The sequence below is a fragment of the Streptomyces luomodiensis genome, from assembly GCF_031679605.1.
Lineage (GTDB): Bacteria > Actinomycetota > Actinomycetes > Streptomycetales > Streptomycetaceae > Streptomyces > Streptomyces luomodiensis.
Genome location: NZ_CP117522.1, coordinates 6,018,061 through 6,244,160 on the forward strand (window position 1 = coordinate 6,018,061; position 226,100 = coordinate 6,244,160).

Here is a 226,100-nt window from a genome sequence, read left to right on the forward strand (position 1 = left end):
GCGTACCGAACACTTCGCGCCGCTGTTCGTCACGCTGGGCGCGGCGGAGGGGGAGCTGGGCAGCCAGCGGAGCGTGATCGACGGCTTCTGGATGGGGCTGGCCAAGCGGTCGCTCCAGTTCGGCTGAGCCGGTACGGGCGGGTCGGCCGGGGCGGTACGGGCGGGTCCACCGGGGTCCAACCGGGGGACCCGCTCGGGCCGTTGTGGTCGTTGTCGTTGTCGTCAGAGCGCCGGGTCGATCATCGCGCAGGCGCGCAGCGCGGCGGTCAGGGCCGTCGCGTCCGTTCCCCCGCCGACGTCGAGGGCGGTGTCCGTCAGCTTGATGGCGTGCTCGTCGCCGTGTGCGGCGGCGCGGGCGAAGACCTCCTCGGGGGTGATGCCCGCCGCGGACGGCAGCCGCCCGGCCGGGCCTGCCGGGTCGGCCGGGAGCGACTCGGGCGGCGCGTACACCGCCGTGACCGCGGCGCTCGCCGCCCACGCCGCGTCCAGACTCGGCGCCCACAGCTCACGGGGCAGCGCGGGCAGGACGCGCAGTACGGCATTGGGCGCGGTCGCGGCGTGGGCCAGCATGACCGGTTCGCCGTGGCCGTGGGTGGCGTAGCGGTGCGTCGCGGCCCGTACCAGCTCGGCCAGCCGCCGGCGCGCCTCCTCGGGCCGCTCGGCGAGGCCGGGGGCGGGCAGGGCGGGCGGCCAGGCCGGGAAGGCGGTGAGCCGGGGCAGCCGCTCCCGTATGCCCCCGCTCTGGTCCGCGATCGGCTCCACGGCGGCCAGCGCGTCGGCCGCCGAGCCGGAGCCGGGGCCCGGCCGCTGCCCGAGCGGCGGCAGCGGGGCGTGGCGGGCGGCCCAGTAGCCGAGGGCGTGGGCCAGCTCGGCGGTGCGGGGCGCGGTCGTACCCTCCGGGTCGTCCAGCAGGGTCCGTACGGCGTGGCCGACCCGGATCACCGGATGCGTCGCGCCGCCGGCGATGCCCGGCAGCAGCCGCGGCCACCACACGGCGAGCACGTCCCGCCAGGGGCGGTCGGCCAGTTCCCGGTCGAAGTAGGCGGGCCAGTCGGCGAGACGGCGTGGATCGCCGAGCGCCTCGCGCCAGTTCTCCTCGGTGATCCGGGCGTACGAGCCCGGCATCTCCTCCAGCTTGTCGCGATAGCGGTCCAGCCACCGGTGCACGACGCGCCCGTGACCGTGGCGTACGAGCGCCTCCACGGCCATCGGCGCGTGATTGCTCAGCCATCCCCGATGCTCGGGCCCGGCGGCATGCAGTCGCTCGAGGGCCTCGTCGAGGGTTCCACTCGTGTCCTCCGTCATGGCCTCACGCTAGGGACGGCGGGGGCGGCCCCGGAACGGACCGCGGACGGAAGCGTGGGGGGACCGTCGACCTAAGCCACACAGGGGGAGCACTAAGCCGGAGGCCGCGGTTTCCACACGTGGAAGACGTAGTACGACATGGCCGCCATCGCGAGCCCCGACCCGAGCCCGATCCCCGCGGACCGGAGGACCGAGCCTCCGCTCACGGAGTGCAGGAAGCCGAGCGCGCAGCCGAGGACCGCCCCGTACAGCATGGCCCGGATCTCCGGCATCACGCCCGGCGTCCTCCTGCCGAGCGCGTAGCAGAGCGCCCCGAGCACGACCGCCGACACCACGCCGAGGACGGCGGCCGCGGGGATGCTGGAGCCCTGGTTGTGGTCCACGAACATCACCCAGCCGCCGAAGAGCACGGCCAGCACGGCCGGCACGCCCCAGGAGGCGGAGGGGTGGAGCGGGAGGTGGAGCCGCGGATGGCCGGGGTGGCTCACCGGGGCCGTGGGGGCGTTCATGACCGGACCTCCTCGTCGCCGCGTCCTCGCCCTGACCCGTCACTCTCCAGCGCACACCCGTGTCGGGGGGCGGGCAACCCGGGCCGAGGGGGTACCCGGGCAACCAGGGGGCCGCGAGATTCGTCTTGAAGGACGGGAGAGGGGTGAGCGAGCCGTCGGAACGCGGCTGAGCACAGGCTCTGACCTGCGATTCCGGGTGTTTCGGCAGCGAACCGATCCCCGTGTGGGTGGACAGGGTACTGCATGATCGTAAAAAGGTGGGCGCGTGATGGGAATTCTGTCCTGATTCCAGTCGTTGTTTCCTTCGGACGGGGCACCCGACACCGGAGAAACCGTCCATAGTCCGCGCCCGATCCATCTGTAAGGGAGCACGCATGGCAACCCGTGCCGTCGCCCGTAATCAGTCCGCCACCGGTGGTGGCGCTGATGGGGCCAACAGTGTTCGCGCCTCAGGCGGGGAGATCGCCGATCGCGACCTGGTCGGCATGTATCTCGACGAGATCGCTCGCACCCCGTTGCTGGACGCGGCGAAGGAGGTCGAGCTGTCCCAGTCCATCGAAGCGGGGGTGTACGCCCAGCAGATCCTGGACGGGGAGGTTGAGGACGCCCCCGCCGCAGGCGCGAGCCGCGAGGAGCTGGAGGCGATAGCCGCCGAAGGTGCCCGTGCCAAGGACATCTTCATCCGCTCCAACCTGCGTCTCGTGGTGGCTGTGGCACGCCGCTACCCGCGCAGTGGACTGCCGCTGCTCGACCTGATCCAGGAGGGCAACGCGGGCCTGGTGCGCGCGGTGGAGAAGTTCGACTACACCAAGGGATTCAAGTTCTCGACCTATGCCACGTGGTGGATCCGCCAGGCCATCACGCGCTCGATCGCGGACCAGTCCCGTACCATCCGGCTGCCCGTCCACCTGGTCGAGGAGCTCGGCCGGATCCGCCGGGTGCAGCGGGAGTTCAACCGTGAGCACGGCCGCGAGCCGGAGCACGCCGAGATCGCCGAGGAGCTCGGCTCCACGATGGAGCGGGTCTCGGACGTGCTGGACTGGGCACGCGACCCGGTCAGTCTGAACATGTCGGTCGACGACGAGGGGGAGACCCAGTTCGGCGACCTGCTGGAGGACACCTCGGCCGTCTCGCCCGAGCAGTCGGTGATGACGCTGCTGCGCAGCGAGGAGCTGGAGGACCTGATCGGCCGCCTCGACGACCGCACCGCCTCCATCATCAAGGCGCGGTACGGCATCGACGACGGCCGGGAGCGCACCCTGACCGAGGTCGGCAAGCAGCACGGCCTCACCCGTGAGCGCATCCGGCAGATCGAGAAGCACGCCTTGCTTGAGCTGAAGAAGATGGCCCGCCAGACCGGTTTTGACGCAGCGGCTTGAGTTCCCCGTCCAGCAGCAGACCGCAGCCACCACCAGACCCCCTTCCTCCCCGGACCGAGCCCCGGCGCCCTTCCCCCCCCCGGCGCCGGGGCTCGCTTATGCCCGTACGCGATGTCTGTTCGCGACGTCCGCGCGCGATGTCTGTTCGGGATGTCTCTTCGCGATGGTTGGGGCCGGGGGCGGCCGGTCAGGCGGTGAAGCCGCCGTCCACGGCGATCGACGCCCCGGTGATGTAGCGGCCGTCGTCGCCCGCGAGATGGGCCACGGTCGCGGCGATCTCCGAGGGCCGGCCGTAGCGGCCGAGCGCGGTGAAGCCGCTCTGGGTGGCGGCGCTCTCGCCGTCGGCCGGATTCATCTCGGTGTCCACCGGACCGGGGTTGACCAGGTTGGCCGTGATCCCGCGCGGGCCGAGCTCACGAGCCAGGGCCTTGGTGAGGCCGGTGAGCGCGGACTTGCTGGTCGCGTAGAGGGTGCCGCCGGGAAAGGCGACCCGCTCGGCCATACAGCTGCCGATGGTGATGATCCGCCCGCCGTCGGTCAGCTGCGCGGCGGCCGCCTGCGCCATGAGGAAGGGCGCCCGGACATTGACGGCGAGGACGTGGTCCACGTCGTCCAGCGACAGCTCGGCGAGGGGGCCGAGGACACCGGCGCCGGCGTTGTTGACCAGGATGTCCAACCGGCCGAACTCGGCGGCGGCCCCCGCCACGGCGGCGCGCACCGCCTGTGCGTCGGCGCTGTCGGTCTGTACGGCCCAGGCGCGACGTCCCAGCGCCTTGATCCGGTCGATGACATCCGCCGCGCGTCCGGCCTGGCGGTGGTAGGTCAGGGCGACATCGGCGCCGTCCTCCGCGAGCCGGATCGCCACGGCCTCGCCGATGCCCCGGCTGCCGCCGGTGACCAGGGCCGCCTTGCCGTCCAGTGTCATGTCTTCTCCCTGTTCGCGGTGATGTTCCTGTTGCGCGGTGGTCCCCCCTGATGAGGACATGACCCGATCCTGGTCGGGCGGGCCGGGGAAAGTCCGGCGGGATTCGGACGGTGCGCTGGTCCGTGCCCGGTCGGGTCTGTTTGATGCCCGAGTCTGTTTACTTTCCTGCATCGCCCACGTAATGTGGCCGCGAAAATCACAGGTTCGGGTACGGAAGGGACGTAAACCCACATGTACGCACCGGAGCGTCAGCAGGAGATTCTCCGGCTCGCCCGTGAAAGCGGGCGGGTGGATGTCCTGTCTCTCGCCGAGGAGTTCCAGGTCACCGCCGAGACCGTGCGGCGGGATCTGCGCGCCCTCGACCGGGCGGGGCTCGTCCGCCGTGTGCACGGGGGCGCCATCCCGGCCGGCCGTCTGGACTTCGAGCCCGATCTCGCCGAGCGCGAGTCCACCGCCGCCGACGAGAAGGACCGCATCGCGCGGGCCGCCCTCGCCGAGCTGCCGTCCGACGGCAGCGTGATCATCGACGCGGGGTCGACGGCGGCCCGGTTCGCCGCGGTCTTCCCGCTGGAGGCCCAGCTCACCGTGGTCACCCACGCCCTGCCGGTGGCCGCGCGCCTCGCCGACCACCCCGGTATCGCGCTGCACCTCGTCGGCGGGCGGGTCCGCCACCGCACCCGGGCCGCCGTGGACGCATGGGCGCTGCGCGGCTACGGCGAGATCAAGGCCGATGTGGTCTTCCTCGCCACCAACGGCTTCTCGCCGGAGGGCGGGCTCACCACCCCCGATCTCGCGGAGGGCGCCGTCAAGAGCGCCATGATCGCGGCGGCCCGGCGGGTGGTGCTGCTCGCGGACTCCGCCAAGTTCGGCCAGCAGCACTTCGCCCGGTTCGGCGGCCTCGACGACGTCGATCTGCTCATCACGGACACCGGGCTCAGCCCGCAGGACGCCCTGGCCATCGAGCGCCAGGGCACGGAAGTGGCACGCGCATGATTCTCACCGTCACCCCCAACCCCAGCCTGGACCGTACGTACGAGATCCCGGCCCTGGAGCGCGGCGCCGTACTGCGGGCCACCGCCGACCGGGTCGACCCCGGCGGCAAGGGCGTCAATGTCTCGCGCGCCGTGGCCGCCGCCGGACACCGCACGGCAGCCGTGCTGCCGCTCGGCGGACCGGAGGGCGCGCTGCTCGCCCGGCTGCTGGAGGAGCTGGGCATCGAGGCGGCGGGCGTGCCCGTGGCGGGCTCGACCCGGGTCAACATCTCCGTGGCCGAACCGGACGGCACCCTCACCAAGCTCAACGCGGGCGGGCCCGAGCTGAGCGACGCCGAGGCCGAGGCGGTGCTGGAGGCCGTCCGGACCAGGGTCGACGGCGCCGACTGGATCGCCTGCTGCGGAAGCCTGCCCCGAGGACTCGCACCCGAGTGGTACGCCGAGCTGGTGGCGCGGGCCCACCGGGCGGGCGCCCGGATCGCCCTGGACACCTCCGGCCCCTCGCTGACCGCGGCCCTGCGTGAGCGTCCCGATGTGGTGAAGCCCAACGCCGAGGAGCTGGCCCAGGCGGTGGGCCGTCCGCTGGCCACCGTCGGCGAGGCGGTCAAGGCGGCCGAGGAACTGCGGGAGCTGGGTGCCCGCGCCGTCCTGGCCAGCCTGGGCGCCGACGGTCAGCTGCTGGTCGACGACACGGGCGCCTACTTCGGCACCGCGAGCGTCGCCGCCGTGCGCAGCAACGTCGGCGCGGGCGACGCCTCGCTCGCCGGATTCCTCACGGCGGGCGGCGCCGGGCCCGCCGCCCTCGCCTCGGCCGTGGCCCACGGGGCGGCCGCGGTGCAGCTGCCGGGCAGCGCCATGCCGACCCCGGCCGACCTCGACCCGTCCGCCGTCGTGACCACGGCGGACATCCCGCTGGACCGTGTGCTCAAGGAGCCCGCGTGACCGGCCGGCCCCACTCCCACCCCCCAGTCCCCACTCCGTCCGCCCGCCTGCCCCAGGGCGGCACCGCACACAAGGGAGCCGCGAGATGAGTGAGCTGATCACCGCGGATCTGGTCGACCTTGACCTGTCCGCCGACACCAAGGAAGCCGCCGCCCGGTCGCTCGCCGAACGCATGGTCGAGGCCCGCCGGGTCACCGACCTCGACGGCTTTCTCGCCGATGTGGCGGCGCGCGAGGAGCAGATGCCCACCGGCCTGGACGGCGGCATCGGCATACCCCACTGCCGCAGCGCACATGTCACCGAGCCCACCCTGGCCTTCGGGCGCAGCGCGGCCCGGATCGACTTCGGCGCGGCGGACGGACCGGCCGATCTGATCTTCCTGATCGCCGCCCCGGCGGGCGCGGACAGCGATCACCTGACGATCCTGTCGAGCCTGGCCCGGCAGCTGATGAACGCCGACTTCACCGATGCGCTGCGCTCGGCCGACCGGCCCGAGCGGGTGGCCGCACTGATCCGCGGTGAGGAACAGACACCCGCGGCCGAGCGGACGGGGGCCGAGAAGCCGGCCACCGCCGACGCTTCCTCTGCTTCCTCGGATGAGCCTGCCCCCGCCGAACCCACGGACGCGGCGACCGCCACCTCCGCGACCTCCGCGACCACCGCCGAGCCGGTGGCCCCCTTCCGGATCGTCGCCGTCACGTCCTGCCCCACCGGTATCGCCCACACCTACATGGCCGCCGAGTCGCTGGAGAACGCCGCTCGCGAGGCCGGTGTCGAGCTGGTGGTCGAGACGCAGGGCTCGGCCGGATTCGACAAGCTCCCCGCCGCCACCATCGCTGCCGCCGACGCGGTGGTCTTCGCACACGATGTGGAGGTCCGGGACAAGGCCCGCTTCGCGGGCAAGCCGACGGTGGACGTCGGGGTGAAGGCGGCCATCAGCCGCCCCGCCGAGCTCATCGCCGAGGCGCGTGAGAGGGCCGCGCGGGGGGAGACCGGCGCACCGGCCGGGACCTCGGCGGAGCGCTCGGCGCCGATGGACGCGGACGGGGCGGCCGGTGACGGCTTCGGCACCAAGCTGCGCAAGTGGCTGATGACGGGCGTCAGCTACATGGTCCCGTTCGTCGCCGCGGGCGGTCTGCTGATCGCGCTCGCCTTCGCGATCGGCGGTTACGAGATCGCGAGTGCCAAGTCCGTCGCGGACCACTTCGTGTGGACCGAGACCAGCAGCTGGGCCGCGCTGCTCTTCCAGATCGGCAGTGCGGCGTTCACCTTCCTGGTGCCGGTCCTGGCGGGCTATATCGCCTACGGCATGGCCGACCGGCCCGGTCTGGTCCCCGGTTTCGTGGGCGGCTACATCGCGACCACCATCAAGGCCGGATTCCTCGGCGGTCTGGTCGCGGGCCTGATCGCCGGCGCGGTCGTCATGGGCATCCAGCGGTTCAAGGTCCCGGCGGTACTGCGCGGCATCATGCCGGTGGTGGTGATCCCGCTGATCTCCTCCGCGATCGTCGGCGTCCTGATGTTCGTGGTGATCGGCAAGCCCATCGCCTCCGCGCAGCAGGCCATGACCGACTGGCTCAACAGCCTCTCCGGCGCCAACGCCATCGGTCTCGGCGTCCTCCTGGGCCTGATGATGTGCTTCGACCTGGGCGGCCCGGTCAACAAGGTGGCTTACGCCTTCGCGACCGGAGGTATCGCGGTGTCGGACCCCTCCGCCGGAAGCCTCAAGATCATGGCCACGGCGATGGCCGCCGGTATGGTCCCGCCGCTGGCGATGGCCCTCGCCACCACCGTGCGCGGACGGCTGTTCACCAAGACCGAGCGGGAGAACGGCAAGGCCGCCTGGGTGCTGGGTGCCTCCTTCATCAGCGAGGGCGCCATTCCGTTCGCGGCGGCGGATCCGCTGCGGGTGATCCCCTCGTCGATGGTGGGCGGAGCCATCACCGGTGCCCTGTCGATGGCCTTCGACTGCACGCTGCGCGCCCCGCACGGCGGCATCTTCGTGGTCCCGCTGATCGGCCAGCCGTTCCTCTACCTGGTGGCCGTCGTGGCGGGCACGGTGGTCTCGGCCGGTCTGGTGGTCTTCCTCAAGGGACTGCGCAAGACGGCGAAGCCGGAGGCCGCGGACCAGGCCGGTGCCGAGGCCACCGAGGGCGGTACCGAGGAAGAGTCGAAGGTGGCGGTGGCGGTCTGACCGCGTCGTTGTCACCCCCTGTCCGATCCGGCGGTGGACCGCCCACGTCCGTGGGTGGTCCATCGCCGGTGTCCGTGGGCAGGCCGCACGAGGCGCAGTAGGCACCGAGCGCGGCCTCGCCAGGCCCCGGCCGGGGTACCCGGGTACCGGGACACGGGGGCACTGTCCAGGTCGAGGGCGGCGAGATCGGCCGTGCGGGTCCGCCGCTCGCCCTCCACCGTCCGGACCCCGGCGGTGACGGGCGCCGAACGCCGACCCGAACCCCAGCCCAACCCCTTCTTCGCTCCGGTCATTCCTCCGGCCTCCGGCTTCGGCGGATCAACTGCTGTAAAGGTCCCGATAGGCGGGGAAGACACCGCCCGGACCGTCCACCGTCTCCGCCGCGAGCACCGCCTTGACCACTGCCCGGGTCAGCACATCCGCCCCGGCCGCCAGCACCTCGTTCAGCGCACCGGCCTCCCGGTGCACCCCGAACGCCGGATCGCCGGCGTCCTCGGGGCCACCCTCCGGTATCAGCGGGCGCCCGCAGGTGGCGAGGGCGAAGACCGTGTCGCCGTCGGACAGCAGATGCACCGGCCGGACGGCCCGCGCCAGCCCGTCATGCGCCGTGCCCGCGAGCTTGTGCGCCTGGGCTCGCGTGAGCAGGGCATCGGTGGCGACCACGGCCAGCGTCGTGTTCAGCGGAGGCCGCACCGACGCGGCCTGCCGCCCCTCCGACTCGGCCCGCGCGGCGGCCAGCCGGCGCATCGCCTCCGCGTGCTCGGCCGCACCGGGCCTGCGGGGTCCACCCTCCTCCCACGGCCCATGGAGCTCCCCGTACAGCACCCCCGTATCGGGATCGATGACCGAGCCCGCGGCGTTGACCACCGCCAGCGCGGCCACCGTGGTGCCGGACGGCAGCACCGTGGAGGCCGAACCGGTGCCGCCCTTGAGCCCACCGGCCACCGCGCCCGTGCCCGCCCCCACACTGCCCTGCACGACCGGCACACCCGGTTCCGAACGGGCCGCCGCCTCGATCGCCGCACGCCCCAGCGCGGCGTCCGGGCGAGCCCGCCAGTCGCCGCCCCGGCCCAGGTCGAAGAGGGCGGCGGCCGGGACCACCGGAACGACCTGCGCCGGATCGGGGCCGACCCGGAAGCCCCGGCCGTGCTCCTCCAGCCAGGCGGCCACCCCCGAGGCGCTGTCGAGCCCGAAGGCGCTGCCGCCGGTCAGCACGACGGCATCGACGCGCTGGACCAGATTGCGCGGATCGAGGGCATCGGTCTCCCGGGTGCCGGGGCCGCCGCCGCGCACATCGACCGCGGCGACCGCACCGCCCTCGGGGGCCAGCACCACGGTCGTCCCGGTCAGCCGGCCGCCGCCGGACCGCTGGGCATGGCCCACCCGCAGCCCGCGGACATCCGTCAGGCTGTCGGCCGGGCCGGTGGGGACTGGTTCGGGGTTTGCCCGCTCGGCATTCATGGAAGCTATGCGTAGCACGGGCAGCCGTGGCATGGTCGGGTGCCGAGGCGCGGACCACCCCCGTATCCACCGTCGCACGATCGCCGCCGAAGGGTTCGGAGCGGGATGAGAGCCCTTCCAGGTGAGGTGAGGGCACCTCGGAGTGGGGTGAGGCCGCCTCATATAGAGGGCGTTCATCGAACGTTGATGACGTGGCACCAGGCTGAGCCGTATGCCGTTCGCCCCCGTCCGGAAGAAGACCGCCGTGCCCCATACCTCTCGGACGGAGGAGCTCCCGACACTGGCCGCCGACACTCGGCGGGCCGCCCGGGTCGCCCTCCGATGGATCAGCGAGCCGGACTGCACCGAGGAGCTCACCCATGCCCAGCTGCTCGACCAGGCGGCCCGAGCCGCCGCGGCCCTCACTCGGCTCGGCGTCCGCGCCGGGGACCGGGTGGCGGTGCATCTGCCGCTGGTGCCCGAGTCCGTGATCGCCACGCTCGCCTGCGGCCGGCTCGACGTCGTCCGCGCCAGCCTCCCCGTGGGGCTGTGCTCCCATGAACTGCGCGACCGGATCAGGGAGGCCGGTGCCAAGGTCGTCATCACCGCTGACGCCGGACTGCACCGCGGGGAGCCACAGCCGCTCAAGCGGCACATCGACCGGGCGCTGACCGGCTGCCCCGAGGTGCGGTCCGTGCTCGTCGTCCACCGGCTCGCCTGCCCGGTGTCCTGGACCCCCGGGCGTGACCTGTGGTGGCACGACGAGCTCGGCCGGTACACCGAGCCGCTGACCGGGCCGTACTCTTGAGGCATGAGCACCGCCCCTGCCTCCGGACCGCGCGATCCGGCCGCCGCGCTGAATTTCGACGATCCACTGGCGCAGCGGTCATCGGACGATACGGACGACGGGTGGGGTGAGCGGATTCCCGGCGGCGACAGCGCGGACGACGCCGCCGACCTGGCCCGGTTCCTCGCCGAGAAGCCGCCCCACCACCTCTGACGCGTCCCTAGGCGCTGGAGCCGCTGCCACCACCGCCGTGGGCGGCGCCGCGCCGCGCCACCAGCTCGTCGCGGATCTGGCGCAGCAGAATGATCTCCTCGGCCTCCGCGACGGCCTGCTCCTCCTCCACCTTCGCATCCTTGGCGGCCTTCCGCGCCAGATAGCGCGACATCGGCAGCACCATCAGGAAGTACACCACCGCCGCTGTGATCAGGAAGGTCAGCACGGCTGACAGCACGCTTCCCCACAGGATCGGTATGCCGTGGACGACATCGCCCGTGGCGTTGGTCTCGCAGGGCGCCTTGAGACAGGAGCGGTACTTCTCGAGATCCTTCGTGCCGAATGCTCCGACTATGGGATTGATGAAGCCCTTCACTATCGAGTTCACGACGGCGGTGAAGGCGGCTCCGATGACGACCGCGACGGCCAGATCGATCACATTGCCGCGCATCAGGAAGGCTTTGAACCCTTCCATGACGCTCTGCTTCTCCTCGGTCACCTTCTCTTGACTCAACCCACTGTCTCTCTTTCGCCGCGTCGGTGCTGGAGCGGACGGTTCCGCAACCTACACCCGCAGGTGAAAGGGGAATCAGGAGAGCCGGGTGAGTCAGCAGCGGCACAGCGTCACCGCCAATCGGGAGCCGGCCGCGGCCCCGGCGAGCGCGGTGGCGTCCGCTCGCGGCACTGTCAGCACCACCAACGCCCCGCCGCCGTCCGCCCCTTCGCCGAACGGCCCGCCGTCGTCTCCGTCGTCCGCCGTGCGGATGCCCCGGGATCCGCGGGCTCCCGGCACTTCGGCCACCCGGACCCCACGCGCGACCACCCGCGCCGCGGAACCGGACGACTGGGTGCGCGCGGCGTCCGGAAGCGGCGTGGCCAGCACATCCACCCGGTCGCCGGGGTGCAGCAGCCGCACCGCCGCCGCGTCCGCGATCCGGACCGGCGCTGACACCATGACCGGGCGCGGCGCACCGCGCGGGTCCTCGCGCGCCGGGGCGGGCGCTCGCGAGGACACCGCGTCCGTGTGCCCCTTGTCGGAGGGTGCCGCAGCGGCGAGTGCGGCGGCCGTCAGCGCCAGCCCCGCCGCCATCGCGCGGCGCCGCCGCCGCATGGCCCGTCCGAGCCGGAATCCGCCGTCACGCCCCGTGCGCACCGGAGCGAAGCGTGGCACCGCACGGGCCGGGGGAGCGGAGCGGGGTAACGCGAGAGTGGGGGACGGATGGGACATGGCACATCACCGCCTGCCGTGAGGGACCGGGTGCTTCTGGCTCCCTCACCATGCCCGTCTCCGCCCGACCCCGCTCGGGCCTGTGGACGGCCGCCGGGCTGTGGACAACCCGGTCACCCGAGCGAGGGACACCCGCCCGTGGCGCTCGCCTCAAGCGACACCCGCCCCGACTGACACCGGCCCCATCCGGCACCCACCTCGTCCGGCACCGGCCCCGTCCGGCACCGGCCCGTCCGGCACCGACCCCACCGCGAGTCGTGCCCGCAGGCACCAGCCGCCCGTACCGAGCCGCCGCCCCGGACGCGGCTGTCCCCTACGGAAGCTCTATCCCCAGGTCCCAGCCGTCATGGGCATGCGTGCACAGGCAGTCCCGCGCGGAGTTCTCCGGCAGCCTGCCCACCGCGTCGAAGAGCACCTCACGCAGTCGGCCCACATTCTCCCCGAAGACCTTCAGCACCTCGGTGTGGGTGACGCCCTCGCCGGTCTCCACGCCCGCGTCCAGATCGGTGACGAGCGTCAACGAGGTGTAGCAGAGCCCCAGTTCACGAGCGAGCACCGCTTCCGGGTGGCCCGTCATGCCGACCACCGACCAGCCCTGTGCCGCATGCCAGCGCGATTCGGCCCGGGTGGAGAAGCGCGGTCCCTCGACCACGCACATGGTCCCGCCGTCCACCGGCTCCCAGCCGCGTCCGCGTGCCGCGTCCACGGCCGCCTTCCGTCCCACCGGGCAGTACGGGTCGGCGAAGGTGGTGTGCACCACGTTCGGCACCCGTCCGTCCGGCAGCGGCTCACCGTCGAAGAACGTCTGCGTGCGCCCCTTCGTACGGTCCACCAGCTGGTCCGGGACGAGCAGTGTCCCCGGCCCGTACTCCGGCCGCAGCCCGCCCACCGCGCAGGGGCCGAGGACCTGCCGCACCCCGAGCGAGCGCAAGGCCCAGAGGTTGGCGCGGTAGTTGATGCGGTGCGGCGGCAGGTGGTGCTTGCGGCCGTGCCGCGGGAGGAAGGCGACCCGCCGTCCCTCGATGTCGCCGAGGACGAGCGAATCGCTCGGCGCCCCATAGGGGGTCTCCACGGTGATCTCAGTCACATCGTCGAGGAACGTATAGAACCCCGAACCCCCGATGACCCCTATGTCTGCTTGCCTGCTGGTCTCGACCATGTGGTCACCCTAGCCAGCCGCATGAGCGCGAACGACACCCCGCCGCCTCCCGGAGGGGGCGGCGGGGCGTCGGTGAAGCCCAAGAGCGGGTGGCCGGATCAGGCGGCCGAGCTCGACGTCGAGGACGTCGAGGACGTCGAGGACGCCGAAGACGACGAGGACGAAGACGAAGGCGTCGAGGAGGAGGACGAGGATGAGGAATCCGAGGAGGACGAGGACGAAGAGGACGACGAACTGGAGCTGTCGCTCTTCGCCGCCGGCTTGCTCGAACCGCCGCTCGTGCTGCTGGAGGAGGAGCGGCTGTCGTTCCGGTAGAAGCCGGAGCCCTTGAACACGATGCCGACCGCCGAGAACACCTTCTTCAGGCGTCCCTTGCAGTTCGGGCACTCGGTGAGCGCGTCGTCGGTGAACTTCTGCACCGCCTCGAGGCCCTCGCCGCACTCGGTGCACTGGTACTGGTAGGTCGGCACGTTCTTCCTCCTGGCACTCTCACTCAATGAGTGCTAACGACGGTCCATAGTGCAGTATTCCCGCGCGTCAGTCCACTGCGGCGGGGCCCACGGTGATCGAGCCCACCTCCGTCCGGCGCGGCTCCGGCTGCCGTCCCCGGTGCTCGTCACCCCGCTCCCATGCCCAGCCAGCCCGCCAGCTTGCCGCCCCGGGCCACCGCCCGTAGTCGCCGTTCCGCCGCGTCGCGCACCGGGTCCGTGGCCACCACCAGCAGTTCGTCACCGCGCCGCAGCACGGTCGAGGGCAGCGGCACGAAGCTGGCCCCGTCCCGGACGACCAGGGTGACGGCGGATCCGGGGGGCAGCCGCAGCTCGCCGATCTCGACCCCGTGCATCTTGGACGCCTGGGGGATCGACACCGACAGCAGATGCCCGCGCAGCCGTTCCAGCGGCGCCGACTCGATGCCCAGGTCGGCGGGCTCGGCCTCCTCAAGCCGCAGCCGGGGGGCGAGCCAGGGCAGCGTCGGCCCCTGGACCAGGGTGTAGACGATCACCAGCACGAAGACGATGTTGAAGATCCGGCGGCTGCCGGGCACGTCGTTGACCATCGGGATGGTCGCCAGCACGATCGGCACCGCACCGCGCAGCCCGGCCCAGGACAGCAGCGCCTTCTCCCGCCAGGGCATCCGGAACGGCGCCGTGCTGACCAGCACCGATACCGGCCGGGCCACCACGGTCAGCACCAGCCCGACGGCGAGGGCGGGCCAGATGTCATCGCCCAGCTCATGCGGGGTGACCAGCAGCCCGAGCAGGATGAACATTCCGATCTGGGCGATCCAGCCCAGCCCCTCGGCGAAGCCGCGCGTCGCCGGCCAGTGCGGCAGCCGTGCGTTGCCCATCAGCAGCGTGGCGAGGTAGACCGAGAGGAAGCCGGACCCGTGCGCCAGGGCACCACCCGCGTAGGCGGTCACCGCGATGGCGACCACCGCGATCGGGTACAGGCCCGAGGCGGGCAGTGCCACGTGCCGCAGACCGTAGGCCCCCAGCCACCCGATCGCCAGGCCGGCCGCCGCGCCGATCGCCAGCTCCAGGGCGATCGTGCCGACCAGGGCGTACCAGGACTCCATGGGGCCCTGGCTGGAGAAGGCGACGACCAGGATCACCACGGGGGCGTCGTTGAAGCCGGACTCGGCCTCCAGGACGCCCGTGAGCCGTTTGGGCAGCGGCACTGTGCGCAGCACCGAGAAGACCGCGGCCGCGTCCGTGGACGACACCACCGCACCGATGATCAGTGCCTGCTGCCAGCCCAGTCCCACCACATAGTGCGCCGCGGCCGCGGTGACCCCTACGCTCACCGCGACGCCCGCGGTGGACAGTACGGCGGCCGTCGGCAGTGCGGGTTTGATCTCGCTCCACTTCGTGCCCAGACCGCCTTCGGCCAGGATGACGACGAGCGCGGCATAGCCGATGTTCTGCGTTAGCGCGGCGTCGTTGAAGGTGACGCCGATGCCGTCCGTGCCGATGGCGACGCCCATCCCGAGGTAGATCAGCAGCGTGGGCAGGCCGCTGCGCGAGGAGACCCTTACGGCCGCCACCGCGACGAGCAGGACGAGCGAGCAGATCAGCAGCAATTCATTGAGGTGGTGAACAGTCAGGGGCCGAGCCTTTCTCACGGGAGCGGCGGAAACGCTGCGAAGGGTTCCCGGCCGACCGGAACTTCATTGCCTTATCTAACATTTTACGGGATCTTGACGCGAGCCTTCCGCAAGAAGTCTTCGCCGCCGGTGTAGAAGCCCGGCCAGTGGCCGGTGGATGGCGTCAGTCATGACTCCGCGTAGGGGTGGCGACAGCGCTGCGCCTATGGTTGCTCCAGCACTCCAGGATCACCCTGCCCCTCGAAGGACAGCGATGCCCGCCAACACAACCGGCTCTTCTCCCAAAAAGAAGAAGAGCCGACGTCTCCGCCTGATCGTGATCGCAGTCGTGCTGCTGCTCGTCGGGGGCGTCGGCTACGGCGCGTACTGGAGCGTCAGTACAGTTCGTGCCTCATTCCCGGAGACCACGGGATCGCTTCAGCTCAAGGGGTTGGACGGCCCCGTGCAGGTCAAGCGTGACGGCTATGGGATACCTCAGATCTACGCCGGCACCCCCGAGGACCTCTTCCGCGCCCAGGGATTCGTCCAGGCCCAGGACCGCTTCTGGGAGATGGACGTCCGCCGTCATATGACGGCCGGCCGGCTCTCGGAGATGTTCGGTTCCAGCCAGGTGGAGACCGACGCGTTCCTGCGCACCCTGGGCTGGCACCGGGTGGCCCAGCAGGAGTACGACACCAAGTTGTCGTCCACCACCAAGAAGTATCTGCGGGCCTACTCCGACGGCGTCAACGCCTACCTCAAGGACCACCAGGGCGAGGAGCTGTCCGTCGAGTACGCGGCCCTGGACTTCAAGAACGACGGCTACAAGCCCGAGAAGTGGACCCCGGTCGACTCGGTGGCCTGGCTCAAGGCGATGGCCTGGGACCTGCGCGGCAACATGCAGGACGAGGTGGATCGCGCCCTGGCCTCCAGCAGGCTCAGCGCCAAGCAGATAGAAGAGCTCTACCCGGCCTACCCGTACAGCCGGAACAAGCCGATCGTCCAGGGCGGCGCCGTCGACGAGCTCACCGACGAGTTCGACCCCGAGGCCACGCCGACCGGATCGACGAGCTCCACGGGCGGTAACGGCACGGTGGACGGAGGGGCCACCGGCGCCACGCAGGGACTGCAGACCCAGCTGTCCTCGCTCTCCAAGACCCTGGACGACGTCCCGGCGCTGCTCGGCCCGAACGGGACCGGTATCGGCTCCAACTCGTGGGTCGTCTCCGGCAAGTACACGACCACCGGTAAGCCGCTGCTCGCCAACGACCCGCATCTGGCGCCCCAGCTGCCGTCCGTCTGGTACCAGATGGGGCTGCACTGCAAGCAGGTCACCAGCGCCTGTCCGTACGACACGGCGGGCTTCACCTTCGCCGGTATGCCCGGTGTGGTCATAGGCCACAACCAGAACATCAGCTGGGGCATGACCAACCTCGGCGCCGACGTCAGCGACCTGTACCTGGAGAAGGTCACCGCCGACAGCTACCTCTACGACGGCAAGCAGGTCCCGTTCACCACGCGTGAGGAGACCATCAAGGTCGCCGGCGGCAAGAGCCGTACGATCACCGTCCGCACCACCAACAACGGCCCGATCGTCTCCGACCGCGACGACGAGCTCACCTCCGTCGGCAAGAGCGCCCCGGTCGGCAGCGGCGCCGATGACGTGGCTCCCGACCGCGGCGACGGCTACGCGGTGGCGCTGAAGTGGACCGCGCTCACCCCGTCCAACACCATGGACGCGGTCTTCGGGCTCGACGCGGCCAAGAACTTCCAGGACTTCCGTAAGGCGGCCCGCGACTTCGCGGTCCCCTCCCAGAACCTCATCTACGCCGACACCGAGGGCAACATCGGCTACCAGGCGCCCGGCCAGATCCCGGTGCGCTCCAAGGGCGACGGCCGCTACCCGGCGCCCGGCTGGGACTCGCGCTACAAGTGGAGCAAGTACATCCCGCAGTCGGCGCTGCCCTGGGAGCTCAACCCCGACCGCGGCTACATCGTCACCGCCAACCAGGCCGTCATAGACGAGAAGACCTACCCGTATCCGCTGACCGACGACTGGGGGTACGGCGCGCGGAGCCAGCGCATCGCCGACCTCATCGAGTCGAAGATCAAGGATGGCGGGAAGATCTCCACGGACGACATGCAGTCCATGCAGATGGACAACAGCAGCGAGATCGCCAAGCTGCTGACGCCCTATCTGCTGAAGATCAACATCAAGGACGACTACGTACGCGAGGCGCAGAAGCTGCTGGAGAGCTGGGACTACACCCAGGACTCGGACTCGGCGGCCGCCGCGTACTTCAACGCCGTCTGGCGCAACACCCTCAAGCTGGCCTTCGGCGACAAGCTCCCCAAGGAGCTGCGGGTCGAGGGTGAGTGCCTGCGGGTACGCCCGGCCGACGACTCCGGTCCGCTGGAGGACCTGAACGGCAACACCCGGCTGGTGCGCGAATGCGGTAAGCGCGCCCCCGACATGGCCCAGCCCGACGGCGGTGACCGCTGGTACGAGGTCGTGCGCAACATCATCAAGGACCCGAAGAACAACTGGTGGAAGACGGAGGGCACCCGCAACAAGCCCGGCGCCACCAACCGCGACGAGCTGCTCGCGCAGGCCATGCGGGCCGCGCGCTCCGAGCTCACCGCCAAGCTGGGCAAGGACATCGACAGCTGGAGCTGGGGCCGGCTGCACCGGCTGACGCTGAAGAACCAGACCCTGGGCACCGACGGCCCCGGCGTGGTGCAGTGGCTCCTCAACCGGGGGCCCTGGAACCTCTCCGGCGGCGAGGCGGCCGTCAACGCCACCGGATGGAACGCGGCCGGCGGCTACGACGTCACCTGGGTCCCCTCGATGCGCATGGTCGTCAACCTCGACAACCTCGACAAGTCGCGCTGGATCAACCTCACCGGCGCCTCCGGCCACGCCTACAACGCGCACTACACGGACCAGACCGAGAAGTGGGCGAAGGGCGAGCTGCTGCCCTGGGCGTTCAGCAAGAGCGCCGTGGACAAGTCGACCGACGACGAGCTCGCGCTCACCCCGTAGCGCGGCTGAGCTCCGTGGAACTCGACGCCTTACCCCCAGGGCCCCCGTCGGGCCCCGAAGGGCCCGGTGGCCGTCTGAGGGGCGTTCGCGCCCCCGGCCGGTCCCCGGTGCCCGCCAACCCTCGCGGCCCCGCCGGGAGGCGCCTCCGGGCGCCCTCAGCGGGGCCGCGGCGTGAAGCGGTGGAGGCCCGACGGGGTCACCGCCGCGTGCACCGGCCGGTCGTGGCCCTCCTCGGGCACCTCGTCCAGCAGCTCACCGTCGTACAGCAGCACCACCAGCGCCGGATCGGCGCCCGCCTCCGCCAGCCGGGCCAGCACCCGGTCGTACGAGCCGCCGCCGCGGCCCAGCCGCATCCCGCGCCGGTCCACCGCGAGGCCGGGCAGCAGCACCACGTCCGCCCGGGTGACCGCCTCGGGGCCGAGCCGCGGCCCCTCGGGCTCCAGCAGGCCGCGCCGGGCGGGCGTCAGCCGATCGGGCCCCTCGTCCTCGCCCCAGTCGAGATCGTTGTCCGCGCGCAGCACCGGAAGCAGTACCCGGACCCCGCGGGCGCGCAGAGCCTCCCTCAGGGCGCGCGTGCCGGGCTCGCTCCCCATGGACACATAGGCCGCCACGGTGGCCGCCTTGGCGATCTCGGGGAGCTCCAGGGCGCGACACGCCAGAGCGGTGCCGGCCTTCTCGATGTCATCCGCCGTCAACCTGGACCTCACCGCCAGGTGACGTTTCCGCAATGCGTGCTTACTAGCGTCGGTGTTGATCACTGGGTGCGCAATCTCCCTGTCTCATGCCATATTCACCGAATACTCATCATTTGCCCCAAAGGCACCGGATAGGGTTCGGTACATGACTCAATCGCGTACTCGGATCAGCAAGGCTGTCATCCCTGCCGCGGGCCTCGGAACCCGCTTTCTTCCGGCCACCAAGGCCACCCCCAAGGAGATGCTGCCGGTTGTCGACAAGCCGGCGATCCAGTACGTCGTCGAGGAAGCCGTCACCGCCGGGCTGTCCGACGTTCTGATGGTCACCGGCCGTAACAAGCGGCCCCTGGAGGACCACTTCGACCGCAACTACGAGCTCGAAGAGGTCCTGGTCCGCAAGGGCGACGAGACCCGACTCGCCCGCGTCCAGGAGTCCAGCGACCTGGCGACCATGCACTATGTCCGCCAAGGCGACCCCAAGGGCCTCGGGCACGCCGTGCTCTGTGCCGCCCCGCACGTCGGTGACCAGCCCTTTGCCGTCCTCCTCGGCGACGACCTCATCGATGCCCGCGACCCGCTTCTGGCCCGTATGGTCGACGTCCAGGAGCGGCACGGCGGCAGCGTCATCGCCCTGATGGAGGTGGACCCGGCCCAGATCCACCTCTACGGCTGCGCGGCGGTCAAACCGACAGTGGACGACGACGTCGTCCAGGTCACCGGCCTGATCGAGAAGCCCGACCCCGCCGACGCGCCCAGCAACTACGCCGTCATCGGCCGCTACGTGCTCGACCCGGCCGTCTTCGGGGTGCTGCGCGAGACCGAGCCGGGCCGCGGTGGCGAGATCCAGCTCACCGACGCCCTACAGGCGCTAGCCTCCAGTCCGGACCTCGGCGGCCCGGTGCACGGCGTCGTCTTCAAGGGGCGCCGCTACGACACAGGCGATCGTGGCGACTATCTGCGTGCCATTGTCAGACTCGCGTGCGAACGTGAAGACCTGGGCCCGGAGTTCCGGGAATGGCTTCGCAGGTACGTCACCGAGGAGATGTAGCACCTTGAGCAGCACCGCAGCACGGGCCGCCGATCGCGGCCCGGACCAGGACCGGGTCTGGACGGTGGCCGAGCACCTCGACGACATCCTCGGGCACGTCCACCCGCTGGAGCCCATCGAGCTGCAGTTGCTCGACGCCCAGGGCTGCGTCCTGGTGGAGGACGTCACCGTCCCCGGCGCGCTTCCGCCCTTCGACAACAGCTCCATGGACGGCTATGCCGTCCGTACGGCTGACGTCGCGGCCGCGACCGAGGACCATCCCGCGGTGCTGACCGTCATCGGCGACATCGCGGCGGGCAGCGGTGACCTGCCCGTCGTGGGCCCCGGCGAGGCGGCCCGGATCATGACCGGTGCCCCGATCCCGCCCGGCGGCCAGGCCGTCGTCCCCGTCGAGTGGACCGACGGCGGCCTCGACAGCGGGCCGGTCACCCATATGCCCGCACGCGGCTCGGACCCCCACGGCGGAAGCGGCAGGGTGCGCGTCTTCCGCCCGGCGACGGAGGGCCGGCACATCCGCACCCGGGGCAGCGACGCGGACGCGGGCGAGCTCGCGCTGCGCGCCGGCACGGTCCTGGGGGCGCCGCAGATCGGGCTGCTGGCCGCGCTCGGCCGCGCCACGGTGAAGGTGCGGCCCCGGCCGCGGGTGGTCGTGCTCTCCACCGGCAGTGAGCTGGTCCAGCCGGGCGAGGAGGCGGGCCCCGGCCGGATCCACGACTCCAACAGCTTCCAGCTCACCGCCGCCGCCCGGGAGGCCGGCGCGATCGCCTACCGGGTGGGCGCGGTGGCCGACGACGCCGCCACGCTGCGCGCCGCCGTCGAGGACCAGCTGGTCCGCGCCGACATCGTCGTCACCAGCGGCGGGGTCAGCGTCGGCGCGTACGACGTGGTCAAGGAGGCGATGCACGAGGTCCACTTCCGCAAGCTCGCCATGCAGCCCGGCAAGCCCCAGGGCTTCGGCCTCGTCGGTCCGGAGAACACCCCGCTGATCGCCCTGCCCGGCAATCCGGTGAGCTCGTACGTCTCCTTCGAGCTCTTCGTGCGCCCCGCCATCCGCACCCTGCTGGGCGGCGACGACATCCACCGCACCGTCGAGCAGGCGGTCTGCCCCCAGGGCGTCGCCTCCTCGCCCAGGGACCGACGCCAGTTCCTGCGCGGCTGGTACGAGCCCGCCACGACCGACGGCCCGGCCACCGTCACCCCGGTGGGCGGTGCGGGATCGCACCTGATCAAGGCCATGGCCCACGCCAATGCGCTGATCGTCGTCCCCGAAGGCGTCGCCGAGGTAGCCCCCGGCGCCGAGGTGGACGTCGTCCTGCTGGCCTAGCCGCCGGGCACGGCGGGTACGGTGTCGTCCCACACAGGAGCCACCTGGCCCGGACCGGGAGAACCATGAGCAGCGCCCAGGACCATCTCACCCATCTCGACCCGTCTGGTGCCGCGCGCATGGTCGACGTCTCAGCCAAGGACGTCACCGCGCGCACCGCCCGGGCGAGCGGCCGCGTACTCGTCGCGCCGCGCGTCGTGGAACTGCTGCGCGGCGAGGGCCTCCCCAAGGGCGACGCCCTCGCCACCGCCCGGATCGCGGGCATCATGGGCGCCAAGCGGACCCCGGACCTGATCCCGCTGTGTCATCCGCTCGCGGTGTCGGGCGTCACGGTGGACCTCGAGGTCGCCGATGACGCCGTCGAGATCACCGCCACCGTGAAGACCACGGACCGCACGGGCGTGGAGATGGAGGCCCTGACGGCGGTCTCGGTCGCCGCGCTGACGGTGATCGACATGGTCAAGGCCGTCGACAAGGGGGCCGTCATCACCGACGTACGGGTGGACGAGAAGACGGGCGGCAAGTCCGGCGAGTGGAGCCGGGCATGAGCGGCTCAGCGGCGCCGCGCCGCGCCCTGGTCGTCACCGCCTCCAACCGCGCCGCCGCCGGGGTCTACGCCGACACCGGGGGCCCGCTGATCGCCGAGGGCCTGGCCGCCCTCGGCTTCGCCGTGGACGGCCCGCGGGTGGTACCCGACGGCGATCCGGTGGAGGCCGCCCTGCGGGACGCCGTGGCGGCCTCGTACGACGTCGTGGTGACCACCGGGGGCACCGGCCTCACCCCCACCGACCGCACCCCGGAGGCCACCCGCCGCGTCCTGGACTACGAGATCCCCGGGATCGCGGAGGCCATCCGGGCCGAGGGGCTCGCCAAGGTGCCCACCGCCGCGCTCTCCCGGGGGCTGGCCGGGGTCGCCGGCACGACCCTGGTCGTCAATCTGCCCGGCTCCACCGGAGGGGTGCGTGACGGCCTTACGGTGCTCGGCCGCCTCCTGGTCCACGCGGTCGACCAGATCCACGGCGGGGACCACCGCAGACCCGCCGGCCAGGCCGGTGCCGCCGACCCGGCCGGTGTCGCCGATCGCTCGGGGCCGGCCGGGAGCGCACGCTGAACGCCCCCTGGCCGGTCGTGCTGGCGGACGGAGACACGGTCCTCCGCCCCATAAAGCTGCGCGACCAGCGTCCCTGGCGTGAGGTCAACCAGCGCAACCGGGAGTGGCTGCGGCCCTGGGAGGCGACCATCCCGCCGCCTCCGCCGGGCGGCCCCGTCACCCACCGGCCGACCTTCCGGCAGATGGTCCGCCATCTGCGGGCCGAGGCGCACGCCGGACGGATGCTGCCGTTCGTCATCGAGTACCAGGGGCGGCTGGCCGGGCAGTTGACGGTCGCCGGGATCACCTGGGGGTCGATGTGCTCCGGCCATGTCGGCTACTGGATCGACCAGGCGGTGGCCGGGCGCGGAGTGATGCCGACCTCGGTCGCGCTCGCCGTCGACCACTGCTTCCGCACCATCGGACTGCACCGCATCGAGGTGTGCATCCGGCCCGAGAACCTGCCCAGCCGCCGGGTGGTGGAGAAACTCGGATTCCGCCAGGAAGGGCTGCGGCCGCGCTATCTCCACATCGACGGCGCATGGCGCGACCACCTGGTCTACGCGCTCACGGTGGAGGAACTGTCCGAGGGGCTCCTGGAGCGGTGGCACCGGACGCGACCAGGCGCATCACAGAAATAAAATGCTTGTTCGATTAACGGGAGAACATTTCCAACCTGGTCATACCAACAATCACAAAAAACTATCGAGATATCAGCCAGATCGTGCGACACACCGCGCCAATTGGCAGATGGCCTCATGCGGACCCCTCTACCGTGTGAGCGTGAGCAGCAGTGGCCTCATCTACGCAGTCATCGTCGGGGCCTGGGCCGCCTATTTGGTGCCGATGTGGCTTCGTAGGCAGGACGAGCTCAATGAGGCCCGTCCGACGGAACGCTTCAGCACCGCCATCCGGCTGCTGTCCGGACGGGCGGGCATGGAGCGCCGTTACGCCAAGAGCCGTGCGGACCTCAGGCGCCCCGGGAACCCGACGGATGACCTCGCGGAGCGCACCGCCGAGGGCGCGGACGCCCCCGCCACGGGAGGCGCCCCCGCCGAGCCGGGGCGCTACGCGGCCGATCCGGAAGCGGTGACCGACGCGATCGACGTCCGGGCCTTCGCCGAGCCCGTAACTCTGCGCGCACCCGTCTCCATGGGCGCCGACACCCCCGCCGAGGCGGCGTCGGCACCGGCGGCCGGGAGTGCGGGCGGTGCCCGTGGCGGGGCCGGTACGGGCGGTGCGCGCGGCGGGGCCGGCGCGGCCGGTGCGGTCCGCGCGAGCGGTGGCGGCTGGAGCGCGCTGGACCGCGGACGGCGCGCGCGAGTGCTCGCACGCCGCCGCCGCACCACCGTGCTCCTCTTCCTCGCCTTCACCCTCGGCGCCATCGTCGCGGCCGTCGGCGGCCTCGCCTTCCTGTGGGCCCCGGGCATCCCGGCCATACTGCTCAGCGCCTATATCGCCTACCTCCGCGCCCAGGAGCGCCGCCGCTTCGCCTTCACCATGGACCAGCGCCACGCCGAGCAGGCCGCGCAGCGGCTGCGTGAGCGCCGTCCGCGGACCCATCCGCCCGCCGAGGCCCCCTCCGCCGACGACGGCCCCGCCGACCCGCCCGCCCCCGCCGAGGCCGAGCCCGCGCCCGCACCGGCGCCCTCCCCGCACGCGGCCGGGCGCCGCGCGCTGGTCGAGCAGACCGACCACGCGGAGTGGGTGGACCAGGAGCGCGAGCGCGAGCGGGGCCCGGCCGCCGGGGAGGGCTGGGAGCCGGTGCCCGTCCCGCTGCCCACCTACGTCACCGCGCCCGTCGCCCCGCGCGCCACCGGCAGCGTCGACCTGGCCGCCCCCGACGCCTGGAGCTCCGCCCGCTCCAGCACCGTCGACCCCACCTCGGCCCAGGACCCCGCCCCCGCCCCGGACCCGGTCGCCACCCCACCCCGCGGCGCCCGCGACCGCGGCCGCACCCCCCTCTTCGACCAGTACGCCGACGAGGACCGGCCGCGCGCCGCCAACGAGTGACGGGCCCTTCACTGACCAGCGGGGAACGGATTACCGAGCACCCCGCAGGGGATGCTAGAGTTTCACTCGTCGCAAGGGCCTGTGGCGCAGACTGGTAGCGCACCTCGTTCGCATCGAGGGGGTCAGGGGTTCAAATCCCCTCAGGTCCACCCAGACGCACGGCCGTTCTTGAGTTAGCTCGGGAGCGGTTGACGAGATCCCGCCGATCATGATGATCGGTCGGGATCTTTGTCGTTTCCGGGGTCTGTTCGACGGTGTTCGGGGTGGGAGATGGGTTCCGTCGCAGGCGCGGTCGGTGCGACGGGGGCTGTGATGGGTGGTGTGCTCATCACTGGGTGCCCCGGGTGCCGGGGCTGGTGGTGATCGTCTGTGGTTGTGCGAGCTCAGCGGTGGGTGGGACGTCGTGGTGGCGGCAGTCCCGCGTGGGTGACTGCCGCGGGCTCGCCCGGCTGCGTGCTGGGCTGTGCGGCGCCGACTGCGGTGTCGGGGGTGAAGTCGGTGTCGGTGAGATGGGTGCCAGTGCGCTGGTAGAGCCAGGTTTCGAGGATACCGAGGTTGCCGGCGGTGACCAGGAGGGCGACGAGGAGGTTCTGGGCGACCTGGCCGGGTGCGGGCCGGTGTCACCTCGGTGCAGGAGATCCCCGACGACTACGCGCCGGAACCGCTGGGCCGTCCCGAAGCCGACCTCTCCGACCCCACCTGGGGCGAACTCCTCGGGCTCACATGGTCGATGGAACTCAACATCGGCGAAGACGACCCGGTGGATCCGGTCATGCTCCACGTCCGGGGCTCCGGTGACGACGTGCTCACCCCCGTCTTCCGTCTAGCCGAAGCCCTGCAGCGCAAAGTCATCGACTGCGCAGAAGGGAACCTGATCACACCGGGGCAGACGTCGGGCTGGCATGCCTTCCAGCAGTTCCGCGACCGCCTGCCCGACTCCTCTCGCTGACCCCTCTTCGGTTGGTCAGGCGACTGCCATCGCGTCCCAGCCGTATGGAACTAGGCCGTGTTTCAGGCCTAGTAGCACCGGCCCTCGTTGTGGTGCGCCCAGCCCTGGTCGAGGAACCGGAAACCGGCAGCCACGGACGATTCCGGGTCCGCCTCACGCGCAGCCATGAGCTGGATCTGCAGCGCGAAGCGGACGTAGAAGCGGATCTCGTCACTCGGCTCGTCGAGCCCGAACTCCTCGGTGAGCGTGGCGATCAGCGCGTCCTCGTGACGTAGCCACATCTTCTCCGCGTAGTCGATCAGGGACGGCGTCCCGTTCATCAGAGCAAGGATCTGGCTCTGCGGCTCGGTCGTCAGCGCGGCGATCTCGGCGAGGTAATGCGCCTTCAGTGCATCAGAGACCGAGGTCCCTGGCGCGCGGTCCCGGACCGCGGCGATGAGCCGCTCGTGCCGTTCACCCTCGTCACTGAAGACGAGCGCTTCCTTGTGCGGGAAGTGCGTGAAGACCGTCTTAGGTGTCACATCCGCCTTGTCGGCGATCTCGCGCACCGTCACGGCATCGAAGCCGCGGTCGAGGAAGAGTGCCGTCGCCGCATCCAGGATCGCCGTCCGCGTAGCGGCCTTCTTGCGCTCACGCCGCCCTACGGGCACTGAATCCACCATGCCCTCACTCTACCCTCGGTCGCTATCTCCATCGGCTGTGAAAGGATACTCGGTATAGTTAGAGTCCGGGTGTAGTTGCAGCGCTTGGTGGCGGACGTCTCGATGGCAGACCGCCATGCCACCACCCGTCATCCCCGAGGCCGGAGCGTCCGCCTGCCGTCAGTCGGCACGAACGCCGCGCGTCAGCGCCCGGCCCTTCACCAGAAAGACGACGCCGATGACCAAAGACACGACCGTGCGCTCCACCGTGCGGCGCGCGAAGCCACCGACGAACGCGCAGGAGCACAGCAACGCGGACGGACCCCAGCCTCAACGCCGCCTGGCGGGAGCGCTGCTGGTCGCCGGACCAGTGATCTTCCTGCTGGGGGAGTTCGTCTCCGCCGCCGCGTGGACCGATCCCGCCTACAGCTACACCTACGACTTCATCAGCGACCTGGGTGTCCACGGGCCGTCGACCCTGTTCGGCCAGTACATGTACTCGCCGCTGGCCTGGGTGATGAACGCCGGATTCTTCCTCTTCGGGATCACCATCCTGGCCGGGGTGGTCACTTTGCGGGACCTGGCCCACAGGCGCCGGTGGGCCATGCTCGTCCCCGCTGCGCTGCTGGCTGCGGGCGGCGTGCTGCTCGCGCTGTATCCCGGATCGGGCGAGGCTCTCAAGGACGGCACCGGTGAGTACCACAGCCTGGGCGCCTTCGCCGGGTTCACCGGCGGCAACGTGCTGGCCATCGTCCTCGGACGCCGCTGGCAGCGCATCGGCGTCTCCGCCCGCATGGGCCGAGCGTTGATCACGGTCGGCGTGATCGGTCTGATCTCGATGCTGCTCTACCTCGCCGTGATCGTCACTTCTGGCGACAACGTCATCGGGATCATCGGCCTCATCGAACGCGGCGCCGTCCACCCGTTCCTCATCGGCCTCGTGTGCGCCGGAGCCGCGATCTGGAAACGCAACAACACCTCCGCACCGCCGTCCATCACAGTAGGCACGGCGAGCTGACCTCGCCCCCGGCGAACACCACCGACGCAAAGCATCAGCCGTGAACTCCGCACCCCAAGGACCACGATCGTGAACAGCACCCTCACCACCCCCGCGAGCCTGGACGATCCCGCCCCCGCCGCAGCTGCGTGGGTGCGCACCTGGGGCGCAGCCCCGCAGGCCCCGGACAACTCCGTCAGCTCCGTCGAGCCCTTCGAGAATGCGACCCTGCGGCAAGTCGTCCGCATCAGCGGCGGCGGACACCACGTGCGCATCCGCATCAGCAACGAGTGCGGCACCGCGCCACTGACCATCGGCGCCGCCCGCGTCGCCCTCGCGGACGCCGACGGCGCGATCCAGGACAGCAGCAGCCGCGCGATCACGTTCGGCCGCCAGTCGACCGTCACCGTACCGGCGGGCGCACCGGCCCTCAGCGACCCCGTCGACCTGACCGTCCCCGCACTGTCACGGCTGGCCATCAGCCTCTACCTGCCCGGCCGCGTGCACACCGCCACGTGCCACGGCACCTTCCACACGCTGGGTTGGCTCATACCCGGCGACGCGACCACGCGCACCGCGCTGCCCACCAAAGCCGCTCCGCTGCCGGCGCAAGCCCTGATCACCGCGGTGGAAGTACAGCCCGACACCCCTACCCAGGCCATCACCGTGCTCGGCGACTCCCGCGTCGACGGCATCGGATCCACCCCCGGCACCGACCGGCGCTGGACCGACCTGCTCGCCGAACGCCTGCACGCGCACGGCAGCCGGACCCGCTGCGTGGTCAACCAGGGCATCGGCGGCAACCGCCTGCTCACCGAGGGCATCGGCACCGCCGCCCTCGCACGCTTCGACCGCGACATCCTCGCCACCCCCGGACTGGGGCATGTGGTGATCGCCGTTGGCAACGACCTCGTCTTCTCCTTCGCCCCGCGCAACGAGGAGACCGCCGCCCTCCTCGCGATGTTCCCCGGCGAGCCCGTCGGCGTGGACGACATCATCGCCGCCCACCTCCAGGCCGCCGCTCGCGCCCGCGCCCACGGCGCGAAGGTCTACGCCGCGACCATCGCCCCCTACGGCGGCTCGGACATGTACACCCCCAAGGGCGACAAGGCGCGCGAGCAGATCAACGACTGGATCCGCACGAGCGGAGCCTTCGACGCAGTCCTCGACTTCGACGCCGTCTGGCGCGACCCCGCCGACCCCAGTCGCATCCACGACGACCTGCACATGGGAGACCACCTCCACGGCAACGACGCCGGCTACGCCGCCCTCGCAGAATCCATCGACCTCTCCCTGTTCGACTGACCCCACCCCGTTTCGTTCGAGCCGTTGCCTCTGTCCCCGGACGTGCAGCCGGCCGTAAGCCGTCAGCCCGTCCACATGGGGTAATCCGTGAGAGCGACTCGCTCGAAGAGCTCCCTAACCGAGTCCACGGCGCCGGGCGGCAACTCGCACGCGTAACAGAGCTGCCCGTTGCCGAACAGAGTCTCGGACAGCACAAGCTCCGCACACGCAGCGAGACCCTGACCATGAAAGACCGCCAGCCGTCCCGCGACCGGACGACAACGGGCGGGTCGCTTTCGTTGAGGTCGGTCAGGCGTACGCCCCAGAAGCCCCGCTTCCGATGGCCCCGGTGTCCTGCAGCAGCGACGTACGGCGCCTGCTTCCGATCTTGCTTATCCAGGTGGCTGCGATCTTGGTGGGCCGCAGGAATCCGCATCGTGATGCGAGGGTGCACGCCGAGCGCGGCGAGCAGCGAACCGCAGGTGTGACGTGCCTCATGCGGGGCGGGGCTACCCGGGACGGCGTGCTCACTTCAGTCGCGGCGAGATCGATTCACTCGTATCCCGGCGGGCCGGCCGTAACCTGAAGCGGTGCTGACCGACGACGAACTGACCGCGGCTGAGCGCGCGTTGTGGGATGCCTTCCCCGAAGGGCGGTGGGTGGATCTGCGTACGGGGACGTCTGAGGACGACGATCCCGCCAGGGGAGCACAGTGGGGACCCGAGCGCACGGTCCGTGCCGAGGTCGTGGCCGCCCTTCTGCTGGGCGGCAACACGGTGCAGTCCAGCAGCGTCGCTTCCCTGCGCCTCGCCGGCGCACACGTCACTGGCTGTCTCGATCTGGCCGGTGCGGACATCAGCCATCTGCTCTGGTTGAAGGAATGCCGGTTGGAGCAGGAGGTCAGTCTCTACGCCGCATCGACGCGCACGGTACGGATCACGGACAGCTGGATTCCCGGAGTCAGGGCCGAACTGGCTCGCGTCGACGGCCACCTCGACCTCGGCGGCTGCGTGATGGAACCGGGCCATCTCTCCCTCATGAACGCTCACGTGGCCGGGGAACTGGACTTGGACGGGACGCTGATATCGGCGCCCGGGGGATGGGCGGTATGGGCTGGGGGCCTGGCCATGGGTGGCGGCGTCTTCTGCCGGGGATTCATCGCGCGGGGCGGGGTACGGCTGCCGGGCGCACAGTTGCCCGGCGGTCTGTTCATGCCGGGCGCACGCCTGGAGAACCCTGGCGGCGTGGCACTGTTCGCGGACAACGTGACAGCCCCAGTGGTGGACATGTCCAAGGGGTTCAGCGCGGCAGGAGTCCTGCGGATCCGGGGCGCTCGGATATCGGACCTGCTGACCCTCGAGGAAGCCACCCTCGGCGGCAGCGACATGGCGCTGCTCGGTGTGGGAATGCAGGTGGGAACCTTCGACTTCACCCTTTCCGCGCCGCCCGCGGGAGCGGTGGACCTTCAGGGTGCCAGGGTCGCCGTTCTGCACGACCGCGAGCAGAGCTGGCCCGAGGAGGTGCGGATGGATGGCTTCGTCTACGACTCCCTCCGCCCCGACAGGACATGCCCGCAGAACGATGTGGCCCACCGCTTGGCGTGGATCCGCAGGAACCCCGGCTATGCCCCGCAGCCGTACGAGCAACTTGCCACCTGTTACCGCCAGGCCGGCCACGACGACGACGCCCGGAGAGTGCTACTGGAGAAGCAACGCCACCGCCGCCGCACCCTGAAGCCAACCGGTCGGGTGTGGGGGTACCTGCTCGATGCCACCGTCGGGTACGGCTATCGCCCCTGGCTGGCCGCCCTGTGGATGACGGCACTCTGCCTGCTCGGCACCCTGGTGTTCAGCGCCCGCTCGCCGGTCCGGACGAAACCAGGAGAGGGAGACCCGTTCAGTCCCTTCGTCTACACCATCGACTTGCTCTTCCCTATCGGTGACTTCGGCCAGCGCGGCGCATGGCACTGGACAGGGGCGACACAATGGCTGTCGTATCTCCTGATCGCCGTCGGCTGGCTCCTCACCACAGCTGTCGTCGCCGGCGTGTCCCGTACTCTCAACAGGAACTGACAGGCCAGGACCCGGCTTGATGCCGCTGCTCGCATCTCCTGGGCGTTCGGGGGCGCGATGTCATGGAATCGTGCTGACCGCGTTCGTGTTTGGTGCGGGCTGTGAGACGGGTGCTGGTGTGGGCCGGGGGCGCGGGCATAGTAGGTGGCTGTTCAGTGGCCGTGGCGTGAAAGAGTCGTACGGCACTGACGCATCACAGCACAACAGCTGCACCACAACAGGGGGATAAGGCTCCATGCCACTCATACGCCGATCCACCGTGGCGGCCGCGGCCATGACCGCGCTGCTGGTGGTCTCCGCTTCGGGCTGCGGGTCCGGTGACGACAAGGCGGCTGCCACGCCGAACTCCTCGGCCGCGTCCACCGGGCAGCAGGCCAAGGACGGGATCCAGCTGCCGGAAGGCGTCCCGACGAGTCTGGACGACCTGAAGAAGTGGAAGGAGGGCGGCTGGAAGGACTGGGACAAGTGGGCTCGTAAGGCGGCGGATTTCGCCAACCCGGTGATCAAGAACTTCTGGCAGCCGTCCAGGATGGCCAAGGCGAAGGACTCGCCGAACACCGTCTCCGCGCAGAGTGCCGGCCAGAACCAGACGGCCACTGATCCCGAGCCGCCCGCCGTGCCGGCCAAGGAGGTCTCACGGCCGTACCACCAGAACATGGCGCCGGTCGGGAAGGTGTTCTTCGACAGCCCCGACGGGCCGATGGTGTGCTCCGGTACGGTCGTCGACGATCCGGCCCATCCGGGGAAGTCCAACCTGGTGTGGACCGCGGGCCACTGTGTGCACTCCGGCAAGCAGGGCGGCTGGATGCGCAACATCGTGTTCGTGCCCTCGTACAACGACGACGGACTGGCGGCAGATCAGGCTCAGACGGCGGCGCAGAACGAGGTCAGCCCGTACGGCGTGTGGTGGGCAGACTGGTCGCAGACCTCGTCCGAGTGGATCGCGGACGGCGGTGAGACCGGCGGGGTGGGGTCGGCGTACGACTTCGCGGTGCTGCATGTGAAGCCCGAGAACGGCAGCGGCAAGTCGCTGGAGGAGACGGTCGGGGCCTCGGTGCCGGTGTGGTTCGGGGCGCCGTCGGCGGACCAGGTGAGCTCGATCGGCGCCTACGGCTATCCGCAGGCCGCGCCCTACGACGGGGCGAAGATGTTCAGCTGCACCGGCCGGCCCGGCCGGCTGTCGTTCTCGCCCACCTCGCCGACGATGTACCGGATCGGCTGCACGATGACCGGCGGCACCTCGGGCGGCGGCTGGTTCGTCAACCGTGACGGCAAGACGATGCTGGTGTCCAACAGTTCGATCGGCTCGTACGGACACACCTGGCTCGCCGGGCCGCATCTGGGGGCCGAGGCCAAGGGCGTGTTCGACGCCATCAGCGAGAAGTTCGCCGGGCAGGGCTGACGCGAACCCAGCCGCATGGCAGCCGTAAGGGGCCCGCTCCGGATCCGGAGCGGGCCCCTCGTCATGGCCTTACGGGCGGCGCGTCCGTAAGGGGCTTGGCGTAGCAGCGGCTGGTCTCCTCGAAGCGGTAGAGCCCGAACTTCGTCACCGGCGCGTAGCCGGACGAGGTGTAGAGCCCTATGGCCTCGGGCTGCTCGAGGCCGGTCTCGGCGACCATCCGCACCCGGCCAGCCTCCCGCGCGCTCTCCTCCAGCGCCGCCAGGATCCGCCGGGCCAGCCCCCGCCCGCGTGCCGCGCGCACCACGAACATCCGCTTGATCTCGGCGTCCCCGTCCTCGTAGCCCTCCTCGCCGCGCTCCTGGCTGCGCCAGCCGCCGCTCGCGACCGGGGTGCCGTCCGTGTCGTAGGCGAGGAGGTAGAGACCGTGCGGCGGGGCGAAGTGGGCCGCGTCCATGGGCGTCGCATCGCCCTCGCCGTAGCGCACGACGTACTCCGCCTGCACTTCCTCGTCGAGTTTGAGGGCGTCGGGGTGGTCATAGGGAATAGGTCGGATATTCATGCGACGGATCGTACTTCTATGCGGTAGGGGAGGCGCGTGGTTTTTGTGGCGTATCGTGCCGGGGTGCTCACCGTGACAAGCGTGAATGTAAACGGGCTGCGCGCCGCCGCCAAGAAGGGCTTCGTGTCCTGGCTGGACGGTACCGCGGCCGATGTGGTGTGCCTCCAGGAGGTACGTGCCGAACCCAAGGAGCTGCCCGAGGCGGTCCGCGAGCCCGATGGCTGGCATGTGGTGCACGCCCCCGCGGCAGCCAAGGGCCGGGCCGGGGTGTCGGTGTACGCCCGGCGCGAGCTGGAGGGCGTCCGAGTCGGCTTCGGGTCGTCCGAGTTCGACGGCAGCGGCCGCTATGTGGAGGTCGATCTGCCCGGCGTGACCGTCGGCAGCCTGTACCTCCCCTCGGGTGAGGTCGGCACGGACCGCCAGGACGAGAAGGAGCGCTTCATGGCGGAGTTCCTTCCGTATCTGAAGGAGCTGCGCGAGCGGGCGGCGGCCGGTGGGCGCGAGGCGCTGGTGTGCGGCGACTGGAACATCGCCCACCAGGAGGCCGACCTCAAGAACTGGAAGGCCAACCAGAAGAAGTCCGGCTTCCTGCCGGAGGAGCGGGCCTGGCTGACCCGTGTCTTCGAGGAGGCGGCGTACGTGGACGTGGTGCGCGCCCTGCACCCGGACGTCGCCGGTCCGTATTCGTGGTGGTCCTACCGCGGCCGGGCCTTCGACAACGACGCGGGCTGGCGGATCGACTACCAGATCGCCACCCCCGGGCTCGCCGGGCGCGCGGTCAAGGCGGTCGTGGAGCGGGCCGCCGCCTACGACCAGCGGTGGAGCGACCACGCCCCGGTGACGGTGGTCTACGGCCCGGCGCACTGAGCACTGGGGCCGGGTTCTTCGCCTCCGTGCGCTCACTGACGCCCGGAGGCGCCCCCGCGCGGCTCGCCGCCCAGGTCCGCGAGCATCCGGCGGTTCAGGGCCATGGTCAGCTCGGCGTCCACCGCGCTGGTGGCCAGCGGCCGCAGTCGCTCCACTGTCTCGCCGGCGTCCTCGCCGCGCTCCAGGGCGTCCGGCAGCACGTGGTCGCGCAGGAGTGTGACGTAGATCTCGGCGATCGCTTCGACGTGTGCGCGCATCTCGCGCGCCGCCGTGAGGACGGCGGCCAGGGGGATGCCCTGCTCGACCAGGGTGTGTGAGACGTCCAGCAGGCGGCGGCTGAGGTGGACGATCTCGTCGCCGTCGGCGGCCAGATATCCGAGGTCGAGCGAGGTGATGAGGTTTTCCGGGGTGACCTGGCCCTCGAAGTAGTCCGCGAGCGCCTCGGGGGCGAGCCGGACCGGGGTCTCCGCGGGCCAGGAGGGCTCGGCGCCGGGCAGGCCGAGCAGCTCGCCGACATCGCGGCGGCCGCTTTCGAAGGCGGCGAGCAACTCGGCGATGCCACCGAGGGTGTGGCCGCGCTCCAGCAGTGCCGCGATGGTCCGCAGCCGGGCCAGATGGTGGTCGTTGTACCAGGCGATCCGGCCCTCGCGGCGCGGGGGCGGGATCAGCTTGCGCTCCCGGTAGAAGCGCAGGGTGCGCACGGTGATCCCGGCCTTCTCGGCCAGTTCCGCCATGCGGTACTCGCGTACCTCGTCCGCTTCGCTCTTCGCCACGAGGGAAGCCTATGCCGCGGCCCTCGGGTGCGACCGTCGGCAACTTCTTTGTCCACAGCCCCTACCGCTGGGTAGATCCCTGTCCTACGCTCCCATTGTGCCAGTGATTGCTGGCACGGTCGTTTCGAGCGTTCATGGGAGGCGGCGGCATGGCTGGGCTGACGCGTGAGCATGTACGGGTGGCGGTGATCGGAGCCGGTTTCGGCGGGCTGGGAGCGGCGGTGCGCCTGCGCCGCGCGGGCATTACCGACTTCGTGGTCCTGGAGCGGGCGGACGCGGTCGGCGGGGCCTGGCGGGACAACACCTATCCGGGCTGCGCCTGCGACGTCCCGTCCCATCTGTACTCCTTCTCCTTCGCGCCCAACCCCGACTGGCCCCGGAACTTCTCCGGCCAGCCGCATATCCGGGCGTATCTGGAGCGGGTCGCCGACACCTTCGGGCTGCGGCCGCACCTGCGCTTCGGCGCCGAGGTGCGGTCCATGCGCTGGGACGCCGAGGCGGTCCACTGGGAGGTGGACACGGCGCGGGGCTCGCTGACCGCCGACGTCGTGGTCAGCGCCACCGGTCCGCTCGCCGATCCCCGGACCCCGGACATCCCGGGGCTCGACGGCTTCCCCGGCGCCGTCTTCCACTCCGCGCGCTGGGACCACACCGTCGATCTGCGCGGCAAGCGCGTGGCGATGATCGGCACCGGTGCCTCGGCCATCCAGATCGTCCCCGCCATCGCACGCGAGGTCGGCCGGCTCACCCTGTTCCAGCGCACCCCGGCCTGGGTGCTGCCGCGGATGGACCGCCGGATCAGCGGCGTCGAGCGCTGGCTGCACACGAAGATTCCGGCCACCCGGGCGCTGCGCCGCGGGGTGCTGTGGGGCATCCGGGAGTTGCAGGTGGGGGCCTTCACCAAGCGGCCGGGCGAGATGCGGTTCGTCGAGCGGCTGGCCGCCGCCCATATGCGACGGGCCGTCAAGGACCCCGCGCTGAGGGCGGCGCTGACCCCCGACTACCGCATCGGCTGCAAGCGCATCCTGCTCTCCAACGACTACTATCCGGCGCTCGCCCAGCCGCATGTGGACGTGGTCCCGGCCGGGCTGAAAGAGGTGCGCGGCACCACCCTCGTCGGCGCCGACGGCACCGAGGCCGAGGCCGATGTGATCATCTTCGGCACCGGCTTCCATGTGACCGACCTCCCCATAGCCCACCGGGTGACCGGGGCGCGCGGCACCACGCTCGCGGAGGAGTGGAAGGACGGGATGGAGGCGCTGCGCGGCACCAGCGCGGCGGGCTTCCCCAACTTCCTGACCATCATCGGGCCCAACACCGGCCTCGGGAACAGCTCGATGATCCTCGTCATCGAGGCGCAGCTGGCCTATATGGCCGACTATCTGCGCCAGTTGGACACCCTGGGCGGCAAGGTCGCGCTGGACGCCCGGCCGGACGCGGTGCGCGCCTACACCGACATGATCCAGGAACGGATGAAGCGCACGGTGTGGAACACCGGCGGCTGCGACAGCTGGTACCTCGACAACGGCCGGAACACCACCCTGTGGCCCGGGACGACCACCGAGCTGCGGAAGGTCACCCGGCGGGTGGACCTCGCCGAGTACACGCTGCTGCGGCCGCGCACCGGGCCGGTCAAGGCCACGGTGTCCACGGCCGGGTCCACGGCCGGGTCCACGGCCGCCGGGTCCACGGCCGAATCCACGGCCGGCGCGGGGAAGGGGGCGCGGTGAGGCGGCCTCCTGCCCTGCCCTTCGGGCCGTACACCCCGCCCGTCCCGGTGCGCGACCTGACGGTCGTCTCGGCCGACGGGAGCCGGCTCTACGCGGAGCTGCACGGGCCCGATGACGCTGACGCCCCGGCCGTCCTCCTCGCGCACGGCTGGACCTGCTCGACGGCCTTCTGGGCGCCGGTGGTGCGCGCCCTGTCCGCCGACCACCGGGTGATCGTCTACGACCAGCGCGGCCATGGCCGCAGCCCGGCCCCCGGCCCCGGCGGCTACAGCACCCACGCCCTGGCCGACGACCTGGTGGCGGTGCTGGAGGCGACCCTTCCGCCCGGTCGGCGGGCCGTTGTGGCGGGCCACTCCATGGGCGGGATGACGCTGATGGCCGCCGCCGACCGCCCTGGGCTGCGCGAGCGCGCGGCGGCCGCCGTGCTGTGCAGCACGGGCGCCGCACGGCTGGTGGACCGCTCGCGGGTGGTGCCGCTGCGCTCGCCACGGGCACGGGCGTGGGCGCACCGCGCGCTCCTCGGCTCACGCGCCCCTCTGGGCCCGGTCACCCCGCTCTCCAAGCGGCTGGTGCGGTACGCCACGATGGGCCCCGGTGCCGACCCCGTCACAGTGGACGTGTGCGCGCGCATCCTGCACGCCTGCCCCCGCGCCGTACGCGCCGGATGGGGCAGGGTCCTGCTCGACCTCGCACTGGACGCGCGGATCGGCGAGCTGACCATGCCCACGGCCGTCATCGTCGGCACCGCCGACCGGCTCACCCCGCCCGAGCACGCCCACGCCCTCGCCGCCGGGCTGCCGCACTGCACCGGCCTCACCGAACTCCCGGGGCTCGGCCATATGACTCCGGTGGAGGACCCCGGGGCGGTGGCCGGGGTGATCCGCGCCCTGGCCGAGGAGTACGGGGGCGTAGGCGAACCCCGGGGGTGCGTGCCAGAACCCCGGGGGGATGCCCGCGAACCACGCAAGGACGCCCGCGAACCACGCAAGGACGCCCGCGAGCCCCGAGCGGATGCCTACGAGTCCCGCGCGGACGCCCGCGAGCCCCGCGGGGATGTCTACGAGTCCCGCCCCACGACAGCGACGGAAGCCGGTCACCCGGCAGCGGAAGCGAAGGAGCAGACGACATGAGCGTGCGCAGAAGCCTTCAGGGCCAGGTCGTGGTGGTGACGGGGGCGGCGCGGGGGGTCGGCGCACTGCTCGCCCGCAAGCTCTCCGCCCGTGGCGCCAAGGTCGCCCTGGTGGGCCTGGAGCCCGATGAGCTCAAGCGGGTCTCGGAGGGGCTGCCGACCGACTCCGCCCACTGGTACGCCGATGTCACCGACGCCGAAGCGATGGCGCGGGTGGCGCGGGAGGTCGTGGAGCGGTTCGGCGCGGTGGACATCGTCTGCGCCAACGCGGGCGTGGCCCAGGGCGGTCCGTTCCTCGACTCCGACGAGACGACCTGGCGGCGGGTGATCGAGGTCAATCTGCTGGGCAGCGTCACCACGGCCCGCGCCTTCCTGCCCGCGCTGACCGCCAGCCGCGGCTATCTGCTCCAGATCGCCTCGCTCGCCGCGATCACGCCCGCGCCCATGATGACGGCGTACTGCGCGTCCAAGTCCGGGGTCGAGGCGTTCGCCCACAGTCTGCGGGCCGAGGTGGGTCACCGTGGGGTGCGGGTCGGCGTGGGCTATCTGAGCTGGACGGACACCGACATGGTGCGCGGCGCCGACCAGGACGAGGTGATGCGGGAGCTGCGGCAGCGGCTGCCCTGGCCCGCGGGCCGCACCTATCCGCTGGGCCCGGCGGTGGACCGGCTGGTGGCAGGCATCGAGCGGCGGTCGGCGCATGTGTACGCGCAGTGGTGGCTGCGCGGTATGCAGTCGGTGCGCGGCTATATGCCCGCGTTCATCCACGCCATGGGGCGGCGCGAGATGCGCCGCGCCGAGCCGCGGCTGGCGGCCACCCGGGAGGCGCGGGGCGGCCTGGTGGGGGAGGGCGGTGCGGCGGACGAGAAGGCGCGCGCGGTGGGCACGGAGGGTCACCCGTAACGCTCCGTCAACCGTTCTGACCTGCGCTTTCTTCGCTCCCTGCGATCCGGGGCGCATCCGGGCCGCATCCGGAATGCGCCCGGAATGCGGAGGAAGTCGGCTCGTGTCACTCTTGTCGGGCCCGACGCCATTCACCCGATGAGGAGTGACACATGGGCACCAAGGACCAGTCCAACGAGAAGGCTCAGCAGGCCAAGCGGAAACCGCAGGGCGAGCGGAGCCAGGAGCCGCGGCGCGGCCGGCAGTCCGGTGAGCGCATGCAGCGCGTGCAGGAGCGGCCCCGCCCGGAGCCGGGGCAGGAGCAGCGCCGTGGCCGGCAGGAGGGGCCGGAGGCCCGGGGACAGGCCCAGCGGATGAGCCGTGAGCGTGAGAGCCGGCAGCCGGGCATGGGCGACGAGATGGGGGACCAGGAGCCGTTCGAGGAGATGTGACGCAACAGGGCGGGAGGGGTGCATCCCCATGGGCGGCCATGGGGATGCGTCCCTGCGCCTGCGTCCCGCACCGTGCGTCCGCGCAACGCCTATCGCGCTTTTTTCTTTCCCTGCGCCTCTTTCTTTCCCCGTGTCTCTTTCTTTCCCGGTGTCTCTTTCTTTGCCGGTGGCTCCTGGCGTGCCTTCTTCCCTTGCGTCTCCTGTCGCGTTTTCTTCCCCCGCGTCGTCCGCGTTCCCTTCTTCCCCTTGCGCGGCGGCAGTTCGGGCCGGCGCAGATCGGGGACGTCCGCGTAGTCCGGCGGGGCCGCGGCCGGATGCCGTTCCAGCAGGTCGAGCGCGGTGCGGACGGCGACCCCCAGCTGTGGATGGCGGCCCTCCGCCCAGTCCACGGGGGAGCGCGGTGCCTCGATGTCCGGCTCCACACCGTAGTTCTCCACGCCCCAGCCGTATGCGTCGAACCACGCGGCGTTCATCGGCACCGTGATCGATGTGCCGTCGCCCAGGCGGTGACGGCCGGTCATCCCGACCACCCCGCCCCAGGTGCGCAGCCCCACCACCGGTCCGATGCCCTGGATCTTGAAGGCCGCGGTGATCATGTCGCCGTCGGAGGAGGTCGCCTCGTCGGCGACCGCGACGATCGGCCCGCGCGGGGCGGTGCTGGAGTACGACACGGGCTGGGCGTTGCGGGTGAGGTCCCAGCCCATGACCTTGCGGGTGAGCTTCTCGACCACCAGCTCGCTGATGTTGCCGCCCGCGTTGCCCCGGACGTCCACGATCAGCGCGGGCAGGGACATCTCGCGGCGCAGATCGCGGTTGAACTGCGCCCAGCCCGAGCCGCCCATATCGGGGATGTGCAGGTAGCCGCAGCGCCCGTCGCTCAGCTCCCGCACCACGGCCCGGCGCTGGGCGACCCAGTCCTGGTAGCGCAGCGGCCGGTCGTCGATCAGCGGGGAGACCGCGACCCGGCGCGGCGGCCCCTCGCCGTCCGGCGGCTCGAAGGTCAGCTCCACCGTCGTGCCGCCCGCCGCCGTCAGCAGCGGATACGGACCGGCCACCGGGTCCACCGGGCGCCCGTCGACATGGGTGAGGACGGCGCCGTCCCGGATGCCCAGACCGGCCAGCGGCGAGCGGGCCCGGGAGTCGGAGGACTCACCGGGCAGGATGCGGGCCACCGCCCACCGGCCGTCCTTGGTGCGGGTGAGGTTGGCGCCGAGCAGTCCGATGGGGCGCTGGTAGTGGGCCGGGCCCTCGTTGCGGCGCGCGGCGCTGACGTAGGCGTGCGAGGTGCCCAGCTCACCGAGGGTTTCGCGGAGCAGGTCGGCGAACTCGTCGGGCGAGGCGACCCGTTCGACCAGGGGCCGGTACTGGTCGAGCACCCCGTCCCAGTCGACACCGCACATCCCCGGGTCCCAGTAGTAGTGGCGGGTGATGCGCCCGGCCTCGGCGTATGCCTGCCGCCACTCGGCCGCCGGATCGACGGTGTGCTGGATCCGCCGCATGTCGATGTGGACCGTGGAGTCGCTGTCGGGGGTGTCGGTCGCGGGCACCGCGCGCAGATCGCCGTCGTCGTAGACCACCAGCCGGGTGCCGTCGCCGCTGACCGCGAACCAGTCCAGCTCACTGGTGAGTTCGGTCCGCTTGGCCTTCGCCAGGTCGAAGTGTTCCAGGGTGGGGCGGCCCGAGGTCTCGGCCGGGTTGGCGAACGTCTCGCCGAGCGCGCCGGAGATGGGCCAGCGCAGCCACACCAGCCCGCCGCCGCTGACCGGGTACAGCGAGGAGTACTTGGAGGCGGCCACCGGGAAGGCGGTCACCCGGCTGGCCAGCCCCTCCACCTCGACGGTCACGGTGCCGTCGCCGTCGCCCCCGCTGTCGTCCGGGTCCAGCCCGCCCGCCGCCGGGCGCCCCTCGGGGGACAGCGCGAAGGGCGAGGGGGTCGCGGAGGACAGCGGGACCAGGTGGGGGCGGCAGCCCAGCGGGAAGGAGAGGTCCCCGGTGTGCACGTCGTAGACCGGGTCGAAGCCGCGCCAGGAGAGGAAGGCGAGATAGCGGCCGTCGCTGGTGAAGACCGGCTCCTCGTCCTCGAACCGCCCACTGGTCACATCGACCACGGTCCGGTCGGCCAGCCGCGCGATCTTGATCGAGCGCAGGGTGCGGCCTATCCCGGGGTGGGACCAGGCGAGCCACCCCGAGTCGGGGGAGAAGGCGAGGTCGCCGACCGGGCCGTTGTCGGACCGGATCAGCTCGGTGACCTCGCCGTCCCCGTCGGGAGAGGTGTCCACCAGCAGCAGCCGCCCGTCGTGGGCGGCGACCGCGAGCCGGTCGCCGTCGGGGGAGGGCTCCAGTTCGTGCACCCGTCCGAGCCGTCCGGCGGCCAGCCGGCGCGGTTCACCGGGACCGCTGGCCCGGGGCAGCTGCGCGATCTCGATGGCGTCCTCGCCCTCCGCGTCGGTGAGGTAGGCGACCCGGCCGGTCGAACCCAGCATCACGGGCCGCCGCACCCGGACGCCCGGGGTGTCGGCGAGGGTGCGGGCGGGGCCGTCGCGGTGGGTGAGCCAGTAGAGGCTGCCGCGGACGCACACCGCGCTCGCCCGGCCCGTGGTGTCCACCGACAGCGAGTCGATGTGCGAGGCGGCCGGCACCTGGTAGGGCCGCCGCCCGGTGCGCGCCCCGCCGAGCCGTACGTCCAGCTTGCGCGGCCGGCCGTCCGGGCTGAGGTCGTCGACCAGCCACAGCTCGCCCGCGCACTGGTAGACGACGCGCGAGCCGTCGGTCGAGGCGTGCCGGGCGTAGAAGTCGGCGTGGTCGGTGTGGCGGCGCAGATCGGTGCCGTCGGGCAGACAGGAGTAGAGGTTGCCGATCCCCTCGTGGTCGGAGAGGAAGGCGATCCGGCCGCCGACGAACATCGCCGCTTCCAGATGGCCGTTCAGCTCCTCCACGAGCCGGGTGCCGTGCAGCCACAGTCGGCCCGTCGCACCGCCCCGGTAGCGCTTCCAGGTGGCGGGCTCGTGCGGGGGTTTGCCGGTCAGCAGCAGGGTGCGGCGCTCACCGTCGAGGTCGGCCACCGCGATGTCGGCCACCGGCCCCCAGGGCAGCCGCCCGCCGGGGCTGCCGTCGGTGGGCAGGCTGTACGCCCAGGAGAAGTGCGAGAACGGCTGCTCATGGGAGGAGACGGCGAGGATCTGCGAGACGCCGTCGCCATCCGGCGGGGTCCAGCCGCAGACCTGGGCGTCCGTGCTGCCCCAGTACGTCAGCCTGCGGGCCGGGCCGCCGGCGACGGGGACGAGGTGGATCTCCGGGTCGAGGCTGCGCCAGGTGGTGAACGCGATCTGGGAGCCGTCGGGGGAGAAGCGGGCAGGGCCCACGCGCGTTCGGTCCACGGTCAGCCGCCAGGCCCGCCCCGGGGGTTCGCCGGGGGCGGTCAGCGGGGCGATCCACAGATCGTCCTCGGCCGCGAAGCACAGCAAGTCGCCGTGCAGATGCGGGAATCGCAGGTACGCGTGGTCGTCGTCGCTTGCGTAAGGCTCCACCCCACCCATGTTTTCGAGCTACGCCATTCGGAGCAACTCGGTTCTGTGACCGACGCCACGATCGAAACGGCGAAGTTTCGATAGCGCGTGCGCTTATGCTGGAGGTGTACGAAACCGTTTCGTTCGGAGGGGGGCGACACGCCGTGCGGACCATGGACCAGACGACCGAGGACCGGGACACCGCCCGGGTGCGCCGCAGCAGGCTCTCCCCCGAGCGCGAGCGGGAGCTGTACGAGGCGGTGGTCGAGCTGCTCGGCGAGGTCGGGTACGACGGACTGACGATGGACGCCGTCGCGGCCCGTACGCGCTCCAGCAAGGCCACGCTCTACCGCCAGTGGAAAGGCAAGCCGCAGCTGGTCGTGACCGCGCTGCGCCACACCAAGCCCGTTCTGCTCGAGGGTGTCGACACCGGAACGCTCCGCGGTGATCTGCGCGAGATCGTACGGTGCACGGAGAGCTCCCGAGAGCGGGACGCCGCGCTGATGAGGGGACTCGCTCAGGCAGTTCACGACAACCCGGACCTTCATGAGGCCCTGCGAGAGCTGATGATCTACCCCGAGATCGACGCTCTCAACGTGCTGCTGGGGCGCGCCGTGGAGCGGGGCGAAATCGCCTCGGACCGGCCCGCCTTGAACTACGTCGTGCACATGGTGTGCGGCGCGTTCATCACCCGACCGCTCGTCGAGGGCAAGCAGCCGGACCAGACCTATCTCCTGGAATACATCGACGCCGTACTCCTCCCCGCACTCGGCGCCGCATAGCCCTTCCGACTCACCCTTCGCCACTCCCCAGGCACTCACTCCCCGCACAACCCCATAAGGCCCCGGCCGGCGCGCCGCTCTCGTCGCCGGTGCGGTGCCCAACCCTGCCCAGTGCCAACCAATTCCGACGGGAGCACCTCTCCTCGTGGCCACCTTCCTCTATAAACTCGGCCGGTTCGCCTTCCGGCGCCGCGGCCTCGTCGCCCTGATATGGGTGGCGCTGCTCACGGTCGTGGGCGTCGGCGCCGCCACCGCCTCAGCGCCTCCCAACGACAGCTTCTCCATCCCGGGCACCGAGGCCCAGAAGGCCTTCGACCTGCTGGAACAGCGGTTCCCCGGCGGTAACGCGGACGGCGCCACCGCCCGTGTGGTCTTCCGCGCCCCGAGCGGCGAGAAGATGACCGACCCGGACAACAAGGCCGTGGTCACCAAGACCGTCGCCGACCTCGAGGCCAGCTCTCCGCAGGTCGCCTCGGTCGCCAACCCCTACCAGACCGGAGCCGTCAGCAAGGACGGCACCACGGCGTACATCCTGACCACGTACAAGGTCAACGCCCTGGAGCTGAAGGACCCCGCCAAGGACGGTCTGGAGGAGGCGGGGAAGAAGGCCCAGGAGTCGGGTCTGTCGGTGCAGATCGGCGGTGACGCGCTCCAGGAGATGCCGGAGACCGGCGCCACCGAGGTCATCGGCATCGCGATCTCCGCGGTCGTCCTCGCCATCACCTTCGGCTCGCTGGTCGCCGCCGGACTGCCGCTGCTGACCGCGCTCATCGGCGTCGGCATCGGCATCTCCGCGATCACCGCGCTCGCCACCACTCTGGGGCTGTCCTCCACCACCTCGACGCTGGCGATGATGATCGGCCTCGCGGTCGGCATCGACTACGCGCTGTTCATCGTCTCCCGCTACCGCGCCGAGCTGACCGAGGGACGGGACGGGGAGGAAGCCGCCGGACGCGCCGTGGGCACCGCGGGCTCCGCGGTCGTCTTCGCCGGCCTTACGGTCGTCATCGCGCTGGTCGGCCTCGCTGTCGTCAACATCCCGATGCTGACCAAGATGGGCTTCGCCGCGGCCGGTACGGTCGTCATCGCCGTCCTCATCGCGATCAGCCTGATCCCGGCGCTGCTGGGCTTCGCGGGCAAGCGGGTGTTCGGGCGCAAGGCGCGCCGGCGCCTGGAGGAGCGCGCCGCGGCGGCGTCGAGCACCGGCTCCGCCGCGTCCGACGCCGGTGCCGAGGAGAAGCCCAACATGGGCACCCGCTGGGCCCGTTTCGTACTGCGCCGCCCGCTGACGGTGCTCCTGGTGGCCGTGATCGGCCTCGGCGCCGCCGCCGTGCCCGCCCTCAGCCTGGAGCTCGGCCTGCCGGACGACGGCTCGCAGCCGACCAGCAGCCAGAAGCGGCAGGCGTACGACGCGATCTCCGACGGCTTCGGCCCCGGCTACAACGGTCCGCTGATGGTGGTCATCGACACCAAGGGCAGCGATGACGCCAAGGGCGCGGCCGAGCAGGTCCGTAAGACCATCGCCGGTCTGGACGATGTGGCCGGTGTCACCCCCGCCGCGTTCAACAAGGCCGGCGACGCCGCGACGCTCACCGTCATCTCCAAGTCGAAGCCGAGCAGCGTCGCCACCGAGGACCTGGTCGGCGACATCCGCGACAAGGCGGGCGACTTCAAGTCCGACACCGGCGCCGAGGTGCTGGTGACCGGTCAGACGGCGATGAACATCGACATCTCGCAGAAGCTCAACGACGCGCTGGTGCCCTATCTGGTGCTCGTCGTCGGACTGGCCTTCCTGCTGCTGATGGTCGTCTTCCGGTCCGTCCTGGTCCCGCTCAAGGCGGCGCTCGGCTTCCTGCTCTCCGTCGTCGCGGCGCTCGGCGCGGTGGTCGCGGTCTTCCAGTGGGGCTGGCTGGCCGACCTGTTCGGCGTCGAGGAGACCGGCCCGATCATGAGCATGATGCCGATCTTCATGATCGGTGTGGTGTTCGGCCTCGCCATGGACTACGAGGTCTTCCTGGTGACCCGGATGCGGGAGGCGTTCGTCCACGGCGAGAGCCCCGGCCAGGCCGTCGTCACCGGCTTCCGGCACGGCGCCCGGGTGGTCACCGCGGCCGCGGTCATCATGATCAGCGTCTTCGCCGGATTCATCGGCTCCACCGAGTCGATGATCAAGATGATCGGCTTCGGCCTCGCCACCGCCGTCCTCTTCGACGCCTTCGTGGTCCGCATGGCCATCGTCCCGGCCGTCCTGGCACTCCTCGGCAAGACCGCCTGGTGGCTTCCGCGCTGGCTGGACAGGGCGCTGCCCAATGTGGACGTGGAGGGTGAGGGCCTGCGCAAGCTGCTCGAAGGGTCCGACCCGGCCCAGCAGCACGACAAGGACTCCGACCCGGATGCGGCACTGACCCGCGTCTGAGCGACGACGACGGCGGCCTTCCGGCCACGGGAGGCCGCCGTCGTCGTGTCGGATCCCGCGATGTGCACGCTCTTGCGAATGGGTTGCAGGTACGGGCTACCATCGATCGGTTAGTTGCAGCTCAGGAGCGGAGTCCGCGATGCATGTGCCCGACGGATTCATCGACGCCCCGGTGTCGGTGGCGACCGGTGTGGTCGCCGCCGGGGCCGTCGCGGTCAGTTTGCGCGGTGCGCGGCGGGAGCTCGACGAGCGGACCGCGCCGCTGGCCGGGCTGGTGGCGGCGTTCATCTTCGCCGTGCAGATGCTGAACTTCCCCGTCGCCGCCGGGACCAGCGGGCATCTGCTGGGCGGGGCGCTGGCCGCCATACTCGTCGGGCCGTATACGGGGGTGCTGTGTGTCTCCGTGGTGCTGCTGATGCAGGGCGTCCTGTTCGCGGACGGCGGTCTCACCGCGCTCGGCGTCAACATCACGGACATGGCCCTGGTCACCACGGTCGTGGCGTACGCGATCTTCCGCGCGATCGTGAAGCTGGCCCCGCACCGGCGCCGTACGGTCACCGTCGCGTCCTTCGTGGCCGCGCTGGTCTCCGTACCGGCCGCCGCGGTGGCCTTCACCGCGATCTACGCGTTCGGCGGTACGGCGGACGTGGCGCTCGGCAAGGTCTTCACGGCGATGGTCGGGGTGCATGTACTGATCGGCATCGGCGAGGCGGCCATCACCGCGCTGACGGTCGGCGCCGTCGTGGCCGTACGGCCGGATCTGGTGTACGGGGCGCGCGGGGTGACCGCGCGGCCCCTGGAGATCCGGAGCAGTCCGCTGACCCCGGCCGTCCCGGGGGCGGTGGCGCGGGCCGAGGGCCGCCCGGCGGCGGACGGCGCGCCTGAGGGGGAGGCTGCCGGGCCTGAGCGGGAGGCTGCCGCGCCCGCGACTGTGGCGGAGGCTCCCGCGCCCGCTGCGTCCGCCCACGCATCCGCCCCCGCGCCCAAGCGGTCGGCGCGGCGCGTGTGGTGGGCCGGGCTCGCGGCCGCGCTGCTGTGCGCCGGGGTCGTCAGCTTCTACGCCTCCGCCAGCCCCGACGGGCTGGAGAAGGTCGCCCACGACAAGGGGATCGACAAGAAGGCCGAGGACCACGCCGCCAAGGACTCCCCGCTCGCCGACTACGGCGTCAAGGACATCTCCGACACCCGGCTCTCCGGCGGGCTCGCCGGGGTGATCGGGGTGGGGGCGACGCTCGCCGTCGGGTCCGGGGTGTTCCTGGTCGTACGGCGGCGCAAGGCGGCTACGGCCGAGAGCGAGCGAGGCTGACCATGGGCGCGGGACACGCGCACAAGCTCTACCGGGAGGGGCGGTCGCCGGTCCACGCCCTCCCGCCGCACTGCAAGATCGCCGCCGTCTTCTGCTTCGTCCTGGTCGTCGTCGCCACGCCCCGCGAGGCCGTCTGGGCCTTCGGGGTGTACGCGGCGCTGCTGGCCGGGGTGGCGGCGGTGGCCCGGATACCTGCCGGTTACCTGCTCAAGCGGTTGCTGGTCGAGATCCCGTTCGTGGCCTTCGCCGTGCTGATGCCGTTCATCGCGGAGGGCCCGCGCACGGACGTGCTGGGGATGTCGCTCAGTGAGTCCGGGCTGTGGAGCGCCTGGAACATCCTCGCCAAGGGCACCCTCGGCGTCGCCGCCTCCGTCCTCCTGGCGTCCACGACCGAGCTGCGCGCCCTGCTGCTGGGGCTCCAGCGGCTGCGGATGCCCTCGCTGCTGGTGCAGATCGCCTCGTTCATGATCCGCTACGGGGACGTCATCTCCGACGAGATGCGCCGGATGCGGATCGCCCGCCAGTCGCGCGGTTTCGAGGCGCGCGGGGTGCGCCACTGGGGCGTGCTCGCCAACTCGGCCGGTGCGCTGTTCATCCGCTCCTACGAACGGGGCGAACGGGTCCACCTGGCGATGGTCAGCCGGGGCTACGCGGGCACCATGCCGGTGATCGACGATGTGACGGCGTCCCGCGCCCAGTGGACGTACGCCGCCGCCCTCCCGCTGACCGCGCTGGCGGTCTGCCTGACCGGATGGATGCTCATATGACCGACCTCGCCGCTGCCCCGCCATCGCTCCAGGTGTCCGGTCTGGCCTACGCGTACCCCGACGGCCATCAGGCCCTCTTCGGCGTCGACCTGACCGTGGCCCGCGGCGAGCGCGTCGCCCTGCTCGGCCCCAACGGCGCCGGCAAGACCACCCTCGTGCTGCACCTCAACGGCATCCTTACGGCGGGCGCCGGGACGGTCACGGTCGCCGGACTGCCGGTGGCGAAGGCCCATCTGGCCGAGATCCGCCGCCGGGTGGGCATCGTCTTCCAGGACCCGGACGACCAGCTGTTCATGCCGACCGTGCGCGAGGACGTGGCCTTCGGCCCGGCCGCGGCCGGGATACGCGGCCCCGAACTGGAGGAACGGGTGCGGCGCGCCCTGGAGCGGGTCGGGATGGCGGAGTTCGCCGACCGGCCGCCGCACCACCTCTCCTTCGGGCAGCGGCGGCGGGTGGCCGTGGCGACCGTACTGGCCATGGAGCCGGAGATCCTGGTCCTGGACGAGCCCTCGTCCAACCTCGACCCGGCCTCGCGCCGCGAACTCGCCGACATCCTGCGGTCCCTGGAGGTGACCGTGCTGATGGTCACCCACGACCTGCCGTACGCGCTGGAGCTGTGCCCGCGCTCCGTGGTGCTCAGCGGCGGGGTGATCGCGGCGGACGGCGGGACGCAGGAGCTGCTGTGCGACGAGGAGCTGATGCGCGAGCACCGGCTGGAGCTCCCGTTCGGCTTCGACCCCCGCTCGGTGACCGTTCCGGTGCGGTGACTGTCCTGGTGCGGTGACCGTTCCGGTGCGGTGACCGGTGGTCGAACTGCCGCAGGCGGTCGGCACCGGGGCGGTCGGCCGGAGCAGCCGCCGTTACGCGCCTCCCGCCGTTACCCCTCCCGCGCCGCCAGACTCGTCCGTACCGCCCGCACCAGCGCCTGCGCACGCGGGTCCGCGGTGACACCGCGCCGCATGCCGTTGGTGACGTAGGCGAAGCCGATGCGTGCCTCCGGGTCGGCGAAGGCGAGGGAGCCGCCGCGCCCCGGGTGGCCGAAGGAACCCGGTCCCAGCATCGGGCAGGCCGGGCCGTGCAGCATGTAGCCGAGACCGAACCGGGTGCCGACGACCAGGACCTCGTCCGGCCCCGCGGACTCCTCCGTACGGGCCATCGTCAGCGTCGCCGGGGCGAAGAGCCTGCCCCCCGAGCGGGCCGTACGGGCCGAGGGCAGCGGGCCGATCAGCGCCGCGTAGAAGCGGGCCAGCGCCTCGGCGGTCGCCACCCCGCCCGAGGCGGGCAGCTCGGCGGCCAGATACGCGGGGTCGTTCTCGTCCGGCATCGGGGTGATCGCGGCGAACGCCCGCCGGGTCAGCGACTCGGGGTCCTGGTACGCCTCGGCGACCGACCGCTTGGGGCGCAGCCGCAGCCCCTGGGCGGCGGGCGCGGTGGGGGCCTCCACCGCCGCGATCCGGCCGACCCGGCCCCGCTGCTCCGCGGGCAGCCCGAGCCACAGATCGAGCCCGAGCGGACGGGCGATCTCCTCGGCGATCCAGCGCCCGATGGTCCGCCCGGTGACCCTGCGCACCAGCTCGCTCAGCAGCCAGCTGTACGTCTGGGCGTGGTAGCCGTGCGCCGTACCGGGCTCCCACACGGGTTGTTGGGCGGCCACGGCCAGCGGCCCGGATATGCCGTCGATGGCCTCGGCGGGGGTCAGGGGGGTGTCGAGGACGGGCACGCCGGTGCGGTGCGCGAGCAGATGCCGCACCAGCACCCGCTCCTTGCCGCCCGCCTTGAACTCCGGCCAGTAGGTGCTGACCCGGCCGTCCAGGTCCAGCTGACCGCGCTGATGCAGCAGCAGCGGCACGGCGGCGGCAATGCCCTTGGTGACCGACCGGACGACCTGGGCGGTGTCCTGGGTCCAGGGCTCACGGCCGCCGCCCTCTCCATCGGCAGCCTCGGAGCCCCCGGAGCCCCCAGAAGCCTCGGCATCGCCGGGGTCGTCGCTGTCGGGGGTCTTCGTACCGCCCCACAGGTCGACGACCTTCTCGCCCTCCCGGTACAGGACCACGGCGGCGCCGCGCTCGCCGTGCCGGGTGAAGTTCGCCGCGAAAGCGTCCCGGACCGGTTCGAAACCGTCGGCCACCGTGCCCTGGACGTCCACCACTGTTCCGACTCCCGCCATGCCGACCCGAGCGTGTGCTGTGTTTCTCCTTATGGTGCAACGTTCCGCGGGTGAGGATCATGCCGGGGCCGGGCAGGATCTCCGGCGGACGCGCAGCCACGGGGCGGCGGCGCTCCGGAGCCGATGGGCCAGAGCCGACCAAAAGGGGCACAGGGTGCGGAGATTCGAGGGCTACGCGGTCATGCTCACCGGCGCGGGGCGCGGCATCGGGGAGGTGACCGCCCGCCGCTTCGCCGACGAGGGCGCCCGGGTGCTGATCACCGACCTGGACGGTGAACGGGCCGCGAAGGCCGCCGAATCCATACGGGCGGACGGCGGCGAGGCCGAGTCGCTGGGCTGCGACGTGGCCCGGCGAGCGGACGTCGAGGCGGCCGTGGCGCACGCCGTAAGGAGCTTCGGAAGGCTGGACGTCCTGGTCAACAGCGCCCACTCATGCCATGCCGACACCCCGCTGTTCGAGGACCAGCTGGACGACGAGTGGCAGCAGGACATCGATGTCACCCTCGGCGGTGCCTTCCGCTGCTCCCGCGCCGCGCTGCCGCATCTGGCCGCCGCGGACGGCCGGGGCGCGATCGTCAACGTCGGTTCGGTCAACGGCATACAGGACTTCGGCAACCACGCCTACAGCGCCGCCAAGGCGGGCCTGGGCAGCCTCACCCGCACGCTGTCCGCCCACGCCGCCGGGCGCGACGTCCGCGTCAACCTCGTGGCCCCCGGCACGATCCGCACCCCCGGCTGGGACGGCCGGGAGGACACCCTGCGCCGTGCCGCCCAGGTCTACCCCCTCGGCCGGGTCGGCGAACCCACCGACATCGCCGCCGCCATCACCTTCCTGGCCTCCTCGGACGCCGCCTGGATCACCGGGGTCACCCTCCCCGTGGACGGCGGCATCACGACCACGAACGTGGCGGTGCGCAGGGCCTTCGGTCATGTGGCGACGCCCAGCGAGACGTAGTCGTAAAGGCCCCCGTAGGGTTCGCTCGCATAGACGTTGGTCAGCCGGGAGCCGCGCCAGACCGTGCTCTTCTGGAACAGGATGGGCAGATACGCGGCGGACTCGGAAACCCGCCGATTGGCCGCCCTGTAGTCCTTCTCGGCCTTGGCCGGGTCCTGTTCGGCGATCGCCTTGTCGAAGAGGTCGTCGACCGTGGGGTCGTCCAGCTCCGCGAGATTGATATTGGCGGATTCCGAGATGAAACGGCTGTCGACGAGCGGCTGGAGAAAACCCTGACCGGTGGGGAAGTCGGGGAGCCACCGGGAGATGACGATGCCGTAGCCCTCCTTCTTCACGGTCGCGGGCGAGCCGACCGTCTGCAAGAACTCCGTGGAGGCGATCTGCTCGATACGGGCCTCGATCCCGACCTCCCGCAGTGAGGTCTGGAGCGACTCGGCGACGGCCAGCTCGGCGGGGCGGGTGTTGCGCACCGCGATGGTGGTCGTGAACCCGTTCGACTTTCCGCACGCCGCCAGTTCCTGCTTCGCCTTGAGGGTGTCCGGATCGCCGTTGCTCTCGAGCTTCTGGTACGGGTCGTAGGAGGAATCGGAGCCCGTGATGGTCGGCGGGAGCATATGGGGCGCGATGGCGCCGCTCTGCGTTCCGCCGGCGGCGGTCCGCAGGTTCTCCATGTCCGCCGCGTAGATGACCGCTTTACGGCAGTGCAGGTTTTGCAGGGGCTCGACGGAGCGGGGGAAGGCGGCGAACAGGAGCCCTCCGGTGTACGGGTTGTCCAGCTGGGCCTGGAGGTCGCGGCTGTTCCGGGCCTTCGCCAGGGCGGCGTCGGTGAGTCCGGTGGACGTCAGGTCAAGGTCGTAGGTGCCGGAGAGCAGGGCCTGCGCGCTCGCCTCGGCGTCCTTTTCGATATTCACCGTGATCCGGTCGGGAAGGGCGGTCCGGATCGGGTCGGACGACTGGTTCCACTCGTCGTTGCGGATCAGCTCCAGCGACTTGCCCGGCGTGTAGGGGCCGAATCTGTACGGCCCGGAGGAGAACGGCTTGTTCTGGTATTTGCTTCCGGTGTCCTTGTCCCTTTTGACGGGTGAGCCGGCCGGCATCGCGAGCATGCGCTCGAAGTCGCCGTTGGGCTTGGGCAGTTCGAAGACGATGGTTTTGTCGTCCGGCGTCCGAATGGCCTTCAGGCCCAGCTTGTCCTCGGTGGTGTCCTTGTACGGCCCCTTGTAGGTGTGGCCGGGGTCGAGCACCTGCTGGAGATAGGTCGGGCCGCCGGAAATCGGGTCGGTGGCCCAGATCCGCTCGATGCCGTATTTGATGTCCTTGGACGTGATATCGCTGCCGTCCTCCCAGGTGATTCCGTCGCGCAGGGTGTAGGTGTAGGTCTTGCCGCCGTCGGTTACCCTGGCCGTCTTCTCCGCGAGGTCCCCGACCAGTTCGGTGCCCTTCTCGCCGGGCTTGGGGGCGTAGGTGACCAGTTGGCGGGCGTAGTAGCGGGAGAAGTTCCAGATGGAGCCGAAATAGGTGCGCTGCGGGTCCCATGAGTCCGCGTCGCTCCCGCTGACGAACTTCAGCGTCCCGCCCTTTTTCTTCGAGGCGTTGACGACATCCTTGGCCGCGGCGTCGTACCCGGCGGTGGGGCCCGGTGCCGGGGTGCCGGACGACTTCGACTGCTGCCGGCCGGAGCGGTCCTCGGGGGAGCCGTCGTCCTTCATCCACGACGTCGCCAGGGGGATGCCCGCGGCCACCAGGGCGACGAGGAGCGCTCCCGCCAGCCCGTAGCGGACGGCCCGCCGGCGGCCCGGCGAGACGCCGTTGAGGGAGGGGGCCGGGGCGGACGACGGCAGGGCCACCGGCGACCAGGTGGGCCTCGGCGGTACGGCGGACGGTCGGGTGGGCTCCGGGGCCGGTTCGTGGCCGTCCGCGGGCGGCGCGGAAACGAGCGGCGGTTCGTACGGTGGGGGCGGGGGCGGAGGCGTCCGGGCGGGTTCGTGGTGATACGGCCGCGGCGCGGGTTCCGGGACCGGTGCGGCGTCGTACGGCGGGGGCGGCGGGCCGAATCCGGGCGGGATCCACGCCGCGTTGCGGGTCAGGGCGAGTCCGCCGGCCGTATTGCGGTCGCGCTTCTGCGGCAGCGGCCGCCCCTTCGCCCGCAGCGCCGCGTACACCTGCGCGTAGACCGTGTCCAGGTCCAGGAACTCCGGTCCGCCCGGCACCCCTTCGCGCAGCAGCCGCAGCAGTTCGCCGGTGAAGGCCGTATGGGGCTCACCGGGCGGGGCGAGCGCGAAGCTGGTGTCGGGGACGGAGGCCAGCAGATAGGTGCCCTCGATCTCCACCTGGCTGATCACCGCCTCGGCGCCCGCCGCGCTCATGAAGCCGAGCACCCGTCCGCTGAAGCAGCAGTCGAGCAGCATCACCTGGCGGGCGGCCCGCCCGTCCAGCACCACATCGCGCAGCGTGCCGTACGGCAGTCCGGTGTAGGAGCGGTGCGGTATGGACCCGGTCAGCCCCAGGAAGAGCTCGCCGCGGCGCGGTTCCACGAGACCGTGTCCCGCGAAGTACACCAGCAGGGTGTCCGTGGCCTCCTCGGCCGCGGTCCTTACGGCTTCGAGGACCTCGACGGCGGTGGTGGGGTCCTCGATCACCGTGCAGTGTTCGGGTGCCAGCCCCCATGAACGCGGGGCGCACAGGGCGGCGGCCAGCGCGCTCAGGTTGTTGGCCACCGCCGGGATCTGCTCCAGATGGGCGTAGCGGCTGGTGCCGATGAGCACCGCGCGGGTGGCGGCCGGGTCGGGCAGCACGGTCACGGCCGGCGCCCTTCCCCGCCGTCGGGCTCCCGTTGCCCTTCCGGTTCGGGGGCGGCCGGGTCGGGGGCGGCCGGTTCGGGCGCGGAGGCAGCCGGTTCCGCTTCGGGCGCGGACGGGCGCTGGAGCGCGTCGATCAGGCGCCGCAGGTCTTCGTCGCCGCCGCCGTCGAGGGAGACCGTAAGGTCACCGCGGCGCACGGTGATCCGCCGGGCGTGCGGGCGCGTCTGCCGCCAGGTGGACAGCGCCAGCGCGAAGGAGGCCGCGCTCCAGGCGTTGTCGGTGACCAGTTGCAGCACATCGGTGAGCACGCCCATCTGGCCGGGCGCCGGAGCGGCCCGGACCAGCTCCACCCGCGCGCCGCGGCGCGTGTCCGGGTCCCGTCTCAGCCAGTCGTGGAGCGAGCGCAGCTCCGCCTCCCCGCCGCTCACCGCGATGTCGATCCGCACCAAGCCCCCCTTGTGACGACAGTGCCGACAGAGCCCCGATTCTTTCCTACCCGGAGCCTCTCCGCAGGAGCAACGGATCAACGGAGCAACGGAGCAACGGAGGACCGATCACGGAGCGCCGAGCACGGAGCACGCGTCAACCGGCGTGCAGCATCAGCCCGATGCCCGCCACCATCAGACCCGCCGCCGCGATTCTCGGGCCGCCGAACCGCTCCTTGAAGAACAGCGCCCCGATCGCCGCGCCCACGATGATCGACGATTCGCGCAGCGCCGCGATCGGTGCCAGTTCGGCTCGCGTCTGGGCCCACAGGACCAGGCCATAGGCGAAGACCGACAGCAGCCCGCCGAGCAGCCCGCGCGCCGCGACCGGACGCAGTTGCCGCAGGAGCGCACCGCGCCGGATCGTCAGGGCGCAGGCGGGGATGGCGATGCCCTCCAGGATCATCAGCCAGGCGATATAGCCGAGCGCGCTGCCGGAGGCGCGCACGCCCAGACCGTCCACGACGGTGTACGCGGCGATGGACAGTCCGGTGGCGATGGCGGCCGTAAGGGCGAGCCATTGCGGTGCGCCACCGCTGTTCTGCCCGCCATCCCGCCCGCTTTCCTCGTGGTCGGAGTGGCGGGAGCCCTTGACGCCCCACAACGCCACGCCCACCAGTCCGGCCGAGGCCAGTGCGATGCCCGCCGCCTGCCAGTGGTCCGGCCGCTCGCCGACGAAGACCGCGGCGGCCACGGTCACCACCAGCGGTGCGGTGCCGCGTGCGATGGGATACATCTGGCCGAAGTCGCCCAGCTGGAACGAGCGCATGAGCAGCAGCTGATAGACCACGTGGATGGCCACGGAGGCCAGCAGATACGGCCAGGCGTCCGCCTCGGGCAGGGGGGTGAACGGCGCCAGCGCCAGTCCGCACAGCGTCCCGCCGCCGCCCACCAGGGTGAAGGCGAGCAACTGGTCTCTGATGCCGTGCGCGATGGCGTTCCAGCTCGCGTGGGTGACGGCCGCGATGAGCACCGCGACCGCGACGACCGGGGTCACGCGGAGCGCTCGCGCACATCCACCACAGTGCCCTCGGCATGCGCGATCAGCGTCTTGGGAGCGAGCGGGAAGACGGTGTGCGGGGTGCCGGCCGCGGCCCATACGGTCTCGTGGTCCAGCAGCCGGCGGTCGGCCAGGACGCGGGTACGGGTGCGGTGGCCGAAGGGCGGCACCCCGCCGATGGCGTAGCCGGTGGTCTCCCGTACCAGCGCCGCGTTCGCCCGGCGGACGCTCCCGGCGCCCAGCTCCTGCCGTACGAGTTCGACGTCGACCCGTGACGCCCCGTCCAACAGCACCACCACCGGCTGCCCGTCCGCCTCGAACACCAGCGACTTGACGATCTGGCTCAGTTCACAGCCGATGGCCGCGGCGGCCTCGGCGGCGGTGCGGGTGGCGTCGGGGAAGCGGCGCACCTCGACGTCCAGGCCGAGCTCGCGCAGGGCCTCGGCGAACCGGGGGTGGGCCACGGTACCGGCGGAGGCGGGGGTCTCAGCGGTGGCAGGGGTCTCAGCGGTGGCAGGGGCGTCGGAGGTGTCAAAGGTGGGGTTGGCCATGGGCCGACGCTATCGACGGGCCCGCGGCCCGCGCCAGGACATTTCCCTGGCCGCACCAGCGTTCAAGAACTCGGCGGGCGGCCCGGAGAGGATCGGGCCATGGACACGAAACCCGTCAATATCGACGAGGCGCTGGCCTCCTTCGACGATGTCTACAGCCCCCGGATCGTGGCCCGGATGAACGACTACGACGTCCGGATCGCCCATACGCTCGGCGAGCACGTCTGGCACGCCCACGATGACACCGACGAGTTCTTCCTGGTCCTCGACGGCCGCTTCGACATCGCGCTCAGGGACGCGGACGGCACCGAGACGACGGTCGTGCTGCACAAGGGCGACACGTTCGTGGTCCCCCGGGGCACCGAGCACAAGCCGTCCTCCCCGGGCGGGTCGGTCCTGATGTTCGAGCCCTCGGGGACCAGCTCGACCGGGGACCGCCACGACGGCGAGATCCCCGATCACGTGGACAGCACCACCGGCCACGCGCTCGGCTGAATCCCGCGGAACGCGAAGGAGCCGGGCGGCCGCGGGGAAGTCCCCGCGCCCGCCCGGCTCCCGGGCCTGCGCCGGCGGCCTGGCCGCGGGCTCAGCCGCCCGTGCGTCAGCCGTCCGTGCGTCAGCCGCCCGCGCGCAGCAGCGCCGCCACGATCGGGCCCGCCGTGTCGCCGCCGTGGCCGCCCTCGGGGACCACACCGGCGGCGGCGAGGTCGTCGCGGTAGGCGGTGAACCAGCCGTTGGGCTTGTCCTGGTTGTCCACCTCGGCCGAACCGGTCTTGGCGCCGAAGTCACCGGTCATCCCGGCCATCGCCTCGGCGGCGGTGCCCGAGGTGGCCGTCAGCCGCATCAGCTTGCGCAGCTGGTCCTTGGTGCCGGACTTCATCGTCTTGCTCGCCTTGGCCAGCGTCCGGTTGTCCAGGGACGGCGAGACCAGGTACGGCTGGCGGAAGGTGCCGGTGGAGGCGGTGGCCGCGACCGACGCCATGTTGAGCGGGTTCATCCGCACCCCGCCCTGGCCGATCAGCGAGGCGGCCTTGGAGGCCGCGGACTGCACCGGTACCGCGCCGTCGAAGGTGGGCACGCCGATCTGCCAGTTGAGCCCGATGCCGAAGACGTCCCGGGCCTCGTTGGTCAGGTCGTCGTTCTTCAGCTTCCCGGCCTGGCTGATGAAGGCCGTGTTGCAGGAGCGGGCGAAGCTCTGCTCGAAGGTGCCGTTCTTGATCTCGAACTTGTCGTCGTTCTGGAACTTCCAGCCGCCGTAGGAGAAGTACTTGGGGCACGGATGCGCCTTGCCGTACGCCGCCAGGCCCTTGTCGATCAGCGTCGCCGAGGTGATGACCTTCATCGTCGAGCCCGGTGCGTACGAGCCCTGGAGGGCGGTGTTGAAACCGTTCGCGGGCGAGTTGGCCAGCGCGAGGATCTCACCGGTGCTGGGCTTGATCGCCACCACCGACGCCTTGGCCCGCTTGTTCACCTGCTGCTCGGCGGTGCGCTGGAGCGACGCGTCGATCGTGGTGCGGAGCGTGCCCGGGGTGCCCTTGGAGAGCACCTTCAACGTCTTGTCGGCGGACTTGGAGCCCTTGGCGCGGTCGATCCAGGTCTCCACGCCCGCCTTGCCGCCCGCCTTGTCGCCGTACCGCTCGCGCAGCGAGGCCAGGACGGTCTTGAGGGTCGGGTGCTCGGCGGCGGTCAGCTCCTTGCCATCGCGGTCCACGGCCTTGATCGGCGGCGCCTCGGACGCGCCGGTCTTCAGCGTGTCGCCCGCGGCGAGGTCGGGGTGCACCACCGAGGGCTTCCAGGCGACGACCGGCTTGCCCGTGTCCGTGTCGCGCGTCACGGTCAGCGAGGACTCGTACGTCCAGGGGGCGCTCTCACCGTCGTAGGAGATCTGGGCGTTGACCGAGAACGGCACCTTCGCGCCGCTCGCCTCCTCCGGCCGCAGCGTCACCTTGGCCACATGGGCCTTCTTGCGGTAACCGCTCAGCGCCGTGGTGGCCGCCTCGCTGTCGTCCGTAAGGGCGGCGGCCTTCGCCGTCTCGCCCGCCGACCAGGCCGCCAGGAACGCGCGGGCGGTAGTCGTGACCTCGGCCGCGCTGGGCGGGCCGGTCTTCACCTTCTTCAGGGCCGGCTTGTCATCGCCCGAGCCGGCGCTCGCGCCGTCCTTCGGGCTCGACGCGTCGTCCTGGCCGCCGCCGCAACCGGCCACACCGACCATGGCGGCGAATACCGCACCGACGATCGCGGCTCTCGCGCCACTCCGCATTGCAGAACCCCCACTGTGTTCTCGATTCCCTCCATCAGCCGATGGAGGCCGCGGTGCCCGGCACTCTACCGGCACCACGACACGCCCCCGCGCCCTCAGGTGGGGAGGCGCGGGGCGGGGGCGGGCGGGGAGGCCGGCTAGATCCAGGTGTCCAGCCACATCCGGGCGCGCCAGGCGTCCATGGGGATCGTCTGGCCGGTGTAGAGCGGGAAGAAGTAGATGAAGTTCCAGATGATCAGCAGGACGAGCGCGCCCGAGCCGACCGCGCCGACCACTCGGCGGGTCTCGCTCGCCCCCGGCGGTCCCAGCAGCGCGCCGATCATCATCGCCACCGCCAGACACAGGAACGGCACGAAGACGACGGCGTAGAAGGAGAAGATCGTCCGGTCCTGGTAGAGGAACCACGGCAGATAGCCCGCGGCGACCCCGCACAGGATCGCGCCCGCCCGCCAGTCGCGCCGCAGCGCCCACCGGAACAGCAGGTACAGCAGGGCGAAACAGGCCGTCCACCACAGCAGCGGGGTGCCGATGGCCAGCACCTCACGGGCGCACTTCTCGGCGGCGTCCTTGGGGCAGCCCTCCTGGCCCGCCCGCGGGGACTCGTAGAAGTACGAGACCGGGCGGGACTGCACCAGCCAGCTCCACGGGTTGGACTGGTAGACGTGCGGTGAGTCGAGGCCGACGTGGAACTTGTAGACCTCGGACTCGTAGTGCCACAGGCTGCGCAGCGGGTTGAGCAGCCCGTCGAAGGTGCCGCCGGTGCCGTAGCCCCCGCCGCCCGGCTCCGGGGAGTCGGCCCAGTGGCGGAAATAGCCGCTGTGCCGCCAGCCGTGCGCCCGGTCGAAGGTGCCGCTCGTGGCGAACCAGCCCGACCAGGAGGCGAGGTACGTGACGAGCGCCACGGGCACCAGTGACAGGAACGCCCAGCCCAGATCGCGCCGCCCCACCGCCCGGTAGGGCCGGTGGGCGCCCGCGGTACGGCGTGCGCCCACGTCCCACAGGACGGCCATCAGGCCGAAGGCCGCCAGGACGTACAGCCCGTTCCACTTGGTGCCGATGGCCAGGCCCAGCAGCACCCCGGCCGCGATCCGCCACGGCCGCGCGCCCAGCTTCAGGCTCTGGGCGACCGCCGGGTCCGGCCGCGCCGTGCCGTCCTCGCCGGCCGGCAGCGCCGCCGCCAGCCTGGCGCGCGCCTTGTCCCGGTCGACGAGCAGACAGCCGAAGGCGGCCAGTACGAAGAACATCACGACCAGGTCGAGCAGGGCCGTGCGGCTCATCACGTAGTGCAGCCCGTCCACGGCCATCAGCGCGCCCGCCAGACAGCCGAGGAACGTCGACCGGAACAGCCGCCGCCCGATCCGGCACAGCATCAGCACCGAGAGGGTGCCGAGCAGCGCGACCATGAACCGCCAGCCGAACGGGTGCAGTCCGAAGAACTGCTCGCCGAGCCCGATGACCCACTTGCCCACCGGCGGGTGCACCACGTACGAGGCCGCGTCATCGAGCGGGATGTGCTGCGGGGTGTCGAGGATCCGCTCGTTGGCGTTCTTCGGCCAGGTGCCCTCGTAGCCGTACTCCCAGATCGACCAGGCGTCCTTGGCGTAGTACGTCTCGTCGAATATGACGTTGTCCGGGCTGCCCAGCCGCCAGAAGCGCATCAGCCCGGCGCACAGCGCGACGAGCAGCGGCCCGCCCCAGCCGCTCCAGCGGGCGATTCTGGCCGCCGCCGAGGGGGTCGCGCCGAGGATCTCCCAGAGCCGGGTGCCCGGCTCCGCGTACGGCGGGACCAGCCGCTCCCGTACGCCGGGCCCGGTCCGGCCCGCGTATCCGAAGCGGCGCAGCCGGCGCTGCCAGGCCGGCGGCTGATGGCCGGTGGCTTGGCCCGGCTGGGCGTGGGTCGCGGTGTCACTGCTCACCGGGCCATCGTAGGGAAGGGGTCTGTGAGTGTGGCGGGGAAAGGCGGCGAACCGGGGATTCGTGCCGGGGGTGGCGCTGCCGGGGGTGCCGTGCTTGGGGTGGCGGTGCCGGGGGTGCCGTGCTTGGGGTGGCGGTGCCGGGGGTGCCGTGCTTGGGGTGGCGGTGCCGGGGGTGCCGTGCTTGGGGTGGCGGTGCCGGGGTGCTGTGCCTGGGGGCGCGTGCCGGGGCCGCCGGTGGCGGGGGAGCCGTGCAGGCGGCGGCCCTCCGCCGGGGGAGCCGTGCAGGCGGCGGCCCTGCGCCGGGGGAGCCGTGCCCGGGGCGTGCCTAGGGGCGCCGTGCAGGGGGAGCCGTACCCAGGGCGGCCCTGCCGGGCGGCGACGGTGCCGGGGGCCGTGCTTAGGGGCGCTGTGCCTGGGGTGGCCGTGCGGGCGGTGCCGTGCACGCGGCGGCCGTCCCCGGGGCGACGGTGCCGGGGTGGCCGTGCCCGGGGCGGCCGTGCGGGGGTGCCGTGTCGGGGGCGACCGTATCCGCCGCGCCGGTGGCGGGGATTCGTGCCCAGGGCGGTGGCTGCGGGGTCGGTCTCGGTCGGCTGCGAGGATGGTGGGCGTGACTGGAACGCTCGTACTGGCAGGGACCCCCATCGGCGACCCGGCGGACGCGCCCCCGAGGCTGGCCGCCGAGCTCATGGCCGCCGATGTGGTCGCCGCCGAGGACACCCGGCGGCTGCGCCGCCTGACCCAGGCGCTGGACGTGCGTCCGGCCGGCCGGGTGGTGTCCTATTTCGAGGGCAACGAGTCGGCCCGTACGCCCGAGCTGGTCGAGGCGCTGGCCCAGGGCTCCCGGGTGCTGCTGGTCACCGACGCGGGCATGCCGTCGGTCTCCGACCCCGGCTACCGCCTGGTCGCCGCCGCCGTGGAGCGCGGGATCACCGTCACCGCCGTGCCCGGCCCGTCCGCGGTGCTCACCGCCCTGGCGGTCTCCGGGCTGCCGGTGGACCGCTTCTGCTTCGAGGGCTTCCCGCCGCGCAAGGCGGGGGAGCGGCTGGCGCGGCTGCGCGAGGTCGCCGAAGAGCGCCGCACCCTGGTCTGGTTCGAGGCCCCGCACCGGCTGGACGACACCCTGGCGGCCATGGCCGAGGTGTTCGGCGCCGACCGCCGCGCCGCGGTGTGCCGGGAGCTGACCAAGACGTACGAGGAGGTACGGCGCGGCCCGCTGGCGGAGCTGGCCGCCTGGGCGGCGGAGGGAGTACGCGGCGAGATCACCATCGTGGTCGAGGGCGCCGCCGCCCCCGGCCCGCAGGAGGCCGACCCCGCCGAGCTGGCCCGCCGGGTCGCGGTGCGCGAGGAGGCCGGTGAGCGCCGTAAGGAGGCCATCGCGGCGGTCGCGCAGGACGCCGGGGTACCCAAACGGCAGGTCTTCGACGCCGTGGTGGCGGCAAAGAACGCGGCAGGAAGCGCGCCGCGCGAAGGTAAAGCACTGTAGCGAAAGGCAAAGCTCAGGTTACTTCCCGGGCGGTTTCCGGGCAGTTTGGGAACGCGGTTGCCAAATCTCGCTCAAAGAGCGGAAAGACCCGATGCGGTAGCGCCGGGAACGGCGTCCACTGGGTGTGGAACACCCGGGGAGATCCCCTCCCGGAAGACTTGTCCTATGTGACAAGAGGAGCTGCCATGAGCGATATAGCGGGAACTTCGAGCGGTGCTCATCCGATAGCCGCCCGCACCCCCTCCGGCCCGTCCTCCGGCCCGTCCGGCGAGGTGGCCCATGAGGCCTACGCCTTCGCCTGCATGAAGTGCGGACACGGCTGGGAGCGGTCGTACGACATCGAACACCACGTGGACGGCGCGGGCCGTGCCTTCGTCGTCTACTTCACCGACGGCCTGCGCGTCCGGTCCCCGCTGACGAGCCCTGACTGCGTCAACTGCGGTGCGCATCTGGTGCGGATCATGCGCGCGGGCCAGGTCTCGTCGGCCCTGGAGAGTGCGCGGCGCGGGAGGGCGCACACCACCCGGGGCCGTAAGGCGGACACCGACGCGCCGGGAACGGCGACCGACACCACGACCGGCACCGCGGCGGATCGGACACCGGAAAACGAGGGTCCCGCACGACGCCGTACGCACCATTGGCATCTGTCGGATCTGCTGCATCCCTTTCAGCACCACCGCCATTGAGCACGATCCGGTTCAGCACGATCCGGTTCATCCGGTTCAGATGAGCCGTATGCGGGTCAACTGAGCGGCCGGACGTGATTCACCGCACATTCACCGGGATTCATAGAATCGCGTCCATGGCGAAAAAGGAAAAGGACGTGCCGCCGCCGCTGCCGGAACCCCTGCGGGTCCCGGTCGCCGATTCCCACACCCACCTGGACATGCAGACGGGCACGGTCGAGGAGGCGCTGGCCAAGGCCGCCTCGGTCGGCGTGACGACTGTCATCCAGGTGGGCTGCGACCTCGCCGGGTCCCGGTGGGCGGCCGAGACCGCGGCGGCGCACCCCAGCGTCTGGGCCACCGTGGCACTGCACCCCAACGAGGCGCCGCGCATCGTCCTGGGGGACCCGGACGGCTGGTCCCGGCAGGGCGCGCGGGAGCCCGGCGGCGACACCGCCCTGGACGCGGCCCTCGACGAGATAGCGGTCCTCGCCGCCCTGCCCCAGGTACGGGGCGTGGGCGAGACCGGCCTGGACTACTTCCGCACCGGGCCGGAGGGCATGGCCGCCCAGGAGCGGTCGTTCCGCCGCCACATCGCCATCGCCAAGGACCACGGCAAGGCCCTGGTCATCCACGACCGCGAGGCCCACGACGACGTCCTGCGGGTGCTCGCCGAGGAGGGCGCGCCGGACACCGTCGTCTTCCACTGCTACTCCGGTGACGCGGCCATGGCGAAGATCTGCGCCGAGCGCGGCTACTACATGTCGTTCGCGGGCAACGTCACCTTCAAGAACGCCCAGCCATTGCGCGACGCCCTCGCCGTCGCCCCGCTCGACCTCGTCCTCGTCGAGACCGACGCGCCGTTCCTGACCCCCGTCCCCTACCGCGGACGGCCCAACGCCCCGTACCTGATCCCGCTCACCCTGCGGGCCATGGCCGAGGTCAAGGGCGTCCCCGAGGACACCCTGGCGACCGCCGTAGCGGCCAATACGGCACGCGTCTTCGGCTATTGAGCCGGCTATTGAGCACGGTGACGCTCCGGGGAGGGTCATCACACCGCGTGATGATCTTCCTTTGGAGAGTCACCCCCACTCCGCTACAGTCCCGGACCCGACGTCCTGACCAGACGTCCTGACCAGTGAACGTGTGGAGTGTTGCCGGAGTGTTGTCGTGAGCCCCACGGGCAGCCATCGCGCCCACCGCGCCCACCGCGCCGCGGGCGGCCGCGCCGCCGTCCGCCGAGCCGCCCGGCGCGGTGACCGGGCCGAGCCGGTGCGCCGGCTGCTGCCACAAGCGATGGCGGGCCCGATGCGCCGCCTGTTGCCGCAGGCGATGGTGGTCGCCGCCCTGGCCGGCGGCACCTCCGCCTTCGTGGCCCAGGACAAGGCCGTACGGCTCAGCGTCGACGGCGACGCCCGCACCCTGCACACCTACGCCGACGACGTGGGTGAGCTGCTGGCGGACGAGCACGTCCACGTCGGGGAGCACGACATCGTCGCCCCCGCGCCCGGGGAGCCGCTCGCCAGCGGCGACGAGGTCGCCGTCCGCTACGGCCGCCCGGTCACCCTCACCCTCGACGGGGAGCGCCGCCGGGTGTGGACCACCGCCCACACGGTTGACGGCGCACTGCGCCAACTGGGCGTACGTGCCGAGGGCGCGTATCTGTCCGCCTCCCGCTCCGCCGCCATCACCCGCCGCGGTCTGCTCCTGCACGTCCGCACCGAGCGCACCGTCACCTTCCTCGCCGACGGCCGCCCCCACACCGTCCACACCAACGCGGCCACCGTCGGCGAGGCCCTCGCGGCCGCCGGGCTCACCCTGCGCGGCCAGGACACCATGTCCGTCCCCCGGGACAGCTTCCCGCGCGACGGCCAGACGGTGAAGGTGATGCGGATCACCGGCGGCAGGAAGGTCCACGACGAGCCGGTGCCCTTCATCACCGTCCGCCACGCCGACCCCACCCTCCCCAAGGGCACCGAGACCGTGGCCCGGCCCGGCGCGCCGGGCACCCTGCGCACCACCTACCGGGTGCGCACCGTCAACGGCGTACGGCAGCGCCCGAAGAAGATCCACAGCGAGCTGGTCAAGGCACCCGTGGCCCGGATCGTCCGGGTCGGCACCATGAACCCGCCCGCCACGACCGGCGGCCCGGCGGACGGGCTCAACTGGCGGGCCATGGCCCGCTGCGAATCCGGCGGCCGGCCGGACGCGGTCGACAGCTCCGGCCGCCACGGCGGCCTCTACCAGCTCGACCAGGGCACCTGGCACGCCCTCGGCGGCCACGGCCGCCCCCAGGACGCGCCCCCGGCCGAACAGACCTACCGGGCCAAGAAGCTCTACCAGCAGCGCGGCACCGGCCCCTGGCCGACGTGCGGCCGCAAGCTCCACCAGTGACAGGCGGTGGACCGAGCCGTCGGTGAGGCGCCATAAACTTCCACGGTGAGCCCCACCGACCCCGACGTCCTGCTCGGCCCCGCCGACATCCGCGAACTCGCGGCCCGGCTCGGCGTACGCCCCACCAAGCAGCGCGGCCAGAACTTCGTCATCGACGCCAACACGGTCCGCCGGATCGTCCGGACCGCCGAGGTGCGCCCCGAGGACGTGGTCGTCGAGGTCGGCCCCGGGCTCGGCTCGCTGACCCTCGCCCTGCTGGAGGCCGCCGACCGGGTCACCGCGGTGGAGATCGACGACGTTCTCGCCGCCGCCCTCCCCACGACCGTCGCGGCCCGGCTGCCGCACCGCGCCGACCACTTCGCGCTGGTGCACAGCGACGCCCTGCGGGTGACCGAACTTCCCGGCCCCGCCCCGACCGCCCTGGTCGCCAACCTGCCCTACAACGTCGCCGTGCCCGTGCTGCTCCACATGCTCGGGCGTTTCCCGACCATCGAGCGGACCCTGGTCATGGTCCAGTCCGAGGTCGCCGACCGGCTCGCCGCCGCACCCGGCTCCAAGGTCTACGGCGTCCCCTCCGTGAAGGCCGCCTGGTACGCCCACGTCAAGCGCGCGGGCGCGATCGGCCGCAACGTCTTCTGGCCCGCCCCCAACGTCGACTCCGGCCTGGTCTCACTGATACGCCGGGACGAGCCCCCACGCACCACCGCCACCCGGGACGAGGTCTTCGCGGTGGTCGACGCGGCCTTCGCCCAGCGCCGCAAGACCCTCCGGGCGGCGCTCGCGGGCTGGGCCGGTTCGGCGAAGGCCGCCGAGGAAGCCCTGACGGCCGCCGGCGTCTCCCCACAGGCGCGCGGCGAGTCACTGACGGTGGAGGACTTCGCCACGATCGCCGAACACCGCCCACCCCCAACGCCCCGCTGACACCCGCACCGAACACCTACGCCGCGCCGAGGCCCGACGCCTGTGCTGGGTTGGCACCCGTGCCGGGCGGGGGCCAGTGCCGGGCTCCCGTGTCGGGTCGGTCGGGCTGGAGCCCAGTGCCGGGTGGCCCAAATCTGGCGCTGAGCCAAGGTTGGGCGTCGAGCCATAGCGTGGCGGGCGGGGGCCGGTGCTGTGTCGGGGCCTTGTGCCGAGGGCCGGCACCGGGCCGTGCCGGGCGCTTGTGCCCGGGTCGGAACCTCGCGCCGAGGCTGGTGCCGGACCGGAGCGTGTGCCGGGCGGGCCGAAATCTCGCGCCGAGCCGAAGCCTGGCGGGGGCCGTGCTGGGTTGGGCTTTCGTGTCGGGTCGGTCGGGCTGGAGCCCAGTGCCGAGCCGGAGCCCGGTGCCGAGGGCCGGCACCCGTCCGTGCCGGGCCCTGGGCCGGGTCGGAGCCTGGCGCCGAGGCTGGCGCTGGACGGAGCGTGTGCCGGGCTGGGGGGCAGTGCCGGGCGGGCCAAAATCTGGAGCTGAGCCATAGCCTGGCGGGAGCCGTGCCGGGTCGGAACCTGGCGCCGAGGGCTGGCACCGGGACGTGCCGGGTGGCTGTGCCGGGTCGGAGCCTGGCGTCGAGGTCGGCGCCGGACCGAAGTCTTGACGTGCTGGGCTGGGGCCAGTGCGGGGTCGGAGGCTGTCGGGCCAGAACCTGGCGCCGAGCCAAAGCCTGGCGGCAGCCGCTGCCGGACCCGTGCCGGACCTGGGCCCGTGCCGGACCTGGGCCCGTGCCGGACCTGGGCCCGTGCCGGACCTGGGCCCGTGCCGGACCTGGGCCCGTGCCGGGCCGGAACTCCGCGCCGGTGCCTGGTGCCGAGCCGGAACCGGCCCGCCCCGGCGCCGGGCGCCCGCCGACGGGCGCGACAATGGCCGCAGCCGGTCCGCGACCAGTGCGCGGCCGGTCCACGGGCCGACCGCATTCGGTCCGCATCTGGTCCGCGGCCGGTCTGCAGCCGGTCCGCGGCCGTCCCGTACCGCCCCGCCCCGATCCGTCCCCCGCCCCACCCCACCTCGATTCCGTACGAGAAGGAGCCCGCATCCGTGACCCGTCCCGTGACCGCCCGTGTGCCCGCCAAGGTCAACGTTCAGCTCGCGGTCGGCGGACTGCGGCCCGACGGGTTCCACGACCTCGCCAACGTCTTCCTCGCCGTCGGGCTGCACGACGAGGTCACCGCCGCCCCCGCCGACACCCTCCGTCTCACCGTCGAGGGCGCGGACGCCGGTCAGGTGCCGCTGGACCGCACCAACCTCGCCGCCCGCGCCGCCCTCGCGCTCGCCGAGCGGCATGGCATCGCGCCCGGCGTCCATCTCCACATCGTCAAGGACATCCCCGTCGCGGGCGGTATGGCGGGCGGCAGCGCGGACGCCGCCGGGGCGCTGCTGGCCTGCGACGCGCTGTGGGGCACCAAGGCCACCCGCGCCGAACTCCTCGAGATCTGCGCCGAGTTGGGCAGTGACATCCCCTTCAGCCTCGTCGGCGGCGCGGCCCTCGGCCGGGGCCGGGGTGAGCTGCTGACCCCGCTGGAGACCGGTGGCACCTTCCACTGGGTGTTCGCCGTGGCCGAGGGCGGGCTGTCCACCCCGGCCGTCTACCGCGAATGCGACCGGCTGCGCGAGGCGTCCGGCGCGGGCGCGAGCTCGGCCGACGTCCCCGACCCCGAGCCCTCCCCGGCGCTGCTGGAGGCCCTGCGCGCCGGTGACGCCACCGCGCTGGCCGCCGCCGTCTCCAACGACCTTCAGCCCGCCGCGCTCTCGCTGCGCCCCGCGCTCGCCGACACCCTGCGCGCCGGCGCGGACGCGGGCGCACTCGCCTCCCTCGTCTCCGGCTCCGGTCCGACCTGCGCCTTCCTCGCCAAGGACGCCGAGGGCGCGCGGGCGGTGGCGGACGAGCTGGCCGCCTCGGGCACCTGCCGCGCGGTCCGGATCACCTCCGGCCCGGTCCCCGGGGCGCGGCTCGTGGACGCGGCCCCCGGGGCGCGGCTGGTGGACGGCTGAGCGAGGCGCCGCGCATGGCGACTACCCTGGGATGCCGATCGATCCGCGTAATGGAGTGTGATGGCGACCAACCTGGTCAACGTTGAATCCGTCGGCAAGGTGTACGGCACCCGTGCGCTGCTGGACGGCGTCTCCCTCGGAGTGAACGAGGGCGACCGCATCGGCGTCGTCGGCCGCAACGGCGACGGCAAGACCACGCTCATCCGGATCCTCGCCAAGCTGGAGCCCGCCGACGACGGCCGCGTCACCCACGCCGGTGATCTGCGGCTCGGCGTGCTCACCCAGCACGACTCCCTCGACCCCGCGGCCACCGTCCGCCACGAGGTGATCGGCGACCTCGCCGACCACGAGTGGGCCGGCGACGCCAAGATCCGGGACGTGCTCACCGGGCTGTTCGGCGGGCTGGACCTGCCCGCCTTCCCGCAGGGGCTCGACACCGTCATCGGCCCGCTGTCCGGCGGCGAGCGCCGCCGTATCGCGCTCGCCAAGCTGCTGATCGCCGAACAGGACCTGATCGTCCTCGACGAGCCCACCAACCACCTCGACGTCGAGGGCATCTCCTGGCTGGCCGGGCATCTGCGCGCCCGCCGCTCGGCCCTGGTGGTCGTCACCCACGACCGCTGGTTCCTCGACCAGGTCTGCACCCGGATGTGGGACGTACAGCGCGGTGCCGTCCACGAGTACGAGGGCGGCTACAGCGACTACGTCTTCGCCCGTGCCGAGCGCGAGCGCATCGCCGCCAGCGAGGAGGCCAAGCGGCAGAACCTGATGCGCAAGGAGCTGGCCTGGCTGCGCCGCGGCGCCCCCGCCCGCACCAGCAAGCCCCGCTTCCGCATCGAGGCCGCCAACGCGCTGATCGCCGATGTGCCGCCGCCGCGCGACAGCGCCGAGCTGATGCGGTTCGCGGGCTCCCGGCTCGGCAAGACCGTCTTCGACCTGGAGGACGTGACCGTCACCGCCGGGCCCAAGGTGCTGCTCAAGCACCTGACCTGGCAGCTGGGGCCCGGCGACCGGATCGGCCTGGTGGGCGTGAACGGCGCGGGCAAGACCTCGCTGCTGCGGGCCCTCGCCGAGGCCGCGCACAGCGAGGGCGAACAGCAGCCCGCCCAGGGCCGGATCGCGGTCGGCAAGACCGTAAGGCTCGCGTATCTGTCCCAGGAGGTCGCCGAACTCGACCGGAACCTGCGCGTCCTGGAAGCCGTCGAGCAGGTGCGGCAGCGCGTCGACCTCGGCAAGGGCCGGGAGATGACCGCCTCCCAGCTGTGCGAGAAGTTCGGCTTCACCAAGGAGAAGCAGTGGACCCCGGTCGGCGACCTCTCCGGCGGTGAGCGGCGCCGGCTCCAGATCCTGCGGCTGCTGATGGACGAGCCCAATGTGCTCTTCCTGGACGAGCCCACCAACGACCTGGACATCGAGACCCTCACCCAGCTGGAGGACCTGCTCGACGGCTGGCCCGGCTCGCTCATCGTCATCAGCCACGACCGGTACTTCATCGAGCGCACCACCGACCGGATCCTCACGCTGCTGGGCGACGCCACCTTGCGGATGCTGCCGCGCGGCGTGGACGAGTACCTGGAGCGGCGGCAGCGCGCCCTGGCCGCGGCCGCCCCGGCCGCCGCCGCGCCCGCCAAGCAGAAGGCCGACGAACAGGCCGCCCGGCAGCGGTCGGCGGCCGAGCAGCGCGCCGCCAAGAAGGAACTTCAGCGCATCGAGCGGCGGTTGGACCGGATCAGCGAGCAGGAGTCCGAGCTGCACGCGCGGATCGCCGAGCACGCCACGGACTTCACCAAGGTCGCCGAGCTCGATACCCAGCTGCGCGAGCTGACGGGGGAGCGGGACGAGCTGGAGACCCGCTGGCTGGAGCTGGCCGACGACGCGTGACAGGGCGAGTGCACGGGTCACGCGGCGTGTGAGCGGCCGGTGCGTGTGCGGTCGACGTGCGGTCGACGTGCGGTCGACGTGTGGGTGGCTGCGGTGTGAGCGACTCGTGTGTGAGTGGCCTGAAAGCATCGTGTGAAGAGGCTGTGGCGAGGTGGCGCGGGCCCTGACAACGGTCCCGTCACAGGCCGGTCTCAGCTGGTCGATGACCTGGACACCGGCCCTTAATACACCTCTTACGGGTGATACAAAGAACTCCCGCCTGCCTTCCGCTCACTGGCGGGGTTCCATGTCCGATTCGCTCCTTCCCGGAGGACTTTGACCGCCGGGATCGCGGGGGAGGCCGGTCGGGCGATGGGTCCCGCATCAGAAGGATTTCGCATGTCACAGCCGCCTCCGCCGCCCAACCAGCCGCCGCAGGGCGGCTTTGGTGCGCCGCAGGAACCGGGTTACGGCTATCCGCAGCAGCCGCCCACTCCGCCTCCGGGCCAGCAGGGTTACGGCTATCCGCAGGCACCCGGCCAACCGCCGCAGACCCCGCCGCCGCCCCCGGCGCCCCCGGCAGCACCGCCCGCCCCTCCGCAGACGCCCCCGCAGGGCGCCGGCGGCTACGGCTACCCGGCGCAGCCGGCGTACGGTCAGCCGGGCCAGGGAGGCGCGCCGTCACCGTACGCATCCGGCCAGCAGCAGTCGTACGGACAGCAGTACGGCCAGCAGCAGTACGGGCAGTCCCCGTACGGGCAGCCGCAGTTCGGCCAGCCGACGCAGCCCCAGTACCCCGGTGGCCCCGCTCCGGCCGGCCCCGGCGGCCCCGGCCAGTCCAAGCAGCGCATGGCGGTCATCGTCAGCGCCGTGGTCGCGGTCGCGCTGATCATCGGCGGCGGCATCTGGTTCGCCACCAAGGACGACGGCGGCGGCAGCGAGGCCAAGGGCAAGGACAAGGACAAGCAGTCCAGCCAGGGCACCTCGAGCGGTTCCTCCGGCGGCAAGGACGAGCCCGCCGATGTCATCGAGGCCAAGCTGCTCAACAAGGTCCCGATGCCCAAGGTCTCCGACCAGGTCACCGTCGAGGGCATGTGGGCCACCGACGACACCTTCGTGAAGGCCGACGTCTACAAGATCGTCGGATATCCGCTCGACGGCGGCGCCGCGAAGTGGACGATCCCGCTGGACGGCGCGGTCTGCTGGTCCTCGGACCACCTCACCAAGGACGGCCTGACCACGGTCCTCTACGAGGAGGCCAAGCCGTCCGCCGAGAACAAGTACCCCAGCTGCACCGAGGTCGGGCTGCTCGACCTGAAAAAGGGCAAGATGCTCTGGCACCGGAACGTCAAGGAGGGTGACGACAAGGTCCGCTTCGACGAGGTCACCATCGGCGGCGGCACCGTGGCCGCGGGCGGCACCAGCGGCGGCGCCGCCTGGTCCACCTCGGGCAAGGCGCTGTGGAAGCCGAAGCTGGGCGCGAACTGCTCGGACGACGGCTACGCGGGCGGCGAGGACAAGCTGGTCGCGGTGCGCCGCTGCGGCGACTACGACAACCCGCAGATGCAGGTCCAGACGCTGAACCCGAAGACCGGCGCGGTGAAGTCGGCCTACAAGGTCTCGCAGGGCATCGACTACGTCCACGTCGCCTCCGTCGACCCGCTGGTGATCGGCGTCGACGCCGGTGACTCGACCGGCTCCGCGGTCTCGGACTTCCTGTCCATCGACGACAGCGCCAAGACCGGCAAGGTGCTCGGCAAGATCGGCACCGAGAACGGCAAGTACGACGCCAAGTGCGAGTCGACCAACGTCGAGGGCTGCCGGAAGATCGCCATCAGCAAGTCGGCCAACGCCCTCTTCCTCGGCTCCGAGGAGCGCAGCGACTCCAGCGCCGCGACGGCCAACGAGGTCGTGGCCTTCAGCCTGGAGACCGGCAAGGCGATCGGGAAGACCGACGGCGTCAAGGACGCCGCGCTCATCCCGCTCGGGCTCGACGAGGACGGCTCCGTCCTCGCCTACCAGGAGAGCACCTACAACTCCGGCGGCGCGGTCTGGCGGATCGACCCCAAGTCGTACGCCAAGACCAAGCTGTTCCAGAACGACGTCGAGAGCTACGACATGGAGTCGAAGTTCAGCACCAGCTACTCGGACATCATCTACTCCGGGGAGCACCTCTTCATGGGCGACGTCTACGCCACCAAGCCCTCGGGCACCTACGACCAGGACGACCCGCTGGCGGTCATCTTCGGCGCGGGCTGACCCGGCGCCCGCCCGGCTGCACGGCGGCCCCGCCCGTACCCACCGTACGGACGGGGCCGCCGCTTTCGTGCCGACTGAGCGCCGGGGCGCGCGCCCCGCGGAACCCGACGGCACCGATCCGATTCGGACGTCAACTGGATGTCAAGTGGGCACGAATGGCCGGGATTTCGGCATTCCGGGGGGCTTCTGGCCGGTAGGGGGCGCGCAACGTCGAACAAGCGTGTAGCTTTCCCCCCTGAGCGAATGGGGGGAGCTCATGGGCGTGCGACTCATGGTGGTCGACGATCACCGTCTGCTCGCGGAGGCGCTCGCCTCCGCGCTGAAGCTGCGCGGGCATCGGGTGCTCGCCGCGGCGGCGCCGAGCGCGGGCGCGGCGGACCTGGTGGTGAGCCGGGCACCGGAGGTGTGCCTGCTGGGCACCGCGTCACCCGCGGAACCGGGGGTGTTCGACCCGGTCGTGCGGATCAAGAAGGAACGGCCGCAGGTCGCGGTCGTGGTGCTCGGCCCGGTGCCGAGCCCGCGCGGCATCGCCGCCGCCTTCGCCGCCGGGGCGTCCGGCTATGTGCGCCACGACGAGCGGATCGAGGGCGTCGAACGCGCCATGACGAAGGCGCGCGCGGGCGAGGCCGCCGTGGCGCCCCAGCTGCTCCAGGGGGCGTTCGCCGAACTGCTCAACCCCGCGGCCCAGCCCGACGACGAGGGGGCCCGGCTGCTGCGCATGCTGACCCCGCGCGAGGTGGAGGTGCTGGTGCGGGTCGCCGAGGGTGAGGACACCCGGCTGATCGCGGCGGGCATGGGGATCGCCCCCAGCACGGCCCGCACCCATGTGCAGCGGGTGCTGATGAAGCTGGGGGTGGGCTCGCGGCTGGAGGCGGCGGCCCTGGCGGCGCGCACCGGGCTGCTGGACCGCGCGGCGACCCGCCGGGAGGCAGCGCCCCCGCCCCAGCCCGCCGCGTCGCCCCCGCCCCAGCCGTCCGTGCCGCCCTCGCCGAAGCCGCCCCCGCCCCCGTTCCCGCCCCCGCCCTCGCCCCCGTCGGCGCCGTAGCCCGGCCCGGTCAGTCCTCGCGGCGCCGGTCAGCCCTCGCCGGCCCCGGCCCCGGGCCGGGACTCCGGCTTGGGCGCTGCCCCCGGGGCGGACAGGGGCCTGAGCCTCATCCAGAGCAGGAAGAGCAGGCCGACCGCGAGCACGCACCAGCCGGTCCAGAGGTTGATGTTGATGCCCGACGCCTTCCGCACATCGGCGTCGGAGGCGGTGAACCCGGCGATGAGAACGATGATCCCGTAGATCGTGAACAGCCCGCCGATGATGCGCCGCACATCGAACAGCCGGGCCGCGGTCGCCGACTTCTGCGCCAGCTCCTCGACCTCGTGCTGGTACTCGTACTCCTCACTCATGGCGCGGGCTCCTTGTCCGGCGAAGATCAGGCGGAAGTCAGGCGAAGGGGCAGGCGACGGGGCAGGCGACGGGGCGGGCGAACGCTCACACGGAGAACGGGATGTAGCACAGGGCCGCGAGGATCAGCGCGCTCCAGCCCAGCACGGCCGGGCGGCGGTACCACGCCTCGTCGCCCGGGGCCGGCGGCTCGGCCACGCCGGGCGCGGTGGTGCCGTAGACCAGACCGGCCAGCGACTCCACCGGCTTGGGTCTGGTGAACGGGGTGACAGCGACCATCACCACGCCGCCGGTCACGAACGCCACGATGGCCGAGACGAAGTTGGCGCCCTGGTCGCTGGGGATGGCGATGACGTCCGCCCGGTAGAGCCAGAAGTAGTTGATCAGCGCGGCCACCGTGCCGCACAGCAGCCCCCAGAACCCGGCCGGGGCGGTGGCCCGCTTCCAGAACATCCCGATGATGAAGACGCAGAACAGCGGCACGTTGAAGAACGAGAAGAGCGTCTGGAGGTAGTTCATGATGTTGCTGAACGAGGAGGCGATGAAGGCCGTCCCCATGCCCGCCAGCACGCCCACCGCCGTCACCACCCGCCCCGTCAGCAGGTAGTGCTCGTCCGACCGGTCCCTCCTGAGGTACGCCCGCCAGATGTCGTTGGTGAAGACCGTGTTGAACGACGACACATTGGCCGCCATGCCCGCCATGAAGGCGGCCAGCAGCCCGGTCACCGCGAGTCCCAGCACCCCGTTCGGCAGCAGTTTGCTCATCAGCAGCGGAATGGCGTCGTTGTACTGGAGACCGCTCTTCACCGAGCCGATGTCCGGCTCGATGACCAGGGCGATCAGCCCGGGGACCACCACGATCAGCGGGATGAAAATCTTCGGGAAGGCGGCGATCAGCGGGGTGCGCTGGGCGGCCGAGAGGTTCCGGGCCGACAGCGCGCGCTGCACCTCGGCGAAGTTGGTCGTCCAGTAGCCGAAGCTCAGGCAGAAGCCGAGGCCCAGCACGATGGTCAGCCAGTTGGCCCCCAGCGGGTTCTGGGAGCCGATGCCGGTGCCGCCCCAGGCGGAGACGAAGTTCTCGCCGTGGGAGGCCACGAGTGAGTCCTTGAGCCCGCCGAAGCCGCCGACCCGCCGGAGGCCGACGACGGTGAGCGGGACGAGGGCGGCCAGGATCACGAAGAACTGGAGCACCTCGTTGTAGATCGCCGAGGAGAGGCCGCCCAGGGTGATGTACGCGAGCACGAAGAGCCCCGCGACCACGATGGCCACCCACTGCGGCCAGCCCAGCAGCGCCTCCACCACGATCGCCATCGCGTACAGGTTCACCCCCGCGATCAGCACGGAGGCGATCGAGAAGATGACCGAGCTGAGCAGGTGCGAGGACGGTCCGTAGCGGTGCAGCAGGAACTCGGGCACGGAGCGTACCTTGGACCCGTAGTAGAAGGGCATCATCACCAGGCCCAGGAAGACCATGGCCGGGATGGCGCCGACCCAGTACCAGTGCACGGTGTACGCCCCGTACTGCGCGCCGTTGGCGGCCATGCCCAGGATCTCCAGGGCGCCCAGGTTCGCGGCGACGAAGGCCAGACCAGTGACCCACGCGGGCAGTGAGCGGCCGGAGAGAAAGAAGTCGAGGCTGGTCTTGACGCTCGCCCTGGCGGCGAATCCCACGCCGAGGACGACGGCGAAGTAGAGGACCAGGATCGTGTAGTCGAGTGCGTTGGTGGGGAGCCGGAGCCCCGCGGCCAGACAGTGCATGGTGACTCGCCTCATCGCCTGAACGGAATGCACCGGAAACGTTCGGTGAAGGTATCCGAATTCTTGCGGTTTGTCCGAGCATCGTCTCCGCGTCGTCTCCGCGCATTGACGGCACTGTTGAGTTGTGGTTCATTATGTTGAGTTGTGTTGGTTGCGTGTGACAGGATGACGGCAGGAGCTGGCGGAGTGAAGAAGACGGCGACGCGGCTCGCGGACGGACGCGAGCTGATCTACTACGACGCGCGCGACGACGCGGTGCGTGACGCCGTCGACCAGCGGCCGCTCGACCCCATCGCCACCCGCTCGGAGGTCCGGCACGACCGCCTCCTCGGCGACCAGGTGGCGATCGCCTCCCACCGCCAGGCCCGCACCTACCACCCGCCGGCCGACGAATGCCCGCTGTGCCCCTCCCGGGAGGGGCGGCACAGCGAGATCCCCGCCTCCGACTACGACGTCGTGGTCTTCGAGAACCGCTTCCCGTCCCTGGCCGGGGACTCGGGCCGGTGCGAGGTGGTGTGCTTCACCTCCGACCACGACGCCTCCTTCGCCGACCTCGACGCCGAACAGGCCGCCCTGGTGCTCGACGCCTGGACCGACCGCACCGCCGAGCTGGCCCAGCACCCCGCCGTCGAGCAGGTCTTCTGCTTCGAGAACCGCGGTAAGGAGATCGGCGTCACCCTCGGCCATCCGCACGGCCAGATCTACGGGTATCCCTTCGTGACCCCGCGCACCCGGCTGATGCTCCGTTCGCTCACCGAGCACCGCGAGGCCACCGGCCGGAACCTGTTCGACGACGTGGTCGCCGACGAGCTGGCCGACGGGCGCCGCGTGGTGCTCGACGGCGAGCACTGGATCGCGTTCGTCCCCTACGCCGCCCACTGGCCCTACGAGGTGCACCTCTACCCGAAGCGGCGGGTCCCGGACCTGCCGGCGCTGGACGAGGCCGCGCGCACAGAGTTCCCACAGATCTATCTGGAACTCTTGAAGCGCTTCGACCGGATCTTCGGGGAGGGCGAGCCGCCCACGCCGTACATCGCCGCCTGGCACCAGGCGCCGTACCGCATGGCCGACCGCGGTGAATTCGCGCTTCACCTCGAGCTTTTCACCATCCGCCGCACTTCCGGCAAGCTGAAGTTCCTCGCGGGTTCCGAATCCGGCATGAATGTGTTCATCAACGATGTGCCGCCGGAGGCCGCGGCCGAGCGATTGCGAGAGGTAGCGAGCAAGTGAGCACTGCGCAGCAGAAGAAATACCTGGTCACCGGCGGTGCCGGCTATGTCGGCAGCGTGGTCGCGGCGCATCTGCTCGAAGCCGGTCACCGGGTGACGGTGCTGGACGACCTGTCCACCGGGCACCGCGCCGGGGTACCCGAGGGCGCGGAGTTCATCGAGGGCCGCATCCAGGACGCGGGCAAGTGGCTCGACCCCACCTATGACGGGGTCCTGCACTTCGCGGCGTTCTCCCAGGTCGGCGAGTCCGTCATCAACCCCGAGAAGTACTGGGTCAACAATGTGGGCGGCACCACCGAGCTGCTCGGCGCGATGCGCGACGCCGGGGTGCGCACCCTCGTCTTCTCCTCCACCGCCGCCACCTACGGCGAACCCGACCAGGTCCCGATCACCGAGGACCTCCCCACCGCACCCACCAACCCCTACGGGGCCAGCAAACTGGCCGTCGACCACATGATCAGCGGCGAATGCGCCGCCCACGGCCTGGCCGCGGTCTCCTTGCGGTACTTCAACGTCGCGGGCGCCTACGGGGCCTACGGCGAGCGCCACGACCCCGAGTCCCACCTCATCCCCCTGGTGCTCCAGGTCGCCCAGGGCCGGCGCGAGGCCGTCTCCGTCTTCGGCGACGACTACCCCACCCCCGACGGCACCTGCGTCCGCGACTACATCCACGTCGCCGACCTCGCCGAGGCCCATCTGCTCGCCCTCGGCGCCGCGTCCCCCGGCGAGCATCTGATCTGCAACCTCGGCAACGGCAACGGCTTCTCCGTCCGCGAGGTCATCGAGACGGTGCGCCAGGTCACCGGCCACCCCATCCCCGAGATCGCCGCCCCGCGCCGCGGCGGCGACCCGGCGGTCCTGGTGGCCTCCGCCGAGCGCGCCAAGGAGCGCCTGGGCTGGCGCCCGACCCGCGCCGACCTGGCCGGAATCGTCGCGGACGCGTGGGAGTTCGCCAGTGCGCGGCAGAGGGAGAGCCAGTGAGCGACACACCAGGGCACGACACAGGGCACGACGCGGGGCACGACACACACGAGCACGGGCCGGAGCGTACGGCGGAGGCATTCCGCGAGGTGTTCGGCCACGCGCCCGCGGGGGTGTGGGCGGCGCCGGGCCGGGTCAACCTGATCGGCGAGCACACCGACTACAACGACGGCTTCGTCATGCCGCTGGCGCTGCCGCACACCTGCCTGGCCGCGGTCTCCCCGCGCTCCGACGGGGTGCTGCGGGTGCACTCGGGCGACGCCCCGGGCGGCGTGGTCGAGCTGCGCGTCGCCGACCTCGCCCCGTTCGAGGCGGGCGGTGACCGCGGCGGCTGGGCGGCCTACCCGGCGGGCGTCGTATGGGCGCTCGCCGAGGCCGGGCTGCTGCCCGGCTCCGGCGGCGACCGCACGGCCGGTGCCGATCTGCACTTCGAGTCCACCGTGCCCACCGGCGCCGGGCTGTCCTCGTCCGCCGCGCTGGAGGTCGTCACGGCCACCGCGCTGAACGAGCTGTACGGACTGGGGATCGCCCCGCAGCGCATCGCCCAGCTGTGCCAGCGCGCGGAGAACGCCTTCGTGGGCGTGCCCTGCGGGATCATGGACCAGACGGCGTCGGCGTGCTGCACCGAGGGGCACGCCCTCTTCCTCGACGCCCGCGACCTCACCCAGCGCCAGGTGCCGTTCGACCTGGCGGCCGAGGGGCTGCGGCTGCTGGTGGTGGACACCCAGGTCAAGCATGAGCTGGGCGACGGCGCCTACGCCAACCGGCGGGCCGCCTGCGAGACGGCCGCGCGGGCGCTCGGGGTGCGGGCGCTGCGCGATGTGCCCTTCGAGGAGCTGGACGCCACCCTCGCCGAGCTGGAGCGGCTGGGCTGCGACGCGGCCACCCGGCGCCGGGTGCGCCATGTGGTGACCGAGGACCGCAGGGTGGAGGAGGTCATCGAGCGGCTCGACGCGGGGGACACCCGGTCGATCGGGCCGGTGCTGACCGCCGGGCACGCCTCCTGCCGGGACGACTTCGAGATCTCCTGCGCCGAGCTGGACCTGGTCGTGGAGACGGCGAACGCGGCGGGTGCGCTCGGGGCGCGGATGACCGGCGGCGGTTTCGGCGGCTCGGCCATCGTGCTGGTGGAGGAGGCGGACGCGGAGGCGGTGAGCAAGTCGGTGACCGAGGCGTTCGGCGCGGCCGGCCACCGGGCCCCGCGGATCTTCCCGGCGGTGCCCAGTGCGGGGGCGCGGCGGCTCTGACCGAGCCGTCCCCCCCCGTCCCCTTGATCGCTTCTCGGTTAATTTTTGTCGCGCTTGGATCGCTTAACCCCCAAGAGCAAACAGGAAACCCACAGTGAACAACCGAGAGCGGTCAGTTTCGCCAAACCGCTTCAGATATCGGACCACGGCCTTACTCTGAGTAGAGCGTCGGTGGGGGCCGACGCTTTTCAGGGGGCGAGACAGTCAGGTACGACGCCCGGGGTGGGGTAGCAATCACAGCACGGCGGCGGCCGTGCGGGTTGCGGTGACCCCTCGCCGGGCGCCGTACCGCACTGTTTCTCGGTGTATCCGGGGTACTCATCCGGCGACGTGGGGGGTTGTCCGTGGCACGTATTCGGGTTCTTGTGGTCGACGACCATCGTATTTTCGCCGAGTCACTGGCCGCCGCCCTCGCGGCGGAACAGGACGTGGACGTGGCGGCGGCCGGAAGCGGCCCGGCGGCGCTGCGCTGTCTGGAGCGCGGAGCGGCGGAGGGGCGCCGCTTCGACGTTCTGCTGGTCGACGCCGATCTGGGCATGACCGCCGACGGAGCGGGCCCACCGTTCCCGGCGTCGGCCGAGGTGGCCTACGGCGGGGCGAACGGCACGCCGACCGCCCTTCACAGTGGGGTCCACGGCGGGGTGCACGGCGCCCCCGCCCGCGCGCTGAACGGCCGGGCGGCGGACGGCATCTCACTGGTCGGCGCGGTCCGCTCGGCCCAGCCGGGCGTGCGCACCGTGGTGCTGGCCGAGCGCGACGACGCGCGCCGCGCGGCGGCGGCGTTACAGGCCGGGGCGTCCGGCTGGGTCGCCAAGGACTGTTCGCTGGTCCGGCTGCTCGCGGTCATCCGGGGGGTGCTCCGGGAGGAGACACATCTGCCGCCCGCTCTGCTCACCGGCGTTCTGCGGGAGTTGACGGCCGCCCGTAAGCACCGCACCGAAAGCGAGCGCCTGGTCGAGTCGCTGACGCCGCGTGAGCGGGAAGTGCTGCGCTGCATGGTGGCCGGGCTCGGCCGCAAGGCCGTCGCCGAGCGGCTCTTCCTCTCCCCGCACACCGTGCGCACTCATATGCAGAACGTGCTGGGCAAGCTGGGCGTGCACTCCACACTGGCGGCCGTGGCGCTGGCCCGGCGCGCCGGGGTGGGCCCGGTCGACCTAGCCGGGGAGATTGTCGAACGGGGCGGTCAGCTGGCGTAGCAGCGCCGCCAGTTCGGCCCGCTGGGCCTGGGACAGCTCGGCCAGGATGGCGTGCTCATGGTCCAGCAGCCCGGCCAGTGCCTGATCGGCGCGGTCGCGCCCCTCGGCGGTCAGCCGGACCAGCACCCCGCGCCGGTCACTGGGGTCCGGCCCCCGCTCGACCAGCCCCTTCTTGGCGAGCCGGTCGATGCGGTTGGTCATGGTGCCCGAGGTGACCAGAGTCTGGGTCAGCAGCTGTCCGGGGGAGAGCTGATACGGGGGTCCGGCCCGGCGCAGCGAGGTCAGGACGTCGAACTCCCAGGGCTCCAGATTGTGCTCGGCGAACGCGATCCGCCGGGCCCGGTCCAGATGGCGGGCGAGCCGGCTGACCCGGCTGAGCACTTCCAGGGGTTCCACATCGAGGTCGGGGCGTTCCCGCCGCCACGCCGCGACCAGCCGATCGACCTCGTCCTCCATGGCGATCAGTGTAGTGGGTCTGTCGACATGAAGTCTCTTGACATCAAGAGATAGTGTGGAGCACGGTAAGGCGCCGGGACGCACAGCGAACACGGTGCCCGTACCGACCGTACCCACAGGGGGATCGACCATGACCACCGCACCCAACTGGGACCCTCGGCAGTATCTGCGCCACGCCGGCCACCGCACCCGCCCCTTCCGCGACCTCCTCGCCCGCGTCCCCGACCTGCCCACCGGGCCCGACCGCCCGCCCCGCATCGCCGACCTGGGCTGCGGCCCCGGCAACGTCACCGTCCTGCTCTTCGACCGCTGGCCCGACGCCCACGTCACCGGCCTGGACAACTCCGCCGAGATGCTCGCCGAGGCCCAGCCCCTCGCGGGCCCCACCACCGGCGGCGGCCGCCTCGACTTCCGCTCCGCCGACGTACGGAACTGGGCACCGGACGAGCCCTACGACCTGATCGTCTCCAACGCCGCCCTCCAGTGGGTCCCCGGCCATGCCGACTCCTTCGGCACCTGGCTGGCCGGACTGCGCCCCGGCGGCACCCTCGCCTTCCAGCTCCCCGGCAACTTCACCGCCCCCAGCCACACCCTGCTGCGCGACCTGTGCGGCTCGCCCGAGTGGCGCGACCGCCTCGCCGACCGCCTCCGCGACCCCGCCGCCTCCCTGGACCCGACCGACTACCTGGAGCGCCTGGCCGCCCTCGGCTGCGAGGTCGACGCCTGGGAAACCACCTATGTGCAGGTCCTGACCGGCCCCGACCCCGTCCTCGACTGGACCAAGGGCACCGCCCTGCGCCCGGTCCTGACCGCCCTCGCCGACGACCCGCCCGCCCGCGACCGCTTCCTGACCGCCTACGCCGCCCTCCTCCGCGACGCCTACCCCTCCGGCCCCCACGGCACGGCCTTCCCCTTCCGCCGCGTCTTCGTCGTGGCCCGCACGCCGCAGGGCTGATCACGTCTTCCGGGTGCCCCTTGGCGCCGAGCGGCTGATTCACTCCATCGGATGATCGGTTCGGGGTTTGCCGTGCTGGGCCTGCGTGGACGCATAGCGTCACGGTGTCGCTTGTGCCGCAGTGGCGCCGGCGCCCAGACTGATGGAGGAGGTGCTTCACGATGACCGCTCTCGCGCACGAGCCGTGCCCCGCCGTGGATGAAGGCATGTCCTCGGCCGCCGGACATGAGGCCGTGGCCCTGGACGAGGTGCTGTGGCAGGCGTGGAAGGCCATGGAACTCCCCGAGGGCTACCGGGCCGAGATCATCGAGGAGTTCATCGAGGTGTCGCCCACCGGCCGTCGCCGTCATACCGTGGTCATCAACCGCCTCCGCCGGGCCGTCGAAGCCCATCTCGAGGACGGCGACCATGCCGCGTACCAGGACGGCAATCTCATCTATCGCCGCAAGGTGTGGATCCCCGACCTCTTCATCGCCCCCGAGGACCTGGACGAGATCCCTGACGAAGAAGACCTCGGAGTGGACGCGACCGGGGTCCAGGCCGTCTTCGAGGTGGTCTCGCCCGGTCACGAGGCCCGCTCCCGCGACAGGGAGCGCAAGCGCCGGGCCTACGCCCGCGCGGGCATCCCGCTCTACGTCCTGATCGACGACTTCGACGGCGACGGCACGGTCGTCATCCTCACGGCACCCGACCCCGGCAAGGCCGTCTACACCGACGAGCACCGTGTGCCCTACGGCACCGACGCCGTCATCCCCGACGGCCCGGCGAAGGGGTTCGTCATCGGGGACGCGATCGTCAGGCAGTGACGGTCAGGCGCGCCCCGGTGCGGGCCGACTCCTGGATGCGGTCCAGGAGGCGGTGGCGGCGGGCCGCGTGGGCGAAGTCCGGGGTGAGCCGGGTGCCCGTGGTGAGGTCCTCCAGCAGCTGGGCGTAGGCGTAGGCGACGTTGTACGCGGTCTCGGTCGAGCGTCCGGCGAACTTCGGGAGCCGCTCGTACGAAGCGGGGACGGGCAGTTCGGCCAGCCCGGTGCCGGATCCACGGCCGCCGTGGAGGGTGATCCGGTCCATCCACACGGCGGGGGAGTCGCCCTTGACCACCAGATCGCCCTCGGTGCCGTTGATCTCCCAGTGGAAGTCGGTGGCCCGGGAGTGGCCGCCCCGGAAGTGCAGGGCGGCGATCGCGCCCGACTCCAGGGTCCCGGTGACCGCGATCTGGTCCTCGGCCGTCATGGTCGCGACCCGGCCGGTCGTCTCGTGGGTCACCTGGGGCCGAAGGGTCGCCGTGGTCGCGGAGACGTCGGTGAACTCGCCCAGCACCATGGCCAGTGCGTCCGCGGTATGGCCGAACGGGATGGTCAGCAGCGTCGCGCCCTTGGCCCGGTCCAGCAGATAGTCGCCGCCCTCGCGGAACGTCGCGCCCCAGTTCCGGCCCGAGCTCACCATCGTGGTGGACAGCACCCGGCCCACATAGCCGTCGGCGACCAGGTCGCGCAGATAGCGCAGCGGCGGGGCGGAACGGGCCTGGAGACCCACCGCAGTGCGGACCCCCTTGGCCTCGGCGAGCGCCGCCAGCTCCTCGGCCTGGGCCAGGTCGGTGCCCAGCGGCCATTCGCTGAAGACCGGCTTCCCCGCCTCCAGGGCGGGCAGGATCAGCTCACGGTGGTGCGGCACCTTCACCGTCACCACCACCAGGTCGACCTCCTCGGACCGGGCGAGCTCCCCGGCGCTGCCGAAGGTCAGCGGAACACCGTACTTCTCCCCGGCCGCGCGGGCCGACTCCGCGCTGCTGGCGCTGAGCGCCCGCAGCTCATAGCCGTCCAGTCCGGCCAGCGCGGGCACATGGGCACGGGCGGCCCAGCCGCCGCCCGCGCTCAGGCCGACGATGCCGACGCGGACGGGGGTACGGGGATCGGAAGCCGATGAGGGCATGACGGAGCTCCTTCATGGGAACGCACGGGAACGTGCAGCCAGGGCCCCCAAGTTAGCCGACTGTTCGCCTTTCGTCGAACATTCCATCCCTCGGCGAGCTGATGGCGGGTGCGCAGGACGTGGCCGGTCAAGGTCACATGCCGGGCACGCTTTGTCGCGGAGCTCCCCTGGAGCGATAGGCCGTGAGACCGTGGACGCGTCGAACAACACAACACCGAACAACACAACGGTGGCCACGTTTCTCGGGGGAGAGCGATGAGCAGCGCGTCGGGCGGGGCGGCTCCGGGCACGGGTGGGGGCACCGCGGAGCAGAGGCAGCGCGGCATCTGGATACTGGTGGCCGCCGCCCTCGCGTTCGCCGTGCTCGTGCTGCCGCAGGTGGTCGAGGGGGACGACAAGACCTCCTTCGCGGGCAGCTTCGTCCCGTCCGGCGGAGCTTCGAGCCCGCCCAGCCCCGGCGGGCTTCCCGGCCGGGCCCCCACCGGGCTGCCCAGCGCCTCGCTGCCCGGGTACGGCTCCGGCGGCTCCGGCAGCTCCGGGGGCAGTGGGGGCGGCGGAGGGTCGGCCGAGACCCAGGCGCCCGCCTCGCCCACCGTGGCGCCGGATCCCACCGCCGAGGCGTACCAGGCGGTGAGCCCCGGGGACTGCCTGGCCGTGTACGACACCGGGTACGGCGACTACAACACCCAGATGCCCGCCCCGGTCGACTGCGGTGCCGGAAAGGCGTTCATGTGGGTGAGCGCGGTGCGGAGCAGCGGCGGGGCCTGTCCGCAGGGGCCGGGGCAGAACTACATGGCGTACACCTCGGGCGGGCGGACCACCGCCCTGTGCCTGACCCGCCAGTTCAAGGTGGGGTACTGCCTGCTGGCCGAGCAGACGGGCAGCGGACAGCAGGCGCGGATGAACGCCGGGTTGATGACCGTGGTGGACTGCGAGGCGAAGCGGGTCCCGGCCCGGTACAACCGCATCCTGCACATCACCGGCGTCTACAAGGCCCCGGCGAACGCCTCCGCGGCGAACTGCGCCCGGGTCCAGGGCGACCGTACGTACTACTGGTCATGGGTGGTGAACGACGGCCGGACCCTGCTGTGCACCATGGTGTACCAGGGCTGAGGTGGTCAGCGGGTCGCCATGTGCACCAGGCCCCCGCTCAGCGCCAGCAGCAGCAGAGCGCCCCCGGCCCCCGGGGCGGCCAGATACGGCAGCAGGGCCAGCGTGGCCAGTGCGCAGTACGCGGCGGCCACCCAGGACAGCGCCCACTGGGCCTCCTCCGGACCGTAGCGGTTGAGCCGCACGACGAGTGCGATGAACACCGCCGCCCACAGGGCGGCCCGCGGCTCACCGAAGGAGACCTTGTCGTACAGGTCCACGACGGGCTTGTACCAGTCCGTGTCGGCCAGCGAGCCGGTGAACTCGATCATGTCCTTGAGATAGCCGCGCGATGCCAGCGACGTCGCGTCCTTCAGGTCGGCACGCACCCACTCCGAGATGACCAGCATCATCAGGCCGAGCGCATGGCAGACGCCCGGCCCCACGGCCACCGCCTTCCGGCGCGCCTCGGACCGTCCCCCCGTGCTCATGTCCCGCTGTCCCCCTCGCCCTCCCCGTGAACCCCCATCATCCCCGCAAGGAGGACGCGGGGGCCAGCCCCGGGACGCGGGGCCGGGCACGGGAGGTCAGGACTTGCGGTGGCCTATCAGCCGCGGCTTCTGCTCCAGCCCGTCCAGACCGTGCCAGGCCAGATTCACCAGATGCGCCGCCACCTCGGCCTTCTTCGGCTTGCGGACGTCCAGCCACCACTGGCCCGTCAGCGCCACCATGCCCACCAGGGCCTGGGCGTACAGCGGGGCCAGCTTGGCGTCGAAGCCGCGGGCCTTGAACTCCAGGCCCAGGATGTCCTCCACCTGGGTGGCGATATCGCTGATCAGCGAGGCGAAGGTGCCCGTCGACTGGGCGACGGGGGAGTCACGGACCAGGATGCGGAACCCGTCCGTGTACTCCTCGATGTAGTCCAGAAGGGCGAAGGTGGCCTGCTCGCACAGCTCCCGCGGATGGCCCGCGGTCAGGGACGTGGTCACCATGTCCAGCATCCGCCGCATCTCACGGTCCACCACGACCGCGTACAGCCCTTCCTTGCCGCCGAAGTGCTCGTACACCACCGGCTTGGAGACCCCGGCCTTCGCCGCGATCTCCTCCACCGACGTGCCCTCGAAGCCACGCTCGGCGAAGAGCGTGCGACCGATGTCCAGCAGCTGCTCCCGGCGCTCCTTGCCGGTCATCCGGACCCGGCGGGGCCGCCGGGTCCCGGTTCCGGAGGGCCGGCCGGCCCGGCCGGGCCGATCCTTGTCACCGCTGGTACTACTGTCGGTCGCCACGTCGCCTATCATGCCGCTCCGGCGGATTCCTCTTGACGGCGGGCTTCGATACGGGCCTGGCTCGGCCACCGGACGTCATACGCCCAGCCCGCCTTCTCGAACCAGCGGATGAGCCGGGCGCTGGAGTCCAGCTGCCCCTTCATCACCCCGTGCCGGGCACAGGTCGGGTCCGCGTGGTGCAGGTTGTGCCAGGACTCGCCGCACGAGAGCACCGCCAGCCACCACACATTGCCCGAGCGGTCACGCGACTTGAACGGGCGCTTGCCCACCGCATGGCAGATCGAGTTGATCGACCAGGTCACATGGTGCAGCAAGGCCACCCGGACGAGGGACCCCCAGAAGAAGGCGGTGACCGCGCCCTGCCAGGACCAGGTCACCAGCCCGCCGATCAGCGCGGGCAGCAGCAGCGAGGCCACCGTCCACAGCACGAACTGCCGGGAGATCGCCCGGATGGCGCCGTCCTTGATCAGATCCGGTGCGTACTTGTGCTGCGGCGTCTGCTCCTCGTCGAACATCCATGCGATGTGGGCCCACCACAACCCCTTGAGCAGGGCCGGCACGGTCTCGCCGTACCGCCACGGGGAATGCGGGTCGCCCTCCGCGTCGGAGAACTTGTGATGCTTGCGGTGATCGGCCACCCAGCGGACCAGCGGCCCCTCCACCGCCAGCGACCCCGCGATCGCCAGCGCGATCCGCAGCGGCCGCTTCGCCTTGAACGAGCCATGGGTGAAATAGCGGTGGAAACCGATCGTGATGCCGTGGCAGCCGATGAAGTACATCGCCACCAGCAGCGCCAGATCCAGCCAGCTGACCCCCCAGCCCCAGGCCAGGGGAATCGCCGCCACCAGTGCGACGAAGGGGACGGTGATGAACAGCAGAAGCGTGATCTGCTCGATCGAGCGCTTGCTGTCCCCGCCGAGCGTGGCGGACGGAATCGGGGCCTCTGGGGCCTTCGGCGTGTCATTGACCACGTCGGGGCTTGCAGTCATGGGATCCCTCGTGGGCTCGGTGACATGGCTACGGTTCCGTAACCTACGGCGAAGTAAGTATGGCAGGGCCGCGAAGCCGGGCAATAGGGCTCTGGTTTTACCCAGGGTCGTGCCGCCTATCCTGGAGGACGTCGGACAGCGCGGTCCGCACATGGCCGAAAGCACCGGGTCAGCGGCCCGCGGCACCCGCCGCGCGGGCCCTGATGCCGCGCTTCGAACCCCGTTCACTGCAAGGAGCCCGCACCTGTGAGCAGTGCCGACCACACCAACGCAGCCCTGCGTGCCGACATCCGCCGTCTGGGTGATCTGCTCGGCGAGACCCTCGTCCGCCAGGAGGGACCCGACCTCCTCGAACTCGTCGAGCGTGTCCGAGCCCTCACCCGCAGCGACGGCGAGGCCGCGGCCGAGCTGCTCGGCACCACCGACCTCCAGACCGCCGCCAAGCTGGTACGCGCCTTCTCCACCTACTTCCACCTGGCGAACGTCACCGAACAGGTGCACCGCGGCCGCGAGCTCCGCGCCCGCCGCGCCGCCGAGGGCGGCATCCTCGCCCGCACCGCCGACCAGCTCAAGGACGCCGACCCCGAGCACCTCCGGCAGACCGTCGCCCACCTCAACGTCCGCCCCGTCTTCACCGCCCACCCCACCGAGGCCGCCCGCCGCACCGTCCTCACCAAGCTCCGCCGCATCGCCGAACTGCTCGACACCCTCGCCGTCGGCGGCGAAGCCCGCCGCGCCGACCTGCGACTCGCCGAGAACATCGACCTGCTCTGGCAGACCGACGAGCTGCGCGTCGCCCGCCCCGAACCCGCCGACGAGGCCCGCAACGCCATCTACTACCTCGACGAACTGCACGCGGGCGCCGTCGGCGACGTCCTCGAGGACCTCGCCGCGGAACTGGAACGCGTCGGCGTCGAACTGCCCGCCACCACCCGCCCCCTCACCTTCGGCACCTGGATCGGCGGCGACCGCGACGGCAACCCCAACGTCACCCCCGAGGTGACCCGCGACGTCCTGATCCTCCAGCACGAGCACGGCATCACCGACGCCCTCGAGATCATCGACGATCTGCGCGCCGCCCTCTCCAGCTCCATCCGCAACACCGACGCCTCCGAGGAACTCCTCGCCTCCCTCCAGCGCGACCTCGAACTCCTCCCCGAGATCAGCCCCCGCTACAAGCGGCTCAACGCCGAGGAGCCCTATCGGCTCAAGGCCACCTGCATGCGGCAGAAGCTCGTCAACACCCGCGAACGGCTCGCCGCCGACACCCCCCACCAGCCCGGCCGCGACTACCTCGGCTCCGCCGAACTCCTCGCCGACCTCCACCTCATCCAGGACTCCCTGCGCGCCCACCGCGGCCGGCTCATCGCCGACGGCCGCCTCGAACGCGCCATCCGCACCCTCGCCACCTTCGGCCTCCAGCTCGCCACCATGGACGTCCGCGAACACGCCGACGCCCACCACCACGCCCTCGGCCAGCTCTTCGACCGGCTCGGCGAGGAATCCTGGCGCTACGCCGACATGCCGCGCGACTACCGCCGCAAGCTCCTCGCCAAGGAACTGCGCTCCCGGCGCCCCCTCGCCCCCACCCCGGCCCCCCTCGACGCCGCCGGCACCAAGACCCTCGGCGTCTTCCACACCATCCGCGAATCCTTCGACCGCTTCGGCCCCGACATCGTCGAGTCCTACATCATCTCCATGTGCCAGGGCTCCGACGACGTCTTCGCCGCCGCCGTCCTCGCCCGCGAGGCCGGACTCATCGACCTCCACGCCGGCTGGGCCAAGATCGGCATCGTCCCGCTGCTGGAAACCACCGAAGAGCTCAAGATCGCCGACAAGCTCCTCGACGAGATGCTCGCCGACCCCTCCTACCGCAGGCTCGTCGCCCTCCGCGGCGACGTCCAGGAGGTCATGCTCGGCTACTCCGACTCCTCCAAGTTCGGCGGCATCACCACCTCCCAGTGGGAAATCCACCGCGCCCAGCGGCTGCTGCGCGACGTCGCCCACCGGCACGGCGTACGACTGCGGCTCTTCCACGGCCGCGGCGGCACCGTCGGCCGCGGCGGCGGCCCCACCCACGACGCCATCCTCGCCCAGCCCTGGGGCACCCTCGAAGGCGAAATCAAGGTCACCGAACAGGGCGAGGTCATCTCCGACAAGTACCTCGTGCCCTCCCTCGCCCGCGAAAACCTGGAACTCACCGTCGCGGCCACCCTCCAGGCATCCGCCCTGCACACCGCGCCCCGCCAGTCCGACGAGGCGCTCGCCCGCTGGGACGCGGCCATGGAAACCGTCTCCGACGCCGCCCACAACGCCTACCGCGCCCTCGTCGACGACCCCGACCTGCCCGCGTACTTCTTCGCCTCCACGCCGGTGGACCAGCTCGCCGAACTCCACCTCGGCTCCCGGCCCTCCCGCCGCCCCGACTCCGGCGCCGGCCTCGACGGACTGCGGGCCATCCCCTGGGTGTTCGGCTGGACCCAGTCCCGCCAGATCGTCCCCGGCTGGTTCGGCGTCGGCTCCGGCCTCAAGGCCGCCCGCGAAGCCGGACTCGACGAAGTCCTCGACGAAATGCACCAGCACTGGCACTTCTTCCGCAACTTCCTGTCCAACGTCGAGATGACACTCGCCAAGACCGACCTGCGGATCGCCCGGCACTACGTCGACACACTGGTGCCCGACGAGCTCAAGCACGTCTTCGACGTCATCCGACAGGAGCACGAACTGACGGTACGAGAGGTCCTGCGCATCACCGGCGAACAGGAACTCCTCGACTCCAACCCGGTGCTGAAGCAGACCTTCCACGTCCGGGACGCCTACCTCGACCCGATCTCCTACCTCCAGGTCACCCTGCTCCACCGCCAGCGCACCGCACGCGAACGCGGCGAAGAGCCCGACCCGCTGCTCGCCCGCGCACTCCTCCTCACGGTCAACGGCGTCGCCGCGGGCCTGCGCAACACGGGCTGACCCCGGCGCGACACAGGGCCCCGCTCCTTGTGGGAGCGGGGCCCCTGCGTGTGGGTGCTCGGTTCGTCCTGCGGTGGCCGCGCCCCCGCACCCCCGATGGGCAGCAGGCTCCGCCGCTGCCCGTGCCCGGGCCCGTCCGTTCCGAGACGGGGCAGCTCGCTTCGGGCGAGCCGTACTCGGGGCGGTACGCCGGGTCCACTCGTCCCGCGGGGCGCGGCCACCGCTGGATCTCGGCGCGCGCCGAACTGGCCCTCCCGGAAGCCGGGAGCGCGCGGCGCGCTCACGCGGGCACGCCGATCCGTGCGCATGCCCCGCCTGTCCCCGCCGCGACGGCGCGCACCCCACGGCCGCGTCCGGTGGTGCCGAACCGCCCGCGCCACGCGACCGGTCCCCCACGACGGCGGGACGGCGCTGGAGGAGAGGTGGACCCGGGCCGCGGGGGCGGCGGGCCACCGCTACAGCGTCAACGTGGCGAAGGACGCGCCCAACAGCGCCGCGCCCAGCAGGCCCATCGTCCAGCCCGTGCGGCGCAGGCCGAGGCCGCCCGCGACGATCAGGGAGGCCAGCAGGAGCGAGCCGCCGAAGGGGACCCAGGCGTGGAGAACGCCGGCGGCGCCGGTGCGGACGGCGTGATCCGTACCCGGCTTGAGGGCCACCGGCACCCGGTCACCCGTCCCGTCCGTCACCGCCTCGTCGATCCGCACCCGGCCATGGGCCTCACCGCCCGCGCGGGCCGGGGTGAAGGAACCGGTGCACCAGTCCTCGCCGCAGTCGGAGACCGTGACCGTGCCGCGCTCCAGCCCCTTGGTGAGCATCGTCGGCTTCGCGTCGCCCCAGGAAGACCACACCCCGGCGACCAGGACCAGCAGCGCGACCAGCGTCATCGCCGCGTTCTTCGCCAGCAACAGAAGCCCGTACGCGCTCTCGCCCGCCCGCCGCACACGGCTGCGCTTGGTCACACCGGTAAAAGCCATGGCGGCGATCCTTGCCATCCCCCGGCTCCCGGTCAACCGTTCGGCGAATAAACGGGCGAACGACGTTTTTCAGGAGTTGTAGGTCCCCTGCGCGCGCTCCAGCCCCTCCACGATGAGCGTCTCCACCGCGTCCGCCGCACGGTCCACGAAATAGTCCAACTCCTTGCGCTCCGCAGCGGAGAAGTCCTTCAACACGAACGCCGCGACATCCATCCGGCCCGGCGGCCGACCGATACCGAAACGCACCCGGCAGTAATCCGCCCCCAGCGATTTGGTGATCGACTTCAGCCCGTTGTGGCCATTGTCACCCCCGCCGACCTTCAACCGCAGCGCGCCGTAATCGATGTCCAATTCGTCATGGACGGCCACCACATGACCCACCGGCACCTTGTAGAAGTCCCGCAGCGCGGTGACCGGACCACCCGACAGGTTCATGAACGACATCGGCTTGGCCACGACCACCCGGCGGCTCGCCAACCCCGGCGGACCCACCCGGCCCTCGACGACCTGGGCCCGCGCCTTGTGCGCCTTGAAACGAGCACCCATGCGCTCGGCCAGCAGATCGGCCACCATGAAGCCGACGTTATGGCGGTTGCCCGCGTACTCGCCTCCGGGGTTGCCGAGGCCCACCACAAGCCAGGGGCCCGTGTCGTCCGTCATCTGGAAGTCTCTCCTTGAGGACGGCCGCCGCCCCGCACCCCAAGGGGCGGGACGGCGGCCGGAGAAGCGGAAAGGGAGCAGCCGCAGATTACGCCTCGGCGCCCTCGGCCTCACCCTCGGCGCCCTCGGCCGGGGCCTCGGCCTGGGCGGCGACCACCTGCAGCACGGCCACGTCCTCCTCGACGGCCAGCGAGGTACCGGCCGGGAGGGTGATGTCCTTGGCGTGGATGGTGGCACCCGCGTCCAGGCCCGCGATGGAGACGGTGACCGACTCCGGGATGTGGGTCGCCTCGGTCTCGACCGGCAGGGCGTTCAGCAGGTGCTCGAGCAGGTTGCCGCCCGGCGCCAGGTCGCCCTCGGTGAGGACCGGCACCTCGACGGTGACCTTCTCGCCCTTCTTCACCAGCAGCAGGTCGATGTGCTCCAGCACACCGATCTTGATCGGGTGACGCTGCACCGCCTTCGGGATGACCAGCTCGTCCTTGCCGCCCTCGACATCCAGACGGATCAGCACGTTCGGGGTCTTCAGCGCCATCAGCAGGTCATGCGCCGGAAGCGTGACGTGCAGCGGCTCCACGCCGTGGCCGTAGACCACGCCGGGAACACGGTCGGCCGCACGGGCACGACGGGCCGCACCCTTGCCGAACTCGGTACGGGGCTGAGCGGGAATCTTGACCTCGGCCACGGGGCACTCCTCGTAGATCGTTCACGGTGTGTGGGCGTCACCCGGCCCACGACAGACCTGCTACGAAGAGCGCGTCGATAACGGACAGCCGCGGATCAAAGCGGCCTCCCTCGCCGAGCAACCCCACAATTCTACCAACGGCTGAGGCCACCCCCTCACGGGAGTGGCCTCAGAACAGTCCGCAGGACGTGAAAGACGTTAAGCCGCTCACGCGTGCTCCTCGAACAGGCTGGTCACCGAGCCGTCCTCGAAGACCTCCTGCACCGCACGCGCGATCGTCGGGGCCATCGACAGCACCGTCACCTTGTCCAACTCCACCTCACTCGGAGTCGGCAGAGTGTTGGTGAACACGAACTCACTGACCTTGGAATTCTTCAGCCGGTCCGCCGCAGGACCCGACAGCACACCATGGGTGGCCGTCACGATCACGTCCTCGGCACCGTTCGCGAACAGCGCGTCCGCCGCCGCACAGATCGTGCCACCCGTGTCGATCATGTCGTCGACCAGCACACACACCCGGCCCCGCACATCACCGACCACCTCATGGACCGTGACCTGATTGGCCACATCCGGGTCCCGCCGCTTGTGCACGATCGCCAGCGGCGCACCCAGCCGGTCACACCAGCGGTCCGCGACCCGCACCCGGCCGGCATCCGGCGACACCACGGTGAGCTTCGACCTGTCGACCTTGGCACCCACATAGTCCGCCAGCACCGGCAGCGCGAAAAGGTGATCCACCGGACCGTCGAAAAAGCCCTGAATCTGGTCGGTGTGCAGATCAACCGTGAGAATCCGGTCGGCACCCGCCGTCTTGAGCATATCGGCGATCAGCCGGGCCGAGATGGGCTCACGGCCACGGTGCTTCTTGTCCTGCCGGGCATAGCCGTAGAACGGCACGATCACCGTGATCGAACGCGCGGAAGCCCGCTTCAGCGCATCGATCATGATCAGCTGCTCCATGATCCACTTATTGATCGGAGCCGTGTGGCTCTGGATCAAAAAGCAGTCGGCACCGCGCGCGGACTCCTGGAAACGGACGTAGATCTCACCGTTCGCGAAGTCGAATGCCTTGGTCGGGACCAAGCTGACGCCCAGCTCATGGGCGACCTCCTCGGCCAGCTCGGGGTGGGCGCGGCCGGAGAAGAGCATCAACTTCTTCTCGCCGGTCGTCTTGATCCCGGTCACAACAAGTCTCCTTGGATGTCACTTTGGTGCACTTCTCACCGTACGCCCCGCACGGCGCACCCGTGCACATGTCACTGCTGGCCGTCGTCCTCCCGACGAGCGGCCTCGGCGGCCTGCGCCGCGGCGCTTCCGGGGCGCTTGCGGGCGACCCAGCCCTCGATGTTCCGCTGCTGCCCACGTGCGACAGCCAGCGAGCCCGGGGGCACATCCTTGGTGATGACCGATCCAGCGGCGGTGTAAGCACCGTCCCCGATCGTGACGGGAGCCACAAGCATATTGTCGGCCCCGGTCCGGCAATGGCTGCCGATGGTGGTGTGGTGCTTGTTCACGCCGTCGTAGTTCACGAAGACACTCGCGGCGCCGATATTGGTGTACTCACCGATCGTCGCGTCGCCCACATACGACAGATGCGGCACCTTGGTGCCCTCACCGATCGTGGCGTTCTTCATCTCCACATACGTCCCCGCCTTGGCCTTCGCCCCCAGCCGGGTCCCGGGACGCAGATACGCGTACGGCCCCACATTCGCCCCCGCGCCGATCTCCGCACCCTCCGCGACGGTGAACGCGGCAACCGCGCCCCGGCCGACCGTGGTGTCGGTGAGCCGCGAATGCGGCCCCACCTCGGCGTCCGCGGCGACATGGGTCGCCCCCAGCAACTGGGTACCGGGGTGGACCAGCGCGTCCGGCTCAAAGGTGACCGTCACATCGACCCAGGTCGTGGCCGGATCCACCACGGTCACCCCGCTGAGCATCGCCCGCTCCAGCAGCCGGTCGTTCAGCAGCCGACGAGCCTCCGCCAGCTGCACCCGGTTGTTGATCCCGACGATCTCACGGTGATCGGCCGCCACGGAGGCGCCCACCCGGTGCCCGGCCTCGCGCAGAATGCCGAGCACATCGGTGAGGTACTCCTCACCCTGGCTGTTGTCGGTCCGCACCTTGCCGAGCGCGTCGGTGAGCAGCTGGGCGTCGAAGGCGAAGACCCCGGAGTTGATCTCACGGATCGCACGCTGCGCGTCGGTCGCGTCCTTGTGCTCCACGATCGCGGTGACCGCACCGGTCGCGCCGTCCCGCACGATCCGGCCGTAACCAGTGGCATCGGGCACCTCGGCGGTCAGCACCGTCACGGCGTTCCCGTCGCCGGAGTGCACCGCGGCGAGCTGCTGGAGGGTCTCGCCGGTCAGCAACGGCGTGTCGCCACAGACGACGATCACGGTGCCGTCCAGGGCGACCCCGCTCCCGGACAGCTCCTCCAGCCCCATCCGGACGGCGTGCCCGGTGCCGTTCTGCTCATGCTGGACGGCGGTGCGCACCTCGGCGTCGATCTCGGCCAGATGTGCGGAGACCTGCTCCCGGGCGTGGCCGACCACGACCACGAGATGCTCGGGCGAAAGCTCACGGGAGGCGGCGACGACATGCCCGACGAGGGAGCGGCCGCAGAGGGCGTGCAGAACCTTCGGGGTTGCCGATTTCATGCGGGTGCCCTCACCCGCTGCGAGGACGACGACGGCTGCCGGGCGGTTGGCGCTCACGGGTGTGCCCTTCGGCTTCGGGGGTGGACACCCGCAGGATACCGAGAGGTTTCCGGGCGGAAAGGAAGGAGGGTCCCGAGCCGGACGGTCAGGACCCGAACTTAGAGCTCCCCTGCCAGGACTCGAACCTGGAACAAAGCATTCAAAGTGCCACGTGTTGCCCATTACACCACAGGGGATGGCAAAAGGTGCCAAATCGGACAACCTGCTAGATCGTCGACCTGGCCCCCACCACTATGCCGTACCACCAGCCTTCAATGCGACGGTATAGGTCGGCCCCTTTGAGGACGCGGACCACGAAGCACCCCCGGTAGTGCTCGCCGACGTTCTTCCGGACGGTCTTGGGGTTGTGCTTCTTCAGGGTGGTTTTCTCAAGGGTGTCGACGTCCACCCCGACCAGGTCCGCCCAATACTGTTCCGCGTCGGCTACCTGGGCGGATTCGTGGATCATTACGCGATAGCGGATGCGGTCCGGCTCGACCCCGAGCAGGCTGAGCCATGCGAGATAGGTCTGGATCATGCCGGGGTCACTGTTGATGAAGACGACCGCTTCGCTGTGGCGGTGCGGCTTGCTCTTCGATCCCTCGGACCAGTACAGCCCCACCCCCACCAGGAAGAGTTCCCGGTCCGTCATCGCGCCGATCTCCCGCGCTGCCGCGAACTTCGTCTGCTGCCGCTCGATCTCCCGCCGCCGCAGCGTCGCCTCCCACCTCCGCTTCGCGATCGCCGACGCCTCCTCGCGGGTGCGGGGTGGCCGGTCCGGTTTCGGTAGGTCGCGGACCCAGAGGGAGATGGAGCTCTTGGAGCAGCCCAGTTCCAGTTGGATCCTGTCGTAGGTCATGCCTTGCAGCCGCATTTCGCGCGCCCTGGACCGCAGGTCGTCCTTGGCGTTGGGGCGCTTGGTCCAGTCGGGTGGTGGTTCGCCTTCCAGGAGGCGGTTCAGGAGGTCGTTGTTGCTCACCTTCAGCCGGTCGCGGATCTGTCTGCGGCTCAGCCCCTCCCTCCGTAACGCGATCGCCCGTGCTCTCAGCTCTTCGAAGGTGGCCGACCCGTCGAACAGGCCGCCCATGCTGTCGCCGTCGCGGCGCCGTGGTTCGCTCATGACCACAGGGTGGTTCGCCGTCCGGACACGTCGGGTCGAAAACGTGGGCGATTCATTCGTTCGAGTTAAATGGGTGGCTTTGCCTGGTGTTCGAGTCCCTTGTGCGCCGTCGTGTCCCCAGGAAATGCGCTGGCGCCCGGCCGTAGGCTGGGCGCCATGAGTTCGTCGGGGGAAGAGGCGGCGGGCGCGCGTGGCGCGCCTGTGGGGCCGTTGTGGTGGGGGCGTCGGCGGAGCCTGGGGCTGGATGTCCTGCTCGCCGTGGCGTCGGCGGCGGAGTGTGCGGCGGAGGGTGTTGGATTCGCCCATGATGCCGGGATTCCGGTCGTCGTCGGGGTGCTGATCGGGCTGGTCGTCGGGGCCACGCTGGTGTTGCGGCGGCGCTGGCCGATCGCCGTCGTGCTGGTGTCGATCGCGGTCACGCCGGCCGAGATGGGTGTGCTGCTGGCCGTCGTGGGGCTCTACACGCTCGCTTCGTCCGAGGTGCCGCGCCGGATCACGGCGGTGCTGGCCGGGATGGCGGGGGTGGGGAATTTCCTCGTCACGATCATCGGCTTCCGGCGGGGTGCTGAGAGCAGTGGGCTGGGGACCTCCGTGTGGGAGGCCCCGATGTTCGCCATGCTGCTCACTTTGGGGCTGACCGGCCCGCCCGTGCTGCTGGGGCTGTATGTCCGGGCGCGGCGGCGGCTGGTGGAGAGTCTGCGGGAGCGGGCGGACGGTCTGGAGCGTGAGCTGTCGTTGCTCGCGGAGCGGGCGGAGGAGCGGGCGGAGTGGGCGCGTAACGAGGAGCGGACCCGGATCGCGCGGGAGATGCATGACGTGGTGGCGCACCGGGTGAGTCTGATGGTGGTGCACGCGGCGGCGTTGCAGGCGGTGGCGCTCAAGGATCCGGAGAAGGCGTCGAAGAACGCGGCGCTGGTGGGGGATATGGGGCGGCAGGCGTTGACGGAGTTGCGGCAGATGCTGGGGGTGTTGCGGTCGGAGGACGGTCTGCGGGCGCCGGCCGCGGGGGGTGGTGCGGCCGCTGTCGCTTCCGGGGCCTCGGCTGTGTCCCCGGCCGGGCCGTCGGCCGGGGGTTCGGGGGCCGGGGGTTCGGGGTCAGGGGGCTCGGGGTCCGAGGGTTCGGGGGCCGGTGTCGCCGGGTCTTCCGCCGAGGAGAAGCCGCTGGCGTCGGTGGCGGCGGCCGCCGCGGAGGCCGCGGCGGTGGCTGGGGCGGCCGCGTGGGGTGCGGAGGTGCTCGGGGGGCCGCGGCTGGCGGAGCTGGAGGCGTTGGTGGGGCAGTCCCGGGCGGCCGGGATGGCCGTGGAGCTGTCGGTGGAGGGTGAGGTGCGGCGGTATGCGGCTTCGGTGGAGCAGACCGCCTACCGGGTGGTCCAGGAGGCGTTGACCAATGTGCACAAGCACGCTCCGGGCGCGAGTGCGCGGGTGCGGGTGGCGCACCGTGTGGCCGAGGTCGCGGTTCTGGTGGAGAACGGTCCGTCGGAGCGTGGTGCGGCGGACGCGGGGCTGCCCAGTGGGGGGAATGGGCTGGTCGGGATGCGGGAGCGGGTTTCGACGCTGGGCGGGGGCTTTGTGTCGGGGGCCACGGAGGCGGGTGGCTTCCGCGTCTCGGCGGTCATCCCGGATCGTACGGAGGGCGCGGAGCGTACGGATCGTACGGAGGGCGCGGACCGTGCGGAGGGCGTGGATCGCGTGGGGCGTACGGGCCCGGCGGCAGAGCGCTCGGCGGACCGCGCCGCGGCCGAGGGCCGCGGCGGGGATGTGGAGCGGGCGAAGAGCGCCTAGTGCGGGTGCGGGTGTGGGCGCCGGTGCCCGGTCGGCTCAGGCGCGGGTCAGTCTGGCCGGGAGGGCGCCGGTGACGAGGGTGTTGAGGGCGGCGTCCAGGTTGGGACCGAGGTACCAGTCGCCGGTGTGGTCGAGGCTGTAGACGCGTCCTTGCGTGTCGATGGTCAGCAGTGCTTGTCCGTCGGCTTCCTCGCCCAGGGGGCAGACCTCGGTTTCCAGGGCCCGGCCCAGGTCGCCGAGGGTGCGGGCGCAGTGGAGGCCGTGCAGCGGGTCGATGCGGAAGGGGGTGGGGGCGATTTCGCGGCCGGCGCCGGGGGGCTGGATGTGCAGTCCGCCGAACTCCGCCCATGCCTCGACCGCCGCCGGGAAGACGGTGTGCCGGTGGCCCGCGGGGGAGGAGTGGGCGAGGAGGGTGTCGGCCCAGGTCTCGGCGCGTTGTATGTCCCAGCGGCCGGGCTGCCAGCCCGCTTCGCGCAGGGCGGCGTCGACGGCGACGGGGAAGCGGGTGGAGTCCATGCGGTTGACTGGTGGCCGGGTCGGCCGGGCCGGGTGCGCCTGTGCTGTGTGCGGGGCCCGTGCCGGGTGGGGTGGCTGCGGTGCTTGGCTCATGTGTGGTGCTTGTGGTGACTGTGGTGCTTGTGGTGACTGGCTCACGTGGTCTCACCCACCACCCGTACGCCGAAGTGGGCCAGCAGCGCGGTGCAGGACAGGCACGGCGGGGCGTAGCTGCCGTGCTGGGGGTCGCCCGCTTCCCGGATCCGGCGGGTGGTGAGCTTGGCCTGTTTGAGGGAGCGGCGGGCCTCACTCTGGGTGAGCGGTTTACGGGAGGCGCGCTTGGAGCGGTTGGCCTCGACGTTCGCCAGGTGCCGGGAGAGGAGGATCACCTCGGGGCAGCGTCCGGTGAATCGTTCGCGCTGGCCGCTGGCGAGGGCGTCGAGGAAGTCCTGGACCAGTGGGTGGAGCGTGGGTGGCTGGTCGGCCTTGCCTCCGGTGCAGGTCAGCGTCTCGCCGCGGACGGACAGCGCGGCCGCGACGGCGGGCAGGATACCGTCGCGGCGGTGGCGGAGCGGCGGCGGGCCGGCGTCGGGGTCGACGCTGCTCCATCTCAGCCGGGGGTCGCCGGCCGTGAGGGTGGCGCCGCTGCCGCCTCCGTTGCTCTGCGTGATGTGCATGTGGTGGATCCCTCCCTGTGCAATCCCCCGGTTGCAATGATCAGACTGCCAAATCCTTTGGGCGCTGCGGTAGTCCGGGGCTGAACGACCAGGTGGAACCCGGGGCCGCGGTGGGGGTGGGCGGCCGCCCGGTTCACCTGGTTGCGTCAGCGCATAGGCTGTGCCCAGTAGCCAGCATCAGCAGGGGGCAACCGCCATGACGACAGGTCGGCTCGGGCAGCATGCCGCGCCACCGAACACGGCCTACGCCGGGCAGGTCGTGCATTTCCCGGACCCCGTCCGGGCCGCCCGACACCCCAAGGGCGTCCGGATGGACGAAAACGGCTTCCCGGACTTTTCGCCGTATGCGCGCGCGGCCGCCGAAATCGCCGAGCCTCCGGAGGGGTTCGGCGTGGACGAGCTTCGGCTGACGGACTACGTCTCGGCGAACGCGGCGCTGCACGCCGCCGGCCACGAGCTGTGGAACGGGTCGTCGTCGGTGGCCACCCCGCACGGCTGGACCTGGCACCATGTGGCCGGCACCCGCCGCCTGGAGCTGATTCCGGTCGAGGTCAAGGCGTTGCTGCGGCATCACGCCGGGGTCGCGACGGCGCTGGTCGACCAGGAGAAGCGGGGTACGCGCCCGTTGCAGGAGACCCGGCCGATCCATATCGGTCTGCCGGTGCGGGGTATTTCGGTCACCGAGGAGCAGGTGCTCGGTGTCGAGGAGGACCTCGGTTACCGGCTGCCCGAGTCCTACCGTGCCTTTCTGAAGGCGGCGGGCGGCTGCGCGCCGGTCGGCACGGCGCTGGACCCGGAGCTGGGGCTGCTGATCGACCAGCCGTTCTTCACGGTGCGCGACGCGGCGGCGGTCAACGACCTCGTCTATATCAACAAGTGTCTGCGTGACCACTTCACCAAGGACTATCTGGGCGTCTGCTTCGTCCAGGGCGGTGTGATCGCGGTCAAGGTGAAGGGGGACGCGATCGGCTCGGTGTGGTTCTGCGCGTACGACGACGCGCGGGACCGCGACGGCTGGACGGTCCAGGAGCGGGTGGAGCGGCTGATGCTGCCGTGCGGCGAGGACTTCGACGCCTTCCTGCTCCGGCTGGCGGGCAATGCGCCGGAGCTGGAGACCGTGGCGAACCTGATGGTGGACGGCGGATTCGCGTACGCCGTCCCGGTGGAGGGGTGAGCGCGATGGTGACCTTCGCACAGGCGCAGGAGCGCGCGGAACTCTGGATCAACGGCGATGTGCCGGCCTATCAGCAGCGCGAGGCGCGGGTCCGGGAGTTCGACCTGGGCTTCGTGGTCTGGGCCGAGGACCGCCCGGACGGGCCGGTTTCGGGCCGGGGGGCCGAGGGCGCGCGGATGGTGATCGCCCGCGACAGCGGTGAGACCACGCTGTGGCCGGGGCTGCCGGTGGGTGAGGTGATCCGCCGTTACGAGGAGCGGTACGGCACGACCGACGGCACCCGTGACGAGTCCACCAGCGGGCGGCAGCAGCGCATCGACTTGAACGCGACGTCCTTCCTGCTCACTCCGCCGGAGTGGTTGCTGGAGGCGGCGGACGCGAGGAACCGGCCCGGTCAGGGGTCGGAGGCGGAGTCCGACGGGGAGGCGGCCGATGCTTCCGCGTCGGCTTCGGGCTCGTCGGCTCCCTCTGCTTCTTCTGCGGGTGTCGCTGATTCGGGCGCTCCGTCCTCCCCTTCTGTCCCTTCTGCCCCTTCTTCCCAGGGGGACGACTGGCCGTCGGCCGGTGGGGCGCAGGGCCGAGGTGGGGCCGTGGACGACTGGCCGTCCGACGGTGTCGCCCGCCCTCTCGCGGCCGACGGGCCGCAGGACGCCCCGCCCGTTCCTGGCGCTCCGTCCACGCCTGGCGCCCCGCCCGCGTCCGGTGGGGCGAGCCCGTGGGCCCCGCCCGCGCCGGACGCCGGGACGCCCGCATCGGGCAGCCCGGCCGGCGGTCCGGCCACGCCCGGCGGCGGTACGCCGTGGGCCGGGACGGACATCAAGGGCGACGATGACGACGACCGTTCGGTCGCCCCGCCCGCCACGGTCTTCGCCCCGCCGCTGGCGGGCTCCGACGACGAGGACACCCCGGCGCCGGGTGTCCGGCCCGACGCCAAGACCGAGTTGATGTCCGCGGGCAGTGCGCTGCCGCCCACGGCCATCGCCCCGTCCCTCGACTTCCCGGAGCAGCAGGGCGGGTCCGGTACCGGCACGGGGGCCGGGTCCCGCGCGGGTGACATCGCGGACGAGGCCACCCACAAGGCGGGCGGCACGACGCCTCCGCCGCCCGGTGCGCCGAGTGCGCCCGGTGCCCGGCCGGGCTCGGACCCGACGCCTCCGCCCGCGCCGTCCGGCCCCGGTGCGCCCGGTGCTCCGGCCGGGGGGTACGTACCGACACAGCTGGTCTCGCAGCTCAGCCCCGATGACGGCCCTCCTGGCCCCGCTGGCCCCCCTGGTGCGCCCGGTGCGCCGGGTGCGCCTGGTGGGCAGACGCCGCCTCCGCCGGGTGCGCCGGGCGCGCCTGCCGGTGGGGTGCATGCCGCCGCGACGATGCTCGCGGGTCCGGGTGGTGCGCCACAGCAGCAGACCCCGCCTCCGGGCGCTCCGCAGCCGCCTGGTCCTCCCGGCCCCCCTGGTGCGCCTGGTGCGCCGGGTGCTCCTGGTGGTGGGCAGGCGCCGCCTCCGCCGGGTGCGCCGGGTACGCCTGCCGGTGGGGTGCATGCCGCCGCGACGATGCTCGCGGGTCCGGGTGGACAGCCGGCGCCCGGCGCACCGGGTGCGCCCGGTGGCCCCGGCTATCCGGCCCCGTCCGGCCCGCAGCCGCCTGGCCCACCCGGTGTCCCCGGTGCGGGTGGTCCGCAGACGCCGCCGCCTCCGCCGGGTGCGGCCGCACCCCCGTATCCGGGACCCGCCGGCGCGCCGGGCGCGCCGGGTGCTCCCGGTATGCCTCCGCCCTCCGGTGCTCCCGTCCAGGGGGTCGCGCCGCCCGGGGGTATGCCCGCGCCGGGGATGGCGCCGCCGCCCGGCTACGCGTATCCGCCGCCGCCCCCGAATCAGCCGACCGTGGGGCCCGGCTATATGGCGGTGCTGCGCTACCGTGCGCCGGACGGCTCCGAGCAGCAGCTCATCCGCCGTTCGGCGCCCGGCACCCCGCATCCGGAGTGGCAGATCCTGCATGAGCTGCGGGCGATGAACGTGCCGCCGCAGCAGGTGCTGGAGCTCCACACCGAGCTGGAGTCCTGTGATCTGCCGGGTGGTTACTGCGCCCGGATGATCCGGGAGAGCTGGCCGCAGGTGCGGATCAGTCACACCGCTCCGTACGGGCGTGATCACGCCACCCGTCAGCAGGGTGTGCGTCATCTGCTGGAGCACCAGGACGAGTTGGCCCAGGTGGCGGACGGCCCGGCCCGTCCGGGGCCGAACCGGGTGCCGCTGCCGCACCCCAGTCAGGTGCAGCCGATTCCGCCGGTGCCGCCGGAGGGGCTGGCGCATGAGCTGGGCCAGGCGTTCGGGCCGCAGGGCATCTTCCGCTTCGATCAGCGCGCGGTGTCGCGGATGGGTGTTCCGGACGTGGTGGCGCAGACGCTGGTGTGGGCGGGGCTGCCGGCCGACTTCGGTCCGTTCTTCTGGGCGCAGGCCCAGCCGGGCCGCCCGGTGCCGACGCTCGCGGAGCTGGCGGCGGAGCGCGGGGTGCAGCCCGCGCCGGACGCGGGTTCGTACCTGGTCATGGGCAATGACTTCGGCCGTCAGCTGTGTGTGCAGTACGGCACGGCGAACATCGTGGCGGTGCCGTTGGAGGCGGCGCCCCAGCCGGTGCCGCCGCAGTTCGTGAACACCGGGCTGCCGGAGTTCGTGCGGTGCATGGCGCTGCTGGGCCGGATGTGGCGGCTGCGCTACGGGCTGACGCCGGAGCAGGCGGGCCGTTGGACGGTGGACTTCCAGGCGCAGCTGGCGGGTCTGGACCCGGCGGCGCTGTCCGCTCCGGACAACTGGTGGGCGGTGCTGCTGGAGCAGATGTGGGACGGCCTGCTCTGACCTGTCCGATCTGAGCCTGTCCGCTCTTGTCCGGTCTGAGCCTGCGAACGAACGGCGATTGAGGCGCCCGACCCCCGTGACGGGGGCGGGCGCCTCGTCGTTGTTGTCACCGGTGGCGGTCCCGCCCGGGGATATGGGCGGAGTGTCGCGTTATGGGGGATGAGGGCCATCTACAAAGATGAGCGCCGAAGCGCGTTGCATACCGGACAAAAGGGGTTCGAAGGATGGGCGCATCGGTGTCACCTCATGGCTTCACCATCGTCGGCGGGCGGGGTCGTGGCTACCGTCCCGCGCAGGTCGACCACTATGTGGCCGAGCTGTCCGAGGCGCGGGACGCGGCGTGGGAGCGTGCCGCGCGCCTCACCGTGCTGGCCAATGAGCTGACCGCCGAGGCGGAGCGGCTGCGCGAGGTGATCGCCCAACTGGCCCCCCAGACCTATGAGTCGCTCGGCGACCGGGCCCAGCTGATCCTGATGGCGGCCGAGGAGGAGGTCGTCTGTCTGCGGGCGGCGGCCGAGGCGTCGGCGCAGGAGGAGTGGGAGGCCGCGCAGACCGCGGCCCGTGCGGTGCGGGACGCCGCCCGTGACGAGGCCGAACAGATCCGCGAGGCCGCCGAGGCGGCGGCGCGCGTCATCGTGGAGTCGGCCCAGGTGGACGTGGACGAGTTGCGGTCCGCGTCGCGTCAGGACGCCAAGGAGTGGCGGAGCCAGGCGCTCGCGGAGCTGAAGGAGATGCATCAGCGCGTCGCCGGGATCCTGGCCGAGCAGGAGCGGGAGCACGCCGAGCGCTGGGAGGCGGCGGGCCGGGAGATGGCCGAGCGGGACAACGCGATGACGGCCCGGCTGGCCCAGTTGGAGGAGTACGCCCAGGCGACGCTCGCCGACGCCAAGCGGGAGTACGGGATGGCCGAGCAGGCCGCGCGGCTGCGGAAGGAGGACGCGCAGGCGCAGGCGGCGGAGATCATCGCGCAGGCGCGGGCCCGGGAGGAGCGTCTGGCGCGGGAGACGGAGCGGACGCTGCGTGAGCATGTGGAGCGGCGTGAGGAGCTCAGGGCGCATCTGGAACATGTGCGGGGCAGCCTGGCGGCACTGACCGGCAAGCCGGTGTCGGAGGACGCGGCGGCCACACAGCGCACCGACCCCTGAGCGCACCCGGCCTCCGCCGCCGGGTTCAGGGACCGTTCGGCGGCAAGGGCGCGGGGTCGGCTTCGGGCGTCGGGTTCACGGACCGCCCGATCTCCGGGGTGCGGCCGCCGCCCGGCTTCGGGGTCGCCTGATGTCGGGGCTACCGGCCTTGGGGCTTGGCCGCCGCCTGGTTTCGGGCTGGCCCGGCTGCAAGGGGTAGGTCGGCTTCGGGGTCGCCTGGCCGTCAGGGTTCGGCCGCCCGTCCCGTTCGGGCCCACCCGGCTTGCGGGGTTCGGCCCCGCCCGGCCTCCGGGTCGCCCGGCCTCCGTGACTTGGCCGCCCGCCCGGTTTCAGGGCCGCCCGGCGTCAAACACGCGGCTGCTGCCCGGTTTCCGGCCGCCCGGTTTCAGGGCCGCCCGGTCTTCATGGTTCGGTGTTGCCCTGTTCGGGGCGCCTGGTTTCCGGCCCACCGGCTTCCCGGGTGCGGCCGCCGCCCGGCTTCGGGTGGGGGCCGCTGCGTTTCAGGGCCCCTTGGCCTCAAACGCGCGGGCGCCGCCTCGTTTCGGGGGCACCGGCTCGGTGTTGTCAGGATTCCGGCTCGGTCTCCGCTTCCGTGCGGATCGGGAAGCGGCGCGGGGCCAGGAAGACCAGGGCCAGCAGGGCCAGTAGGGCGGCGGTCGCCGAGCCCAGGTAGACGTGGTCGACGGCGGTGTCCACGGCGCGCCGCAGGTAGTCGGCGGCCTGGTCGGTGAGGGTGCCGGGGTGTTCCAGGGCGCGGGAGATCGAGTCCAGGTCGTCGGGCAGTCCGGGCCGGATGGCGTCGGGGGCGTCGGTGAGCCGGGTGGCCAGGGCGGCGTTGGCGATGGCGCCGAAGAGGGCCGCGCCGACGCTTTGGCCGACCTGGCGGCAGAAGAGGATGGAGGCGGTGGCGGTGCCGCGTTCGGCCCATTCGACGGATGACTGCACCCCGATGATCAGCGGCAGCTGGAAGAGTCCGAGGGCGCCCCCGAGCAGCAGCATGATCAGCGCGGGCTGCCAGGCGGCGCCCGGGTAGGGGAGGAACGGGAAGGCGGCCAGGATCAGCGTGGCGGCCGTCATACCGGTGATGGCGCAGCGCCGGAAGCCGACGCGGTTGTAGACGCGGCTGCTGAGCGCGGCCGCGATCGGCCAGCTCAGCGTCATCGTGGACAGGACGAATCCGGCCGGTATCGGTCCGAGTCCCAGCACCGACTGGGCGTAGGTGGGCAGGAAGACGGTCGGGGCGATCATCAGCAGGCCGAGCGCGCCGAAGGCGAGGTTGACCGCCGAGATCGTGCGGCGGCGCCAGACCCAGCCGGGGATGATCGGTTCGGCGGCGCGCCGTTCGATCCATACGGTCGCCGCGGCGCAGACCGCGGTGGCGCCGAGCAGGGCCAGTGACGGGGCGGACAGCCAGCTCCAGGCGACTCCGCCCTGGACGAGGGCGGTCAGCAGCAGTCCGCCGCTGAGGAATACGCCCAGCGCCCCGGCCCAGTCGACCTTCGGGCGGCCGTTCCGGTGCCGTCGTGGTTCGTGCAGGTGGCGGGCGATCAGGGCGAGCGCCAGGGCGCCGACCGGCAGGTTGATGAGGAAGATCCAGCGCCAGTCGGCGTATCCGGCGAGCACTCCGCCGATCGCGGGACCGGCCACGGAGGAGAGTGCCCAGACGGAGGAGAGCCTGGCCTGGATCTTCGGGCGTTCCTTGAGCGGGTAGAGGTCGGCGGCGATGACCTGGATGGTGCCCTGGAGCGCCCCGCCGCCCAGCCCCTGGACGATCCGGGAGGCGATGAGGGTGCCCATGTTCCAGGCGCCGGCGCACAGCAGCGAGCCGATGAGGAAGACCACGATGCCCGCGAGCAGGATGGGTTTGCGGCCGAAGGTGTCGGAGAGCTTGCCGTACAGCGGCAGGGAGACGGTGACGGCGAGCAGATAGCCGGAGAAGAGCCAGGAGAAGACGGAGAAGCCGCCGAGGTCGCCGACGATCTGCGGTACGGCGGTGGAGATGATGGTCGAGTCGAGCGCGGTGAGCGCCATGCCGAGCATCAGGGCGGCGGCGACGGGGCGGCGGCCGCGGGGGGCGGGGGACTCGGGGGTCGGCTGGGGTGCGGATGGCCTGGGGTCCGCGTCCATCGGCCGTCGTGCGGTGCCGCCCACGGTGGCGCGCTCCCTTCGCCGGTCGGCGCCGGCACGTGTTCGCGATGCTGCTACGACGATGCTTGTGCGGTGCGCACGGTGCATGTGCCGCGGTGCGCACAGTGCTTGTGCGGCGCCCACAGTGCTCGTGCGGTGTGACGATATTCGTGTTGTCCGACGATCCTTGTACGACCCACGATTCCATGCCGGGCCGGGGCGGGGGAAGAACGCATCCGGGCTGCCCAGACCGCCCGTATCGGTCCTGAGGTGACGGAAGGGTCCGGGATCGGCCCTTAGGTCCGGTCAGCCTTGAGGCTTACTCCCCTAGGGGATGGCCACCCCGTACTCCTACCCCCGGTTCGTCCCGGCGGATGAGGAGCCCGCCGTGCCCGCTTCATAGGGTTGCTACGGGCTGCGCGACCGAGGGGGTGGGGCCGGCCCTACCGCGGAGAGGGAGCCTTCCCCATCGCGGAGGTTCCCGGATCGGGTCAGGATGAAAGCCACGATCGGGAACCGAGATCGCCGATCGGACACGAAGGAGAACGACCGTGACAACGGCTGTATCGATTCCCAAGACCGGGGGCAGCGGAGGACATACGGCCGTCGCCGCCCGCGCACGCCAGGTCGTCAAGGCGTACGGCTCCGGTGAGACCCGGGTGGTCGCGCTGGACCATGTGGACGTGGACATCGCTCGCGGGCGGTTCACCGCGATCATGGGCCCGTCCGGCTCCGGCAAGTCGACCCTGATGCACTGCCTGGCGGGTCTGGACACCGTCAGCTCCGGACAGATCTTCATCGACGAGACCGAGATCACCGGGCTGAAGGACAAGAAGCTCACCAAGCTGCGCCGGGACCGGATCGGCTTCATCTTCCAGGCGTTCAACCTGCTGCCGACGCTCAGCGCGATCGAGAACATCACGCTGCCGATGGACATCGCGGGCCGTAAGCCCGAGCGGGCCTGGCTGGACCGGGTGGTGGAGACCGTCGGCCTGGTCGACCGGCTCAAGCACCGTCCCAGCCAGCTCTCCGGCGGTCAGCAGCAGCGCGTCGCGGTGGCCCGCGCGCTGGCCGCCCGCCCCGAGATCATCTTCGGTGACGAGCCGACCGGGAACCTGGACTCGCGGGCCGGCGCCGAGGTGCTGGGCTTCCTCAAGCGGTCCGTGGACGAGCTGGGCCAGACGATCGTGATGGTCACCCATGACCCGGTCGCCGCCTCCTACGCCAACCGTGTGCTGTACCTGGCCGATGGCCGGATCGTCGACGAGATGGACAACCCGACGGCCGATCTGGTGCTGGAGCGCATGAAGAGCTTTGACGCGCGTGGACGGGTGTCATGACCGTCCTGAAGACCTCGCTGCGCAACTTCGTCGCCCACAAGGGGCGGATGGCGCTGTCCGCGATCGCCGTGCTGCTGTCGGTGGCGTTCGTCTGCGGCACGCTCGTCTTCACCGACACCACCAACGCCACGTTCGACAAGCTCTTCGCGAGCACGGCCTCCGATGTGACGGTCAGCCCGAAGGGCGTCAGCGACAACGACACCCGGCAGGGCCGCATCCGTACCCTGCCCGGTGCGGAGCTGGCGCGGCTTCAGAAGGTCGACGGCGTGAAGTCGGTGACGGGCGACGCCACCAGCCAGTCGATCACCGTCGCGGACCGGAACGACAACAACATCGGCGCGGACTCCGGTGCCCCGACCATCGGCACCAACTGGGACCCGACCGAGAAGCGTTCGGTGAAGATCACCTCGGGCCATGCGCCGCGCGGCCCGACGGAGGTGATGGTCGACGCCGACACCGCCAAGAACAAGAAGCTGAAGCTGGGCGATGAGGTGCGGGTCATCGCCATCCCCGGCGAGTTCCGCGCGAAGATCGTCGGCATTGCCACCTTCCAGGTGACCAACCCGGGCGCCGCGTTCCTCTACACCGACACCGACACCGCGCAGCGCAAGCTGCTCGGGGCCGCCGGGGTGTACTCCAGCTACGCGGTCACCGCCCAGCCGGGCGTCAGCCACGACCAGCTGAAGAGGAGCGTCGTCGCCGACCTCGGCACCGGGGTCAAGGTGCAGACGAAGGCCGAGGCCAGCAAGGAGGCCGAGGACGACATCAGCTCCTTCCTGGACGTCATGAAGTACGCGATGCTCGGCTTCGCCGGGATCGCGGTCCTGGTCGGCATCTTCCTGATCGTCAACACCTTCTCGATGCTGGTCGCCCAGCGCACCCGGGAGATCGGCCTGATGCGCGCGATCGGCTCCAGCCGGCGGCAGATCAACAGGTCGGTGCTGATCGAGGCGCTGCTGCTGGGCGTCGTCGGCTCGATCCTCGGCGTGTTCGGCGGTATCGGTCTCGCGGTCGGCCTGATGAAGATCATGGGCAGTGCGGGGCTGCATCTGAGCACCGACCAGCTGACGGTGAAGCCCACCACGCCCGTCGTCGGCCTCGCCATCGGCATCGTTGTCACCGTCATCGCCGCGTACATCCCCGCCCGCCGGGCCGGGAAGATCTCCCCGATGGCGGCCCTGCGGGACGCGGGCACCCCGGCGGACATCAAGGCCGGACGGATTCGCGGCGCGATCGGCACCCTGCTCACCGCGGCCGGTGCGGCGGCCCTGGTGGTCGCGGGGAACGCGGACAAGGCGGCCGACGGCTCGATGTTCCTGGGCCTGGGCGTGGTGCTGACCCTCATCGGCTTCATCGTGATCGGGCCCCTGCTGGCCGGTCTGGTGGTCCGCGCGCTGGCCGCCGTCATCCTGCGGATCTTCGGCCCGGTCGGCCGGCTGGCCGAGCGCAACGCGCTGCGCAACCCGCGCCGCACCGGTGCCACCGGCGCGGCCCTGATGATCGGCCTCGCGCTGGTCGCGTGCCTGTCGGTGGTGGGCTCCTCCATGGTCGCCTCGGCCACCGATGAGCTGGACAAGTCGGTGGGCGCGGACTTCATCATCGGCTCCGACACGGGCCAGCCGATCACCCAGGGGATCGAGCGGGCGGCGCACCGGGCGAAGGGCCTGACGCACATCAGCGACGTCAAGATGATCGAGAAGGCCAGGCTCACGCTGCCGGACGGCAAGACGGTCACCAAGGACCTCTCGGCCGCCGACCCGACGTACGCGGAGGACCTGCGCACCCCGGTGGTCTCGGGCGACCTGTCCGCCGCGTACGGCCAGGACGCCATGTCGGTGCCGGAGGGCTTGGCCAAGGACCACAAGGTGAAGCCGGGCGACACCGTGACCGTCGCCTTCCGGGACGGCCGGACCGCCAAGCTCACCGTCGCCGCGATCACCTCGGACGACGTCACCCTCGACAAGGGCGCGTTGTACCTGAACATCACCACCGTCGAGCGCTACGTGCCCGCCAAGCTGATGCCGGCGGACAGCCTGATGCTGGCGCAGGCCAAGGACGGCCAGGAGGACGCGGCGTACGCCTCGCTCAAGGCGCAGCTGCACCACTACCCGTCGGTGACGGTGCGCGACCAGACCGATTACAAGAAGGAGGTCAAGGACCAGGTCGGTCAGCTGCTCAACCTGGTCTACGGGCTGCTGGCGCTCGCGATCATCGTGGCCGTCCTCGGGGTGGTGAACACCCTGGCCCTGTCGGTCGTCGAGCGGACCCGGGAGATCGGCCTGATGCGCGCCATCGGCCTCTCCCGCCGCCAGATGCGCCGCATGATCCGTCTGGAGTCCGTGGTGATCGCGCTCTTCGGCGCGCTGCTGGGCCTGGGGCTCGGCATGGGCTGGGGCGCCACGGCCCAGAAGCTGCTGGCGCTGGAGGGTCTGAAGACCCTGGAGATCCCGTGGCCGACGATCATCACGGTCTTCATCGGCTCCGCCGTGGTGGGTCTGGTCGCGGCGCTGATCCCGGCCTTCCGGGCGGCCCGGATGAACGTGCTGAACGCGATCGCGACGGAGTAGCGACCGGGGGCGGGGCGAGGGACGAGGTCTGCTGCCCCTCCACGGGGGAGGGGCAGCAGACCGGCCGGTCCGGTGCGCGGCGGGGGTGCGCACCGGACCGGCGCTGTCCGCTTTGGGCGGGGCCGATGAGTTTTGGGGCGCCCGCCGGTCTCAACAGGTGCAACCCATCACCACGCAGGGAGTTCACCATGACCGAGACCGCCAAGGGCGGCATCCGCTTCTCCGAGGTGGGACGGATCGTCGTCACCGTCACCGACCAGGACCGGGCACTGGACTTCTACGTCGGCACGCTCGGCTTCGACAAGCGCGCGGACATCCCGTTCGGCGATGGCCACCGCTGGATCGAGGTGGGCCCGGCGGGCGCCCCCACCGGGATCTCACTCGTCCTCCCGCGCGAGGGCGGCCGGCAGCCGGGCTACGAGACCGGCATCATCCTCACCTCCGAGGACATCGACGCCGATCACGCGGCCCTGCGCGCGCGTGGTGTCGACACCGACCCGGAGGTGCGGCGCTGGGGCGCCCCGGTGCCGCCGATGTTCGGCTTCCGGGACGTGGACGGCAATGTGCTGATGGTCGTCGGGAACGACTGACCGCACCGGTGCTGGTGTCGGCCACCGCTGGGGAGCCGGTCCGCGCACGGGGGCGGACCGGCTCTTCGGTGCGGTTGTTACGACGGGCGGTGACCGATGCGCGCGGCGCGGGCGCGGAGCAGCAGCGCGACCCAGCTGCGGTAGGGCTTCCAGCGGTCGGCGATCTGGGCCAGCCGGCGCGGGTCGCCTGAGCGGGACGCGCCGGAGCGGGGTGCGCCGGAGCGGGGTGCGCCGGAGCTGGGGGCGCCTGAGCCGGTGGCGCCGGAACTCGTGGCGGCGAGGCCGTACGCGTTCGCCATGGCCGCGTGCAGTCGCGGTTCGTGACGCGGGAAGACGTCGGGGTGCCCGGCGCCCCGGATGAGGATGAGCTCGGCGGAGAACGGGCCGATGCCGGGAAGGGTGCGCAGCGCCGCGAGGGCGTCGTCCACCGGCATCGCGCGCAGCTGTGCGGCGTCGAGCTCGCCGGCGTCGGCCGCCTCGGCCAGTGCGTGCAGCCGCTCGATCTTCACCTCGGTGAGGCCGGGGGCGCGGGTGATCGTGCGCAGGGCCGGTGGGGTGGGGAAGGCGTACAGGGTCCGGCCCTCGACCTGGACGCACCGTCCGTGCCGCTCGGCGAGACGGGCCTTGATGGCCGCGGCCTGGGTCATACGGATGCGGTGGCCGATGATCGCCCAGGCGGCGGCCTCGTAGGGCGAGTGGAAGCACACCGGCCGCAGCCCCGGATAGTCCGCCATGAGCCCGGCCACCACGGGGTCGGCGGCGGCGAGTCCGGGGAAGCCGCTCCCGTCGACGTCGAGGGAGAGAATCCGGGCGAGCTGCGCCCGAACGGCCTCGCCGGGCCCGGCGGCCCGGCCGAACCCGTCGCCGGTCCCGCCAGGTCCGGCCTCCCCGGCTTGGCCGGTCCCGTCCCTGCCGGGTCCGGAGCCGTCCGCCCGGCCGGTCCTGCTGGTTTCGCCGTACCTGTCGGACCCGCCCGTGTCACCGGCTTGGCCGAACCTGTCGGCTTGGCTGGTCCCGGCCTCGCCGGGCCCGGAGTCGTTCGCCCCGCCAATGCCACCGGGCCCACCAATGCCACCGGGCCCGCCGGGCCCGCCGGGCCCGCCGGGCCCGCCGAACGCGGCGGTCTCGCCGGGCCCGCCGAACGTGCCGGTCCTGCCGGCCCCACCGGACCAGCCGGGCCCCGAGCTCGTCAGGGAGTCGCCCAGGGGGCCGGGGCCAGGGCCGGGGCCGGGGTGCACGGTGAACTCGGCCCGGACCCTGCCCGCCGCTCCCCCCGCCGTCTCCTCCTGCCGCACCGCGACGGCCACCGTCGAGTGGCCGTCGTCGGCGGGGAAGGCCAGGCGGAGCACGCCGTCCGCCTCGCCCTGGTAGCTCGCCGGGGTGAAGTCCTCCAGGAAGCGCACGCTCGCCGCGAGCGAGAAGGGGCCGGACGGGGTGAGGACGACGGTGGTCACGATCAGCCTCCGTGCACGGTGAGGGCGTAGCCCTCGGGGCCGGTGAAGGTGAACGTGCGGCCGAAGGGGCTGTCCTGGGGCGGGCTGACGATGGGCACCCCGGCGGCGGCGAGCCGGTCGTGCAGCGCCTGGGCGTCCGTGGTGCGGAACCACAGGGCCACCCCGAGGCCGGGCCGCGCGATGGCGTCGAGATCCACACCCGGCAGCGGCTCGCGGACGGCGAACGCGATCGGCTCGGTGGCGAACACCACCGCACCGGGCGGCGAGGCCGGTGCCCGCCGCAGTCCGAGGTGGGTTTCGCAGAAGGCGGCCGCCGCCTCGACGTCGCGTACCTGGAGGGCGATGAAGTCGGGGCCGTCGATGGTGGTGGGCGCGGTGGTGGTCATGTACGGGTCCTCCTCGGTGTCAGGACTTTGACATTGTCGGACTGTACGCACGGCCCCTGCCTATGTCAAAATCCTGACATGGAAAGCCGGAAGTCCGTGCCCCTGCCGCACCCCGCCGAGGACGTCACCGAACACGTGGGATACCGCCTCAAACGCGCCGCCGCGGCGCTGCGCGGCGCCATGGACAAGGCGCTGCGCGAGCATGGTCTGACGGTGCCGCAGTACTCCTGCCTGGAACTCCTCGACCAGCGGCCCGGCCTGTCCAACGCCGAGCTCGCCCGCTCCACGTTCGTCACCCGGCAGTCCATGAACGTCGTCCTGCGTGGCCTCCAGGACGCGGACCTCATCTCCCGGCCCGCCACCACCGACCACGGCCGGGCCCTGCCCGCGCACCTCACCGCCCAGGGCCGTGAACGCCTCGACGCGGCCCGGTCCGCCGTCTACGCCATCGAGACCACGATGATCGACGCCCTCTCGCCACGGCGCCTGGCCGCCCTCCTCGCCGACCTCGACCGCATGGCGGAAGCCCTCGACGGCTGACCGGTGCGGCCGACCCGGCCTCAGTCGCGGGGGAGCAGGGTGCCCAGGGGGCCGAGGTCCAGGTTGAGGTCCTCCGGCGTCAGGCCGTGCTGGTCGCACAGCTCCGTCATGCGCTGGTCGAGCAGCATCAGCGTGGTGCCGATGCGCTCGATCTGGTCGTCGGTGAGGCCGCCCGCGTCGATACGGCGGATGGCCTGGCGTTCCATCAGCTGACGGAGGAGTTCGACGACCGTCAGGACGAGGGCCACGAGGTCGCGGCCGACCGCGTCACGGTCGATGTCCACGCGGGAGACGCGGGAGGCGGGGGAGACGCGGGAGGGGGACGGCTCGGTCATAGCGGGCCGCTGTCGGTCCACGGGGCCTGGACCCGTTCGTTGACCGAGGAGAGGAGGGCGTGCAGGGAGAGGCGGACGAGGGGGACCTCGGCGATCGCGATGACCAGGTCGCCGGTGATGACGACACCGGTGGCCAGCACCCGGTCCAGGAGGTCCACGAGGGGGACGCCGAGCGGTCCGAGGGCCTCGGCGGAGGTGGTTCCCCAGTCGGGGGCCTCTTCGCGGGCGGTGGCGGCGGGGGTCGTCTCCCACCGTGCCTTCGCCGGAGCGGCGTCCCAGGCTGCCCTGGTCATGGGGCCGTCCCTCCGTCGGCGATTCCTCCGTCGGCGAAGGAATAGGGCGCCCACGGGCCGGAGAGCTCGATCTGGACGTCCGTCTCGTCGCGGCGCAACGACGCGAGGGCGGCGTGCAGTTCGCGCTCCCGGCCCAGGTCGAGGAGGTAGGCCGCGTTCAGCACATGGGTACGGTGGGCCCCCGTCACCTCGACGCCGTGCGGGCGCAGTCGGCGCGCGGCCACGGCGAGGCCCCGGACGACGGCGTCCACCCGTTCGGCGGCCCGCAGCGCCAGGGTGTGGCGCTGTTCGCGGTTCCGTTGCCGGGTGCGGACGCGGTCCAGGTAGGCCCGGCCGCTGCCGGGGCCGACCGCCGAAGCGGTCTCCGAAGAGGTCTCCGAAGCGGCCTCGGAAGCGGTCTGCGGGGCGGGTGGCGGTCCTGTGGGAGCGTAGACCTTGACGCCCCATTCGGCCCGGCCCGCGATCCGGTCGAGCGCGCTCAGGAAGGACGTCTCCCGCTCGCCCAGCGCCTCGCGGACCCGGCCGTCGTCGAGGTAGAGCGTGGCCAGCGGCAGCGGAACGGTGGGCGCGAGCGCCGCCGCCGCCGTGATCACCGCGTGGTGGGCGCGGGCACAGCGCTCCAGCTCATCGCGGTCGGCCAGCCGCTGCCGCAGCGCCGCCTCGCCGAACCCGGCCGCCGGTACGTCCTGGACCACGGCGGTGAGCGGGCCCGCCGCGAGCGTACGGACGGGGGCGCCGGTGCCGGGCCCGGGGAGTCCGGGAAGTTCGGGGAGTCCGGGAAGTTCCGCCAACACGTCCAACGCGTCCAACGCGTCCAACGCGGTGCCGGGAAGGTCGCCGCCGCGGCAGACCGCGAAGGCGTAGACGAGAGCGGGGGGTTCGGGCGGGGTCATGCGCCGCCGCCCTTCTCGGCGGCCGCGGCGCCGATCGCGCTCCGCTCATCGGGGTCCATGCGCGACTCCAACGCGTGGAGGCGTTCGCGCAGCTGGGCGTTCTCCTGGGCGAGGGCGTCGCGGGCGGCGCGCGAGGAGAGGGCGGGATCGGTTTCCCACCAGTCGATGCCGGCCCTGCGGGCGGTGTCCACGGAGGAGACGAACAACCGCAGCCGGATGGTGAGCAGTTCGATGTCCAGCAGGTCGATCTTGATGTCCCCGGCGATCACGATGCCCTTGTCCAGTACCCGCTCCAGCACCTCGGCGAGGTCGCAGGAGCGCGGGCCGGTGATGGGGGGCGGGGGCTGGACCAGGTCGCGTTCAGTCACGGCGTCTCACCCTTGTCGTTCCTCCGCGGACTTCTGGTTCCGAGCGTTCCAGCAGGTCCAGCAGCCGGTCCTCCTCCCGGTCGAACTCCTCGGGGCCGATCGCCCCCGACTCCAGGGCCTCGTTCAGCGCGGCGAGCCGGGCGCGTACCACCGACGGATGGCACAGCTCCTCCTCCGCGACGTCCCTGACGCGCTCCGCGACCCACACCACCCCCCGCACCGGCGCCAGCGGGAAGAGCACGACCTGGCTGAGCACGCCCATGTCAGGCCCGGCCTTCCGCGAAGCTGTAGCAGGGCAGCGGTCCGGTGAGCCGCAGCTCGACCCGGTCGCGGTGGCCGGCCGCCAAGCGCTCCACCGCGCCGTGGAACCGCCGCTCCGCGCGCCGGTCCAGCAGGAAGGAGACGTTGAGCACGCAGCCCTCGACCTCCGGGCCGTACGCCTTGGCCTCCGCCACGGTGGACAGTTCCGCGAGCACCGCGGCCGCGGCGGCCGCCGCTCTGCGCCGCAGCCCGCGCGCCACGGCCTCGCCGAGCCGCACGCTGGCCTCGTAGCCAGGAGCCCTGCGCGCGGCCGTGCGCAACCGGCTCACCTCGGGGTCCTCCCGTACCAGCGAGCCCAGATCGGCCTCGGTGGGCAGCGCCTTGAGGTTCATCTCGACCCGCCCGTCGACGCGTTCGAGCGCGGCCAGGCAGTCGTTCCGCGAGGACAGCAGCTGCCGCCGCACCGACTCCTCGTCAGGCGCGACCATCCCGAAGCGCATCGGCAGCACCGGCCCGTCCCTCCCCAGCGCCAGCGCCAGGTCCTGGTGGGCGAGGAGGTCGCGCCGCTTGGCGCGCAGCCGGGCGGGAGCGTCGCTGATCACCGCCGCCAGCGCACCGGCCCGGAGGGTACGGACCGGGGCGGGCCGCTCGCCGACCCCGGTGCGGCCGGGCGGCACCGGGTGGTCGGCGCGGACGACGCCGTAGACGTACACGCTCCGGGGCGCGGTCATGGCTCAGTCCTCCTCGGAACGGCGGCGGGTGCGGGCGGTGGTGGCGGTGCGCCGCCGGGGGCGGCTCTCCCGCTCCTCGGCTTCCTCGTCCTCGTACGCGTCCTCGTCCTCGCTCTCGCCCTCGTCATCGACCCCGACGGCCCTTTTGACCTTCTCCCCGACGCCGCCCACCGCCTTCTTGGCCTTCTTCTTGGCGAGACCGGTGGCCATCCCCCCGGCCGCGCTCCCGCCACCCGACATGCCGCCCAGCAGTTCGGGAACGGTTTTGCTGCGGTCGAATTCGAGGTCCAGGCGGTTGCAGGCTTCGGCGAAGCGGAGGTAGGTGTCCACGCTGGCGACCACGATGCGGGCGTCAATCTTCAGGATCTCGATGCCCACGAGGGAGACCCGGATGAAGACGTCGATCACCATGCCGCGGTCGAGGATGAGTTCCAGGGCGTCGTAGAGGGTGCCGGTCCGCTGAATGCAGACGACTTCTTCGGTGTACGTGCCAGCGGGCATGTCGGGGCGTCCTTTCGGCAGTCGTCTCGGCGTCGGCTCAGCGGTCGGCTCAGCAGTCGGCTGAGCGGTCGGCTGAGCATCGGCTCGACGTCGGCTCAGCAGTCGTCGGCCGCGCCGCGCCGGTAGCGGCGGACCCTCCGGTACTCCTGGAGTTCGCCCCGCTGGTCGATGTGCACCTCGTAGGTGGCCAGCAGGCTGGTGGTGTCGGGAATCCGGGCGACCTCCAGGACGTCCACGCTGACGACCCAGCCGTCCTCATTGCGGGTCACACCGCAGACGCCCTCGGGCTCATGGACGATCAGTGAGGCGAGCTGTTCGCACGCGTGCCGGGCGGCCTCCTCCGGCCTGGGCGGCCGCGGCCGGGGGCTCGTCTTGGTGGGCGACGGGCGCCGTTCTCGCTCTGCCATGTGCATCAGTGTGGCCACATGGCAGGTGCGCCCGCCTGTTGTGAGCGGCCGGACGAGGCAAGCCCGCCGGCCTCCCCGGGCTCGCTCGCCCCTTAGACCCCCTTGGCCCCCTTGGCTTCGTCTCGCTCCTCCGTGCTCAGCGAGGACCACAGCCGCTCGCTCGCGCAGTGCATGTGGTCCGCCAAGCCGACAACGCACAACCGGCCTTCGCCCCGTGGCACCGGCCGCTGCCGGTCACCGAGCGCCTGGGCCGCGAGATCCTGACTCTCCCGTTCCACCAGCACCTCACGGAGACGGACGCCGGGCGCGTCGCCGACGAGCTCCGGGCCGTCCTCGCCGCGGGGGCGGCCGATGACCGCCCGGCCGCGGCGGCTGCTGACGGTGTGCCTGGGGAACCACTGCCGCTCACCGCTCGCCGCGCTCATCCTCGGCGAACTCGGCGGCCCGGCCGTAGAGGTCCACTCGGCCGGCACGCAAGTGGGTCGGCCGCCCGGCGCACGCGCAGATGGCGATCAGACGGACATGACCGGGCCCTGACCGGATCAGCCGCCGGTCGCGGCGGACAGGAGCACGTCCACGAGCCTGTCCGCCGCGTCCGGCCGTCCGTGCGTCCGAGCAGCCTCCGCCATCCCCGCGCGCCGCGCCGGGTCGGTCAGCAGCGGCCCGAGGGCGTTCTGCAGCCGGGCCGCAGTGACCTCTCCCTCCAGCGCGACGGCGGCGCCCGCCTCCTCGAGGTGCCGGGCATTGTGCGCCTGCTCGTTCCCCGCCGAGGACGCGAGCGGTACGAACACGGCCGGCTTCCCGAGGGCGGTGAGCTCCGCGAGGGTGCCGGCGCCGCTGCGGGAGACCACGACGTCAGCGAGGGCCAGGACGTCGGGGAGTTCCGGGCCGACGAACCCGGTGAGGTAGTACCGGCCGGCGAGCTGCGGCGGGAGGCCGGCCGCGGTCGCACGGAGCGCATCGACGTTCGCCGGTCCGCACTGGTGCACGACGTTGGCGCGCTCCAGAAGCCACGGGAGGGCTTCCCGCACGACATTGTTGATCTGCTGGGCGCCCTGCGCGCCGCCGGTCACGTACAGCGTCGGGAGCCGCCGGTCGAAGCCGGTCAGCCCGAGCGTGGTGACGGCCTTCTCCGCATGGCCGGTCAGCACTTCCGGGCGGACCGGGTTCCCGGTGACGACGGCCGCGGACCGTACGGCCTCCGGGAGGAGCGGCAACGTCGACTCCGACGACACGGCGATGCGCGCCGCCGAGCCGGCCAACTTCCGGTTCGCCAGCCCGAGCCGCACGGTCTGCTCGTGCAGCACGAGCGGACGCTTGCACATCCGTGCCGCCAGCCCGGCCGGGACGGCGACGTACCCGCCGGTCGCCAGCACGACGTTCGGCCGGAAGCCCGACACGATCTTGCGGGCCTGGGCGACCCCGAGCGGCACCCGCGCCATGTCCTTGACGTTCGCCGGGGACACCATCTTGAGCGGGTTCGCCGACCGGCGGATCTTGCCCGTTGCGACCGTTGTGAAGGCGATGCCCTCGGCGGGCGCGATGCGGGCCTCCAGCCCGTCGGGCGTGCCGATCCAGAGGACATCGAGCGCGCGGCCGTCGGCCGCCAGCCGGGCCTGCAAGGTGCGGACCGCGGTGAGCGCGGGGTAGGTGTGGCCGCCGGTACCTCCCCCCGTGACGATGAGACGGAAGGTGGTCGGCAGACGGGAAGGTTCATTCACCCAGCGCAGCCTACTGGCTACCGTAGGCACTCTCCTTCACCCGGTCGCCGTGCTGCCCTTGGCCCCCTTGGCCTCGTCTCGCTCCTCCGTGCTCAGCGAGGACCACAGCCGCTCGCTCGCGCAGTGCATGTGGTCTGCCATGGCCCGCTCGGCGGCCTCGGGGTCGTGGTCGCGGATGGCCTGAAGGATCGCGGCGTGTTCCTTGAGGGTGCCGGCCACCGTGCCCTCGATGTCTCCCGCGCGCTCCATCCAGACCTGGAGGAGTGAGCGGATGCTGTGCAGGATGTCGCTGAGTACGGAGTTGCGGGCGATGGTCGCCGTTTCCAGGTGGAAGGCTATGTCGGCGTCGATGAACGCCTTGACGTCGCTGCCCGCCTCGCGCATGTGCTCCAGATGGGCTTCGAGGCGTGCTATGTCCGCGGGTTCGGCGCGCTCGGCGGCGAGGCGGGCGGACATGCCCTCCATGAAGGTGCGCACCTCGACCAGGTCGTGGGTGCGGCGCTGACCGAGCATCAGGCCCCAGTTGATGGCGCGGGGCAGGAACTCCGAGGTGCCGGCCCGGACGTATGAGCCGGAGCCGGGGCGGATCTCGATGATGCCCAGGACGTCGAGGGCGGACAGCGCGCCGCGGACGCTGGAGCGGGCCACGTTCAGCGCCTCGGCGAGCTGGCGCTCCGCGGGGAGCCGGGTGCCGGGCTGGAGGTGGCCTTCGGAGAGGTGGTCCAGCAGCCGCTTGGCCACCTCGCTCACCGACGACTCGCGGACGACGGGGCGCAGCAGGGCGGTGAAGTTCGGCTGCTCGGACTCAGCGCTCACGTGGCGTTCCCCTTAGCGGTCTGGGCTGGACTCACCAGTACATCACCCCTGGCGGGAGGGGAAGTCCCCGGCCACTGATTAAGCGTTCGGCGGGGTTCTGTCAAGAGGCCTTTGGCCTGCGATAAAAGCGATGCTCATCACTTTGGTTAATTGGTGACCAATTTTCGATGTGTGACTAGCGTGAGGCGCACTCCACCGGACAACGCTGTCCCGCCCAGTGAGGAGCCGCCATGGGCACCCCTGCCGTCACCCCGGTCGCGACGGACGTCGAGAGATCGGCGATCAAGAAGGTCGCGGTCCGTCTCGTCCCGTTCGTCGCCCTGATGTTCTTCGTGAACTTCCTCGACCGGACCGCCGTCTCCTTCGCGGAGCCCAATGGCATGGGCGAGGACCTGGGGCTCAGCGCGGCTCAGTTCGGGCTGGCCTCGGGCGTCTTCTTCATCGGCTACATCCTGCTGGAAGTGCCCAGCAACATGGCGCTGCACCGGTTCGGTGCCCGCCGCTGGCTGGCCCGGATCATGGTCACCTGGGGAATCGTTTCTCTTGCTTTCACCTGGGTGAACTCCACCGAGCAGCTGTATGGGCTGCGCTTCCTGCTGGGTGTCGCCGAGGCCGGGTTCTTCCCCGGCGCGATCCTCTTCCTCAGCCAGTGGGTGCCGGCCCGCCACCGCACCCGGATCCTGGCGCTGTTCTACCTGGCCCAGCCGCTCACCACGGTGATCGGGGCGCCGCTGGCCGGACTGCTGATCAACCAGCACGGCGCGTTCCTCGGCCTCGAGGGCTGGCGCTTCATGTTCCTCGGCGTCTCGGTGCCCGCGATCCTGCTCGGCGTCATCGCCTGGTTCTACCTGATCGACCGCCCGGCCGACGCCACGTGGCTCACCGCCGCGGAGAAGGACTGGCTGACCGGCGAGCTGGCGCGGGAGAACGACGAGAAGACGGCCGGCCACGGCGGGCGCGAGGGGATCAAGGCGGCGTTCGCCAGCGGCCGGGTGTGGGTCCTGTCCCTCATCTACTTCGGCTTCATCTACGGCCTGTACGCCCTGGCGTTCTTCCTGCCCACCATCATCAGCGGTTTCGAGGACGAGTTCGGGACCCACTTCAGCGTGATGGACAAGGGGCTGATCACCGCCATCCCCTATCTGCCCGCCGCGATCGTCCTGTTCTTCTGGTCCCGGCACGCCACCCGGCACGGGGTACGCGCCTGGCATGTGGCCGGACCCGCGGTGGTCGGCGGCGTGAGCATCCCGCTGGCCCTGTCCATGGGCTCGCCGACCGCGACCGTCGCGGTGATCACCGTCACCGCCTGCTCGATCTTCGCGGCGCTGCCCGCCTTCTGGTCGCTGCCCTCCCGGTTCCTCACCGGAGGCGCCGCGGCCGCCGGTATCGCCCTGATCAACACGGCCGGGAACGTCGCGGGCTTCGCCGCCGGCTACATCACCGGCTGGCTGCACGACCTCAGCGGCTCCTACTACCTGCCGCTCTTCCTCGTCGGCGGCTTCATGGTCCTGTCCGCCGTCCTGATGGCCTGCCTCGCCGCCCGCCGCGGGCCCACGGCCCCCGCCCCCGAACAGGAGCTGATCACCGCCGGGCACTGACCCCTCGCCCGCGACCAACCCCTCCGCGACGCCCCAGCCCCAGCCCCAGCCCCAGCGCAGAGCGCCTGCGACGCACGCCCCCCCGCGCAACGAACACCCCGCAGCCCCGGGAGACCGCCAGCCATGACACGACTCTTCAACAACCCAGCCGCCTTCGCGGACGAGGCCCTGGAAGGCTTCGTCGCCGCCCACCGGCGCCTGGTCCGGCGCGTCCCCGGCGGTGTCGCCCGCGCCGCCGCCACCGCCCCCGGTCAGGTGGCCGTGGTCGTCGGCGGCGGTTCGGGCCACTACCCGGCCTTCTCCGGCCTGGTGGGGCCGGGCCTGGCGCACGGTGCCGCGGTCGGCAACGTCTTCGCCTCGCCCTCGGCCCAGCAGGTGGCCCAGGTGGCCAAGGCGGCGCAGGCCGGCGGCGGGGTGCTGCTGGCGTTCGGCAACTACGCGGGCGACGTGCTGCACTTCGGCCAGGCCGCGGAGCGCCTCACCGCCGAGGGCATCCCCTGCGCGACGCTCGCCGTGACCGACGACGTCTCCAGCGCCGCCGCCGGGGAGTCGGAGAAGCGGCGCGGGGTCGCGGGCGATCTCGCGGTGTTCAAGACCGCCGCCGCGGCCGCCGAGGCGGGGCTGCCCCTGGCCGAGGTGGTCCGCCTCGCCGAGCTGGCCAACGCCCGGACCCGTTCGTTCGGCATCGCCTTCTCCGGCTGCACCCTGCCCGGCGCGGACGCCCCGCTGTTCACCGTCCCCGACGGCCGGATGGCGGTGGGCCTGGGCATCCACGGTGAGCCGGGGCTCGCCGAGCGCCCGGTGCCCAGCGCCGACGAGGCCGCCGAACTGCTCGTCTCCACCCTGCTCGGCGAACTGCCGGAGGGCGTGGACAGCCCGCGCGGACAGCGCGCGGGCGTGATCCTCAACGGTCTGGGCTCGGTCAAGTACGAGGAGCTGTTCGTCGTCTACCGCCAGGTGGCCCGGCTGCTCGCCGAGGCGGGCGTGGAAACCGTCGACCCCGAGGTGGGCGAGCTGGTCACCAGCTTCGACATGGCGGGCGTCTCGCTCACCCTCTTCTGGCTCACCGATGAGCTGGAGCCGCTGTGGACGGCCCCGGCCGACGCCCCCGCCTACCGCAAGGGGACGGTCGCCCCGGCCGTCACCACCGCCGAGCCGCTCGCGGACGCGGACCTCGCCGAGGAGCCCGCCGTCCCCGAGGCGAGCGAGCCCTCCCGCGCCGCGGCCCGCACCGCCCTGGCGGCGCTGGAGGCCATCGAGACGACCATCCGGGCGCACGCCGAGGAACTCGGCCGCATCGACGCCGTCGCCGGCGACGGCGACCACGGCATCGGCATGCGGCGCGGCTCCGAGGCCGCGCACGTGGCCGCCCGCCAGGCCCTGGAGCGGGGCGCGGGCGCCGGCACCCTGCTGCACCACGCCGCCGACGCCTGGGCCGACCGGGCCGGCGGCACCTCCGGGGCGCTGTGGGGGGTCATCCTGCGGGCGCTCGGCACGGCCCTCGGCGACACCGAACGGCCCGACGCGCACGCGGTCAGCGTCGGCGTGGACGCCGCCGCCGACGGGGTGATGCGACTGGGCAAGGCGGAGACCGGCGACAAGACGATGGTCGACGCCCTGGTGCCGTTCGCCGACGCGCTGAGCGAGGCCGTCGGCCAGGGGGCGCCGCTGACCGCCGCCTGGGACACCGCGGCCACCGCCGCCGACGCCGCCGCCAAGGCCACCGCCGAACTCCTGCCCCGGCTGGGCCGCGCCCGGCCGCACGCCGAGAAGTCCCTGGGCACCCCGGACGCGGGCGCGGTGTCCCTCGCCCTGATCGTCCGCGCTGTGCACGGCGCCCTCGCCGCGTGCCCCGCCGAACCCACCGCCTGAACCACGTCCCCGAGCCCCTTGGGAAGAAAGGCTGAGATGAACGACAAGCTCCGCATCGTCGTCGGATCCGATGACGCCGGATACGACTACAAGGAGGTTCTGAAGAAGGACCTGGAGGCCAGCGAGCTCGTGGCGTCCGTCACCGACGTGGGCGTGGACGCCGACGGGCACACCGCCTACCCGAAGATCGCGATCGCCGCCGCCGAACTGGTGGCCAAGGGCGAGGCCGACCGGGCGCTGCTGGTGTGCGGCACCGGACTCGGCGTCGCCATCGCCGCCAACAAGGTCAAGGGCATCCGGGCGGTCACCGCCCACGACAGCTTCTCCGTCGAACGCGCCATCCTCAGCAACAACGCCCAGGTGCTCACCTTCGGCCAGCGCGTCGTGGGCCTGGAGCTGGCCCGCCGCCTCGCCAAGGAGTGGCTCACCTACCGCTTCGACACCTCCTCGGCCTCGGCCGCCAAGGTCGAGCTGATGTGCGCCTACGAAGACGAGGGCACGGCCGCCTGATGTCAGCCCCAGCCCCTTCCGGTCCCGCCGTCACCATCGGCGTCAGTCTGAAGATGTACTTCGGGCACCACCAGACGCTCAACTGGTGCCGTCGTATCGCGGCCATCGCCGAACGGCACCCGGCCGTCACCGGCGGCCTCGTGGAGACGTTCGTCCTGCCCTCCTTCCCGACGCTGGTCCCGGCCGCCGGACTGCTCGCCGGGACCGGGGTCCGGATCGGCGCCCAGGACCTGAGCGCCGAGGAGCCCGGCGCGCTCACCGGCGAGGTGAGCGGCGCCCAGCTCAAGGAGATCGGCTGCGGCTACGCCGAGGTGGGCCACGCCGAGCGGCGCCGCCTGTTCCACGAGGACGAGACGGTCGTCGCGGCCAAGACCGCCGCCGCGCTGCGCCACGGCCTCACCCCCGTGCTGTGCGTCGGCGAGCCGGAGCGCACCGACGCCGGCCGGGCGGCCGAACGCTGCGCCGCCGAGGTGGAGTCCGCGCTCGCCGTGGCCGGCCGGGCCGGGCTGCTCGGCTCGCTGATCGTCGCGTACGAGCCGCAGTGGGCCATCGGGGCCCCCGAGCCCGCCTCGCCCGAGCACATCCGCGCCGTGTGCACCGCACTGAGCGCCCGGCTGGCGGAGCGGCCGGAACTCGCGGGCAGCCGGGTCGTCTACGGCGGCAGCGCCGGACCGGGCCTGCTCACCCGGCTCGGCCCCGAGGTCGGCGGGCTCTTCCTGGGCCGCTTCGCCCATGACCCGGGCGCGTTCGAGACGATCCTGGACGAGGCGGCGGCCCTGCACGGGACGACCGTGCACGGGACGACCGTGGCGGGGGTGGCGTGAGATGGCCCTCGGACTGAGCACCTACGCCTTCTTCTGGCAGATCTCCGCGAAGGCACCCCGGCCGCTGACGGTGGAGGACATGCTCCGGCGCACCCATGACCTGGGCGTCGGCCTCTTCCAGATCTGCGACTACCCGCTGATCGAGACCTTCTCCGACGAGCGGCTCGCCGAGGTGCGGGCCACCGCCGACTCCCTCGGCATCCGGCTGGAGCTGGGCACCCGTGGCGTCCGCCCCGGCCACCTGCGGACGTACCTGGACCTGGCGGAGAAGCTGGGCGCGACCTTCGTGCGCTCCATGCTGAACACGAACGACCACCGGCCGACCGTCCCCGAGGCGGTCGAGCTGCTGCGAGAGGCGGTGCCCGGCTACGCCGAACGCGGGGTCACCCTCGGCCTGGAGACCTACGAACAGGTCTCGACCGACGACCTGCTGGCCGTGGTCACCGCCGTCGACAGCCCGCACCTGGGCGTCTGCCTGGACCCGGGCAACAGCGTGGCCCGCCTGGAGCGGCCGGCCGACGTCATCGACCGCACCGCCCCGCACGTGGTCAACATCCACGTCAAGGACTTCGCCTTCACCCGCCGGGACGGCTGGGTCGGCTTCACCTTCGCCGGCTGCCCGCTCGGCGAGGGGCTGCTCGACTACGACCGCGTGATCGCCGCGGTCCGCCCGGAGGAGAAGGGCGTCAACCAGATCGTGGAGCACTGGCTCCCGTGGCAGGGCGGTTTCGAGGAGACCGCCCGGCTCGAAGACCAGTGGACTCAAGCCAGTGTCCGCACCCTGAACAAGCTGATGAGGAGCACCTGATGGCCACCCCCGCCACAGAGACCACGACCGTCGCCGTTATCGGCGCCGCAGGAAAGATGGGCCTGCGCGTCTCGGCGAACCTGGAGAAGAGCGACTTCCGCGTCCTGTTCAGCGAGAACTCCCCCAAGGGCCAGGAAGTCCTCGCCGAGCTGGGCCGCGAGGTCATCGACTCTGCCAAGGCGGCGGCCGAGGCCGACGTGGTCATCCTCGCCGTCCCCGACCGCGTCCTCGGCGCGGTGTCCGAGGCGCTGGTCCCGGTCATGAAGCCCGGCTCGGTCGTCCTCACCCTGGACCCGGCCGCCGCCTACGCGGGCCTGCTCGCCCGGCGCGACGACGTCGCCAACGCCTGTGCGCACCCCTGCCACCCGTCGGTCTTCCTGGAGCGCACCACCAAGGAGGAGTGGGCCGACACCTTCGGCGGCATCGCCGCGCCGCAGGAGGTCGTCGCGGCGTTCGAGTCCGAGGACGCGGCGGCGCGCGAGCTGACCGAGACCGTGATCCGCACCATGTACGCGCCGGTCGTGGACGTCCACTGGGTGACCGTCAAGCAGCTGGCCGTGCTGGAGCCCACCCTCGTCGAGACCATCGCCTGCATGGTCGGCGCGCTGCTGACCGAGGCCCTGCACGAGACCGTCCACACGGTGGGCGTCCCGGAGTCCGCCGCCCGCGCGATGCTCCTGGGCCACACCCAGGTCGCCCTCGCCAACACCCTCAAGGGCGACAACCCGTTCTCCGACGCCTGCCTGATCGCGATGGACTACGGCCGGGAGTCGATCGTGCGGGACGACTGGAAGAAGGTCTTCCAGGACGACGAGCTCGACAAGGTCATCACCCGGATGCTCAAGATCAAGGAAATCCGCCGCGCAGCGTGACGCCGTCGCGTTACGCAGTTCGCGGTTACGCCCCCGGCCCCGGTGCGCTCACGGGGGAGCGCACCGGGACCAGGGGCGATGCTCTTAGCCGGCGGTGAGGCGATCGAACGCGCCCGCCTTGACGGCGCGTATGAAGCCGCCGAACGTGGCGGGGGTAGTGGCGAGGACGACCTCCGGCTCGTCGCTCTCCCGCAGCCGTACGGTGTGGTGTTCCCCGGTGGCGACGTAGACGCAGTTCCCCGCGTTGCCGCTGAACGACGACTTCTGCCAGTTGTAGGTGAGCACGCGGGCTCCTTACGGACTACGGACTGAGGTGGTCGAACTCACCGGTCTTGGTGGCCCGTATGAAAGCGCGGAACGTGGTGGGGGTGAAGGTCACGGTGACGTCAGGCGCATCGCTCTCGCGTAGTTTGACCCTGCCGTCGTGGTCGGTGGCGACGTAGATGCAGTTACCGGCGGTCCCGCTGTAGGAAGACTTCCGCCAGTCGTGATTGAACACGTTCGTTTCTCCTGTCAGATGTTCCGTTGGATGTTGTGGATCAAGTCGCGAGATGGTGCGGGTTCGAGAGCGCTCTCTTCCAGTCGGTCCAACACGGCGCGATATCTGATCAGTTGCGGTTGGGCGTCTACGAACTCGGAGCGGGTGTCCGTGTCGAGCTGGACGGTATCCAGAAGCGGGACTTCGCCGCTGACGTAGATGATGCCGGATCCCGAGCTGGGGTAACTCCCGCTGCCGAAGGGAATCAACCGCACGCTGATGTGTTCGCGCTCGCTCATCGTGAGCAGGTGTTCCAGCTGAGCACGAGCCACTTTCGGGCCGCCGAAACCCATACGCAGGGCGGCCTCGTGGATGATCGCCGACAGTGGCGTCGGGTGCTTGCCGTAGATCACGGACTGGCGCTTGATCCGAAAGGAGACCTGGTGCTCGACCTCTGGGGGATCATAGGGCGGCACCACGTCCCGGAACAGAGCTCGGGCGTGCTCCGCGGTCTGAAGCAGGCCAGGCAGATGGATCGCTGAGGCGATGCGGATGGATTGTGCGTGGTGTTCGAGTTCGGCCAAGTCCAACCCATCAGCGGAAAGAATCCCTCGGTACTCCTCCCACCAGCCGCGCGTACGTCCGCCGGTCATCCCGGTCAGCGCGTCGATGAGTGCTTTGTCGGTGCACTCGTACAGGCGCGCCAGCGTTCGTACCCGCTCCGCGCTGACGGGATAGCCGCCGGACTCGATATTGCTGATCCTCGACTGCGTGGTGCCGTGGAGCTGACCGGCTTGCGTAGCTGACAGTTCCGCATGCTCGCGCAGGCGGCGCAGCTCCGCGCCCAGGCGACGTTGCCGGATGGTTGGCGGGAGCTTACTCGGAGGCATTGCCGTCCTCTCGTGATTCGCACACGGTTTGCAGCCTTCGCCCGTTCAGGGGGTTAAGCAATGCATTGCTTTCAGGCGGTGGGCTGGATACTACCGGGTCGCTACGCTGTAACTCAGATGACGGGCCGAGGCATTGCCCGCTGGCTGCCTGCGCCCTGCTCAACTCCTCCTCCTGACGGGAGACTTCCATGGCCACCGTAGCCCCCCAAGACCCCAGCTCAGCGCCGTTCGATTTCGGCGCATTCGACAACGAGGTGCGCGCACTCGTACTCGACACCGCGCCCCGCCTGTTCGCCGTGGTCCAGGAATACGACCGGGGAACGGAGTACGCGGACGGCCACGTCGCCGCCTGGGGCATGGCGTACGACGACGGCAGCGCACACGTGATCGGGGTGGGCGGCACCGTGACGATGTCCCTCGGGTCGCCGGAGCGGGCGCTGTGGCATTACGGCCGCCGTAAGGGGATCTCCGCGCGGCTGGTGTGGCTCGACCCGGGGGCCGGTGCCACCTTCGCGCGGGCCGAGGCCGTGTGAGGGCGGCGGACGGGTCTGCCGGGGACGCCTTCCGTAAGGGCGTGATCCCCGGCGAGCCGTGAGGCGTATGGCGTGCCCATGAGCCGGGGCTGTTCGGCTCGGTCGGGTGCGGCGCCGTCTCGCGCCTTCGGCGCCATTGAGCAGCGGGGCAGGGGGTACGGGGTGCGGCAGGCCGCCGTCCGCCGGGCCGCTGGGGGTGCGGGCCGGTGGCGGCTTCCGAGCTCGGCGGCTGGGGAGCCCTCCGGACTGCGGGTGGGGCCCCTCCCGGTACCCCCCTAAAAAGTGCTTGATCTGACGCAACTAATTTGTCAATCAGTTTCCGGAGGGGTACCCCACCCCCCGGCCGGCCGGCAGTCCGACGACCCGGCAGTCCGGCACCGGCCCTTGCCCCCGAGAAGGGGCGCCGCCACCGGCACCCGCATCCATGGGCCCGGCGCACGGCTGCGGCGCCGCGCCCCCCAACCCCCGCCGCCGCTGCTCAATTGCGCCGAAGGCGCGAAACGGCGCCGCGGCCGAACACACCACCCATCGCCCAACCCCGCTGCCTCATGCGGCCGGCAGGCGGTCATGGACGAGATCCGGGGGACCGTGCGGGCCGCTCCAAGGGCGCAACCGACCCATCCGTCACCCTCGCTTGCCGTACGGTGAGCGAGGCACTTTAGGAGGGCGGAAGGCGAATGACCACGCAGCCGGTTCACGACGGTGGGGCGTTGATCCCCAGACCCGAGAAGACCTTCCCCGCGCTGCGTGCCGCGCTGGCGCAGGTCGCACCCTCCCGCTTGGCGGAGATGACGTCGGAGCGGGACACGGTCTTCACGATGGCCACCCAGTCCAACAGCTTCGGGCCGATCGCCATGTTCCAGCTGAAGTGGGCCACGGTGATCGAGATCGAACGGTTTCCCGACGTGGCGCGGCGCCTCCACGCCGCCGAGCACGCCGCTCAGACGCTCGAGAAAGAGGATCCGAAGTGGCAGGCGGCCATGGATGAGATCCGGGACATCATGCAGACCGCACGCGCGCAGGTCGCTCATGGGTGATTGGGGCTGGGAGTACAACCCAGACGCCCACCACGTCATCGGCGAGACGCCGAATCTCTCCTTCGTCGCGCAGGTCGAAGCCCGTGCGGACGAGCTGGTCCGCGTGGCGGCGGCTCTCTATCTGGACGGCACCACCTATCAGGGCCAGTCGCCCGGCGTGCAGGAGGAAGTCCTGCCCGGAGGGATGTTCCAGTATGTGACGGTTGTGAGGCAGGAACGCCTGTACATCGTCCAGGTAACCCCCTGGCCTCTGTGATCCTGGCATCACGACCAGGGGGTGGGGTCGCCATGCGAAGGGCGTGGGTCGACGCCCGGTGACTGCTCCCGCACCGGGGGTGCGCGGTAGCCGGAGGCGCGGGCCGCGCCCGGCGCGGGCTGTCGGTGGGTGGCCGTACTCTGGAAGACCCCCGGCCCGTGAGACGTGTCGGGTCGTTCGCGTTGTCCGCCTCCGGGATGGAATACCCCTTTATGAGCCTCACCGGTCTGCTCGACGCCGTCGTACGGGACCCCGCGCTCGCCGAGGCGGTGCGCGGTGCCGCCGACGGCAATCGTCACCACGTCGATCTGGTCGGGCCGCCCGCCGCCCGGCCGTTCGCCATCGCCGCGCTGGCCCGCTCCGCGGGCCGTCCCGTGCTCGCGGTGACCGCCACCGGCCGGGAGGCGGAGGACCTGGCGGCCGCGCTGCGGTCGCTGATGCCGCCAGGACTCGAAAACGCAGTGGTGGAGTACCCGTCGTGGGAGACGCTGCCGCATGAGCGGCTCTCCCCGCGTTCGGACACCGTCGGACGGCGGCTGGCGGTGCTGCGGCGGCTGGCCCACCCCCGCGCGGACGACCCGGCGACCGGCCCCGTCTCGGTCGTCGTCGCGCCCGTGCGGTCCGTGCTTCAGCCGCAGGTCAAGGGGCTCGGGGACCTGGAGCCGGTGAGTCTGCGGGCCGGGCAGACCGCCGATCTGGAGGAGGTCGTGGACGGGCTCGCGGCCGCCGCGTACGCCCGGGTCGAGCTGGTCGAGAAGCGCGGCGAGTTCGCCGTGCGCGGCGGCATCCTGGACGTCTTCCCGCCGACCGAGGAGCATCCGCTCCGGATCGAGTTCTGGGGCGACGACGTCGAGGAGATCCGTTACTTCAAGGTCGCCGACCAGCGTTCCCTGGAGGTCGCCGAGCACGGGCTGTGGGCCCCGCCCTGCCGGGAGCTGCTGCTGACCGAGGAGGTGCGGGAGCGGGCCGCGGCCCTGGCCGAGGCCCATCCGGAGCTGGGCGAGCTGCTCGGCAAGATCGCCGAGGGGATCGCGGTCGAGGGCATGGAGTCCCTGGCCCCCGTGCTGGTGGACGACATGGAGTTGCTGCTGGACGTCCTCCCGGCGGGCAGCATGACGGTCGTGGCCGACCCGGAGCGGGTGCGCACCCGGGCGGCGGACCTGGTGGCCACCAGCCAGGAGTTCCTCCAGGCGTCCTGGGCGGCCACCGCCGGGGGCGGCGAGGCCCCGATCGACGTCGGCGCGGCCTCGCTGTGGAGCATCGCGGACGTCCGCGACCACGCCCGTGAGCTGGGCATGATGTGGTGGTCGGTGAGCCCCTTCGCGGCGGATGAGGAGCTGGACGCCGACACCGTCAAGCTCGGCATGCACGCCACCGAGAGCTACCGCGGCGACACCGCGCGGGCGCTGGCCGACACCAAGGGCTGGCTCGCCGACGGCTGGCGCACCGTCTATGTGACCGAGGGCCACGGCCCCGCCTCCCGCACCGTCGAGGTGCTCGGCGGCGAGGGGATCGCGGCCCGGCTGGACGGCGACCTCACCGAGATCAAGCCGTCCGTGGTGCATGTGGCCTGCGGTTCGATCGAGTACGGCTTCGTCGACCCGGGCCTGAAGCTGGCCGTGCTGACGGAGACGGACCTGTCCGGGCAGAAGGCCGCGGGCAAGGACGGGGCGCGGATGCCCGCGCGCCGCCGCAAGACCATCGACCCGCTCACCCTCGAGGCCGGCGACTTCATCGTCCACGAGCAGCACGGCGTGGGGCGCTATATCGAGATGGTGCAGCGCACCGTCCAGGGCGCCACCCGCGAGTATCTGGTGGTCGAGTACGCCCCGGCCAAGCGCGGCCAGCCCGGCGACCGGCTCTACATCCCGACCGACCAGCTGGAGCAGATCACCAAGTACGTGGGCGGGGAGGCGCCGACCCTGCACCGGCTCGGCGGGGCCGACTGGACCAAGACCAAGGCGCGCGCCAAGAAGGCCGTCAAGGAGATCGCCGCCGACCTGATCAAGCTCTACTCGGCCCGGATGGCGGCGCCCGGCCACGCCTTCGGCGCGGACACCCCCTGGCAGCGGGAGCTGGAGGACGCCTTCCCGTACGCGGAGACGCCCGACCAGCTCACCACCATCGCCGAGGTCAAGGAGGACATGGAGAAGACGGTTCCGATGGACCGGCTGATCTGCGGCGACGTCGGCTACGGCAAGACCGAGATCGCCGTCCGCGCCGCCTTCAAGGCGGTCCAGGACGGTAAGCAGGTCGCGGTGCTGGTGCCCACGACCCTGCTGGTGCAGCAGCACTTCGGCACCTTCAGCGAGCGGTACGGCCAGTTCCCCGTCAACGTCCGGGCGCTCTCCCGCTTCCAGACCGACACCGAGGCCAAGGCGGTGCTGGAGGGGCTGAAGGACGGCACGGTCGACATCGTCATCGGCACCCACCGGCTCTTCTCCTCCGAAACCAAGTTCAAGGACCTGGGCCTGGTCATCGTCGACGAGGAGCAGCGCTTCGGCGTCGAGCACAAGGAGCAGCTGAAGAAGCTCCGCGCCAACGTGGACGTGCTGACCATGTCCGCCACGCCCATTCCGCGCACCCTGGAGATGGCGGTCACCGGCATCCGCGAGATGTCCACGATCACCACCCCGCCGGAGGAGCGCCACCCGGTGCTGACCTTCGTCGGCCCGTACGAGCAGAAGCAGATCGGCGCGGCGATCCGGCGTGAGCTGCTCCGCGAGGGCCAGGTCTTCTACATCCACAACCGGGTGGAGTCCATCGACCGGGCGGCCGCCCGGCTGCGCGAGATCGTCCCCGAGGCGCGGATCGCCACCGCCCACGGCCAGATGTCGGAGAGCGCCCTGGAGCAGGTCGTGGTCGACTTCTGGGAGAAGAAGTTCGACGTCCTGGTCTCCACCACCATCGTCGAGTCCGGGATCGACATCTCCAACGCCAACACCCTGATCGTCGAGCGCGGCGACAACTTCGGCCTTTCCCAGCTGCACCAGCTGCGCGGCCGGGTCGGCCGCGGCCGCGAGCGCGGTTACGCCTACTTCCTCTACCCGCCCGAGAAGCCGCTCACCGAGACCGCCCATGAGCGGCTGGCCACCATCGCCCAGCACACCGAGATGGGCGCGGGCATGTACGTGGCGATGAAGGACCTGGAGATCCGCGGCGCGGGCAATCTGCTCGGCGGCGAGCAGTCCGGCCACATCGCGGGCGTGGGCTTCGACCTGTACGTGCGGATGGTCGGCGAGGCGGTCGCCGACTACCGGGCGGCGATCGAGGCGGGCGAGGGCGAGGTCGCGGAGGCGCCGCTGGAGGTCAAGATCGAGCTTCCGGTCGACGCGCACGTCCCGCACGACTACGCCCCCGGCGAGCGCCTGCGCCTCCAGGCGTACCGGGCCATCGCCTCCGCCGCCAGTGAGGACGACATCCGCGCCGTCCGCGAGGAGCTCACCGACCGCTACGGCAAGCTCCCCGAACCGGTGGAGAACCTCCTCCTGGTCGCCGGTCTGCGCCTGCTGGCCCGCGCCTGCGGCGTCACCGACATCACCCTCCAGGGCTCCAACATCCGCTTCTCCCCGGTGGAGCTCCGCGAATCCCAGGAGCTGCGCCTCAAGCGCCTCTACCAGCGCTCGGTGATCAAGCCGGCCACCAAACAGGTCCTGGTACCCCGCCCGGCCACCGCCAGGATCGGCGGAAAGCCGCTGGTGGGGCGGGAGCTGCTGGCATGGACCGGGGAGTTCCTGACGACGATCCTGGGGTCGTGACGGCCGTCGCGGCACGCCTGGCGCTGGTGCTCGTGTGCCCGGCGCCGGTGTTCATGAGCTCCGGCGCCGGTGCTCATGGGCCGGTCGCCGGGCGGGGTCGCGACACACAGCTCGGCCTGCCCGCGCCGCGCGGGCTGCGGCGCGTGGCAACTCGGGAACCGGGCGGCGCTGGGCGCCGGGCGCTCAGGCGATGCGGATCTGCTGATCGTCGACTTCGAGTACCAGCGTCAGCCGGGCCCCCAGGGCTTGCGCATAGGCCCGCATCGCCGTGAGATCCACCGTCTTGCCCTGCTCCAGCTGGGAGACGCGGGCTTGGGTGATGCCGAGCTGGGCAGCGGCCTGCTGTTGGGTGAGACCGCGCTCCTTCCGCAGCCGCTGCAAGTGATGGCCCAGGAGGTGGGCCTCCTGCTGAAGACGTGCGGCTTCCTTGCGCGCCGCCCACTCTGCTTCCTCCACATCGGGGTGCGCCTCGCGGCGGACGCGCTCGGCCCTCCGCTTGACCTCGTCCCACGAGGTGAAACCGTTCATTCCGCCGCCTTCTCCTTGTGGTCGAGGTACTGCCGGTAGCGCTCCTCGGCGAGCGGGACAGCCGTGTCGTACCAGCGCCGCCAACTTCCCGCCTTGTCGCCCGCCACGAGGAGGATGCATTCCCGTTCGGGATCGAAGACGAAGAGGATGCGGATCTCGGTCCGGCCTGCTGAGCCGGGGCGTAACTCCTTGAGGTTCTTCATCGAGCTGCCGTGAATCACATCGGCCATGGGGCGACCGAGGCTCGGTCCTATGTCCGCCAGCAGCTCGATGGCCTGTTCCACCGAGTCGGCCGAATGCGGATCATGGGTGCATAGGGCGAGGAACCAGTCGGCCACCTCGTCATGGATGTTGATTGACCACGTCACGGACCAGTATAAGCAGTTGCTTGTAAAAGCGCTCGCTTGTATTTCGGGGTCATTCCCTCGAACGGGTGGGACCGTACGCAACGAGGACAGGGGCAGGCCGCGCGCGACACCCCCGTCGTCGCGCGCGGACCGACCCCGGCTCATGGGGCCCGGCGGGGCTGGGCCGAGCGTGGTCCGTGCGGGTGGGGGAAGCGCGCACACGGCCCTCGGGGAGAGGGAGCGAGGGCTCGGCGCGGCCCGTCGTGGCTCCTCCAGGACACTAGGCGGGCGCGGCACCGGCGGCGAGGAACGATGTGCACAGTGAGGACGCCGGGCGGTTCCCCTTCGAACGGTGAATGCCGGGGTGAACAGTGAGGCACGGCGGCGAATGGTGAGCGCATCGGCGCGGTGAGCGGACCGGCGGGGTGGCGCACCAGCACCGGGTCCGGCGCTGGTGCGCCACCCCGGTCGTACGGCTCCTGGCGCCCCCCCTAGAGCGAGCCCAGCGCCCGCATCGCCAGCCACAGCTCGTGCTTCGCGCTCGGCGCGGTCAGCAGGGACCGTCCCAGCGCGTCCTCCGCCCTGGTCAGCCGCTTGCGCGCACCCGGCAGCGAGATCCCGAGGGCGGCGGCCGCCGCGGGTAGCCGGGCGTCGGCGCGCAGCCAGGCCCGTACGGTCTCCAGGCCGGTCGTCGGCCCGGCCTGTTGCAGGGGGCGCAGCTGGGTCCGTGCCCAGGTCCCGGCGGCGGGTGTGCCCAGCACCGCGTCCAGCGTGGGGGCGGGGCCCGGCGGGGCCAGGGCGCGGGCCGACGCGGCCTGCGGCGCCGTGTGCAGCCGCAGCGCGAGCCAGGCGGCCGACTGCGCGGCCAGGCTGCGGCTGACCGTCACGCCCAGCAGCTCGTCGAGATGGCGGACGCGGGCGGCGAGCGTATTGCGGTGGATCTTCAGATGGCGGCTGGCCGCCCCGCCGAAGCTGAGCCATGAGCCGAGCGTGCCCAGCAGCTCCTGCGGGCCGGGGTCGGCGCGGCGGGCCGGGGCGTACCGCAGACAGGGCGCCAGCAGTTCGTTCGCCCACAGGTACCCCTCCGGGCCCGCCAGCACGGTGACATCCGCGTCGCCGCCGAAGGCCGCGCGGCGTCCGGGTGCGTTACGGGCCACCGCCAGCGCGTGGATCGCCTGCTCGTAGGCGATCGGCGTGTCTCGCAGCGCCACCTGCGCGCTCACCCCGACCCGGCACTCGGGCACCAGCCGGACGATCGCCCGGTCCAGCGGTTCCGGGTCCAGCGCTTCCGGGTCCAGCGGTTCCGGGTCCAGCAGGTCCTGGCCCAGCGGTACTTGGTCCGACTCGGGTGGTACGAGCGCGATGATGTGGTTGGGACGCACCGGACACGGCACGATCCACGCCCCGCCCCCGGCCTCCCGGTCGATCCGCTGGGTGATCTCGGGCCGCCGGGCCTGCGGACACTCGATCACATACACCTGGATCACCGCGGGCAGCGCCGGCCGCAGCGCCCCGGCGATCCGCTGCGCGGCGGGCACGCTGCCGACCATCAGCAGATGCAGCACCGCCTCCCGGCTGTGCCCCTCGGCGGACTCGATCCGCCGGCGCGCCCGTTCCGCCTGCTCCAGCCGCCAGCACAGGGCGAGGGTGCGGGAGGCATCGGCCAGCAGCGTCCCGCAGTGCGGATCGTCCGGCCCGACGACCGCGAGATACGTCCTGGGGCCGGTGTCGAGCGCGATCAGATGCACGGGGCGCCGCCCCTCGGCCCCGCCCAACACGGCGGACGCCGCCCCGCGCCGGTGCAGTTCGCCGACGGCGTCGGCGGCGCACCGCGCCACCGCGGGGTCGTGCTCCCCGCCCGGCCCGGCCAGCACCCGGCCCGTGCCCCCGACCAGCACGGCCGGACCCCCGGTGCGCCCGGTCAGCCAGCCGAGGATGGCCCGTACCGCCCCGTGCCGGGTGGCCAGCCGGGCGAGGGCGAGGATGTCGTCGGCGCGCTCGGCACGCGTGTCGGAGGGCGAAGAGGGCATGAAACAGCACATTAGTTCCGATCGCATGGGTTTCCGAAGGGGGCTCGGACCGGCCCGCGGACGACAGCGGGCATGACCGGCAGCGGCACGGCTAGGCTCGGGCGGGTGTCCGCCGTGATAGCCGCCATGATCACCGCCATCGTCGGTGTTCTGGGTACTCTCTTCGCGCCCCTCCTCCAGCAGCGCTTGACGGCACGTCAGCGTGCCGAGGACGCGCAGGCCGAGGAGCGGCGGCGCCGCTTCGAGGAGCGCCGGGCCGCCTACATCGCGATGAACCGCGCCTCCCGGCAGTTCCACACCCTCCTGAAGGACGCGCTGCACCGCATCCGCGACGATGTCTACGCGGACGAGGACCGCGTCCGGCTCGAGGAGGCTCGCCGTGACTACCGGGACCGTTACGCCGAGGCACAGATGATCGTCCCCGAGCGGGTGCTGGACGCGTCCCGCGATCTCAACACGGTCCTCGCCGGTATCGACGCGGCTGCCAAACGGATCGACCGCGGCCTGGCGCGCGACGGGGAGACGGCGGCGGCCGTGCTGCTGGAACTCAAGGAGGCCGAGCCCCGGCTGACGGCGATGCGCCGGCTCATGCGGGAGGACCTGGGCGTCCTCGACTGAACGCGGATGCGGACCAGGCGGCCATGACGTCGCGGGTAATCGACGTCTCCACAGGGGCGCGGCAGGCTGATCCATGTCCGCGGGAGACACGGGACGCGCCGCCGAAGACGGCCGGACTCGTCCGCCGATCAGCCTGGAACCCGCCCGGAAACGCCTGGAGGAGCCATGCCCGCCGCCTATGGGCTCGCGCATCTGCGCGACCGCAGTCCGCACCCCGACGTCATCGAGTACCTGGAGCGGATCCAGGCCACCCTCGACCCCTTCCACGGCCGGTTCCTCATCCACGGCGGCACGCTGGAGGTGGTCGAGGGGGAGTGGCCGGGCGGTGTGGTGCTGGTCGAGTTCCCGGGCGGGATGGCGGACGCCCGCGCCTGGTACGAGTCGCCCGCCTATCAGGACATCCTGAGGCTGCGCACCGACCACATCGAAGGTGATGTGGTCCTCGTCGAGGGCGTCGGCCCCGACTACGACCCGCTGCAGCGCGCCGACAAGCTCCGGGCCGCCCACCCCGGCGGATACGCGGGCTAGCCCCGTCCCGCGAAGCCCCGCGCCGGCCAGCCCAGACCGGCGCGCACCGCCACCACCAACGCTGCACGCGCCGGGGCGGGGGCGGGCGTCGTCCCCCTTCCCCTCGGGGCGGGGCCCGGTGGCGCGTACTTCTTGGGCGGGCCCGGGGGTGGTCAGCGGCCTACTGCGTATCCCTGTGCGCCCCGCGGGTTCGCGGCGGCCAGCAGGATGCCCGTCTCGGGGTCGCGGGCCACCGCGCACAGGCGGCCTTCCGACCAGGGGTCGCCGACCACGACGTCATGGCCGCGGCGGCGCAGTTCCGCGACGGTGGCCTCGCCGATGCGGGACTCCACGACCACCCGTCCCGCCGTCATCGCCCGGGGGTGGAAGGAGCCGGGGAAGGACTCCTGGTGCCAGTTGGGGGCGTCGATGGCGCCCTGGAGGTCCAGCCCGGAGCGCACCGGTGCGCGCAGCGCGACGGCGAGGAAGAAGTGCGTGCTCCACTGGTCCTGCTGATCGCCGCCGGGGGTGCCGAAGGCCATGACGGGGGTGTCGCCGCGCAGGGCGAGCGACGGGGTGAGGGTGGTGCGGGGGCGGCGGCCGGGGGTGAGGGAGTTCGGCAGGCCGGGGTCCAGCCAGGTCATCTGGAGCCGGGTGCCGAGGGGGAAGCCCAGCGCGGGGATGACGGGGTTGGACTGGAGCCAGCCGCCGCTGGGCGTGGCCGCGACCATGTTGCCCCAGCGGTCCACCACGTCGAGGTGGCAGGTGTCGCCCCGGGTCACCCCGTCCCGGTCGACGGCCGGGTCGGCGGCAGTCGGGTCGGCGGCGGCCGGGCCGCCGAGGCCCAGGCCCAGGTCCCCTCCGCCGACGGTCGGTTCCCCGCCGCCCGGCCCGGCGGCCGGTCCGCTCGCCCCGGAGGCCGCGCGGGCGACGGCGGCCAGGGCCTGCTTGCTCAGCCGGGGCGTACGGCCCCCGGGGTGGCCGGGGCGCAGTTCGTATGAGGCCCGTTCGCCGATCAGCGTCCGTCGCTCGTCGTTGTACGGGCGGGAGAGCAGCTCCGCGAGCGGCACCTCGGCGGCGTCCCCGTACCACGCCTCGCGGTCGGCCATGGCGAGCTTGCCGCCCTCGATCAGGGTGTGCAGGAAGTCGGGCGTGCCGAGGTCGTCCGCGCCCAGCCCGTCCGGCAGCAGGGCGAGTTGCTGGAGCAGCACCGGCCCCTGGCTCCAGGGCCCGGCCTTGCATACGGTCCAGCCGTTCCAGGAGTGCCGGACCGGCGCCTCGTACGTGGCCTCGAAGGCCGCCAGATCGTCCCCGGTGAGCGTCCCCGCGTGGCGCTGCCCGGACGAGTCCATGGCGGGCCGGGCCGCCGCGTCCGCCAGTTCCTCGGCGATGAAGCCCTCGCGCCAGACCCGGCGGGCCGCCTCGATCTGGGCCTCCCGCCCCGGCCCGGCCGCCTCCGCCTCGGCGATCAGCCGCCGCCAGGTGGCGGCCAGCGCGGGGTTGGTGAGCAGCCGCCCGGCGACGGGGGACCTCCCGCCCGGCAGATACAGCTCGGCCGAGGTCGTCCACTCGGTCTCGAACAGCTCCCGCACCGTCTCGACCGTCTCGCCGACCCGCTCGACCGCGGGATGGCCGTGCTCGGCGTAGCCGATCGCGTACCGCAGCACCTCGGCGAGCCGTTTCGTCCCGTGGTCGCGCAGCAGCACCATCCAGGCGTCGAACGCACCGGGCACCGCCGCCGCGAGCGGCCCGGTGCCCGGGACGAGGTCGAGGCCGAGCGCGGTGTAGTGGTCGATGGTGGCCCCGGCGGGGGCCGGGCCCTGGCCGCACAGCACGGTGGGTTCGCCGCCCGCCGGGGCGAGGATGATCGGCACCTCCCCGGCGGGCCCGTTCAGATGCGGCTCGACCACGTGCAGGACGAACCCGGCGGCCACGGCCGCGTCGAAGGCGTTGCCGCCGTCCTCCAGGACGGCCATGGCGGACTGCGAGGCCAGCCAGTGGGTGGAGGACACCATGCCATGGGTGCCCTGGAGCGTGGGCCGGGTGGTGAACATCCGAGATATCTCCTACGGGGTGCGGGTGATGGGCTCTCAGCGGGCCGAGGCGTCCGGGGCGGTGCCGTCGTCCGCCACCAGATGGCAGGAGACCTGCCGGCCGCCGCTTCCCGCAAGCTCCCGCAGCGCGGGCGGCTCGGTGCGGCAGCGGTCGGTGGCGAGCGGACAGCGGGTGTGGAAGCGGCAGCCCGCGGGCGGATCGAGCGGACTGGGCAGCTCCCCGCTGAGCACGATCCGGGCGCGCGACCGCTGCGCGGCCGGGTCCGGCACCGGGGCCGCGGACAGCAGTGCCTGGGTGTACGGATGCTTGGGGTCGGCGAACAGCTCGGCGGCCGGGGCCTGCTCCACCAGCTGCCCCAGATACATCACGGCGATCCGGTCGGCGAGGTACTCGACGGCGGCCAGGTCGTGGGTGATGAACAGACAGCCGAACCGCCGCTCCCGCTGGAGATCCGCCAGCAGGTTGAGTACGGACGCCTGGACCGAGACGTCCAGCGCCGACGTCGGCTCGTCGGCCACCAGCAGCCGCGGGTCCACGGACAGCGCGCGGGCGATCGAGACCCGCTGCCGCTGCCCGCCGGACAGCTCATGGGGCCGCCGCCGGGCCAGTTCGGGCCGCAGCCCCACCTGGGCCAGCAGCGCCGCGACCCGGTCGCGCAGGGCGTCACCGGACGCCAGGCGGTGCAGCCGCAGCGGCTGGGCGACGATGGCGCCCACGGTCATCCGGGGGTCGAGCGAGGCGGACGGGTCCTGGAAGACCAGATGGAAGTCCTTGCGCAGCGGACGCAGCGCCCGCTTCGACAGCCGGGTCACATCGCGGCCGTTGATCGTCACGGTGCCCGCGGTCGGCCGGTCCAGCCGTACGGCACACCGTCCCACCGTGGACTTGCCGCTGCCGGACTCCCCGACCAGGCCGACGATCTCGCCGCCGCCGATGCTGAGGCTGACCCCGTCGACCGCCTTGACGGTGCCGGCGGGGCCGGTGAAGTGGCGGACGAGGCCGCTGATGTCGAGCACGGTGGTCCGCGACGATGCCTCCGCGGACGCGACGGCGGCGGCGGTCATGAGGCGGCCTCCTGTTCGGGCTGCTCGGGCCGGTCGGGCTGTTCGGGCTGGTTGGGCTGCTCAAGTCGGCCCGGCTGTTCGGGTGGGCCGGGCGGGGCCGGAACCGGATACCAGCACGCGGCGTCGTGCCGTTCGCGCAGCGGCCGCAGCGCGGGCCGCTGTGTGCCGCACCGCTCACCGGCGTACGGGCAGCGGGGCTGGAAGGTGCAGCGGTCGGGCTGTTCGGTGAGGCTCGGCACCAGCCCGGGGATCTCCTGGAGCCGTCCCCGTTCCCGTCCCTGCCCGTCCGCCGCCCGTCGTCGGCCGGGGACCGGCACGGCGCCGAGCAGCCCACGGGTGTACGGGTGGCGGGGTGCGGTGAACAGTTCGTCCACCGGGGCCTGTTCGACGCCCCGCCCCGCGTACATCACCAGCACCCGGTCGGCGATGTCGGCGACCACGCCCAGATCGTGGGTGATCAGCACGATGGCCGTGCCGAGCCGCTCCCGCAGGGATTGCAGCACCTCCAGGATGCCCGCCTGCACGGTGACGTCCAGCGCGGTGGTGGGCTCGTCGGCGATGAGCACGGCGGGGTCGCACGCGATCGCGATGGCGATCATCACACGCTGCCGCATACCGCCGCTGAGCTGGTGCGGATAGTCGCGGGCCCGCTGGGCGGGGGCGGGGATGCCGACGAGGTCGAGCAGGTCCACGGCCCGCTCGCGCGCCTCCCGGCGGCCGAGCCCCTGATGGCGCCGGAGGACCTCGCCGACCTGGCGGCCGATGGTGAGGACCGGGTTCAGCGAGGTCATCGGCTCCTGGAAGATCATCGCGATCTCCCGGCCCCGGAGGTCCCGCAGCTCCTTCTCGTCCGCCCCCACCAGCTCCCGTCCGCCCAGCCGGATGGAACCGCCGACCCGCGCGGTGGGCGGCAGCAGCCCCATGACGGCGGTCGAGGTCACGGACTTGCCGCAGCCGGACTCGCCGACCACGGCCAGCACTTCACCGGCGGCGATGTCGTACGAGAGCCCGTCCACGGCGTGGACCACGCGGGTCGGGCTGCGGAAGACCACCGAAAGGTCCCGCACGCTCAGGGCAGGGGGCGTCGTGGACGTGGTCATCGGCTGTCTCCCTGGGGGTCGAGGATGTCCCGCAGCCCGTCCCCGAGCAGATTGAACGCGAGCGTCGCGGCGATGATCGCCAGGCCGGGGAAGACCGCCATCCACGGCGCGGCGGCGATATACGCCTGGGCGCTGGAGAGCATCACCCCGAGCGAGGGGGACGGCGGCTGGATGCCGAGGCCGAGGAAGCTCAGCAGCGCCTCGCCGATGATCGCGGAGGGGATGCCCACGGTGGCCTGGACGGTGAGCGCGGACAGGGCGCCGGGGAGGATGTGGCGGAACAGCACGGTGCCGTCCCCGCCGCCGTTGGCGACCGCCGCCGCCACATAGTCCAGGTGCTTGAGCCGCAGCGTCTCCGCACGGGTGATCCGGATGACGGCCGGGACCTGCGAGACGCCCACCGCGATCGTGGCGTTCAGCAGGGACGGTCCGAGGATGGTGGCCAGGCCCACCGCCAGCACCAGGAAGGGGAAGGCGAGCAGGGTGTCGGTGAGCCGGGAGACCACCGAGTCGGCGAACCGCCCGTAGTAGCCCGCGATCAGCCCGAGCGGCACCCCGGCGGCGAAGGCCAGCGCCACCGCGAGCAGCCCGATCTGCAACGAGGCCCGTACGCCGTAGACGACCCGGGAGAGCTGATCGCGGCCCAGGTCGTCGGTGCCGAGCCAGTGGGCCCAGCTCGGCGGCCCGAGGGCGGCCGAGAAGTCGGGCCCGGCCGGGTCGTACGGCGCGATGAGCGGTGCGCACAGCGCGACCAGCACCAGGACGGCGGCGGCCACGGCCCCGGTGAGGGCGAGCTTGTTACGGGTCAGCAGGCGGAGCCGGGACAGCGGGGCGAGCGGGGCCCGCTCCCGCTCCTCGGCGGCGGGGACGGCGGTGGCGGCCGCGCTCACGGGGCACCTCCGGGCCGGGTGTTCACGGGGGCACCTCCGGGCCGGGTGTTCACGGGGGCGTCTCGGAGCCGGGTGTTCATGGGGGCACCTCTGGGGCGGGTAGTCGCGAGGGCACCCACGGGCCGGGTGTTCACGCGGGCGCCTCCGGGCCGGGTATTCACTGGGCACCTCCGAGCCGGATACGGGGGTCGATCACCGAATAGGCGAGGTCGACCAGGAGGTTGACGAGGATGTAGGCGGCCGAGGTGAACAGCACCACGCCCTGCACCATCGCGTAGTCGCGGGAGAAGACCGCGTCGATGGTGAGCTTGCCGAAGCCCGGCAGGACGAAGATCTGCTCGGTGACGACCGCGCCCGAGATGAGGTGCCCCAGCTGTAGCCCGAGCACGGTCACCACGGTGACCAGGCTGTTGCGCAGGGCATGCCCCATGATCACCTGTCGCCGGGAGAGCCCCTTGGCGCGCGCGGTGCGGACGTAGTCGGCGGACAGCGAGCCCAGCATGGCCGCGCGCGTCTGCCGCATCACGACCGCCGCGAGCCCCGAGCCCAGGACGATCACCGGGAGCACCATGTGCCGCAGGTTCTCCATCGGGTCGACGCCGAACGGCACGAAACCGGAGGCGGCGAAGACCGGAACGGCGATGGCGAAGGCGAGCACCAGCACGATGCCGAGCCAGAAGGCGGGCACCGAAAGCCCCAGCAGCGCCACGGCGTTGACCAGCCACTCCTCGGGCCGGCCGCGCCGGACCGCCGCCACCACCCCGGCGCCCACGCCGACGACCACCGCGAGCAGCAGGGCGAGGGCGGAGAGTTCGAGGGTGACGGGCAGGGCCTCCAGGACCGAGTCGAGGACCGGCAGCCCGGTGCGGGAGGAGATGCCGAGGTCACCGGTGGCGGCGTGCCGCACATAGCGCAGGTACTGCACCACGATGTTGTCGTCGAGCCCGTAGCTCTCGCGGATCTGGGCGATCGCCTCGGGGGTGGGCTCCTCACCGGCCAGCGCGGTGGCGGTGTCGCCGGGCAGGGCCCGGACCCCGGCGAAGACCACGACGCTCACCAGGAAGAGCGTGATCAGCGATTCGCCGATGCGGCGGACCGGATAGGACATCAGCTCCCTCCCTTCGCGTATCCGGCGTCCTTCACGCGGATCAGCCCGTCACCGAAGACCTTCAGCCCGGCGACCTCCTTCGTCGCGGACACGTAGTTCGTGGGCTGGATCAGGTAGAGCACGGTGTGCCGGGCGCGGATGCGCTCGACGAGCCGGGCGTAGATCTTCCGGCGGTCGGCCCCGCTCGCGGTGGCGCCGCCCTCGGCGATCAGCCGGTCGATGGCGGGGTCGGAGAGCCCGCCGTAGTTCTGGGCGCCACCGGTGCCGGTGAACGCGTCGATGTTGCCCGCCGGGTCGAGCCGTCCGGACCAGTTGGTCGTCGCCGCCTGGAAGTCGCCGGCGCGGGAGTGCTCCAGGCCGGTGGCGAACTCGGTCGGCGCCAGGCTCACCGCGAAGCCCGCCTCCTTGGCCATGGCCTGGACGACCTGGCCCAGCCGGTTGTCCTCCGGGGTGGTGCTGATCTGCAGCCGCACCCGGACCGGGGTGGCCACCCCGGCGGCCTTGAGCAGCCGTCTGGCCTTGGCCGGATCGCGGGCCGGGCAGCGGGTCCCGGTGGCGTACGGGGTGCCGGAGGGGAGCGGGCCGCAGGTGGGCCGGTAGCGGCCCTGGAAGACGATGGTGTTGATGAGGCCGCGGTCGAGGGCGAGGTCGAACGCCTCCCGCACCCGCACGTCCCGCGCGATGGGGGTGTCGATCCGCCCCGGCGGCGCCCCGGCGCCCTTGGTGTTGCCGATGTTGAGGGTCAGTCCGTAGTAGCCCAGCGAGGGGGAGTTGAAGAGCTGCAGTCCGGGTTCGGTGAGCGCTCTGCCCACCTGGACCGGGTCCATCTGGTCGCCGACCTGGATGTCGCCGGACTGGAGGTTCGCCAGCCGGACGTTGCCGTCGGTGATGGTGCGGTAGACCACGCGCCGCAGATGGACCGCGTCGGCGTCGTAGTAGTTCGGGTCCTTGTCCAGCACGATCCGGTCGCCCACCACGCGCTCGGTGTAGCGGAACGGGCCGACGCAGGTGGGGTGGCTCGCGAAGCCGGTCCCGTAACGCTGCAGGGCGGTCGGGGACATCACCATGCCCGAGCGGTCGGCGAGCAGCGCGAGCAGCGGGACGTACGGTTTGCTCAGCCGCAGCCGTACCGTGTCCTCGCCGACCGCGCTCACGGAGGTGATGGGCTTCAGCTCGCTCGCGCGGACCGAACCGGTCAGCGTCCGGTGCCGGTCGAGGGAGGTCTTGACCGCCTTCGCGTCCATCCGGGTGCCGTCGGCGAACCGGACGCCCCGCCGCAGCCTGATGGTCACGGTGCGGCCTTTGTCGCTTGTCGTCGGCGGTGCGGCGGCGAGCTGCGGCACGATCCGGTTCTCGGCGTCGACGTCGTAGAGCTTCTCGCACATCGCGGCGAACACCGTCCGGCCCACGGCTGTGCTGGCCAGGGTGGGATCGAGCTTGTCCGGGTCCGATTTCAGGGCGATGGTGAGCGTTCCGCCGTCGCGGACGGGCCGGGGGTCGGCCATCCGGTCGGCGCCCACCTCGGCCGTGGGGGAGGCCAGGGAGGCGCAGCCGGCGGTGGCGCCGGCGAGGAGCACACACAGCACCCGGGCGGCGAGGGTGGTGAGGGCGGCGGGGCGTGGTCGGTGGCGGGAGGGCGGTGGGGGCCGGTCGCTGGGTCCGCTGGTTCTTTGGCGCATGGCGGAATGCCTCACTGCTGGGGACTGTGGTGCGCGCGCTGCGGTGCGGCCAGGATGGCGCAGGGACAGCGATTGGTCCATTGGTAGGACCAGATTGATGCCAGCAGACGGTAGCGGGCGGGTCTGGCGACTCTGGTTGCCCGCCCGTCACCACCTGGTTAAATCCCGTCGCGGAGGCGGCCGGGAGAGGGAGGGTGAGAGGCCGGGGAGACGCCTCGGGAAGGGCTCGCCGGATATGAGACTCTTAACCACCGGCCGGGCCGGAAATGGACAAAAGGACAGAGGAAGGCCGAGAAATTGGACTGGCGGCAACTGCGGCACTCCACCCTGTCGAGACCGGACGCCCTGGCCGTCGACCTGGAGCGGCTGATCCTGAGCGGAGAGCTGCCGCCCGGTTCCCGCGTCCCCCCGGAGCGGGAGCTCGCGGAGAGCCTCGGCGTCTCCCGGGGTTCGGTCCGCGAGGCGCTGCGCGCGCTCGCCGCACGCGGACTGCTCGCCCGGCGACCCGGCTCCGGCACCGTCGTACTCGACCCGGGGGCCACCCCGCACGGTGACGCCCTGGCCTCCGGACTCGCCGCCACGGCGGAGCTGTTGCAGGTCATGGAGGTACGCGCGTGCATCGAGCCCTCGGTGACCGCGCGCGCCGCCCGGCGCGCCACCCCCGCCGACATCGTCCAGCTGCACACCCTTCTGGACGCGATGCGACGGGAGCCCACGCGGCGGGAGTTCACCGACCTGGACCGCACCTTCCACCGCGCCATCGCCCAGTACACCCGCAACCCCCTGCTGCTGCGGCTGCTGGACCGGGTCTACGAGATCGGCGAGCCGGGGCGGCGCGACACCCAGCTGTCCGCCGCCCGCCGGCGCGCCACGATCGAGGAGCACCAGGCCATCCTGCGGGCGATCGAGGACCGCGACCCCGAGGCGGCCCGCGCGGCCTCCGAGGCGCATCTGGACTCGGTGCTGCACCGGATCGAGGAGCAGCGGCGGCGATCACGGTCATGACCAGCGCCGGGCGGCGGACGCGGCGGCGCGGGAAGCGTGTGGGGCCGTACGGCGGGGGCCGCGTCGCCGGCCGCCCGGCGAGGGCCGTAGCTTCTGTGGGGAGGGGCCGTCCGGTCAGGCCAACGGGGCGGCGGAGTCGAGGAGTTGCATGTGGGCGGACAGGACGCGCAGGACACGGCCAAGCGGCTGCGGGCGATCAGCGACGAGCTGTCGGACCGCTTCTACGAGCGGGCCGACGTGGTGCGGACGCTGGTGGTGACGCTGCTGGCCGGGCAGCACTCATTGGTGCTCGGCCCGCCCGGGACGGCGAAGTCCGAGATGGCCCGGGAACTCACGGGCCGGGTCGAGGGGGCGGCCTACTGGGAGATCCTCCTGTCCAAGTTCACGGCGCCGACGAGGATGTTCGGCCCCATCGACGTCGCCGCGCTGGCCCGGGGCGAGTACCGCCAGGTCTACGACGGCCGCGCCACGACCGCGCATGTCGCGTTCATCGACGAGATCTTCAAGTGCTCCACGGCGGCGTTGAACGAGACGCTGGGCTACCTCAACGAGCGGATCTACCACCCCGAGAACGGCGGCCGGCCGATCCACTGCCCCCTGATCGGGGCCATCACGGCCAGCAACGAACTGCCCAGCGGCGAGGATTCGGCCGCGATCTACGACCGGCTGCTGGTGCGGATCGAGGTCGGGTACCTGGAAGACCCCTCGAACTTCGCCGCGCTGGTCCGCTCCGCCGTCAGCCGCCCGGCCGCACCGAGCCGGACCACGGTCGAGCTGGCCGCGTTGCGGCACGCCGTGACCGAAGGCGTCCCGGCCGTGGACGTCCCCGACGTGATCGTGGACGCGGTGTGCACGCTGCGGGCCGCCCTGCGCCGCAAGGAACTCGTCGCCTCCGACCGCCGCTGGCGGCAGGCGGTGGGCCTGCTCCAGGCGTCCGCGTATCTCGACGGCCGCCCGGCGGTCGCCGAGACCGACCTGTCGGTGCTGACGCATGTGCTGTGGGACTCGCCCGCCGAACGCCCCACCGTCGAGCGCGAGGTGCTGCACCTGGTCAACCCCGACGCCAAGGAGGCGCTCGACCTGGCCGACGACATCGAGGAGCTGGCGGCCCAGCTCGACGCCATGGCCGGGCAGTCGCGCGAGGCGCTGAGCGAGTGGGTCATCAAGAAGGCCCACTACAAGCTCGCCATGGCGGGGAAGCGGCTGGAGAAGCTGCGCGAGGAGGCGGCCAGGGCCGGCCGCTCCACCGCCGCTATCGACCGGGTCACCGGCCGCCAGCGCGCCGTCCGCGCCCGCGTGCTCACCGAGGCCCTCGGCGTGGACGCGAGCGTGGTGCAGGCCCAGCTCTCGACACCGGCGGGATAGCACCATGGACAGCACTACGGACGGCACGGCTGCCGGCCGTCCTGACAGCACGGCCGGCAGGGCGGCTGACAGCACGGCCGGCAGGGCCGCGGACAGGACGCCGAGCAGCCTCGACGAGCTGGCGAGCCGGGCCGGTAAGTGGCTGGGCCTGTCCGCCGCCGCTGCCCAGCGGCACACCGCGGCCGTGGTCGCGGACCGGTTCGACCGGATCGCATGGCGCGACACCTACGAGCAGTCGGCCGGGCTGCGCGAGCTGGCCGAGGAGCTGAACGAGTGCTACGACCACACCACCGACCTCCTGAGCGACGCGTTCTGGGCCGCCTACAAGGTCGGCCCCCGGTTGCGCGAGCGCGCGGAGATGGCCCCCTCCCGGCTGCTCAACCACCAGGTCGTCAGCGCACTGGTGGAGTCACCGGAGTTCGCCGAGCTGCGCCGGGAGACGGCCGGCGACCCCTACGCCGCCGCCATGGCCGTACTCGCCCAGGCCGCCGCGCTGCGCGGGATGCTGGAGCGCTCCCGCACGGCCCAGGAGCAGGCCGAGCAGGCGCAGCAGGCCCAGCGGGCCGCCGAAGACGCGGCGACCGCCGTGGCCGAGGCGCTCCAGCAAGCGGCCGACGAGACCGACGAATCCGACGCGACCAACGAGACCAACACGGCGGACGGGACCGACCAGGGCGACGAGACCGGCGGGGACGGCACCGTGCCGCGCCCGGCCGCCGACGCCGTACAACGGGCGATCCGGGCCGCCGAGGCCGCGGAGGCCGCCGCGCGGCAGGCCGCCCGAAGCGCCGACCGCGCCCTCGCGGCGGCGGTCCCCGGCATCCGTGCCGCCACGCGGAACGCGGCGGTCAAGGCCGCCGAGGCCGTGCGGCAGGAGGCCGCGCTGATGCGGGCGTGGGGGGTCGCTCCCGGTGAGCTGGAGCGGCTGCCGTTCGACCAGCGCGCCCGGCTCGCCGAGCGGCTGCGCACCGGCCGGCTCGCCCAGTGGGCCGAACTGATCGGCCGCTTCCGGCAGATGGCGGACGGTGAGCGCGCCCGCAAGGTGGAGAACGCCACCGGGGAACTGGTCGGCGTCACGCTCGGCGACGACCTCTCCCGCGTCATCCCCTCCGAACTGGCGAGCCTCGGTCTGCCCGCGATGCGCGCGGTGTTCGCCGCGCGCTACGCCGCCGGGGAGCTGATGCTCTACGACAGCCAGGGGGAGCAGACCACCGGTCAGGGCGCCGTCATCGCGTGCGTGGACACCTCGCACTCCATGTACGAGGCGGGGCCCGGCGGGGTCACCCGGGAGGCGTGGGCCAAGGCGTGCGCCCTGGCGCTGCTGGATCAGGCCCGCCACGCGGGGCGTGACTTCGTCGGCATCCTCTTCTCCGCCGCCGATAAGATCCAGGTCTTCCGCTTCCCGGCCGACCGGCCCGCCGGCATCGACCGGACCCTCGACTTCGCGGAGACATTCCTCGGCGGCGGAACCAGCTACCAGGCGCCGCTGACGGCGGCCGGCGCACTGCTGGAGGAGGAGTTCAACGACACCGCCCGCGCCCGCGGCGACATCGTCATGATCACCGACGACGAGTGCGGCGTCACCGAGGAGTGGATGCGCGGCTGGAACGACGCCAAGCACCGGCTGGGCTTCCGGGTCTTCGGCGTGGCCATCGGCGCCCCGCGCGCCGCCGGAGCCGGTTCGGTCCTGGAGGCCCTGTGCGACAACCTCCGCTCCATCGAGGACCTCACCGACGTCCACGCCGCCGCCGACCTCTTCCGCGTGATCTGACCGGCCGGGCGGGCGCTGACCGGCGGCCGCCCGGTAGTTCGGCACCGGCCCGCGGCACCGGCCCGCAGTACCCGCGGCACCGGCGGTGTCAGTGCCTCCCCCTACGGTGGACACCATGCCCACCGTCTTCCGGCCGTACGGCCGTGTGATGCCCCCTGCCCTGGACATGCCTCCCGCCCTGGACGAGATCAACCGCCGTATCCGCCACCTCATGAGCCGTCCCGCCGACAAGCGGCGGGCCGAGGAGTACACGCGACTGCTGGTGCTGTGGGCCGAGGCCACGGCGGGGAACGGGTCCGACTGGGGCAAGGCGGCCTGACGGCCGGCCCCCGGCTGCTCGGTGAATAAATGGTTAAGCGGTGCGGAAAAAGCGGTTACGTAAATGGACGGATTTTCTGCACGGTGGTCTTCGAATAAGGCGCCCACCTGCGGCTGCGGAAACTAGGGGATTTTCGGTGCAACCGCCTTCCGCCTTTCGCGGTCTAACGGGTCGTTCAATGCGGCAATTCGCCGTCCGCGATGACGGCGACGGAGCCGGCACTTCCCGCCGGTCTGTTCGACGCTGTTTCCACGAAAGGACACCCCCCATGCGTATGCACCGGACCATGGCGGCCACCGCCACCCTCGCTCTCGCCCTGGGCGGAGCCGCGCTCGCGGCGCCCGCCGCCCAGGCGGCCGCGACGACCAGCGGCTCCCTCGTGCGCCAGGACGGTGAGCTGTGGTACAAGGCCGCCGCCGGACAGACGAACCACCTCACGGTCTCCGAGAAGATCGAGAGCCGTGGGGATTACGAGGAATACTTCATCCTCACCTTCCACGACGACAATGACATCACCATCGACGCGCAGGCCGCGGAGTGGAACGAGTGTGTCTACCCCTCGGCGGACGATCACACCACTGTGCAGTGCGCGGTCCTCATTCCGCAGAATTCCGATGACTCGGACAGTTACGATATCGACCTCGGTGACGGCGACGACACCGTGAAGCTCGGCGCCGACAGTTCGGCGTACGCCGGAGTGCATGGCGGCGCCGGCGACGACGTCCTCCAGGGCTCCGCGGCCGACGTGTTCTGGGGCGAGGACGGCGACGACACCATCGACGGTGGCGGCGGGATCATGAGCTTCGGCGCCTACGGCGGCGAGGGCGACGACACCATCACCAACTGCACCGGCGAATGCCACGGCGACGCCGGGAACGACACGCTCAGCGGAAACGGCGAGGACAACATCCTCTGGGGGGACGACGGCAACGACGTCCTGCACGGCGGCGAGGGCGGGGACACCCTCTACGGCGGCAAGGGCGACGACCAGCTGTTCGGCGAGCAGGGCAACGACACGCTCTGGGGCAACAGCGGCAATGACGTGCTGTGGGGCGGCGAGGGCGACGACACCCTCTCCGGCGGTCCGGGCAGCAACGAGGTCCACCAGGACTGACCGGCCACCCCACGTGCCGGGGGACGGGCGCCCGCACAGCGTCCCCGTACGCCTGTGCGCCCGCGCACCGTCCCCGTGGCGCCCGTCCCCCCGGACGCCTACTTCCCCCAGATCTTGCGGTACGCCTGCCGATAGCCCTCCGAGTCCCAGGACAGCGCGCCGCCGCTGTTGGCGGCGGTGGTGATGTGGACGGGGGAGACGTATCCGCTGGCGGGCTCGGACGAGAAGGCGCGGTTGAACTCGTCGATGATCTGCCAGCCCTGTTCGGTGAGGGGCTCGGGCACCGTGGCCGCCTGGTAGCGCTCGCCGTTGACGCGCTGGAAGGCCGACGGATCGCCGTCACCGGCGCCGATGTTGTACGGGGCGCCCGCGCCGTCCTTGCCCGCCGCGCGCAGGGCCGAGTCGATGTGGCCGAAGTACAGGTCGTTGATGGCGGCCGAGTAGGTCCACTTGTCGCCGAAGCGGGCGAGCAGTGCGCGGACTTCCCCGGCGGCGCGGCGGTTGACCTCGGGGATCGGGACGTTCCGGTAGCTCAGCACCTTCACGTCGGGGCAGGCGGCGAGCCCCTTCTCGATCAGGTCGGACTTGTGCTTCGCGAAGGCGACCGTGGCGTCGGTGAACAGGACGACCCCGGCCCGGCCGTTGGACCGGGCGATGATCCAGTCGGCGGTGGTCTTCCCGACGTCCTCGACCCTGGTGGAGACGTTGGTGAAGAGCTTGGGATCGCCACCGGGGCCGGGGGCCGGGGCGGCATGCCAGCCGATCAGCGTAATGCCCGCCGCCTTGGCCTTCTTGACCTCGGCCGCGACGCTCCCGGAGTCGAAACCGGCGAGGACGATGCCATCCGGCTTGAGGTCGACGGCGCGCTGGAACGCGGAGCGGTAACCGGCGTCCGTGCCCTGGCCGTTGAGGGTGCGGACGTTCCACCCGAGGAGCTTCGCGGCTTCCTGGGCGCCCTGGGCGACTCCGGCGGGGCCGGGGTTGGAGAGGTCATGGGCGATGAAGACGACGCTCTTGCCGGAACCGGCCGCCTCGGGCCCGGTGGTGGGCCCCGTCCAGGGGGCGTCGACGGCCTCCGCTTTCTTGACCGCCTGCTTGGCGCGGGCCAGGGCGGCGGGACAGCCGGGCGCGGCGGAGGACCGGTGGGACGCGGTGCCGGTGGCGCCGGGTTCGCAGCCGGCGGTGGCCACGGCCAGCAGCGCGATGGCCGTCAGGGCCGCCTTGCGGGTGGGGTGCACGGGTCTCCTCGCAGGGCACGGGGGCGGGGCACGTGGGGGGCGGGGCACGGGGGTACGGAGGGGGACAGGTTACGGCCGGCGGGGCCCCGTGGGGCAGCCCCCTCCGGCACGTACGGCACCCGCCGTGCACAGTCGTGAACAAGCCAGACCATATGTCCCCTTCGGGCTCCACTCCCCTGAACACCGGGCCGCCCCCGTCCCGGACACCGGCTGAGCGGCCGGCGAGCCACCGGGCGACGCGGAGCTGACCTTAAACCCGGCGAAGCGTGGATTTTCCGTGGTCGTTGCGAGGGCATCCCTTGCGCGTATGCGCGCAGACGGTAGTGTTCACGGCCGGTCGGGTATGTGGCGCAATCCCATCGCCTGCGTTCCGGCACGAACCGGCATCAACGCCAACACCAACACCTCGGTCACCGCTCAGGAGCACATCGAAGGAGGACCTGGGTGTCTGTGGACACGGCGGACCCACCGCACGAACAGGACCCGTCCGGGGACGCGCCGCCGCGTCCGAGGGCCCGTCGCAAGGCGGACGCCCTCGGTGCCCTGCTCGACCGCTGGCCGTTCCGGCGGAAGCTCAACGTCCTGGTGATCGTGCCGCTCGCGGTCGTCGGAACGCTCCTCGGCCTCGCCGTGCACGGTGAGGTGCGGCAGGCCCACGACGCCGCCCGGACCGCCCAACTGGTGCGCGACAGCGGCCAGGTCGCCCGGCTGATCAACGAACTCCAGGCCGAACACCGGCAGGCGCTGCTGCTCTCCGTCCAGCAGGACTCGGTCCGCCCCGGGGCCACCCTCCCCTCGACCGCCGACTACCGCCGGGCCCAGCGGGCCACCGATGAGCGGGCCGCCGCCGTGCGTTCCGCGTTCGGATCGGATCTGCCGGAGGACGAGGCGCGGGCCCTGCAATACGTCCAGCGCCTGAGCGTGCTGCGGGACAAGGTCGAACGGGGCTCGGTGTCCACGGCCGGTATCGACCCCGCGTACGCCGCCGCCGTCGGCTATCTCATCGACGGCATCGGACTCGACCACTTCTCCGGCACCCCGCTGTCCTCCGTCGTCGAGCTGGTCGACGCCGTGCTGCGCGCCGACGCCGCCCACGCCGCCTTCGAGGGCGCGGTGTTCTCGGCCGAGACCCGGGACGCCAACGCCCTCACCGAGTACACCCGCGCGGTCGGCGCCCACCAGGTCTACGAGGAGCAGTCGGCACGTTTCGCCAGAATCGCCGAACCCGACCAGGTCCTGCGCCTCGAGGGCATCGAGCGCAACGCCGAGGAGAACGGCTTCGAGGACCGGTTCGCCGAGCTCCGGATCGACCCGAGCTCCCTCCAGGGCCGGTCGCCGCGGCAGCTGCGCGCGTCGATGGCCGCGGGCACGCGGCAGGCCGAGGCCCGCCTGGAGATCACCCGCGCGCTGATCGACCAGATCGCCGACCGGGCCGAGAGCCGTTCCCAGGACGCCCTGCACAAGGCGCTGGCCCTGCTCGCCCTCGCCCTCCTCGCCTTCGCCGTCTGGCTGGGCTTCTCCATCCTGGTGCGGCGCTCGGTCGTCCGCCCCCTGGCGGCCCTGACCGGCGCCGCCCACCAGGTGGTCGAGGTGGCGGGCGAGGAACTCGCCAAGGTCGAGGAGGACGACCCGGCCGAGGCCACCGACAGCACCCCGCTGCGCCCCCGGCCGATCCCCGTCCCGGTGCGCGACGAGATCGGCGCCCTGGCCGAGGCGTTCAACCAGGTGCAGGTCACCGCCGCGGCGCTGCTGGAACGCCAGGTGCTCAGCCGCCGCAACGTCGGCGAGATGTTCGGCAACGTCGGCCGCCGGGTCAGCAACCTGACCACCCGCCAGCTCAGCCTGATCGACGCCCTCGAACGCGAGGAGACCGCCCCCGACGTCCTGGAGCGGCTCTACCGCATCGACCACATCGCCGTACGCCTCCAGCGCAACGCCGACAGCCTGATGCTGCTCGCCGGAATCCGGGAGACCGAGCTGGACGCCCGGCCGACCACCCTGGCCAATGTCATCCGGGCGGCGCTCGGCCGGATCGAGGGGTACCAGCGGGTGTCCCTGCGATCCGGGACCGAGGTCACCGTCGCTCCCGACATCGTCGGCGACCTCACGCTGATGCTCGCCGAACTGCTGGAGAACGCGGTCGGGTTCTCCCCGTCCGACAGCCCCGTCGAGGTCGTCGTCCGGCCCGGCACCGACGTCAGCGCGGACGGCGGTGCGCTGATCGAGGTCATCGACCACGGCCTCGGCATGAGCGCGGAACGCCTCGACGAGGAGAACGCCCGGCTGGTGCGCCGCGAACGGCTCGACCTCGTACCGACCAAGGTGCTCGGCCTCTTCGTGGTCGGAAGCCTGGCCCGGCGCTGGGGCATCCGGGTCACCCTGAGCCGTACGCCGGGCGGCGGGGTCACCGGCAGCGTCTGGATTCCCGCGACCCTGCTGCTGACGCTGAGCCCGCTGGAGGAACCGGCACCGGCACCCGTACCGGCGTCGGTGCCGGAGTTGGCACCGGAACCGGCCTCGGTGTCGGCGTCGGGTGCGGGTGTGGCGTCGGCGTTGGTCTCGACGGGACGCCGGGCGGCGCCGACGACGGAGGCCGGTCTGCCCCGGCGCGTCCCGGCGGCGGCCCGTACGAGCCCGGAGTCGGCGGCCCGTACGAGTCCCGAGTCGGCGGCCGGCCCGGCGAACGACCCGGCCGCCTCCGCATCCCCCTCCGCATCCGCCTCCCGCCCGCTGCGCCGCCGCGTCCGGGGCGCGACGCTCGACAGGACCACCTCACCGGCCGACCGGGCGATCCCGGCCGCACGCCGGCCGGTCGACGCCAAGGCGGTCCGCGCCGAACTCGACGAGTTCGAGGCCGCCGTACGCAGGGCGGAGCAGGACAGCGCCGCCACCCAGGCCCAACCCGTACCACCGACACAGCAGCGACCCCGGAAGGAGTCGGGAAGTGACCACGCCGACGGATAAGAACGGTTCCACTGAGCGGGAATCCACCGATCTGCGAGCCGCCGCGGCCGACTTCACCTGGCTGCTCGACCGGTTCGCCACCGAGACCGCCGGGGTCGTCGACGCCATCGCGGTGTCCTCCGACGGTCTGCTGATCGCCGTCTCGCAGCTGAGCGAGCGGGCCGACTCCGAGCGGCTGGCCGCGATCGTGTCCGGTGTCACGAGTCTGGCCGCCGGGGCTTCCGGCAACTACGGCCTCGGCGGCCTCAACAAGGTCATCATCGATCTGGAGGGCGGCCATGTGCTGGTGTCGTCCATCGGCTGCGGTGCCGTCATGGGTGTGGTGACCACCAAGGAGGCGAAGCTGGGCAACGTCGCGTACGAGATGACCCTCTTCGCCAACCGGGCCGGGGCCGCGCTCACCCCCCAGCTCGTCATGGAGCTGAAGAGAACCGCCGGGTCCGCCGGCTGACGGGACACGCGGCGCACTCAGAAGGGGGTCGAGATGGTCGCTGGTGAACCAGGACCGCACGAGTCGGCACCGCCACCGCACGAGTCGGCACCGTACGAAGCGGAACCGCACGAGGCGGCGGACAGCGCCCGGGACGCCCCGGAACGGTCCGAGCCGCTTGAGCCGCCCGTGGGCCGCGCTCCCGCCATCCGCCCGTTCCTGCTGACGGCCGGCCGGGTGTCCGGGAGCGGCACCGCGCCACCGCTCCCGGTCGAGACCCAGATCGTGGCGACGTCGGACGGGCTGTCCGCCCTGCGGTCGCTCACCTTCGAACGCCGCGACATCGTCGCCGCCTGCCGACGCCCCCAGTCGGTGGCGGAGCTGGCCGCCCGGCTGCGCCTGCACCTCAACGTGGTCCGCGTCCTGACGGAGGACCTCTGCACCGCCGGACACCTGGCCGTCCACGTCCCGGAGGCCGGGACGGTCCACGACATCTCCGTACTGCGAAGGGTTATCGATGGTCTCCGTGCCGTCCCCGACTCACGGGGCTCACTCCGCGACAGCGGCTGATCAACCGCCGCTGCCGGTCAAACTGGTCATCGCCGGTGGCTTCGGGGTCGGCAAGACCACGGCCGTGGGCTCGATCTCCGAGATCCGGCCGCTGACCACGGAGGCGGTGATCACGGAGGTCGCGGCGGGCGTGGACGACCTCACGCACACCCCCGGCAAGACCACCACCACGGTCGCCATGGACTTCGGCGTCATCACCATCGACCCGACGCTGAAGCTCTACCTGTTCGGCACGCCGGGCCAGGAACGCTTCGGCTTCATGTGGGACGACGTGGTCGAAGGCGCCCTCGGCGGTCTGGTGATCGTGGACACCCGCCGGCTGGACGACTGCTACGCGGCGGTGGACTACTTCGAGCACAAGGGCATCCCCTTCGCCGTGGCCGTCAACGCCTTCGACGGGGAGGTCCGGCACGACCTCGACGAGGTGCGGTGGGCGCTGGACATCTCCGACCCCGTCCCCCTGATCGTCTTCGACGCCCGCGAGACGGGCTCGGTCCGCGACGCGCTCCTGGTCGTCCTCGACGTGGCCCTCTCCCGCGCCCAGTCCGCCGACCCGGCCTGACGCGACGAACGGAGACTCAACCAGCTCACCAACCAGCTCGACCGGCTCAGCAGGCTCACCCCGGACGCTCTCCCTCCCCGTCCGACAGCGGCCGCAGATGGGTGCGACGCCCCTCCTGGTCGAAGATGCCCAGCGCCTCGGCCGGCCCGTCGTGAGCCCCGAAGGCGTGGGGGACCATGGTGGAGAACTCCGCCGCCTGGCCGGTCTCGACGAGAATCCTGCGGTCCCCCAGGACGAGGACGACGGTTCCGGACAAGACGGTGAACCAGTCCCAGCCGGGATGGACCCTCAGCGCATCGGCAAGCGTCGGGGCCGGCTTGGTCAGGCGCATCTTGGCCACGACGACCCCGGGCTGCCGGTTCAGCATCCAGGCGGTCAGCCCGCGCGCCGTGTCATGCTGCGGCCGGATGATCACGTCACCGTCGTCGGCCGACTCCACCAGCTGATCCAGAGTGGTCCCCAGCGCTCGCGCTATCGCACTCAACTGATCAAGACTGATCCGCCGATGTCCCGTCTCGATACGGCTCAGCGTGGACGGACTCAGATAGCAGCGGGCGGCCAGTTCGTCGAGCGACCAGCCCAAGGCCGAACGCAGCCCCCTGATGCGCTTGCGGACCAGGCCGTCGAGAACACTGTCCTCTTGCGTCATACGCAAGAGCGTATGCCGTAACGGAAACGGCCTCGTAAGGTCGAAGCATGACGGACCACCACCACAGCCACGACGACCACCACCACAACCACGGCGTGACCGAACCGGACGACTCGGCCATGGCCGCACTCCTGGACCTCGACGCCGAAGTCCTGCACACATTCCTGTCCGACGTGACGTCCGACCTGGCGCGGCTGAGCCCCGACCGGCCACCCCACCGCATCCTCGACCTGGGCAGCGGCACCGGCGCCGGCACCTTCGCCCTGCTCCAGCGCTTCGCGGACGCCGAGGTGATCGCCGTCGACCGATCCCCTGAGCTCATGGACCACCTGCGGGACAAGGCCCGGGAACGCGGCGTGGAGCACCGGGTCCGCACCGTCCAGGCGGATCTGGACGGCGCGTGGCCGGCCCTGGACACCGTGGACCTGGTATGGGCCTCGGCGTCCGTCCACCACCTGGCCGATCCCGACCGAGGCTTGCGCGAGATCTTCCGGTCGCTGCGCCCCGGCGGACTTCTGGCGGTGATCGAGATAGCCGGTTTCCCGCGCTTCCTGCCCGACGACGTCGGCCGAGGGCGCCCCGGACTCGAAGCCCGCTGTCATGCCGCGATGGCCGAAGCGCGCGCCGAGCACCTACCGCACCTGGGCTCCGACTGGGGTCCTCGTATCTCCCGCGCCGGATTCACCATCGAGGCGGAGCGCCCCTTCTCCATCGACCTGCGCCCTCCGCTGCCGGAGGCCACCGGCCGCTACGCCCAGGCCACTCTGCGACGCGCGCGTTCCCATCTGGCCGGGGCGCTGAGCGCCGACGACCTGGCCACGCTCGACCACCTCATCGACAACGACGCCCCCGACGGCGTCCTGCGACGCGACGACCTCCACGTCCGCGTCGAGAGGACGCTCTGGGCGGCCCGACGCCCATGAACCGGCCTTCCCGCGACAGAACCTGACGCCGCTTTGACTTCGGCCCTGAGCGGTGCATAACTGCTCGCCGCACGACATCCAGCGCGATCGCGAGGCTCGTCCCGGTCCTGCTCGACGACCGCTCCGCCCGCTGGCAGCGGCTGCTGGACGACCGGTCGCTGATCCGCACGGCCGTCGAGGAGCTGCTGCGCTTCGACGTCAACCGGGGTCCGGGCATGCCGCGCTACCTCACGGAGGACGTCGAACTGGGCGGCGAGGTGATCCCGAAGGGCAGTAGGACCCTGTCGGTCATCGACGCCGCCAACCGCGACGAGCGGATGTTCCCCGACCCGGACGAACTGGACCTGAGCCGTTCCCCCAACCGGCACCTCTCCTTCGGCGCCGGCTCGCACTACTGCCTCGGCCAGGCACTGGCCCGTACCGAACTCCAGGTCACCCTGGAGATCCTGCTGGAGCGGCTGCCCGGTCTCGCCCTGGCGATCCCGTCGGCCGAACTGGTGCGGCGCGAGGGGCTGCTCACGGACGGCTTCGAGCAGGTCCCGGTGGTGTGGTAGCGGGGGAGGACGAGCGCGAGGACGAACCTCTGGCTGTGCGCGTCGGCTCAGGCGCCGAGGGCGAAGAGGAGAGCGGTGGTCCCGGCGCATCCGATGGCGCCGAGGGCCGTTCCCGCGACGGCGGCCCACAGCCGCCCGGTGCCGCGACGGGCGTGGTGGACACCCATCGCGCCGAGCGCGACGGCGAGGGCCCCGGCGAGGATCGCCCACGGCAGGGTGACGAGCACCAACGAGGGCACCCACGCACCCAGGGCGGAGAAGACGCCGAGGACCAGCGCGGTGGGTCCCAGCGCGACGGCGGGTGAGTCACTTCGGCCGGACACGGTCGACTCGGACATGGCCTGCCCCCTGGAGAACCGGTTCACATGCTGTGCCGATCGTACCGGCGGGGGCTCCGCCGAGGGCACGCGCGGTCGAGAGCCGGGGCAGCGCCGTGCATGGTGCTGCCCCGGCGGTCATGGCCGGGGCAGCTGATCTCACGGGGTGTCAGACGGTCTCGGCGGTCCAGCGCTGGTGTACGAGCCCGTGACAGCGCCACTGGGTGACCTGCGTGTTCTGCTGGCCGGTGGTGGTCTGGTCCATACACTTGCCGCTGTACTTGTTGATCAGGAGGAACTGGTCGCCGTTCTCGACTCCGACGCGACTCCACAGCTGGTCTTCATAGGTGCTGTTGCAGCCGTAGCCGGTCAGCTTATGGCCGTTTGCCACGCTGTGGTTGCCGTTGGCCAGGCAGGTGCCGCTGGCCACGTTGCGAAGCTGGAACCAGTCACCCTGGACGGGCACCATCTCCCACCTCTGGTTGGCCCCGCCGTGGGCGTTGTACAGAATCACGGGGGTACCAGGATTCGCCGAGCCGCCCTGCAGGTCGAGGACCAGGCTGGGAGTCTTCACGGTGTGGATGATGACGGTCTGATTGGCGGCGGCGTCTGCTGGTTCCGCGGCGCCGGCCGGATGCGCGGTCAGGCCGGTGAGGGCCAGGGCCAGCAGTGACGTCGTGCCGAGCGCTGCCTGCCGGACGTACCGAACGGTGGGCATAGCGTCTCCTCCCCATCGGAGTCTGTCCGCCTCTGAGGCGGGAGCACCTAGGATCCTCGCCCGTGCTCGAGTTCCACATGGGCGTCGGCAGTGGTCCACGAGCAGCAGTTGCCACCTCCGCGATCCGAACCCCGAGCGGGCATGGTGCGCGGATGGCGGGTGCCACGCGACGGACTCGACTGCTCCGTGCGATGGGGGTAGCCCGGCTCCACGGGAAAGCGGCCGCGCCAGCCGTCAGCGGGTGCGATTCCGGTGGGGCATGAGTTGCATGGCCGCCGCGCGCTGACCGGGTGACCTCTGCCGCGGGCCATATGTGGGTGCTGCGGGTCGAGGGCCGGTTGGAGTTCACGCGCCGGCGGCCGACGGCCGGGGGCCTCACCCGGCTCAGGTGGCGGGTGGGGTGCGCGCCTCGTCACCGGGCCGGGGGAGAGCGGTGATCCCGGCGAGGATGAGATCGATCCCGGCGAGGAACTGCTCGCGGTCGTCGTGCCCGCGCAGCTGGTCCGCGACGGTCCGGGTGAACGGGTAGTCGTCGGGGTCGAGTTCTTCCCATGCCGTCGACGCGGCATCGAGGAACCGGGCGCGGTCCACGTCGGGCCCGAGCGTGCGGGCGCTCGCGGCGTTCGCGGCGTTCTGGCCCGCGGCGCCGAGGATGTAGTGCATCAACGCCGAGGTCGCCGCGAACCAGCTGCTCTCGGGCACGTCGAGCGCGCGGATCCGGCGACCGATGCTTTCGAAGATCCGCGGCGCCACCGTCGCCCAGAGGCTGCGGGAGAGCTGCGTCGCGAGCTGTGTGGCGAGCCACGGGTGTTCCTCGATCGCGTCGAACAGGCCGAGCGCGACGGCGCGGATCCCGTCCTGCGGTGAGTCCGCGGACCCGGCGGACGCGGCGGGCTCGGCGGACGCGGCGGGCTCGGCGGACGCGGCAGACCCGGCCGACCCTGCGGGCTCGGCGGACCCGGCAGACTCGCCGGACCCGCCGGACGCGGCCGGCTCGGCGGCCAGAGCGGCGGCGACGACGGCGTCGGTGGCGGCGCCGAGCAGCTCGCCCTTGTTCGCCACATGCCAATAGACCGCCCCGGGCCCAGTGGCGAGGCGCTCGGTCAGCGCCCGGAACGTCAGCCCGCTCTCACCGGCCGTGTCGAGCAGCTCGATGGCGGTCTCGACGATGCGCTCGCGGGAGAGCGCCTCTGTGCGCCGCTGTGACCGGCGCGTCCGCGTTGCCATGCGGTCATCTTGACACGTCTGGAGCACCGTTCCAATATGGAGCGCCGTTCCAACATTGGAACGGCGTACCAGAGAGTGCCGGCCGGACCACCCCACCGACGGTCCGGGCGGCCTCGATCCCGAAGGATTCAGATGCGCACTCCCGTCACGGTCATCGGCGCCGGACTCGGCGGCCTCACCCTCGCCCGCGTCCTCCACGTCCACGGCATCCCGGCCACGGTCTACGAGGCGGAACCCTCGCCCACGGCACGTGCGCAGGGCGGGATGCTCGACATCCACGAGGAGAACGGCCAACTGGCCCTGCGGGCGGCCGGCCTGCTGGACGAGTTCCGCGGCCTCATCCTGGAGGGCCGCCAGGCCATGCGGATCCTCGACCGGAACGGCACCGTCCTGTTCGACCAACCCGACGACGGCACGGGCGGACGCCCCGAGGTGCAGCGCGGCGAACTACGCCAGATGCTGCTCGACTCGCTCCCGGCCGGCACCGTCCGGTGGGGCCACAAGGTCAGCGGCGTCCGTGCCCTCGGCGAGGGCCGCCACGAGGTGACGTTCGCCGACGGCGGCACCGTCGTCACCAGCCTGCTGGTCGGCGCGGACGGCGCGTGGTCACGGGTCCGGCCGCTGCTCTCCACCGCCACACCCGAGTACGTCGGCCGGTCGTTCGTCGAGACCTGGCTGTTCGACAGCGACACCCGACACCCGGCCGCCGCGAAGGCGGTCGGCGGCGGGTCGATGCTCGCGCTCGCACCGGGCAAGGGAATCCAGGCCCATCGGGAAAAGGGCGAAACCCTGCACACCTATGTGGCGCTCACCAAGCCGCGGGACTGGTTCGCGACCATCGATGTCACCGATGCCGCCGCGGCCACCGCGCGGATCGCGCGGGAATTCGACGGCTGGGCGCCGGAGCTCACCGCACTGATCACCGACAGCGACACCGCGCCGGTCCTGCGTCTCCTCAACGCCCTGCCGATCGGGCACCGGTGGGACCGGGTGCCCGGAGTGACGCTGGTCGGCGACGCCGCCCACCTCTCGGCCCCGAACGGCGAAGGCGCCAACCTGGCCATGCTCGACGGCGCCGAACTCGGCACGGCCCTCGCCGCGCACCCCGACGCCCCCGAGGCCGCCCTCACCGAGTACGAACAGGCCATGTTCCCCCGCAGTACCGAAGCCGCCGCCGAAGGGGCCCAAGGCTACGAGCTCATGTTCGGCGAGAACGCACCCCACAGCCTGGTCACCGCGTTCACCGGCCACCCGTAGCCGGGCATTCCCGCGCCTGCCAAGTCAAAGCCTGGCTGCGGAGGCCATTGGCGGCGTGGGCCGGTCAGTCGCTCTCCCGGTAGTTCATGAACCAGTGGGTGTCGAAATAGCGGGCCATCGTGAACCGGTGGTGCGGGTCGATGAGGATGCGGCAGACGAACTCTGCGGCCTGGCAGCCGAAGGGGACGTCCTCGCCGTCGAAGGACCGGACCACCACGGGCCAACGGTCGGCGTCGTCGCCGTCGGCCCTCCAGCAGTACAGGTCCTCGTGCTCCGTGCCCGCCCAGACGAGCAGCCCGTCCTCCCTGAGATGCGTCCACGGCTCCTGGTTCAGGTCCAGGTATCCATCGAAGGCGCCCACGCCGAACGTCTCGACCATGCGCTTGTAGTCGCTCGGCAGCGCGGTGCCCAGACGCGACTCCACCTCCGCCCAGCACACGTCCGGCCGCTGGGCGGGCTGCGTCCAGCCGGTGATCCGCATGAGCCGCTCCACCCAGTCGACGTCGACGTCGGCGTCGGCGTCTTCGTCCTCGTCCGGAACGACCGCCAAAGGTTCTGGCACCTCCCGGCGAGCGACCACCAGGACCGGCCGCTCGACCCCTTCGGCGTCTCGCGCCGTACCCGTGCCGACCCACTGATCCCCGTACGCCCACGCCCGCATCTTCACGGCCCGGCCCTCGAAGGGAACGAGCAGAGCCGCGCCCCTGGAATCGTCGGCCGTCGGATCGGTGAAACCGTCGAGGACGAGGGTGCGCGGGGCGCCGTACCTGCCGACGAGCAGGTCGGTCAGAGCCTGCGGGACCACGTCGCTCGGCAGGTACATATGGCCGTCCCCCGGGCCGAGCTGGGCCAGCAGGTCGTTCACGGTCGCTTGCGTGAGCTCCATGGCGGACAGTGAAGCGCACCGCACTGACACCGGACGCGCGGTCTGTCGTGTGGATCACGCCGCGGGCGGGGGCCGGTCACTTCGAGTCGACCCTCCCCAGCGGTTCACCGGCCGCGGTCAGGGCGCGACGGGCGGTGGGCCACGCGTCGTCGAGGCCCAGTGCGGTCCGCAGATAGGCCAGGGTGGCGCGCTGGACGAGGGCGACGCGTTCGGGGCTCTCGTCGGTGGTCCGCGTGTCGTGGGAGCCCTGGATGCCGCCGAGTCCGTGTTCCGCGCCGAACAGCGTCAGCAGATCGGTGGCACCCGGACTCAGGCGGTAGCCGTCGGTGAACCAGTCCGGGCCGCGCACCGTCAGTGGGGACTGGTCCCGGTCGCCGGCGACCACCAGGCTCGGCGTCTTCAGTCCGGCGAAGTCCGGGCTCATGAACGGGAAGTACTCGGCGGCGAGCGCGCTCAGGTCGGCGCCGCCGGTACCGGGCAGACAGAGCAGCACGGCCGCGCTGACGCGGGGGTCGGCCATGCTCTCACCGGGCGTGCCGTCGGCGTCGATGACCCGTGCGCCCACGAGTGTGCTGGCGGTTTGCGCGCCCCACGAGTGCCCGGCGACCGCGACGCGGTCGTGGTCGACGCGTCCGGCCAGCCCCGGCACCTCGGCTTCGATGGTGCCGAGGTGATCCAGGACGCAGGTCAGATCGTCGGTCCTGATCCGCCAGATGTGCGGAGTGCGCGGGTCGTCGGGCGGCAGGCCCAGCGCGTCGAGATGGGTCGGCTGCACGACGACGAACCCGTGGGAGGCCCAGAAGTCGGCCAGGGGCGCGTAGTCGTCCATGGTCAGGGTCGCGCCGTGCGAGAAGAGGACGACGGGCAGGTCGCGTCCGGCCGTCGGCGCCGTAACCCGTACGTGCAGGTCCTGGCCCCGGCCGGGGGCGGGGAGGGCGACCGGCCGGACGGCGACGGTCGGGGTGGCGGGGGTGGCCGTGGTGGTGTCGTACATGAGGTGAAGACCTTTCTGGACGGGCGTCGGGGCCCGTGCGGCGCGGTGGGCTGCCATACTGGAAAAACGGAGCGTTGCTCCGCATCATCCGCCACAATACGGAGCGTCGTTCCGCTTTGCAAGCAGGAGGTGTCCTTGATGCCCACGGACGAAACATCGACGTCCGCCACCGGCCGACGTAAGCGATCCGACGTCCGCCGGAACGAGCAGATGCTCCTGGACGCCGCCGCGGCCGTGTTCGTCCGCGCGGGGGTGGACGCCCCCGTCCGGGAGATCGCCGCCGAGTCCGGCCTCGGCATGGGCACCATCTACCGCCACTTCCCCACCCGGGCGGACCTGGTGGTCGCGGTCTTCCGGCACCAACTCGACGCGCTCGCCGCCGCCGCGCACACTCCCCCCGCCGCCGACACCCCGTACGAGGCCCTGCGGCTGTGGGTCCACCAGTTCGCCGACTTCCTGGTGACCAAGCACGGCCTGGCCGGGGCGATGCGCTCGGACCAGCCCGGATTCGAGAGCCTGCACGCCGAGTTCGTCGAGCGCCTGCTGCCCGTACTGGACCAGTTGCTGACGACGTCCGCCGCCGCCGGCCACACCCGCGCGGACGTACGGGCCTACGACCTCATGCTCGCCATCGGCAACCTGTGCATCGGGGTCGGCACCTTCCCCGACTACCAGGCCCGCCACATGATCGACCTGCTCCTCACCGGCCTCGCGCGAACCTAGGGACTTTCGTTCGGGCCATCGGACGGACCACAGGAAGACGGCCGCGATGGGGAGATGGGACATGAGCCGCCCTCGGACGGCTCCCTTGGCTTGACGCCCGTGCCGCCGAGCCTGCGCTGCCGGCGCCCGTCCAGAGGTCTTGGAACGGTGGCATGATGCGGACGACCACGATCAGCTGGTCTCGTGGTGCCACCAGGAAGAAGAAATAGCCGCCTGCCGCGTCCATGCGGCGTATCCCCCCTGTCCGCGGGCCGTTGCCGTAGTCGCTGACATCGACGCCCATGCCGGCCAGGTCGACCAGTTGCTCGGCCAGACGCTCCACTTCGGTCACCACGTGAGCGGGGATGCCGCCTGCCACGTGCGCGTGATCGGGGTCGTACTCCCAGCGCCAGCCGACGCTCATCGAGGTGGGAACCCGAGCGCGGCGTGTGCGTCGTCCAGGATCTTGCCGATTGCGGACGCGGCGCGTCGGGCCTGCGTCGCGTCGCCTGTCTGGGCAGTGTCCTCCCAGCGACGGAGCTCTTTCGCGATATCCGGCTGCCGCTGAATGTGGACGTAGACGGCCCACTGGGCGATGAACCGCTGGAGAGGGGCCAGGTCGGAAGCCTGCCGGGACTGGTCGGCGGCCTGATCCAGCTCCCGCGTGAAGGCGGGAAGGGCGGCGGGGGCGATCTGCGCGACGGCCTGGCGAAGGGCCGTGACAGTGGCAGGCGGCTGAGGGATGAGTGGCTGCCCAGCGGCGGAGGTGGTCATTGCTGCTCCCATGGGCGAGATGCTGATCCCTGGGAGCAGCGTATCGAGTGCGAGCCCGATCGCATCGCCCGAACGAGTGAGGGCGCGTCACCTCGGCCCCTGGCGGGGACAGCGCCCGAGCACTCGGGACGGAGCCGGGGCCGCGTGCCACAGGACCTGGCCGGGGCAGTCGTAGCAGGCCGGACAGCCGAGCCAGTAGCTCCGGGAGATCCAACCGTCGTGCCTGATCTCCCGGATCCGCGCAGTTCCCTATGGCCCCTACGCGGAGAATCCCGCGATGCCGATCGGGCAAGCGACCCCGGTCCCGCCGATGCCGCAGTAGCCCGCCGGGTTCTTGTCCAGGTACTGCTGGTGATATGCCTCCGCGTAGTAGAAGGGGCCCGCGGGGAGGATTTCGGTGGTGATCTGGCCGTAGCCGGAGCCGGTGAGGACGGACTGGTAGGCGGTGCGGGAGGCTTCGGCCTCGGACTGCTGCTCGGGGGAGTGGGTGTAGATCGCCGAGCGGTACTGGGTGCCGACGTCATTGCCCTGGCGGAAGCCCTGGGTGGGGTCGTGGGACTCCCAGAAGAGCTTCAGGAGGGCGCCGTAGGAGGTGACGGTCGGGTCGAAGACGACCCGGACGGCCTCGGTGTGGGCGGTGAGGCCGGAGCAGACCTCCTCGTAGGTGGGGTTCTCGGTGTGGCCGCCCTGGTAGCCGACGAGGGTGGTCCACACGCCCGGGGCCTGCCAGAACTTGCGCTCCGCGCCCCAGAAGCAGCCCAGGCCGAAGTCGGCGACGACCAGGCCCTCCGGGTACGGGCCGGCCAGCGGGTTGCCCAGGACCGTGTGGCGGTCGGGGAGGGGGAAGCCCGGTTCGGGGCGGCCCTTCAGCGCCTCCTCGGGGGTGGGGAGGTGGTTCTTGTGGCGGCTGAACAACATCACGGGGCTCCCATGCGGATCCGGCTGGCTGGCGGGTGCGTTGCGTATAACGGGATTCGGGGGGTTGGCATTCCGCCCCGGCCCCGGGGTGGTGCCGATGCCGACGGTGCTCAGCGGCCGCGGCCGCCTCGCCGCTCAGCGCGGCAGCGTCGCCGGGGTGCCGCCGCCGCCCTCCCAGCCCGCGACCGCGAGCGCCCGGTAGGCCGTGTACTCGGCCGCCGGGTCCGCCCCGTACGACCACGGGACCGCGCCCACATGGCCGTCCACGTGGCGCAGCTGCTCCAGCGCCTCCGCGTACCGCTCCGCCCGGACCAGGAAGAAGACCAGCAGATGGCGGACGTGCGGCAGGACCGGGTGGTGGGCGGGGGCCTGGCGGACGGCGAAGAGCGCGCCCTCGATCGCCTTCGTGACCACCTCGCTCCGGTAGAGGGTGCGCACGAGGTTGGCCTCCGGCAGGTGCTCGAAGACGCCGAAGAGCGGCAGGGCGGGGAGGAGGCTCTTCTCGGGGGCCGACGCGGCGGCCGCGTGGGTGAAGGCGTCGGCGCGGTCCTGGGAGCCGTGCCACTTCTCGCACCAGTAGTGGAGGGCGGCGAGGTGCGCGCCCATGTGGTGCGGGGCGCGCTGGGTGACCTGGGACCACAGCTCCTCGAAGTCGGCCTGCCGGTAGGCCAGACCGCGGGCGACGGCGAGCTCGATGATGTGCGGCACCGGGTCGTCCGGGGCCAGCCGGGCCGCCTCCCGGCAGACGTCCCGGGCCTCCTCCAGGATCATCCGGAAGTCTTGGGAGGACGGGTCGCGCAGCGCCTGGCGGACCAGGAACTCCGCCTGCACCGCCGCCGCGCCCGGGTCCTCCGGGGCCGCCACCCGCCAGGTGCGCAGCCACATCCCGCCCTGGCCGGGGGCCTGGGCGAGTTCGAAGGCCGCCGCCCCGGCCAGCGTCTGCACCCGCTGCCAGCGCAGCTCCGAGGTGGTCTCGGTGAGCGCGAGCAGGCGCGCGGCCGGCTGCCAGTCCTGCCGCGCCTGGACCTCCTCCAGCGTGTCGATCAACTGCTGGTCGGGGCCGGGCAGCCGGACGTCCAGCCGCTCGCGCGGTACGAAGCCGTACTCCTGCGGGTCCGAGGCGCGCACCGCCCCCTGCACGGCCTCGCGGCCCCCGCGCAGCCGCCGTACGGCGGGTACGACGATCAGCCCGCCGATCATGACGATGGCGATGAGGAAGATCAGAAGCTCCATGAGGTGTCCCCGTGTGAAGTCCCGTGACGGCTTGTGGTCCAGCCTATGCGCCCCGTCGGCCGCATGAGCCCTGGACGGGCACGGCGGGCGTTACGCTCGGCCCCATGAGCCACCAGCACCCCCAGGGTCACCCCCAGAGTTTCGAGACGCTCGCCATCCACGCGGGCCAGGAGGCGGACCCGCTCACCGGCGCCGTCGTGCCCCCGATCTACCAGGTCTCCACCTACAAGCAGGACGGGGTGGGGGGCTTGCGGGGCGGTTACGAGTACAGCCGTTCCGCGAACCCCACCCGCACCGCCCTCGAGGAGAACCTGGCGGCGCTGGAGGGCGGCCGCCGCGGCCTCGCCTTCGCCTCCGGCCTGGCCGCCGAGGACTGCCTGCTGCGCACGCTGCTGGTCCCCGGCGACCACGTCGTCATCCCGGACGACGCGTACGGCGGTACGTTCCGCCTGTTCTCCAAGGTCGCGGAGCGCTGGGGCGTGGAGTGGTCGGTCGCCGACACCTCCGACCCGGCGGCGGTACGGGCCGCGCTCCGCCCCCGGACGAAGGTGATCTGGGTGGAGACCCCGAGCAATCCGCTGCTCGGCATCACCGACATCGCCGCCGTCGCCGACGTCGCCCGCACCGCGGGGGCCCGGCTGGTGGTGGACAACACCTTCGCCAGCCCCTACCTCCAGCAGCCGCTCGCGCTCGGCGCCGACATCGTGGTGCACTCCACCACCAAGTACATGGGCGGACATTCGGACGTCGTCGGCGGTGCGCTGGTGGTCTCCGACAGCGCTCTCGGGGACGAACTCGCCTTCCACCAGAACGCGATGGGCGCCATCGCCGGGCCCCTCGACGCCTGGCTGGTGATGCGCGGCATCAAGACCCTCGCCGTCCGCATGGACCGGCACAGCGCGAACGCCACGCGGATCGCGGAGATGCTCGCCGCGCACCCCAAGGTCACCCAGGTCTACTACCCGGGGCTGCCGGAGCACGCGGGCCACGAGACCGCGGCCAAGCAGATGCGGGCCTTCGGCGGCATGGTGTCCTTCCGGGTCGCGGGCGGCGAGCAGGCGGCGGTCGAGGTGTGCGACCGGGCGCGGCTGTTCACGCTCGGGGAGTCCCTCGGCGGCGTCGAGTCGCTGATCGAGCACCCGGGGCGGATGACGCACGCCTCGGCGGCGGGCTCGGCCCTGGAGGTGCCGGCCGATCTCGTACGGCTGTCGGTCGGTATCGAGGCGATCGACGATCTGCTGATGGATCTGACCCAGGCGCTGGGCTGAGGTCTGGGCCGCCTGGCTGGCTTGGGCGGCCTGGTCCGTCTGGTGTGGTTCGTCCGTCTGGCTCGCTTGGGTCGCCTGGTCCGTCTGGTCGGCCCGCCTGGGCCGCCTGACTCGGTTGGCCTGTATGGCGCGTCGGTCCCGTCTGGCGTGCTTCGGCCGCCTGACTCGCTTGGCCTGCATCGCTTCTGCCCCGCCTGGTCCGCCTGGTTCGCTTGGGCCGCCCGGTCCGTCTGGTGTGTTTGGTCCGTCTGGCTCGCCTGGGTCGCCTGTCCGTCTGGTCGGCCCGCTTGGGCCGCATGGTTCGCTTGGTCCGGGGCGCCCGGGGAGGCGTTCCCCGGCCGTTGAGCGTTCGCCGCCCCCTCGACCGCCCCTTGAGCGTTCACCAACCCTCGAGGGGAGGGGTGGTGTCGGTGGGTGGCGCGGTCCACGGTTCGACGATCGCCGCCCAGACGCCGAAGGCGACGGCCGCGGCGAGCAGCAGCAGCCAGCCGACGGTGCGCAGCACCCGGTGGCGGCGGAGGAGCCGCCGGCCCCGTTCGGCGGCCCGGTCCGCCAGGTCCGGTGGCAGCGCCGGATGCGGGCCTTCCAGCATCCGGCGGACCTCGTTCTCCTTGCGGTCCGGAAGGCTCATGGCGCGGCTCCGGCCGCGCCGGTGGCCGTCCGGCGGCCGTTGGCCGGGGGCATTCCGTTGGACGGGGGCATTCCGGTGGATGGCGGTGTTCCGCCGGGCGGCGACGTTCCGCCGGGCGGCGGCGTTCCGGTCGTGCCACGTCGGGGTGGCGCGCTGCGCATCGTCGCCATCGCGCGGGTGCAGATCGCCCGGACCCGTTCGACCGGGAGGCCGAGCGCGGCCGCCGTCTGTTCCTCCGCGACCCCCTCGTACAGCCGCAGCACCAGCACCAGCCGCTCCTGCGGGGTGAGCCGGGCCAGGATGCCGCCGCGCGGGCGGCGGTAGTGGTGGCCTCGGTGGGCGAAGAGGGCGGCCAGTGCCTGACGGGTGTGGTCGTACGGATCCTCGCCGCGCAGCCGGTCCCAGCGGGCGTACGTGCGCGCGAGCGCGATGGTCAGCAGGCGCTCGGCGGCTTCGGTGTCCCCCGTCGGTTCCCCGGTGAGCAGTGTGGCCGCGTGCAGCAACCGGCCCCCCGCGCCCGCGACGAATGTGTCGAACTCCCGGGCCCGGCGGTCCTCCCGTGCTGCCCGCCGCTCTCGTACCACGCCCTCCGCCTCCCGTTCTTTTAGGACACGGCAGGCACGGGCGCCCGGTCAAGAGGTCTGCTCACGGTCTGCCCCGGCTCCCCTTGGACAGGTCCCCCTTCGGGCGGGGTGTCCTCAGGTGGCGGGCGTCGCCTGAGGCACCGCGGTGACCGCGGCGGCGAGGGAGATGTTGAAACGGGTCAGCAGATCGCAGAAGACATCGCGCTCCTCCGCCGTCCACTCCTCGGTCACGCGGGCCATCAAATCGCGCCGGGAGGAGCGCACTTCCTCCAGCCGGGCCTTGCCGCGCGGGGACAGCTGAAGCACGACCGCGCGGCCGTCCTCCGGGTGCGAGGTGCGCTTGACCATGCCGGAGTCGACCAGCGGGGCGACCTGGCGGGTCACGGTGGATGAGTCGATGCCCATGCTCCCCGCGAGCGCCTTGACCCCCATGGGGCCTTCTTGGTCGAGCCGGTTGAGCAGCAGATACGCGGCTCGGTCCATGGAGTTGCGGGCCTGGCCGACGCCGCCGAGCCGGGTCTGTTCCGCACGGCGGGCGAAGACGGCGACCTGGTGTTGGAGGGTATCCAGTACGCCTGTGTCGAGTTGAGTCGTCATGTCCGAATGGGAGGGCATGGCCTGGGGCTCACTTCATGCGGTGGTCTGTGGGATGGGGCACAGAGTACGCGGCCCAGGGCCCGTCCGTATGGGTGCTGCAAAAACCTGATGGCCAGCGATCCACAACCTGCCGTTCTGGAGCGTTTCCCGGCACCGGCCCGGCCCCCGTCGGTCCGCCGGGGCGAGCTGCCAGACTGGGGACCATGGCTGCACGACTCGGCGACGAGGAGGGCCCCGGCTCCGGCTCCGGCCCGGCCCCGCACCCCACCGCCCTCACCCCCGCTTCTGCCCCCGCCCCCACCTCCGAAGGATCGCCGGAGGGACCGTCGGAGGCGGCGTCCGAGGGATCCGCGACGGTCACCCTCGACGATGTCCGCAGGGCACAGAAGACGCTGTCGGGGGTCTCCCGGCTCACCGTGCTGGAAGGCAGCCGCTATCTGTCCGGTCTGGTCGGCTCGCCGGTCCATTTCAAATGCGAGAACCTCCAGCGCACCGGGTCGTTCAAGCTGCGCGGCGCCTACGTGCGGATCTCGGGGCTCAGCTCCGGGGAGCGGGCGGCCGGGGTGGTCGCGGCGAGCGCTGGGAACCATGCGCAGGGCGTCGCCCTCGCGGCCTCATTGCTCGGGGTGCGCTCGACGGTCCTCATGCCCGAGGGCGCACCGCTTCCGAAGATCGCGGCCACTCGGGAGTACGGCGCCGAGGTGCTGCTGCGCGGCCAGATCGTGGACGAGACGATGCGGGCGGCGCGGGAGTACGCCGAGCGCACCGGCGCGATCTTCATCCACCCCTTCGACCACCCGGACATCATCGCGGGGCAGGGCACGGTGGGGCTGGAGATCCTGGAGCAGTGCCCCGAGGTGCGCACCGTGGTGGTGGGCATCGGCGGGGGCGGGCTGGCGGCCGGGGTCGCGGTGGCGGTGAAGGCGCTGCGGCCGGATGTGCGGGTGGTGGGGGTGCAGGCGGAGGGTGCCGCGGCGTATCCGCCGTCGCTGGCAGCCGGGCGGCCGGTCACCCTCGACGCACCCGTGACGATGGCGGACGGCATCAGGGTGGGGCGGCCGGGTGATGTGCCGTTCCAGATCATCGAGGAGCTCGTCGACGAGGTCCGTACGGTCACCGAGGATGAGCTGTCCAGTGCGCTGCTGCTCTGTCTGGAGCGGGCGAAGCTGGTGGTGGAGCCGGCGGGGGCGAGCCCGGTGGCCGCGCTGCTGTCGGCGCCGGGGTCCTTCGAGGGGCCGGTGGTCGCGGTGCTCTCGGGCGGCAACGTCGATCCGCTGCTGATGCAGCGCATCCTGCGGCACGGCATGGCCGCGGCGGGACGCTATCTGTCGCTGCGGCTGCGGCTCACCGACCGGCCGGGGGCGCTGGCCACGCTGCTGGGGGTGCTGTCGACGCTGGACGCCAATGTGCTCGACGTCGGCCATGTACGCACCAATCCGCGGCTCGGGCTGAGCGAGGCCGAGGTGGAGCTGCACCTGGAGACGAAGGGGCCGGAGCACTGCGCGGAGGTCCGGGAGGCGTTGCGCGGGGCCGGGTACACGGTGATGGCCTGACGTGATCCGCGCCTACCGCTCGGCGACCGCCTGAGAGGTCCTGGAGCCATGGACTCCTGGTCCTGGAGCCCTGGGGTCCTGGAAAGGGGCCCGCGGAGAGCGGTGAGGGGCCCCGGCCGTCCGGCCGGGGCCCCTCACCGGGCGCTCAGCCCTGGTACGGCTTCGCCTCCAGGATCCGCACCGAGGCGGTGCGGCCGTTGGGCAGCTCGTACTCCGCGTCCTGGCCGACCTTCTTGCCGTTCACACCCGTGCCCAGCGGGGACTGCGGCGAGTAGGTCTCGATGTCCGAGCTCGCGTACTCACGCGAAGCGAGCAGGAAGGTCAGGGTGTCGTCCGGATCGCCGTCGAACGCGATCGTGACCACCATGCCGGGGGCGACGACGCCGGTATCCGCGGGTGCCTCGCCGACCTTCGCGTGCTCCAGGAGCTGCGTCAGCTGACGCACTCGGAGCTCCTGCTTGCCCTGCTCCTCCTTGGCGGCGTGGTAACCCCCGTTCTCCCGGAGGTCACCCTCCTCCCGGGCAGCCTCGATCTTCTTCGCGATCTCGACACGTGCGGGACCCGACAGGTACTCCAGCTCGGCCTTGAGCTGGTCGTACGCCTCCTGGGTCAGCCAGGTGACGTTCTCGCTGGTCTGGGTCACAGGTGCTCCTCGTCGGTGCTGGGAATACAAATGAACGCCCTACTCAGAAGGGTGCGCCTTCAAAGCCGGGCGAAACCACGAGCCTAACAATTCCGGCAGGAAACGGGGAGGAGGGAACTGGGCGCGATGGGCAGGAACCCGTCAGTGCTGGTCAGATCGGGTCAGTCGACCGACACGTCCCGCTCGGTCACTCGATCATCGGACGGGTTCGCAGCCGACCAGCTCGGCGCTGGTCGCGCGGGCCGTGGTGCGTACGGTCACGACCTTGACCAGGTCGTCCTGGTGCTGGCCGAAGGTGAAGTCCTTACGGCCCACCTCGGTGTGGTACTGGTCCAGGGTACGCACCGTACAGACACCCGTGCTGTCCTTGTCCTTGGTGACTTCCAGCCGGACCTCGACGGCGTCGTCGGCGACCACCTTGAACGCGGTCATCCGGCCGCTGACGTCCTGGCCGGCGATGTAGTCGTACCCGAACCAGGCGATCAGGGCCAACAGCCCGGCCCCCAGCACCGCGCCCACGATCTTCAGCGTGCGGTCGGCACGTGCGTCCGCGGAGCGGCCGTAGCGCCCCTCGGGCAGACCTTCGCGCACCGCGGCCATGGGCGTTCCTCCTGCTGGGGGAGAGATCGGAATTATTCGTCCCCGGTTTAGGTCACTATAGAAGCCGTCTTCCGCGACGAATCACTGAGGATCGAACTTGACTGAGCAGCTGCGTTTGATGGCCGTGCACGCACACCCCGATGACGAGTCGAGCAAGGGCGCGGCCACCATGGCCAAGTACGTGTCCGAGGGGGTGGACGTGCTGGTCGCCACCTGCACAGGCGGAGAGCGCGGCTCCATCCTCAACCCCAAGCTCCAGGGTGACCCCTACATCGAGGAGAACATCCACGAGGTCCGGGCCAAGGAGATGGACGAGGCGCGCGAGATCCTCGGCGTTCAGCAGGAGTGGCTGGGCTTCGTGGACTCCGGACTGCCCGAGGGTGATCCGCTGCCGCCCCTGCCCGAGGGCTGCTTCGCGCTCCAGGACGTGGACGCGGCGGCGGAGCCCCTGGTGAGGCTGATCCGCTCGTTCAAGCCGCAGGTGATCACCACCTATGACGAGAACGGCGGCTATCCGCACCCCGACCACATCATGACCCACAAGATCACGATGGTGGCCTTCGATGCGGCCGGCGACCCCGAGAAGTACCCCGAGGCGGGGGAGCCCTGGCAGCCGCTGAAGCTCTACTACAACCAGGGCTTCAACCGGTCACGCACCGTAGCGCTGCACGAGGCGCTGCTGGCCCGCGGTCTGGACTCGCCGTACGGGGAGTGGCTGGAGCGCTGGAAGGACTCCGGGCGGCCCGAGCGCACCCTGACGACCTATGTGCCCTGCGCCGACTACTTCGAGATCCGCGACAAGGCGCTGATCGCGCACCGTACGCAGATCGACCCCGACGGCGGCTGGTTCCGGGTGCCCATGGACGTCCAGAAGGAGGTCTGGCCCACCGAGGAGTACGAGCTCGCCAAGTCGCTGGTGGACACCTCCCTCCCCGAGGACGACCTCTTCGCGGGCATCCGCAACAATTGAACGCATGATGAGCGCCACCAGCACCCTCGCCATGACGCACCTCGTCCCGCTCGCCAAGGACCTGGACGAGAACAAGGTGACCCCGGGCGTCCTCGGTTTCATCGTCTTCGCCGTGATCGGCGCGGCGGTGTGGCTGCTGATGAAGTCCATGAACAAGCACATGAAGCGGGTGGACTTCGAGGAGGCGCCGGAGCCCGGCAAGGCTCCGGCGGCGGCCTCCGCCGAATCCCCCAAGGGCGCGGAGCGCACGGCCTGACCGTGGGTCCGGCCTGACTGCGGGTCCGGCCCGACCGCGGGCCCGGCCTGATCGGCGGATCGCCCGTCCGTGGCCGCGACCCGTCCGTGGCCCCGACCCGTCCGCGGGTCCGGCCTGACCGGCGGGCCTCCGGGCGGGTGGAGCCACACGGCCCGGTGCCCGGTGTGGGCGGAACCACACGGCCCGGCCCGGCCGGCGTGGCCGCACACCCCGGTCCTCTCCACGCGCTCTTCGTGCCCAGGCGTGAGAGGCCGGTCCGGAAGGACGGCCATGACCTCGCGCGAGTGGCGGCTCGGCACCATGCCGAGCCGCCATGCCCGCCACCCCGTCTCCGGCTCGACACCGCCCGTGCTCCAGCACCAGCGCGAATGCCTCCGCGCACCCCTCCAGCCGGGCTTCCCCGCCGCTCCCCCTCCGGCATCTTCCGCAGCAGCTTGCAGGCCGCTCCTGGGCCACCGCCGTGCCGATGACCGAGCCGCCCGCTGCGCCCGCGTTCCGGGCCGTCGTCGCCCGTGGCAGCGCTTTATAGCCGGGAGCCGTCCGGGATCGGCGTCCAGGCGCCCCGCCGGGCAACGCCGTCCCGGGCGTGCCGCTGAGCGGATATGACCGGTCGCGCGACCTGCTCGGCGGCCCCGTCGGTCAGGGCAGGCGTAAGGAAGCTGCTGACCTGGGCCGCGAATCTGCTGTACGCGGCCTTCACGGCAGCCGGCGGCTGCGCAACAGGTCGTGAGACGGCCGCGAAGGCCGTCCGGCCGACGGGTCACTCGTCGGTGGCCTTGTCCATCAACGCGCCGTACGCCAGTTGCAACGCGTCCGCTCCGGCGAGGGCGGCGAGCGCCCCCATAGCGGTCCGTGTCGCACGCGGCCAGAGCAACTGGCCGGCGGTCAGGGTGGAGGCCACCCAGACGCTCATGCAGAAGGGGCAGGTCAGCAGCTCCCCGATGGTCTCCTTGCCGTCTTCGGACGTGGCCTCCTCGCGGAGCTCGGCCGGGCCCTGGGGACCGTGGTACCTGGTGAAGGGAGCGCGCAGAGGGCTGGTCACCGAGGCCCTGCTCAGGAGTCGGCTGAGCCGGAACGTGGCCAAGGCCGTCAGCGCGACGTCCCAGGGTTCGGGCCGCTCGGGCAGCTCACTTCCGCTGCGCCGGACCGCTACGGCCCATGCGGCCGTATACTCGCCGAATCCCGCCATGGCCGCGAGGTAACCGCCCAGCGGCCGCTCGTGACCGACCGAGTACTCCCGTCCGGTACGGCGGAGAAGCTTGCCCAGACGCGGTCCAAGGCGGCTGTCGGCTGCGGTGCCCATCACAGGTGCCCTTTTCCTGTCCCGATCCGTGCCTCAATGGTTGGTGGCGCCTTCGTCCCGGCCCCGTCGGCGCAGCGCCGGTTACGCGTCCGGCGGTCCAGCGGTACGCCCCGATGCTCCAACGGGTTGAACCCCCTACGACCCTCCTGGCCGAAGCGGAGACCGGATGCCGTGGCAAGTAGCCCCTCCGGCGCGCCGCAAACCGCTCAGGGGCGGTGCGTTCTGGCGGCGGTCTGCCGGGCGCCCGGACTGCGGGCGCCCGGACTCTTGACCGGAGCGCCAGGCGTGCCAGGACGGGCAGGGAGATGCCGGCAACCGGGTGGAGCCCGCCACGGCCGGTGGGTCAGGGCGTCGGCACCGGGTACCCGTTGAGGCATGTTCAAGCGCGCGCTGTGGCAGGGACTGGTCGCCGGCACCGCCGGAGGTGTCGTGATGACTCTCGGTGAGAAGATCGAGCAGGCCCTCACCAGGCGGCCCGACTCGCATGTGCCCGCACGGACCCTTCAGCGCGTGACCGGCCTGCCCGAACATTCTGGAAGGCAGCCCGTGCCGGTGAACTGGGCCATGCACTTCGGGCAGGCCGCTGTGCTCGGTGTGCTCCGTTCGGTCATGGCCCACGTCGGGCTGCGCGGCCCAGTGGCGTCGGCGAAGTTCGCCGTCGTGCGCCTCACCAACGACCAGATCCTCGAAAACGCCACCGGCGTCGGTGCCCCGCCCTCCACCTGGCCCCGCGGGGAGCTGATCGTGGACGTGCTGCACAAGGCTGTCTACGCGTTCGCCACCGGCGCCGTCGCCGACGCCCTCGCCGCACGAGGCGGCCCCGGGCCCGGACAACGCCACGCCGCCGTCCGCCCCGGCCGCCACGCCGACGTCGGGCCCCTGTCCCGCGACGACGTCCACGGCCGCTGACCTGGCCTGTCGAGGGAGCGGCCGACGATCACCGCACCATGCCGAGCGGCCTTGTTCCTGTTGGTTCACGGGCGGCGCAACTTCTTACTCCTGGGTCCGGCCATGGGGAGCTGGGCCGGGCGGACCGGATCGTGCGACGATTCGAGATATGAACCGCCTGGCCAACTCACAGTCGCCGTACCTGCTTCAGCACGCCGCCAATCCGGTGGACTGGTGGCCGTGGGGGCAGGCGGCGTTCGACGAGGCGAAACGGCGCGGCGTACCCGTTCTATTGTCGGTTGGTTACTCCGCGTGTCACTGGTGCCATGTCATGGCCCATGAGTCGTTCGAGGACCAGGCGACCGCCGACTACCTCAACGCCCACTTCGTCTCCGTGAAGGTCGACCGCGAGGAGCGGCCGGACGTCGACGCGGTCTACATGGAGGCGGTGCAGGCCGCGACCGGCCAGGGCGGCTGGCCCATGACGGTCTTCCTGACCCCCGAGGCCCGGCCCTTCTACTTCGGCACCTATTTCCCGCCCCGGCCCCGGCCCGGTATGCCGTCCTTCCGGCAGGTGCTGGAGGGAGTGCGGGCCGCCTGGGCGGACCGCCACGACGAGGTCCAGGACGTCGCCGGGCGGATCGTCCAGGACCTGGCCCAGCGCACCGGCATCGCCCTGGGCTCCGACGCGCCCCAGCCGCCCGACGCGGAGGGGCTGCACGCCGCGCTCATGACCCTGACCCGTGAATTCGACGCCGTGCGCGGCGGTTTCGGCGGCGCGCCGAAGTTCCCGCCGTCCATGGCGCTGGAGTTCCTGCTGCGCCACCACGCCCGCACCGGCTCCGAGGGCGCGCTCCAGATGGTGTCGGCCACCTGCGAGGCGATGGCCCGCGGCGGGATCTACGACCAGCTCGGCGGCGGTTTCGCCCGCTATTCCGTCGACGCCACCTGGACCGTGCCGCACTTCGAGAAGATGCTGTACGACAACGCGCTGCTGTGCCGGGCCTACGCCCATCTGTGGCGGGCCACCGGCTCGGACCTCGCGCGCCGTGTCGCCCTGGAGACGGCGGACTTCATGGTCCGCGAGCTGCGCACCGCACAGGGCGGCTTCGCCTCCGCGCTGGACGCCGACAGCGACGACGGCACCGGCCGGCACGTGGAGGGCGCGTACTACGTGTGGACGCCCGAGCAGCTGCGCGAGGTGCTGGGGGAGGCCGACGCGGAGTTCGCCGCCGGGTATTTCGGGGTGACCGTGGAGGGCACGTTCGAGCGGGGCGCCTCCGTGCTCCAGCTGCCCGACGGGGAGCGGCTCGCGGACGCCGCCAAGGTCGCCTCCGTGCGGGAGCGGCTGCTGGCCGCCCGGGAGCGGCGGGCCCGCCCCGGCCGCGACGACAAGATCGTCGCCGCGTGGAACGGGCTGGCCGTCGCGGCCCTCGCCGAGACCGGTGCCTACTTCGACCGCCCCGACCTCGTGGACGCCGCGACCGAGGCCGCCGAGCTGCTGGTGCGCATCCACATGGACCCGCGCGGCCGGCTGGCCCGCACCTCGCTCGACGGCACCGCGGGCGGCCACGCGGGGGTGCTCGAGGACTACGGGGACGTGGCCGAGGGCTTCCTCGCCCTGTCCGCCGTCACCGGCGACGGTGCGTGGGTGGACTTCGCCGGGCTGCTCCTGGACACCGTGCTGAACCGGTTCACCGCCGAGGACGGCACGCTGTTCGACACCGCCGATGACGCCGAGGCGCTCATCCGCCGCCCCCAGGACCCCACGGACAACGCCGCGCCGTCCGGCTGGACGGCCGCCGCCGGGGCCCTGCTGTCCTACGCCGCCATCGCCGGCAGCACCCGCCACCGCGAGGCCGCCGAGCGCGCCCTCGTCGTGGTGCGGGCCCTCGGCCCCCGGGTGCCGCGCTTCATCGGCTGGGGCCTGGCGGTGGCCGAGGCCCGGCTCGACGGACCGCGTGAGGTGGCCGTGGTCGGCCCCGGCGACGACCCGGCGACCCGCGCCCTGCACCGCGCCGCGCTCCTGGCCACCGCCCCCGGGGCGGTCGTCGCGGTCGGCGAACCCGGCTCCGGCGAGGTCCCGCTGCTCCAGGACCGCCCCCTGCTGGAGGGCCGCCCGGCCGCGTACGTCTGCCGCGGCTTCACCTGCGACGCGCCCACGGCCGATGTCGAGGCGCTGACAGCCGCGCTCGGCGGCTGACCGGGGTCTGACCAGGGGCCGGGGAGGCGGGCGCCCGGGGCGCCCGCCCCCGGGTCGGGGCCCGGGACCGTCCCGGAGTGTCCGGGGCACAGCGCGCGGACGGCCGCGGCGGTGCCCCGGGTGGGCAGCGTCGTGGCGGCCTCGGGCGCTGCATGCGGTGAGGACACCGGGCCGGGTGCTGCGGCGGGCGCTGGCCCGGGGCCGCCGCCCAGACGGCTCCGGGGCACCCGGGTCTCCGGTGCGGCTCCGGGACGGGATGGCGGCCGCCCGGTGGTTCCGGGTGGCCCGCGGGTGGCCTTCGGGCCAGGCTCCGGGTGGACCAGTGCAAGGCCGGAGACAGCGCCGTGCCCTGTCCCGAAGTCACGCCCACACCGGGTCGGCTCCGGGGCCGCCCGGTGGTTCCGGGTGGCCCGGGGTGGCCTTCGGGCCAGGCTCCGGGCAGATCAGCGGCAGGCCGGGGGCGGCGCCGAGACCGGCACCGAAGCCACACCCGAGTCGGCTCCGGCGTAGCCAGAAGTGGCTTCGGACCAGCGGAAGTGGCACCGGGTCGACCCCTGGCCGGTGGCCGGCCCGGGAGATGGCGGGCTCATCCGCTCATCGGGCGGCGGATCAGAGCGGTACGCCGCGGGAGAGCAGGTCGAGTGCGCGGTCGATGGCCGCCGCCATGTCGTGGGCGCTCGGTGCGCTCTCCTTGGGGCGGTGGTCCAGGCAGTGGAAAATCGCTTCCCGCAGGGCGCCGAGGGTGGCTCCCACCGCGACCCGCACCGCGAAGTCGTCCGGGGCCCGGCCGCTGCGCTCGGCCAGCGCCTCGCCCAGCAGTGCCCCGTTGTCGGCCGGGCCCCCGCTCATCCGAGCGCGCAGCGCCGGGACCTGCCGTACGAGGACCAGCCGCGCCAGCAGCTCCTCGCGTTCCGCTCCCGCCGAGGGGCCCAGCAGCCCCACGGCGGCGTGGCGCAGGGAGGCGGCCGGGGGTTCGTCCGGCGGGCGCTCGCGGATCGCCTCCGCCATGAGCGCGTCGTACTCGTCGGTGAGGACGATGTCCTCCTTGGCGGGGAAGTAGCGGGAGACGGTGCTGGGCGAGACGTCGGCGGCCGCCGCGATCCGGTCCACCGGAGTGGCCTCGTACCCCTGCTCCGCGAAGAGCCGGAGGGCGGCGCGCCGGATCGCCCGCCGGGTCTTGATCTTCTTCCGTTCGCGCAGTCCGGGCTCCGGCGCGTGCTTCGGCTTGCGCTCGTCCCTGTGCTCCGGCGCGCGCTCGGGCTTGCGCTCCGGCGCGCGCTCGGGCTGGGACGTGGTGGTGGCCTTGGGCATCAGGCGTGCTGGTAGGCCACCAAGGAGATGCCGACGTAGTGCACGACGAAGGCGGCCAGCGTGAAGCTGTGGAACACCTCGTGGAAGCCGAACCAGCGGGGTGAGGGGTTGGGGCGCTTGGTGCCGTAGACCACCGCGCCCACGCTGTAGAGCAGCCCGCCGACGATGATCAGCGTCATCACGGCGATGCCGCCGGTGCGCAGGAAGTCGGGCAGGAAGAAGATGGCCGCCCAGCCCAACGCGATGTAGCACGGCGTGTACAGCCAGCGCGGGGCGCCGACCCAGAAGACCCGGAAGGCGATTCCGGCGAGTGCCCCGGCCCATACCAGCCACAGCAGCAGCTGCTTCTTGCCGTGTGGCAGGAGCAGCAGCGTGAAGGGCGTATAGGTGCCCGCGATGATCAGGAAGATATTGGCGTGGTCCAGCCGCCGCAGCACCGCGGTGGCGCGCGGCCCCCAATTGCCGCGGTGGTACAGCGCGCTGGTGCCGAACAGCGCGCATGCGGTGAGGGTGTAGACGGCGCAGGCCAGCCGCCCGCGCGGACTGTCGGCGAGGGCTGTCAGCACCACGCCGGAGACCAGGGCCGCGGGAAACATGCCGGCGTGCAGCCAGCCGCGCAGCATCGGCTTCAGGGGGAGCGGTGGGGCCGCTTGCGGCCCTGGGGGGTTCTCAACAGCGGCGTCGGGGGCGGCGGCAGTCATGGCGTCATGCTACCTACACCACCGTAAGTCACCGGTCAATACGAGTGGTGATGGTCACCAAGGCGCCCACTGGACAGATGGCCCACACCGTCGGATGATCAAATGAGCGCGGTCGGCACCGGATGAGCTGAGCATCCGGGTCGCAGCCCCCAAGGGGTAGCTGTCTCCATAAACGGATATGAGTGCACATATCCGTCCAAACCCTCAATCGATGACGCCGGAGCTTGTGCGGTTCCGGCGGGATGGAGCGATCGTGGCGCCCAGCAATGTGGCTTCCTCCCTCACCACCCCGAGCCCCACGAACCACCAGGAGCTCGTCTCCTGGGTCGGCGAGATCGCCGCCCTCACCCAGCCCGATGAAGTGGTGTGGTGCGATGGCTCGGAGGCGGAGTACGACCGCCTGTGCGCGGAGCTTGTCGAGAAGGGCACCTTCAAACGCCTTGACCCGATCAAGCGCCCCAACTCGTACTACGCCGCATCCGATCCGAGCGATGTGGCGCGCGTCGAGGACCGCACCTTCATATGCTCCGAGCAGGAGGCGGACGCGGGCCCGACCAACCACTGGAAGGACCCCGGTGAGATGCGCGAGATCTTCTCCGGGGAACAGGGGCTCTTCCGCGGGTCGATGCGCGGCCGGACCATGTACGTGGTGCCCTTCTGCATGGGCCCGCTCGGTTCGCCGCTGTCCGCGCTCGGCGTGGAGATCACCGACTCCGCGTACGTCGCCGTGTCGATGCGCACGATGACCCGCATGGGCAGCGCCGTGCTCGAAGAGCTCGGGACGGACGGCGACTTCGTCAAGGCCGTCCACACCCTCGGCGCCCCGCTGGAGCCGGGCCAGGCCGACGTTCCCTGGCCGTGCAACTCGACCAAGTACATCTCGCACTTCCCGGAGGCGCGGGAGATCTGGTCGTACGGCTCCGGCTACGGCGGCAACGCCCTGCTCGGCAAGAAGTGCTACGCCCTGCGCATCGCGTCCGTGATGGCGCGCGACGAGGGCTGGCTCGCCGAGCACATGCTGATCCTCAAGCTCACCCCGCCGCGCGGCGAGGCCAAGTACGTGGCGGCGGCGTTCCCGAGCGCCTGCGGCAAGACCAACCTCGCGATGCTGGAGCCGACCATCCCCGGCTGGACGGTCGAGACGATCGGCGACGACATCGCGTGGATGCGGTTCGGCGAGGACGGCAGGCTGTACGCGATCAACCCCGAGGCGGGCTTCTTCGGCGTCGCGCCCGGCACCGGTGAGCACACCAACGCCAACGCGATGAAGACCCTGTGGGGGAACTCGGTCTTCACCAACGTCGCGCTCACCGACGACGGCGATGTGTGGTGGGAGGGCATGACCGAGGAGCCGCCCGCCCATCTGACCGACTGGAAGGGCAACGACTGGACCCCGGCGAGCGAGACGCCCGCGGCCCACCCCAACGCCCGCTTCACCGTGCCGGCCGGCCAGTGCCCGATCATCGCGCCCGAGTGGGAGGACCCCAAGGGCGTGCCGATCTCGGCGATCCTCTTCGGTGGCCGCCGGGCCAGCGCCGTTCCGCTGGTCACCGAGTCCTTCGACTGGCAGCACGGGGTCTTCCTCGGCGCCAACGTGGCGAGCGAGAAGACCGCCGCGGCCGAGGGCAAGGTCGGCGAGCTGCGCCGCGACCCGTTCGCCATGCTGCCGTTCTGCGGCTACAACATGGGCGACTACATGGGCCACTGGGTGGAGGTCGGCAAGAAGGCCGACGCCGCCAAGCTGCCGAAGATCTACTACGTCAACTGGTTCCGCAAGGACGCCGACGGGCGGTTCGTGTGGCCGGGCTTCGGCGAGAACAGCCGGGTGCTGAAGTGGATCGTCGACCGCCTGGACGGCAAGGCCGACGGCGTGGAGACCCCGATCGGCGTGCTGCCGACGCGCGAGGCGCTGGACACCGACGGTCTGGACCTCGACGACGCCTCGCTCGACCTGCTGCTCACGGTCGACAAGGACGTCTGGCGCGAGGAGGCCGGGCTGGTCCCCGACCACCTGAGCACCTTCGGTGAGCACACGCCCAAGGAGATGTGGGACGAGTACCACGCGCTGGTGGAGCGCCTGGGCTGAGCCGGAACGGCCCGTGCCGTGGTCCGGGGCCCGCGCTCAGGCGCGGGCCCCGGACCTGTGCGGACGCGTTCGGGCGCGCGGGCCCGGATCTGTGCGGGTCTGTTCGGACGTGCGGGCCCCGGACCCGCTCAGGCCGCGAGTCCCAGTGCCGTCGCATGCGCCGCCAGGCGCTCGGCGGCCAGATCGGCCCCCGCCGCGTCCTCCCGTGACGTGGCCACGACCAGCGCCCAGCCGGCCAGGGTGTGGGCGCGCTGGTGGAGGGCGGCGATCCGGGTCGGATCGGCGCTGGTCACCGAGGGGGCGGCCCGGAACGGGGCGTGGCCGTCGCGGAGCCGTGCGACCTGATCGGTGAGCCGCTGCGCGGCGTCGTCGAGACCGGAGTCCGGAGCGAGGGCGCGCAGCTCATCGGTCACGGTCAGCAGCGCGGTCAGATGTCCGGCGAGCCGGATCTGCAGCTCTTCCTCGCGGGAGCGGTGCGGAAGGTCGGGCTCGGGCGCGGCCATGGTGTGGACCGACTTGGTGCGGATCGGCTCGTACATGGATGGCCTCCAAAGCAGTCTCAGGAGACCATCCTAACTTAGACGCTGTCTAAAGTTGAGCTGTAGCTAAAAGACTAGGAAGATCAGGGCTGGCCGTATCCGTCCAGGAAGTTCCCGATTCTGGTCACCGCGTCGGCCAGGTCCTTCTTGGCGGGCAGGGTGACGATGCGGAAGTGGTCCGGCTCCGGCCAGTTGAACCCCGTACCGTGCACGATCATGATCTTCTCGGCCCGCAGCAGGTCCAGGACCATCTGCCGGTCGTCCTTGATCTTGTAGACCTTGGGGTCGAGCTTGGGGAAGGCGTACAGCGCGCCCTTGGGCTTCACGCAGGTCACGCCCGGGATCTGGGTCAGCAGGTCGTACGCCGTGTCGCGCTGCTCCAGCAGCCGGCCGCCGGGGAGCACCAGGTCCTTGATCGACTGACGGCCGCCGAGCGCCGCGGCCACCGCGTGCTGGGCCGGCATGTTGGCGCACAGCCGCATATTGGCCAGGATCGTCAGCCCCTCCAGATAGCTGGCCGCGTGCGCCTTGGGGCCGCAGACCGCCAGCCAGCCGCTGCGGTAGCCCGCCACCCGGTACGCCTTGGACAGCCCGTTGAAGGTGAGCGTCAGCAGATCGGGGGCGACGACGGCGGTCGGGGTGTGGGTGGCCCCGTCGTAGAGGATCTTGTCGTAGATCTCGTCCGAGCAGACGATCAGCTGATGGCGGCGGGCGATGTCGGTGAGGCCGCGCAGCGTCTCCTCGCCATAGACGGCGCCCGTGGGGTTGTTGGGGTTGATGATGACGAGCGCCTTGGTGCGGTCGGTGACCTTGCGCTCGATGTCGGCGAGGTCCGGCAGCCAGTCCGACTGCTCGTCGCAGCGGTAGTGGACGGCGGTGCCGCCGGCGAGTGAGACCGCGGCGGTCCACAGCGGATAGTCGGGGGCGGGGACGAGGACCTCGTCACCGTCGTCGAGCAGCCCCTGCATCGCCATCTGGATCAGCTCGGAGACGCCGTTGCCGAGGAAGACGTCCTCGACGTCGAGGTCGATGCCCTGGGTCTGGTAGTGCTGCATCACCGCGCGCCGCGCGGACAGCAGACCCTTGGCGTCGCCGTAGCCGTGGGCGTCGCCGAGGTTGCGGAGCATGTCCTCGAGGATCTCCGGCGGGCACTCGAAGCCGAAAGTGGCCGGATTTCCGGTGTTCAGCTTGAGGATGCGGTGTCCTGCCGCCTCCAGCCGCATCGCCTCCTCGAGCACCGGGCCACGGATTTCGTAGCAGACGTTGGCGAGCTTCGTGGACTGGATCACCTGCATGTCGGCCACCTTACGGTGGTGTATCGGAAGCCGCTCGGTGTTTTTCGCCACGTGGACGGTGTACGGGAGCGCCGGGCGGCGGGCCGCGCGCCCCCGCGCGCCGCCCTGAGCGTTCGGTCTCCCGCCACCCCGGTCGGCTGGTACGGCCCCGGTCAGCCCGTGTGCCGACGCACCGCGCGCCCCGCCAGAGCGGCTGTCCTCCGCCCGTCCTCGATGACGAAGCGGCCGTCGATCAGGACGTGCGGAATCCCCGCCGGCAGGGTGCGGGGGGAGTCGAACGTCGAGCCCGCGGCGACCGTGTCCGGGTCGAAGAGGACCAGGTCGGCGCGGTAGCCCTCGCGGATCTCGCCGCGGTCGGGGAGGCGGAGCCGGGCCGCGGGGCGGGCGGTGAGGTGGGCCACGCACTCCTCCAGGGAGAGGACGCCCAGCTCGCGGACGTAGCGGCCCAGGTAGTGGGGGAAGGTGCCGTACGCCCGGGGGTGGGGCTTGGCGCCGTGCAGGATGCCGTCGCTGCCGCCGGTGTGGACCGGGTGCTGCATGATGGCCTGGACGTTCTCCTCGTGCCCGACGTGCTGAAGGATCGTCGAGCCGAGGTGGTCCTCCAGGAGGAGACGGCGCGCGGTGACCCAGGGGGCCTCGCCCCGCTCACGGGCGCTCGCGGCGACGGTCTTGCCGACGTAGCCGCTCAGGGCCGGGGTGCTCACCCCGGAGATCTCGATGGTGTCCCACTCCATCGGCACCCCGTGGCAGCCGTCCGCGCCCTCCTCCTCCATGACCCGCCGGATCCGCTCGGCCGTCGCCTCGTCCCGCAGCCGCGCGAGGGTCGCCTCGGGACCGCCTTCGGCCGCCCAGCTCGGCAGCATCGCGGCGAGCGTGGTGCAGCCGGGGAGATAGGGATAGGTGTCGAGCGTGATGTCGGCGCCCTGGGCGAGCGCGGCGTCCAGGAGGGCGAGCAGCTCGGGGGCGCGGCCCTTGTTGAGGCCGAAGTTCATGGTGGCGTGGGCGAGATGCAGGGCGCAGCCCGCCTCGCGGGTGAGCGCCACCATCTCCTCGTACGCGCGCAGGGCGCCCGCGCCGTAGGAGCGGTGGTGCGGGCAGTAGTAGCCGTCGTACGCGGCCACGACCCGGCACAGCTCGGTGAGTTCGGCGTCGGAGGCGTACATCCCCGGGGTGTAGGTGAGGCCGGAGGAGAGGCCGACGGCCCCCTGTTCCAGCCCCTCGGCCACCAGCCGCTTCATCGTCTCCAGCTCGGCGGGGGTGGCGTCGCGGTCCGCCCAGCCGACCGCGAGCATCCGTACGGTGCCCTGGGGAACGAGGTACGCGGCGTTGACCGCGATGCCCTGGCCGTCGAAGCCGTGGTCGAGACGGTCCAGGAACTCGCCGACGGTGCGCCAGGTGAAGTCGATGTCCGAGCCGTCGCCGTTCCAGCCGGTGATGGCGGTACGGATCTGGGCGAGGGTGCGGTCGTCGACGGGGGCGTAGGACAGACCGTCCTGGCCGATGACCTCGAGGGTGACGCCCTGGGCGGCCTTCGCGGAGTGGTCGGGATCGCGGAGCAGCGCGAGGTCGCTGTGCGCGTGCATGTCGATGAAACCGGGCGAGAGGACGAGGCCGTCCGCGTCCAGGACGCGCCGGCCTACTGGGCGCGGCCCGCCCCCCTCCGGCACGATGCCGACGATCCGCCCGCCGTCCTCGCCGACGTCCACGCCGACGTCCGCCCGGTAGCGGGCTCGGCCGGTGCCGTCGACGACCTGCGCACCGCGGATGACCAGGTCCATGTGGGTACGTCCTTCTGTTTCTGTACGTGTCGGTCCGCGCAACGCGCCTTGGGCGCGCTGTTTCAGAAGAAGGTGCGGATGTAGTCCGTGACCGTGCCGTCCGCCTCCGCCACCGGAATCAGCTGCCACTTGTCGAAGCTGGTGCACGGATGCGAGAGCCCCAGGCCCACCCAGTCGCCGACCTCCAGCTCCGTGCCGTCCGCGACGGTGACCCAGGCGTGCTGGTCGGAGAGGGCCGTGATGGTCAGGCCCGTGGCGGGGCGGGTTGAGCCGTCGCGGGCGGAGCGGATGAGCTGGGGTGCGGGCAGGTCGAGGTCGTACGCCGCGTCCCGCTTGCCCGCGTTGAGGAACGCCTGGCCGGGTTCGGGGCGGGAGACGACCTGGGCCCACAGGCGGAAGGCCGGGTGCAGCTCGCCCTCCTCCGGGACGCGGTTGAACGGGGTGATGTGCCGGTAGTGACCGTCGTCGTGGGAGACGTACGCCCCCGAGCGCAGCAGCTTGCAAACCGGCCGGGACAGCGTGGGCAGCTCCGCGAAGACGTCCGCCACCGCGTCGAACCACGCGCTGCCGCCCGCGCTCACCACGATCTCGTCCTGCGCGCCCAGCCCCGCGAAGCGGCCCGCCGCGTCGAAATCGGCGGCCAGCGCGGTGAGCCGGCGCAGCCATGCCCGTACCCGCTCGCCGTCCGCCCCCGGCACCTCGCCCTCGTAGCCGGCGACGCCGACCAGCCGCAGGGTCCCGGTGGCCGCGACCGCGTCGGCGACCGCCGCGCACTCCGCCTCCGTACGGACCCCCGTGCGCGCGCCCTCGCCCGCGCCCAGCTCGACCACCACGTCGACCGGCCGCCGCGCCCCCGCCTCCCGCAGCGCCGTGTCCATCAGCTCGACGCCGCGCACCGAGTCGACGTAGGCGATGAAGCGGAAACCGGGGTCGGCGTCGAGTTCGGCCGCGAGCCAGCGCAGGGCGGCGGCGTCGACGACCTCGTTGGCGAGGAAGATCCGCTGGATGCCGAAGGCCCGGTAGATCCGCACCTGGGTGGGGACGGCCGCGGTGATGCCCCAGGCCCCGTGATCGAGCTGGCGTTCGAAGAGCTGGGGGGCCAGGGAGGTCTTGCCGTGCGGGGCGAAGGCGAGCCCATGGGCGGCGGAGTAGCGCTCCATCGCGAGCAGATTGTGCTCCAGGGCCTCGGCCGACAGCGCCAGGACGGGTGTGGTGAAGCCGCCGGTGAACAGGGAGCGCCGCTCGGCGGCGAGTTCGCCGACCGTGCGTCCCTCGGCGTCCGGCGGCAGTCCCTTGAAGCGGTGGTCGACGCGCTCCCGTGCGAGGGCGGCGACGGCCGGGGCGCTGTGGTCGGTGGCCATGGAGGCGCCTCCATACGATTCCGTGTTGCAATATCTGCAACGCTCATTGCGTATAACGCTTAGCGCTGTCTAACATCCCGCCCAGCACCGGGTCAACGGTGCGTGGTTCACCCCCAGCCGTTCGTCCCCGAGGAGCGAGACCGACCGTGCCCCCTCTCCCCAGCGTCGAGGCAGTCGAGGCCGTCGATGTCGTCTGTCTGGGCGAGTCGATGGTGACCTTCCTGCCGTCCCGTGCGGGCCGGCTGGCGGACGTCCCCTCCTTCGCCCGGGGCATCGGCGGTGCCGAGTCCAATGTCGCCTGCGGACTCGCCCGCGCCGGGCACCGCGCGCGCTGGATCAGCCGGGTGGGCGCGGACGGCTTCGGCGAGCACCTCGTGCGGGAGATCGCGGCCACCGGCGTGGACACGGCATACGTCCAGCGCGATCCGTACCGTCCCACCGGCATCTACTTCCGTACGGCGGGCGAGCGCGCCGTCGGCTCCGAACCGGTGGAGCCGGTGGAGCCGGTGGACGGGGACGGCCCCGCGGAACCGCTCGCCGAGGTGCTCTACTACCGGGCCGGATCGGCCGCCGCGGCCATGTCCCCGGCGCTCATCCCCCGGGAGTGGGCATGGTCCGGCCGGGTGCTCCACCTGACCGGTATCACCCCGGCCCTCTCCGGCGACTGCCGCGCGCTGATGCGCGAGCTGACCACCCGCGCCCCCGGCCGCCCCCTCGTCTCCTTCGACCTCAACTACCGGGTCTCGCTGTGGCGGACCGCGGACGCCGGCGCGAGTGAGAACAAGACGGTGAGTGGGACTGTGAGTGGGCCCGCGACCGCGACCGCGACCGGGGCCGGGGCCGGGACCGGGGCCGGGCCCGCCACCGCGACCGCGACCGGGGCCGCCACCGCGACCGGGGCCGGGCCTGCGACCGGGCCCGCCACCGGGCCCGAGGCCGGGAGTAGGCCCGAGACCGCGACCGCGACCGGGGCCGGGAGTAGGCCCGCGACCGCGACCGGGGCCGGGCTTGCGACGGGGCCCGCGACCGAGAACGCCGGCGGACTCGCGGCTGCGGATCTCGGCGCCGAGCAGGCCCCCGCCGTCCTGCTCGGCCTCGCCCGCGGCTGCGACCTCGTCTTCGTCGGCGAGGACGAGGCCGAGGCGGTCTGGGGAGTGCGCGGCCCCGAGGCGATCCGGGCCGCGCTGCCCGAACCGCACACCCTGGTCGTCAAGCAGGGCAGCGCCGGGGCCACCGCCTACGCCCGCCGCCCGGACGGCACCGACGCCGTGACCTTCGAACCCGCCCCGCGTGTCGACGTCGTCGTCCCCGTCGGCGCGGGCGACGCCTTCGCCGCCGGCTTCCTCTCCGGCACCCTGCGCGGGCTGCCCGTCGCCGAACGGCTGCGCCACGGCCACCTCATGGCCGCCGCCGTCCTCACCGTCCCCGGCGACCTGGGCACTCCGCCGTCCCGTGAGCACGCCGACCGCCTGGTGGCACTCGATGCCACGGAGTGGGGCACACTGCGATTCGGCCCCGGCTGGACGGATCTGCCGAGTCCCGCCGAAAAGTGGGCCGAGACCGCAGCGGTGGAGGTATCCGACCCATGAGCCAGACCGTCGACCGAGCGCTGAGCATCCTGCCGTTGCTGGCGGAGGGGCCGGCCAACCTGGAGCAGGTCGCCACCCGGCTGGGGGTGCACAAGTCGACCGCGCTGCGGCTGCTGCGCACCCTGCACGAGCACGGCATGGTCTACCGCCAGCGGGACCAGCGCTACCGCCTCGGCGCCCGGCTCTTCGCGCTCGCGCAGGAGGCGGTGGAGAACCTCGACGTACGCGAGATCGCCCACCCCTATCTGGTGGCGCTCAACGAACGCTGCGGACACACCGTCCATCTCGCGGTGTACGAGGAGAACGAGGTGCTCTACATCGACAAGGTGGAGAGCCGCTATCCGGTGCGGATGTACTCGCGGATCGGCAAGCCCGTCGCCATCACCGTCGCCGCGGTGGCCAAGCTGCTGCTGGCCGATCTGCCCGAGCCCGAGCGCCGGGCGCTGGCCGAACGGCTCACCTACCCCGCGTACACGCCCCGTTCGACGCCGAACGCCGAGGCGTTCCTCAAGGAGCTGGCGACCGTACGCGAACAGGGCTGGGCCACCGACCTGGGCGGCCACGAGGAGTCGATCAACTGCGTCGGGGCGCCGATCCGGGGTGCGGACGGACGGGTCGTGGCCGCCTGCTCGGTGTCGGCGCCGAACGTCGTCATCAGCGCCGAGGAACTCCTCGCCCTGCTGCCGCTGGTGCGCCGCACGGCGGAGGAGATCAGCCGGGAATACTCGGGCGACGCCCCGGTGTCCCACGCACCGCACGGCGCGATCACGGCGCCGGGCACCCCCACACCGCACGACCCATCGCACGGAACACCCGAGAAGAGAGCCGAGGAAACCTCCTCATGAGCGAGAAGCTCCAGAAGACCGCGATCACCCCGGCCACGCACACCACGCCGCCCGCCAAGTTCTCCCACGGCGTGAAGAAGGGGAACATCCTCCAGGTCGCCGGTCAGGTCGGCTTCGGCCCCGCGGTCCCGGGCCAGGCCCCCGCCCCCGTCGGGCCGACCCTGCGCGAGCAGACCCTGCAGACCCTGCGCAATGTGCAGGCCGTGCTGGAGGAGGGCGGCGCGAGCTGGGAGGACGCGGTGATGGTGCGCGTCTACCTCACCGACACCGGCCACTTCGCCGAGTTCAACGAGATCTACAACGAGTTCTTCGCCGATCTCAAGGAGGCCCCGGCCGCCCGTACGACGGTCTACGTCGGCCTTCCCGCCGGTCTGCTCGTCGAGATCGACGCCCTCGCCGTCCTGGGCTGACCCCGGAGCACCCGACATCCCGGGGCGGGCGGGAGCGTCCCCCGCCCGCCCCGGCCGCCCTCCCCGACGCGTCGGAAAGCACGAACCCTGATCACCCCTACCCAAGCTCCACCAGCGCGCGGCCCTCCGCCGTGCGGCGCTACCCCCTACCCACATTCCGGAGTCCCCCATGCTGTTCGCGGCCACCTCCGTCACCTCCGCCGCCGAGACGCCACCCCACACCGGTGGTCTGCTCGCGCTCATCCCCGGCACCGCCGGTCTGCTGACCGTCGCCGCCCTCGGTATCGCCCTTCTGCTCTACCTGATCATCAAGGTCCGGCTCCAGCCCTTCGTGGCGCTGCTCGGCGTCTCCATCGCGGTCGGTCTGGCCGCGGGGCTGTCGGTCACCGAACTCTTCGGCACGGTGCAGAAGTCCGACGCCGTCTCGCTCATCGAATCCGGGATGGGCGGCATCCTCGGCCATATCGCCATCATCATCGGCCTGGGCACGATGCTCGGCGCGATCCTGGAGGTCTCCGGCGGCGCGGAGGCGCTCAGCGCCCGGCTGCTCGGCATCTTCGGAGAGAAGCGGGCGCCGCTCGCGATGGGGCTGACCGGCCTGATCTTCGGCATACCCGTCTTCTTCGACGTCGGCATCTTCGTCCTCGCGCCGATCGTCTACGCGGCCGCCAAGCGCAGCGGCAAGTCGATCCTGCTCTACGCGATGCCGCTGCTGGCCGGCCTGTCCATGACCCACGCCTTCCTGCCGCCGCACCCCGGCCCGGTGGCCGCGGCCGGACTGCTCCACGTCGACCTGGGCTGGGTCATCCTGATGGGCATCGTCGTGGGCATCCCGTCGGTGCTGGCCGCGTGGGGCTACGCCGCCTGGATCGGCAAGCGCGTCTTCGTCCCCGTACCGCAGGACATGGTCGAGGCGGCCGAGGAGTCCAGGGAGGCGGTCGCGGCCCAGCAGCGCGCCTCCGGCGCCACCCCGGCCGAGCGGCCGGTCTCGGTGGCCACGGTCCTCACCATCATCGGCACCCCGCTCGTCCTCATCCTCTGCGCGACCTTCTCCTCCATCGCGCTGGACCCGAGCACCGGCCGCTCGGTCATCGAGTTCTTCGGCCACCCCTTCGTGGCGCTGACGATCGCCCTGCTCCTCGCCTACTACCTGCTGGGCATCCGGCGCGGCTGGTCCCGCAAGTCCCTGGAGACCGTCTCCACCGCCTCCCTCAAGCCCGTCGGCAACATCCTCCTGGTCGTCGGCGCGGGCGGGGTCTTCGGCGCGGTCCTCAAGGGCAGCGGGGTCGCCCAGGCCCTCGCCGACGCCTTCGACAGCGCGGGCCTGCCGGTCATCGTGCTGGCCTGGCTGATCTCGGTGGTGCTCCGGGTCGCCCAGGGCTCGGCGACGGTCGCGATCGTCACGACGGCGGGCATCGTCACCCCGCTGCTCGCCGACGGCCACTACTCCCAGGCCCATCTGGCCCTGGTCATCATGGCCATCTCGGCGGGCTCGATCTTCGCCTCGCACGTCAACGACGGCGGCTTCTGGATGGTGGCCAAGTACTTCGGCATCTCCGAGAGCGACACGCTGAAGTCCTGGACGGTCCTGGAGACGGTGCTGTCGGTGGCCGGGTTCGTGGTGGCGGGGCTGCTGAGCGTCGTCATCTAGTACGTCGGGCCAGCACGTCAGGCCAGTACGTCGGAACAGCACGTCAGGCCAGTACGTCGGGCCGGAACTAGTACGTCGGGCCGGATCGCGGGTCCGTGGCATCTGCCGCGGACCCGCGCCGTGTTCAGGCGCGGTACTGCGCCTCCTCGCCGAGCGAGCGGTCCGCCACGGCGACGTCACGCAGGCCACGTCTCTTTATGTTCTCCATACATTCAACTCATCACCCCCGTGAGCAGCACGATCACTTCCTAGGGTCCCTGAAGCACGTGAAGGAAGGGACCCATGGAAGAACTCCGCGCAATCCGGGCTCGCGGTATCACGAAGAGCTTCGGTGATGTCGTCGCCCTGGACGGCATCGACCTCGATGTGACGCAGGGGCAGATCCACGGCCTGGTCGGACCGAACGGCGCCGGAAAGACGACGTTGCTCGGCCTTCTGCTGGGGCTCGCGGTGGCCGACAGCGGTCGCCTGGAGGTCCTGGGTACACCGGTCGAGCGGGTGCTCGACGCTCCCGACGGTGTCGCCGGCTTCGTGGACGGCCCCGCTCTCTACCCCTCGCTCACCCCACGGCAGAACCTCGCCGCGCTGGCCGCGCTCCGCGGCCACGACGCGCGCACGGCGGGGATCGACGACGTACTCGCCGAGGTCGGTCTCACCGACGTCGCCGACGACCGTACCCGCGGCTTCTCCCTCGGCATGCGCCAGCGGCTCGGGCTCGCCGCCGCCCTGCTGACCAGGCCCCGGCTGCTCGTGCTCGACGAACCGTCCAACGGCCTCGACCCCGCGGGCAAGCGGCACGTACACGGTGTCCTGGGCCGGCTCGCGGCCGGCGGAACCGCCGTCGTGCTCTCCAGCCACAACATGGACGACCTCGCGGCGCTGTGCTCCGGGGTGACCATCCTCGCCGCCGGACGCGTCGTCTTCTCCGGCCCGCTGTCCGAGCTGGCCACCGAGAACCGTGAACTCGACTACCGGCTGCTCACCTCCGACCGGCAGGCCGCCCGCCGGCTGGCGGACGACGCGCCGGGGATCGAGGTCGTCGACGACGCCGGGGTACGGCAGGACGCCGAACCGCTCGTCGTACGCGCCCTGGTGCCCGCTCTCGACCACCTCGTGGCGCGGCTCGTGGAGAAGGGCGTCGCGCTGCGCGAGCTCACCCCCGTGGTGTCGCCGCTCGAAGCCGCGTTTCTCGCCCTCACCGAGCAGCAGGAGGCGGACGGATGACCGCGACCCTCACCCGGAGCCGGGAACAGGAAGACGAGCAGGTGACCGAGGGCCGTCGCGTCCCCGTCACCCGCGCCTGTCGCTTCGAGCTCGTCAAGCTCCTCTCCCAGTGGCGGATCCGGCTGCTGGTCCTCGCCTGCTGGATCGCCCCCGCCCTCTTCGTCACCGGGGTGAGCCGGCAGAGCACGCTTCCCGTCGACACCCTCTTCGGACGCTGGATGCTCGCCTCCGGGTGGGCCGGGCCGCTGGTGATGCTCGGTTTCGCCGGGACCTGGGCGCTTCCGCTGCTGACCTCGGTCGTGGCCGGTGACGTGTTCGCCTCCGAGGACCGGCTCGGCACCTGGCGCCATCTGCTCGTGGCGGTCCGCTCGCCTCGGCGGATCTTCGTGGCGAAGGCGGTGGCCAGCCTCACCGTCCTGCTGCTGCTCGTGGCCGGGCTCGCGGTCTCCAGCACCGTCGGCGGCCTCCTCGTGGTCGGTAACCAGCCGCTGGTCGGTCTCGACGGCCATCTCCTGGCACCGTCGGACGCCGCCGTCTCGGTCCTGCTCTCCTGGGTCTGCGTCCTCGCTCCGACCCTGGCGCTCGCCGCACTCGGCTTCCTCGGGTCGGTCACGCTGGGACGGTCCCCGATGGGGCTGCTGGTGCCCGTGCTGGTCTCGCTCGCGATGGCGGTCGCTCAGATGCTGCCGCTTCCGGTGGCCGTACGCGTCGCCCTGCCGAGCTACGCCTTCATCTCCTGGAACGGTCTGTTCACCGACCCCCGGCAACTCGGCCCGCTGCTGATCGGCGTCGTTGTCAGCCTGGTGTGGGCCGTGGTCGCGACGGCGCTGGCCTATGTGCTCTTCCTGCGGCGCGACTTCACCAACCCGGCCCACGACGGTTCGGGCCGCCGCGCGCTCACCGTTGGAGTCCTGCCGCTGGTCGGGGTGGCCGCCGCGTCGTTCGCGGTCGTCGCCGCGACGACCTCGGCGACGGGCTCCGGGATCGAGCAGGACAAGGTGGAGCGCTCGCTCGCCACGGCGTTCGCGCACCTGTACCGCATGCAGACCGACCAGCTCAACCGGCCCGCCGTCACCGAGGACCAGTTGAAGGCCACGGCCTCGTGCGGCAAGGGAAGCACCAGGGTCGCGGCGGAAGGTCCGGGCAACGACTGGCGCTGCGTCGTGACCTGGCACCTTCCCGGCGTCGAGGCCCCGGGACAGGCCATCTACCAACTCGACGTCACTCCGGACGGGCGGTTCATGGCGGATGGCGATGGACCGAAGGAAGTGAACGGCTACTTCCTGGTGCGGACCCCCGACGGGGACGCACCGAACCCGCTGTGGCAGTTCGACGGCAACGTCGAGCTGCTCGACACCACCCCGAAGGGATAACACCCCATGCAGGTAACTCGTCGCCGCAAGCTCGCCGAGGAAGCCCGGATCAGCCTTCTCGGCAGACGCATCGGGCGCCGGATACCGCTGTTGACGGCGGGCACCACCGCCGTCGCCCTCGTGGCCACCGGTACGGCGCTCGCGCAGACCCACCAGTTCGGCACGGACCAGGTCGGTCAGGTCACCGAGAACGGCCAGGTCGTCTCCAGCAACCAGTACATCGCCCCGTACGGCGACCGTCTCGTCATCGACCAGGGCAAGATCATGTCGTCCACGGTCAGCCCGGACGGCACGCACATGGCCGCCTCGGTCACCGACGGTGGCGCGGCCCTGGCCATCGTGGACCTGAAGAACTGGAAGACGCAAGCGCTCGTCAGCAACGCCGCATCGTCGAACCCCCGCATCAGCAGCAACAACGTGGGCCAGGAAGGCCCGACGTACTCGCCCGACGGCAAGCAGCTGTGGCTGGGCCAGCCGGACGGCTACACCGTGTTCACCGTGAACGCGGACGGCGGCGTCTCCAGCCCGCGGACCGTCGGCATCCCGGCGCAGGGCTCCAAGCACGCCCTGGTGGGCGCGGCCGTGTTCTCGGCCGACGGCAAGACCGTGTACTCCGCGGTCAACGGCCAGAACCGGGTCGTCGCCATCGACGCCGCGACCGGGACCATCCAGCGGAGCTGGAACGTGGGCAACGCCCCGCGCGGCATGGTCGTCGTCGGGAAGAAGCTCTACGTGAGCAACGAGGGCGGTCGCCCGGCCAAGCCCGGCGAGCCCACGATCAACTCGTACGGCACGCAGGTCCTCGCCGACCAGAAGACCGCCGCCACCACCAGCGGCACGGTCAGCGTCATTGACCTGGCGCACCAGGACGCCGCGGTCGCCGGCATCGAGGTCGGTCTGCACCCGACCGCCGTGTACGCCAAGAACGGCGTGGTGTTCGTCACCAACACCGCCGACAACAACGTGTCGGTCATCGACACGGCGAAGGACAAGGTCGTCCAGACCATCTCCACCCAGCCCTGGGCCAAGGCCCGGGTGGGCTACGAGCCCACCGCGGTGACCCTCACCGACGACGGTCATCTGCTGGTGACCCTCGGCCGCGCCAACGCGGTGGCCGTCTACAAGTACACCTCCGCGCAGGAGCCGGTCGGTTACGTCGGGCTGCTCCCCACGGACTACTTCCCCTCGGAGATCACCACCTCCGGCAACCAGGTGTACGTCTCCAACACCCGCGGCGTCGACGCCCGCCGTAAGGCCACCGGCGCGCACCGCACCCACGACACGACGTCCAGCCTCCAGAAGTTCACGCTGCCCGACGACAGTGTGATCAAGTCCTACACCGGCAAGGTCTTCCAGCAGAACGGCTGGAACGGGGAGTCGCTCAAGAAGTCCGACGGCACCCCGGCCAAGCCGGTGCCGGTCCCGGTCAAGCTCGGCGACCCCTCGACGATCAAGCACGTCTTCCTGCTCGTCAAGGAGAACCGGACCTACGACCAGGTCTTCGGTGACATGCCGCAGGGCAACGGCGACCCGTCGCTGACCGAGTTCGGCGAGAACGTCACGCCGAACCAGCACGCCCTGGCCCGGCAGTTCGGCCTGTACGACAACACGTACGACATCGGCACGAACTCCGCCGAGGGTCACAACTGGCTGATGCAGGCCGACAACCCGGAGTACACCGAGTCCTCGGCCGGTGAGTACGCCCGCAGCTACGACACCGAGGACGACGCCCTCGGCCACCAGAAGACCGGCTTCATCTGGACCGGCGCGCAGGCGGCCGGCAAGTCCGTCCGGAACTTCGGTGAGTTCCAGCAGTTCCTGACCAAGCCGTCGGACGCCAGCTGGCAGAACCTGTACTGCGACAGCAAGAACATGGCGGCGACCGGTCAGGACACCGCCTACCCGCTGAACTCGACCTCGCCGATCCCATCGCTCAACGACGTGTCGGTGCCCGGCTACCCGAAGTTCGACACCAGCGTCCCGGACGTCTACCGGGCCCAGATCTGGAAGAAGGACTTCGAGAAGAACGGTCCGGCGAACCTGAACATGTTCTGGCTCTCCAGCGACCACACCGGTGGCCCAGTGAGCGCCGCCTCCCAGGTCGCGGACAACGACCTCGCCGTGGGCCAGATCGTCGACGAGATCTCGCACAGCAAGTACTGGAAGGACTCGGCGATCTTCGTCGTCGAGGACGACTCCCAGGCGGGTCTCGACCACGTCGACGGCCACCGCGCCCCGGTCCAGATCATCAGCCCCTGGGCCAAGCACGGCGTGGTGGACAGCCACTACTACTCGCAGATCAACATGATGCGAACCATCGAGCAGATCCTCGGCATCCAGCCGATGAACCAGAAGGACACCGCGGCCACCCCGATGGCCCAGGCGTTCACCCAGAAGCCGGACTTCACCCCGTTCAAGGCGCTGCCCAACCGGACCTCGCTGACCGCCGGTGTGAAGACCCCGCCGTCCTGCGGCCTGGACACCCCCGCGGCCCAGAGCACGAAGGCGGCGGCCGTGCCGTCGCCCTCGGTGCCGGCGGACATGAAGGACGTCGCCGCCCAGTGGGACCAGTGGAAGTCGAAGCAGCGCCTGACCGGCCCCCACGCCGTCCCGGACTACGCTCCCCCCGCCCAGATGAACCACTTCACGTGGTACGAGACCCACAACTGGGCGAAGCCGTACCCGGGTGAGAAGAAGATCTACGCTCCTCAGGACGTGCCCGGCGCCTACATCCCGTCGGCGGAGAACGACGGCTGACGCAGGCTCACGTAGCAGACGGCCCCTGACCGGCGTCATCGCCGGTCAGGGGCCGTGATTTTCGGATCAGGTGCTGGGGAACTCCCCGCACTTGACGGCGGAGACGAACGCCGACCACGCGGACGGCTCGAATACGAGCGCCGGGCCGTCGGGGTTTTTGCTGTCGCGGACGGGTATGTCGGCGTGGCCACGGGCTACTTCGAGGCAGTCGCCGTTGCTGCCTCCGCTGTAGCTGGACTTGAACCACCCCGTGAGTGCGGAGGCATTGCGGGTGGTGCGCTTACTGCTGACCATGTTCGTGTTCCTCTGCTATGGCCCTGATCAGGGCCAGGGATTCCTGGCGCGTCGCCGCCTCGCTGAGAGCAAGAGAGTAGGCCGACTGGCACGCACGTACCAGGGACGGATCGTCCATCAGGTGTCCGACTCGAAACCCTTCGACGTAGGCGACTGGCGCGGCGTCCTCGAAGGTCATGAGGGTCATCATGCTCTCCATGAGCGCATGCGCCCCTGCTGCGAAGGGCAGCACGTGCAGGCGTAGCCGACGCGCCTCGGCCAAGTCGGCGATCCTGCGCAGTTGCTCCGCCATCACCTGCGGGCCGCCGACAAGGCGCCGTAGCACCGCCTCGTCCAGCAGCGTCCACACCACGGGCTTCAACGGATCATCGAGGATTCGGGCACGGGCCATGCGGTTTACAACACGCTCGTCAAGGTCAGCCCGATGATTGGGGCTGTACGCCTCGAAGACTGCGCGAGCGTACGCCTCCGTCTGCAGCAGACCAGGGACGAGGGAGATGCTGTACTGCTGGATCTCCGTGGCGTGCGGCTCCAGCTCGGCTACGACCGCGAAGTGGTCGGCATACTTCGACTCCAAGTCCTCCAGCCACCGCACGAAGAACCCGTCCGTCCCCAGCGCCTGATCGATCCGCGCCGCGTCATCCGGCTTCGGCAACCGGCGCCCCGCCTCGAAGTGGCTGATCAGCGTGGGGGAGCACACCACCCGCTCACTCAGTGCCTCTTGCGTCAGCTCGGCCGCTATGCGGCGCAGCCTCAGCTCCTCCCCGTACTTCTCCCTGGGGGTGCGTGGCCTTCGGTCCCTCGTCATGGGCTGACCTCCCGAGTTGAAGGGTGCGTTGTCAGGCTCGCCCTCCTGGCAGCGTAGCCAGAACACCCTCCACTCTGTGAGGAAAGCGCCACACAGCGTGAAGAAACGCAGGACCCTCGCGACCGGGGTGCACCGGCCCGAGGGCGTGGCCCACCAGCGACATGGAGCTGATGAACATGAAGGAACCTAGCGGGTGGCTGTTCGCATGGGGGAGTGCACTTTTCGCCTTACGGCCGTCCGGATGAGCGCGACGACCGGGCTGCGCCTGCTGCCGTGGACGGACCCCGAGGGCAAGCCGTGTTACCTGTCGTCGGACGACGGGAACAGCCCGCTGAACCAACGCGCGGACGCGGTCGAGGCCGTGCAGGTGTCCATGGGGACGAAACTCCTCCAGCACGCCCGGCCACTGCTGGACGACCCCAAGGCAGACGCGCGCGAACTGCGCTTCCTCGCGGACCGGCTGTACGAGGCGCTCCGCGATGTGCTGCGGGTGGCCGAAAGCAGGGGCGCCCGCCTGCCTTCGTACGACGAAGGCGACGGCCCGGACGTGAGTACGTCGCCTGGCGGCGCTGCGGGGTCGTCGTGACCGACTGGCGGATTGGTCCCGTTCCGGGCCGGGGCCTGCGCAGGGTGAACGGTGGGGAACTCGCGTTGCCGCTCCAGATCAGCAGGGGCGGGCGGCATCAAGCGATCGCCGAGCTGGAGCTGACCCCCGCGGAGGCGGAGTCGCTGCACGCGGCCCTGTGCTACGCGCTCGGCGGGCAGCCGCTTCCTCTCGACGCGCCCGAGTGCCGTCAGCCTGTCCGCTACCCGGGCGGCCGACAGCGTTACTGAAAAACCGCCCGCCTGCCCATCGCCCCCGCCGCCCCGAGACGGCGGGGGCATGCGGCCCCAGCGGCTCCGGAAGCGTGACGCGCGTCCGCTTCCGGAGCTGTCCCACGGTCGCCTGTCCAGGCGGCGGCCGAGGCTGCCGGTCGACCTCCACCCGAAGAAGGGATCCACCGCAGGCTGGCCGCACGGTAGAACCCTGATGCAGCGGAAACTGAGAAGACCGCGACAAGAGGCTCGATGGCGAGGAGCGACCTTGACCTGCGACCACCATGGCTGGTCGGCTTGGAGTTCGAGGAGTCGGACTCGGGGGTTGCTTTCGTGGTCAGGTTGGTTGTGGGTGCGCTGCTGTGGGGCAACAGCGGTGGAGCGGGTACGACGGGTCCCGGCAGCCCTGCGGAGACGCGGGCATGAGGCTGCGGCGGGGCATCGCGATCGCCGGCGTGGCCGGCGGTGTCGCGGTGACGACGATGCTCGTGGGGCTTGTGACCAACGCGGTGTCGGACCAGTCCCGATGGCCCGGTTGGCTGGGGTGGCTCCAGGAACATGCGTGGTTCTCGTTCGTCCTGCTGGGTGTGGTGATGGCCGTCGGGAGCGCGCTACTGGCCATGCTGTCCGATACCCAGGCGCCGACACCGTCAGCTGACCCGCCGCCTCGGCCGGGGAATGAGGCGGAGCCGCCAGGGGCCGCGCTGGTGTTGCGGTCGCTGCCACGTGACACTGCGGCGTTTACCGATCGGACCGCCGAGTTGGCATCGCTGATGCGATCGGTGCAGGTCTGGCAGGAAAGCGGTGAGGCCCTCCCGGTTCATGTGGTCGACGGCATGCCAGGGGTCGGGAAGACCACTTTCGCGGTGCATGCCGGGCATGTCCTCTCGGAACGGTTTCCGGACGGGCAGCTCTTCGTGAACCTGAATGGACACACGCCAGGACAGAGCCCGGTGCAAGCGACCGAGGCGCTGGCCTCCCTATTGGCGGCCACCGGGGTGCCGACACAGCAGATACCCATGGGCGATGACGTGGGGGCGGTCACCCAGGCGCGGGCCGCCATGTGGCGGAGCCGGCTGGCTGACAAAAAGGCGTTGCTCATCCTCGACAACGCGGCGAGCTATCGCCAGCTAGAGCCTCTGCTACCTGGTGGGGGCGGGTGTCTGGTGCTGGTGACCAGCCGGAAGCGACTGGCGGCGAACGAGGAAGTGGTGCTTCCGGTCGAGGCGCTGCTGCCCGATCATGCGATTGACCTGTTTGTGCGGCTCAGCGGGCGGCCGACTGACTCCCTCGACAGGAGCGTCGTCGGGGCCCTGGTGCGGATGTGCGGATACCTGCCGCTGGGGGTGTCACTGCTCGCGGCCAAGCTGCGGCATCATCCGTCCTGGAGCGCTGAGGACCTTCGGGAGCGGTTGGTGGCGGCGCGGGACCGCCTCGGGGAGCTGCGTGCCGGGGAGCGCGCGGTGACCGCGACGTTCGATCTTTCCTACCGGGATCTCCCGCAGGAGCGGCAGCGCTTCTTCCGGATCCTCGGTCACTATCCTGGCACGGATCTCGATGCGTATGCCGGGGCCGCTCTGGGCTCGGTTTCGGTGGCGGAGGCGCGGCGCCATCTCGACGCGCTCTACGACGACCACCTGATCGATGAGCAGCCGGGTGGCCGATACCAGCTCCACGACCTCTTACGCGACTACGCCCACGGTCTCGCGACCGGGGAGAGAGTCAGTATGGATGACGTTCAGAGCATTACCCGGATCTGCACGTACTACCTGGCTGCTCTTTCGGACGCGAACAGGCACATCGTTCGCACCGAAGCGGTCGCGCCCTCTGTCCCGGACGATGCTCTGAGGGAGGAGACGCCGCCTATGGAGTCGCGTGCCGCGGCTCTGGGCTGGTTGGAGCACGAACGACCCAACATTTTGGCGTGTATCCGCCGGGCCAACAGCCTCGACCTGCACGGACTCGTGATCCGCCTGGCTGCGGCAATGGCTCCCTATCTGCGGCAAGCCGGGCCCTGGGATCAAGCGGTGGGGCTCCATCGGACCGCGGCCGACGCGGCCCGCCGGACCGGCGACCGGCAGGCCCTGGCCGGCGCGCTCGCCGAGCTGGGCGTCGTGCGGCGCTTCATGGCGGACTACTCCGAGGCGGCCGAGACGCTGAACGAGGCCGTGGCGGAGTACGAGGCGGTCGGCGATCGGCAGGGCAAGGCCGCCGCTCTGAACCAGGCGGGCATCGTCTGGTACCTGACCGCCGACACCGAGGCGGCGACCCGAGCTCAGACCGAGGCCCTTGCTCTCTATCGCGCGGTGGGAGACCGATTCGGACAGGCCAACGCGCTCGCGGACCTCGGCATGGTGCGCCGGCAGACGAGCCAGTTCGATGCCTCCGTGGAAGCGCAGACGGAGGCCCTGTCGATCTACCGCGAGCTGAACGATCGATATGGTGAGGCGAATTCGCTACGTGATCTGGGCGTCGTGCACTGTCTCATGGGTGAGTACGAGCTGGCCGCACGGCGACATCGCGAGGCGCTCGACATGTACCGGGAGCTCGACGACCGAGTCCACCAGGCATACGCCCTCAATGAACTCGGTCTGGTGCGGCGGCTTACTGGTGATCTCGACAGGGCACGGCAGGACCACACTCAGGCGCTGGAGCACTACACCGAGCTCGGCGACCGCTTCGGTCGCGCCAACAGCGTCCGTCATCTCGGGGTGCTCGAGCGCTTGTCCGGGAACCAAGCGGAGGCGGGCCGACTACTGGAAGAGGCCCTCAGCACATACCGTGATCTCGGCAGCCGCGGGGGCGAAGCCGCTGCGCTCAGCGAGCTGGGTGTGGTCCGCGGACTGGTCCGAGACCACGATGGCGCGGTGGAAGCGTTCCAGCACAGCCTGGAGATCCTGCATGGCCTGGGCGACCGATGCGGTGAGGCCGAGGTTCGCAACCACTGGGGGATGCTGCTGCGTGCCTACGATGACCCCTCAGCCGGACGAGGCCACTTCGAGCAGGCGCTGCATCTAGCCCGCGCCATCCGCTGTCCCTTGGAGGAAGCCCGGGCGTTGGAAGGCATCGGCCGCTGCGACTGGGCGATCGCAGGGCACGCTGAGGCTGAGCCGTCGCTGCGCGAAGCCTCCACTGTGTACCGGCGGTTGGGCGTGACAGACAAGGCTGACGAGATCGAGCAGCTGTTGGCGTCCCAAGCGCGGTGAGTCAGCCATGTGGCCGGTTTCCGCGTGCCACGGTAAGTGGTGGGGCTGCTACGTTGAGCCGACTTGCCATTTCAATCGCCATCGCACCGTGACAGCCTCCGGTGCCCCCGCCACGAGGAGCGTTTGGATGCCGTCTCCCACGTCCGTTCCCGCACCGCACGGCACAGCATCGTTCGCCCCGGAGGCCGCCCAGAGCAATCCGGTCCTGGCTCGCGTCGCTGCTCGCGTACGGCAACGTCTGGAAGCCGAGCAGGCCGCCACCAACCGCACGGGCGATGGCACCCACGCGGCCTCGCTCATCTGGCCCCGACCCCTGTGAGCATGCTCGCTTGATGACAGGGTCCGAGGACTACGCCCCACTGCGCACATTCATCTTCAAGGTCGCCAATCGGTGCAACATCGACTGTGACTACTGTTACGTCTTCAATTCAAAGGACCAGACGTCACGGCATCTGCCCGCCCGGATGGGTCTGGACGTGGCCCGGGCCGCGGCCCAGCGGATCGGCGAGCACGCCATGGTGCACGGCCTGCGGGACGTCCATGTCGTCCTGCACGGCGGAGAGCCGCTGCTTGTCGGACCGCGGCATATGGCAGACCTGCTGAGCGCCGTACGGGGCGGCATTCCTGCGGAGACGACGGTCCGCTTCGAGCTTCAGACCAACGGCACCCTGCTGACCAAGGCATGGTTGGACCTCTTCGAGCAGTACCGGGTCGTCGTGGGTGTCAGTCTCGACGGGCCTCCGGCCGCGAATGACCGGCACCGGTTGACTCATAGCGCGCGGTCGAGCGCCACCTCAGCCGTGCGAGGCATCGAATTACTGCGCTCCCGGCCGCAGTTGTTCGCCGGCCTGCTTGCCGTGGTCGACCTGGCCAATGACCCGGTTGAGGTCCACGACTACCTGGCGTCGTTCGAGCCCCCAGTGATCGACTTCAACCTGCCGCACGGAACGCACGACAACCCGCCGCACCGCGACGACCCGAGTGTCCCCGAGTACGGGCGATGGATGAGCCGCGTCTACGACGCCTGGCTGGCCCGACCCGAGTACCAGCACACCATCCGGATGCTGGAGGACATCGTGGCACTCAGCTCCGGCGTGCGAGGCTCCGTCGAAACCCTCGGTCTGGCCCCGCCCACCAGCATCGTCATCGAATCCAACGGCACGGTTGAAGGCGTGGACACCCTTCGCTCTGTCGCGGAGGGTGCCTCATGGCTGGGACTCGACCTCCTCCGCCAGTCCTTCGACGAGGTCATGCGTCATCCGAAGCTCCTGCACCGACACATCGGCAGGTCAGCGCTGGCTGAGCAGTGTCAGAAGTGCCCGCTGGTGGAGGTGTGCGGCGGAGGCTACCTTCCCCATCGCTTCAGCACCGACCGAGGCTACCGGAATCCCTCCGTGTACTGCGCAGACCTGCAATACCTCATCCGGCACGTCCAGGACTCCCTGAGTCATCACGGCTGGAGTGCGCACACACCAGCCGCTCCGCCCCCTTAGCCGTGCCGCCACGGCGGCGTCCGCGTTCCAAGCAATCGAGCGAAGCGATCATGTACGACAGGAGATACCGATGAGCGTGACGATCCGCCCCGCCGACAGGCGGGACATCCAGGCTCTGGCCGAGCTGATCGAGGAGATCGAGCGCTTCTACGGCTCGACGCGGATCCAGCCGCTCGCGGAGCGCCAGTCCCAGGTGGAAGAGGCGCTCTTCGGCTCACCGCCCATGGCCTCCGCCCTCCTCGTCGAGGATGAGGCCGGCGGTCTTGCCGGTCTCGCCGCCTACTCGTTTCTGTGGCCGGCCGCAGGCTCCTCCCACTCGCTCTTCCTCAAGGAGCTCTACGTCCGCGACACCCTGCGCAGGCAAGGCGTCGGGGCACGGCTCATGAACGAACTCCAGGCCCTCGCCGCCGCCCGTCCCGGATGCAGCCGCGTCGAGTGGATGACCGACCACGACAACCCGAGTGCACGCGCCTTCTACAAATCCCTCGGCTTCGCCGAATTCGACGGCAAAATCATCTACCGGGTTGACACCAGCACGACGTGAGGATGGCGTGTGACCACCAAGGAAGTGCGCTGCGAACGCTGCGAGAACATCATCGGGCTGGGCTGCTGCTGCCCACCCGACGGATCCATCCCCAAGGCACGCCCCGCATCCCAGGTGAGACAGGAATGGCGCCGCTTCCCTGCGGACACCATCCTGATCTCACCCACGCGGTATGCGCATCTGCCAGGAGCATGTACCCACGTATCCGAAGAGTTCGTGAAGGCGCCACGCTGGGGATGGATCCCCGACCCGCCCCCCGGTCTCTGGGACCGCTTGTGCAGCAGCTACCCGGCAATCGCGTCAGAGGGCAACACCACGCGCCGGGCGATCCGGCGCTGCGAGGAATGCGAGGCGACCTTGTCGGCCACCTAAGCCGACACATACCTCTCGGCCTCGCGGTCCCTCGCCGTCCATGACCACGCTGAGCACTGTCCAGGTACCGAACCGTCGCCACACCCCCCCGGCGCGGGGCGCCCTTCGCCAGGCGCCGCCCCGGCGGTCTCCCGCCGGGGCGGCGCTCGCGTGCCGTGCGGTCCCGGCTCAGGCGCAGTACTGCGCTTCCTTGCCGATCGAGCGGTACATGCAGTCCGCGTTCTCCACGAGTTGGAGCACCGCGTCGCGGTTGCGGGCGGTTTCGCGGTCGATGACCTCGTCGGGCGGGTAGAAGCCGCCGGCGCCGGAGGAGGTCGGGTACATCTCGAAGGTGTAGGCGAAGACCTTCTGGTCGCCCCACAGCCAGTCGTCGATCGCGCCGTCGGTGATGTACAGCTCGCTCGACTGCTCGGGGGTGTAGCCGTTGCTCGCCGCCATCTTCTTGCCGACCGCCGCGAAGGCGTCGTAGTCGTCCCGCGTCATGCCGGTCGTGGTTTCGTCGTACGTCCAGCCGAAGGGCCACAGCACCAGTTCGCTGTAGGTGTGGAAGTCGATCGCGGCCTTGAGCTGCTGCTTGCCGCCGACGATCCGGCTGCGGGCGAAGTCGGCGACGACCTTGACCTCGGGGGCCGACTCGGCGCGGGCGCCGCGGTAGGTCTCGGAGCCGGGGGAGCCGGAGGAGCCGCCGCAGCAGCCCCATTTGAAGGCCCAGTTGCGGTTGAGGTCGGTGCCGATGGACGAGGAGCCGGAGTTGGGCTGGCGGTTCTTGCGCCAGCTGCGGTAGGAGCCGGTGGCGATGTCGTACTCGCCGCCGTCGGGGTTCACATCCGGGACGATCCAGATCTCCCGGCCGTCGACCGCCTTGGTGATCCGGGAGTCGCTGCCGTAGCCCTCGGTGAACTGCCGCACCAGATAGAGGGCCATCTCCACGGTCAGGTGCTCACGCGCGTGCTGATGGGCGGTGAAGAGGACCTCGGGCTCGTTCTCGTCGGTGGCCACGTTGTCGCTGATCTTCAGGGCGACGATGTCGCGGCCCTCGTACGACTTTCCGATGACGCGTTTGCTGAGGATGGACGGATACTTGGCCACCGCCGCGTTGATCTCGGCGTTGGCTTCGGCGTAGTTGTGGTACTTCGCGTCGGCCGAGGGGAAGTCGAAGGGCCGCGCGGACCGGCCCTCGCCGCGGTCGGGCGGGCCCGGCAGCGCGGTGAGCCGGTGGCCGAGCGCGCGCAGCCGCGTGGCCTGCGCCGCGTCGGCGGTGACGACCAGGGAGCGGGCGTTCACCTCGTCGATGGAGACTCCGGTGGCGGCGACGGCGGAGCGGGCGGCCGGGGTGGCGGGGCCGGAGACCTCGTACTGCCGCACGGTCTCGTCGGTGGTTCCGGCCGCTGCGGGGGCGGTGCGGCCGGTGTCGGGCCGCGCGGCCGGATCGTCGGCCTGGGCTGCCACGGGGGCGGCGAGTGCGAGGGTGAGCAAGGCGGTGAGGGCGGTGGCCCGTCTACCGCTGATGCGGCGTCGCATGACATCTCCTGTGGGGTCAAGGGCGAGCGACTGCTGCGCCAGTGTTCGGCCATGCGCATGACATGCGCAAGGGTGGGAAATGGTCGAAGCCGAAGGCACCTCTCATCGGAGGCACCTCCCATCGAGGAAGGAACCCCCCGCATGCACAGATCTCTCGTCGGTGCGCTCTCGGCCCTGTTACTGGGCGGCGCGACCCTCGTGGGCGCGGGCGCGGCACCCGCGACGGCCGCGTCCCCCGCGGCCGCGTCCACCGCCAAGGCCCCGAAGGCCGTGAACTTCGCGGGCACGGTGGCGCTCAGCAACTGTTCCGGCTCCGTCGTCCGGATGCCGGGCTCGGCCGACACCGACCCCGCGCTCGTCCTCTCCAACGGCCACTGTCTGGAGAGCGGCTTCCCGGGCGCGGGAGAAGTGATCGTCGACCAGCCGTCGACCCGGAGCTTCACCCTGCTGACCGCCTCGGGCGGCAGCGCCGGCACCGTACGGGCCAGCAAGATCGCGTACGCGACGATGACCGACACCGACATCTCGCTGTACCAGCTGACGTCCACATACGCCCAGATCCAGTCGACGTACGGGATCAAGGCGCTCCAGCTGTCGGACAGCCACCCGACCCAGGGCTCCGCCATCAATGTGGTCTCCGGCTACTGGAAGAGGATCTACTCCTGCAATATCGACGGATTCGCCTATCGTCTTAAGGAAGGGGAGTGGACCTGGAAGGATTCGGTCCGCTACACCTCCGCCTGTAACACGATCGGCGGAACCTCGGGCTCTCCCGTGGTCGACCCGGCGTCCGGCAAGGTCGTGGCCGTGAACAACACGGGCAACGAGGACGGCGGCCGCTGCACCCTCAACAACCCCTGCGAGGTCGACGAGAGCGGAACGGTGACGGTGCGGCAGGGGATCAACTACGCCCAGGAGACCTACGGCATCCCCGCATGCGTAACCACCGGCAACAAGATCGACCTGAACCGGGCGGGGTGTGCGCTGCCCAAGCCCTGACGCCTACCTGAACACCCCGAACACCCGAACATCTGAACGCCCGTACGCCGGTGCGCCCCGCATTCCGTGAGCGGGGCGCACCGGCGTACGTCGGATATTCGTTCTGCTCGTGGCGGGCCGTCTCCTACAGGCCGTGGACGTGCTCGCCGACCGCCTTCGACCAGGCGTTCCCGTTCGCCGCGTCCCAGTTGGTGGACCAGGTCATCGCGCCGCGGATGCCGGGGTAGGTCTTGGACGGCTTGAAGCTGCCGCAGCCGGTGCCCTTGGCGAGGCAGTCGAGGGCGTCGTTGACCACGCCCGGCTCGACGTAGCCGGAGCCGGCGCCGCTGGTGGAGGCGGGGACGCCGATGCCGACCTGGGACGGGTCCAGGCCGTTCTCGAGCTGGATACAGGCGAGGGCGGTGAGGAAGTCGACCGAGCCCTGGGAGTAGACCTGGCCGTCACAGCCCTGCATCGAGCCGCTGTTGTAGTACTGCATGTTGACCACCGTCAGGAAGTCCTTGATGCCCAGGGCGGTCTTGAAGTACTCGGTGTTCGCCGACTGCATGTCGATGGTCTGCGGCGCCATGGTGACCACGACGTCGCTCTTCTTGTCGTGGACGGCCTTGAGGGCCTTGGTCATGTAGGTGGAGTTGACGCCGTTCTCCAGGTCGATGTCGACGCCGTCGAACCCGTACTCGTCCATCAGGCCGGTGATGGAGGAGGCGAAGGCGTCCGCGGAGGCGTCGTCGCTGACCGAGATCGTGCCCTTCTCACCGCCGACGGAGATGATCACGGACTTCCCGGCCGCCTGCTTGGCCTTGATGTCGTCCTTGAACTGCTGCTCGTCGCTGTAGCCGGTGGCGGGGTCGAGGGTGAAGTCGACCGCTCCGGGGGTGCCGGTGGCGTCTGCGAAGGCGACCGCGATGATGTCGTAGTCGTCCGGGACGTCCGAGAGCTTCTGGGTCGTCGCGCCGTTGTCGAAGTTCTGCCAGTAGCCGGTGACGGCGTGCTCGGGGACGGCGGCGGCGCCATGCCCGGCGGCGGGCTGCTCCTCGGACGCGTGGGCCGATCCGGCGGATATCAGCCCTCCGGCGGCGAGGGCGGCGACCGCGGCGGCGGAGAGCAACCGCTTGGTGATCTGTGCGCGTACCACGACAGCCTCCGTATGTGGGGGGAGAGGTGTGGGGGTGGTGTTGCCAATGCGCGTTCAGGGGCCCCTGTGGCGTGCGTATAAGGTGGTCCAGACCAATGCCGTTGTCAACCCCACGCGTCATCTTCGCTACCCGTGAGGGTGAAAAATGCGGATGAGGGGGCCGGAGCGCTTGCGCCCCGGCCCCCTTTCCCCTTCTGAGCCTTCTGCGACTTCTGGGCCTTCTACGATCCTTCCGCTCCCCTTCCGCTCGCTTTCCGCGGAAGGGGCCGCGTCACGCTACGGCAGCCCGTGGACCTTGGGGCCCACCGCGTTGGACCACGCGTTGCCCGCGGTCGCGTCCCAGTTGGTGGACCAGGTCATCGCGCCGCGCAGCGCCGGGTAGGTCCTGGACGGTTTGAAGGCGCCGCAGTTCGTGCCGCGGGCCAGGCAGTCCAGGGCGTTGTTCACGACCGTCGGGGAGACGTAGCCGCTGCCCGCGCCGCGCGTCGAGGCGGGGACGCCGAGGCCGACCTGGGACGGGGACAGTCCGCCCTCCAGCTGGATGCAGGCCAGGGCGGTGAGGAAGTCGACCGAGCCCTGGGAGTAGACCTTGCCGTCGCAGCCCAGCATGGAACCGCTGTTGTAGTACTGCGTGTTGACCACCGTCAGGATGTCCTTGATGTTCAGCGCCGTCTGGAAGTAGGCGTTGGACGTGGACTGCATGTCGAGCGTCTGCGGGGCCATGGTGATGACGAGCCCTGACCCGGCCTTCGCCGACAGCGCGCGCAGCGCCTGGGTCATATAGGTGGCGTTGAGGCCGTTCTCCAGGTCGATGTCGACGCCGTCGAAGCCGTACTCCTGCATCAGGGCGTAGACGGAGTTGGCGAAGTTGTTCGCGGACGCGGTGTCGTTGACGGACACCGTGCCGTTCTGGCCGCCGATCGAGATCACGACGGACTTCCCGGCCGCCTGCTTGGCCTTGATGTCGTCCTTGAACTGCTGCTCGCTGCCGTAGCCGACGGCGGGGTCGAGATGGAAGTCGACCGCTCCCGGGGTGCCGGTGGCGTCCGCGAAGGCGACCGCGATGATGTCGTACTGGTCCTGGACGGCGGCCAGCTTCTGCACGGTCGCGCCGTTGTCGAAGTTCTGCCAGTAGCCGGTGACCGCGTGCTTCGGCACGGTGCCGCCACCGCCCCCGCCGCTTCCGGCCGAGGTCGTGCCCGTGACGGCGGACGACCTGGGCGACTCACCCGCCGCGTTGGTGGCGGTGACCTCGAACCGGTAGGGGGTGGACGGCGACAGGCCGGTCACGGTCGCCGAGGTGCCGCTGACCGACTGCACCTTGGAGCCGTCGCGGTAGACGTTGTAGCCGGTCGCGCCGGTGACCGGGGACCAGGACAGGGCGATGGAGGACGAGGTGACGGCGCCGGTGCTCAGCCCGCCCGGCGCGGCGGGCACGGGGTCGCCGGGGTCACCGGGGTCGCCGCCGGGGCCGGTCAGGGCGATGTCGTCGGCGTAGTAGGCGGGCTGGCCGTACCAGCCGTGGGTGTAGACGGTCACCGAGGTGGTGTTCGCGCCGGTGGTGAAGGACGTGCTGAGCTGCTGCCAGCCGGTGGCCGAGGGCGTCCAGGTCGAGACGTCGGTGGTGCCGGTGCCGCTCGCGCCGAGGTACACATAGCTGCCCTGCACCCAGGCGCTGAGCGTGTACGAGGAGTTGGGCCGGACGGCGACGGTCTGGGCGCAGCGGGCGTTGTCCGTGCCCGCCGGGGTGGCCTTGAGCGCGGCCGAGCCGCTGTGGACGGGGCTCGTGACGGTGGTGCCGGCGGCGGCCGAGCAGGTCCAGCCGCTGAGGCCGGATTCGAAACCGGGGTTCTGGGCGAGGTTGGCGGCGGCGGCGCTCGCGGCGCCGCCGCCGAGGGCGACCAGGCCGGTGGCGCCCAGCGCGGCGGTGGCGAACGCGCTGGTCAGCCGGGCGAACCGGCGTCTGAGCCGGGTGTTGCGGGGGTGTGGGGCACGGTCCATGACTGCCTCCGTGGGGGAATCCGTTGGGAAGCCGGCGTGAAGGAGGAGCTTGCGGACGGTGGCCACCGTATGAACGTAAAGTGGTCCAGACCAATAGTCTTGTCAAGAGGATGCGCGCCCTCCGCGACCGGCCCGGGTGAGGAACCCAGAGGAACTGTTCTCTCGCGCGGCTTTCGTGGATAAAGTGACGATGCACCAGGACAGACGACGCACCAGGACAGGGGCAGTAAAGACCTGTGGCCGCCGCCGCTCGGCGCCGATGTGAGACGGGGTAGCCGACGTGCCCACCGCGATAGCAGTCACCGGCCGGGAGCTGGTGCTTCCGCCGCCCGACGGGCAGACTCCGTCGGCCGTAGTGCTCCGCCCGCCGGAGGCGCAGTCGCTCGACGACGCGGCCGCCGAGGTCGCGACCCTCCTGGACCAGCAGGGTTATCTCATCGTGCTCTACCCGGCCGCGACCCCCGCGGCCGTGGTTCGCCGGCTGCACACCGTGCGCGCCGTCCTGGAGAGCGACCGGATGGCGCTGCTGCCGCTCGAACTGCCGCCGCTGGCCGTGGCCGTGCTCGCCCGCCAGCTGCGCCAGCTGTCCATATCGGACTTCAGCCCCGGCGTCCTGGCCTGCGCCGCCCGGCTGCTCTCCCACTACATCCACGCGGGCGCGCTCCTGGGCAGCGTCGCCCGGCTGGACCGGGTCCCGGTCAGCCTCACCTCGCACGTCAAGTCATGGATGCCCGGCGCCCAGTTCGGGGTGCTCGCCCACCCCACCCCGCGGCTGGTCAGGGTCGGCGGCGCGGCGGAGCTGCCCGCCCCCGGATACGCCACCGCCCTGACCGTCGCCCGGGGCCAGCTGACCAGCCATGGCCACGGGAACGGCGGCGCGGGCCACGACGACTGGGTCACCGGCGCCCTCGCCCCCGCCTGGGGCGTACGGGGGGTGGAGGAGGTGCCGCTGCCCGCCGAGTCGGCGCGCTGGTGGGGCACCCCGAAGCTGATCGAGTTCGCCGCGGCCATCCCCGACCTCTCGGTGCTCTACCAGCTCGTGGCCTCCGTCAGGAGAGAGGAGTGCCACTGGTGCGGTTTCGAACTCATCGGCGACCGCTGCGCCTTCTGTTCCTGCCCGGTGGCGCGCGGCGATGAGATCCCCGCCCTGCTCACGTCCCACCGTCCCGCCCTGACCAGCCGGTAACGTCCCCGAACGAGGTTGTGCGTCCCATGAATTCACGCCAGCGCCGCGGAGTCATCCTGCTGCTCCTGTCGGTCCTGTGCGCCGTCGGTGCCTTCGCCGGAGTGCTCGCCGTCATCGACGACGTGGAGTCGAAGGTCGGCCCCGAGACCACCGCGTACAAGCTCACCTCGGACGTCAAGCCGTACAAGGCCCTGGAGGCGGGGCAGTTCGAGAAGGTCTCGATGCCCGAGCGCTATGTGCCCTCCACCGCCGTCACCGATCTCGCCGAGCTACGCGGGAAGATCGCGGTGACCCAGCTGGCCAAGGGGTCGCTGCTGCAGCGGGACATGATCGTGGACCGGCCCGCCCTGAAGCCCGGCGAACAGGAGATCGCCATCATGATCGACGCGGCCACCGGTGTCGCGGGCAAGATCACGCCGGGTGCGAAGGTCAACATCTACGCGACCTTCGAGGGCAGGACCCAGGACGAGGAACCGGTCTCCAAGCTGATCGTCGCGGGCGCCGAGGTGCTCGACCTCGGCAAGATCACCGCCCTGGAGCCGGACCAGGACGACAAGCGGCGGATCAACGAGGCCGTCCCGATCACCTTCGCGCTCGACACCAAGAACGCCCAGCGCGTGGCGTACGCCGAGTCCTTCGCCTCCCACGTGCGGCTCGCGCTGGTCGCCCCGGGCGAGGACGACTCCATAGACCCCGGCGACCGCACCTACACCCTCGACGGTGACAAGTGAGTGAGGAGGTGCCGCGGTGACGATCAGGATTCTGCCGGCCGTCGGCGACCCCGACGCCGCCCGCTCCCTCGGCGGGCTGCTCGGCCGGCTGCCCGGTGTCGAGCCGTCGGAGCCGGTGGGCGACTCGACCACGCTGCTCGACACCCTCGCCGCGCTGGCCGCCGCCTCCCTGGAGGAGCTGCCGGAGGTCGTCCTCGTCCATGAGCGCATCGGCCCGGCCCCCGCGCTGGAGCTGATCCGCGAGATCGCGCTGCGCTTCCCGGCGGTGGGCGTGGTCCTGGTGACCGCCGACGCGGGGCCCGCGCTGTACTCGGCCGCCATGGACGCCGGCGCCCGCGGCATCGCCGGGATACCGCTGTCGTACGACGAACTGGCCGCCCGTGTCCAGGGCGCCGCCCAGTGGGCGACCGGCGTGCGCCGCCACCTCGGGGGCGGCGGCGACCAGCTCACCGCCGGGCCCGGCGGCAAACTGGTCGCGGTCGCGGGCGCCAAGGGCGGGGTCGGCACCACCGTGACCGCCGTGCAGCTCGCGCTCGCCGCGCGGGCCGCGGGCCGTAAGGTCGCGCTCGTCGACATGGACCTCCAGGCCGGGGACGTCGCCTCCTACCTCGACGTCCAGTTCCGGCGCTCGATCGCCGACCTGGCGCAGATCAGCGACATCTCGCCGCGCGTGCTCCAGGACGCGGTGTTCACCCACCAGACCGGGCTCGGGCTGCTGCTCGCGCCGGGCGAGGGGGAGCGCGGCGAAGAGGTGACCGACCGCACCGCCCGCCAGGTCATCGGCGCCCTGCGGTCGCGCTTCGAACTCGTGGTCGTCGACTGCGGTACGCAGATGACCTCCGCGGGCGCCGCCGCCGTGGAGACCGCGGACATCGCACTGCTGGTGACCACCCCCGACGTGGTCGCGGTGCGCGCCGCCAAGCGCATGGTCCGGCTCTGGGACCGGCTCCAGATCCGCAAGGCCGAGGAGACCGTGACCGTGGTCAACCGGCTCACCCGCAGCGCCGAGATCCAGCCCCAGCTGGTCCAGCGGGCCACGGGCACGACGGTGGCGCGCACGGCGATCCCGGCCGGCTACAAGGAGCTCCAGCCCGCCGTCGACTCCGGCCGGATGCACGACCTGGACGCCAAGTCGGCCGTCAAACAGGCGCTGTGGGGGCTGGCCGGCGAGCTGGGCCTGGCGGACGCCGCGCCCCCGGGCGGCGGCCGCCGCGCCGCCCACCGGGGCGGCCACGCGGCCGGGGGCGGCGAGCGCTCGCTGCCGGGGCTGCGGCGGCGCCACGCCATAGCGGCGGGCGGCGACGCGGCGGCGGAGGGCAGCGTGGGCGACGGCACCGACGCGCGGGGCGAGATCGCCCCCTCGCCCCCCACCAGCCGCTTCCTGCGCAAGCGCGGCGACCGCGGCCAGGTGACGGTCGAATTCCTCGGCGTCCTGCCGCTGGCGCTGACCGTGCTCGTGGTCGTCTGGCAGCTGGTGCTGGTCGGCTACACGTACTCACTGGCGGGCAACTCGGCCGACAAGGGCGCCCGCGCGGGCGCCGCCAAGGGCGCGGGCGCCTGCCAGGAGGCGGCGAGCAAGGACATCCCCGGCTCCTGGAGCGCCGACATCGACTGCGCCGGCGGCGACGGCGCGGTCTACAAGGCCACGGTGAAACTCCACGTCCCGATCCTCTTCCCCGGCGCCGCCGACTTCCCCTGGACGGTCACCGGCACGGCGGGCGCGGCGGACGAAACCGATCTGGCGGGCGGAGGGGAGTGACACGATGACCCGTCACCACAAAGCCTCCGCGCCAGCCCCCCGGCAGGGTGGCCGCCCTGGGGCGGCCACCTGGCCGGGGGCCGGGTTTGTGGCCTGGGCCGACGGCCTTGCGGCCTCGGACGGCGGGGCCGCCGGTGAGGCGGCGGCCCTTGCGGTTTCGGTGGCTGGGTTTGCGGCGCCGGCGCCGACTCCCCGGCGGCGTGGCCGCGCTGGGGCGGCCACCTGGCCGGGGGCCGGGTTTGTGGCTTCGGCCGAGGGCCCTGTGGCCTCGGACGGCGGGGCCGCCGGTGAGGCGGCGGCCCTTGGTGCGCCGGGTGGTGGGTCCGCGGCATTGGCCGACGGCCTTGCGGCCTGGGCGGCTGGGTTTGGGGTGGCGGGTGGCGGGCTCGTCGCCGACGTCGCGGGGCGGTGGCGAGGCTCGGACGAGGTGCTCCCCGGCGCTCCGGCGGTTGGTTCGGCACAGGCCGCCCGGCGGCGACCTCCCGAGGCGGGGGATTCGCCGCGCAGGCGCGGGGCGGCCGGTCTCGCGTCCTCGCTTCGCGGCGTCGCGTCGCCGCACGTCGCGGCCGCCCACTCGCCGCGGGACCGTCCCACGACGGTCCGCCCGGAAGCGGTAGCCCGGCGGGGCGGCCGTGGCGCGGCATTCGACCACACGGTGGTGGCCGATGCGGACGCCCGTCGGCCCGGCCGCCTGGGCGCGGGTGCCGGTGGGGGCCGCACGCGCGTGCGGGGGAGTGCCGGGGTGGCTCGGCGCCGCGTAGTCGTCGTCCCGCCGCGGGACCGACGCCGTCGTACGGCCGAGCACCCTGCGGCCTCCGCTCCGCTTGGCGGGCGGGGGCTCGCCGACGCGGGCCGCGGCCGGGCGGGTCGAGGGGCGGCGGGCGGACGCGGCAACGGACGCGGGCGCGATCAGGGTTCGGCGTCCATCGAGTTCCTCGGGTTCCTGCCGGTCCTCATCCTCGTCGCGCTGGCCGCCGTGCAGCTCGGGATCGCCGCGTACGCCGCGCAGCAGGCCGGGACCGCCGCGCGGGCGGCGGCGCGGACGGCCTCGCTGGACGAGCCGCGGACCAGCCCGCAGGCCGCCGGGCTGGCGGCGATGAGCGGGTGGCTGGCCGACGGGGCCGGTATCAGCAGCGGCGGCTGCGGCGGCGGGGAGGCGCGGGCCACCGCGACCGTGGAGATTCCTTCCGTCATCCCCGGTTTCGACTTCGGCAGCGCCGAGAAGAGCGCCACGATGCCCTGCGCCGAGGGAGACGGCGCGGACGGCGGCGCGGGGGCGGCCGCGATGGGAGGCGACCGATGAGCCTGCGGGCCCGTATCACCGCGCCGGAGGGGAACGGCGAGGGCGGCGGACGCCAGGACGGGCACCTGGTCTCCGTCTACCGCGCCAAACTGCTCGAGGAGATCGACCTCGCGGAGATGTCCTCGCTCGCCGCCACCGAGCGCCGCTCCCGGCTGGAGCGGGTGCTCGGCCACATCATCAGCCGCGAGGGCCCGGTGCTGTCGACCAGCGAGCGCTCCCAGCTGATCCGCCGGGTGGTGGACGAGGCGCTCGGCCTCGGGGTGCTCGAACCCCTCCTGGAGGACGCCTCGATCACCGAGATCATGGTCAACGGCCCGGACCAGATCTTCGTGGAGCGCGCGGGCCGGGTGGAGCTGGTCCCCGTCCGCTTCGCCTCCGAAGAGCAGTTGATGCAGACCATCGAGCGCATCGTCTCCACGGTCAACCGCCGGGTGGACGAGTCGAATCCGATGGTCGACGCCCGGCTGCCGTCCGGTGAGCGGGTCAACGTGATCATCCCGCCGCTCGCCCTCACCGGCGCGACGCTCACCATCCGCCGCTTCCCGCGCGCCTACACCCTCCATGAGCTGATCGGCATGGGCACGCTGGACGAGCAGATGCTGATGCTGCTCGCGGCGCTGGTGCGGGCCAAGTTCAACGTCGTGGTCTCCGGCCCCACCGGCTCCGGCAAGACCACCCTGCTCAACGCCCTCTCCGGGCTGATCCCCGACGGGGAGCGCATCATCACCGTCGAGGACGCCGCCGAGCTCCAGCTCCAGCAGACCCATGTCATCCGGCTGGAATCGCGGCCGCCCAACGTCGAGGGCAAGGGCCGGATCACCATCCGCGACCTGGTCCGCAACTCCCTCCGGATGCGCCCCGACCGCATCATCGTCGGCGAGGTGCGCGGCGGGGAGACCCTCGACATGCTCCAGGCCATGTCCACCGGCCACGACGGGTCGCTGGCCACCGTCCACGCCAACAGCGCCGAGGACGCGCTGATGCGGCTCCAGACGCTCGCCTCCATGTCGGACGTGGCGATCCCCTACGAGGCGCTGCGGGACCAGATCAACAGCGCCGTGGACTGCGTCGTCCAGCTCGTCCGGCACGCCGACGGCTCGCGCCGGATCAGCGAGATCGCGCTGCTGGACAGCCACGGCCACGAGGCCTACCGCATCGCCACCGTTTGCCGCTTCGACGCCCAGCCCATGGGCGCGGACCGGGTGGTGCACGGCCGGTTCCGCTACTTCCCGCTGCCGGAGCGGGTCGCGGAGCGGCTGCGGATGGCGAGCGAACCGACGCCGCCGGCCTTCGGCGTGGCCGCCTTCCCGGCCCAGCTGGCCACCCGCGCGGCCGGATCCGACCCGTACGACCGGCCGCCGCACGACCGACCCCCGTATCACCCCAGGGACCGGAGGTAGCAGGGCCCATGGACCATCTCGCGACGGCGGCCCTCGGCGCGACGCTGGTGTGCGGCGCGCTGGGCGTCGTGGGCGTGCACAGCTACGTCCGCGGCAAGGAGCAGCAGCGCGCGCTGATCGACCGGCTCTCGGAGACCGGTCCGCTGCCGGGCGGTGCCCGCGGGCGCCGGTTCGCCCGGCTGGACCGGCGGCTGCGCGCCACCTCCGTCGGCCGGAAGCTGGAGCTGCGGCTGGCGGCCACGGGCCTGGAGATCACCCCGGGGGAGTTCTTCGTCTGGACGGCGGGGGCGGCGGCCGGGCTGTGGCTGCTCGCGGCGTCCTTCCTGGCGGCGTTCTTCGGCCCGATAGCCGCGGTGATCGCCGTCTGGGGGGCCTTCGCGTTCCTCAACTGGCAGCGGCAGAAGCGGATAGAGCGGTTCATCAACCAGCTGCCCGAGCTGTCGCGGATCCTGGCCAACGCCACCCAGGCCGGGCTGGCGCTGCGCACCGCGCTGGGCATGGCGGCGGACGAGATGGAGGCCCCGGCGGGCGAGGAGCTGGCCAAGGTCGCGGCCAAGCTGGCCGTGGGCCACTCGATCGACGACGCGCTGGAGGAGCTGGCGGAGCGGCTGCCGTCCCGGGAGCTGGTGGTGCTGGTCACCACGCTGGTGCTGTCCAACCGCGCGGGCGGGACCGTGGTCAGCTCGCTGCGCAACCTCACCCAGACGCTGGAGGAGCGCAAGGAGACCCGGCGGGAGGTGCGCACCCAGCTCTCCCAGGTGACCGTCACCGCGTATGTCGTACCGCTGCTGGGGATCGGCACGCTGCTGCTGATGAACCGGATCTCGGCGGGCTCACTGGACCGGATGACGTCCTCCTTCTGGGGCCAGGCCGCGGTGGTCGCGGCCTTCTGCCTGTACGGCATCGGCTTCTTCCTCATCCGCCGCATGTCCAGAATCGACGTCTGAACCAGAGCGAACCAGGTCTTACCGGAACAAACGGGAGTGAAGGGGACACAGGGACATGGCACTGCTGCTGGCGCTGGCGGCCGGCCTCGCGGTGGCGGGCATCGCCTACGGCATCGCGCTGTACCGCAGCGAGGCCAAACTGCCCAGCGATCTGGCGGTGGCCCTGGAGGTCGGCTCCAGCCGGACGACCGCGGTCGGCTCGGCCGTCGACCGGCTGGGCATGCGCTACGCCCCCTTCGTGCTGCGGCTGATGGGCGAGAAGCGGGTGGCCCGGGTCCGCCGGCGGATCGATCTGGCGGGCAACCCGGGCGGTCTGACGGTGGACCGCTACGCGGCCCGGCGGGCGGTCTACGGAGCGCTGGGCTTCGGCGGGGCGCTGGTGATGCTGCTCAAGGGCCAGGTGCTGCTGGCGCTGCTGCTGGTGGCGTTCGGGCTGTTCTGGATCGAGGTGGGCATCTGGGCGGCGGTGCGGGAGCGCAAGGACGCGATCGAGCGGACCCTGCCGGACTTCCTGGACGTCCTCGCGGTCGTGGTGAGCGCCGGACTGAGTTTCCGTCAGGCCCTGGACCGGGTCGCGGAGAAGTACGAGGGTCCCTGGGCGGATGAACTTCGCATCACACTTCGGCAAATGGACATGGGTGTCAGCCGCCGCCAGGCGTTCGAGGAACTACGTCAGCGTAATGACTCGGAACAGGTCGCGCAGTTCGTCACCGCGCTCCAGCAGGGTGAGGAGCTGGGCGCTCCGATTGTCGAGACATTGATCGCCATTGCGAACGACATGCGCCGTACGGACGCGCAGAACGCCCGGCGGCGTGCGGCCCGCGCGGTGCCGAAGGCGACCATGGTCATTACGACCTTCATGGTGCCCGGAACGATGGTGTTGCTCGTCGCGGGGTTCTTCATCGGGTCCGGTACCGACTTCGGCTCGGTGACCGGTGACTGACGGTCTCTTTTGGGTGAACTTCCTTCGCGATTGCAATCGAATGTGGGACAGTCGTCGCCGGTGAACTCCTCGCGCCGGGAGGGGGTGAGACGGATGCGCGGCCGCTGCCGGTCCCTGTGCTCACGGTTCGAACGTGGTGAACGGGGAAGGCAATGCTTCCTGGAGCACTGTTCCGAGACGGCTGTTTCGGCGTACTTTGCTCCTGTCGCGAGCGGCATGACGGGGGTTGAGTCGCCGGACCACGAAGGCACGGCAGCCCATGGAGGGGAACACAATGGGGAAGCGCGTCATGCGGAACGATCGGGGCCAGACCTCGATCGAATACCTGGGCATCATCGCCGTGGTGGTGGCCATCGTGCTGGTGCTGTCGACCACGGACTTCGGCAGCATGATCGCAAACGCCATCTCCAACAAGATCTCCCAGGTCGTCGGCATCTGATCAGCCCCGTGACAGCGCGGCGAGACCTCAGGAGCGACGCGGGGCAGGCATTCCCGATCTACATCACGGCGGTGGCGGGCCTCCTGTTCCTCGCGCTCGCCCTCTTCGCCGTCGGCCAGGCCGGAGCCACCCGCAACGGCGGACAGACCGCCGCCGACGCGGCGGCCCTCGCGGCCGCCCAGGACTACCGCGACCAGCTGCGGAAGGGGTTCCTGGAGGCGATCGCGAACGGCAGCGCATGGGAGGACCTGCTCAGCGGACGGGGACTGGGCGGCACCAGCGCCTGTGACGAGGCGCAGTGGTTCGCCGACCAGAACGGCGCGGACGTCACCGACTGCCAAGGGCCCGACTTCCTGCCGACGTCCTTCACCGTCACGGTCCGGACGCACAAGCCCGTGGGCAAGACCGTCATCCCCGGCACGGAGAACAAGCACGCCGAGGCGACGGCCAAGGCGGTCGTCACCCCGCGCTGCACGGCCGAGGAACCCGCCCCGCCGACCAAGCTGCCCGACGAGGACGGCGGGGGCGGTAAGGACGACGGCGGTAAGGACGACGACGAAGGCGGCGACGGCGGTAAGGACGACGGCAAGGACGACAAGCCGCCCATCGACCTGCGCTGCGACGGAGTCGACCTGACCATCGACCCGACGCGTCTGGACCTCTTCCCCGACGCCAAAGACCTCTTCTCCGTGCACCTTGCCGACTGACGAGCGAACGAAGAGCAAAGGACAGCGAGCGATGAGCATGCGGCACACGACGAAGGCCCGGAGGGGGGCCGCCGCGACGGCGCTCGCCGCGGCCCTGGCCCTCGCCATGGCCGGGTGCGGCAGCGGCGACGGCAGCGAGAAGCCCGACGACGGCGCCGGCCGGGCGTCGACCGCGGCCAAGGACGACGGCGGGAAGCAGGAGCCGGCGGTGGACACCTCCAAGACCATCGGCGAGATGAAGGGGCCCGGCGGGATCGTCGTCACCCTGCACTCCGCGGTGCGCGACGACGGCGGGTTCGTCACCGTGAACGGCACCGTCACCAACCGCGGCAGCCAGCTCTTCAACGCGATCGACTGGCGCTCGAAGGAGACCGAGGTGAAGTCCCAGTCATCCGTCTCGGGCGCGTCCCTGATCGACGAGAAGGGCAAGAAGCGCTATCTCGTCCTGCGGGACACCGACGGCCAGTGCCTGTGCACCACGGGGCTCTCCGGGATCAAACCCAATGAGAGCCGCCCGCTGTTCGCGCAGTTCCCGGCCCCGCCGAAGAGCGTCACCGAGGTCGACTTCCAGATCCCGACCATGCCGTCCGTCGGCATCACGCTCTCCGGGTGAGCCGCGCCATGACACCGGATGCGACAGCCCGCACCCCGCGCCGCGGCCCCGTCCTCGCCGCGCTGGCCGCCACCGCGCTCTGGATCACCCTCGCCGTCCCGCCGCCGCCCGCCCACGCGGACAGCGGCCCCGGCGCGCCCGCCGACACCACCCCGCCGGTGAAGATCGACCCCGAGGACGCCGATCTGCGGATGCCCGGGGGCGCCGAGCTCGCGCCCGGCCGGGTCCTGGACATCAAGTCCGTGGTCGAGACCGACGACGGCGACGAGCGGCGGGAGGACACCAACGCCAAGGTGAAGTTCGCCCTCCAGGCCGAGGTGCTGTTCGGCAAGGACAGCGCGAACCTCGGCGGCGAGGCGAAGGCCCGGATCAAGGAGATCGCCGCCGAGGCCGAGCGGCAGCACGCGAACACCGTCCGCGTCTTCGGCTTCACCGACAACCTTGGCTCGGCGTCCCATGGGGTCGCGCTGTCGAAGGAGCGGGCCAACGCGGTGCAGCAGGCGCTCGCCGAGGAGCTCGACCCCTCGGTCGGCTATGAGATCCGGGGCTACGGCGAGCAGTACCCGATCGCGGACAACGGGAGCGAGGAAGGCCGCAAGCGCAACCGCCGGGTGGAGGTCAGCTTCCCCAGGACCGGCTGAGCGGCGGGACCGGCTGAGCGCCGGGACCAGCTGAGCGGCGGGACTGACTGAGCGCGGGACGGCTGAGCGCGGGACCGGCTGAGTGGCCTCGGCGGCCGATGCCGCATCATGGGAATGTCCCCGCACCCTCCCCCGGAGTCCGTCCTGACCACCGCCGTCGCCGAGACCCTTGCCGTCGTCCTGCTCCTCGGCGTACTGGCCTTCGCCGTGGTGCGCCCCCGGGGCTGGCCGGAAGCGGTCGCGGCCGTGCCCGCCGCCGGGATCGTGGTGGCCACCGGGGCGGTCTCGCCCGCCCGTGCCTGGGCGGAGACCCGGGGACTGCTGCCCGTCGTGGGGTTCCTGGCAGCCGTGCTGCTGCTGGCCCGGATGTGCGCGGACGAGGGGCTCTTCGAGGCGGCCGGACAGGCCGTGGCGCGGGCCTGCGCGGGGCGCACGGACCGGCTGCTGGGCGGGGTGTTCGCCGTCGCGGCCGTCGTCACCGCCGTACTGAGCCTGGATGCCACCGTCGTGCTGCTCACCCCCGTGGTGTTCGCCACGACGGCCCGGCTCGGGGCGCGGTCCCGGCCGCATGTGTACGCCTGCGCCCATCTGTCGAACTCGGCGTCCCTGCTCCTCCCGGTCTCCAACCTCACCAATCTGCTCGCCCTGGAGGCCGGCGGGGTCTCCTTCACCCGGTTCGCCGTGCTGATGGGGCCCGCCTGGCTGCTGACCATCGGCATCGAGTACCTGGTCTTCCGCCGCTTCTTCGCCGCCGACCTGGCCGCCGGGACCGCCGAGCCCCCGCCCGCCGACTGGCCCCGGGTGCCGGTGTTCGCGCTGACCGTGCTGCTGCTGACCCTCGCCGGGTTCGTCGGGACCTCGCTGGCGGGGCTCGACCCCCAGTGGGCGGCCTGGGCGGGGGCGCTGGTGCTCACCGTAAGGGCGCTGCGGCGCCGCCGGACGACCGTAAGGGGGGCCGTCGGCGCGGCCGGGCCGCTGTTCTGCCTGTTCGTGCTGGCGCTCGGGGTGGTGGTCGAGGCCGTGCTCGCGGGCGGTCTCCAGGACGCGCTGGCCCAGGTGCTGCCCAGTGGGTCGAGCCTGCCCGCGCTGCTCGGGATCGCGGCGGTCGCGGCGGTGCTGGCCAACCTCATCAACAATCTGCCCGCCGTGCTGGCCCTGCTGCCGATCGCCTCCGGGGGAGGTCCAGGGCCCGTGCTCGCCGTGCTGATCGGTGTGAACCTGGGGCCGAACCTCACCTACGTCGGCTCGCTGGCCACCCTGCTGTGGCGCCGCATCGTCCACCGATACGAGCCGGACACCGGCTCCGACCTGGGGGTCTTCACCCGCCTGGGGCTGCTGACCGCACCGGCGACGGTGGTGGCCGCGACGGCGGCCATGTGGGTGATGCTGAGGATCACCGGAAGCGGATGATGCCGCGGATCACCGGAAGCTGAGGGGACCACCGCCGGAAAGCCGAAGGGCCGCCGTCGAGCGACGGCGGCCCTTCGAAACCAGCTCAGGATTCGATCCAGTTGTGTGCCTGCGCGATCTCGATGACCCGCCTGCGCACCTGCTTGATCTGGTCGGCGGTCAGGCTGCCGCCCACCTCGACCAGCGCCTCGGTCAGCTCCTGCCGGAACTCGGCGACCGACAGCACATCGCACATGGTGTCGTCGCCGTCCGGCCCGGCGGAGGGCCGTACGACCGGCGCGGCACGCTCGACGATGCGCACCTCGGATGCCTTGGGCCCCTTGTCGCCGTACTCCGGAACGAACCGCACCTTGGACCCGGGCTGGAAGAGATGCTTCTCGTCCAGCAGGTCATTGGCGTGCATGAAGACGTCCTCGCCACCGTCGTCCGGTGCGATGAAGCCGTAGCCGCGGAACTCGTCGAAACGCAGAATCTTGCCCGTGGTCGTCACCGTGCTACCCCTACCCCTGATACCTCTACCTCGATGACCTCGACCGCGATCGAGGGTGTCCCAACCATGACACTGAGAGGTCAGCGTACAGAAGGAGGGGGCGGCGCAGAAGGGCCGGGGGCGATCGCGACCCGCACGCCCCTGCGCACACCCCAGCGCGCCAACGCGCCCGCCTCCGCCTCCAGGACATGGCGGGAGCGGAACCGGGGGCGGCCGAGCCGGCCGGGGCGCAGGGTGTGGACGTCGAGCACGGTGAGCCGCCGGTCCAGATAGGCGACGTCGATGGCGAACCGCATCCGGAAGGTGTGCACACCGCTCGCGGGGGTGAGGAGCAGCGCGCCGGTCAGGCCGTCCCGGCCGAGCAGACCGCGGGCACGGGCCCGGTAGGAGGCGGCGATGGTGAGCGGAATGTCCACCGTGCGCCTCGCGGCGCCCTCCGCGCCCGCAGCGCCTTCTGGGTCCTCCTCCGCGTCCGCCCCGGCGCCCTGCGCGCCGTCCCCGAGCACCCGCAGCGTCCCCGTACCGTCCCGCCAGCGGCCCACGCCCGCCCCCTCCAGCCGTTCGAGCCTTCCCGCTCTTCCCGTCCTTCCCGTCCTTCCCGCGCAGTGTTCCACCGGCCGGGCGCTTCCGTAGGCTCGGCCCGTGCAACCGCTGCTGATCGTGCTCGCCGCCGCGTACGGCGCGGCCGCCGGGCTGCTCTTACCCCGCCCGCTCTACCGGCTGGCCGTCGAGCCCGAGGAGTCCTGGCGCGGTGCCTGTCCCCGGGGGCACGCGCTCACCGGTCCGGCGCGCGGCTGGCTGGGCCTCGCCCGCTGCTCCGGCTGCCGGGACGGTGAGCGGGACTACGGGGCGGGTCCGGTGCCGGCGGCGGCGCTCACCGCGCTGGTGTGCGGATGCCTGGCGGCGGCCGTCGGGGCGCGTCCGGAGCTGGCGGTGTGGCTGCTCCTGGCGCCGCTCGGGGTGCTGCTCACGGCCGTGGACCTGGCGGTCAACCGGCTGCCGGACGTCCTCACCCTGCCGATGGCGGGCGGGTCCGCGGCTCTGCTCGGCGCGGCGGCGCTGCTGCCGCACAGCGCCGGGTCCTGGCCGCGCGCGCTGCTGGGCGGTGCGGTGCTGGGCGGGGGGTATCTGGTGCTGTTCCTGATCAGCCCGAGCGGGATGGGTTTCGGCGACGTCAAGCTGGCGCTGACGCTGGGGGTGGCCCTCGGCTGGTACGGCTGGGACGTGCTCTTCGTGGGCGCCTTCGCCGGGCTGCTGCTCGGCTGCTGCGGAGCCGTGGCCCTGGTGGTGACCCGGCGGGCCGGGCGCAAGACCGCCATGGCGTTCGGCCCCTTCATGATCCTCGGGGCGGGCGCCGGGCTGGTGCTGGGGGCGCTCGGGGCCGGATGACACGGCGGCGCGCGGAGGGTTCGGCCCCGCCGATGCATGGACATCCCCTCACGAAGGGTTATGGTGGAAACCCCCCCTCGGGCCGGTCCGTACTCCCCCCCCACGGACCGGCCCGCTCTCTGTACGGGCTTCTGGCGGGATTCCGGCCGGATTCCGGGGCTGAGCGAGCGGCACGTAGCCCGCACGGTCCGCTACGAAGCGTGACCGGCCGCAGCCCTTCGGTCGCCCCCGGTTCGCCAGCCCCTCCACCCCGCAGTAGGGTGTCGGGCTTGGGGCGGACTGCCATGGCGAGCCATGTGAAGCACTGAGGGGCTGGAAGACGTGAAGTTGCGCGACCTGGTGTACGGGCTCTACGCACGCCGGGTGGAAGGCCGCCTCGACCATGCCCAGGTGCCCAAGCACATCGGTGTCATCCTCGACGGCAACCGCCGCTGGGCCCGCGCGGCGGGCGGCACCACCGTGCAGGGACACAAGGCGGGCGCCAGCAAGATCCAGGAGCTGCTCGGCTGGTGCAACGAGACGGACGTCGAGGTCGTCACGCTCTGGTTGCTCTCCACCGACAATCTGGACCGCCCCGAGGAGGAGCTGGTACCGCTCCTGAGCATCATCGAGGGCGCGGTGCGCGATCTGGCCGCCGACGGCCGCTGGCGGGTGCACCACGTCGGGAACCGCGACCTGCTGCCGTCCCGGACCCAGACGGTCCTCAAGGAGGCCGAGCGGGACACCGAGCACATCGACGGAATACTGGTCAACGTCGCCGTCGGCTACGGCGGGCGGCAGGAGATCGCCGACGCGGTGCGGTCGCTGCTGCTGGAGCACTCCACCAAGGGCACCTCCTTCGACGAGCTCGCCGAGATCGTCGACATCGACCTCATCTCCGAACACCTGTACACCCGTGGGCAGCCCGATCCGGACCTGGTCATCCGCACCAGCGGCGAGCAGCGGCTCTCCGGCTTCATGCTGTGGCAGAGCGCCCATTCGGAGTACTACTTCTGTGAAGTTTTCTGGCCCGCCTTCCGCAAGGTGGACTTCCTCCGCGCACTGCGCGACTACGCCGCCCGGCACCGCCGGTACGGCAGCTAGTTCCCGTCTCCCACACCGCAGTTCACCGGCCCGGGGCCGGACGCCGCCCGGCGTCCGGCCCCGGGCCTTGTCGTGCGCCGGACTCACAGCGTTCATGTACGTGCCGTCATATGCCGTTGCATGTCTGCGCACGTTCGAGGGAATATCCCTTCCAGGTCGACGCCCTGTCCCACCTGTCCAGTGGGTGTCGAACTGCCAGCGGACGGCATCGGGCCGTTCGTCCGGGAGGCCCTTTGCACACGGACGACTGTGCGGATCGTGCGTATGACGCGGAGGGCCGGCGCTCGGCCCTCCCCGTAGGGCCTGGCCCGGTCCGTTCCCCGTCTACGGCGGGGATACCTCACTCCCGCGACGCCGTCGCACCCCGACCTCTCCCGAGGGGGTTCGTCCACCCGTGGTGACCAGCAAGAAACGCCGCGAGCACGACCGGCGCACCTATGTCCTCGACACCAGCGTCCTGCTGGCCGATCCCCATGCCATGGCCCGCTTCGACGAGCACGAAGTCGTGCTGCCGGTCGTGGTGGTCACGGAGCTGGAGGCCAAGCGGCACCATCCGGAGCTTGGGTACTTCGCGCGGCAGGCGCTCCGCCTGCTGGACGAGTACCGCATCCGTTACGGCCGTCTGGACGCTCCGATACCGATCGGCGATCTGGGCGGCACCCTGCGTGTCGAGCTCAACCACTCCGACCCGGGCATCCTGCCCGCCGCCTTCCTGAACCACGGCGGCCGGGTGGGGGACAACGACTCGCGCATCCTCGCGGTCGCCAGAAACCTCCAGGCCGAGGGGTACGACGTCACCGTCGTCTCGAAGGACCTGCCGCTGCGCATCAAGGCGTCCTCGGTGGGGCTGCTCGCCGAGGAGTACCGCGCGGAGCTGGCGATCACCGACTCGGGCTGGACCGGGATGGCCGAGCTCACCGTCTCGGCCGAACAGGTGGACGATCTGTTCGCCGCCGAGACCGGGTACATCCCCGAGGCGGCCGAACTGCCCGTGCACACCGGTCTGGTGCTCCAGTCCGAGCGCGGCAAGGCGCTGGGCCGGGTCACCCCGGACGGGCAGGTGCGGCTGGTGCGCGGCGACCGGGAGGCGTTCGGGATACACGGCCGCAGCGCCGAGCAGCGCATCGCGCTGGACCTGCTGCTCGACCCCGAGGTCGGCATCATCTCGATGGGCGGCCGGGCCGGTACGGGCAAGTCGGCGCTGGCGCTGTGCGCCGGGCTGGAGGCCGTGCTGGAGCGGCGTCAGCACCGCAAGGTGATGATCTTCCGTCCGCTGTACGCGGTGGGCGGCCAGGAGTTGGGCTATCTGCCCGGCACCGAGGCCGAGAAGATGAGCCCCTGGGCCCAGGCGGTCTTCGACACGCTGTCCGCGGTGACCAGCTCCGAGGTGATCGAGGAGGTCGTGGGGCGCGGCATGCTGGAGGTGCTGCCGCTGACGCACATCCGCGGCCGCTCGCTCCATGACGCCTTCGTCATCGTCGACGAGGCCCAGTCACTCGAACGGAATGTGCTGCTGACCGTTCTGTCCCGGATCGGCGCCAACTCCCGGGTGGTGCTGACCCACGATGTGGCCCAGCGGGACAACCTCCGCGTCGGGCGGTACGACGGGGTGGTGGCGGTCGTGGAGAAGCTGAAGGGGCATCCGCTGTTCGCGCATGTCACCCTGACCCGCTCCGAGCGTTCGCCGATCGCGGCGCTGGTGACTGAAATGCTGGAGGACAGCCACATCTGAGCCGGTTGAGCCGGTTGTGACCCCTCAGGGCGCCGCGCGGAAAGGCCAAAGAGCTTAGCCGCGCGGCGTCTTGGTGCGCGTGGATTTCCAGAAATTCTGGGGCGTAAACGGGATGTGAGCTTTCACACCTGGCGGGGAATTGCCTCCGGGGCTCCGCTTCC

211 protein-coding genes, 2 tRNA genes and 1 pseudogene (1 of these 214 running past the window's edge) are annotated in these 226,100 nt (G+C 71.7%); 120 read left to right on the top strand and 94 right to left on the bottom strand.

Annotated features, from left to right (window positions below):
• Positions 1-127, top strand: partial view of a dioxygenase family protein gene (locus PS467_RS25250; protein WP_311037154.1) — the 3' end only. It extends 656 nt beyond the left edge of the window; 127 of the gene's 783 nt are visible here — the last part of the coding sequence; its start codon lies beyond the left edge, outside the window; it ends in the stop codon at positions 125-127.
• Positions 128-222: 95 nt separating this feature from the next.
• Here PS467_RS25250 and PS467_RS25255 read toward each other — a convergent pair whose 3' ends face one another.
• Positions 223-1,305 carry a questin oxidase family protein gene (locus PS467_RS25255; protein ID WP_311037155.1) on the bottom strand — a complete coding sequence of 361 codons (1,083 nt, stop codon included), beginning with the start codon at positions 1,303-1,305 and terminating at the stop codon, positions 223-225.
• Between the two features lie 92 nt (positions 1,306-1,397).
• Complete coding sequence (locus tag PS467_RS25260) at positions 1,398-1,814, bottom strand: hypothetical protein (protein ID WP_268973972.1); 417 nt, start codon at positions 1,812-1,814, stop codon at positions 1,398-1,400.
• A gap of 374 nt (positions 1,815-2,188) precedes the next feature.
• On the opposite strand from PS467_RS25260, the gene PS467_RS25265 reads away from it, so the two are divergent.
• Positions 2,189-3,193, top strand: coding sequence for a sigma-70 family RNA polymerase sigma factor (locus PS467_RS25265; RefSeq protein ID WP_191069838.1), 1,005 nt, complete (start codon positions 2,189-2,191; stop codon positions 3,191-3,193).
• Between the two features lie 187 nt (positions 3,194-3,380).
• Here PS467_RS25265 and PS467_RS25270 read toward each other — a convergent pair whose 3' ends face one another.
• Complete coding sequence (locus PS467_RS25270; RefSeq protein ID WP_311037156.1) at positions 3,381-4,118, bottom strand: SDR family oxidoreductase; 738 nt, start codon at positions 4,116-4,118, stop codon at positions 3,381-3,383.
• Between the two features lie 231 nt (positions 4,119-4,349).
• Here PS467_RS25270 and PS467_RS25275 point away from each other — a divergent pair, with 231 nt between their 5' ends.
• The 3 genes from PS467_RS25275 to PS467_RS25285 all read left to right on the top strand — a co-directional run bounded on the left by PS467_RS25275 (position 4,350) and on the right by PS467_RS25285 (position 8,246).
• The gene (locus PS467_RS25275; protein WP_268973974.1) at positions 4,350-5,111 is read left to right on the top strand and encodes a DeoR/GlpR family DNA-binding transcription regulator; all 762 of its coding nucleotides are present in this window, start codon (positions 4,350-4,352) and stop codon (positions 5,109-5,111) included.
• On the top strand, positions 5,108-6,052 hold the full coding sequence (pfkB, locus tag PS467_RS25280) for a 1-phosphofructokinase (RefSeq protein ID WP_311037157.1): 945 nt from the start codon (positions 5,108-5,110) through the stop codon (positions 6,050-6,052). Before PS467_RS25275 ends, pfkB begins: the two co-directional genes overlap by 4 nt.
• Positions 6,053-6,137: 85 nt before the next feature.
• Positions 6,138-8,246, top strand: coding sequence for a PTS fructose transporter subunit IIABC (locus PS467_RS25285; protein ID WP_311037158.1), 2,109 nt, complete (start codon positions 6,138-6,140; stop codon positions 8,244-8,246).
• Positions 8,247-8,564: 318 nt separating this feature from the next.
• On the opposite strand, the gene PS467_RS25290 is transcribed toward PS467_RS25285, so the two are convergent.
• On the bottom strand, positions 8,565-9,707 hold the full coding sequence (locus PS467_RS25290; protein WP_311037159.1) for a P1 family peptidase: 1,143 nt from the start codon (positions 9,705-9,707) through the stop codon (positions 8,565-8,567).
• Between the two features lie 244 nt (positions 9,708-9,951).
• Here PS467_RS25290 and PS467_RS25295 point away from each other — a divergent pair, with 244 nt between their 5' ends.
• Positions 9,952-10,494: an AMP-binding protein gene (locus PS467_RS25295; RefSeq protein WP_311037160.1), complete on the top strand. Its 543-nt coding sequence runs from the start codon at positions 9,952-9,954 to the stop codon at positions 10,492-10,494.
• 3 nt (positions 10,495-10,497) lie between these two features.
• Complete coding sequence (locus tag PS467_RS25300) at positions 10,498-10,686, top strand: hypothetical protein (protein ID WP_311037161.1); 189 nt, start codon at positions 10,498-10,500, stop codon at positions 10,684-10,686.
• 7 nt (positions 10,687-10,693) lie between these two features.
• On the opposite strand, the gene mscL is transcribed toward PS467_RS25300, so the two are convergent.
• The 5 genes from mscL to PS467_RS25325 form a co-directional block, all read right to left on the bottom strand.
• The gene (gene mscL, locus PS467_RS25305) at positions 10,694-11,185 is read right to left on the bottom strand and encodes a large conductance mechanosensitive channel protein MscL (protein WP_268973980.1); all 492 of its coding nucleotides are present in this window, start codon (positions 11,183-11,185) and stop codon (positions 10,694-10,696) included.
• Between the two features lie 108 nt (positions 11,186-11,293).
• Positions 11,294-11,839: an RcpC/CpaB family pilus assembly protein gene (locus PS467_RS25310; RefSeq protein ID WP_311037162.1), complete on the bottom strand. Its 546-nt coding sequence runs from the start codon at positions 11,837-11,839 to the stop codon at positions 11,294-11,296.
• A 388-nt stretch (positions 11,840-12,227) separates the two neighbouring features.
• Positions 12,228-13,073 carry an S-methyl-5'-thioadenosine phosphorylase gene (locus tag PS467_RS25315; protein ID WP_311037163.1) on the bottom strand — a complete coding sequence of 282 codons (846 nt, stop codon included), beginning with the start codon at positions 13,071-13,073 and terminating at the stop codon, positions 12,228-12,230.
• A 98-nt stretch (positions 13,074-13,171) separates the two neighbouring features.
• Positions 13,172-13,543 carry an FmdB family zinc ribbon protein gene (locus PS467_RS25320; RefSeq protein WP_311037164.1) on the bottom strand — a complete coding sequence of 124 codons (372 nt, stop codon included), beginning with the start codon at positions 13,541-13,543 and terminating at the stop codon, positions 13,172-13,174.
• Positions 13,544-13,689: 146 nt separating this feature from the next.
• Positions 13,690-15,195, bottom strand: coding sequence for a potassium/proton antiporter (locus PS467_RS25325; RefSeq protein WP_311037165.1), 1,506 nt, complete (start codon positions 15,193-15,195; stop codon positions 13,690-13,692).
• Positions 15,196-15,430: 235 nt separating this feature from the next.
• On the opposite strand from PS467_RS25325, the gene PS467_RS25330 reads away from it, so the two are divergent.
• The gene (locus PS467_RS25330) at positions 15,431-18,199 is read left to right on the top strand and encodes a penicillin acylase family protein (protein ID WP_311037166.1); all 2,769 of its coding nucleotides are present in this window, start codon (positions 15,431-15,433) and stop codon (positions 18,197-18,199) included.
• A gap of 155 nt (positions 18,200-18,354) precedes the next feature.
• On the opposite strand, the gene PS467_RS25335 is transcribed toward PS467_RS25330, so the two are convergent.
• Entirely contained in the window at positions 18,355-18,954 is a 600-nt protein-coding gene (locus tag PS467_RS25335; RefSeq protein WP_311039950.1) for a 5-formyltetrahydrofolate cyclo-ligase, read from the bottom strand.
• A gap of 85 nt (positions 18,955-19,039) precedes the next feature.
• On the opposite strand from PS467_RS25335, the gene galU reads away from it, so the two are divergent.
• The 8 genes from galU to PS467_RS25375 all read left to right on the top strand — a co-directional run bounded on the left by galU (position 19,040) and on the right by PS467_RS25375 (position 25,318).
• Positions 19,040-19,942 carry a UTP--glucose-1-phosphate uridylyltransferase GalU gene (gene galU / locus PS467_RS25340; protein WP_268973986.1) on the top strand — a complete coding sequence of 301 codons (903 nt, stop codon included), beginning with the start codon at positions 19,040-19,042 and terminating at the stop codon, positions 19,940-19,942.
• A gap of 4 nt (positions 19,943-19,946) precedes the next feature.
• Positions 19,947-21,266, top strand: coding sequence for a molybdotransferase-like divisome protein Glp (glp, locus tag PS467_RS25345; protein ID WP_311037167.1), 1,320 nt, complete (start codon positions 19,947-19,949; stop codon positions 21,264-21,266).
• Between the two features lie 65 nt (positions 21,267-21,331).
• The gene (gene moaC, locus PS467_RS25350) at positions 21,332-21,814 is read left to right on the top strand and encodes a cyclic pyranopterin monophosphate synthase MoaC (RefSeq protein ID WP_268973988.1); all 483 of its coding nucleotides are present in this window, start codon (positions 21,332-21,334) and stop codon (positions 21,812-21,814) included.
• The gene (locus PS467_RS25355) at positions 21,811-22,377 is read left to right on the top strand and encodes a MogA/MoaB family molybdenum cofactor biosynthesis protein (protein ID WP_311037168.1); all 567 of its coding nucleotides are present in this window, start codon (positions 21,811-21,813) and stop codon (positions 22,375-22,377) included. Before moaC ends, PS467_RS25355 begins: the two co-directional genes overlap by 4 nt.
• A complete protein-coding gene (locus tag PS467_RS25360) occupies positions 22,374-22,997 on the top strand; it encodes a GNAT family N-acetyltransferase (RefSeq protein WP_268977095.1) in 624 nt (207 codons plus the stop codon). Before PS467_RS25355 ends, PS467_RS25360 begins: the two co-directional genes overlap by 4 nt.
• Before the next feature lie 142 nt (positions 22,998-23,139).
• A complete protein-coding gene (gene sepX, locus PS467_RS25365) occupies positions 23,140-24,369 on the top strand; it encodes a divisome protein SepX/GlpR (protein WP_311037169.1) in 1,230 nt (409 codons plus the stop codon).
• Between the two features lie 75 nt (positions 24,370-24,444).
• A tRNA-Ala gene (locus PS467_RS25370) sits at positions 24,445-24,518 on the top strand.
• A 479-nt stretch (positions 24,519-24,997) separates the two neighbouring features.
• Positions 24,998-25,318 carry a hypothetical protein gene (locus tag PS467_RS25375; RefSeq protein WP_311037170.1) on the top strand — a complete coding sequence of 107 codons (321 nt, stop codon included), beginning with the start codon at positions 24,998-25,000 and terminating at the stop codon, positions 25,316-25,318.
• A 68-nt stretch (positions 25,319-25,386) separates the two neighbouring features.
• Here PS467_RS25375 and PS467_RS25380 read toward each other — a convergent pair whose 3' ends face one another.
• Positions 25,387-25,980 carry a TetR/AcrR family transcriptional regulator gene (locus PS467_RS25380; RefSeq protein WP_311037171.1) on the bottom strand — a complete coding sequence of 198 codons (594 nt, stop codon included), beginning with the start codon at positions 25,978-25,980 and terminating at the stop codon, positions 25,387-25,389.
• Between the two features lie 217 nt (positions 25,981-26,197).
• Here PS467_RS25380 and PS467_RS25385 point away from each other — a divergent pair, with 217 nt between their 5' ends.
• The 4 genes from PS467_RS25385 (at position 26,198) to PS467_RS25400 (ending at position 31,714) form a co-directional block, all read left to right on the top strand.
• Complete coding sequence (locus PS467_RS25385; protein WP_311037172.1) at positions 26,198-26,977, top strand: DUF998 domain-containing protein; 780 nt, start codon at positions 26,198-26,200, stop codon at positions 26,975-26,977.
• Positions 26,978-27,046: 69 nt separating this feature from the next.
• Positions 27,047-28,261, top strand: coding sequence for a GDSL-type esterase/lipase family protein (locus PS467_RS25390; protein ID WP_311037173.1), 1,215 nt, complete (start codon positions 27,047-27,049; stop codon positions 28,259-28,261).
• 569 nt (positions 28,262-28,830) lie between these two features.
• Complete coding sequence (locus tag PS467_RS25395; protein ID WP_311037174.1) at positions 28,831-30,312, top strand: oxidoreductase; 1,482 nt, start codon at positions 28,831-28,833, stop codon at positions 30,310-30,312.
• Between the two features lie 235 nt (positions 30,313-30,547).
• Positions 30,548-31,714, top strand: coding sequence for a trypsin-like serine peptidase (locus tag PS467_RS25400; protein ID WP_311037175.1), 1,167 nt, complete (start codon positions 30,548-30,550; stop codon positions 31,712-31,714).
• A gap of 61 nt (positions 31,715-31,775) precedes the next feature.
• Here the strand turns inward: PS467_RS25400 and PS467_RS25405 are convergent, their stop codons facing one another.
• Positions 31,776-32,273, bottom strand: a complete 498-nt coding sequence (locus tag PS467_RS25405) for a GNAT family N-acetyltransferase (protein WP_311037176.1) — start codon at positions 32,271-32,273, stop codon at positions 31,776-31,778.
• Positions 32,274-32,336: 63 nt separating this feature from the next.
• Here PS467_RS25405 and PS467_RS25410 point away from each other — a divergent pair, with 63 nt between their 5' ends.
• Positions 32,337-33,140, top strand: coding sequence for an exodeoxyribonuclease III (locus PS467_RS25410; RefSeq protein WP_311037177.1), 804 nt, complete (start codon positions 32,337-32,339; stop codon positions 33,138-33,140).
• Between the two features lie 32 nt (positions 33,141-33,172).
• Here the strand turns inward: PS467_RS25410 and PS467_RS25415 are convergent, their stop codons facing one another.
• Positions 33,173-33,874: a MerR family transcriptional regulator gene (locus PS467_RS25415; protein ID WP_311039951.1), complete on the bottom strand. Its 702-nt coding sequence runs from the start codon at positions 33,872-33,874 to the stop codon at positions 33,173-33,175.
• Positions 33,875-34,062: 188 nt separating this feature from the next.
• On the opposite strand from PS467_RS25415, the gene PS467_RS25420 reads away from it, so the two are divergent.
• From PS467_RS25420 to PS467_RS25435, 4 genes are all read left to right on the top strand, one after another.
• The gene (locus tag PS467_RS25420; RefSeq protein ID WP_311037178.1) at positions 34,063-35,643 is read left to right on the top strand and encodes a flavin-containing monooxygenase; all 1,581 of its coding nucleotides are present in this window, start codon (positions 34,063-34,065) and stop codon (positions 35,641-35,643) included.
• On the top strand, positions 35,640-36,773 hold the full coding sequence (locus tag PS467_RS25425) for an alpha/beta fold hydrolase (protein ID WP_311037179.1): 1,134 nt from the start codon (positions 35,640-35,642) through the stop codon (positions 36,771-36,773). The genes PS467_RS25420 and PS467_RS25425 overlap by 4 nt, the downstream gene beginning before the upstream one ends.
• Complete coding sequence (locus PS467_RS25430; protein ID WP_311037180.1) at positions 36,770-37,675, top strand: SDR family oxidoreductase; 906 nt, start codon at positions 36,770-36,772, stop codon at positions 37,673-37,675. Before PS467_RS25425 ends, PS467_RS25430 begins: the two co-directional genes overlap by 4 nt.
• A 152-nt stretch (positions 37,676-37,827) precedes the next feature.
• Entirely contained in the window at positions 37,828-38,106 is a 279-nt protein-coding gene (locus PS467_RS25435; protein ID WP_311037181.1) for a hypothetical protein, read from the top strand.
• Positions 38,107-38,195: 89 nt separating this feature from the next.
• Here the strand turns inward: PS467_RS25435 and PS467_RS25440 are convergent, their stop codons facing one another.
• Complete coding sequence (locus PS467_RS25440) at positions 38,196-41,642, bottom strand: S41 family peptidase (protein ID WP_311037182.1); 3,447 nt, start codon at positions 41,640-41,642, stop codon at positions 38,196-38,198.
• Positions 41,643-41,785: 143 nt separating this feature from the next.
• Between PS467_RS25440 and PS467_RS25445 the strand changes: the two genes are divergently transcribed.
• The 5 genes from PS467_RS25445 (at position 41,786) to PS467_RS25465 (ending at position 47,650) form a co-directional block, all read left to right on the top strand.
• On the top strand, positions 41,786-42,394 hold the full coding sequence (locus PS467_RS25445; RefSeq protein WP_268974000.1) for a TetR/AcrR family transcriptional regulator: 609 nt from the start codon (positions 41,786-41,788) through the stop codon (positions 42,392-42,394).
• A 145-nt stretch (positions 42,395-42,539) separates the two neighbouring features.
• Complete coding sequence (locus PS467_RS25450) at positions 42,540-44,810, top strand: MMPL family transporter (protein WP_311037183.1); 2,271 nt, start codon at positions 42,540-42,542, stop codon at positions 44,808-44,810.
• A gap of 139 nt (positions 44,811-44,949) precedes the next feature.
• A complete protein-coding gene (locus PS467_RS25455) occupies positions 44,950-46,116 on the top strand; it encodes an energy-coupling factor ABC transporter permease (protein WP_311037184.1) in 1,167 nt (388 codons plus the stop codon).
• 2 nt (positions 46,117-46,118) lie between these two features.
• A complete protein-coding gene (gene cbiQ / locus PS467_RS25460) occupies positions 46,119-46,883 on the top strand; it encodes a cobalt ECF transporter T component CbiQ (protein WP_311037185.1) in 765 nt (254 codons plus the stop codon).
• Positions 46,880-47,650, top strand: coding sequence for an energy-coupling factor ABC transporter ATP-binding protein (locus PS467_RS25465; protein WP_311037186.1), 771 nt, complete (start codon positions 46,880-46,882; stop codon positions 47,648-47,650). Before cbiQ ends, PS467_RS25465 begins: the two co-directional genes overlap by 4 nt.
• Before the next feature lie 110 nt (positions 47,651-47,760).
• Here the strand turns inward: PS467_RS25465 and PS467_RS25470 are convergent, their stop codons facing one another.
• Positions 47,761-49,050 carry a serine hydrolase domain-containing protein gene (locus tag PS467_RS25470; RefSeq protein WP_311037187.1) on the bottom strand — a complete coding sequence of 430 codons (1,290 nt, stop codon included), beginning with the start codon at positions 49,048-49,050 and terminating at the stop codon, positions 47,761-47,763.
• Positions 49,051-49,204: 154 nt separating this feature from the next.
• Between PS467_RS25470 and PS467_RS25475 the strand changes: the two genes are divergently transcribed.
• Positions 49,205-50,005, top strand: a complete 801-nt coding sequence (locus PS467_RS25475) for an SDR family NAD(P)-dependent oxidoreductase (protein WP_311037188.1) — start codon at positions 49,205-49,207, stop codon at positions 50,003-50,005.
• Here the strand turns inward: PS467_RS25475 and PS467_RS25480 are convergent.
• From PS467_RS25480 to PS467_RS25495, 4 genes are all read right to left on the bottom strand, one after another.
• Positions 49,978-52,806, bottom strand: coding sequence for a caspase, EACC1-associated type (locus tag PS467_RS25480; RefSeq protein ID WP_311037189.1), 2,829 nt, complete (start codon positions 52,804-52,806; stop codon positions 49,978-49,980). The two genes, PS467_RS25475 and PS467_RS25480, sit on opposite strands and share 28 nt — an antisense overlap.
• Positions 52,803-53,252 (bottom strand): effector-associated constant component EACC1, encoded by a 450-nt coding sequence (locus PS467_RS25485; protein ID WP_311037190.1) that lies wholly within the window; start codon positions 53,250-53,252, stop codon positions 52,803-52,805. The genes PS467_RS25480 and PS467_RS25485 overlap by 4 nt, the downstream gene beginning before the upstream one ends.
• 136 nt (positions 53,253-53,388) lie before the next feature.
• A complete protein-coding gene (locus PS467_RS25490; protein ID WP_311037191.1) occupies positions 53,389-54,288 on the bottom strand; it encodes an EamA family transporter in 900 nt (299 codons plus the stop codon).
• Positions 54,285-54,842, bottom strand: coding sequence for a YbaK/EbsC family protein (locus PS467_RS25495; RefSeq protein WP_311037192.1), 558 nt, complete (start codon positions 54,840-54,842; stop codon positions 54,285-54,287). The genes PS467_RS25490 and PS467_RS25495 overlap by 4 nt, the downstream gene beginning before the upstream one ends.
• Positions 54,843-54,941: 99 nt before the next feature.
• On the opposite strand from PS467_RS25495, the gene PS467_RS25500 reads away from it, so the two are divergent.
• Positions 54,942-55,337 (top strand): cupin domain-containing protein, encoded by a 396-nt coding sequence (locus PS467_RS25500; RefSeq protein ID WP_311037193.1) that lies wholly within the window; start codon positions 54,942-54,944, stop codon positions 55,335-55,337.
• A gap of 121 nt (positions 55,338-55,458) precedes the next feature.
• On the opposite strand, the gene PS467_RS25505 is transcribed toward PS467_RS25500, so the two are convergent.
• Positions 55,459-57,102 carry a penicillin-binding transpeptidase domain-containing protein gene (locus tag PS467_RS25505; protein WP_311037194.1) on the bottom strand — a complete coding sequence of 548 codons (1,644 nt, stop codon included), beginning with the start codon at positions 57,100-57,102 and terminating at the stop codon, positions 55,459-55,461.
• 137 nt (positions 57,103-57,239) lie between these two features.
• On the bottom strand, positions 57,240-59,018 hold the full coding sequence (locus PS467_RS25510; RefSeq protein WP_311037195.1) for a dolichyl-phosphate-mannose--protein mannosyltransferase: 1,779 nt from the start codon (positions 59,016-59,018) through the stop codon (positions 57,240-57,242).
• Between the two features lie 607 nt (positions 59,019-59,625).
• Between PS467_RS25510 and rsmI the strand changes: the two genes are divergently transcribed.
• The 9 genes from rsmI to PS467_RS25555 all read left to right on the top strand — a co-directional run bounded on the left by rsmI (position 59,626) and on the right by PS467_RS25555 (position 71,689).
• Positions 59,626-60,501, top strand: coding sequence for a 16S rRNA (cytidine(1402)-2'-O)-methyltransferase (rsmI, locus tag PS467_RS25515; protein WP_268974014.1), 876 nt, complete (start codon positions 59,626-59,628; stop codon positions 60,499-60,501).
• A gap of 185 nt (positions 60,502-60,686) precedes the next feature.
• A complete protein-coding gene (locus PS467_RS25520) occupies positions 60,687-61,187 on the top strand; it encodes a hypothetical protein (protein WP_268974015.1) in 501 nt (166 codons plus the stop codon).
• 116 nt (positions 61,188-61,303) lie between these two features.
• Positions 61,304-62,179 carry a TatD family hydrolase gene (locus PS467_RS25525; RefSeq protein WP_311037196.1) on the top strand — a complete coding sequence of 292 codons (876 nt, stop codon included), beginning with the start codon at positions 61,304-61,306 and terminating at the stop codon, positions 62,177-62,179.
• Positions 62,180-62,336: 157 nt separating this feature from the next.
• The gene (locus tag PS467_RS25530; protein ID WP_311037197.1) at positions 62,337-63,560 is read left to right on the top strand and encodes a resuscitation-promoting factor; all 1,224 of its coding nucleotides are present in this window, start codon (positions 62,337-62,339) and stop codon (positions 63,558-63,560) included.
• Between the two features lie 45 nt (positions 63,561-63,605).
• Positions 63,606-64,481: a 16S rRNA (adenine(1518)-N(6)/adenine(1519)-N(6))-dimethyltransferase RsmA gene (gene rsmA, locus PS467_RS25535; RefSeq protein ID WP_311037198.1), complete on the top strand. Its 876-nt coding sequence runs from the start codon at positions 63,606-63,608 to the stop codon at positions 64,479-64,481.
• Between the two features lie 1,090 nt (positions 64,482-65,571).
• A complete protein-coding gene (locus PS467_RS25540) occupies positions 65,572-66,525 on the top strand; it encodes a 4-(cytidine 5'-diphospho)-2-C-methyl-D-erythritol kinase (protein WP_311037199.1) in 954 nt (317 codons plus the stop codon).
• Between the two features lie 60 nt (positions 66,526-66,585).
• On the top strand, positions 66,586-68,406 hold the full coding sequence (locus PS467_RS25545; protein ID WP_311037200.1) for an ABC-F family ATP-binding cassette domain-containing protein: 1,821 nt from the start codon (positions 66,586-66,588) through the stop codon (positions 68,404-68,406).
• Positions 68,407-68,784: 378 nt separating this feature from the next.
• The gene (locus PS467_RS25550) at positions 68,785-70,644 is read left to right on the top strand and encodes a hypothetical protein (RefSeq protein WP_311037201.1); all 1,860 of its coding nucleotides are present in this window, start codon (positions 68,785-68,787) and stop codon (positions 70,642-70,644) included.
• A gap of 256 nt (positions 70,645-70,900) precedes the next feature.
• A complete protein-coding gene (locus PS467_RS25555) occupies positions 70,901-71,689 on the top strand; it encodes a response regulator transcription factor (protein WP_311037202.1) in 789 nt (262 codons plus the stop codon).
• A gap of 29 nt (positions 71,690-71,718) precedes the next feature.
• On the opposite strand, the gene PS467_RS25560 is transcribed toward PS467_RS25555, so the two are convergent.
• Positions 71,719-72,039 carry a hypothetical protein gene (locus PS467_RS25560; RefSeq protein ID WP_311037203.1) on the bottom strand — a complete coding sequence of 107 codons (321 nt, stop codon included), beginning with the start codon at positions 72,037-72,039 and terminating at the stop codon, positions 71,719-71,721.
• 85 nt (positions 72,040-72,124) lie between these two features.
• Positions 72,125-73,795 (bottom strand): sodium:solute symporter family protein, encoded by a 1,671-nt coding sequence (locus PS467_RS25565; protein ID WP_311039952.1) that lies wholly within the window; start codon positions 73,793-73,795, stop codon positions 72,125-72,127.
• Between the two features lie 186 nt (positions 73,796-73,981).
• Here PS467_RS25565 and galT point away from each other — a divergent pair, with 186 nt between their 5' ends.
• The 4 genes from galT to PS467_RS25585 all read left to right on the top strand — a co-directional run bounded on the left by galT (position 73,982) and on the right by PS467_RS25585 (position 78,448).
• Positions 73,982-75,025, top strand: a complete 1,044-nt coding sequence (galT, locus tag PS467_RS25570; RefSeq protein WP_268974023.1) for a galactose-1-phosphate uridylyltransferase — start codon at positions 73,982-73,984, stop codon at positions 75,023-75,025.
• Positions 75,022-76,005, top strand: coding sequence for a UDP-glucose 4-epimerase GalE (gene galE, locus PS467_RS25575; protein ID WP_311037204.1), 984 nt, complete (start codon positions 75,022-75,024; stop codon positions 76,003-76,005). Before galT ends, galE begins: the two co-directional genes overlap by 4 nt.
• The gene (gene galK / locus PS467_RS25580) at positions 76,002-77,252 is read left to right on the top strand and encodes a galactokinase (RefSeq protein ID WP_311037205.1); all 1,251 of its coding nucleotides are present in this window, start codon (positions 76,002-76,004) and stop codon (positions 77,250-77,252) included. Before galE ends, galK begins: the two co-directional genes overlap by 4 nt.
• A gap of 344 nt (positions 77,253-77,596) precedes the next feature.
• Positions 77,597-78,448, top strand: coding sequence for a helix-turn-helix transcriptional regulator (locus PS467_RS25585; RefSeq protein WP_311037206.1), 852 nt, complete (start codon positions 77,597-77,599; stop codon positions 78,446-78,448).
• Here the strand turns inward: PS467_RS25585 and PS467_RS25590 are convergent.
• A complete protein-coding gene (locus tag PS467_RS25590; RefSeq protein WP_014054422.1) occupies positions 78,407-78,904 on the bottom strand; it encodes a MarR family winged helix-turn-helix transcriptional regulator in 498 nt (165 codons plus the stop codon). The two genes, PS467_RS25585 and PS467_RS25590, sit on opposite strands and share 42 nt — an antisense overlap.
• A 130-nt stretch (positions 78,905-79,034) precedes the next feature.
• On the opposite strand from PS467_RS25590, the gene PS467_RS25595 reads away from it, so the two are divergent.
• Complete coding sequence (locus PS467_RS25595; protein WP_311037207.1) at positions 79,035-79,859, top strand: trans-aconitate 2-methyltransferase; 825 nt, start codon at positions 79,035-79,037, stop codon at positions 79,857-79,859.
• Between the two features lie 161 nt (positions 79,860-80,020).
• On the top strand, positions 80,021-80,665 hold the full coding sequence (locus PS467_RS25600; RefSeq protein WP_311037208.1) for a Uma2 family endonuclease: 645 nt from the start codon (positions 80,021-80,023) through the stop codon (positions 80,663-80,665).
• On the opposite strand, the gene PS467_RS25605 is transcribed toward PS467_RS25600, so the two are convergent.
• Positions 80,655-81,788 carry a Gfo/Idh/MocA family protein gene (locus PS467_RS25605; protein WP_311037209.1) on the bottom strand — a complete coding sequence of 378 codons (1,134 nt, stop codon included), beginning with the start codon at positions 81,786-81,788 and terminating at the stop codon, positions 80,655-80,657. The two genes, PS467_RS25600 and PS467_RS25605, sit on opposite strands and share 11 nt — an antisense overlap.
• A gap of 255 nt (positions 81,789-82,043) precedes the next feature.
• Here PS467_RS25605 and PS467_RS25610 point away from each other — a divergent pair, with 255 nt between their 5' ends.
• Positions 82,044-82,901: an LppU/SCO3897 family protein gene (locus PS467_RS25610; RefSeq protein WP_311037210.1), complete on the top strand. Its 858-nt coding sequence runs from the start codon at positions 82,044-82,046 to the stop codon at positions 82,899-82,901.
• Between the two features lie 5 nt (positions 82,902-82,906).
• Here PS467_RS25610 and PS467_RS25615 read toward each other — a convergent pair whose 3' ends face one another.
• The 3 genes from PS467_RS25615 to PS467_RS25625 form a co-directional block, all read right to left on the bottom strand.
• Positions 82,907-83,368 (bottom strand): hypothetical protein, encoded by a 462-nt coding sequence (locus PS467_RS25615; RefSeq protein WP_311037211.1) that lies wholly within the window; start codon positions 83,366-83,368, stop codon positions 82,907-82,909.
• Between the two features lie 96 nt (positions 83,369-83,464).
• A complete protein-coding gene (locus PS467_RS25620; RefSeq protein WP_268974032.1) occupies positions 83,465-84,175 on the bottom strand; it encodes a TetR/AcrR family transcriptional regulator in 711 nt (236 codons plus the stop codon).
• Positions 84,172-85,152 (bottom strand): acyl-CoA desaturase, encoded by a 981-nt coding sequence (locus tag PS467_RS25625; RefSeq protein ID WP_268974033.1) that lies wholly within the window; start codon positions 85,150-85,152, stop codon positions 84,172-84,174. Before PS467_RS25625 ends, PS467_RS25620 begins: the two co-directional genes overlap by 4 nt.
• 246 nt (positions 85,153-85,398) lie before the next feature.
• Between PS467_RS25625 and ppc the strand changes: the two genes are divergently transcribed.
• Positions 85,399-88,119, top strand: coding sequence for a phosphoenolpyruvate carboxylase (gene ppc, locus PS467_RS25630; protein ID WP_311037212.1), 2,721 nt, complete (start codon positions 85,399-85,401; stop codon positions 88,117-88,119).
• A gap of 455 nt (positions 88,120-88,574) precedes the next feature.
• Here the strand turns inward: ppc and PS467_RS25635 are convergent, their stop codons facing one another.
• The 7 genes from PS467_RS25635 to PS467_RS25665 form a co-directional block, all read right to left on the bottom strand.
• Positions 88,575-89,093 (bottom strand): hypothetical protein, encoded by a 519-nt coding sequence (locus tag PS467_RS25635; RefSeq protein WP_268974035.1) that lies wholly within the window; start codon positions 89,091-89,093, stop codon positions 88,575-88,577.
• A gap of 69 nt (positions 89,094-89,162) precedes the next feature.
• Positions 89,163-89,753 carry an aminoacyl-tRNA hydrolase gene (gene pth, locus PS467_RS25640; RefSeq protein WP_311037213.1) on the bottom strand — a complete coding sequence of 197 codons (591 nt, stop codon included), beginning with the start codon at positions 89,751-89,753 and terminating at the stop codon, positions 89,163-89,165.
• An 88-nt stretch (positions 89,754-89,841) separates the two neighbouring features.
• Positions 89,842-90,438 carry a 50S ribosomal protein L25/general stress protein Ctc gene (locus tag PS467_RS25645; protein WP_311037214.1) on the bottom strand — a complete coding sequence of 199 codons (597 nt, stop codon included), beginning with the start codon at positions 90,436-90,438 and terminating at the stop codon, positions 89,842-89,844.
• Between the two features lie 207 nt (positions 90,439-90,645).
• Positions 90,646-91,623 carry a ribose-phosphate diphosphokinase gene (locus PS467_RS25650; protein WP_268974038.1) on the bottom strand — a complete coding sequence of 326 codons (978 nt, stop codon included), beginning with the start codon at positions 91,621-91,623 and terminating at the stop codon, positions 90,646-90,648.
• Positions 91,624-91,694: 71 nt separating this feature from the next.
• Positions 91,695-93,152 (bottom strand): bifunctional UDP-N-acetylglucosamine diphosphorylase/glucosamine-1-phosphate N-acetyltransferase GlmU, encoded by a 1,458-nt coding sequence (glmU, locus tag PS467_RS25655; protein WP_311037215.1) that lies wholly within the window; start codon positions 93,150-93,152, stop codon positions 91,695-91,697.
• A 107-nt stretch (positions 93,153-93,259) separates the two neighbouring features.
• Positions 93,260-93,331: transfer RNA gene (locus tag PS467_RS25660), tRNA-Gln, on the bottom strand.
• 29 nt (positions 93,332-93,360) lie between these two features.
• Positions 93,361-94,254 (bottom strand): hypothetical protein, encoded by an 894-nt coding sequence (locus PS467_RS25665; RefSeq protein WP_432280628.1) that lies wholly within the window; start codon positions 94,252-94,254, stop codon positions 93,361-93,363.
• 156 nt (positions 94,255-94,410) lie between these two features.
• On the opposite strand from PS467_RS25665, the gene PS467_RS25670 reads away from it, so the two are divergent.
• The gene (locus PS467_RS25670) at positions 94,411-96,036 is read left to right on the top strand and encodes a sensor histidine kinase (RefSeq protein WP_311037216.1); all 1,626 of its coding nucleotides are present in this window, start codon (positions 94,411-94,413) and stop codon (positions 96,034-96,036) included.
• A gap of 36 nt (positions 96,037-96,072) precedes the next feature.
• Here PS467_RS25670 and PS467_RS25675 read toward each other — a convergent pair whose 3' ends face one another.
• Both PS467_RS25675 and PS467_RS25680 read right to left on the bottom strand, forming a co-directional pair.
• Positions 96,073-96,552: an SUKH-3 domain-containing protein gene (locus PS467_RS25675; RefSeq protein WP_311039954.1), complete on the bottom strand. Its 480-nt coding sequence runs from the start codon at positions 96,550-96,552 to the stop codon at positions 96,073-96,075.
• A 134-nt stretch (positions 96,553-96,686) separates the two neighbouring features.
• Entirely contained in the window at positions 96,687-97,208 is a 522-nt protein-coding gene (locus tag PS467_RS25680; RefSeq protein WP_311037217.1) for a YwqJ-related putative deaminase, read from the bottom strand.
• Positions 97,209-97,404: 196 nt separating this feature from the next.
• Here PS467_RS25680 and PS467_RS25685 point away from each other — a divergent pair, with 196 nt between their 5' ends.
• The 3 genes from PS467_RS25685 (at position 97,405) to PS467_RS25695 (ending at position 102,379) form a co-directional block, all read left to right on the top strand.
• Positions 97,405-98,382, top strand: coding sequence for an HNH endonuclease (locus tag PS467_RS25685; protein ID WP_268974043.1), 978 nt, complete (start codon positions 97,405-97,407; stop codon positions 98,380-98,382).
• Between the two features lie 5 nt (positions 98,383-98,387).
• Positions 98,388-101,234 (top strand): SUKH-4 family immunity protein, encoded by a 2,847-nt coding sequence (locus tag PS467_RS25690; protein ID WP_311037218.1) that lies wholly within the window; start codon positions 98,388-98,390, stop codon positions 101,232-101,234.
• A gap of 224 nt (positions 101,235-101,458) precedes the next feature.
• On the top strand, positions 101,459-102,379 hold the full coding sequence (locus tag PS467_RS25695) for a coiled-coil domain-containing protein (RefSeq protein WP_311037219.1): 921 nt from the start codon (positions 101,459-101,461) through the stop codon (positions 102,377-102,379).
• A 564-nt stretch (positions 102,380-102,943) separates the two neighbouring features.
• Here PS467_RS25695 and PS467_RS25700 read toward each other — a convergent pair.
• Entirely contained in the window at positions 102,944-104,506 is a 1,563-nt protein-coding gene (locus tag PS467_RS25700; protein WP_311039955.1) for an MDR family MFS transporter, read from the bottom strand.
• 551 nt (positions 104,507-105,057) lie between these two features.
• Between PS467_RS25700 and PS467_RS25705 the strand changes: the two genes are divergently transcribed.
• From PS467_RS25705 to PS467_RS25715, 3 genes are all read left to right on the top strand, one after another.
• Positions 105,058-105,846 (top strand): ABC transporter ATP-binding protein, encoded by a 789-nt coding sequence (locus PS467_RS25705; RefSeq protein ID WP_311037220.1) that lies wholly within the window; start codon positions 105,058-105,060, stop codon positions 105,844-105,846.
• Positions 105,843-108,413 (top strand): ABC transporter permease, encoded by a 2,571-nt coding sequence (locus PS467_RS25710; protein WP_311037221.1) that lies wholly within the window; start codon positions 105,843-105,845, stop codon positions 108,411-108,413. The genes PS467_RS25705 and PS467_RS25710 overlap by 4 nt, the downstream gene beginning before the upstream one ends.
• Positions 108,414-108,601: 188 nt before the next feature.
• On the top strand, positions 108,602-109,003 hold the full coding sequence (locus PS467_RS25715) for a VOC family protein (protein WP_311037222.1): 402 nt from the start codon (positions 108,602-108,604) through the stop codon (positions 109,001-109,003).
• Positions 109,004-109,080: 77 nt separating this feature from the next.
• Here the strand turns inward: PS467_RS25715 and PS467_RS42170 are convergent, their stop codons facing one another.
• Positions 109,081-110,457: a DNA-3-methyladenine glycosylase family protein gene (locus tag PS467_RS42170; RefSeq protein WP_432280629.1), complete on the bottom strand. Its 1,377-nt coding sequence runs from the start codon at positions 110,455-110,457 to the stop codon at positions 109,081-109,083.
• A 2-nt stretch (positions 110,458-110,459) separates the two neighbouring features.
• Entirely contained in the window at positions 110,460-110,843 is a 384-nt protein-coding gene (locus tag PS467_RS25730; RefSeq protein WP_311037223.1) for a VOC family protein, read from the bottom strand.
• Positions 110,844-110,921: 78 nt separating this feature from the next.
• Between PS467_RS25730 and PS467_RS25735 the strand changes: the two genes are divergently transcribed.
• Positions 110,922-111,383, top strand: coding sequence for a MarR family winged helix-turn-helix transcriptional regulator (locus PS467_RS25735; protein WP_268974051.1), 462 nt, complete (start codon positions 110,922-110,924; stop codon positions 111,381-111,383).
• A gap of 20 nt (positions 111,384-111,403) precedes the next feature.
• Here the strand turns inward: PS467_RS25735 and PS467_RS25740 are convergent, their stop codons facing one another.
• From PS467_RS25740 to PS467_RS25780, 9 genes are all read right to left on the bottom strand, one after another.
• Complete coding sequence (locus tag PS467_RS25740) at positions 111,404-111,718, bottom strand: gas vesicle protein K (protein WP_311037224.1); 315 nt, start codon at positions 111,716-111,718, stop codon at positions 111,404-111,406.
• Positions 111,715-112,011: a gas vesicle protein gene (locus PS467_RS42175; protein ID WP_432280630.1), complete on the bottom strand. Its 297-nt coding sequence runs from the start codon at positions 112,009-112,011 to the stop codon at positions 111,715-111,717. Before PS467_RS42175 ends, PS467_RS25740 begins: the two co-directional genes overlap by 4 nt.
• A complete protein-coding gene (locus PS467_RS25750; RefSeq protein ID WP_311037225.1) occupies positions 112,008-112,904 on the bottom strand; it encodes a GvpL/GvpF family gas vesicle protein in 897 nt (298 codons plus the stop codon). The genes PS467_RS42175 and PS467_RS25750 overlap by 4 nt, the downstream gene beginning before the upstream one ends.
• Entirely contained in the window at positions 112,901-113,272 is a 372-nt protein-coding gene (locus PS467_RS25755; RefSeq protein ID WP_311037226.1) for a gas vesicle protein, read from the bottom strand. The genes PS467_RS25750 and PS467_RS25755 overlap by 4 nt, the downstream gene beginning before the upstream one ends.
• The gene (locus tag PS467_RS25760; RefSeq protein ID WP_268974056.1) at positions 113,265-113,534 is read right to left on the bottom strand and encodes a gas vesicle protein GvpG; all 270 of its coding nucleotides are present in this window, start codon (positions 113,532-113,534) and stop codon (positions 113,265-113,267) included. Before PS467_RS25760 ends, PS467_RS25755 begins: the two co-directional genes overlap by 8 nt.
• A gap of 1 nt (position 113,535) precedes the next feature.
• Positions 113,536-114,264 carry a GvpL/GvpF family gas vesicle protein gene (locus PS467_RS25765; protein WP_311037227.1) on the bottom strand — a complete coding sequence of 243 codons (729 nt, stop codon included), beginning with the start codon at positions 114,262-114,264 and terminating at the stop codon, positions 113,536-113,538.
• Positions 114,265-114,267: 3 nt separating this feature from the next.
• Complete coding sequence (gene gvpJ / locus PS467_RS25770; protein WP_311037228.1) at positions 114,268-114,765, bottom strand: gas vesicle protein GvpJ; 498 nt, start codon at positions 114,763-114,765, stop codon at positions 114,268-114,270.
• A 95-nt stretch (positions 114,766-114,860) separates the two neighbouring features.
• The gene (gene gvpO / locus PS467_RS25775) at positions 114,861-115,172 is read right to left on the bottom strand and encodes a gas vesicle protein GvpO (protein WP_268974059.1); all 312 of its coding nucleotides are present in this window, start codon (positions 115,170-115,172) and stop codon (positions 114,861-114,863) included.
• A gap of 92 nt (positions 115,173-115,264) precedes the next feature.
• On the bottom strand, positions 115,265-115,597 hold the full coding sequence (locus tag PS467_RS25780; protein WP_311037229.1) for a hypothetical protein: 333 nt from the start codon (positions 115,595-115,597) through the stop codon (positions 115,265-115,267).
• On the opposite strand from PS467_RS25780, the gene PS467_RS42180 reads away from it, so the two are divergent.
• Positions 115,524-115,709: an arsenate-mycothiol transferase ArsC gene (locus PS467_RS42180; RefSeq protein ID WP_432280631.1), complete on the top strand. Its 186-nt coding sequence runs from the start codon at positions 115,524-115,526 to the stop codon at positions 115,707-115,709. The two genes, PS467_RS25780 and PS467_RS42180, sit on opposite strands and share 74 nt — an antisense overlap.
• Before the next feature lie 5 nt (positions 115,710-115,714).
• On the opposite strand, the gene PS467_RS25785 is transcribed toward PS467_RS42180, so the two are convergent.
• Positions 115,715-116,893, bottom strand: coding sequence for a UDP-N-acetylglucosamine--N-acetylmuramyl-(pentapeptide) pyrophosphoryl-undecaprenol N-acetylglucosamine transferase (locus PS467_RS25785; protein WP_311037230.1), 1,179 nt, complete (start codon positions 116,891-116,893; stop codon positions 115,715-115,717).
• 36 nt (positions 116,894-116,929) lie between these two features.
• Positions 116,930-117,709: a FadR/GntR family transcriptional regulator gene (locus PS467_RS25790; RefSeq protein WP_311037231.1), complete on the bottom strand. Its 780-nt coding sequence runs from the start codon at positions 117,707-117,709 to the stop codon at positions 116,930-116,932.
• A gap of 230 nt (positions 117,710-117,939) precedes the next feature.
• Here PS467_RS25790 and PS467_RS25795 point away from each other — a divergent pair, with 230 nt between their 5' ends.
• The 6 genes from PS467_RS25795 (at position 117,940) to PS467_RS25820 (ending at position 124,193) form a co-directional block, all read left to right on the top strand.
• A complete protein-coding gene (locus tag PS467_RS25795; RefSeq protein WP_311037232.1) occupies positions 117,940-119,307 on the top strand; it encodes an MFS transporter in 1,368 nt (455 codons plus the stop codon).
• A 123-nt stretch (positions 119,308-119,430) separates the two neighbouring features.
• On the top strand, positions 119,431-121,179 hold the full coding sequence (locus tag PS467_RS25800; protein ID WP_311037233.1) for a dihydroxyacetone kinase family protein: 1,749 nt from the start codon (positions 119,431-119,433) through the stop codon (positions 121,177-121,179).
• Positions 121,180-121,215: 36 nt separating this feature from the next.
• A complete protein-coding gene (locus PS467_RS25805; protein WP_268974065.1) occupies positions 121,216-121,689 on the top strand; it encodes a ribose-5-phosphate isomerase in 474 nt (157 codons plus the stop codon).
• Positions 121,689-122,513 (top strand): triose-phosphate isomerase family protein, encoded by an 825-nt coding sequence (locus tag PS467_RS25810; RefSeq protein ID WP_311037234.1) that lies wholly within the window; start codon positions 121,689-121,691, stop codon positions 122,511-122,513. Before PS467_RS25805 ends, PS467_RS25810 begins: the two co-directional genes overlap by 1 nt.
• A gap of 1 nt (position 122,514) precedes the next feature.
• The gene (locus PS467_RS25815; RefSeq protein WP_311037235.1) at positions 122,515-123,321 is read left to right on the top strand and encodes a sugar phosphate isomerase/epimerase family protein; all 807 of its coding nucleotides are present in this window, start codon (positions 122,515-122,517) and stop codon (positions 123,319-123,321) included.
• Positions 123,321-124,193, top strand: coding sequence for a phosphogluconate dehydrogenase C-terminal domain-containing protein (locus PS467_RS25820; RefSeq protein WP_268974068.1), 873 nt, complete (start codon positions 123,321-123,323; stop codon positions 124,191-124,193). Before PS467_RS25815 ends, PS467_RS25820 begins: the two co-directional genes overlap by 1 nt.
• A gap of 84 nt (positions 124,194-124,277) precedes the next feature.
• Here the strand turns inward: PS467_RS25820 and PS467_RS25825 are convergent, their stop codons facing one another.
• Genes PS467_RS25825 through PS467_RS25835 form a run of 3 tightly spaced genes read right to left on the bottom strand, consistent with a single transcriptional unit; the run spans position 124,278 to position 125,561 of the window.
• The gene (locus PS467_RS25825) at positions 124,278-124,478 is read right to left on the bottom strand and encodes a DUF397 domain-containing protein (RefSeq protein ID WP_311037236.1); all 201 of its coding nucleotides are present in this window, start codon (positions 124,476-124,478) and stop codon (positions 124,278-124,280) included.
• Positions 124,479-124,494: 16 nt separating this feature from the next.
• Complete coding sequence (locus PS467_RS25830; RefSeq protein ID WP_311037237.1) at positions 124,495-124,692, bottom strand: DUF397 domain-containing protein; 198 nt, start codon at positions 124,690-124,692, stop codon at positions 124,495-124,497.
• A gap of 14 nt (positions 124,693-124,706) precedes the next feature.
• Entirely contained in the window at positions 124,707-125,561 is an 855-nt protein-coding gene (locus PS467_RS25835) for a helix-turn-helix domain-containing protein (RefSeq protein WP_311037238.1), read from the bottom strand.
• A 188-nt stretch (positions 125,562-125,749) separates the two neighbouring features.
• Here PS467_RS25835 and PS467_RS25840 point away from each other — a divergent pair, with 188 nt between their 5' ends.
• The 4 genes from PS467_RS25840 to mfd all read left to right on the top strand — a co-directional run bounded on the left by PS467_RS25840 (position 125,750) and on the right by mfd (position 131,145).
• Positions 125,750-126,094, top strand: a complete 345-nt coding sequence (locus tag PS467_RS25840; RefSeq protein ID WP_311037239.1) for a hypothetical protein — start codon at positions 125,750-125,752, stop codon at positions 126,092-126,094.
• 677 nt (positions 126,095-126,771) lie between these two features.
• Positions 126,772-127,131, top strand: coding sequence for a hypothetical protein (locus PS467_RS25845; RefSeq protein ID WP_311037240.1), 360 nt, complete (start codon positions 126,772-126,774; stop codon positions 127,129-127,131).
• Entirely contained in the window at positions 127,124-127,387 is a 264-nt protein-coding gene (locus tag PS467_RS25850; RefSeq protein WP_311037241.1) for a hypothetical protein, read from the top strand. Before PS467_RS25845 ends, PS467_RS25850 begins: the two co-directional genes overlap by 8 nt.
• Positions 127,388-127,599: 212 nt before the next feature.
• Positions 127,600-131,145: a transcription-repair coupling factor gene (gene mfd, locus PS467_RS25855; protein ID WP_311037242.1), complete on the top strand. Its 3,546-nt coding sequence runs from the start codon at positions 127,600-127,602 to the stop codon at positions 131,143-131,145.
• Positions 131,146-131,328: 183 nt separating this feature from the next.
• Here mfd and PS467_RS25860 read toward each other — a convergent pair whose 3' ends face one another.
• The 3 genes from PS467_RS25860 to PS467_RS25870 all read right to left on the bottom strand — a co-directional run bounded on the left by PS467_RS25860 (position 131,329) and on the right by PS467_RS25870 (position 134,050).
• Positions 131,329-131,673, bottom strand: coding sequence for a helix-turn-helix domain-containing protein (locus PS467_RS25860; protein WP_268974075.1), 345 nt, complete (start codon positions 131,671-131,673; stop codon positions 131,329-131,331).
• Entirely contained in the window at positions 131,670-132,041 is a 372-nt protein-coding gene (locus PS467_RS25865; RefSeq protein WP_432280632.1) for a type II toxin-antitoxin system RelE/ParE family toxin, read from the bottom strand. Before PS467_RS25865 ends, PS467_RS25860 begins: the two co-directional genes overlap by 4 nt.
• Before the next feature lie 470 nt (positions 132,042-132,511).
• Positions 132,512-134,050, bottom strand: coding sequence for a helix-turn-helix domain-containing protein (locus PS467_RS25870; RefSeq protein WP_311037243.1), 1,539 nt, complete (start codon positions 134,048-134,050; stop codon positions 132,512-132,514).
• A gap of 105 nt (positions 134,051-134,155) precedes the next feature.
• Here PS467_RS25870 and PS467_RS25875 point away from each other — a divergent pair, with 105 nt between their 5' ends.
• Entirely contained in the window at positions 134,156-134,668 is a 513-nt protein-coding gene (locus tag PS467_RS25875) for a hypothetical protein (protein WP_311037244.1), read from the top strand.
• 165 nt (positions 134,669-134,833) lie between these two features.
• On the top strand, positions 134,834-135,196 hold the full coding sequence (locus tag PS467_RS25880) for a DUF1330 domain-containing protein (RefSeq protein WP_311037245.1): 363 nt from the start codon (positions 134,834-134,836) through the stop codon (positions 135,194-135,196).
• A 152-nt stretch (positions 135,197-135,348) separates the two neighbouring features.
• On the opposite strand, the gene PS467_RS25885 is transcribed toward PS467_RS25880, so the two are convergent.
• The 6 genes from PS467_RS25885 to PS467_RS25910 form a co-directional block, all read right to left on the bottom strand.
• On the bottom strand, positions 135,349-137,229 hold the full coding sequence (locus PS467_RS25885; protein ID WP_311037246.1) for a gamma-glutamyltransferase family protein: 1,881 nt from the start codon (positions 137,227-137,229) through the stop codon (positions 135,349-135,351).
• Between the two features lie 36 nt (positions 137,230-137,265).
• On the bottom strand, positions 137,266-138,294 hold the full coding sequence (locus PS467_RS25890) for an ABC transporter ATP-binding protein (protein ID WP_311037247.1): 1,029 nt from the start codon (positions 138,292-138,294) through the stop codon (positions 137,266-137,268).
• Positions 138,291-139,394, bottom strand: a complete 1,104-nt coding sequence (locus tag PS467_RS25895; RefSeq protein WP_311037248.1) for an ABC transporter ATP-binding protein — start codon at positions 139,392-139,394, stop codon at positions 138,291-138,293. Before PS467_RS25895 ends, PS467_RS25890 begins: the two co-directional genes overlap by 4 nt.
• Positions 139,391-140,221 carry an ABC transporter permease gene (locus PS467_RS25900; protein WP_311039958.1) on the bottom strand — a complete coding sequence of 277 codons (831 nt, stop codon included), beginning with the start codon at positions 140,219-140,221 and terminating at the stop codon, positions 139,391-139,393. Before PS467_RS25900 ends, PS467_RS25895 begins: the two co-directional genes overlap by 4 nt.
• 220 nt (positions 140,222-140,441) lie before the next feature.
• On the bottom strand, positions 140,442-141,392 hold the full coding sequence (locus PS467_RS25905) for an ABC transporter permease (protein ID WP_311037249.1): 951 nt from the start codon (positions 141,390-141,392) through the stop codon (positions 140,442-140,444).
• A complete protein-coding gene (locus PS467_RS25910; RefSeq protein WP_311037250.1) occupies positions 141,392-143,071 on the bottom strand; it encodes an ABC transporter substrate-binding protein in 1,680 nt (559 codons plus the stop codon). Before PS467_RS25910 ends, PS467_RS25905 begins: the two co-directional genes overlap by 1 nt.
• Positions 143,072-143,368: 297 nt before the next feature.
• Between PS467_RS25910 and PS467_RS25915 the strand changes: the two genes are divergently transcribed.
• The 5 genes from PS467_RS25915 (at position 143,369) to PS467_RS25935 (ending at position 148,645) form a co-directional block, all read left to right on the top strand.
• Complete coding sequence (locus tag PS467_RS25915; protein WP_311037251.1) at positions 143,369-144,076, top strand: FadR/GntR family transcriptional regulator; 708 nt, start codon at positions 143,369-143,371, stop codon at positions 144,074-144,076.
• A 150-nt stretch (positions 144,077-144,226) separates the two neighbouring features.
• Positions 144,227-145,441 (top strand): AAA family ATPase, encoded by a 1,215-nt coding sequence (locus tag PS467_RS25920; protein WP_311037252.1) that lies wholly within the window; start codon positions 144,227-144,229, stop codon positions 145,439-145,441.
• Positions 145,442-145,445: 4 nt separating this feature from the next.
• Positions 145,446-147,212 (top strand): VWA domain-containing protein, encoded by a 1,767-nt coding sequence (locus PS467_RS25925; protein ID WP_311037253.1) that lies wholly within the window; start codon positions 145,446-145,448, stop codon positions 147,210-147,212.
• Positions 147,213-147,327: 115 nt separating this feature from the next.
• On the top strand, positions 147,328-147,531 hold the full coding sequence (locus PS467_RS25930; RefSeq protein WP_311037254.1) for a hypothetical protein: 204 nt from the start codon (positions 147,328-147,330) through the stop codon (positions 147,529-147,531).
• A gap of 268 nt (positions 147,532-147,799) precedes the next feature.
• Complete coding sequence (locus PS467_RS25935; protein WP_311037255.1) at positions 147,800-148,645, top strand: calcium-binding protein; 846 nt, start codon at positions 147,800-147,802, stop codon at positions 148,643-148,645.
• Between the two features lie 98 nt (positions 148,646-148,743).
• Here PS467_RS25935 and PS467_RS25940 read toward each other — a convergent pair whose 3' ends face one another.
• Positions 148,744-149,883: a substrate-binding domain-containing protein gene (locus tag PS467_RS25940; protein ID WP_311037256.1), complete on the bottom strand. Its 1,140-nt coding sequence runs from the start codon at positions 149,881-149,883 to the stop codon at positions 148,744-148,746.
• Between the two features lie 585 nt (positions 149,884-150,468).
• Between PS467_RS25940 and PS467_RS25945 the strand changes: the two genes are divergently transcribed.
• From PS467_RS25945 to PS467_RS25960, 4 genes are read left to right on the top strand one after another with little or no spacing between them, the layout of a single operon-like run.
• Positions 150,469-152,847, top strand: coding sequence for a sensor histidine kinase (locus PS467_RS25945; RefSeq protein ID WP_432280758.1), 2,379 nt, complete (start codon positions 150,469-150,471; stop codon positions 152,845-152,847).
• Positions 152,828-153,298, top strand: coding sequence for a roadblock/LC7 domain-containing protein (locus PS467_RS25950; protein ID WP_268974091.1), 471 nt, complete (start codon positions 152,828-152,830; stop codon positions 153,296-153,298). Before PS467_RS25945 ends, PS467_RS25950 begins: the two co-directional genes overlap by 20 nt.
• 33 nt (positions 153,299-153,331) lie before the next feature.
• Positions 153,332-153,847, top strand: coding sequence for a DUF742 domain-containing protein (locus PS467_RS25955; RefSeq protein ID WP_311037258.1), 516 nt, complete (start codon positions 153,332-153,334; stop codon positions 153,845-153,847).
• Positions 153,795-154,409, top strand: coding sequence for a GTP-binding protein (locus tag PS467_RS25960; RefSeq protein WP_311037259.1), 615 nt, complete (start codon positions 153,795-153,797; stop codon positions 154,407-154,409). The genes PS467_RS25955 and PS467_RS25960 overlap by 53 nt, the downstream gene beginning before the upstream one ends.
• A 55-nt stretch (positions 154,410-154,464) precedes the next feature.
• On the opposite strand, the gene PS467_RS25965 is transcribed toward PS467_RS25960, so the two are convergent.
• Positions 154,465-155,058, bottom strand: a complete 594-nt coding sequence (locus PS467_RS25965) for a helix-turn-helix domain-containing protein (protein WP_311037260.1) — start codon at positions 155,056-155,058, stop codon at positions 154,465-154,467.
• A gap of 47 nt (positions 155,059-155,105) precedes the next feature.
• Here PS467_RS25965 and PS467_RS25970 point away from each other — a divergent pair, with 47 nt between their 5' ends.
• Entirely contained in the window at positions 155,106-155,981 is an 876-nt protein-coding gene (locus PS467_RS25970) for a class I SAM-dependent methyltransferase (RefSeq protein ID WP_311037261.1), read from the top strand.
• A 143-nt stretch (positions 155,982-156,124) separates the two neighbouring features.
• On the top strand, positions 156,125-156,535 hold the full coding sequence (locus tag PS467_RS25975) for a cytochrome P450 (RefSeq protein WP_311039959.1): 411 nt from the start codon (positions 156,125-156,127) through the stop codon (positions 156,533-156,535).
• 47 nt (positions 156,536-156,582) lie between these two features.
• Here PS467_RS25975 and PS467_RS25980 read toward each other — a convergent pair whose 3' ends face one another.
• From PS467_RS25980 to PS467_RS25990, 3 genes are all read right to left on the bottom strand, one after another.
• A complete protein-coding gene (locus tag PS467_RS25980; protein WP_311037262.1) occupies positions 156,583-156,873 on the bottom strand; it encodes a hypothetical protein in 291 nt (96 codons plus the stop codon).
• A gap of 148 nt (positions 156,874-157,021) precedes the next feature.
• Positions 157,022-157,570: an RICIN domain-containing protein gene (locus PS467_RS25985; RefSeq protein WP_311037263.1), complete on the bottom strand. Its 549-nt coding sequence runs from the start codon at positions 157,568-157,570 to the stop codon at positions 157,022-157,024.
• Positions 157,571-157,954: 384 nt separating this feature from the next.
• Positions 157,955-158,797, bottom strand: a complete 843-nt coding sequence (locus tag PS467_RS25990; RefSeq protein ID WP_311037264.1) for a TetR family transcriptional regulator — start codon at positions 158,795-158,797, stop codon at positions 157,955-157,957.
• Between the two features lie 132 nt (positions 158,798-158,929).
• On the opposite strand from PS467_RS25990, the gene PS467_RS25995 reads away from it, so the two are divergent.
• Positions 158,930-160,054 carry an FAD-dependent oxidoreductase gene (locus PS467_RS25995; RefSeq protein WP_311037265.1) on the top strand — a complete coding sequence of 375 codons (1,125 nt, stop codon included), beginning with the start codon at positions 158,930-158,932 and terminating at the stop codon, positions 160,052-160,054.
• 64 nt (positions 160,055-160,118) lie between these two features.
• On the opposite strand, the gene PS467_RS26000 is transcribed toward PS467_RS25995, so the two are convergent.
• Both PS467_RS26000 and PS467_RS26005 read right to left on the bottom strand, forming a co-directional pair.
• Positions 160,119-160,940, bottom strand: a complete 822-nt coding sequence (locus PS467_RS26000; RefSeq protein WP_311037266.1) for an SMI1/KNR4 family protein — start codon at positions 160,938-160,940, stop codon at positions 160,119-160,121.
• A 76-nt stretch (positions 160,941-161,016) separates the two neighbouring features.
• Positions 161,017-161,934, bottom strand: a complete 918-nt coding sequence (locus PS467_RS26005) for an alpha/beta hydrolase family protein (protein ID WP_311037267.1) — start codon at positions 161,932-161,934, stop codon at positions 161,017-161,019.
• A gap of 138 nt (positions 161,935-162,072) precedes the next feature.
• On the opposite strand from PS467_RS26005, the gene PS467_RS26010 reads away from it, so the two are divergent.
• Positions 162,073-162,657 carry a TetR/AcrR family transcriptional regulator gene (locus PS467_RS26010; protein ID WP_311037268.1) on the top strand — a complete coding sequence of 195 codons (585 nt, stop codon included), beginning with the start codon at positions 162,073-162,075 and terminating at the stop codon, positions 162,655-162,657.
• Here PS467_RS26010 and PS467_RS26015 read toward each other — a convergent pair.
• The 4 genes from PS467_RS26015 to PS467_RS26030 form a co-directional block, all read right to left on the bottom strand.
• Positions 162,635-163,060 carry a hypothetical protein gene (locus PS467_RS26015; RefSeq protein WP_311037269.1) on the bottom strand — a complete coding sequence of 142 codons (426 nt, stop codon included), beginning with the start codon at positions 163,058-163,060 and terminating at the stop codon, positions 162,635-162,637. The two genes, PS467_RS26010 and PS467_RS26015, sit on opposite strands and share 23 nt — an antisense overlap.
• Entirely contained in the window at positions 163,057-163,410 is a 354-nt protein-coding gene (locus PS467_RS26020; RefSeq protein WP_311037270.1) for a DUF6247 family protein, read from the bottom strand. Before PS467_RS26020 ends, PS467_RS26015 begins: the two co-directional genes overlap by 4 nt.
• 258 nt (positions 163,411-163,668) lie before the next feature.
• The gene (msrA, locus tag PS467_RS26025) at positions 163,669-164,328 is read right to left on the bottom strand and encodes a peptide-methionine (S)-S-oxide reductase MsrA (RefSeq protein WP_311037271.1); all 660 of its coding nucleotides are present in this window, start codon (positions 164,326-164,328) and stop codon (positions 163,669-163,671) included.
• Positions 164,329-164,463: 135 nt separating this feature from the next.
• Positions 164,464-165,561: a hypothetical protein gene (locus tag PS467_RS26030; RefSeq protein ID WP_311037272.1), complete on the bottom strand. Its 1,098-nt coding sequence runs from the start codon at positions 165,559-165,561 to the stop codon at positions 164,464-164,466.
• Between the two features lie 104 nt (positions 165,562-165,665).
• On the opposite strand from PS467_RS26030, the gene PS467_RS26035 reads away from it, so the two are divergent.
• Positions 165,666-166,829 carry a cystathionine gamma-synthase gene (locus tag PS467_RS26035; protein ID WP_311037273.1) on the top strand — a complete coding sequence of 388 codons (1,164 nt, stop codon included), beginning with the start codon at positions 165,666-165,668 and terminating at the stop codon, positions 166,827-166,829.
• A 379-nt stretch (positions 166,830-167,208) separates the two neighbouring features.
• On the opposite strand, the gene PS467_RS26040 is transcribed toward PS467_RS26035, so the two are convergent.
• From PS467_RS26040 to PS467_RS26050, 3 genes are all read right to left on the bottom strand, one after another.
• Positions 167,209-167,460, bottom strand: a complete 252-nt coding sequence (locus PS467_RS26040) for a hypothetical protein (RefSeq protein WP_311037274.1) — start codon at positions 167,458-167,460, stop codon at positions 167,209-167,211.
• Positions 167,457-168,044 (bottom strand): sigma factor-like helix-turn-helix DNA-binding protein, encoded by a 588-nt coding sequence (locus PS467_RS26045; protein WP_311037275.1) that lies wholly within the window; start codon positions 168,042-168,044, stop codon positions 167,457-167,459. Before PS467_RS26045 ends, PS467_RS26040 begins: the two co-directional genes overlap by 4 nt.
• A gap of 114 nt (positions 168,045-168,158) precedes the next feature.
• Positions 168,159-168,659, bottom strand: a complete 501-nt coding sequence (locus PS467_RS26050) for a MarR family winged helix-turn-helix transcriptional regulator (RefSeq protein WP_268974114.1) — start codon at positions 168,657-168,659, stop codon at positions 168,159-168,161.
• Positions 168,660-168,844: 185 nt separating this feature from the next.
• Between PS467_RS26050 and ilvA the strand changes: the two genes are divergently transcribed.
• A complete protein-coding gene (ilvA, locus tag PS467_RS26055; protein ID WP_311037276.1) occupies positions 168,845-170,194 on the top strand; it encodes a threonine ammonia-lyase in 1,350 nt (449 codons plus the stop codon).
• Between the two features lie 145 nt (positions 170,195-170,339).
• Here the strand turns inward: ilvA and greA are convergent, their stop codons facing one another.
• On the bottom strand, positions 170,340-170,837 hold the full coding sequence (greA, locus tag PS467_RS26060) for a transcription elongation factor GreA (RefSeq protein ID WP_268974116.1): 498 nt from the start codon (positions 170,835-170,837) through the stop codon (positions 170,340-170,342).
• Between the two features lie 195 nt (positions 170,838-171,032).
• A complete protein-coding gene (locus PS467_RS26065; protein ID WP_311037277.1) occupies positions 171,033-171,437 on the bottom strand; it encodes a DUF4307 domain-containing protein in 405 nt (134 codons plus the stop codon).
• Between the two features lie 97 nt (positions 171,438-171,534).
• Here PS467_RS26065 and mca point away from each other — a divergent pair, with 97 nt between their 5' ends.
• Entirely contained in the window at positions 171,535-172,407 is an 873-nt protein-coding gene (mca, locus tag PS467_RS26070; RefSeq protein ID WP_311037278.1) for a mycothiol conjugate amidase Mca, read from the top strand.
• A gap of 7 nt (positions 172,408-172,414) precedes the next feature.
• Positions 172,415-172,663 carry a hypothetical protein gene (locus PS467_RS26075; RefSeq protein ID WP_311039960.1) on the top strand — a complete coding sequence of 83 codons (249 nt, stop codon included), beginning with the start codon at positions 172,415-172,417 and terminating at the stop codon, positions 172,661-172,663.
• A gap of 263 nt (positions 172,664-172,926) precedes the next feature.
• Here PS467_RS26075 and PS467_RS42185 read toward each other — a convergent pair.
• Together PS467_RS42185 and PS467_RS26080 are read right to left on the bottom strand one after the other, a co-directional pair.
• A pseudogene (locus PS467_RS42185) lies at positions 172,927-173,149 on the bottom strand (hypothetical protein); the annotation flags it as partial.
• 274 nt (positions 173,150-173,423) lie between these two features.
• Entirely contained in the window at positions 173,424-173,966 is a 543-nt protein-coding gene (locus tag PS467_RS26080) for a DUF1360 domain-containing protein (protein ID WP_311037279.1), read from the bottom strand.
• A 375-nt stretch (positions 173,967-174,341) separates the two neighbouring features.
• Between PS467_RS26080 and PS467_RS26085 the strand changes: the two genes are divergently transcribed.
• Both PS467_RS26085 and PS467_RS26090 read left to right on the top strand, forming a co-directional pair.
• Positions 174,342-174,875: a hypothetical protein gene (locus tag PS467_RS26085; protein WP_311037280.1), complete on the top strand. Its 534-nt coding sequence runs from the start codon at positions 174,342-174,344 to the stop codon at positions 174,873-174,875.
• 148 nt (positions 174,876-175,023) lie between these two features.
• A complete protein-coding gene (locus PS467_RS26090; RefSeq protein ID WP_311037281.1) occupies positions 175,024-177,057 on the top strand; it encodes a thioredoxin domain-containing protein in 2,034 nt (677 codons plus the stop codon).
• A gap of 609 nt (positions 177,058-177,666) precedes the next feature.
• Here the strand turns inward: PS467_RS26090 and PS467_RS26095 are convergent.
• Positions 177,667-178,368, bottom strand: coding sequence for a TetR family transcriptional regulator (locus PS467_RS26095; protein ID WP_311037282.1), 702 nt, complete (start codon positions 178,366-178,368; stop codon positions 177,667-177,669).
• Positions 178,368-179,069: a PAQR family membrane homeostasis protein TrhA gene (gene trhA / locus PS467_RS26100; protein ID WP_311037283.1), complete on the bottom strand. Its 702-nt coding sequence runs from the start codon at positions 179,067-179,069 to the stop codon at positions 178,368-178,370. The genes PS467_RS26095 and trhA overlap by 1 nt, the downstream gene beginning before the upstream one ends.
• 253 nt (positions 179,070-179,322) lie before the next feature.
• Between trhA and PS467_RS26105 the strand changes: the two genes are divergently transcribed.
• Positions 179,323-181,155 carry a phosphoenolpyruvate carboxykinase (GTP) gene (locus PS467_RS26105; protein WP_311039961.1) on the top strand — a complete coding sequence of 611 codons (1,833 nt, stop codon included), beginning with the start codon at positions 179,323-179,325 and terminating at the stop codon, positions 181,153-181,155.
• Between the two features lie 128 nt (positions 181,156-181,283).
• On the opposite strand, the gene PS467_RS26110 is transcribed toward PS467_RS26105, so the two are convergent.
• The 4 genes from PS467_RS26110 to PS467_RS26125 form a co-directional block, all read right to left on the bottom strand.
• On the bottom strand, positions 181,284-181,694 hold the full coding sequence (locus PS467_RS26110) for an SCO4983 family protein (RefSeq protein ID WP_268974126.1): 411 nt from the start codon (positions 181,692-181,694) through the stop codon (positions 181,284-181,286).
• 83 nt (positions 181,695-181,777) lie between these two features.
• Positions 181,778-182,989: a pyridoxal phosphate-dependent aminotransferase gene (locus PS467_RS26115; RefSeq protein WP_268974127.1), complete on the bottom strand. Its 1,212-nt coding sequence runs from the start codon at positions 182,987-182,989 to the stop codon at positions 181,778-181,780.
• A 152-nt stretch (positions 182,990-183,141) separates the two neighbouring features.
• Entirely contained in the window at positions 183,142-184,767 is a 1,626-nt protein-coding gene (locus PS467_RS26120; protein WP_311037284.1) for an N-acyl-D-amino-acid deacylase family protein, read from the bottom strand.
• Positions 184,768-184,829: 62 nt separating this feature from the next.
• On the bottom strand, positions 184,830-186,128 hold the full coding sequence (locus tag PS467_RS26125) for an amino acid deaminase (protein ID WP_311037285.1): 1,299 nt from the start codon (positions 186,126-186,128) through the stop codon (positions 184,830-184,832).
• A gap of 146 nt (positions 186,129-186,274) precedes the next feature.
• Between PS467_RS26125 and PS467_RS26130 the strand changes: the two genes are divergently transcribed.
• The 7 genes from PS467_RS26130 to PS467_RS26160 all read left to right on the top strand — a co-directional run bounded on the left by PS467_RS26130 (position 186,275) and on the right by PS467_RS26160 (position 195,977).
• Entirely contained in the window at positions 186,275-187,717 is a 1,443-nt protein-coding gene (locus tag PS467_RS26130) for a sugar kinase (protein WP_311037286.1), read from the top strand.
• Positions 187,714-188,562 (top strand): IclR family transcriptional regulator, encoded by an 849-nt coding sequence (locus tag PS467_RS26135; protein ID WP_311037287.1) that lies wholly within the window; start codon positions 187,714-187,716, stop codon positions 188,560-188,562. Before PS467_RS26130 ends, PS467_RS26135 begins: the two co-directional genes overlap by 4 nt.
• The gene (locus tag PS467_RS26140; RefSeq protein WP_311037288.1) at positions 188,559-188,972 is read left to right on the top strand and encodes a RidA family protein; all 414 of its coding nucleotides are present in this window, start codon (positions 188,559-188,561) and stop codon (positions 188,970-188,972) included. The genes PS467_RS26135 and PS467_RS26140 overlap by 4 nt, the downstream gene beginning before the upstream one ends.
• 169 nt (positions 188,973-189,141) lie before the next feature.
• Positions 189,142-190,623 carry a GntP family permease gene (locus PS467_RS26145; RefSeq protein ID WP_311037289.1) on the top strand — a complete coding sequence of 494 codons (1,482 nt, stop codon included), beginning with the start codon at positions 189,142-189,144 and terminating at the stop codon, positions 190,621-190,623.
• Positions 190,624-190,905: 282 nt separating this feature from the next.
• A complete protein-coding gene (locus PS467_RS26150; RefSeq protein ID WP_311037290.1) occupies positions 190,906-191,847 on the top strand; it encodes an ABC transporter ATP-binding protein in 942 nt (313 codons plus the stop codon).
• On the top strand, positions 191,844-193,220 hold the full coding sequence (locus PS467_RS26155; protein WP_311037291.1) for an ABC transporter permease: 1,377 nt from the start codon (positions 191,844-191,846) through the stop codon (positions 193,218-193,220). The genes PS467_RS26150 and PS467_RS26155 overlap by 4 nt, the downstream gene beginning before the upstream one ends.
• A gap of 6 nt (positions 193,221-193,226) precedes the next feature.
• Positions 193,227-195,977 (top strand): bifunctional YncE/alkaline phosphatase family protein, encoded by a 2,751-nt coding sequence (locus PS467_RS26160; protein ID WP_311037292.1) that lies wholly within the window; start codon positions 193,227-193,229, stop codon positions 195,975-195,977.
• A gap of 66 nt (positions 195,978-196,043) precedes the next feature.
• On the opposite strand, the gene PS467_RS26165 is transcribed toward PS467_RS26160, so the two are convergent.
• Together PS467_RS26165 and PS467_RS26170 are read right to left on the bottom strand one after the other, a co-directional pair.
• Positions 196,044-196,271, bottom strand: coding sequence for a DUF397 domain-containing protein (locus PS467_RS26165; protein WP_311037293.1), 228 nt, complete (start codon positions 196,269-196,271; stop codon positions 196,044-196,046).
• The gene (locus PS467_RS26170) at positions 196,258-197,079 is read right to left on the bottom strand and encodes a helix-turn-helix domain-containing protein (protein ID WP_311037294.1); all 822 of its coding nucleotides are present in this window, start codon (positions 197,077-197,079) and stop codon (positions 196,258-196,260) included. Before PS467_RS26170 ends, PS467_RS26165 begins: the two co-directional genes overlap by 14 nt.
• A 241-nt stretch (positions 197,080-197,320) precedes the next feature.
• Here PS467_RS26170 and PS467_RS26175 point away from each other — a divergent pair, with 241 nt between their 5' ends.
• The 7 genes from PS467_RS26175 (at position 197,321) to PS467_RS26205 (ending at position 203,510) form a co-directional block, all read left to right on the top strand.
• A complete protein-coding gene (locus tag PS467_RS26175) occupies positions 197,321-197,665 on the top strand; it encodes a hypothetical protein (RefSeq protein WP_311037295.1) in 345 nt (114 codons plus the stop codon).
• A gap of 44 nt (positions 197,666-197,709) precedes the next feature.
• Positions 197,710-197,913, top strand: a complete 204-nt coding sequence (locus tag PS467_RS26180) for a hypothetical protein (RefSeq protein ID WP_311037296.1) — start codon at positions 197,710-197,712, stop codon at positions 197,911-197,913.
• 404 nt (positions 197,914-198,317) lie between these two features.
• Complete coding sequence (gene haaT / locus PS467_RS26185) at positions 198,318-201,101, top strand: cyclophane-containing RiPP biosynthesis TPR protein HaaT (protein WP_311037297.1); 2,784 nt, start codon at positions 198,318-198,320, stop codon at positions 201,099-201,101.
• Positions 201,102-201,228: 127 nt separating this feature from the next.
• A complete protein-coding gene (haaA, locus tag PS467_RS26190; RefSeq protein WP_311037298.1) occupies positions 201,229-201,420 on the top strand; it encodes a HaaA family cyclophane-containing RiPP peptide in 192 nt (63 codons plus the stop codon).
• A 13-nt stretch (positions 201,421-201,433) separates the two neighbouring features.
• On the top strand, positions 201,434-202,594 hold the full coding sequence (locus PS467_RS26195) for an FxsB family cyclophane-forming radical SAM/SPASM peptide maturase (RefSeq protein WP_311037299.1): 1,161 nt from the start codon (positions 201,434-201,436) through the stop codon (positions 202,592-202,594).
• A 70-nt stretch (positions 202,595-202,664) separates the two neighbouring features.
• Entirely contained in the window at positions 202,665-203,138 is a 474-nt protein-coding gene (gene haaN / locus PS467_RS26200; protein WP_311037300.1) for a cyclophane-containing RiPP N-acetyltransferase HaaN, read from the top strand.
• A gap of 9 nt (positions 203,139-203,147) precedes the next feature.
• Positions 203,148-203,510, top strand: coding sequence for a hypothetical protein (locus PS467_RS26205; RefSeq protein WP_311037301.1), 363 nt, complete (start codon positions 203,148-203,150; stop codon positions 203,508-203,510).
• 168 nt (positions 203,511-203,678) lie between these two features.
• Here PS467_RS26205 and PS467_RS26210 read toward each other — a convergent pair whose 3' ends face one another.
• Positions 203,679-205,031 (bottom strand): M14 family metallopeptidase, encoded by a 1,353-nt coding sequence (locus tag PS467_RS26210; protein WP_311037302.1) that lies wholly within the window; start codon positions 205,029-205,031, stop codon positions 203,679-203,681.
• Positions 205,032-205,172: 141 nt separating this feature from the next.
• Here PS467_RS26210 and PS467_RS26215 point away from each other — a divergent pair, with 141 nt between their 5' ends.
• Positions 205,173-206,030, top strand: a complete 858-nt coding sequence (locus PS467_RS26215; RefSeq protein ID WP_311037303.1) for a S1 family peptidase — start codon at positions 205,173-205,175, stop codon at positions 206,028-206,030.
• Positions 206,031-206,154: 124 nt separating this feature from the next.
• Here PS467_RS26215 and PS467_RS26220 read toward each other — a convergent pair whose 3' ends face one another.
• Both PS467_RS26220 and PS467_RS26225 read right to left on the bottom strand, forming a co-directional pair.
• Positions 206,155-207,165: a chitinase gene (locus PS467_RS26220; RefSeq protein ID WP_311037304.1), complete on the bottom strand. Its 1,011-nt coding sequence runs from the start codon at positions 207,163-207,165 to the stop codon at positions 206,155-206,157.
• 276 nt (positions 207,166-207,441) lie between these two features.
• Positions 207,442-209,166: a chitinase gene (locus PS467_RS26225; RefSeq protein WP_311037305.1), complete on the bottom strand. Its 1,725-nt coding sequence runs from the start codon at positions 209,164-209,166 to the stop codon at positions 207,442-207,444.
• 280 nt (positions 209,167-209,446) lie between these two features.
• On the opposite strand from PS467_RS26225, the gene PS467_RS26230 reads away from it, so the two are divergent.
• From PS467_RS26230 to PS467_RS26285, 12 genes are all read left to right on the top strand, one after another.
• Positions 209,447-210,352: a hypothetical protein gene (locus PS467_RS26230; protein ID WP_311037306.1), complete on the top strand. Its 906-nt coding sequence runs from the start codon at positions 209,447-209,449 to the stop codon at positions 210,350-210,352.
• Between the two features lie 26 nt (positions 210,353-210,378).
• Positions 210,379-211,083 (top strand): Flp pilus assembly protein CpaB, encoded by a 705-nt coding sequence (cpaB, locus tag PS467_RS26235; protein ID WP_268974148.1) that lies wholly within the window; start codon positions 210,379-210,381, stop codon positions 211,081-211,083.
• Positions 211,084-211,099: 16 nt separating this feature from the next.
• The gene (locus PS467_RS26240; RefSeq protein ID WP_311037307.1) at positions 211,100-212,842 is read left to right on the top strand and encodes a CpaE/TadZ family protein; all 1,743 of its coding nucleotides are present in this window, start codon (positions 211,100-211,102) and stop codon (positions 212,840-212,842) included.
• Between the two features lie 742 nt (positions 212,843-213,584).
• Positions 213,585-214,145 (top strand): TadE/TadG family type IV pilus assembly protein, encoded by a 561-nt coding sequence (locus PS467_RS26245; protein WP_311037308.1) that lies wholly within the window; start codon positions 213,585-213,587, stop codon positions 214,143-214,145.
• The gene (locus PS467_RS26250) at positions 214,142-215,545 is read left to right on the top strand and encodes a TadA family conjugal transfer-associated ATPase (protein ID WP_311037309.1); all 1,404 of its coding nucleotides are present in this window, start codon (positions 214,142-214,144) and stop codon (positions 215,543-215,545) included. Before PS467_RS26245 ends, PS467_RS26250 begins: the two co-directional genes overlap by 4 nt.
• Before the next feature lie 8 nt (positions 215,546-215,553).
• A complete protein-coding gene (locus PS467_RS26255) occupies positions 215,554-216,492 on the top strand; it encodes a type II secretion system F family protein (protein ID WP_311037310.1) in 939 nt (312 codons plus the stop codon).
• 55 nt (positions 216,493-216,547) lie between these two features.
• A complete protein-coding gene (locus PS467_RS26260; protein WP_268974152.1) occupies positions 216,548-217,435 on the top strand; it encodes a DUF5936 domain-containing protein in 888 nt (295 codons plus the stop codon).
• A 289-nt stretch (positions 217,436-217,724) separates the two neighbouring features.
• Complete coding sequence (locus tag PS467_RS26265) at positions 217,725-217,874, top strand: hypothetical protein (protein WP_268977299.1); 150 nt, start codon at positions 217,725-217,727, stop codon at positions 217,872-217,874.
• Between the two features lie 8 nt (positions 217,875-217,882).
• On the top strand, positions 217,883-218,581 hold the full coding sequence (locus PS467_RS26270) for a pilus assembly protein TadG-related protein (RefSeq protein WP_268974153.1): 699 nt from the start codon (positions 217,883-217,885) through the stop codon (positions 218,579-218,581).
• A gap of 31 nt (positions 218,582-218,612) precedes the next feature.
• On the top strand, positions 218,613-219,194 hold the full coding sequence (locus tag PS467_RS26275; protein ID WP_311037311.1) for a hypothetical protein: 582 nt from the start codon (positions 218,613-218,615) through the stop codon (positions 219,192-219,194).
• A gap of 8 nt (positions 219,195-219,202) precedes the next feature.
• Positions 219,203-219,835, top strand: a complete 633-nt coding sequence (locus PS467_RS26280) for an OmpA family protein (RefSeq protein ID WP_311039962.1) — start codon at positions 219,203-219,205, stop codon at positions 219,833-219,835.
• 108 nt (positions 219,836-219,943) lie between these two features.
• The gene (locus tag PS467_RS26285; protein WP_311037312.1) at positions 219,944-221,245 is read left to right on the top strand and encodes an SLC13 family permease; all 1,302 of its coding nucleotides are present in this window, start codon (positions 219,944-219,946) and stop codon (positions 221,243-221,245) included.
• 85 nt (positions 221,246-221,330) lie between these two features.
• Here PS467_RS26285 and PS467_RS26290 read toward each other — a convergent pair whose 3' ends face one another.
• The gene (locus tag PS467_RS26290) at positions 221,331-221,735 is read right to left on the bottom strand and encodes a cold shock domain-containing protein (protein ID WP_256654799.1); all 405 of its coding nucleotides are present in this window, start codon (positions 221,733-221,735) and stop codon (positions 221,331-221,333) included.
• 80 nt (positions 221,736-221,815) lie between these two features.
• Entirely contained in the window at positions 221,816-222,277 is a 462-nt protein-coding gene (locus tag PS467_RS26295) for a DUF192 domain-containing protein (RefSeq protein WP_311037313.1), read from the bottom strand.
• 100 nt (positions 222,278-222,377) lie between these two features.
• Here PS467_RS26295 and PS467_RS26300 point away from each other — a divergent pair, with 100 nt between their 5' ends.
• The 3 genes from PS467_RS26300 (at position 222,378) to phoH2 (ending at position 225,939) form a co-directional block, all read left to right on the top strand.
• A complete protein-coding gene (locus PS467_RS26300) occupies positions 222,378-223,124 on the top strand; it encodes a prepilin peptidase (protein WP_311037314.1) in 747 nt (248 codons plus the stop codon).
• A 321-nt stretch (positions 223,125-223,445) separates the two neighbouring features.
• Positions 223,446-224,207, top strand: a complete 762-nt coding sequence (locus tag PS467_RS26305) for an isoprenyl transferase (protein WP_311037315.1) — start codon at positions 223,446-223,448, stop codon at positions 224,205-224,207.
• Positions 224,208-224,601: 394 nt separating this feature from the next.
• Complete coding sequence (gene phoH2, locus PS467_RS26310; protein WP_268974159.1) at positions 224,602-225,939, top strand: RNA 5'-3' helicase PhoH2; 1,338 nt, start codon at positions 224,602-224,604, stop codon at positions 225,937-225,939.
• Positions 225,940-226,100: the final 161 nt, after the last annotated feature.

Coding starts and splice junctions, on each gene's coding strand:
- PS467_RS25255 (WP_311037155.1), bottom strand. CDS start 1,305: ATGACGGAGGACACGAGTGGAACCCTCGACGAGGCCCTCGAGCGACTG.
- PS467_RS25260 (WP_268973972.1), bottom strand. CDS start 1,814: ATGAACGCCCCCACGGCCCCGGTGAGCCACCCCGGCCATCCGCGGCTC.
- PS467_RS25265 (WP_191069838.1), top strand. CDS start 2,189: ATGGCAACCCGTGCCGTCGCCCGTAATCAGTCCGCCACCGGTGGTGGC.
- PS467_RS25270 (WP_311037156.1), bottom strand. CDS start 4,118: ATGACACTGGACGGCAAGGCGGCCCTGGTCACCGGCGGCAGCCGGGGC.
- PS467_RS25275 (WP_268973974.1), top strand. CDS start 4,350: ATGTACGCACCGGAGCGTCAGCAGGAGATTCTCCGGCTCGCCCGTGAA.
- pfkB (WP_311037157.1), top strand. CDS start 5,108: ATGATTCTCACCGTCACCCCCAACCCCAGCCTGGACCGTACGTACGAG.
- PS467_RS25285 (WP_311037158.1), top strand. CDS start 6,138: ATGAGTGAGCTGATCACCGCGGATCTGGTCGACCTTGACCTGTCCGCC.
- PS467_RS25290 (WP_311037159.1), bottom strand. CDS start 9,707: ATGAATGCCGAGCGGGCAAACCCCGAACCAGTCCCCACCGGCCCGGCC.
- PS467_RS25300 (WP_311037161.1), top strand. CDS start 10,498: ATGAGCACCGCCCCTGCCTCCGGACCGCGCGATCCGGCCGCCGCGCTG.
- PS467_RS25315 (WP_311037163.1), bottom strand. CDS start 13,073: ATGGTCGAGACCAGCAGGCAAGCAGACATAGGGGTCATCGGGGGTTCG.
- PS467_RS25330 (WP_311037166.1), top strand. CDS start 15,431: ATGCCCGCCAACACAACCGGCTCTTCTCCCAAAAAGAAGAAGAGCCGA.
- galU (WP_268973986.1), top strand. CDS start 19,040: ATGACTCAATCGCGTACTCGGATCAGCAAGGCTGTCATCCCTGCCGCG.
- moaC (WP_268973988.1), top strand. CDS start 21,332: ATGAGCAGCGCCCAGGACCATCTCACCCATCTCGACCCGTCTGGTGCC.
- PS467_RS25355 (WP_311037168.1), top strand. CDS start 21,811: ATGAGCGGCTCAGCGGCGCCGCGCCGCGCCCTGGTCGTCACCGCCTCC.
- PS467_RS25380 (WP_311037171.1), bottom strand. CDS start 25,980: ATGGTGGATTCAGTGCCCGTAGGGCGGCGTGAGCGCAAGAAGGCCGCT.
- PS467_RS25385 (WP_311037172.1), top strand. CDS start 26,198: ATGACCAAAGACACGACCGTGCGCTCCACCGTGCGGCGCGCGAAGCCA.
- PS467_RS25400 (WP_311037175.1), top strand. CDS start 30,548: ATGCCACTCATACGCCGATCCACCGTGGCGGCCGCGGCCATGACCGCG.
- PS467_RS25405 (WP_311037176.1), bottom strand. CDS start 32,273: ATGAATATCCGACCTATTCCCTATGACCACCCCGACGCCCTCAAACTC.
- PS467_RS25415 (WP_311039951.1), bottom strand. CDS start 33,874: ATGGCGGAACTGGCCGAGAAGGCCGGGATCACCGTGCGCACCCTGCGC.
- PS467_RS25420 (WP_311037178.1), top strand. CDS start 34,063: ATGGCTGGGCTGACGCGTGAGCATGTACGGGTGGCGGTGATCGGAGCC.
- PS467_RS25430 (WP_311037180.1), top strand. CDS start 36,770: ATGAGCGTGCGCAGAAGCCTTCAGGGCCAGGTCGTGGTGGTGACGGGG.
- PS467_RS25435 (WP_311037181.1), top strand. CDS start 37,828: ATGGGCACCAAGGACCAGTCCAACGAGAAGGCTCAGCAGGCCAAGCGG.
- PS467_RS25440 (WP_311037182.1), bottom strand. CDS start 41,642: ATGGGTGGGGTGGAGCCTTACGCAAGCGACGACGACCACGCGTACCTG.
- PS467_RS25445 (WP_268974000.1), top strand. CDS start 41,786: ATGGACCAGACGACCGAGGACCGGGACACCGCCCGGGTGCGCCGCAGC.
- PS467_RS25455 (WP_311037184.1), top strand. CDS start 44,950: ATGCATGTGCCCGACGGATTCATCGACGCCCCGGTGTCGGTGGCGACC.
- cbiQ (WP_311037185.1), top strand. CDS start 46,119: ATGGGCGCGGGACACGCGCACAAGCTCTACCGGGAGGGGCGGTCGCCG.
- PS467_RS25465 (WP_311037186.1), top strand. CDS start 46,880: ATGACCGACCTCGCCGCTGCCCCGCCATCGCTCCAGGTGTCCGGTCTG.
- PS467_RS25470 (WP_311037187.1), bottom strand. CDS start 49,050: ATGGCGGGAGTCGGAACAGTGGTGGACGTCCAGGGCACGGTGGCCGAC.
- PS467_RS25495 (WP_311037192.1), bottom strand. CDS start 54,842: ATGGCCAACCCCACCTTTGACACCTCCGACGCCCCTGCCACCGCTGAG.
- PS467_RS25500 (WP_311037193.1), top strand. CDS start 54,942: ATGGACACGAAACCCGTCAATATCGACGAGGCGCTGGCCTCCTTCGAC.
- PS467_RS25505 (WP_311037194.1), bottom strand. CDS start 57,102: ATGCGGAGTGGCGCGAGAGCCGCGATCGTCGGTGCGGTATTCGCCGCC.
- PS467_RS25520 (WP_268974015.1), top strand. CDS start 60,687: ATGAGCGATATAGCGGGAACTTCGAGCGGTGCTCATCCGATAGCCGCC.
- PS467_RS25525 (WP_311037196.1), top strand. CDS start 61,304: ATGGCGAAAAAGGAAAAGGACGTGCCGCCGCCGCTGCCGGAACCCCTG.
- PS467_RS25545 (WP_311037200.1), top strand. CDS start 66,586: ATGGCGACCAACCTGGTCAACGTTGAATCCGTCGGCAAGGTGTACGGC.
- PS467_RS25550 (WP_311037201.1), top strand. CDS start 68,785: ATGTCACAGCCGCCTCCGCCGCCCAACCAGCCGCCGCAGGGCGGCTTT.
- PS467_RS25555 (WP_311037202.1), top strand. CDS start 70,901: ATGGGCGTGCGACTCATGGTGGTCGACGATCACCGTCTGCTCGCGGAG.
- PS467_RS25560 (WP_311037203.1), bottom strand. CDS start 72,039: ATGAGTGAGGAGTACGAGTACCAGCACGAGGTCGAGGAGCTGGCGCAG.
- PS467_RS25565 (WP_311039952.1), bottom strand. CDS start 73,795: ATGCACTGTCTGGCCGCGGGGCTCCGGCTCCCCACCAACGCACTCGAC.
- PS467_RS25590 (WP_014054422.1), bottom strand. CDS start 78,904: ATGGAGGACGAGGTCGATCGGCTGGTCGCGGCGTGGCGGCGGGAACGC.
- PS467_RS25595 (WP_311037207.1), top strand. CDS start 79,035: ATGACCACCGCACCCAACTGGGACCCTCGGCAGTATCTGCGCCACGCC.
- PS467_RS25600 (WP_311037208.1), top strand. CDS start 80,021: ATGACCGCTCTCGCGCACGAGCCGTGCCCCGCCGTGGATGAAGGCATG.
- PS467_RS25605 (WP_311037209.1), bottom strand. CDS start 81,788: ATGCCCTCATCGGCTTCCGATCCCCGTACCCCCGTCCGCGTCGGCATC.
- PS467_RS25610 (WP_311037210.1), top strand. CDS start 82,044: ATGAGCAGCGCGTCGGGCGGGGCGGCTCCGGGCACGGGTGGGGGCACC.
- PS467_RS25615 (WP_311037211.1), bottom strand. CDS start 83,368: ATGAGCACGGGGGGACGGTCCGAGGCGCGCCGGAAGGCGGTGGCCGTG.
- PS467_RS25620 (WP_268974032.1), bottom strand. CDS start 84,175: ATGATAGGCGACGTGGCGACCGACAGTAGTACCAGCGGTGACAAGGAT.
- PS467_RS25625 (WP_268974033.1), bottom strand. CDS start 85,152: ATGACTGCAAGCCCCGACGTGGTCAATGACACGCCGAAGGCCCCAGAG.
- PS467_RS25635 (WP_268974035.1), bottom strand. CDS start 89,093: ATGGCTTTTACCGGTGTGACCAAGCGCAGCCGTGTGCGGCGGGCGGGC.
- pth (WP_311037213.1), bottom strand. CDS start 89,753: ATGACGGACGACACGGGCCCCTGGCTTGTGGTGGGCCTCGGCAACCCC.
- PS467_RS25665 (WP_432280628.1), bottom strand. CDS start 94,254: ATGAGCGAACCACGGCGCCGCGACGGCGACAGCATGGGCGGCCTGTTC.
- PS467_RS25670 (WP_311037216.1), top strand. CDS start 94,411: ATGAGTTCGTCGGGGGAAGAGGCGGCGGGCGCGCGTGGCGCGCCTGTG.
- PS467_RS25675 (WP_311039954.1), bottom strand. CDS start 96,552: ATGGACTCCACCCGCTTCCCCGTCGCCGTCGACGCCGCCCTGCGCGAA.
- PS467_RS25680 (WP_311037217.1), bottom strand. CDS start 97,208: ATGCACATCACGCAGAGCAACGGAGGCGGCAGCGGCGCCACCCTCACG.
- PS467_RS25685 (WP_268974043.1), top strand. CDS start 97,405: ATGACGACAGGTCGGCTCGGGCAGCATGCCGCGCCACCGAACACGGCC.
- PS467_RS25690 (WP_311037218.1), top strand. CDS start 98,388: ATGGTGACCTTCGCACAGGCGCAGGAGCGCGCGGAACTCTGGATCAAC.
- PS467_RS25695 (WP_311037219.1), top strand. CDS start 101,459: ATGGGCGCATCGGTGTCACCTCATGGCTTCACCATCGTCGGCGGGCGG.
- PS467_RS25700 (WP_311039955.1), bottom strand. CDS start 104,506: ATGGACGCGGACCCCAGGCCATCCGCACCCCAGCCGACCCCCGAGTCC.
- PS467_RS25710 (WP_311037221.1), top strand. CDS start 105,843: ATGACCGTCCTGAAGACCTCGCTGCGCAACTTCGTCGCCCACAAGGGG.
- PS467_RS25715 (WP_311037222.1), top strand. CDS start 108,602: ATGACCGAGACCGCCAAGGGCGGCATCCGCTTCTCCGAGGTGGGACGG.
- PS467_RS25730 (WP_311037223.1), bottom strand. CDS start 110,843: ATGACCACCACCGCGCCCACCACCATCGACGGCCCCGACTTCATCGCC.
- PS467_RS25735 (WP_268974051.1), top strand. CDS start 110,922: ATGGAAAGCCGGAAGTCCGTGCCCCTGCCGCACCCCGCCGAGGACGTC.
- PS467_RS25740 (WP_311037224.1), bottom strand. CDS start 111,718: ATGACCGAGCCGTCCCCCTCCCGCGTCTCCCCCGCCTCCCGCGTCTCC.
- PS467_RS42175 (WP_432280630.1), bottom strand. CDS start 112,011: ATGACCAGGGCAGCCTGGGACGCCGCTCCGGCGAAGGCACGGTGGGAG.
- PS467_RS25750 (WP_311037225.1), bottom strand. CDS start 112,904: ATGACCCCGCCCGAACCCCCCGCTCTCGTCTACGCCTTCGCGGTCTGC.
- PS467_RS25760 (WP_268974056.1), bottom strand. CDS start 113,534: ATGGGCGTGCTCAGCCAGGTCGTGCTCTTCCCGCTGGCGCCGGTGCGG.
- PS467_RS25765 (WP_311037227.1), bottom strand. CDS start 114,264: ATGACCGCGCCCCGGAGCGTGTACGTCTACGGCGTCGTCCGCGCCGAC.
- gvpJ (WP_311037228.1), bottom strand. CDS start 114,765: ATGCCCGCTGGCACGTACACCGAAGAAGTCGTCTGCATTCAGCGGACC.
- gvpO (WP_268974059.1), bottom strand. CDS start 115,172: ATGGCAGAGCGAGAACGGCGCCCGTCGCCCACCAAGACGAGCCCCCGG.
- PS467_RS42180 (WP_432280631.1), top strand. CDS start 115,524: ATGACCGCCCGGCCGCGGCGGCTGCTGACGGTGTGCCTGGGGAACCAC.
- PS467_RS25780 (WP_311037229.1), bottom strand. CDS start 115,597: ATGAGCGCGGCGAGCGGTGAGCGGCAGTGGTTCCCCAGGCACACCGTC.
- PS467_RS25795 (WP_311037232.1), top strand. CDS start 117,940: ATGGGCACCCCTGCCGTCACCCCGGTCGCGACGGACGTCGAGAGATCG.
- PS467_RS25800 (WP_311037233.1), top strand. CDS start 119,431: ATGACACGACTCTTCAACAACCCAGCCGCCTTCGCGGACGAGGCCCTG.
- PS467_RS25805 (WP_268974065.1), top strand. CDS start 121,216: ATGAACGACAAGCTCCGCATCGTCGTCGGATCCGATGACGCCGGATAC.
- PS467_RS25810 (WP_311037234.1), top strand. CDS start 121,689: ATGTCAGCCCCAGCCCCTTCCGGTCCCGCCGTCACCATCGGCGTCAGT.
- PS467_RS25815 (WP_311037235.1), top strand. CDS start 122,515: ATGGCCCTCGGACTGAGCACCTACGCCTTCTTCTGGCAGATCTCCGCG.
- PS467_RS25820 (WP_268974068.1), top strand. CDS start 123,321: ATGGCCACCCCCGCCACAGAGACCACGACCGTCGCCGTTATCGGCGCC.
- PS467_RS25835 (WP_311037238.1), bottom strand. CDS start 125,561: ATGCCTCCGAGTAAGCTCCCGCCAACCATCCGGCAACGTCGCCTGGGC.
- PS467_RS25840 (WP_311037239.1), top strand. CDS start 125,750: ATGGCCACCGTAGCCCCCCAAGACCCCAGCTCAGCGCCGTTCGATTTC.
- PS467_RS25845 (WP_311037240.1), top strand. CDS start 126,772: ATGACCACGCAGCCGGTTCACGACGGTGGGGCGTTGATCCCCAGACCC.
- PS467_RS25850 (WP_311037241.1), top strand. CDS start 127,124: ATGGGTGATTGGGGCTGGGAGTACAACCCAGACGCCCACCACGTCATC.
- mfd (WP_311037242.1), top strand. CDS start 127,600: ATGAGCCTCACCGGTCTGCTCGACGCCGTCGTACGGGACCCCGCGCTC.
- PS467_RS25860 (WP_268974075.1), bottom strand. CDS start 131,673: ATGAACGGTTTCACCTCGTGGGACGAGGTCAAGCGGAGGGCCGAGCGC.
- PS467_RS25870 (WP_311037243.1), bottom strand. CDS start 134,050: ATGCCCTCTTCGCCCTCCGACACGCGTGCCGAGCGCGCCGACGACATC.
- PS467_RS25880 (WP_311037245.1), top strand. CDS start 134,834: ATGCCCGCCGCCTATGGGCTCGCGCATCTGCGCGACCGCAGTCCGCAC.
- PS467_RS25885 (WP_311037246.1), bottom strand. CDS start 137,229: ATGTTCACCACCCGGCCCACGCTCCAGGGCACCCATGGCATGGTGTCC.
- PS467_RS25890 (WP_311037247.1), bottom strand. CDS start 138,294: ATGACCGCCGCCGCCGTCGCGTCCGCGGAGGCATCGTCGCGGACCACC.
- PS467_RS25895 (WP_311037248.1), bottom strand. CDS start 139,394: ATGACCACGTCCACGACGCCCCCTGCCCTGAGCGTGCGGGACCTTTCG.
- PS467_RS25905 (WP_311037249.1), bottom strand. CDS start 141,392: ATGTCCTATCCGGTCCGCCGCATCGGCGAATCGCTGATCACGCTCTTC.
- PS467_RS25910 (WP_311037250.1), bottom strand. CDS start 143,071: ATGCGCCAAAGAACCAGCGGACCCAGCGACCGGCCCCCACCGCCCTCC.
- PS467_RS25925 (WP_311037253.1), top strand. CDS start 145,446: ATGGACAGCACTACGGACGGCACGGCTGCCGGCCGTCCTGACAGCACG.
- PS467_RS25930 (WP_311037254.1), top strand. CDS start 147,328: ATGCCCACCGTCTTCCGGCCGTACGGCCGTGTGATGCCCCCTGCCCTG.
- PS467_RS25935 (WP_311037255.1), top strand. CDS start 147,800: ATGCGTATGCACCGGACCATGGCGGCCACCGCCACCCTCGCTCTCGCC.
- PS467_RS25955 (WP_311037258.1), top strand. CDS start 153,332: ATGGTCGCTGGTGAACCAGGACCGCACGAGTCGGCACCGCCACCGCAC.
- PS467_RS25960 (WP_311037259.1), top strand. CDS start 153,795: ATGGTCTCCGTGCCGTCCCCGACTCACGGGGCTCACTCCGCGACAGCG.
- PS467_RS25965 (WP_311037260.1), bottom strand. CDS start 155,058: ATGACGCAAGAGGACAGTGTTCTCGACGGCCTGGTCCGCAAGCGCATC.
- PS467_RS25970 (WP_311037261.1), top strand. CDS start 155,106: ATGACGGACCACCACCACAGCCACGACGACCACCACCACAACCACGGC.
- PS467_RS25980 (WP_311037262.1), bottom strand. CDS start 156,873: ATGTCCGAGTCGACCGTGTCCGGCCGAAGTGACTCACCCGCCGTCGCG.
- PS467_RS25985 (WP_311037263.1), bottom strand. CDS start 157,570: ATGCCCACCGTTCGGTACGTCCGGCAGGCAGCGCTCGGCACGACGTCA.
- PS467_RS25990 (WP_311037264.1), bottom strand. CDS start 158,797: ATGGCAACGCGGACGCGCCGGTCACAGCGGCGCACAGAGGCGCTCTCC.
- PS467_RS25995 (WP_311037265.1), top strand. CDS start 158,930: ATGCGCACTCCCGTCACGGTCATCGGCGCCGGACTCGGCGGCCTCACC.
- PS467_RS26000 (WP_311037266.1), bottom strand. CDS start 160,940: ATGGAGCTCACGCAAGCGACCGTGAACGACCTGCTGGCCCAGCTCGGC.
- PS467_RS26005 (WP_311037267.1), bottom strand. CDS start 161,934: ATGTACGACACCACCACGGCCACCCCCGCCACCCCGACCGTCGCCGTC.
- PS467_RS26010 (WP_311037268.1), top strand. CDS start 162,073: ATGCCCACGGACGAAACATCGACGTCCGCCACCGGCCGACGTAAGCGA.
- PS467_RS26015 (WP_311037269.1), bottom strand. CDS start 163,060: ATGAGCGTCGGCTGGCGCTGGGAGTACGACCCCGATCACGCGCACGTG.
- PS467_RS26020 (WP_311037270.1), bottom strand. CDS start 163,410: ATGACCACCTCCGCCGCTGGGCAGCCACTCATCCCTCAGCCGCCTGCC.
- msrA (WP_311037271.1), bottom strand. CDS start 164,328: ATGTTGTTCAGCCGCCACAAGAACCACCTCCCCACCCCCGAGGAGGCG.
- PS467_RS26030 (WP_311037272.1), bottom strand. CDS start 165,561: ATGGAGCTTCTGATCTTCCTCATCGCCATCGTCATGATCGGCGGGCTG.
- PS467_RS26035 (WP_311037273.1), top strand. CDS start 165,666: ATGAGCCACCAGCACCCCCAGGGTCACCCCCAGAGTTTCGAGACGCTC.
- PS467_RS26040 (WP_311037274.1), bottom strand. CDS start 167,460: ATGAGCCTTCCGGACCGCAAGGAGAACGAGGTCCGCCGGATGCTGGAA.
- PS467_RS26050 (WP_268974114.1), bottom strand. CDS start 168,659: ATGCCCTCCCATTCGGACATGACGACTCAACTCGACACAGGCGTACTG.
- ilvA (WP_311037276.1), top strand. CDS start 168,845: ATGGCTGCACGACTCGGCGACGAGGAGGGCCCCGGCTCCGGCTCCGGC.
- PS467_RS26065 (WP_311037277.1), bottom strand. CDS start 171,437: ATGGCCGCGGTGCGCGAAGGTCTGCCCGAGGGGCGCTACGGCCGCTCC.
- PS467_RS26075 (WP_311039960.1), top strand. CDS start 172,415: ATGAGCGCCACCAGCACCCTCGCCATGACGCACCTCGTCCCGCTCGCC.
- PS467_RS26080 (WP_311037279.1), bottom strand. CDS start 173,966: ATGGGCACCGCAGCCGACAGCCGCCTTGGACCGCGTCTGGGCAAGCTT.
- PS467_RS26085 (WP_311037280.1), top strand. CDS start 174,342: ATGTTCAAGCGCGCGCTGTGGCAGGGACTGGTCGCCGGCACCGCCGGA.
- PS467_RS26090 (WP_311037281.1), top strand. CDS start 175,024: ATGAACCGCCTGGCCAACTCACAGTCGCCGTACCTGCTTCAGCACGCC.
- PS467_RS26095 (WP_311037282.1), bottom strand. CDS start 178,368: ATGCCCAAGGCCACCACCACGTCCCAGCCCGAGCGCGCGCCGGAGCGC.
- trhA (WP_311037283.1), bottom strand. CDS start 179,069: ATGACTGCCGCCGCCCCCGACGCCGCTGTTGAGAACCCCCCAGGGCCG.
- PS467_RS26110 (WP_268974126.1), bottom strand. CDS start 181,694: ATGTACGAGCCGATCCGCACCAAGTCGGTCCACACCATGGCCGCGCCC.
- PS467_RS26115 (WP_268974127.1), bottom strand. CDS start 182,989: ATGCAGGTGATCCAGTCCACGAAGCTCGCCAACGTCTGCTACGAAATC.
- PS467_RS26120 (WP_311037284.1), bottom strand. CDS start 184,767: ATGGACCTGGTCATCCGCGGTGCGCAGGTCGTCGACGGCACCGGCCGA.
- PS467_RS26125 (WP_311037285.1), bottom strand. CDS start 186,128: ATGGCCACCGACCACAGCGCCCCGGCCGTCGCCGCCCTCGCACGGGAG.
- PS467_RS26135 (WP_311037287.1), top strand. CDS start 187,714: ATGAGCCAGACCGTCGACCGAGCGCTGAGCATCCTGCCGTTGCTGGCG.
- PS467_RS26140 (WP_311037288.1), top strand. CDS start 188,559: ATGAGCGAGAAGCTCCAGAAGACCGCGATCACCCCGGCCACGCACACC.
- PS467_RS26145 (WP_311037289.1), top strand. CDS start 189,142: ATGCTGTTCGCGGCCACCTCCGTCACCTCCGCCGCCGAGACGCCACCC.
- PS467_RS26150 (WP_311037290.1), top strand. CDS start 190,906: ATGGAAGAACTCCGCGCAATCCGGGCTCGCGGTATCACGAAGAGCTTC.
- PS467_RS26155 (WP_311037291.1), top strand. CDS start 191,844: ATGACCGCGACCCTCACCCGGAGCCGGGAACAGGAAGACGAGCAGGTG.
- PS467_RS26160 (WP_311037292.1), top strand. CDS start 193,227: ATGCAGGTAACTCGTCGCCGCAAGCTCGCCGAGGAAGCCCGGATCAGC.
- PS467_RS26165 (WP_311037293.1), bottom strand. CDS start 196,271: ATGGTCAGCAGTAAGCGCACCACCCGCAATGCCTCCGCACTCACGGGG.
- PS467_RS26170 (WP_311037294.1), bottom strand. CDS start 197,079: ATGACGAGGGACCGAAGGCCACGCACCCCCAGGGAGAAGTACGGGGAG.
- PS467_RS26175 (WP_311037295.1), top strand. CDS start 197,321: ATGAGCGCGACGACCGGGCTGCGCCTGCTGCCGTGGACGGACCCCGAG.
- haaT (WP_311037297.1), top strand. CDS start 198,318: ATGAGGCTGCGGCGGGGCATCGCGATCGCCGGCGTGGCCGGCGGTGTC.
- haaA (WP_311037298.1), top strand. CDS start 201,229: ATGCCGTCTCCCACGTCCGTTCCCGCACCGCACGGCACAGCATCGTTC.
- PS467_RS26195 (WP_311037299.1), top strand. CDS start 201,434: ATGACAGGGTCCGAGGACTACGCCCCACTGCGCACATTCATCTTCAAG.
- haaN (WP_311037300.1), top strand. CDS start 202,665: ATGAGCGTGACGATCCGCCCCGCCGACAGGCGGGACATCCAGGCTCTG.
- PS467_RS26210 (WP_311037302.1), bottom strand. CDS start 205,031: ATGCGACGCCGCATCAGCGGTAGACGGGCCACCGCCCTCACCGCCTTG.
- PS467_RS26215 (WP_311037303.1), top strand. CDS start 205,173: ATGCACAGATCTCTCGTCGGTGCGCTCTCGGCCCTGTTACTGGGCGGC.
- PS467_RS26225 (WP_311037305.1), bottom strand. CDS start 209,166: ATGGACCGTGCCCCACACCCCCGCAACACCCGGCTCAGACGCCGGTTC.
- cpaB (WP_268974148.1), top strand. CDS start 210,379: ATGAATTCACGCCAGCGCCGCGGAGTCATCCTGCTGCTCCTGTCGGTC.
- PS467_RS26250 (WP_311037309.1), top strand. CDS start 214,142: ATGAGCCTGCGGGCCCGTATCACCGCGCCGGAGGGGAACGGCGAGGGC.
- PS467_RS26255 (WP_311037310.1), top strand. CDS start 215,554: ATGGACCATCTCGCGACGGCGGCCCTCGGCGCGACGCTGGTGTGCGGC.
- PS467_RS26260 (WP_268974152.1), top strand. CDS start 216,548: ATGGCACTGCTGCTGGCGCTGGCGGCCGGCCTCGCGGTGGCGGGCATC.
- PS467_RS26265 (WP_268977299.1), top strand. CDS start 217,725: ATGCGGAACGATCGGGGCCAGACCTCGATCGAATACCTGGGCATCATC.
- PS467_RS26275 (WP_311037311.1), top strand. CDS start 218,613: ATGAGCATGCGGCACACGACGAAGGCCCGGAGGGGGGCCGCCGCGACG.
- PS467_RS26280 (WP_311039962.1), top strand. CDS start 219,203: ATGACACCGGATGCGACAGCCCGCACCCCGCGCCGCGGCCCCGTCCTC.
- PS467_RS26285 (WP_311037312.1), top strand. CDS start 219,944: ATGGGAATGTCCCCGCACCCTCCCCCGGAGTCCGTCCTGACCACCGCC.